The sequence below is a fragment of the Peptoniphilus sp. Marseille-Q6390 genome (genome assembly GCF_965119475.1).
Window position 1 is genome coordinate 921,176 of sequence record NZ_CBCPLS010000001.1, and the last position, 230,686, is coordinate 1,151,861.

208 protein-coding genes, 3 pseudogenes, 1 CRISPR repeat array and 1 other annotated feature (2 of these 213 cut by a window edge) are annotated in these 230,686 nt (G+C 34.7%); of the genes and pseudogenes, 51 read left to right on the forward strand and 160 right to left on the reverse strand.

What is annotated here, in order from left to right; all coding sequences use genetic code 11:
* From ispG to ACWPVO_RS04580, 20 genes are all read right to left on the reverse strand, one after another.
* Positions 1–776: the 5' portion of a flavodoxin-dependent (E)-4-hydroxy-3-methylbut-2-enyl-diphosphate synthase gene (gene ispG, locus ACWPVO_RS04485; RefSeq protein ID WP_454206826.1), read on the reverse strand. Its footprint begins 280 nt before the window's first position; the window shows 776 of its 1,056 coding nt (coding positions 1–776); the start codon lies at positions 774–776; its stop codon lies beyond the left edge, outside the window.
* Positions 773–1,783: an RIP metalloprotease RseP gene (gene rseP / locus ACWPVO_RS04490; protein ID WP_195444375.1), complete on the reverse strand. Its 1,011-nt coding sequence runs from the start codon at positions 1,781–1,783 to the stop codon at positions 773–775. The genes ispG and rseP overlap by 4 nt, the downstream gene beginning before the upstream one ends.
* A gap of 9 nt (positions 1,784–1,792) precedes the next feature.
* A complete protein-coding gene (locus ACWPVO_RS04495; protein ID WP_195444378.1) occupies positions 1,793–2,575 on the reverse strand; it encodes a phosphatidate cytidylyltransferase in 783 nt (260 codons plus the stop codon).
* Positions 2,576–2,577: 2 nt separating this feature from the next.
* Complete coding sequence (locus ACWPVO_RS04500; RefSeq protein WP_454206828.1) at positions 2,578–3,303, reverse strand: isoprenyl transferase; 726 nt, start codon at positions 3,301–3,303, stop codon at positions 2,578–2,580.
* Between the two features lie 45 nt (positions 3,304–3,348).
* Entirely contained in the window at positions 3,349–3,906 is a 558-nt protein-coding gene (gene frr, locus ACWPVO_RS04505) for a ribosome recycling factor (RefSeq protein WP_454206830.1), read from the reverse strand.
* Positions 3,907–3,915: 9 nt separating this feature from the next.
* Positions 3,916–4,620, reverse strand: coding sequence for a UMP kinase (gene pyrH, locus ACWPVO_RS04510; RefSeq protein WP_005956531.1), 705 nt, complete (start codon positions 4,618–4,620; stop codon positions 3,916–3,918).
* Positions 4,621–4,636: 16 nt separating this feature from the next.
* Complete coding sequence (gene tsf, locus ACWPVO_RS04515) at positions 4,637–5,281, reverse strand: translation elongation factor Ts (protein ID WP_412621393.1); 645 nt, start codon at positions 5,279–5,281, stop codon at positions 4,637–4,639.
* A gap of 71 nt (positions 5,282–5,352) precedes the next feature.
* Complete coding sequence (gene rpsB, locus ACWPVO_RS04520) at positions 5,353–6,126, reverse strand: 30S ribosomal protein S2 (RefSeq protein ID WP_270675276.1); 774 nt, start codon at positions 6,124–6,126, stop codon at positions 5,353–5,355.
* A 246-nt stretch (positions 6,127–6,372) separates the two neighbouring features.
* Positions 6,373–6,915, reverse strand: a complete 543-nt coding sequence (locus tag ACWPVO_RS04525; RefSeq protein ID WP_454206833.1) for a rubrerythrin family protein — start codon at positions 6,913–6,915, stop codon at positions 6,373–6,375.
* Positions 6,916–7,024: 109 nt separating this feature from the next.
* Positions 7,025–8,092: a peptide chain release factor 1 gene (prfA, locus tag ACWPVO_RS04530; RefSeq protein ID WP_454206835.1), complete on the reverse strand. Its 1,068-nt coding sequence runs from the start codon at positions 8,090–8,092 to the stop codon at positions 7,025–7,027.
* A gap of 8 nt (positions 8,093–8,100) precedes the next feature.
* Positions 8,101–8,931, reverse strand: a complete 831-nt coding sequence (prmC, locus tag ACWPVO_RS04535) for a peptide chain release factor N(5)-glutamine methyltransferase (RefSeq protein WP_454206837.1) — start codon at positions 8,929–8,931, stop codon at positions 8,101–8,103.
* 42 nt (positions 8,932–8,973) lie between these two features.
* Positions 8,974–9,177 carry a 50S ribosomal protein L31 gene (gene rpmE / locus ACWPVO_RS04540; RefSeq protein ID WP_005956574.1) on the reverse strand — a complete coding sequence of 68 codons (204 nt, stop codon included), beginning with the start codon at positions 9,175–9,177 and terminating at the stop codon, positions 8,974–8,976.
* A 148-nt stretch (positions 9,178–9,325) separates the two neighbouring features.
* Positions 9,326–10,750 carry a transcription termination factor Rho gene (gene rho / locus ACWPVO_RS04545; RefSeq protein WP_454206839.1) on the reverse strand — a complete coding sequence of 475 codons (1,425 nt, stop codon included), beginning with the start codon at positions 10,748–10,750 and terminating at the stop codon, positions 9,326–9,328.
* Between the two features lie 8 nt (positions 10,751–10,758).
* Positions 10,759–11,724 (reverse strand): class II fructose-bisphosphatase, encoded by a 966-nt coding sequence (gene glpX, locus ACWPVO_RS04550; protein ID WP_005956561.1) that lies wholly within the window; start codon positions 11,722–11,724, stop codon positions 10,759–10,761.
* A gap of 1 nt (position 11,725) precedes the next feature.
* Positions 11,726–12,379: a fructose-6-phosphate aldolase gene (gene fsa / locus ACWPVO_RS04555; RefSeq protein WP_454206841.1), complete on the reverse strand. Its 654-nt coding sequence runs from the start codon at positions 12,377–12,379 to the stop codon at positions 11,726–11,728.
* A gap of 5 nt (positions 12,380–12,384) precedes the next feature.
* The gene (gene ispF / locus ACWPVO_RS04560; RefSeq protein WP_454206843.1) at positions 12,385–12,861 is read right to left on the reverse strand and encodes a 2-C-methyl-D-erythritol 2,4-cyclodiphosphate synthase; all 477 of its coding nucleotides are present in this window, start codon (positions 12,859–12,861) and stop codon (positions 12,385–12,387) included.
* On the reverse strand, positions 12,858–13,559 hold the full coding sequence (gene ispD / locus ACWPVO_RS04565; protein WP_454207186.1) for a 2-C-methyl-D-erythritol 4-phosphate cytidylyltransferase: 702 nt from the start codon (positions 13,557–13,559) through the stop codon (positions 12,858–12,860). The genes ispF and ispD overlap by 4 nt, the downstream gene beginning before the upstream one ends.
* A gap of 4 nt (positions 13,560–13,563) precedes the next feature.
* Positions 13,564–15,006, reverse strand: a complete 1,443-nt coding sequence (locus ACWPVO_RS04570) for a peptidoglycan D,D-transpeptidase FtsI family protein (RefSeq protein WP_454206845.1) — start codon at positions 15,004–15,006, stop codon at positions 13,564–13,566.
* The gene (locus tag ACWPVO_RS04575) at positions 14,999–16,264 is read right to left on the reverse strand and encodes an FtsW/RodA/SpoVE family cell cycle protein (protein WP_285072127.1); all 1,266 of its coding nucleotides are present in this window, start codon (positions 16,262–16,264) and stop codon (positions 14,999–15,001) included. The genes ACWPVO_RS04570 and ACWPVO_RS04575 overlap by 8 nt, the downstream gene beginning before the upstream one ends.
* 4 nt (positions 16,265–16,268) lie before the next feature.
* The gene (locus ACWPVO_RS04580; protein WP_060800220.1) at positions 16,269–16,709 is read right to left on the reverse strand and encodes an FHA domain-containing protein; all 441 of its coding nucleotides are present in this window, start codon (positions 16,707–16,709) and stop codon (positions 16,269–16,271) included.
* A 125-nt stretch (positions 16,710–16,834) separates the two neighbouring features.
* On the opposite strand from ACWPVO_RS04580, the gene ACWPVO_RS04585 reads away from it, so the two are divergent.
* Together ACWPVO_RS04585 and ACWPVO_RS04590 are read left to right on the forward strand one after the other, a co-directional pair.
* Complete coding sequence (locus tag ACWPVO_RS04585; RefSeq protein WP_454206848.1) at positions 16,835–17,443, forward strand: regulatory protein RecX; 609 nt, start codon at positions 16,835–16,837, stop codon at positions 17,441–17,443.
* On the forward strand, positions 17,444–17,740 hold the full coding sequence (locus ACWPVO_RS04590) for a GIY-YIG nuclease family protein (RefSeq protein ID WP_454206850.1): 297 nt from the start codon (positions 17,444–17,446) through the stop codon (positions 17,738–17,740). It abuts the gene before it with no gap.
* A gap of 39 nt (positions 17,741–17,779) precedes the next feature.
* Here ACWPVO_RS04590 and ACWPVO_RS04595 read toward each other — a convergent pair whose 3' ends face one another.
* The 11 genes from ACWPVO_RS04595 to ACWPVO_RS04645 all read right to left on the reverse strand — a co-directional run bounded on the left by ACWPVO_RS04595 (position 17,780) and on the right by ACWPVO_RS04645 (position 28,123).
* Complete coding sequence (locus ACWPVO_RS04595; RefSeq protein ID WP_454206852.1) at positions 17,780–19,612, reverse strand: ATP-binding protein; 1,833 nt, start codon at positions 19,610–19,612, stop codon at positions 17,780–17,782.
* An 8-nt stretch (positions 19,613–19,620) separates the two neighbouring features.
* Positions 19,621–20,565, reverse strand: a complete 945-nt coding sequence (locus ACWPVO_RS04600) for a DNA double-strand break repair nuclease NurA (protein ID WP_454206854.1) — start codon at positions 20,563–20,565, stop codon at positions 19,621–19,623.
* Positions 20,562–21,356 (reverse strand): 16S rRNA (cytidine(1402)-2'-O)-methyltransferase, encoded by a 795-nt coding sequence (rsmI, locus tag ACWPVO_RS04605; protein WP_454206856.1) that lies wholly within the window; start codon positions 21,354–21,356, stop codon positions 20,562–20,564. Before rsmI ends, ACWPVO_RS04600 begins: the two co-directional genes overlap by 4 nt.
* Positions 21,353–22,042, reverse strand: a complete 690-nt coding sequence (locus ACWPVO_RS04610; protein WP_454206858.1) for a tRNA1(Val) (adenine(37)-N6)-methyltransferase — start codon at positions 22,040–22,042, stop codon at positions 21,353–21,355. The genes rsmI and ACWPVO_RS04610 overlap by 4 nt, the downstream gene beginning before the upstream one ends.
* Entirely contained in the window at positions 22,039–23,217 is a 1,179-nt protein-coding gene (locus ACWPVO_RS04615; RefSeq protein ID WP_454206860.1) for a CapA family protein, read from the reverse strand. The genes ACWPVO_RS04610 and ACWPVO_RS04615 overlap by 4 nt, the downstream gene beginning before the upstream one ends.
* Entirely contained in the window at positions 23,214–23,825 is a 612-nt protein-coding gene (locus tag ACWPVO_RS04620) for an epoxyqueuosine reductase QueH (RefSeq protein ID WP_454206862.1), read from the reverse strand. Before ACWPVO_RS04620 ends, ACWPVO_RS04615 begins: the two co-directional genes overlap by 4 nt.
* A 42-nt stretch (positions 23,826–23,867) precedes the next feature.
* The gene (lgt, locus tag ACWPVO_RS04625; protein ID WP_412594457.1) at positions 23,868–24,623 is read right to left on the reverse strand and encodes a prolipoprotein diacylglyceryl transferase; all 756 of its coding nucleotides are present in this window, start codon (positions 24,621–24,623) and stop codon (positions 23,868–23,870) included.
* Positions 24,620–25,279, reverse strand: coding sequence for a deoxyribose-phosphate aldolase (gene deoC / locus ACWPVO_RS04630; protein WP_454206864.1), 660 nt, complete (start codon positions 25,277–25,279; stop codon positions 24,620–24,622). Before deoC ends, lgt begins: the two co-directional genes overlap by 4 nt.
* Positions 25,279–26,004, reverse strand: a complete 726-nt coding sequence (locus ACWPVO_RS04635; protein ID WP_454206866.1) for a YebC/PmpR family DNA-binding transcriptional regulator — start codon at positions 26,002–26,004, stop codon at positions 25,279–25,281. Before ACWPVO_RS04635 ends, deoC begins: the two co-directional genes overlap by 1 nt.
* 110 nt (positions 26,005–26,114) lie before the next feature.
* Entirely contained in the window at positions 26,115–27,425 is a 1,311-nt protein-coding gene (locus tag ACWPVO_RS04640; protein WP_454206868.1) for a sensor histidine kinase, read from the reverse strand.
* On the reverse strand, positions 27,419–28,123 hold the full coding sequence (locus tag ACWPVO_RS04645; protein WP_454206870.1) for a response regulator transcription factor: 705 nt from the start codon (positions 28,121–28,123) through the stop codon (positions 27,419–27,421). Before ACWPVO_RS04645 ends, ACWPVO_RS04640 begins: the two co-directional genes overlap by 7 nt.
* A gap of 134 nt (positions 28,124–28,257) precedes the next feature.
* On the opposite strand from ACWPVO_RS04645, the gene ACWPVO_RS04650 reads away from it, so the two are divergent.
* The 4 genes from ACWPVO_RS04650 to ACWPVO_RS04665 all read left to right on the forward strand — a co-directional run bounded on the left by ACWPVO_RS04650 (position 28,258) and on the right by ACWPVO_RS04665 (position 32,326).
* The gene (locus tag ACWPVO_RS04650) at positions 28,258–29,154 is read left to right on the forward strand and encodes an ABC transporter ATP-binding protein (protein WP_195444426.1); all 897 of its coding nucleotides are present in this window, start codon (positions 28,258–28,260) and stop codon (positions 29,152–29,154) included.
* 4 nt (positions 29,155–29,158) lie between these two features.
* Complete coding sequence (locus tag ACWPVO_RS04655) at positions 29,159–29,914, forward strand: hypothetical protein (protein ID WP_454206872.1); 756 nt, start codon at positions 29,159–29,161, stop codon at positions 29,912–29,914.
* Between the two features lie 9 nt (positions 29,915–29,923).
* Positions 29,924–30,637, forward strand: a complete 714-nt coding sequence (locus ACWPVO_RS04660) for an ABC transporter permease (protein WP_454206874.1) — start codon at positions 29,924–29,926, stop codon at positions 30,635–30,637.
* A 73-nt stretch (positions 30,638–30,710) separates the two neighbouring features.
* Positions 30,711–30,953, forward strand: a binding site (T-box leader).
* A gap of 92 nt (positions 30,954–31,045) precedes the next feature.
* Positions 31,046–32,326, forward strand: a complete 1,281-nt coding sequence (locus tag ACWPVO_RS04665; RefSeq protein ID WP_454206876.1) for an O-acetylhomoserine aminocarboxypropyltransferase/cysteine synthase family protein — start codon at positions 31,046–31,048, stop codon at positions 32,324–32,326.
* A 132-nt stretch (positions 32,327–32,458) separates the two neighbouring features.
* Here ACWPVO_RS04665 and ACWPVO_RS04670 read toward each other — a convergent pair whose 3' ends face one another.
* The 6 genes from ACWPVO_RS04670 to ACWPVO_RS04695 all read right to left on the reverse strand — a co-directional run bounded on the left by ACWPVO_RS04670 (position 32,459) and on the right by ACWPVO_RS04695 (position 41,540).
* Positions 32,459–35,815, reverse strand: coding sequence for a DEAD/DEAH box helicase family protein (locus ACWPVO_RS04670; protein ID WP_454206878.1), 3,357 nt, complete (start codon positions 35,813–35,815; stop codon positions 32,459–32,461).
* Positions 35,816–35,829: 14 nt separating this feature from the next.
* The gene (locus ACWPVO_RS04675; RefSeq protein WP_454206880.1) at positions 35,830–36,867 is read right to left on the reverse strand and encodes a restriction endonuclease subunit S; all 1,038 of its coding nucleotides are present in this window, start codon (positions 36,865–36,867) and stop codon (positions 35,830–35,832) included.
* The gene (locus ACWPVO_RS04680; RefSeq protein WP_454206882.1) at positions 36,867–38,336 is read right to left on the reverse strand and encodes a type I restriction-modification system subunit M; all 1,470 of its coding nucleotides are present in this window, start codon (positions 38,334–38,336) and stop codon (positions 36,867–36,869) included. Before ACWPVO_RS04680 ends, ACWPVO_RS04675 begins: the two co-directional genes overlap by 1 nt.
* A gap of 345 nt (positions 38,337–38,681) precedes the next feature.
* Entirely contained in the window at positions 38,682–40,451 is a 1,770-nt protein-coding gene (locus ACWPVO_RS04685) for a stalk domain-containing protein (RefSeq protein ID WP_454206884.1), read from the reverse strand.
* A gap of 354 nt (positions 40,452–40,805) precedes the next feature.
* Positions 40,806–41,027, reverse strand: coding sequence for a hypothetical protein (locus ACWPVO_RS04690; RefSeq protein ID WP_231723731.1), 222 nt, complete (start codon positions 41,025–41,027; stop codon positions 40,806–40,808).
* A 3-nt stretch (positions 41,028–41,030) separates the two neighbouring features.
* The gene (locus ACWPVO_RS04695) at positions 41,031–41,540 is read right to left on the reverse strand and encodes an AAA family ATPase (RefSeq protein WP_454206886.1); all 510 of its coding nucleotides are present in this window, start codon (positions 41,538–41,540) and stop codon (positions 41,031–41,033) included.
* Between the two features lie 110 nt (positions 41,541–41,650).
* Here ACWPVO_RS04695 and ACWPVO_RS04700 point away from each other — a divergent pair, with 110 nt between their 5' ends.
* Positions 41,651–43,117 carry a helicase HerA-like domain-containing protein gene (locus tag ACWPVO_RS04700; RefSeq protein ID WP_454206888.1) on the forward strand — a complete coding sequence of 489 codons (1,467 nt, stop codon included), beginning with the start codon at positions 41,651–41,653 and terminating at the stop codon, positions 43,115–43,117.
* A 56-nt stretch (positions 43,118–43,173) separates the two neighbouring features.
* On the opposite strand, the gene ACWPVO_RS04705 is transcribed toward ACWPVO_RS04700, so the two are convergent.
* The 5 genes from ACWPVO_RS04705 to ACWPVO_RS04725 all read right to left on the reverse strand — a co-directional run bounded on the left by ACWPVO_RS04705 (position 43,174) and on the right by ACWPVO_RS04725 (position 48,716).
* Entirely contained in the window at positions 43,174–44,415 is a 1,242-nt protein-coding gene (locus tag ACWPVO_RS04705) for a YkvI family membrane protein (protein ID WP_250342045.1), read from the reverse strand.
* 148 nt (positions 44,416–44,563) lie between these two features.
* Positions 44,564–45,673, reverse strand: coding sequence for a hypothetical protein (locus ACWPVO_RS04710; protein ID WP_454206891.1), 1,110 nt, complete (start codon positions 45,671–45,673; stop codon positions 44,564–44,566).
* A gap of 96 nt (positions 45,674–45,769) precedes the next feature.
* Positions 45,770–46,003, reverse strand: coding sequence for a hypothetical protein (locus ACWPVO_RS04715; RefSeq protein ID WP_454206893.1), 234 nt, complete (start codon positions 46,001–46,003; stop codon positions 45,770–45,772).
* 229 nt (positions 46,004–46,232) lie between these two features.
* Positions 46,233–48,026 (reverse strand): oleate hydratase, encoded by a 1,794-nt coding sequence (locus ACWPVO_RS04720; RefSeq protein ID WP_454206895.1) that lies wholly within the window; start codon positions 48,024–48,026, stop codon positions 46,233–46,235.
* A gap of 156 nt (positions 48,027–48,182) precedes the next feature.
* Entirely contained in the window at positions 48,183–48,716 is a 534-nt protein-coding gene (locus ACWPVO_RS04725) for a TetR/AcrR family transcriptional regulator C-terminal domain-containing protein (protein WP_454206897.1), read from the reverse strand.
* 136 nt (positions 48,717–48,852) lie between these two features.
* Here ACWPVO_RS04725 and ACWPVO_RS04730 point away from each other — a divergent pair, with 136 nt between their 5' ends.
* Together ACWPVO_RS04730 and ACWPVO_RS04735 are read left to right on the forward strand one after the other, a co-directional pair.
* The gene (locus ACWPVO_RS04730) at positions 48,853–49,860 is read left to right on the forward strand and encodes a potassium channel family protein (RefSeq protein ID WP_454206899.1); all 1,008 of its coding nucleotides are present in this window, start codon (positions 48,853–48,855) and stop codon (positions 49,858–49,860) included.
* A gap of 38 nt (positions 49,861–49,898) precedes the next feature.
* On the forward strand, positions 49,899–50,801 hold the full coding sequence (locus ACWPVO_RS04735) for a DMT family transporter (protein WP_454206901.1): 903 nt from the start codon (positions 49,899–49,901) through the stop codon (positions 50,799–50,801).
* A 132-nt stretch (positions 50,802–50,933) separates the two neighbouring features.
* Here the strand turns inward: ACWPVO_RS04735 and ACWPVO_RS04740 are convergent, their stop codons facing one another.
* The 7 genes from ACWPVO_RS04740 to ACWPVO_RS04770 form a co-directional block, all read right to left on the reverse strand.
* Positions 50,934–51,431, reverse strand: coding sequence for a methyltransferase family protein (locus tag ACWPVO_RS04740; RefSeq protein WP_454206903.1), 498 nt, complete (start codon positions 51,429–51,431; stop codon positions 50,934–50,936).
* 94 nt (positions 51,432–51,525) lie between these two features.
* Positions 51,526–52,152, reverse strand: coding sequence for an L-2-amino-thiazoline-4-carboxylic acid hydrolase (locus tag ACWPVO_RS04745; protein ID WP_454206905.1), 627 nt, complete (start codon positions 52,150–52,152; stop codon positions 51,526–51,528).
* Positions 52,153–52,183: 31 nt separating this feature from the next.
* Complete coding sequence (locus ACWPVO_RS04750; RefSeq protein WP_454207188.1) at positions 52,184–52,792, reverse strand: class I SAM-dependent methyltransferase; 609 nt, start codon at positions 52,790–52,792, stop codon at positions 52,184–52,186.
* Between the two features lie 264 nt (positions 52,793–53,056).
* Entirely contained in the window at positions 53,057–54,082 is a 1,026-nt protein-coding gene (locus tag ACWPVO_RS04755) for an acyl-CoA thioester hydrolase/BAAT C-terminal domain-containing protein (RefSeq protein WP_454206907.1), read from the reverse strand.
* Positions 54,083–54,519: 437 nt separating this feature from the next.
* The gene (locus tag ACWPVO_RS04760) at positions 54,520–56,256 is read right to left on the reverse strand and encodes an ABC transporter ATP-binding protein (RefSeq protein ID WP_454206909.1); all 1,737 of its coding nucleotides are present in this window, start codon (positions 56,254–56,256) and stop codon (positions 54,520–54,522) included.
* On the reverse strand, positions 56,249–57,967 hold the full coding sequence (locus tag ACWPVO_RS04765; RefSeq protein ID WP_454206911.1) for an ABC transporter ATP-binding protein: 1,719 nt from the start codon (positions 57,965–57,967) through the stop codon (positions 56,249–56,251). Before ACWPVO_RS04765 ends, ACWPVO_RS04760 begins: the two co-directional genes overlap by 8 nt.
* A 4-nt stretch (positions 57,968–57,971) precedes the next feature.
* Complete coding sequence (locus ACWPVO_RS04770) at positions 57,972–58,568, reverse strand: TetR/AcrR family transcriptional regulator (protein WP_005399330.1); 597 nt, start codon at positions 58,566–58,568, stop codon at positions 57,972–57,974.
* A 293-nt stretch (positions 58,569–58,861) separates the two neighbouring features.
* On the opposite strand from ACWPVO_RS04770, the gene ACWPVO_RS04775 reads away from it, so the two are divergent.
* Together ACWPVO_RS04775 and ACWPVO_RS04780 are read left to right on the forward strand one after the other, a co-directional pair.
* A complete protein-coding gene (locus ACWPVO_RS04775) occupies positions 58,862–59,203 on the forward strand; it encodes a plasmid mobilization protein (RefSeq protein WP_454206914.1) in 342 nt (113 codons plus the stop codon).
* Between the two features lie 17 nt (positions 59,204–59,220).
* A pseudogene (locus ACWPVO_RS04780) lies at positions 59,221–60,552 on the forward strand (relaxase/mobilization nuclease domain-containing protein).
* 17 nt (positions 60,553–60,569) lie between these two features.
* Here ACWPVO_RS04780 and ACWPVO_RS04785 read toward each other — a convergent pair.
* The 12 genes from ACWPVO_RS04785 to ACWPVO_RS04840 form a co-directional block, all read right to left on the reverse strand.
* Entirely contained in the window at positions 60,570–61,391 is an 822-nt protein-coding gene (locus tag ACWPVO_RS04785) for a hypothetical protein (RefSeq protein WP_412412910.1), read from the reverse strand.
* A gap of 427 nt (positions 61,392–61,818) precedes the next feature.
* A complete protein-coding gene (locus ACWPVO_RS04790) occupies positions 61,819–64,053 on the reverse strand; it encodes a S8 family peptidase (protein ID WP_454206916.1) in 2,235 nt (744 codons plus the stop codon).
* Positions 64,046–65,113 carry an ATP-binding protein gene (locus tag ACWPVO_RS04795; RefSeq protein ID WP_019189647.1) on the reverse strand — a complete coding sequence of 356 codons (1,068 nt, stop codon included), beginning with the start codon at positions 65,111–65,113 and terminating at the stop codon, positions 64,046–64,048. The genes ACWPVO_RS04790 and ACWPVO_RS04795 overlap by 8 nt, the downstream gene beginning before the upstream one ends.
* A 186-nt stretch (positions 65,114–65,299) precedes the next feature.
* On the reverse strand, positions 65,300–67,219 hold the full coding sequence (locus ACWPVO_RS04800; RefSeq protein WP_454206918.1) for a recombinase family protein: 1,920 nt from the start codon (positions 67,217–67,219) through the stop codon (positions 65,300–65,302).
* Between the two features lie 668 nt (positions 67,220–67,887).
* A complete protein-coding gene (locus ACWPVO_RS04805) occupies positions 67,888–68,298 on the reverse strand; it encodes a sigma-70 RNA polymerase sigma factor region 4 domain-containing protein (RefSeq protein WP_050973568.1) in 411 nt (136 codons plus the stop codon).
* 311 nt (positions 68,299–68,609) lie between these two features.
* Positions 68,610–69,962, reverse strand: coding sequence for an MATE family efflux transporter (locus ACWPVO_RS04810; protein ID WP_454206920.1), 1,353 nt, complete (start codon positions 69,960–69,962; stop codon positions 68,610–68,612).
* A gap of 12 nt (positions 69,963–69,974) precedes the next feature.
* Positions 69,975–71,711, reverse strand: a complete 1,737-nt coding sequence (locus tag ACWPVO_RS04815; protein ID WP_454206922.1) for an ABC transporter ATP-binding protein — start codon at positions 71,709–71,711, stop codon at positions 69,975–69,977.
* A complete protein-coding gene (locus tag ACWPVO_RS04820) occupies positions 71,711–73,426 on the reverse strand; it encodes an ABC transporter ATP-binding protein (RefSeq protein WP_454206924.1) in 1,716 nt (571 codons plus the stop codon). Before ACWPVO_RS04820 ends, ACWPVO_RS04815 begins: the two co-directional genes overlap by 1 nt.
* Positions 73,427–74,887, reverse strand: coding sequence for an ABC transporter ATP-binding protein (locus tag ACWPVO_RS04825; protein ID WP_454206926.1), 1,461 nt, complete (start codon positions 74,885–74,887; stop codon positions 73,427–73,429). It lies immediately after the preceding gene.
* Positions 74,884–75,570 (reverse strand): energy-coupling factor transporter transmembrane component T family protein, encoded by a 687-nt coding sequence (locus ACWPVO_RS04830; RefSeq protein WP_101540581.1) that lies wholly within the window; start codon positions 75,568–75,570, stop codon positions 74,884–74,886. The genes ACWPVO_RS04825 and ACWPVO_RS04830 overlap by 4 nt, the downstream gene beginning before the upstream one ends.
* Positions 75,567–76,148, reverse strand: a complete 582-nt coding sequence (locus ACWPVO_RS04835) for an MptD family putative ECF transporter S component (RefSeq protein WP_273360326.1) — start codon at positions 76,146–76,148, stop codon at positions 75,567–75,569. The genes ACWPVO_RS04830 and ACWPVO_RS04835 overlap by 4 nt, the downstream gene beginning before the upstream one ends.
* Before the next feature lie 191 nt (positions 76,149–76,339).
* Positions 76,340–76,963: a TetR/AcrR family transcriptional regulator gene (locus tag ACWPVO_RS04840; protein ID WP_454206929.1), complete on the reverse strand. Its 624-nt coding sequence runs from the start codon at positions 76,961–76,963 to the stop codon at positions 76,340–76,342.
* Between the two features lie 321 nt (positions 76,964–77,284).
* On the opposite strand from ACWPVO_RS04840, the gene ACWPVO_RS04845 reads away from it, so the two are divergent.
* Entirely contained in the window at positions 77,285–77,635 is a 351-nt protein-coding gene (locus tag ACWPVO_RS04845; RefSeq protein WP_050149814.1) for a plasmid mobilization protein, read from the forward strand.
* A gap of 5 nt (positions 77,636–77,640) precedes the next feature.
* Complete coding sequence (locus ACWPVO_RS04850) at positions 77,641–78,972, forward strand: relaxase/mobilization nuclease domain-containing protein (RefSeq protein WP_007894578.1); 1,332 nt, start codon at positions 77,641–77,643, stop codon at positions 78,970–78,972.
* A gap of 41 nt (positions 78,973–79,013) precedes the next feature.
* Here the strand turns inward: ACWPVO_RS04850 and ACWPVO_RS04855 are convergent, their stop codons facing one another.
* The 31 genes and pseudogenes from ACWPVO_RS04855 to rlmD all read right to left on the reverse strand — a co-directional run bounded on the left by ACWPVO_RS04855 (position 79,014) and on the right by rlmD (position 116,707).
* The gene (locus ACWPVO_RS04855; RefSeq protein WP_454206932.1) at positions 79,014–79,745 is read right to left on the reverse strand and encodes an ABC transporter permease; all 732 of its coding nucleotides are present in this window, start codon (positions 79,743–79,745) and stop codon (positions 79,014–79,016) included.
* A 69-nt stretch (positions 79,746–79,814) separates the two neighbouring features.
* A complete protein-coding gene (locus ACWPVO_RS04860; RefSeq protein WP_454206934.1) occupies positions 79,815–82,310 on the reverse strand; it encodes an FtsX-like permease family protein in 2,496 nt (831 codons plus the stop codon).
* Positions 82,297–82,986, reverse strand: a complete 690-nt coding sequence (locus ACWPVO_RS04865; protein ID WP_268736914.1) for an ABC transporter ATP-binding protein — start codon at positions 82,984–82,986, stop codon at positions 82,297–82,299. The genes ACWPVO_RS04860 and ACWPVO_RS04865 overlap by 14 nt, the downstream gene beginning before the upstream one ends.
* A 100-nt stretch (positions 82,987–83,086) precedes the next feature.
* Positions 83,087–84,064 (reverse strand): sensor histidine kinase, encoded by a 978-nt coding sequence (locus tag ACWPVO_RS04870; RefSeq protein ID WP_454206936.1) that lies wholly within the window; start codon positions 84,062–84,064, stop codon positions 83,087–83,089.
* Positions 84,051–84,716: a response regulator transcription factor gene (locus ACWPVO_RS04875; protein WP_454207190.1), complete on the reverse strand. Its 666-nt coding sequence runs from the start codon at positions 84,714–84,716 to the stop codon at positions 84,051–84,053. Before ACWPVO_RS04875 ends, ACWPVO_RS04870 begins: the two co-directional genes overlap by 14 nt.
* 90 nt (positions 84,717–84,806) lie before the next feature.
* A pseudogene (locus ACWPVO_RS04880) lies at positions 84,807–85,439 on the reverse strand (sensor histidine kinase); the annotation flags it as partial.
* A 264-nt stretch (positions 85,440–85,703) separates the two neighbouring features.
* A complete protein-coding gene (locus ACWPVO_RS04885) occupies positions 85,704–85,781 on the reverse strand; it encodes a hypothetical protein (RefSeq protein WP_454207192.1) in 78 nt (25 codons plus the stop codon).
* A complete protein-coding gene (locus ACWPVO_RS04890; protein ID WP_454206938.1) occupies positions 85,771–86,256 on the reverse strand; it encodes a response regulator transcription factor in 486 nt (161 codons plus the stop codon). Before ACWPVO_RS04890 ends, ACWPVO_RS04885 begins: the two co-directional genes overlap by 11 nt.
* Positions 86,253–86,399 (reverse strand): hypothetical protein, encoded by a 147-nt coding sequence (locus ACWPVO_RS04895; protein ID WP_454206940.1) that lies wholly within the window; start codon positions 86,397–86,399, stop codon positions 86,253–86,255. Before ACWPVO_RS04895 ends, ACWPVO_RS04890 begins: the two co-directional genes overlap by 4 nt.
* Before the next feature lie 97 nt (positions 86,400–86,496).
* Positions 86,497–86,718 carry a helix-turn-helix domain-containing protein gene (locus ACWPVO_RS04900; RefSeq protein ID WP_000701009.1) on the reverse strand — a complete coding sequence of 74 codons (222 nt, stop codon included), beginning with the start codon at positions 86,716–86,718 and terminating at the stop codon, positions 86,497–86,499.
* A 110-nt stretch (positions 86,719–86,828) separates the two neighbouring features.
* Positions 86,829–87,506 carry a DNA-binding protein gene (locus ACWPVO_RS04905; RefSeq protein ID WP_454206943.1) on the reverse strand — a complete coding sequence of 226 codons (678 nt, stop codon included), beginning with the start codon at positions 87,504–87,506 and terminating at the stop codon, positions 86,829–86,831.
* A gap of 22 nt (positions 87,507–87,528) precedes the next feature.
* The gene (locus ACWPVO_RS04910) at positions 87,529–96,285 is read right to left on the reverse strand and encodes a helicase-related protein (protein WP_454206945.1); all 8,757 of its coding nucleotides are present in this window, start codon (positions 96,283–96,285) and stop codon (positions 87,529–87,531) included.
* Positions 96,286–96,369: 84 nt separating this feature from the next.
* Positions 96,370–97,173 carry a KilA-N domain-containing protein gene (locus tag ACWPVO_RS04915; RefSeq protein ID WP_002843620.1) on the reverse strand — a complete coding sequence of 268 codons (804 nt, stop codon included), beginning with the start codon at positions 97,171–97,173 and terminating at the stop codon, positions 96,370–96,372.
* A gap of 84 nt (positions 97,174–97,257) precedes the next feature.
* Positions 97,258–98,964, reverse strand: coding sequence for a DNA topoisomerase 3 (locus ACWPVO_RS04920; RefSeq protein ID WP_007894717.1), 1,707 nt, complete (start codon positions 98,962–98,964; stop codon positions 97,258–97,260).
* 98 nt (positions 98,965–99,062) lie between these two features.
* A complete protein-coding gene (locus ACWPVO_RS04925) occupies positions 99,063–101,252 on the reverse strand; it encodes a CD1107 family mobile element protein (protein WP_007894787.1) in 2,190 nt (729 codons plus the stop codon).
* Positions 101,230–101,466 (reverse strand): conjugal transfer protein, encoded by a 237-nt coding sequence (locus ACWPVO_RS04930; RefSeq protein ID WP_454206948.1) that lies wholly within the window; start codon positions 101,464–101,466, stop codon positions 101,230–101,232. The genes ACWPVO_RS04925 and ACWPVO_RS04930 overlap by 23 nt, the downstream gene beginning before the upstream one ends.
* 12 nt (positions 101,467–101,478) lie before the next feature.
* Positions 101,479–103,611 (reverse strand): CHAP domain-containing protein, encoded by a 2,133-nt coding sequence (locus ACWPVO_RS04935; protein WP_007894794.1) that lies wholly within the window; start codon positions 103,609–103,611, stop codon positions 101,479–101,481.
* A 4-nt stretch (positions 103,612–103,615) separates the two neighbouring features.
* Positions 103,616–106,045, reverse strand: coding sequence for a VirB4-like conjugal transfer ATPase, CD1110 family (locus ACWPVO_RS04940; protein WP_007894666.1), 2,430 nt, complete (start codon positions 106,043–106,045; stop codon positions 103,616–103,618).
* Complete coding sequence (locus tag ACWPVO_RS04945) at positions 105,957–106,346, reverse strand: PrgI family protein (protein WP_034440670.1); 390 nt, start codon at positions 106,344–106,346, stop codon at positions 105,957–105,959. The genes ACWPVO_RS04940 and ACWPVO_RS04945 overlap by 89 nt, the downstream gene beginning before the upstream one ends.
* 3 nt (positions 106,347–106,349) lie before the next feature.
* Positions 106,350–106,613 (reverse strand): hypothetical protein, encoded by a 264-nt coding sequence (locus tag ACWPVO_RS04950; protein ID WP_007894829.1) that lies wholly within the window; start codon positions 106,611–106,613, stop codon positions 106,350–106,352.
* Positions 106,614–106,630: 17 nt separating this feature from the next.
* On the reverse strand, positions 106,631–107,494 hold the full coding sequence (locus ACWPVO_RS04955; RefSeq protein WP_000466901.1) for a VirB6/TrbL-like conjugal transfer protein, CD1112 family: 864 nt from the start codon (positions 107,492–107,494) through the stop codon (positions 106,631–106,633).
* A 19-nt stretch (positions 107,495–107,513) separates the two neighbouring features.
* Positions 107,514–107,660: a Maff2 family mobile element protein gene (locus ACWPVO_RS04960; protein ID WP_000504426.1), complete on the reverse strand. Its 147-nt coding sequence runs from the start codon at positions 107,658–107,660 to the stop codon at positions 107,514–107,516.
* Positions 107,661–107,763: 103 nt separating this feature from the next.
* The gene (ltrA, locus tag ACWPVO_RS04965; protein ID WP_454206952.1) at positions 107,764–109,623 is read right to left on the reverse strand and encodes a group II intron reverse transcriptase/maturase; all 1,860 of its coding nucleotides are present in this window, start codon (positions 109,621–109,623) and stop codon (positions 107,764–107,766) included.
* A gap of 723 nt (positions 109,624–110,346) precedes the next feature.
* The gene (locus ACWPVO_RS04970; RefSeq protein WP_000394211.1) at positions 110,347–110,478 is read right to left on the reverse strand and encodes a Maff2 family mobile element protein; all 132 of its coding nucleotides are present in this window, start codon (positions 110,476–110,478) and stop codon (positions 110,347–110,349) included.
* Between the two features lie 3 nt (positions 110,479–110,481).
* Complete coding sequence (locus ACWPVO_RS04975; protein ID WP_007894841.1) at positions 110,482–110,793, reverse strand: hypothetical protein; 312 nt, start codon at positions 110,791–110,793, stop codon at positions 110,482–110,484.
* 164 nt (positions 110,794–110,957) lie between these two features.
* Entirely contained in the window at positions 110,958–112,742 is a 1,785-nt protein-coding gene (locus tag ACWPVO_RS04980; protein WP_454206955.1) for a VirD4-like conjugal transfer protein, CD1115 family, read from the reverse strand.
* On the reverse strand, positions 112,739–113,224 hold the full coding sequence (locus ACWPVO_RS04985; protein ID WP_000606558.1) for a PcfB family protein: 486 nt from the start codon (positions 113,222–113,224) through the stop codon (positions 112,739–112,741). Before ACWPVO_RS04985 ends, ACWPVO_RS04980 begins: the two co-directional genes overlap by 4 nt.
* Positions 113,221–114,072 (reverse strand): ATP-binding protein, encoded by an 852-nt coding sequence (locus tag ACWPVO_RS04990; protein ID WP_007894699.1) that lies wholly within the window; start codon positions 114,070–114,072, stop codon positions 113,221–113,223. The genes ACWPVO_RS04985 and ACWPVO_RS04990 overlap by 4 nt, the downstream gene beginning before the upstream one ends.
* Entirely contained in the window at positions 114,069–114,839 is a 771-nt protein-coding gene (locus ACWPVO_RS04995; protein WP_000344984.1) for a replication initiator protein A, read from the reverse strand. The genes ACWPVO_RS04990 and ACWPVO_RS04995 overlap by 4 nt, the downstream gene beginning before the upstream one ends.
* 90 nt (positions 114,840–114,929) lie before the next feature.
* Positions 114,930–115,211: a CD1845 family protein gene (locus ACWPVO_RS05000; protein WP_001267198.1), complete on the reverse strand. Its 282-nt coding sequence runs from the start codon at positions 115,209–115,211 to the stop codon at positions 114,930–114,932.
* A 161-nt stretch (positions 115,212–115,372) separates the two neighbouring features.
* The gene (rlmD, locus tag ACWPVO_RS05005; protein WP_454206958.1) at positions 115,373–116,707 is read right to left on the reverse strand and encodes a 23S rRNA (uracil(1939)-C(5))-methyltransferase RlmD; all 1,335 of its coding nucleotides are present in this window, start codon (positions 116,705–116,707) and stop codon (positions 115,373–115,375) included.
* A gap of 188 nt (positions 116,708–116,895) precedes the next feature.
* Here rlmD and ACWPVO_RS05010 point away from each other — a divergent pair, with 188 nt between their 5' ends.
* From ACWPVO_RS05010 to ACWPVO_RS05030, 5 genes are read left to right on the forward strand one after another with little or no spacing between them, the layout of a single operon-like run.
* A complete protein-coding gene (locus tag ACWPVO_RS05010) occupies positions 116,896–117,933 on the forward strand; it encodes a phosphate/phosphite/phosphonate ABC transporter substrate-binding protein (RefSeq protein ID WP_285043925.1) in 1,038 nt (345 codons plus the stop codon).
* A 40-nt stretch (positions 117,934–117,973) separates the two neighbouring features.
* On the forward strand, positions 117,974–118,738 hold the full coding sequence (phnC, locus tag ACWPVO_RS05015) for a phosphonate ABC transporter ATP-binding protein (RefSeq protein ID WP_412276879.1): 765 nt from the start codon (positions 117,974–117,976) through the stop codon (positions 118,736–118,738).
* Entirely contained in the window at positions 118,735–119,556 is an 822-nt protein-coding gene (gene phnE, locus ACWPVO_RS05020) for a phosphonate ABC transporter, permease protein PhnE (protein ID WP_454206960.1), read from the forward strand. Before phnC ends, phnE (ACWPVO_RS05020) begins: the two co-directional genes overlap by 4 nt.
* Position 119,557: 1 nt before the next feature.
* The gene (phnE, locus tag ACWPVO_RS05025; protein WP_454206962.1) at positions 119,558–120,370 is read left to right on the forward strand and encodes a phosphonate ABC transporter, permease protein PhnE; all 813 of its coding nucleotides are present in this window, start codon (positions 119,558–119,560) and stop codon (positions 120,368–120,370) included.
* The gene (locus tag ACWPVO_RS05030) at positions 120,367–121,806 is read left to right on the forward strand and encodes a bifunctional metallophosphatase/5'-nucleotidase (RefSeq protein WP_005955546.1); all 1,440 of its coding nucleotides are present in this window, start codon (positions 120,367–120,369) and stop codon (positions 121,804–121,806) included. Before phnE (ACWPVO_RS05025) ends, ACWPVO_RS05030 begins: the two co-directional genes overlap by 4 nt.
* A 152-nt stretch (positions 121,807–121,958) precedes the next feature.
* Here the strand turns inward: ACWPVO_RS05030 and ACWPVO_RS05035 are convergent, their stop codons facing one another.
* Positions 121,959–122,621: an S-layer homology domain-containing protein gene (locus tag ACWPVO_RS05035; RefSeq protein WP_005955532.1), complete on the reverse strand. Its 663-nt coding sequence runs from the start codon at positions 122,619–122,621 to the stop codon at positions 121,959–121,961.
* Between the two features lie 181 nt (positions 122,622–122,802).
* Here ACWPVO_RS05035 and ACWPVO_RS05040 point away from each other — a divergent pair, with 181 nt between their 5' ends.
* Together ACWPVO_RS05040 and ACWPVO_RS05045 are read left to right on the forward strand one after the other, a co-directional pair.
* Positions 122,803–122,979 (forward strand): hypothetical protein, encoded by a 177-nt coding sequence (locus ACWPVO_RS05040; RefSeq protein WP_005955485.1) that lies wholly within the window; start codon positions 122,803–122,805, stop codon positions 122,977–122,979.
* Positions 122,980–123,380: 401 nt separating this feature from the next.
* Positions 123,381–123,899, forward strand: coding sequence for a nitroreductase family protein (locus tag ACWPVO_RS05045; protein WP_454206965.1), 519 nt, complete (start codon positions 123,381–123,383; stop codon positions 123,897–123,899).
* 93 nt (positions 123,900–123,992) lie between these two features.
* On the opposite strand, the gene ACWPVO_RS05050 is transcribed toward ACWPVO_RS05045, so the two are convergent.
* From ACWPVO_RS05050 to ACWPVO_RS05145, 20 genes are all read right to left on the reverse strand, one after another.
* Positions 123,993–124,856 (reverse strand): DUF1002 domain-containing protein, encoded by an 864-nt coding sequence (locus tag ACWPVO_RS05050; RefSeq protein ID WP_060800605.1) that lies wholly within the window; start codon positions 124,854–124,856, stop codon positions 123,993–123,995.
* Positions 124,857–125,041: 185 nt separating this feature from the next.
* The gene (gene yihA / locus ACWPVO_RS05055) at positions 125,042–125,638 is read right to left on the reverse strand and encodes a ribosome biogenesis GTP-binding protein YihA/YsxC (protein ID WP_005955507.1); all 597 of its coding nucleotides are present in this window, start codon (positions 125,636–125,638) and stop codon (positions 125,042–125,044) included.
* Positions 125,625–127,958, reverse strand: coding sequence for an endopeptidase La (lon, locus tag ACWPVO_RS05060; RefSeq protein ID WP_454206968.1), 2,334 nt, complete (start codon positions 127,956–127,958; stop codon positions 125,625–125,627). The genes yihA and lon overlap by 14 nt, the downstream gene beginning before the upstream one ends.
* A 46-nt stretch (positions 127,959–128,004) precedes the next feature.
* Complete coding sequence (clpX, locus tag ACWPVO_RS05065; protein ID WP_060800603.1) at positions 128,005–129,222, reverse strand: ATP-dependent Clp protease ATP-binding subunit ClpX; 1,218 nt, start codon at positions 129,220–129,222, stop codon at positions 128,005–128,007.
* Positions 129,223–129,230: 8 nt separating this feature from the next.
* Positions 129,231–129,815, reverse strand: a complete 585-nt coding sequence (gene clpP / locus ACWPVO_RS05070; protein ID WP_005955542.1) for an ATP-dependent Clp endopeptidase proteolytic subunit ClpP — start codon at positions 129,813–129,815, stop codon at positions 129,231–129,233.
* A 16-nt stretch (positions 129,816–129,831) separates the two neighbouring features.
* Positions 129,832–131,181, reverse strand: a complete 1,350-nt coding sequence (gene tig / locus ACWPVO_RS05075; RefSeq protein WP_454206971.1) for a trigger factor — start codon at positions 131,179–131,181, stop codon at positions 129,832–129,834.
* Positions 131,182–131,251: 70 nt separating this feature from the next.
* The gene (locus ACWPVO_RS05080) at positions 131,252–131,473 is read right to left on the reverse strand and encodes a YdbC family protein (RefSeq protein ID WP_005955451.1); all 222 of its coding nucleotides are present in this window, start codon (positions 131,471–131,473) and stop codon (positions 131,252–131,254) included.
* Between the two features lies 1 nt (position 131,474).
* A complete protein-coding gene (locus ACWPVO_RS05085) occupies positions 131,475–133,178 on the reverse strand; it encodes a proline--tRNA ligase (protein WP_454206973.1) in 1,704 nt (567 codons plus the stop codon).
* 557 nt (positions 133,179–133,735) lie between these two features.
* Positions 133,736–133,900, reverse strand: a complete 165-nt coding sequence (locus ACWPVO_RS05090) for a hypothetical protein (protein WP_454206975.1) — start codon at positions 133,898–133,900, stop codon at positions 133,736–133,738.
* A gap of 111 nt (positions 133,901–134,011) precedes the next feature.
* Positions 134,012–134,350 carry a hypothetical protein gene (locus ACWPVO_RS05095; RefSeq protein WP_454206977.1) on the reverse strand — a complete coding sequence of 113 codons (339 nt, stop codon included), beginning with the start codon at positions 134,348–134,350 and terminating at the stop codon, positions 134,012–134,014.
* Between the two features lie 367 nt (positions 134,351–134,717).
* Entirely contained in the window at positions 134,718–134,855 is a 138-nt protein-coding gene (locus ACWPVO_RS05100; protein WP_454206979.1) for a hypothetical protein, read from the reverse strand.
* The gene (locus ACWPVO_RS05105; RefSeq protein ID WP_454206981.1) at positions 134,852–135,235 is read right to left on the reverse strand and encodes a helix-turn-helix transcriptional regulator; all 384 of its coding nucleotides are present in this window, start codon (positions 135,233–135,235) and stop codon (positions 134,852–134,854) included. The genes ACWPVO_RS05100 and ACWPVO_RS05105 overlap by 4 nt, the downstream gene beginning before the upstream one ends.
* 131 nt (positions 135,236–135,366) lie before the next feature.
* A CRISPR array of direct repeats spans positions 135,367–138,913; the repeat unit is 32 nt; unit sequence ATTTCAATCCACGCACTCACGGGGAGTGCGAC.
* A 132-nt stretch (positions 138,914–139,045) separates the two neighbouring features.
* Entirely contained in the window at positions 139,046–139,339 is a 294-nt protein-coding gene (cas2, locus tag ACWPVO_RS05110; RefSeq protein ID WP_005955246.1) for a CRISPR-associated endonuclease Cas2, read from the reverse strand.
* Position 139,340: 1 nt separating this feature from the next.
* On the reverse strand, positions 139,341–140,372 hold the full coding sequence (gene cas1c, locus ACWPVO_RS05115) for a type I-C CRISPR-associated endonuclease Cas1c (RefSeq protein ID WP_148465045.1): 1,032 nt from the start codon (positions 140,370–140,372) through the stop codon (positions 139,341–139,343).
* Positions 140,369–141,022 carry a CRISPR-associated protein Cas4 gene (gene cas4 / locus ACWPVO_RS05120; RefSeq protein ID WP_060800542.1) on the reverse strand — a complete coding sequence of 218 codons (654 nt, stop codon included), beginning with the start codon at positions 141,020–141,022 and terminating at the stop codon, positions 140,369–140,371. The genes cas1c and cas4 overlap by 4 nt, the downstream gene beginning before the upstream one ends.
* Position 141,023: 1 nt before the next feature.
* A complete protein-coding gene (gene cas7c / locus ACWPVO_RS05125) occupies positions 141,024–141,875 on the reverse strand; it encodes a type I-C CRISPR-associated protein Cas7/Csd2 (RefSeq protein WP_060800541.1) in 852 nt (283 codons plus the stop codon).
* Complete coding sequence (cas8c, locus tag ACWPVO_RS05130; RefSeq protein ID WP_454206984.1) at positions 141,868–143,829, reverse strand: type I-C CRISPR-associated protein Cas8c/Csd1; 1,962 nt, start codon at positions 143,827–143,829, stop codon at positions 141,868–141,870. Before cas8c ends, cas7c begins: the two co-directional genes overlap by 8 nt.
* A gap of 13 nt (positions 143,830–143,842) precedes the next feature.
* Positions 143,843–144,547, reverse strand: a complete 705-nt coding sequence (gene cas5c / locus ACWPVO_RS05135) for a type I-C CRISPR-associated protein Cas5c (RefSeq protein ID WP_454206986.1) — start codon at positions 144,545–144,547, stop codon at positions 143,843–143,845.
* 209 nt (positions 144,548–144,756) lie between these two features.
* Complete coding sequence (gene cas3, locus ACWPVO_RS05140; protein ID WP_454206988.1) at positions 144,757–147,336, reverse strand: CRISPR-associated helicase Cas3'; 2,580 nt, start codon at positions 147,334–147,336, stop codon at positions 144,757–144,759.
* A gap of 35 nt (positions 147,337–147,371) precedes the next feature.
* The gene (locus ACWPVO_RS05145; protein WP_454206990.1) at positions 147,372–148,310 is read right to left on the reverse strand and encodes a phosphoglycerate dehydrogenase; all 939 of its coding nucleotides are present in this window, start codon (positions 148,308–148,310) and stop codon (positions 147,372–147,374) included.
* Between the two features lie 153 nt (positions 148,311–148,463).
* On the opposite strand from ACWPVO_RS05145, the gene ACWPVO_RS05150 reads away from it, so the two are divergent.
* From ACWPVO_RS05150 to ACWPVO_RS05160, 3 genes are all read left to right on the forward strand, one after another.
* The gene (locus ACWPVO_RS05150) at positions 148,464–150,020 is read left to right on the forward strand and encodes an SH3 domain-containing protein (RefSeq protein ID WP_454206992.1); all 1,557 of its coding nucleotides are present in this window, start codon (positions 148,464–148,466) and stop codon (positions 150,018–150,020) included.
* A 109-nt stretch (positions 150,021–150,129) separates the two neighbouring features.
* Complete coding sequence (locus tag ACWPVO_RS05155) at positions 150,130–150,696, forward strand: RNA polymerase sigma factor (RefSeq protein ID WP_454206994.1); 567 nt, start codon at positions 150,130–150,132, stop codon at positions 150,694–150,696.
* Positions 150,693–151,454, forward strand: coding sequence for a hypothetical protein (locus ACWPVO_RS05160; protein WP_454206996.1), 762 nt, complete (start codon positions 150,693–150,695; stop codon positions 151,452–151,454). Before ACWPVO_RS05155 ends, ACWPVO_RS05160 begins: the two co-directional genes overlap by 4 nt.
* Before the next feature lie 108 nt (positions 151,455–151,562).
* Here ACWPVO_RS05160 and ACWPVO_RS05165 read toward each other — a convergent pair whose 3' ends face one another.
* The 8 genes from ACWPVO_RS05165 to murA all read right to left on the reverse strand — a co-directional run bounded on the left by ACWPVO_RS05165 (position 151,563) and on the right by murA (position 159,567).
* Positions 151,563–152,414, reverse strand: coding sequence for a DnaJ domain-containing protein (locus ACWPVO_RS05165; RefSeq protein WP_454206998.1), 852 nt, complete (start codon positions 152,412–152,414; stop codon positions 151,563–151,565).
* Entirely contained in the window at positions 152,407–153,075 is a 669-nt protein-coding gene (locus ACWPVO_RS05170; RefSeq protein WP_454207000.1) for a metallopeptidase family protein, read from the reverse strand. The genes ACWPVO_RS05165 and ACWPVO_RS05170 overlap by 8 nt, the downstream gene beginning before the upstream one ends.
* Before the next feature lie 92 nt (positions 153,076–153,167).
* Entirely contained in the window at positions 153,168–153,968 is an 801-nt protein-coding gene (locus ACWPVO_RS05175; protein WP_282924241.1) for an ATP-binding cassette domain-containing protein, read from the reverse strand.
* Between the two features lie 4 nt (positions 153,969–153,972).
* Positions 153,973–154,929: an ABC transporter ATP-binding protein gene (locus ACWPVO_RS05180; protein WP_454207003.1), complete on the reverse strand. Its 957-nt coding sequence runs from the start codon at positions 154,927–154,929 to the stop codon at positions 153,973–153,975.
* Between the two features lies 1 nt (position 154,930).
* Positions 154,931–155,773, reverse strand: a complete 843-nt coding sequence (locus ACWPVO_RS05185) for an ABC transporter permease (protein ID WP_060800531.1) — start codon at positions 155,771–155,773, stop codon at positions 154,931–154,933.
* Positions 155,774–155,780: 7 nt separating this feature from the next.
* Entirely contained in the window at positions 155,781–156,710 is a 930-nt protein-coding gene (locus ACWPVO_RS05190) for an ABC transporter permease (RefSeq protein WP_454207005.1), read from the reverse strand.
* Positions 156,711–156,777: 67 nt separating this feature from the next.
* Positions 156,778–158,304, reverse strand: coding sequence for an ABC transporter substrate-binding protein (locus ACWPVO_RS05195; RefSeq protein ID WP_454207007.1), 1,527 nt, complete (start codon positions 158,302–158,304; stop codon positions 156,778–156,780).
* Positions 158,305–158,319: 15 nt separating this feature from the next.
* Positions 158,320–159,567, reverse strand: a complete 1,248-nt coding sequence (gene murA, locus ACWPVO_RS05200; protein WP_285074323.1) for a UDP-N-acetylglucosamine 1-carboxyvinyltransferase — start codon at positions 159,565–159,567, stop codon at positions 158,320–158,322.
* Between the two features lie 142 nt (positions 159,568–159,709).
* On the opposite strand from murA, the gene ACWPVO_RS05205 reads away from it, so the two are divergent.
* Positions 159,710–160,864: an aminotransferase class I/II-fold pyridoxal phosphate-dependent enzyme gene (locus ACWPVO_RS05205; RefSeq protein ID WP_454207009.1), complete on the forward strand. Its 1,155-nt coding sequence runs from the start codon at positions 159,710–159,712 to the stop codon at positions 160,862–160,864.
* Positions 160,865–160,952: 88 nt separating this feature from the next.
* On the opposite strand, the gene ACWPVO_RS05210 is transcribed toward ACWPVO_RS05205, so the two are convergent.
* The 11 genes from ACWPVO_RS05210 to sdaAB all read right to left on the reverse strand — a co-directional run bounded on the left by ACWPVO_RS05210 (position 160,953) and on the right by sdaAB (position 170,021).
* The gene (locus ACWPVO_RS05210) at positions 160,953–161,636 is read right to left on the reverse strand and encodes a DUF554 domain-containing protein (protein ID WP_454207011.1); all 684 of its coding nucleotides are present in this window, start codon (positions 161,634–161,636) and stop codon (positions 160,953–160,955) included.
* Between the two features lie 6 nt (positions 161,637–161,642).
* Entirely contained in the window at positions 161,643–162,518 is an 876-nt protein-coding gene (locus tag ACWPVO_RS05215) for a DNA-3-methyladenine glycosylase family protein (protein ID WP_454207013.1), read from the reverse strand.
* A 47-nt stretch (positions 162,519–162,565) separates the two neighbouring features.
* The gene (locus tag ACWPVO_RS05220) at positions 162,566–163,195 is read right to left on the reverse strand and encodes a redox-sensing transcriptional repressor Rex (RefSeq protein WP_413012998.1); all 630 of its coding nucleotides are present in this window, start codon (positions 163,193–163,195) and stop codon (positions 162,566–162,568) included.
* A 334-nt stretch (positions 163,196–163,529) separates the two neighbouring features.
* Positions 163,530–164,273: a class B sortase gene (gene srtB / locus ACWPVO_RS05225; protein WP_454207015.1), complete on the reverse strand. Its 744-nt coding sequence runs from the start codon at positions 164,271–164,273 to the stop codon at positions 163,530–163,532.
* 23 nt (positions 164,274–164,296) lie between these two features.
* Complete coding sequence (locus tag ACWPVO_RS05230) at positions 164,297–164,473, reverse strand: hypothetical protein (protein ID WP_005955075.1); 177 nt, start codon at positions 164,471–164,473, stop codon at positions 164,297–164,299.
* Between the two features lies 1 nt (position 164,474).
* Positions 164,475–165,377, reverse strand: coding sequence for an arginine deiminase-related protein (locus ACWPVO_RS05235; protein ID WP_454207017.1), 903 nt, complete (start codon positions 165,375–165,377; stop codon positions 164,475–164,477).
* 97 nt (positions 165,378–165,474) lie between these two features.
* A complete protein-coding gene (locus ACWPVO_RS05240) occupies positions 165,475–166,305 on the reverse strand; it encodes a bifunctional 5,10-methylenetetrahydrofolate dehydrogenase/5,10-methenyltetrahydrofolate cyclohydrolase (RefSeq protein ID WP_454207019.1) in 831 nt (276 codons plus the stop codon).
* 77 nt (positions 166,306–166,382) lie between these two features.
* Positions 166,383–167,117 (reverse strand): elongation factor P 5-aminopentanone reductase, encoded by a 735-nt coding sequence (ymfI, locus tag ACWPVO_RS05245; RefSeq protein WP_005955067.1) that lies wholly within the window; start codon positions 167,115–167,117, stop codon positions 166,383–166,385.
* A 112-nt stretch (positions 167,118–167,229) separates the two neighbouring features.
* Positions 167,230–168,465 (reverse strand): dicarboxylate/amino acid:cation symporter, encoded by a 1,236-nt coding sequence (locus ACWPVO_RS05250; protein WP_148465022.1) that lies wholly within the window; start codon positions 168,463–168,465, stop codon positions 167,230–167,232.
* A gap of 5 nt (positions 168,466–168,470) precedes the next feature.
* Positions 168,471–169,352 (reverse strand): L-serine ammonia-lyase, iron-sulfur-dependent, subunit alpha, encoded by an 882-nt coding sequence (sdaAA, locus tag ACWPVO_RS05255; protein ID WP_454207022.1) that lies wholly within the window; start codon positions 169,350–169,352, stop codon positions 168,471–168,473.
* On the reverse strand, positions 169,353–170,021 hold the full coding sequence (gene sdaAB / locus ACWPVO_RS05260; protein ID WP_005955324.1) for an L-serine ammonia-lyase, iron-sulfur-dependent subunit beta: 669 nt from the start codon (positions 170,019–170,021) through the stop codon (positions 169,353–169,355). It abuts the gene before it with no gap.
* Between the two features lie 247 nt (positions 170,022–170,268).
* On the opposite strand from sdaAB, the gene ACWPVO_RS05265 reads away from it, so the two are divergent.
* Positions 170,269–171,846, forward strand: a complete 1,578-nt coding sequence (locus ACWPVO_RS05265) for an AbgT family transporter (protein WP_454207024.1) — start codon at positions 170,269–170,271, stop codon at positions 171,844–171,846.
* A gap of 511 nt (positions 171,847–172,357) precedes the next feature.
* Here the strand turns inward: ACWPVO_RS05265 and ACWPVO_RS05270 are convergent.
* Positions 172,358–172,825: a radical SAM protein gene (locus ACWPVO_RS05270; protein WP_454207026.1), complete on the reverse strand. Its 468-nt coding sequence runs from the start codon at positions 172,823–172,825 to the stop codon at positions 172,358–172,360.
* Positions 172,826–173,179: 354 nt separating this feature from the next.
* On the opposite strand from ACWPVO_RS05270, the gene ACWPVO_RS05275 reads away from it, so the two are divergent.
* The 8 genes from ACWPVO_RS05275 (at position 173,180) to ACWPVO_RS05310 (ending at position 181,165) form a co-directional block, all read left to right on the forward strand.
* Positions 173,180–173,623 carry a MarR family winged helix-turn-helix transcriptional regulator gene (locus ACWPVO_RS05275; protein WP_005955132.1) on the forward strand — a complete coding sequence of 148 codons (444 nt, stop codon included), beginning with the start codon at positions 173,180–173,182 and terminating at the stop codon, positions 173,621–173,623.
* 50 nt (positions 173,624–173,673) lie between these two features.
* Positions 173,674–174,516: a DegV family protein gene (locus ACWPVO_RS05280; protein WP_454207028.1), complete on the forward strand. Its 843-nt coding sequence runs from the start codon at positions 173,674–173,676 to the stop codon at positions 174,514–174,516.
* Between the two features lie 125 nt (positions 174,517–174,641).
* The gene (locus tag ACWPVO_RS05285; RefSeq protein WP_454207030.1) at positions 174,642–175,559 is read left to right on the forward strand and encodes a DUF2232 domain-containing protein; all 918 of its coding nucleotides are present in this window, start codon (positions 174,642–174,644) and stop codon (positions 175,557–175,559) included.
* A gap of 11 nt (positions 175,560–175,570) precedes the next feature.
* A complete protein-coding gene (locus ACWPVO_RS05290) occupies positions 175,571–177,568 on the forward strand; it encodes a DHH family phosphoesterase (protein ID WP_454207032.1) in 1,998 nt (665 codons plus the stop codon).
* A gap of 1 nt (position 177,569) precedes the next feature.
* Positions 177,570–178,019, forward strand: a complete 450-nt coding sequence (gene rplI / locus ACWPVO_RS05295; protein WP_005955268.1) for a 50S ribosomal protein L9 — start codon at positions 177,570–177,572, stop codon at positions 178,017–178,019.
* A gap of 5 nt (positions 178,020–178,024) precedes the next feature.
* Positions 178,025–179,386, forward strand: a complete 1,362-nt coding sequence (gene dnaB / locus ACWPVO_RS05300) for a replicative DNA helicase (RefSeq protein ID WP_060800522.1) — start codon at positions 178,025–178,027, stop codon at positions 179,384–179,386.
* Positions 179,387–179,487: 101 nt separating this feature from the next.
* Positions 179,488–180,363: an undecaprenyl-diphosphate phosphatase gene (locus ACWPVO_RS05305; RefSeq protein ID WP_412446216.1), complete on the forward strand. Its 876-nt coding sequence runs from the start codon at positions 179,488–179,490 to the stop codon at positions 180,361–180,363.
* 7 nt (positions 180,364–180,370) lie between these two features.
* Entirely contained in the window at positions 180,371–181,165 is a 795-nt protein-coding gene (locus ACWPVO_RS05310; RefSeq protein WP_454207034.1) for a carbon-nitrogen hydrolase family protein, read from the forward strand.
* Between the two features lie 50 nt (positions 181,166–181,215).
* Here the strand turns inward: ACWPVO_RS05310 and ACWPVO_RS05315 are convergent, their stop codons facing one another.
* From ACWPVO_RS05315 to ACWPVO_RS05330, 4 genes are read right to left on the reverse strand one after another with little or no spacing between them, the layout of a single operon-like run.
* Positions 181,216–182,499 carry a TRAP transporter large permease gene (locus ACWPVO_RS05315; RefSeq protein WP_454207036.1) on the reverse strand — a complete coding sequence of 428 codons (1,284 nt, stop codon included), beginning with the start codon at positions 182,497–182,499 and terminating at the stop codon, positions 181,216–181,218.
* Positions 182,496–182,969 carry a TRAP transporter small permease gene (locus ACWPVO_RS05320; RefSeq protein WP_060800519.1) on the reverse strand — a complete coding sequence of 158 codons (474 nt, stop codon included), beginning with the start codon at positions 182,967–182,969 and terminating at the stop codon, positions 182,496–182,498. Before ACWPVO_RS05320 ends, ACWPVO_RS05315 begins: the two co-directional genes overlap by 4 nt.
* Before the next feature lie 15 nt (positions 182,970–182,984).
* Positions 182,985–183,980 (reverse strand): TRAP transporter substrate-binding protein DctP, encoded by a 996-nt coding sequence (dctP, locus tag ACWPVO_RS05325; RefSeq protein WP_454207038.1) that lies wholly within the window; start codon positions 183,978–183,980, stop codon positions 182,985–182,987.
* A gap of 2 nt (positions 183,981–183,982) precedes the next feature.
* A complete protein-coding gene (locus tag ACWPVO_RS05330) occupies positions 183,983–184,834 on the reverse strand; it encodes a DUF6282 family protein (protein WP_454207040.1) in 852 nt (283 codons plus the stop codon).
* A gap of 219 nt (positions 184,835–185,053) precedes the next feature.
* Between ACWPVO_RS05330 and ACWPVO_RS05335 the strand changes: the two genes are divergently transcribed.
* Positions 185,054–185,983: a LysR family transcriptional regulator gene (locus tag ACWPVO_RS05335; RefSeq protein ID WP_412446213.1), complete on the forward strand. Its 930-nt coding sequence runs from the start codon at positions 185,054–185,056 to the stop codon at positions 185,981–185,983.
* Positions 185,984–186,051: 68 nt separating this feature from the next.
* On the opposite strand, the gene ACWPVO_RS05340 is transcribed toward ACWPVO_RS05335, so the two are convergent.
* A complete protein-coding gene (locus ACWPVO_RS05340) occupies positions 186,052–186,693 on the reverse strand; it encodes an SdpI family protein (RefSeq protein ID WP_454207042.1) in 642 nt (213 codons plus the stop codon).
* Complete coding sequence (locus ACWPVO_RS05345; protein WP_005955259.1) at positions 186,683–186,955, reverse strand: autorepressor SdpR family transcription factor; 273 nt, start codon at positions 186,953–186,955, stop codon at positions 186,683–186,685. Before ACWPVO_RS05345 ends, ACWPVO_RS05340 begins: the two co-directional genes overlap by 11 nt.
* 438 nt (positions 186,956–187,393) lie before the next feature.
* On the opposite strand from ACWPVO_RS05345, the gene ACWPVO_RS05350 reads away from it, so the two are divergent.
* Positions 187,394–188,140 carry an IclR family transcriptional regulator gene (locus ACWPVO_RS05350; protein ID WP_454207044.1) on the forward strand — a complete coding sequence of 249 codons (747 nt, stop codon included), beginning with the start codon at positions 187,394–187,396 and terminating at the stop codon, positions 188,138–188,140.
* 128 nt (positions 188,141–188,268) lie between these two features.
* Here ACWPVO_RS05350 and ACWPVO_RS05355 read toward each other — a convergent pair whose 3' ends face one another.
* Positions 188,269–188,442, reverse strand: coding sequence for a hypothetical protein (locus ACWPVO_RS05355; protein WP_454207046.1), 174 nt, complete (start codon positions 188,440–188,442; stop codon positions 188,269–188,271).
* 103 nt (positions 188,443–188,545) lie between these two features.
* Between ACWPVO_RS05355 and abc-f the strand changes: the two genes are divergently transcribed.
* Positions 188,546–190,432 (forward strand): ribosomal protection-like ABC-F family protein, encoded by a 1,887-nt coding sequence (abc-f, locus tag ACWPVO_RS05360; protein ID WP_454207048.1) that lies wholly within the window; start codon positions 188,546–188,548, stop codon positions 190,430–190,432.
* Between the two features lie 316 nt (positions 190,433–190,748).
* On the opposite strand, the gene ACWPVO_RS05365 is transcribed toward abc-f, so the two are convergent.
* Both ACWPVO_RS05365 and ACWPVO_RS05370 read right to left on the reverse strand, forming a co-directional pair.
* Entirely contained in the window at positions 190,749–191,387 is a 639-nt protein-coding gene (locus ACWPVO_RS05365) for an aspartate/glutamate racemase family protein (protein ID WP_454207050.1), read from the reverse strand.
* Positions 191,388–191,391: 4 nt separating this feature from the next.
* Positions 191,392–192,264: a diacylglycerol/lipid kinase family protein gene (locus ACWPVO_RS05370; RefSeq protein WP_454207052.1), complete on the reverse strand. Its 873-nt coding sequence runs from the start codon at positions 192,262–192,264 to the stop codon at positions 191,392–191,394.
* 190 nt (positions 192,265–192,454) lie between these two features.
* Between ACWPVO_RS05370 and ACWPVO_RS05375 the strand changes: the two genes are divergently transcribed.
* Positions 192,455–194,284 carry an LTA synthase family protein gene (locus tag ACWPVO_RS05375; protein ID WP_454207054.1) on the forward strand — a complete coding sequence of 610 codons (1,830 nt, stop codon included), beginning with the start codon at positions 192,455–192,457 and terminating at the stop codon, positions 194,282–194,284.
* Here ACWPVO_RS05375 and ACWPVO_RS05380 read toward each other — a convergent pair whose 3' ends face one another.
* Positions 194,285–195,178, reverse strand: a complete 894-nt coding sequence (locus tag ACWPVO_RS05380) for a DUF368 domain-containing protein (RefSeq protein ID WP_454207056.1) — start codon at positions 195,176–195,178, stop codon at positions 194,285–194,287.
* Positions 195,179–195,364: 186 nt separating this feature from the next.
* Between ACWPVO_RS05380 and ACWPVO_RS05385 the strand changes: the two genes are divergently transcribed.
* Both ACWPVO_RS05385 and ACWPVO_RS05390 read left to right on the forward strand, forming a co-directional pair.
* Positions 195,365–195,520: a hypothetical protein gene (locus ACWPVO_RS05385; RefSeq protein WP_195445236.1), complete on the forward strand. Its 156-nt coding sequence runs from the start codon at positions 195,365–195,367 to the stop codon at positions 195,518–195,520.
* A gap of 158 nt (positions 195,521–195,678) precedes the next feature.
* Complete coding sequence (locus ACWPVO_RS05390) at positions 195,679–197,028, forward strand: DUF438 domain-containing protein (RefSeq protein WP_454207058.1); 1,350 nt, start codon at positions 195,679–195,681, stop codon at positions 197,026–197,028.
* A 93-nt stretch (positions 197,029–197,121) separates the two neighbouring features.
* Here ACWPVO_RS05390 and ACWPVO_RS05395 read toward each other — a convergent pair whose 3' ends face one another.
* Positions 197,122–197,418: a DUF4368 domain-containing protein gene (locus ACWPVO_RS05395; protein WP_245149834.1), complete on the reverse strand. Its 297-nt coding sequence runs from the start codon at positions 197,416–197,418 to the stop codon at positions 197,122–197,124.
* Positions 197,419–197,461: 43 nt separating this feature from the next.
* Between ACWPVO_RS05395 and ACWPVO_RS05400 the strand changes: the two genes are divergently transcribed.
* Genes ACWPVO_RS05400 through ACWPVO_RS05415 form a run of 4 tightly spaced genes read left to right on the forward strand, consistent with a single transcriptional unit; the run spans position 197,462 to position 201,444 of the window.
* Positions 197,462–197,683, forward strand: a complete 222-nt coding sequence (locus ACWPVO_RS05400; RefSeq protein ID WP_085875499.1) for a helix-turn-helix domain-containing protein — start codon at positions 197,462–197,464, stop codon at positions 197,681–197,683.
* Complete coding sequence (locus ACWPVO_RS05405) at positions 197,676–200,072, forward strand: N-6 DNA methylase (RefSeq protein WP_454207060.1); 2,397 nt, start codon at positions 197,676–197,678, stop codon at positions 200,070–200,072. The genes ACWPVO_RS05400 and ACWPVO_RS05405 overlap by 8 nt, the downstream gene beginning before the upstream one ends.
* The gene (locus tag ACWPVO_RS05410) at positions 200,062–200,391 is read left to right on the forward strand and encodes a hypothetical protein (RefSeq protein ID WP_454207062.1); all 330 of its coding nucleotides are present in this window, start codon (positions 200,062–200,064) and stop codon (positions 200,389–200,391) included. Before ACWPVO_RS05405 ends, ACWPVO_RS05410 begins: the two co-directional genes overlap by 11 nt.
* Before the next feature lie 18 nt (positions 200,392–200,409).
* Entirely contained in the window at positions 200,410–201,444 is a 1,035-nt protein-coding gene (locus ACWPVO_RS05415) for a restriction endonuclease subunit S (protein ID WP_454207194.1), read from the forward strand.
* Between the two features lie 252 nt (positions 201,445–201,696).
* Here ACWPVO_RS05415 and tnpA read toward each other — a convergent pair.
* From tnpA to mnmH, 3 genes and pseudogenes are all read right to left on the reverse strand, one after another.
* A pseudogene (gene tnpA, locus ACWPVO_RS05420) lies at positions 201,697–202,169 on the reverse strand (IS200/IS605 family transposase).
* Positions 202,170–202,508: 339 nt separating this feature from the next.
* On the reverse strand, positions 202,509–203,564 hold the full coding sequence (locus ACWPVO_RS05425; protein ID WP_413012776.1) for a hypothetical protein: 1,056 nt from the start codon (positions 203,562–203,564) through the stop codon (positions 202,509–202,511).
* A gap of 226 nt (positions 203,565–203,790) precedes the next feature.
* The gene (gene mnmH, locus ACWPVO_RS05430) at positions 203,791–204,810 is read right to left on the reverse strand and encodes a tRNA 2-selenouridine(34) synthase MnmH (protein ID WP_454207065.1); all 1,020 of its coding nucleotides are present in this window, start codon (positions 204,808–204,810) and stop codon (positions 203,791–203,793) included.
* A gap of 63 nt (positions 204,811–204,873) precedes the next feature.
* On the opposite strand from mnmH, the gene selD reads away from it, so the two are divergent.
* The 4 genes from selD to ACWPVO_RS05450 are packed head-to-tail and all read left to right on the forward strand — an operon-like array spanning position 204,874 to position 207,781.
* Entirely contained in the window at positions 204,874–205,875 is a 1,002-nt protein-coding gene (gene selD, locus ACWPVO_RS05435; RefSeq protein WP_454207067.1) for a selenide, water dikinase SelD, read from the forward strand.
* Between the two features lie 3 nt (positions 205,876–205,878).
* A complete protein-coding gene (gene yedF / locus ACWPVO_RS05440; protein WP_285072002.1) occupies positions 205,879–206,457 on the forward strand; it encodes a sulfurtransferase-like selenium metabolism protein YedF in 579 nt (192 codons plus the stop codon).
* Positions 206,454–206,660: a DUF3343 domain-containing protein gene (locus tag ACWPVO_RS05445; RefSeq protein ID WP_256466619.1), complete on the forward strand. Its 207-nt coding sequence runs from the start codon at positions 206,454–206,456 to the stop codon at positions 206,658–206,660. The genes yedF and ACWPVO_RS05445 overlap by 4 nt, the downstream gene beginning before the upstream one ends.
* Complete coding sequence (locus ACWPVO_RS05450) at positions 206,657–207,781, forward strand: aminotransferase class V-fold PLP-dependent enzyme (RefSeq protein ID WP_454207069.1); 1,125 nt, start codon at positions 206,657–206,659, stop codon at positions 207,779–207,781. The genes ACWPVO_RS05445 and ACWPVO_RS05450 overlap by 4 nt, the downstream gene beginning before the upstream one ends.
* Before the next feature lie 200 nt (positions 207,782–207,981).
* Here ACWPVO_RS05450 and ACWPVO_RS05455 read toward each other — a convergent pair whose 3' ends face one another.
* The 3 genes from ACWPVO_RS05455 to ACWPVO_RS05465 form a co-directional block, all read right to left on the reverse strand.
* A complete protein-coding gene (locus tag ACWPVO_RS05455; protein ID WP_454207071.1) occupies positions 207,982–208,626 on the reverse strand; it encodes a vWA domain-containing protein in 645 nt (214 codons plus the stop codon).
* Between the two features lie 71 nt (positions 208,627–208,697).
* Positions 208,698–209,681: a macro domain-containing protein gene (locus tag ACWPVO_RS05460; protein WP_454207073.1), complete on the reverse strand. Its 984-nt coding sequence runs from the start codon at positions 209,679–209,681 to the stop codon at positions 208,698–208,700.
* Between the two features lie 260 nt (positions 209,682–209,941).
* Positions 209,942–210,670, reverse strand: coding sequence for a hypothetical protein (locus tag ACWPVO_RS05465; RefSeq protein WP_195445123.1), 729 nt, complete (start codon positions 210,668–210,670; stop codon positions 209,942–209,944).
* Between the two features lie 179 nt (positions 210,671–210,849).
* Here ACWPVO_RS05465 and glsA point away from each other — a divergent pair, with 179 nt between their 5' ends.
* The 3 genes from glsA (at position 210,850) to ACWPVO_RS05480 (ending at position 213,711) form a co-directional block, all read left to right on the forward strand.
* On the forward strand, positions 210,850–211,779 hold the full coding sequence (glsA, locus tag ACWPVO_RS05470; RefSeq protein ID WP_270674230.1) for a glutaminase A: 930 nt from the start codon (positions 210,850–210,852) through the stop codon (positions 211,777–211,779).
* Between the two features lie 9 nt (positions 211,780–211,788).
* Complete coding sequence (locus ACWPVO_RS05475; RefSeq protein WP_005955087.1) at positions 211,789–213,258, forward strand: alanine/glycine:cation symporter family protein; 1,470 nt, start codon at positions 211,789–211,791, stop codon at positions 213,256–213,258.
* 102 nt (positions 213,259–213,360) lie between these two features.
* Positions 213,361–213,711, forward strand: a complete 351-nt coding sequence (locus tag ACWPVO_RS05480; protein WP_005955198.1) for a phage holin family protein — start codon at positions 213,361–213,363, stop codon at positions 213,709–213,711.
* Positions 213,712–213,758: 47 nt separating this feature from the next.
* Here the strand turns inward: ACWPVO_RS05480 and ACWPVO_RS05485 are convergent, their stop codons facing one another.
* The 10 genes from ACWPVO_RS05485 to ACWPVO_RS05530 all read right to left on the reverse strand — a co-directional run bounded on the left by ACWPVO_RS05485 (position 213,759) and on the right by ACWPVO_RS05530 (position 228,349).
* Entirely contained in the window at positions 213,759–214,064 is a 306-nt protein-coding gene (locus ACWPVO_RS05485; protein WP_005955375.1) for a DUF4298 domain-containing protein, read from the reverse strand.
* A 185-nt stretch (positions 214,065–214,249) separates the two neighbouring features.
* Positions 214,250–214,858, reverse strand: a complete 609-nt coding sequence (ttdB, locus tag ACWPVO_RS05490; protein ID WP_005955236.1) for a L(+)-tartrate dehydratase subunit beta — start codon at positions 214,856–214,858, stop codon at positions 214,250–214,252.
* Positions 214,855–215,751, reverse strand: coding sequence for a L(+)-tartrate dehydratase subunit alpha (gene ttdA / locus ACWPVO_RS05495; protein WP_250341507.1), 897 nt, complete (start codon positions 215,749–215,751; stop codon positions 214,855–214,857). The genes ttdB and ttdA overlap by 4 nt, the downstream gene beginning before the upstream one ends.
* A gap of 12 nt (positions 215,752–215,763) precedes the next feature.
* Complete coding sequence (locus ACWPVO_RS05500; protein WP_005955238.1) at positions 215,764–217,038, reverse strand: SLC13 family permease; 1,275 nt, start codon at positions 217,036–217,038, stop codon at positions 215,764–215,766.
* 307 nt (positions 217,039–217,345) lie between these two features.
* Positions 217,346–218,389: an AraC family transcriptional regulator gene (locus ACWPVO_RS05505; RefSeq protein ID WP_148464992.1), complete on the reverse strand. Its 1,044-nt coding sequence runs from the start codon at positions 218,387–218,389 to the stop codon at positions 217,346–217,348.
* Between the two features lie 99 nt (positions 218,390–218,488).
* Complete coding sequence (locus tag ACWPVO_RS05510) at positions 218,489–219,670, reverse strand: amidohydrolase (RefSeq protein WP_148464991.1); 1,182 nt, start codon at positions 219,668–219,670, stop codon at positions 218,489–218,491.
* 106 nt (positions 219,671–219,776) lie between these two features.
* Positions 219,777–223,445 carry a phosphoribosylformylglycinamidine synthase gene (locus ACWPVO_RS05515; protein WP_454207079.1) on the reverse strand — a complete coding sequence of 1,223 codons (3,669 nt, stop codon included), beginning with the start codon at positions 223,443–223,445 and terminating at the stop codon, positions 219,777–219,779.
* Positions 223,435–224,796, reverse strand: a complete 1,362-nt coding sequence (purF, locus tag ACWPVO_RS05520) for an amidophosphoribosyltransferase (RefSeq protein WP_005955159.1) — start codon at positions 224,794–224,796, stop codon at positions 223,435–223,437. The genes ACWPVO_RS05515 and purF overlap by 11 nt, the downstream gene beginning before the upstream one ends.
* 320 nt (positions 224,797–225,116) lie before the next feature.
* Positions 225,117–227,636 (reverse strand): bifunctional lysylphosphatidylglycerol flippase/synthetase MprF, encoded by a 2,520-nt coding sequence (gene mprF / locus ACWPVO_RS05525; RefSeq protein ID WP_454207081.1) that lies wholly within the window; start codon positions 227,634–227,636, stop codon positions 225,117–225,119.
* Complete coding sequence (locus ACWPVO_RS05530; RefSeq protein WP_454207083.1) at positions 227,633–228,349, reverse strand: alpha/beta fold hydrolase; 717 nt, start codon at positions 228,347–228,349, stop codon at positions 227,633–227,635. Before ACWPVO_RS05530 ends, mprF begins: the two co-directional genes overlap by 4 nt.
* A 207-nt stretch (positions 228,350–228,556) precedes the next feature.
* Between ACWPVO_RS05530 and ACWPVO_RS05535 the strand changes: the two genes are divergently transcribed.
* A protein-coding gene (locus ACWPVO_RS05535) for an S-layer homology domain-containing protein (RefSeq protein WP_454207085.1) crosses the window boundary here: on the forward strand, positions 228,557–230,686 show its 5' end (the start). 4,311 nt of this gene lie beyond the right edge of the window; the window shows 2,130 of its 6,441 coding nt (coding positions 1–2,130); its start codon is at positions 228,557–228,559; its stop codon lies beyond the right edge, outside the window.

Below are 230,686 nucleotides of genomic sequence, written 5' to 3' on the forward strand. Positions count from 1 at the left end.
CCATCTCTTCTTAAGTCTAGAGCTTTTAAGATGTCCTTACCGGCTATTACTTCTTCAAGAGGATCAGAAGTTAGAGAAACTCTTATTGTATCTCCTATACCCTCTGCTAGAAGTGTTCCTATACCAATGGCAGATTTAACAATACCTTTCTTAGGACTTCCCGCTTCTGTAACTCCTAAGTGTAGGGGATAATTTGACATATCAGAAAATTTTCTATAGCTTTCAATAGTTAGATTAACGCTAGATGCTTTTAAAGATACTGCTATATCATAGAAATTATTTTTTTCTAATAATTCAATTTCTTCTAGCGCACTATAGCAAATGGAAGATGCATTAACGCCATTAAATTTATCTAAAAATTCTTGCTTTACAGAGCCTGAGTTAACACCAACTCTTATAGGAATGTTATGAAACTTACAAGCTTCAACAACTTCTTTAACCTTCCATGAGGCACCTATATTTCCAGGATTAAGCCTTATTGCATCAGATTCATTCTCACAAGCAGCAAGAGCAAGTTTATAATCAAATTGTATATCTGAAATTATTGGTATATTAATTTCTTTTTTAATTTCCCTTAAAGCAGCTGCATCTTCAATATCATTAACCGCCATTCTAATAATGTCACATCCTGCATTTTCAAGTTTTTTTATTTGAGAAACAGTAGATTTCACATCTTTAGTGTTGGTGTTTGTCATTGATTGGATAGAAATAAAAGAATTTCCTCCAATTGGAACATTGCCAACATATACTTTTTTTGTTTCTTTTCTATTTATCATTTATTAAACAACCTTCCAATATCATTAAAAATAGTTACATATATCATTAGTGAAAATAAAAGACTTATACCTATTAAAGAAAGTCCTTGCTCAATCTTTTCATTAATTGGCTTTCCCATTATAGCTTCAATTAATAAAAATAAAAATTTTCCTCCATCAAGTGCTGGAATAGGAAGCAAATTAAATACTCCAAGATTAACTGAAATTAAGCCTAAAATTTGTAAAAAATTTAAAAAACCTTTTGACGATTCTGATCCAATTAATTGAACGACTCCAACAGGACCTGATAAGTATTCCATTTTAAAAGATCCACTAAACATCATCTTAATGCTTTGAATAATCATTTTTGACATCTGTAAAGTCCTATCAGCTCCAAGACTTATTGATTTAAGAAATGAATGATCAATTTTTGATGTAATGCCAATGAGATACATTTTATTCTCTTCAGAAAACTGTGGTTTTATGCTAAATTTTAACAATTCACCTTTTCTATCAATAAAAAAATTCATTTCTTTATCATTGTTTTTAGAAATGACAGAATTTATATCATATATATCTCTAGTAGGTGAACCATTGATTTTAATAATTTTATCTCCAGTTTTTAGTCCAGAAGTCATAGCAGGAGAATTTTCTATAACTTTATCAATTTCGTTAGAGCCATAACCTACTATAGAAAAAATAATAGTAAATGCAAGGAAACCCAAAACAAAATTCATAAAAGCTCCAGCTAAAACAACTGCCATCCTTTTAAAAATATGGACATTGTTAAAGGCTCTAGGGTCATGTGAATTCTCTTCTTCCCCTTCCATAGCAACATAACCTCCAACTGGTAGTATTCTCAGACTATAAAAAGTTTCACCTTTTTCCTTTTGATAAATTTTTGGACCCATTCCAATAGAAAATTCATTTACTTTAATGCCAGATAACTTTGCAACTGTAAAATGGCCAAGCTCATGTAGGATGACTACAAGTAAAAATACAAGTAGTGAACTTATTAAGGTAATCATTTATCCTCCTTAAATAAAGTGGTACAAAATAAAAACGAGAGGACTTATAAAAATTAGACTGTCAAATCTATCGAGTATCCCTCCGTGTCCTGGCAAAATTTGTGCATAATCTTTTATCCCTGTATATCTTTTTATTTTTGATGCAAATAAATCTCCAAATTGACCAGCAATAGACGCAAGCATAATAAGAAGAATTACAAGAATATTAATGTCATAAATATAATTATACTTGTTTAACAATGTGAAATAGACAGAAGTTAAAATTATAGCAAAAAAAGTTCCGCCAAGAGCTCCTTCAACGGATTTATTTGGACTCACTCTTTCGATTAGTTTGTGTTTTCCAAATGTAGATCCTACAAAGTAAGCAAAAGTATCAGTGGAGAAGGCAATTACAAAAGCTGAAATAATTATGTAAATGTCATCTAGACTTCCAAGTAAATTAAGAAAAAACACAAGATAAAAATAAGCCATATTTGTAAAGGAGTAATTGCTCAAAGTATAGTCTTTTAAAAGAACATATAAAGAAGAATTAAATATGAAATATAAGACTAGGGCAAAGGTTAAATTTTTATCTAGAATTGAAAATAAAAATGTTATTAAGGCACCAAAAAGCAAGCTGGGTAAATAAAGTTTTATCCCTTTATTAATAAGAGCATTGTAAAGTTCTCTTATTGCTTCTATTGTTATAACAAAAATTGAAAATTTAATGGCATTTAAACCTAAATAAAATATTAAAATTAATATAGCTATGCCCACTATACCTGTGGAAACTCTTTTTTGTAAATCTGTCAAGATTATAATCCTCCGTACCTTCTATTGCGGTTTTGAAAATCACAAATGGCTTTGTAAAATTCTTCTTCGTGAAAGTCTGGCCACAATATATTCGAAAAATAAAACTCACTATAGGCTAACTGATAGAGTAAAAAATTTGAAACTCTAAGCTCACCACTTGGTCTTATAAGCAAATCTAAGTCCTCTTGTCCTCTTGTATATAAGTAATCTTTGAAAGATTCAGTATTTATTTCATCTAGAGAGATGTTGCCAGCAATAAGATCTTCGCAAATCATTTTGCTAGCTCTTACAATTTCACTTTGACCACCATAATTTAGACCAATATTTAATATCATTTTATCATTTGATTTTGTTTCCTGCAATGCAGCGTCTATTAGCTTTACGATTTTATTAGGAAATACTTTATAGTCTCCCAAGACTTTTATCCTAATATTATTTTTCTTTATTTTTTCAAGTTGGCTTTTTATATAAAAGGCAAGCAGATCCATCAACTTAGATATCTCTTCCTCTGGTCTTTTCCAGTTTTCAGTTGAAAAAGCATAGAGAGTTAGAGATTTTACATTAATCTTATATGCAGCTTCAACAATTTCTATAACTCTTTCACTTCCTTCTTTATGACCAAAAGTTCTGGGCATTTTTCTATTTTTTGCCCATCTACCGTTGCCATCCATAATAATACCAATATGTTTTGGTATATTTCTTAAGTCTAATTGTTCGTAATAATTCATAAAACTCCTTAAAAAAAGAGCCTTAGAATAATCTAAGGCTAAAAATTAAATTTCCATAAGTTCTTTTTCTTTATCTGCTGCTACACTATCAACATCTTTGATGTATTTATCTGTTAACTTTTGAATATCTTCTTCATAAGTTTTTCTATCATCCTCAGATATTTCTTTAGCTTTTTCTGCTTTTTTAATATCTTCCATAGCGTCTCTTCTAATGTTTCTGATTGAAACCTTAGCTTCTTCACCATATTTCCCTACTAACTTCGTAAGATCTTTTCTTCTTTCTTCAGTTAGTTGAGGTATAACAAGTCTGATAATTTTTCCATCATTTGAAGGAGTTATTCCTAAATCAGATTTTTGAATTGCTTTTTCAATTTCAGGAATTAAAGTTGCGTCCCAAGGTTGAATTGCAAGAAGTCTAGCTTCCGGTGCAGATAGACTAGCAACTTGATTAAGTGGAGATTGTTGTCCATAATAATCAACATAAATTCTATCTAATAAACTTGTATTAGCACGTCCTGCTCTTATTGACTGAAGTGATTCAGTAAGTGAGTCAATAGATTTTGACATTCTTGACTCAGTATTTTTCTTAAGATCAGATATCATAATATCCTCCTATTTAACATTAGTACCAATGTCTTCGCCACAAACAACTTTATACATTGCATCTTCCTCATCTATTCCAAATACTTGAAGTGGAATATTGTTGTCCATACAAAGTGTAGTTGCTGTAGCATCCATGATTTTTAAGTTTTTATTTAAAATCTCCCTATATGTTAAGTTGTCAAACTTCTTAGCATCAGAATTAATGTTAGGATCAGAATCATAGATTCCATCTACACCCTTCTTAGCTAATAAAATTATATCAGCATCAATTTCTGCGGCCCTAAGTGCAGCTGCTGTATCTGTTGAGAAGTATGGATTACCAACTCCTGCAGAAAATATAACTACACGACCCTTTTCCAAGTGTCTTATAGCACGCCTTCTAATATAGGGTTCAGCAACTTGCTTCATTTCGATAGCAGTTTGCACACGAGTAATAACGCCTAATTTTTCTAAAGAGTCCTGCAATGCCAAAGCATTCATTACAGTACCTAGCATACCCATATAATCAGATGTAGCACGGTCTATATTGTTTTCGTCTCGTCCTCTCCAAAAGTTTCCGCCACCAACAACAATACCAGTTTCTACTCCTGAATCATAAATTTTCTTAACTTGCTTAGCAATTAAATTAACATAATCCATGTCAATACCAACGGTATTTGATCCTGCTAGTGCTTCTCCACTGAGTTTTAAAACAATTCTCTTATATTTTGGCATTTACTCCTCCAATTTGTTATCCTATTTGTTTTGCTACTTCTTCTGCAAAGTCTTCTTCTCTTTTTTCAAGACCTTCGCCAACTTCATATCTAACAAATCTTCTGATTTTAATATTTTCGCCTATTTTTGCAATTAGATCATTTAGAATATCTCTAATTTTCTTGTCTGAATCTTTAATGAAGTCTTGGTCAAGTAGACAAATTTCTTCATAGAATTTTTCAAGTCTACCTTGAACCATTTTTTCAATAATGTGTTCAGGTTTATTTTCGCCTCTTGCTTGTTCAGTTAAAACGTTCTTTTCGTGTTCAACTTCTTCAGCAGGAACTTCTTCACGACTTACGTATTTTGGAGCAACTGCTGCGATTTGCATTGCAATGTCCTTAACAAAGTTTTGGAATTCTTCATTTTTAGCAACGAAGTCAGTTTCTGAGTTAACTTCAACTAGAACACCGATTCTTCCACCGTGTACATAAGCTTCAACTATACCTTCAGAAGCAATTCTTGAAGATTTTTTTGCAACAGAAGCTAGTCCTTTTTCTCTTAAAAAGTCTACTGCCTTATCCATATCACCATTTGTTTCTGTTAAAGCTTTCTTGCAGTCCATCATACCTGCGCCAGATTTTTCTCTTAATTCTTTAACCATTGCTGCTGTAATAGCCATTTTAATTCACTCCTTATTTATTTTAAAAAAAGAGAGTTATAAAGGATTACTTTAGAACTCTCGAAATATCTTTACTCTTCTATAGCTGACTTTTCATCCTCAACTGCTTCTTCTTCAGAAACTTCTTGAGCGGATTCATCATAATCTGTATCTTCAATTTGACTGCCTTGTTTTCCTTCGATAACTGCATTAGCAATTGTTTCAGTAATAAGTTTTACTGCTCTAATAGCATCATCGTTTCCTGGAATTGGAATATCAACTTCTTCAGGATCACAGTTTGTATCTACGATACCGATAACAGGAATTCCTAAAATATGTGCTTCTTTAACTGCAATATTTTCTTTTTTAGGGTCTACTACAAATAAAGCTTTAGGCATACCCTTCATTTCCTTAATTCCACCTAGGAATTTTTCAAGCTTTTCTCTTTCGTGAAGTAATTGAGCAACTTCTTTTTTAGGAAGAACATCAAAAGTTCCATTTTCTTCCATTTCATATAGTTTGTAAAGTCTTTCAATTCTATTCTTTATAGTTTTGTAGTTAGTTAAAAGACCACCTAACCATCTTTGGTTAATGTATGGCATACCGCATTTAGTAGCTTCTTTTTCAATTGCATCTTGAGCTTGTTTTTTTGTACCTACAAAAAGAACTTCGCCACCATTAGCTGCAACTTCTCTTACAAAATCGTAAGCTTCTTCTACTTTTTTAACTGTTTTTTGAAGGTCGATTATATAAATACCATTTCTTTCGGTAAATATAAATCTCTTCATTTTAGGGTTCCATCTTCTAGTTTGGTGTCCAAAGTGCACACCAGCTTCTAATAAGCTTTTCATTGAAATTACTGACATTTAAGCCACCTCCGTGTTTTTTTCCTCCATTTTCATCCTTTATCATAGGGACCAAATTGGCAACTCCAGTGATATCAGAAAATGTGTGTATTTCTTACCGGATAAAAGTATACCACAGGCAAGAGAAATTAGCAATAAATACTTTGATTTATAATAATTTTTTCAATTTAAAGTATATAGCTTCTTTAGATTTTTATAATAAAAAATCTCCCCATCATAAAGATGAAGAGACTTTTTTAACAAAAATTAGTAAGCAACAAATTTGCTTCCTGCACATCCGCAGATTGGACATTTATCTTCTTCTTCAAAAGTAATATAGCCACATACTGGACATAGGTAGATGTTTTCAACATCTAAATCTTTTCCAGAATCAACAGCTTCTTTAGCTGTAGCAAATCTTTTAGCGTGTACTTCTTCTGCTGCTGTAGCAAATCTCATTGCCTTAACAGCTTCTTTTTCGCCTTGCATTTCTGCAACTGCGATAAAAGCTGGATACATTTGAGTTGATTCAAAAATTTCTCCGCCTCTTGCTGCTTCAAGATTTTCAGAAGTTGAATTAATTCCAAATCCTGCCATTGATGTTACAGCAAAATCGCCTGAAACATCTTTCATAGCCTTGAAGTGAAGTGTAGCGTGAATTTTTTCAGCATCAGAAGTTGCATCAAAAAGTCTTCTAACGTTTTTGAAACCATCTTTTTCTGCGCATTCGCCCCAGATATTGTATCTAGTACGTGCTTGAGATTCTCCGCCGAATGCTGATCTTAAATTGTCACTTGTCATTTGATTCATAATATTACCCCCATAATATTTAATAATAAAACTACCACCATCATTATAGAATAATATTAATGAAAAATCAAATGAAGCATTAAAAATATACTAATTAAATATTTTAATTTTAGGAAATCTTTTCAATTTTTTGTGTTTGGTCATAAGTTATGAGGGCATCAATTATTTCATCAAGATCCCCATCATTAATAGCATCAATCCTGTGAGATGTTAAGTTGATTCTGTGATCAGTTACCCTTCCTTGAGGATAGTTATAAGTTCTTATTCTTTCAGACCTATCTCCAGTTCCTATTTGTGAAGATCTTTCCATGGATTCTTTTTCACTTTGTTCTTGAAGTTTTAAATCATAAAGTTTAGATCTTAAAAGCTTCATAGCTTTTTCCTTGTTTCTTAGTTGAGACTTTTCATCTTGGCATGAAATAACTATTCCCGTTGGAATATGAGTAAGTCTAACTGCAGAGTCTGTAGTGTTAACACATTGTCCACCATTCCCAGATGCACGGAATACATCAAACTTTATTTGAGTTGGGTCAATTTCTATATCAACATCTTCAGCTTCAGGAAGCACAGCAACTGTAGCAGTAGATGTGTGAATCCTTCCCCCACTTTCAGTCTCAGGCACTCTTTGAACTCTGTGAACTCCAGATTCATACTTAAGTCTTGAGTATGCTCCATTTCCAATTATCATGAAGACAATTTCCTTGTAGCCACCAATGCCTATTTCATTTGATGATATTGTTTCAACCCTAAATCCAGATCTTTCTGCATATCTAACATATTGCCTATAAAGAACGCCAGCAAATAATGCAGCTTCATCCCCACCTGCTCCAGCTCTAATTTCTACCATTACGTTTTTGCTGTCATTTTTATCCTTAGGAATCAAAAGAATTTTTAACTCGTTTTCTAGCTCTTCAACTTTTTTAGTAGCTTCGTTAATTTCTTCTCTAACTAAATCTTTAAAATCATCATCTAATTTTTCTTTTATTAATTCTTTATTTTCGTTTAGTGAATTTAAAGTTTCTTTATAAGCTCTATACTTTGTTACAATTGGTTCAATCTCAGCATGTTCAATTGCTTTTTGTTGATAAAGCTTAGAGTCATTTATAACTTCAACACTGCTAAGATCCTTTTCTAATTCTATTAATCTATCTTCAAAAACCGAAAGTTTTTCGTACATAATTACCCCTACATTTTTAACTGTCCAACTACTACTCTATCTAAGTTATTTAAGTCTTTATAAACTTCAACCTTAAACTTATCTTTCATCAAATTACAAATATCTTCTGCCTCATCGTGTCCTATTTCAAATACCAAAAAACCCTTATGATTCAAAAACTCAGGAGAAGACTTTATTATACTTCTATAAAAGAATAGTCCATCCTCTCCACCATCTAGAGCAAGTCTTGGTTCGTAATCTTTTACTTCAACCTGTAGATTTTCTATCTCACTTGACTTTATATAAGGAGGATTTGAATAGATTAAATCAAACTTTTCATTGATATTAGAAAATAAATCACTATTTATTATTTTTATTTTTGAGTTTAATTTTTCTTTATTAATTCTAGTGTTCTCTATTGCTTTCTCACTTATATCAACAGCTGTAACATCAATTGAACTTTCAAGATCCATACTAATGCTTACTATACCAGTACCACAACCAATTTCCAACATATTATTTATTTGATTGTTTTCTATTATATTCAAGATTTTTTCTACTGATATCTCTGTATCCTGTCTTGGTATTAAAACACCTTCTATGACCTTAAAAGTTCTTCCATAAAAATCTTCCTCACCTAAGATATATTGAAGTGGAATTCCTTTTTGTCTTTTTTCTAAAATTTCAAAATATTTATTTTCTATCTTTGAATCTAATAAGTCTTCGTCATGAGATACTAAATAGGATAAGTCCTTATTTAATAAATCGCTTAAGATTCTTCTAGTTTCATAAATTGGGTCAGTGTATTCTAAATCTTTTAAATAATCTCTGCCTTCTATTAAGGCTTCTTTAATTTTCATAAATTTAAGTAATAAAAAAGGTTAGCTATGCTAACCTCATTGTCATTTATTTCTCTTGTATCTGCTATTGAATTTTTCAATTCTTCCGCCGTGATCAGAGAGTTTTTGCTTTCCTGTAAAGAAAGGATGACAAGCTGAACAAATTTCAACTTTTAAATCTTCTTTAACGGATCCTGTTTTAAAAGTGTTGCCACAAGCACAAGTTACTGTAGCTTCTTTATAATCTGGATGAATTCCTTTTTTCATTGTTTAGCCCCCTTAAACTTATTTTATAACTCAATTTTAATATTATAACATATTTTTCACTCTAGTGCAAACACAACTATTTGCTTAATTATTATACAATATTCCAATTGATTTATCAAGATTTTAACAAATAAATTCTTATTTAAGATTACTTATTCAAAAATTCTTTATTGCTTTTTGTTTTTGAAAGTTTATCTAAAAACTTTTCAGTTACTTCCTCTATATTTTCTTGACATAATTTATTTCGAAAATCATAGTTAAATTCTAACTCATCTTTATTCAATAGGAGTTCTTCTTTTCTAGTTCCTGACTTTAGAATATCAATTGCAGGAAATATTCTTTTTTCAGATAAGCTTCTATTAAGATGAAGTTCCATATTTCCTGTGCCCTTAAATTCTTCAAAGATTACATCGTCCATCCTAGAACCAGTATCAACTAAAGCTGTAGCTAGTATAGTAAGACTTCCACCCTCTTCTATATTTCTTGCAGCTCCAAAAAATCTTTTTGGTTTATGAAGTGATAAGGGATCAAGTCCTCCTGATAAAGTTTTTCCACTTGCAGGGGTGATTAAGTTATAAGCTCTTGATAATCTCGTTAGGGAGTCAAGTAAAATTACAACATCTTCCTTGTTCTCTACTAATCTCTTCGCTCTATCAATCACCATCTCTGCCACCCTAGTATGATTTTTGGGATTTTCATCAAAGGTTGAATAGACGACTTCTCCCTTGACTGATCTCTTCATATCTGTAACTTCTTCAGGTCTTTCATCAACTAGCAATACTATAAGATGAAGATTTGGATAGTTGCTGTTTATAGATTTAGAAATTTTCTTTAGTAGAGTTGTTTTACCAGACTTTGGTTGTGATACAATAAGTCCTCTTTGACCAAGGCCCACTGGAGCTAGGAGGTCAATAACCCTCATAGCAGTATCTTCAGTTTCTAAATCTAGTTTCTTTTTAGGATAGATTGGTGTCAAATTATCAAAAAAAGGTCTGTTAATAATTTTTGAAGGATGAAGCCCATTTACTGACTTAATATATAAAAGAGCATTAAAGTTTTCACCGTCTTTTGGTGGAGATTTCACTCCAAGAACTTCGTCGCCATTTCTAAGTCTAAACTTCCTTATTTGTGATGGAGACACATATATATCATCTTCACTAGGTAAATAGTTTACTCTTCTTAAAAAACCATATCCATCTTGGTGAAGCTCTAGAATTCCCTTTACATAGTCTTTATCATCAAGATTTTTTAAAGTCTTAGCAGCATTATCGGATAAGTCTAATTCTTCTATTTTTTTTGATTCTCGTTTTTCTTTGATGACTTCTATAAGTTCATCTTTTTTTAAAGAGTAAGATTTTTCAATTCCACATTCTTTAGCTAGGTCTCTAAGCTCTGAAACTTTAAGTTTATTTAAGTCTTCATCGCTTAGTAACATATTTGGAAGCTTACCCTTCTCTATAAAGTGTTTTAATTCTTCAATATTATAATTTTCTGCATCTTTAAGTCCTAGAGAAGAAGAAATTTTTCTCAGGTCCTCAATTGATTTGTTATTCAATTCATTATTATTAGTCATGATAAGAATTATTTAGCATAATCTGGTTTTAAATCAAGAGAGTGAACAGATTTTATAAATCTTTGAGTTCCACTTGGTAGTCTTAATACAAGAGTATCTGTCTTAGCCTTGTTGTCACCATAGTATTTTACTCCGTCAAGAATTTCTCCTGAAGTGATACCTGTTACTGAAAAGATAACTTCATTACCCTTTACAAGGTCATCAATAGAATAAATTTTCTTTAAATCTGAATGAAGGTCTCTACACCTAGCTTCTTGTTTTTCATCAGTTGGATGAAGTCTTCCTTGGAAGTCACCGCCAAGACATTTTAGTGCTGCTGCTGCTATAACGCCTTCTGGTGCTCCGCCTCTACCAATTACTAAATCAATACCTGAATCTTCGTAACAAGTTTCAATAGCAGTTACAATATCTCCGTCAGAAACTTTTTTTACTCTTGCTCCAACAGCAATGATTTCTTTTATAATCTCTTCGTGTCTTGGTCTATCAAGAACTGCAACTGTTATTTCTTCAATATTTTTGTTAAGTGCCTTAGCTACTCTTTTAACATTTTCAGATGGAGAATCATCAAGCTTGATTGCTCCCTTAGCTTTTGGACCGCAGGCAATTTTGTCCATGTAAATGTCTGGTGCATTTAAAAGGCATCCCTTAGGTGCAACTGCAAGAACAGCTATGGAGTTATCAGTTCCATTTGCTATGGAGTTTGTACCATCGATTGGGTCTACGGCAATATCAACTTGGTCTTCTCCTTCTCTTGTACCAATTTTTTCTCCAATATATAGCATAGGAGCTTCGTCAATTTCACCTTCACCAATAACTACAGTTCCGTCAATATCAACTGTGTCAAACATTCTTCTCATTGCATCTACTGCAGCTCCATCTGCTGCATTCTTATCGCCTTTTCCAAGCCATTTACCAGCTGAAAGTGCTGCTGCTTCTGTTACTCTTGCTAAGTTTAATGCTAAATTTCTGTCCATCTTACTTCTCCTTTGTCTTTACATCTTTAAAATCTTCTAAGAATTTTTTTAAACCCTTATCTGTTAACTCATGCTTAATCATTTCCTTAAATATCTTATAAGGAATAGTGCCTATATCAGCACCAGTTTTTGCTACATCTTCTACATGATTAATATGTCTAATACTTGCTGCAATAATTTGAGTTTCATATCCATATTCTTTAAAAATATATGCAATGTCTGCTACTAGATCTAAACCAGACTCTCCAATATCATCAAGTCTTCCCATAAAAGGACTTACATAAGTTGCTCCAGCATTTGCTGCAAGAAGGGCCTGTGAAACTGAAAATATAAGAGTTACATTAGTCCTTATACCTTCCTTACTAAGAATGCTTACAGCTTTGAGTCCTTCTTCAATCATTGGAATCTTAATAACAATATTTTTTGATATCTTTGCAAGTTCTCTTGCTTCCTTAAGCATTCCATCTAAGTCTGTAGAAATAACTTCAGCAGATATATCTCCATCTACAATTTCAGTTATTTCCTCAATTACATCTTCAAAAACTCCCCCATTTTTTGCTATTAGGCTAGGGTTTGTTGTGACTCCTGACAGGACTCCCCAGGAGTTGATTTCTTTAATTTCCTCAATATTAGCAGTATCGATAAAAAACTTCATTTTATTTAATCATCCCTTTCAAGTAATACAACAGCTTGGGAAGAGATTCCTTCTCCTCTTCCAACAAAGCCAAGTTTTTCTGTGGTAGTTGCTTTTATAGAAATATTTTCTATATCTGTTTTTAATATATCTGCTATTGTTCTTCTCATATAGTCAATATGATTTGCAAGCTTTGGTGCTTGACAGGCAACAACAGAATCAATATTTCCAATTTTATAATTTTTTGATTTCATTATTTCATAAACTCTATTTAATAAAACTTTTGAATCAATATCCTTATATTCATTGTCATTATCTGGGAAGTGATATCCAATGTCTCTTAGAGCAAGAGCTCCTAAAATGGCATCCATTATTCCGTGAATAAGTACGTCTGCATCAGAATGACCTAGAAGTCCCTTGTCATATTCTAACTCAATGCCACCAATTATAAGTTTTCTATCTTCAACTAGTTTATGAACATCATAACCAATTCCAATTCTCATATTTTCACCTTCTTCACAAGTATCTGTGCTATAGATAAATCTTCTCTTGTTGTAATTTTTATGTTGTCATAGGAGTTGTAAATGAGTTTAACTTTAACTCCTGTCTTTTCAACTAAGGAACAGTCATCAGTACCGTAATAGCCTTCTGAGTAAGCCTGATTATAGGCCTTCATTATTATATCTTTTTTAAAGACCTGTGGAGTTTGCACCTGCCAAAGCCTATCTCTGTTTGGAGTATAGTCTACTGTTTCTCCATCAGTAGATACTTTTATAGTATCTTTAACAGGATTTGCAAGAACGCAAGCACCAGTATCCATTACGTTCTCAATAGCTTCGTCGATTTTATCAACAGAAACAAAAGGCCTAGCTCCATCGTGGGTTAAGACGATATCCGTTTCATAGGGCATATTTAATAGTCCATTGTTAATGGAGTCTTGCCTCTCCTTGCCCCCATAAACAATTTTGTAGTCCATATTAATGTTATATTTTTCAATAATATCATCTACATATTTCATGTCGGATTCTTTCACAATGAGGATTAAAAAGTCAAGGTATTTGGATTTTTCAATTTTTTTAATGGTATGAGCAAGAATTGGAATACTATCAATTGTTAAAAACTGCTTGTTAATTCCCATTTTCATTCTTTTGCCCATACCTGCTGCTGCAACTATAGCAGTAACAAATTTTTCCTTATACACAAAATCACTCTTCTTCAAGTTGTAAATTATTAATAGCGTACTTTAAAAGTTCTCCAGCAATAGGAGCAGCTGCTTGAGATCCGTAATCTTTTACATTAGGTATAACTACTGATATTGCAACTTGTGGATCATCTGCTGGTGCAAAACCAACAAACCAAGCATTATTAGTTCCTTCTTTAAGGTCTAGTTGTGCAGTACCTGTTTTACCAGCTACCTTTAGGCCTGAAACATAAGCTTCTGTACCAGTACCATTATTTACAACATTAACCATGTATTTTGTAATTTGGTCAGCATTTTCTTTTGATGTAACTTCACTTAAAACTGTCGGCGTATTTCTCAATACATTCTTGCCATCAGATGAATCAATTTTCTTTACAAGGTGTGGTTGCATCATAACACCATCATTTGCAATAGTAGATGCAATCATACACATTTCAAGAGGTGTTACTAGTATAGTATCGTGGCCTATTCCACCTGCAGCAAGTGCAGTTCTGTCAAATCCATTTCTCTTAAAGGTCCAAGTAGAAGTTTCTAAAGGAAGTTCAAAATTTACTTTTTTGTTAATCATATACTTTTCAGAAACTTGGCCCATTATGTCAATTCCCATATCAACAGATTTTCTTACGAAATAAGTGTTAAGGGAATTTGTAAAAGCCCTTTTAAGGTCCACCCTACCATAGATTTTGTTTCCAGCATTCTTAAACTCTCTACCATTATCTATCTTTTCCATTCCCTCATCAGTGTATTTTTGAGAAATTCCTGACTCAAGAATAGCAGTTGTAGTTACAATTTTATAAACTGAACCAGGCGCAAACTTACCCTTTGTAGCACTATTAAAGAGAGCTCCATTATTGGCTTCATTAATTTTTTGCATGTCCTGAGCAATATTTTGAGAATTGAAGTCTGGTAGAGATACCATTGAAAGAACTTCGCCTGTCTTTGGATTCATTATTACAACGGAACCCTTATCTGAATTAGCAGATAAAACCGACCTAGTTTTTTCTTGCAAGGCTGTGTCTGTTGTAAGAGTAATATCATCTCCAGTGTATGGATCGTAATTTTTATTTATAATTGACTTAAAGGTTTTTAAAATTTTAGACCCTTCCTTGCCAACTAAGTAATCGTTTAATTCCTTTTCAAGTCCATACTTGTCAACTATCTTATCTGAATAACCTATTATGTGAGAATAAATTATTGGTTGATTATAAATTCTGTGATAATTATATTTTTCTCCATTGGAATAGGCTAAAACTTCGTGATTTCTATCATAGAAAGTTCCTCTTTTAACGGAATTTTCCCTTAATTCACTTCTTCTATTAGCAGGATGCTTTATAATATCATCTGCCTTAAATACGGTAAAATAAGTTAAATATATAATTGGAGCAACTAATAAAAACATTAAAAATACAAGTAAGACTAAAATTCTCTTATTATCTTTACTATTCATTGTCTACTCCTTTTTCGTATTTATATGATAAATCTTCGCTTGTTACTTGTAAAATTCCCAGTGCAACAAAACTTGATATCAACGAACTACCTCCATAAGAAATAAAAGGTAAAGTTAAACCAGTCATTGGAATAAGCTTTATTACACCACCTATATTCAAGAAGGCTTGTACAGTGAAAAGAATTGCTACTGATAAGGCAAGAATTCTATAAAATAAATATTCTTGATTAAGAGCAATCTTAATGGCCCTATAAACTAGAAGCATATAGAGCATTATTATTCCAATTCCAGTTAAGACTCCCATTTCTTCACAAATAGCTGAGAAGATTACATCTGAATAAGCAAAGGCGATTTGCTTTGGATAACCCAAGCCAATACCTTGACCTATAAAGCCACCCTCTCCTATTCCAAATAGAGATTGAACAATTTGCCTTGCAGAGTTTACAACCTTATCTGCAGTCCAAGGGTTAAGCCAAATATCCACCCTGTTCCTAACGTGGGAGAATAAAAAGTATCCTGCAACGGATCCTATAGCCATTAAACCAACATTAACAAGAATAGACATCCTATCCTCGTCATATATATACTGGATAAGAGTGTAGATAGCAATAAAAATTGCAGCAGTACCTAAATCTCTTTGGATAAACAAAAATCCCACAAAAATATATATTACTCCCATTAAGTAATATGAAGTATATTTATAATTTAATTTTTTTAATCTTGTTTGGAAAGTTGTATAAAAAGAAGCTATTAAAAATATAACTAAAATTTTCGTGAATTCGGATAACTGAATTGTTATACCTTCAGAAATTTCTATCCAGTTTTTAGCTCCGTACTTAGATGGAGCGAGAATTATTGTTAATAAGAAAAATAAAATAGAAAGTCCTAAATAAAGACCTGTCATGTACTCTAGTCTTCTCATTGCCCTTATTATAAAATAAGTCAAATAAAAAACTAAAATACCTGCTAATACCCATATTAACTGCCTTAGTCCAAGCTTTGGCGACAACCTATATATGGTTATTATCCCAAGACTCAAAAGCATGGAGACTATTAAAAATATATAATTATCCCCAGAAGAAACTTTACCGAGGACTAAATTTGAAATATAAACAATTAAAATTAGTCCTAAAAATAAAATTACTATGTACCTATCAATATTATTGTTATTAAAAGTAAATAGTAATAAGATACTTAAAATTTCAAAAATTAATAGTAGGTTTCTAGGTTTTCTCTGTTTAAAAATTTTATCTAACACAATTTCACCTTTTATCTACAAAAATAAATTGAATGAAGCCAACTCCAATTTTGTCATTGTTTTGAAGTTCAATTAGCTCATTAGGATCAATTTTTACACCATTTAAAAAAGTTCCATTGGCAGAACCCAAGTCTTCTAAATAATACCTTTGATTCTTTTCACGGATTAGTAAATGATTTTTACTTACGAATTTATCTTTTATAACAACATCATTTCTTGAACTCCTGCCAAGACTTATGTCACCTTCAATGACATAGTACTCCTGCATTTTAAAGTTCAAGGAATCAAGTCTATTTACGACTTTTAGATAAGCCTCATCGAGGGAGCCTCCCCCACTTGTCATGCTCTTAACATCGAGATACATTAGTCTTAAAATACTAAAAATAAATAGATAGATTAAGATTATGAACACATACCTCAATACTTGCGAGATTAACTCAAACATTTTACACCTCTCAGTCTTAAACTCTATCTAATTATATACTTTTTGCTTGTAATTTTCCAATATTTTGTTAAATAAGATGAATTGGGGAAACTTGTGATTTATGATAAAATAAAGTCGGTGATAAAATGATTATTTCTAATATAAGTTTTGAAAAGAAAAAATTTCATGTTAGCTTTGATAATGGCGAGGAAATAAAAATTTCTGAAGACACACTCGTGAACTTTGGACTTTATAAGGGGCAAGAAGTTGAAGAAGAGTTTGTTGAGAACCTAAAGTTTGAAGATGAGAAGTCTGAAGCCCTCCTCTTGTCTTACAAGTTTTTACAAAGGAACAAGACTAAACACCAACTAGTTGATTATTTATATAAAAATAAAATTCAAAGAGACATAATTGATCTCGTCTTGCCTATTCTTGAAGAGAAAAAATATTTAAATGATGAAGACTACGCAAGAAGATATCTTAGTGATGCCTTAAATATAAAAAAATATGGGAAGATTAAGACTAGATACATGCTAATGTCAAAGGGTATTGATAAAAAAATAATAGAAAAAGTTATGGAAGATTATGACTACGAGTTAGAGTATATGAATGCCCTTGAACTAATAGAAAAACGCATATCAAAAGATGAGACTGATCCAAAAATAATTAATTCAGCAAAGAATTATCTTCAAGGTCGTGGTTTTGAGTTTGAAATAATTAATTTCACTCTTGATGACTACTTAAGTGGTGAGTAGATGACCGCTTACGTTTACATTTTAAAATGCTCCGATGGAAGTTTATATACCGGCTACACTCTTGACCTCGATAAGAGATTAAAGACTCATAAGGCAGGCAAGGCTTCAAAGTACACTGCAACAAGGCTACCTGTTAAAATGGTATTTAGCGAAGAGTGTTTAGATAAATCAGATGCCTTAAAAAAAGAATACTTTATAAAAACTTTAACTAGGGATAACAAATTAAAATTAATCAACAAGAAAAAATCATTACAAGACTTATATGAAGCTTACCTTATAAAAAAATCAAAAAAATAAAGACCTAAGTTTAAATTAATATTAAACCTAGGTCTTTTTTTATTTGATCTTATACATTTCCGTTAAGAAGTTTGTCTCTTTTTCAATCATTTCTATTTCACATAACTTATCCAAGTTGTTTTTAAATTCATCATAGGACAAATTATCTCCAGATTTTTTGTTGTAATTCATAAGAGCTCCATTTAGATTTGATGTGTCAATTGGAAGTAAATCTTTTATATCTAAAAAGAACTTTTCATAAACTTCATTGTCGTGAGCTGTCAGTTCGTCAAAGGGATTTTCGGTATGAGGAGATACTGTATTTGCAGCCCTAATTCTTACAAAGGAAGTCCTGCCCTTCTTCGCTGAAGAAATGAAAACATCCCCTGAACTCAAATAAGGAAGTCTCTTTGTCTCATCTGATGATAAGTCAGTTTCTTCCCTAATGGTATCAATGTCTGATGCCCTAACTGTTCTAAAAATTAATTTTGTATTTAACTGAGCAGTTATTGTTTCATCAAGGAGTGTTGGCCTTTGTGTTGCAAGAATTAAAAACACGCCATACTTTCTTCCCTCTTGAGAAATTTCACGCAAGATGGATTTTGAAGGTGTATCAAAACCCTTAGGAGCAAAGTTATGGGCCTCATCAGTAATTATTATAAAAGGTGGAAAATAATCAACCTTAACATTGTTTCTATAAAGTTCGTCTCTGTATTCTTTTCTCAAGTAATATAATTTTGCTAAAAGATAAGTAGAGAATACATTTATCATTCTTGTTGACCCTTGAAGTACAACTAACTTTCTTCTCTTTAATAGGTCTAAAAGCTCGTCAATATTATGCGAAAATATTCCTTCCCCTTGGAGAGTCATTAACCTCCACAAGACTCCACGAACGCTCATAGAATTACAAGTCTTGTCATATCTTTCATAAATATCTAAGACTTCTTCAAGTCTATCTCTTCTTGTTTGGTCCTCTTCAATTGCTATCTCTGATAAAATTTTATCTCTTGATCCAATCTCTTGTCCTTCTAATAATAAGTCCAACTTATTCTTAAAAGAATCAAAGCTTGCGCCCTTTGAAAGCATGACATCAATTACATTGTTCATGGAATCAGTTAAGGGCGATGCTGCATTTAAAAGATTTTTTAAATCTCTTTTTTGTAGCTCCTGAAATTTTATTCCTGTATGAATTCCAATTTCTAAACACTTAAATTTGTCAGTATAGTCCTTGTTAGAAATTTCAGAATTATTTGTAAAGTCCATTTCATAATGAGGGTCCATTACAATTGCAGGAACACCCATTTCCATAAGCTCTTCTAAAACAACTCTTAGACCAAAGGACTTACCACTTCCTGAACCACCGAAAACTCCTATGTGAGGGTATTGGTGCATGGACTTATAATCAAATAAATAAGGAAGCTCTCTTTGTTTTATAAATTCCTTATTTTGAAAAGTTGAAAATAAATCTTTATATACGTTATCCATTCCTTCAGCTATGTTGTCAGTATTTTTTATAGAACCAAGAATAAGTGATTCCTTAGGAAGGGTATCAATTAATAAGTTTTTTATCTCATCAAAGACTGGCGCTCTTAAATCGCTACCTGTTAGGGGCGGATATAAAAGTTCTTCAAAGAATCTTAGCTTGGCTACATAAACTGTTTCATCTCCAACATCATATCCCATGGATCCAAGTGATGATAAGACGTCACTATCTACAAAGTCCCCACCAATATCAAGAGGAATGAATCGGTTAAAAGTTTGTGAGTCCACAACTTCGCCAATGATATCGCCTTGAACTGGATCTTCAACTATTAAAAATTCATTGTTCCTAAAGTTTTTGTCCTTAGAACCAATATATACTTCTCTTGTTGTTGTTACTCCAAGTACCTTCATATTTCCTCCTATAGGCTTCTCTTATCTCTTTCAGAAATGAAGAATCTTTCATAAACATCTCTATCTAGGTATTCCTCCAAAAGAGTTGTTAGAATCTCATCAGTTATCTTTACATCCTTGTCAACTATATCTAACCATAGGGGAACTCCCCTTGATGACATTGGTGTTAGGGTGTAGATGAGGTTAGATATTTCTTCCAAATACTTTTCTTGTGTGTCTAAGATATCAAGACCTACTGCACCAGGGAACTTTGATGTTCTCATAAAGGCTGATGAAAATCCTTCCCCTAGTCCATCCTTAATAAATTTTTTATTAATTTCATTGCGAATTAAAACTGCTTCACCAGTCTTAAGTCTATTAAATAAAATTTCTCTGTCATAAATACTCTCGTCTATCTCAAGACTTCTTGCAATTACATTTGTTTTTAAGTCTTTTATTACGCCAAAGAGTACTATATTTTTGGCTTCGCAAGTCTCTCTAAGCTCTGTAAACAAATCAAGACAATTGATTTTATATCTTATAAAGCCACCATCCATCATTAAGTAGTCAAAATCATATTTATTAATGTATTCAAGGGCAGTTTCAATTTCAATTGTCGCAAGATATTTTTGCGATAGATTTTTATCTTCATAAATATCATTTAGTGTGGGTGTGTAGACCTTGTTTTTATATACTTCATTACCGTCAGTTGACTTGGCAAGTCCTTGAAAAATTTCTATAAAATGAGGAAAGGCTCCACCAGACCTATTGTTAGATCCATCAACACCAACAGTCCTCTTATATTTAGAAAGTTTTTCCTTAGGAAATTTTTCCATTTCAATAAGTCTTCCTACATTTTCTGTAAGCTCTTTTCTAAAAGTATCTTTGTCAAGGCTAAAGATAAAATCATACTTATCCTTTAGATTCTTATTTACTTCTCTAAGCTGACCCTCAAGATCTTGTAAGTTAATCATAGGTCTAAACTCTCCTTGTAAACATCATTTTTAGGAAGATTATATTTTTTTGAAACTTCTTTTACTGCCTGAGACTTTTTCTTTCCAGACTTTAATTCTTCTTCAAGTAGACTTTTAATATCGTAAACTTTTTCTTCATTGTTACCTTCAAGAACTATAACAAATTCTCCCTTTTCTACAATATCTTTTTCTAGTATTTCTGATGTTGTGGACCTAATTGTTTCTTCAAAGACTTTGGTAATCTCTCTTGAAATAGAAATTTTTCTTTCACCAAAAACTTCATATACGTCTTGTAAAAAGTCCTTAATCCTGTGAGGTGCTTCATAAAAAATCAAAGTAAATTTTAAATCTTTTAGGCTTTCAAATTCTTTTTTTCTGCTATTTGATTTACTTCCAGTAAAGCCATAAAAAGTAAAATGATCTGTATCAAGTCCTGATAAAACCAAGGCTGTTAAAGCTGCATTAGCTCCTGGCAAAACCCTAAAGTCAATATTTTCTTCAATGAGTTTTTTAACTAAGACTGATCCTGGATCACTTATTCCTGGCATACCTGCATCAGTTACAAGGGCTATGTCCTTGTCATCTAAATGTTCAATGATTTTTTCAGACATTTCTGCTTCATTAAACTTATGATAAGTTCTAAGATCCTTATTAATATCATAGTGATTTAAAAGCTTTAAGGTAACTCTCTTATCTTCTGCATAAATTATATCTACTGACTTTAAAATCTCTATTGTCCTAAGACTTATGTCTCCCAGGTTGCCTATGGGAGTTGGACAAAAATAAATCACAAGATCACCTCATTTCTATAAACTCTTTTCATCTCGTCTGTATAGTCTTCTCCTTGTCTTATGTAAAAATCTCTAAAGCCATTGCCAAAATTGCCCTGCTTCCTTGCAATTACAATAGAATTTTTTGGAATCTTGTTTAAGTTGCCATGGATATTGATTATATGTTTTACTCTCAAACCAGCTAGATTAATCTTATAAATAAGTTCTGCCAACCTGTAAGTTGGATAAATAATATGAAGATTTCCAGAGTTCTTTAAGAGATAGTTAACTATGTAAAGGCTCTTCTCAATATCAAAAAAATGTTTTGCAGGAATTGTTTCAAATTTTATATTTTCATAATCATAATAAGGCGGATTAAAAACTATAGAATCAAAATAATTTGTTACATAAACTTCTTTTAAAGCAAAAATATCATTTTCTATTATTTTTATCTTATCTTCAAGTTTATTTACTCTTAGGGATTCTCTAAAGTTTTCTAAAACTATTTTGTTAATGTCTACAGAATGAATTTCTTCATACCTATCAGCTATTCTTAGGGACAAGATTCCATTACCACAGCCTAAGTCAAGAGTCTTCTTTCCCTTCTTAACAAAGGAAGAGAGTATCAAAGAATCTGTGGTGTACTTAAACTCATCTTCATTCTGAAAGATTATAAAATTTGTACCTGGTACTTGGTCCTTCTTCATATTTCACCTTGTAAAACCCCAAGGGCTTCCTTGTATTTTTTATCAGCAGAATTTTGTAAATTTTTATCTATTCCATTACTTAATTTTCCGCCAGGTCTTATATCTTGAAGTTTAACCACATCATAATTAAGCCTACCATTGGCCCTGTACCTATTAACATAGGTTGGTTGGACTTCAAAAGACTTTAAGTTTGTGACTCCACTTATATTGTCCTTTTCAATTTCCAATTTTACAAGGGCTCCTGTGTCAACTCCAGATTTTTTTAAATTTTCTACCCTTTGGTTGGATAAGGCATTACCCATTGAATAGATCGTAAAGAGTTTTTTATTATTAATTTCTTCTACTTCATATCTTTGTAAAACATGAGGATGAGATCCTAAAATAATATCTGCTCCATACTCGTGGAGTTTTTCCTTTAAGAAGATTTGTCTTTCACTTGGATGATGCTGGTATTCATTTCCCCAGTGAGGATAAACTATTACTATGTCAGAATTATCTTTAAGGTTTTTTATATCTCCAGCAACGTCTTGTGAGAAGGTATTAACAGAATACTCCTTATTTCTCATTAGGGAGTCCATTCCATTTAAGGTATCTGTAAAGGATATTAATCCAATTTTTATTCCATTCTTTTCAACAATAATTCCCTTTTCGCCCTCTTCAGCTAAAGTTCCAAAGGACTCCATACCACTTTCTTTAATATGACTTATAGTTTCTGCTACCCCATCAAGACCTGTGTCAAGGGCATGGTTGTTAGCAGTAGATAAAATATCAAATCCAGCATTTTTTAAAGAATAGATTGACTCCTTAGGAAAGTTAAACATAGGAAAACCAGATAATTTTCTATTTGAGTTTACTGATCCTTCAAAATTAGCAATAGCTATGTCTGCTCCATTAATATCTTCTGAGATATTTGCAAAAATAGGAGTAAAGTCATAGCTTTCACCAGTCCTGTAGTTTTTGACAATAGGTTGATGAAAAATCATGTCTCCCATGGCAAGAATTTTCACTTGAGTCTTGTCTTCTTTTTCTTCGTCTGCATCTTTATTGTTTTCAAGCTTTTCACTACTTACTGTATTTGTATTTTCAAACTTAAAATCAGTTTTATATGCAATAAATAAGCTCAAGCTTAAAAAGAAAACAAGAGAAATAATAAAAATATTTTTAAAATTTTTCAATCTTCCCTCCTTGAAAATTCACAACCACAATAATCTTGCCTATACATATTAAACTTATCTGTTAACTCAACAGACCTTCTAAAACCATTCTTTTTCTTAAAATCTGAAAATAAATATTTAACCTTGTATTCCTTGGACAAAAGGTCTCCCAACCTATTTAAGATTTGTGAATCCTTGTGAGGCGAAATAGAAAGTGTTGTTGTAAAATAATCATAATTATTTTCTGCAGCAAATTCTGCTGCCTTCTCCATTCTCTGCCTATAGCATTTTAAGCACCTAGGTCCACCTTCTTGGTATTTTTCAAAACCTTTGACGTAATCAAGAAACTCATCATGGTCGTACTTAATGACCCTTACTTCTATTTCATCTTCAAGGCCAAGATTTTTTACAAGTTCAACCTGTTCGTCAGCCCTCCTGTAAAATTCCTCTTCCCTATCGATGTTTGGATTGTAATAAAATACATCAATGTCAAAGTATTCATTAATTCTTTCTAAGATTGCAGAAGAACATGGACCGCAACAAGAATGCAAAAGTAGTCTCGGCTTATTATTTTTGTCTATAGTTTTTATTACTTTTTCCATTTCCAAATTGTAATTAATCTTATTCAAAATATCACCTATAAAATTAGACTAGTCGCCTAGTCTAATAAATCATTTATTCTCTTGTCTACTTTTTGCTATAAATCTTATGGCTAGTCCAAAGATAACAATTCCTATACTCACAAGTTGTGAAACTCTGAAGTCGCCAATATAGAGAGAGTCAGTTCTCATTCCCTCAATAAAGAATCTTGCAATACCATAAAATATTAAATAAAAAGATATTAATTGTCCTTCAAATTTTTGCTTCTTTGAAAGATAAAAATATAAAAACAAAAATATTAAAAAGTTTACAAAGGATTCATAAAAAAATGTTGGGTGAACCCTTTGTCCATCTACTAAAATTGCCCAGGGTACATTGGTAACTCCACCGTGAGCTTCTCCATTAATATAGTTGCCCCACCTGCCAATTGATTGGGCAAGGGCAAGACCTGGTGCAATACAATCTGCCAAAGTCCAAAAGTTTATTTTCTTAACCCTTGTAAAAATATAAATTGTAAGACCACCAGCAATTATGCCACCATAAATTGCTAGTCCACCATTCCTAATTGCAAAAATCTCATTTAAGTGTTGACTATAATAGTCCCATTCAAATATTACATAATAAAGCCTTGCTCCCAAGACTCCAATTATAACTGCAAATAATGAAACATCATTTCCTACATCCTTATAGAGTCCATTTTTGTAAGATTTTTTCTTTGCCATGGATTCTGTTATAAGAATTGCCAAGAAAACTCCAAGAGCAATTAAGATTCCGTACCATTTAACCTCTAATCCAAAAATTGTAAAGGCAACTGGATTTATATTCATAGTGACTTGCTTTCTTTGTAAATATTAACTCCAGCAGATACACCAAGTCTGTCGGCTCCCTTTTCAATCATTTCTAAGGATTTTTTGTAGTCTCTAATGCCACCGCTAGCCTTAACCTTAACTCTTTCTGACACAGATTTTCTCATCAAGGCAACGTCTTCTGAGTCTGCTCCTGAAGTTGAAAAACCAGTTGATGTTTTAACAAAATCTGCTCCAGCTTCATCTGAAAGTTCACAAGCCTTAACAATTTCTTCTTTAGTTAAAAGACAGTTTTCAAGTATAACCTTTAAAAGGGCCCCATTTTCATGACAAACTTTTGCAATTTCTTGAATTTCTTCTTTAACTAGGTCATATTTTTTTGACTTAAGAAGTCCAATATTTATTACCATGTCAATTTCATTGGCACCATTTTTTATAGCGTCTTCTGTTTCAAAAACTTTTACTTCTTTTGTGTTAGCACCTAGTGGAAAGCCAATAACAGTACAAACTTTAACATCAGTGTCCTTTAAGCTTTCAGCACTTTTTTTAACCCATACTGGATTTACACAAACTGAGAAAAAATTATATTCTTTAGCTTCTTCTAAGATTTTTTCAATTTGTTCTTCTGTGGATTCTGGCTTTAATAAAGTATGGTCAATAATTCTATTAATTTCCATTAGTCTCTCTCCCATGAAGTAAATACATCTGTTACATCATCGTTATCCTCTAGGGCATCGATTAACTTTTCCATGTTCTTAATATCATCTTCATTATCTAAAGCAGTTTCAGTTTGAGGAATGTAAGTTATATCAGATTCAATGAAGGAGTGGCCTTCATCTTCTAGTGCCTTTCTTACATTGTGATAGTCTTCTGGTTCAGTAATAATTTCATAGGCTTCTCCCCTATCAACTACGTCTTCTGCTCCAGCATCAATTGCAATTAAGGTAAACTCATCTTCATCAAGGCCTTCTTTTAATACACCAAGTGATCCTTTTTTATCGAACATAAAAGAAACACAACCTGGTTGACCAAGATTACCCGCAAATTTGTCAAATAAATGTCTTATTTCTGGTGCAGTTCTATTTCTATTATCTGTTAGGCAGTGAACCATAACAGCAACCCCACCTGGGCCATAGCCTTCGTAAACAATTTCTTCAAAGTTATCGTCATTGTCTCCGCCACCAGCTTTGGCAATGGCTCTTTCTATGTTATCATTAGGCATGTTTTCTGCCTTAGCCTTATCTATTGCAACCTTAAGTGATGGATTATAATCTGGATCAAGTCCACCTTCCTTAGCTGCTACAGTTATTTGTCTTGCAAGTTTTGTAAAAATTTTACCTCTTCTTGCGTCTTCCTTACCTTTTTTATTTTTAATATTATTCCATTTAGAATGTCCTGACATCTAATCACCTTTCTATATAAATCGATTTTTAAGCATATTGAATATTATATTACATAAGTTTAGTAATCGTCAATATTATGGGCATAAGATGATGCTTCTTAATAGTTTATTTATTTTAAATTAAAAATAAATGATACACTTACATCTTGATCATGGTTTTCAATTTTCATCTCTCCCTTATGGAGCTTACAAATTTGTTTTGATACAAATAAGCCCATACCATGTCTTTGAACATCTGATAAATTTTCTTCATCTAGCCTTTTTATAATACTTTCATCAATAGGTATTCCCTCATTCTTAATGGATATAAGTAAACTGTCTTGTAAAATTTCATAATTTATAAAAATTTTTCCATCTCCATACTTAATGCTGTTATTTAAAATATTTTCCAGCATCCTATAAAATAAATGATTGTCCATTTTTATTTTTATTTCTTTATTTATTTTATTCTCAAAAATAATTTCTTTGTTGGGATTTTCATTTAAGCTATTTACAAGTAACTTTCTTATGACAGAAATTGGATCCTTACACTCAAAATGTTTATCACTAAGGTTCTCAAGACTATTTGTTAAATTTAAGTCCTCGATAATTCTACTGATTTTTATAACTTGATCTTCGATTCTTTTAACTTCGTCTAAATTTTCTTTTGTCTTGATCCCCTCCATTTCCCAAGAAATTTTTGTGAGAGGAGTCCTTACGTCGTGGCTAATCCCTCTAAGCCAACTTGCTTGACTTTTTTTAAGATTTGTAAATTTCTCATTTGCTTCATTGATTGTTTTAGAAATTTCTTTTAATTCTCCCGTTTCTTCTATTTCCACATAATCTTCATCGAAAATATTATTGATAGCTTCTTGAAGTGGATTTAATTTCTTGAAAATACTTTTAACTTCATAAACATAAAATATATAAACAAGTAAATAAAAGAAGAGTATGCTAATTAATAAAATAAAAAAATTTATTTTTGCTAAGTCGTAAGAATAATAATTAAAGGGAAACTTGTCTAAAGAATTTTTTGGATAAGCAAGAACCAATACTCCATCTTCTACGACGAAAGTAAAGACTGGATAATCATTTAAGTAATACCTTGTAAACCTTACAACATCACTTATTTCAAATTTATTTTTAACTTCATGAGGCTTGTTAAAGCTTTCAATCACTTCTCCATTTTTATCAATTCTTATTGCCCAAATATTTTTATCTTCTAAGTATTTCTTATTCTCCTCTGTAAAATAAATATCTTTAGCCTTATTGTCCTCTTTATTCTTTTCCACGAATTCAAATACCTTGCTTGGCTCAATATATTTTTTTGAAAATTTAAAACTTGAATAAAAAATCCCAATTAAACTCGAAATCATTAAGACCAATAAAATTAGTATAAATAAAACAAATTTCTTTAGTTTTTTTAAAAAATAATTTAGCATTCTTTATTATCTCCAAGTAACTTATAACCCAATCCCTTTACTGTAATAAGAGTTTTAGGATTTGCGGGATCCTCTTCTAGCTTATCTCTTAGCCTATATATGTGGGTTATTAAAGTGTTTTCGTAACCAAAACTATCTTCCCAACACTTGTCTAATATTTGGTCTATTGAAACAATTTTATTTATATTAGTGGCAAGATAATCTAAAATTTTAAATTGCTTTGCCGTCAATTGTATATCCTCGTCATCCTTTATTAACATTGCCCTCTCTCTATCAAAAACAATTCCTTCTGCTAAGATTATTTTTTCATTTTTATTTTGATAGGTTCTCCTAAGGACTGCCTCTATTCTCCACAAGAGGTCTTCAGGTAAAAAAGGCTTAACAATATAGTCGTCTACTTCTAAATCAAAGCCCTCTTTTTTGTCATCAATACCACTTAGTGCTGACAGGATAATTACAGGTAGGCTTGACTTCTTTCTAAGGTCTTTTAATAAGTCAAAGCCACTTCCATCTGTTAGCATTATATCTAATATCATTAAATCAACTTTATTGTTGTTAAGTTTGAATCTTGCTTCTGCAATATTTTTTGCTGTCAAAATCTTTTGGTATCCCTTGTTCTTTAAAAACTTATACATACTATCTATCAAATAGGACTCATCATCAACTAATAAAATGTTTGCATCTCTAAAAATATTCATTTCTTTCTCCTTTAAAACAATTTTATCACATAAGAATTTGAATTTTTAAAATGTGATGTAAAAGTAATCTACATAAAATCTCTAAGTTATTTCCATTTTTTATAATTATTTTGAACTTGAGAAAGGAGAATATCATGACAAATATTTTAAAAATTGAAAATCTTACAAAATCCTATGATAAAAACATAGTCTTAAAGAATGTTAACTTAGAGATCCAAGAGGGAAGTATATTTGGACTTATTGGTCCCAATGGAGCAGGCAAGTCCACCCTTATGAAGTCTATTCTTGGTTTAGTAAAAAAAGATTCTGGAAAAATAAGTTTGTATGGAAAAGAAGTAAATGAAAAAAATCAAAAGGAAACAAATAAGAATTTGGGCTCTTTAATCGAAGCCCCATCCTTCTATGACCATCTCACTGCTTATGATAACTTAGATCTAATCTGTGACATGAAAAATATAAATAAAGACAAGATAGATAAAACGCTAAGAGATGTTGGACTAATAAAGAGTAAAGACAAGAAGGTTAGAGAGTTTTCACTGGGTATGAAACAAAGACTTGGCATCGCCATAGCCCTTATTGGTAATCCAAAACTTTTAATCTTAGATGAGCCTATTAATGGACTTGACCCCTATGGTATTGAAGAGATGAGAGACTTGTTCAAAAGTATCGTAAAAAATTCTAATACTAGCATTTTAATTTCTTCACATATCTTGGATGAAATTGAAAAAATATCGACTCACATTGGCATTCTAAAAAATGGAGCCTTAACTTACACTGGTTCATTAAAAGACTATAGGGACCTCCATCCACCAGTAATTGTTTTAAAAACTTCAGATAATCTTAAGGCCTCAAAGCTACTAGACCTTCCTGAGTCAAATATTATTGAGGACTATTTAGTTCTTGGAAACAAGAGTAAAGAAGAAGTTGCAAGAATAATAAAAAACCTTGTCAATGTTGTCGATATTTATAGGGTTGAAAAAAGAAAAGAAAGTCTTGAAAAGTTATTTATTCAAGAAACAAGTGTAAGGTGATCTTATGAAAAATTTAGAAATGAAAAAGAATAAGGGACTGAAATTAAATTTCACAATTTTAATTTTATTTGCCATACATTTATTTTCTATCCTTATAGCCTTCAAGACAAAAGACTTTCAAGTTAATAAATATCCCCTTGCAAGGATACTAGATTCTTATTTAGCAATCTCTTTATTTTTTAATCCCATAGCCCTGTCATCACTTGTTAAAAAAGTAATAGAGATTGAAGAGAAGAATAATATGTGGCAAATGCAAATAAGTCTTGGCTTAAAAGTTCAGAAAATTTTATTGGATAAAATTAAAAACTTGTCCATAAAAGTTTTCTTAGTCCAAATAATTGAATGGTTGATAATAATATTTTTAGCAAGTAAAAATACAAACTTTGACTTAGATGTGGAGATAATAAAAAGAATAATAATTTACTTTTTAACAACTCTATCAATTAACATTTTAATGCTATTGATATTCACAATAATTGAGATTAAAAGTAAAAAGATTTACTTCTCCCTTTTCTTCTCAATTGTTGGAGCAATGTCTGGAATAATTACTATGCTAACATCAAAAATTTTATCACAAATAAATCCCTTTGGACTCCTTGCTACTATCTTAAATATAAATTATGTAAAAGATGGACAAGTATACACACAGACTATAAATAATATAAATTATCTCACATTGCTTATAAGCTTAATTTATATAATCATAAGTCTAATTTACATCACAAGACTTAATAAATTTACACTCACTAAGGATATATAGGAGGCATTCATGTTAAAAATAGAATTTAAAAAATTAAAATTGTTTTCGCTCTTATCTACAGTATTGATAATTCCCTTGCTTGCAAATATTTTTGGGACTATAAACTATTTACTAAATCAAGAGGTCTTAAAAAACAAATGGGAAAGTCTTTGGACGCAAACATCCTTATTCTACTTTATGTTTTTTATAATTCCACTTATATCGATAATAGTTTCAAGTCTTTGGTCAGTTGAACACAAGGCAAGCTTAAAATTAATAAGAACAAGTCCTATAAAAAATATAAAATTCATCATGACAAAGTCATTTATTGCCTTTATAATAATAGCCTTCACTCAAATTTATTTTTTATTACTATTTGTATTAAGTGGTAAATTTATATGTGGCTTTAAAATTGAAGGACTAGGCCTATACTCTTATTATATCGGAATAAGTATCCTATCCTCCCTTCCAATAATAGCTATAATGAATTATCTAAGTTTAAAAATAAAATCTCTAGGTCTAATAGTCCTTATGTCGGTCTTGATTTCAATTTTTGGCTTCGCCCTTGTAGCACAAAATATATTGCCACTATTTCAAAATATTATAGCTTCAAGCAAGCTCGCTATAGCAACAAATCACTTTGACTTAATAAATAAATCTGATGGAATAAAAATGTTTTTGTTTTCATTAATGGAAATCTTAATTTTTACAAAAAAATCAAATAAACTATTGAAGTATGAATAATAAAAAATATTTTTAAAATTAAATTTATGAAAAATATCCTTGACAAAAATATTTTATGTATTTATAATTCCATTCATAGACTTTGAAGAGGAGAGTACATTGTAAAAGTTTTTACAGAGAGGTTTCGCTTGGTGAAAGAAATCAAAATGGATACTTTGGAACATGGCCTTGGAGTTATCGCACCGAGACAAGAGTTTAGGCTGCGACAGGTACGCCTGTTATAGCGTTCGGAGTATGTTGGTACTCTATGAGGTTATTTTAGCGATAAAATAATAAAAAAAGGTGGTAACACGAAGCTCAAGCTTTCGTCCTTTATGGGACGGGAGCTTTTTTTATTTTATAAAAGCTTCAAATATAAATTATTTCCTTTTGAGCTGCCGACAAGTATATAAAATCTAGGAGGATAAAATGACAAAGAAAAATTTAGGAACCTTATGTGTGCAAGCAGGATATGAACCAAAAAATGGCGAACCTAGAGTTGTGCCAATAGTTCAATCCACAACATTTAAATACGATTCATCTGAGCAAATGGCAAATCTTTTTGACCTAAAAGAAGCAGGATATTTTTATACAAGACTTGCCAACCCAACAAATGATGCAGTGGCAAATAAAATTACAGCACTTGAAGGTGGTGTTGCTGGAATACTAACTTCATCAGGACAAGCAGCAAACTTCTATGCCCTACTTAACATTGTAAGTGCAGGCGACCACATAGTAGCATCATCAGCAATCTATGGTGGAACATATAACCTAATTGCCAACACAATGAAAAAGCTTGGCATCGAAGCGACTTTTGTTGAACCAGATGTTAGCCTCGAAGAATTAAATAAGGCCTTTAAAGAAAATACAAAAGCAGTATTTGGTGAAACTCTTTCCAACCCATCACTAAGTGTTTTGGATATTGAAACTTTTGCAAAAGCTGCTCACGACCATGGAGTTCCACTTATTGTAGACAACACCTTCCCTACACCAATTTTCTTAAGACCAATTGAATGGGGAGCTGATATTGTAACCCACTCAACAACAAAATACATGAATGGATTTGCCAACTCAGTTGGTGGTGTTGTTGTTGACTCAGGTAACTTTGATTGGTCAAAACACAAAGACAAGTTCCCTGCACTAACTGAACCAGATGAGTCCTATCACGGAGTTGTCTATACAGAAACTTTTGGCAAGGGAGCCTATATAACTAAGATGACTACAACTTTGATGAGAGACTTAGGAAGTATCCCTTCCCCACAAAACTCATTTTACTTAGGAATCGGACTTGAAACCCTACATCTAAGGATGCCAAGACACTACGAAAATGCGCTGGCACTTGCTAAATATTTAAAGGCTAACGACAAAATTTCTTGGATCACCTTCCCAGGTCTTGAAGGCGACTCACAATATGAACTCGCACAAAAATATTTGCCAGATGGATCCTGCGGAGTAATTGCCTTTGGTATTAAGGGTGGAAGAGAAGCTGCAACAAAATTCATGGATAGCTTAAAGCTTGCAGCAGTTGTAACCCACGTTGCTGACTCAAGAACTTGCGTCCTTCACCCTGCATCAACAACACATAGACAAATGAATGACGAGGAACTTGCTCACGCTGGTATTAGCCCTGACCTAATAAGAATGTCAGTGGGCATAGAAGATGCCGAAGACATAATTAAAGACGTAGAACAAGCCCTAGCAAACTTATAATAAAAAAATTATATTAACAATAGAAAACTCTTTTAAAATTCTCACAAAAAAACTTCCCCATAGGACTAATCTCTTATGGGGAAGTTTTTTCATAAAATAAAAAGAGAAAGCCTAAGCCTTCTCTTAAATCTCTTACGCAACATCTGCGTAATAATTAATTTCTTTTATTATATTTAGAATAGAATTTAAATCATTTCTATTTTCGTCGAAAATCTTACTTATTGATCCCAGGCTCTTGAAGGGTTCATTTTGAAAATCTCTCAAGTCCAAGTAACCATTTTTCATGATATAGTCCATAACAGTTGAAAGGAATTTAGACTGAATATAATTCATATTTGTTGACTTATGAAAGTCTGCAAAAGCTTTACGAACAGCTTCCTCATCAAGACCATTTATCTTCCTAATGAGTTTTAAAATCTTCATGTCCCCAAATTCTTTTTCATAATCTTCCCTAGTGCCAAGGTCTTGCCAAAGAATTTTTTCAAGGCTTTCAATATCCTCATGACTTAATTTTTCATTCCTATATATTTTTTGTAAAACCTTATCGTCCTTTACTGATAGTTTAATATAATTTTCTACCTTTTCCTTGTATGATGACAAGTCATTAGCAAAAAATTCCGTTCCATGTTCCTCGACAGAAAGAATTGTGTCCTCAAAGTCAACAAAATATTTAGACTTAGGACCCCCCTCGATAATTGGGAGCAAATCTCTGATTCGCAATCTCATGTCTTCAAGCTTAATAAGGTTAATATCCTTCCAGTAGTCTTCACCTGCTACATCAATAATATGATTCTTTTCTTGAGCCACTGCAGGTATACTCCCATGCTTAGCAAGCTCCTGGCAAGATTCTCTTATTATTCTTATAAGTCCAGTGTTACTTCCTCCTTCAAGTATAGCTAGCTCAAGACTTAAAACATAGACATCAAACCTCTGAGTCAACTCGTGATCCTTAGATGGAATAATGAGAGGCGCCACTTCATCTTCAAGTAGACTTATGTCTTCATTATTTAAACTAGTCCAAGATTCTATCTTTTTATATTTTAAAACAGACTCAATATGTTTTCTAACTCTAAAGGACTTTGTATTCAATACCCTTATCTCATTAATGAGTTCACCAACGAAGTCACTTCTTAATTCCTTGTAAGCATCTTCTTGGTATTTTAAATTTTGAAGTTCCTTCACAATCTTAGACTTAGTTGCAAAGATTCTCTCAGTAAGAGACTTCATTAGGGGTGGATTTACTAGAGGAGCATCATTAGTAAATCTTTCAAAGTTTCCACCATAATCAAAAATTAAAAAGTCCTTCTTATCAAGCCCTGGACCAAATAAGTCCTTACATAGTCTTGTTCCCCTGCCAATCATTTGCATGAACATAATCTTTGAGAACATGTCCTTAAAGAAAACTAGGTTTACAACTTCTGGCACATCTATACCAGTGTCAAGCATGTTAACAGAGATGGCAATTTGTGGTAGCTTATCCTTCACTGAAAATATATCAATGAGGTCTTGGGCATAGGTCACAGTGTGAGTTATGACCTCAGCATATTCTGGTCCCTTCTCAGGATATAAGATGTCAAACCTCTCCTTAATCAAGTCTGCATGTATTTGGTTCTTTGCAAAGACAATAGTCTTACCAATCTCGTTGCCAGAGGAATCCCTTATTCCCCTTTCCATAAAGTGGTTGATGACAAGGTCAATAGTTGATTGGCTAAAGACCCACTTGTTAATAGCAGATCCAGAAATGTCTATGCCTTCAGACTCAGGTCCAAAAATTTGATTGAACTTCTCCTTCTCTTCTGGAGACAAACTATCATAATCAATTCCTTCACTTGGAAACTCTAAAACAGCTTCAATTCGATTGTAAGGAACTAAATAACCATCCCTAACTGCCTCTTCATACTCATAGGCATAAGTAGGCGCATTGTCCTCTAAGTGAAAAATCTCATAAGTATTCCTATCAATGTCATCTCTTGGCGTTGCAGTAAGACCAATAACCTTGGCATCAAAATAATCAAAGACATCCTTATACCTTTGATAAATTGACCTGTGGGCTTCGTCAATAATAATTAAATCAAAGTGACCAACAGTAAAGAGCCTGTCCCCCTTGTCATCAAGAACATTGTCAATGGAATTAATCATAGTTTGGTAAGTAGAAAAAATCATCCTACTTGTTCTTATGTCCTTGCTGTTCTTCTTAGCCTCAGTTAAATTTGCAAGACTTAAATCAGGTAAGAGTGAATTGAAATTTCTCATGGCCTGGTTGACAAGAGCAGTCCTATCAGCCAAAAATAAAATATTTGTAACAGCATTGGCTCTGGTGAGGATATCCACTATAGAAATAGCAGTCCTAGTCTTACCAGTTCCCGTTGCCATTACAAGAAGAGCTGACCTCCTCTTATTCCTAAGAGCTTCAATAGTAGCGTCAACTGCATCCCTTTGATAATACCTGTTTGTAATATCATCATTGATAAAATAAGTAGCAAGAGACCTAGCCAAGTGTCTCCTATCCATAAGTCTTTGCAAGTCATCTTGACTATAAAAACCAGAAACGATTCTTTGGCTCTCATCATCAGTAAACCAAGTCACAAAACCATTAGAGTTAAAGTAGAAGGGCCTTCTTCCATATTTTTTCTCCAAGCACTCTGCATAGAGAAGGGCTTGGTGGGCACCAACCTTTGGGTCCACTGAAGTCTTCTTTGCCTCAACAAGAGCAAGAGGTAGACCGTCCTTGCCATAGAGGACATAATCAACATAACCCTTGCCAGAAGTGTTTGGCATACCATCTATCTCAACTTCAAAAAGGACATTCTTGTTAATTTGCCAGCCAGCAAGTTCAAGGTCCACGTCAATAAATTCTTTACGAGTTAGGGCTTCTGTCCTTGGATCAATCTTGTAAGTAAGGTTGACGTCCTTTTGGTTTTTATTTTTATTATCTACTAATTTCTCTTGAAGATCATCAGGAGTTTCTTCACGTTGGTCCACAAGAGCCTTGTCAACTTCCTCTTCCCTCTTGCGTGCAAGTTCTTCTGTCTCTGACTTATTAATTTTCTCCCTTACACTGTCAAGACTTGGGATAAGACCTTCATTATAAGTTCTTTCAACATAGGCATCCCCATAGCAGTAGTCAATCCAGTCCACAAAGGCAAAGAGGTTCCTAAGAGAAGCCACAGCTTTTTGCTTGTCGATTTTCTTATTAGTATGAGTTGCAAGATTGCCTAGCTTAATAATATAAAGGATTAGCTCATCAAGTCCTGGGTCAATAATATCCACGAAGTCCTTGTGTCTTGTGAGAGAAGATAAGTTGTCCCTGTAGGGCAAGCTAAGGTCGGTGTCAACCTTGTAGACCCACTTGACAGCAAGCTCCAGGGCACGTCTTGTGGCAGAAGCAGCATTGACTGTAGAAATAATAAGAGATCTCTCGGCATCAACGCAAGCCTCTGCAAAGTCCTTGTAGTTTTTGTTATTTAATAAAAAATCAAAATTGCCCACGTCTACCTCCCTTCTCATTCCTTAAATAAATTTCCAGAAAAAGCATCCTCCATAAGAGAGTCAAAAAGACCTTCTAACTCAAGAAGAGATGCATTTAACTTTTTCTTTTCTTCTTCTATCTTTAAAACATAGTCAGCAAATTTATTTTGTAATTCTATTGGGACTTCTATTATATCTTCTTTATGAACTATATTCCTATTTAATGTTGGCACTCCAGTTCCTGTTGCAAATCTTTCTAACTTAAAATTTTTTAATAAATATTCCAAAAATATAACATTATTGCCATAAGTCTTTTCCGAATATAATGTTGTATTTAGGGGCCAATACATACCTTCATTTCTATATACCTTTCCTATAGTGCCAGACCTTCCAGTTATAATGCCAGGTTCTTCAACTTTAAATTCATTATGACCATCAAGGACACCATTAGACCCGTAAACTTCATACTTATTTCCAATTCTGGATTTTACAGGTAAGTCATAACCTCTTTTAAGTCTAACAACATTTATAAATTTATTTGTTTTAAAATGTTTGCTATTTGTGATAGGGTTACCAAACATTTCAAAAAATAAACTTTCAATTAAATCATCATAAGCTTGAATTTGTTCTTTTCTAATTTTTATTAACCTCTCGGCATTATTTAGTATATCTACAATATTGATTTGCTCAGACAAGCTCAATAATGGAATTTTTGCTTCTGTTAAGTTTTCTAATTTTATATATTTTATAACTCCACCAATTGATTGATTCCTAAGAATTTTAACGTAGTCACTCATAAAAAAGTATAGAAACTTTAAATTTATTTCTGCATTCTCTTTTTTTGTCAGCATATAAGTTCTTTGATAGGCATCAAATTTCCCATCATAATACTTTACGTTTAAATCCCCATTGCCAGATACTAGGACTACTTCATCATCATAGGAATAAGAATCTATACGCGAAATTTCTTGAGCCGTTGTGAAAAAAGGATATTTTCCATTTGGAACAGCAGCATTTGCATTAAGTTTACCAGTTTTTATATCTACTAAATCACCTAGTCTAACCCATTCCATCACATATCACCAAGCATCTTCTTCAAGTCTTCAAGCCCATCTTGTATTTCTCTTTCCATGGACTCTATCCTCCCTATAATAACTTGAGGTGGGTCGTAGTCCACTTCTTCATATTCTATTTCCTTGTACTTGTTAATGGAAAGGTCGTAGTCATTTTCTGCTATCTCTTCCTTGTCAACCATAAAGGACTTACCTGTGCGAGGCTTGCCTTCTTGGTCACTTAGATTTTCAAAGCAGTCAATAATATCTGGAATGTCGTTATCTTCTATTGGAGTCCTGTTGTCGTTAAGTGAATAACCATCTGCCTCCATGTCGTAGAACCAAACTTTTTTTGTGCCTCCAACCTTATTTGTCTTTACGAAAATCAAAATTGCAGTGGAAACTCCTGCATAGGGTTTGAAGACTCCACTTGGCATGGAGATGACACCCTTAAGGTCGTTGTTCTCCACTAATTCCTTCCTCAAGTCCTTATGAGCCTTGGATGAACCAAAAAGAACTCCATCGGGCACTATAACTGCTGCCCTTCCCCCAGCCTTTAGCATGTTTAATATTAATTCCACAAAGAGGAGCTCAGTCTTCTTGGTCTTTATATTAGCTAAGAGGTCATTGGCAACTGATTCATAGTCAAGTGATCCCTTGAAGGGTGGGTTGGCAAGTATAAGTGAATACTTTGCCCTGTCTTCATTATCTTCTGAGAGAGAATCTTGATAAGTGATTTGTGGGTTGTCTACATTGTGAAGCATCATATTCATGGCTGAAATCCTAAGCATGGTATTGTCCATGTCATATCCATAGAACATGTCATTGTGGAAGTGGTGGGACTTAGACTGATCAAACATGAAGTCCTTGTCATTGTAACGTAAGTATTCTGACGCAGCTACCAAGAAGCCCGAAGTTCCGCAGGCAGGATCACATATCACATCTTCAGAATTTGGCTTCACTAAGTTCACCATCATTTTTATTATGTGTCTTGGGGTACGAAACTGTCCGTTAGTGCCAGATGTTTGTAACTTTGATAAGAGGTATTCGTATATATCGCCTTTGATGTCGTTGTCTTCTGTGGGAAGTTCGTCTATGGCTGTGACAACTTTTTGCAAGGTTTGTGGTTTATTAATTTGGAAGTTTGCTTCCTTCATGTATCTTGAGAAGGAAGTGTCTCCATCTTCTCCTTGTAGGTTCTTTATAAAGGGAAAGATTTCTCCTTGCATGAGCTGGTACATTTCTGTAGCTGACCCAAGGTTTTTGAAGACGTGCCACCTGTAGTTTGGCTTGTCCTTGGGGAAGATTGTCTCAAAGTCTAGTCCCAAGATGTTTGCATCTTCTTCTTTTTGAAGTTGGAGTTGGTCTAGTCCCTTCATAAATAATAAGTAAGTAATTTGTTCTATATTTGTAAGTGGATTTGTCGAGCCTTCTGTCCATAAAGTTGTCCAGATTGCATCCACTTTGTTTCTCAATTCACCTGTTAGCATAGTAACTCCTTTCCTATAATCTTATTATAACAAAATTGTTAGAAATTGCTCTCATGTAGTGAATTTCTTTTGATTTTAAAATTTTATTTTTAAATTCTTACTAAGTTGTGACTTTTGATTTCCTTGTAGAATTTTCCTAAGTCGTCGATTTGTATTGTCTTGTAAGAGTTTATAAAGTCGTAAAACCTTTTGTCGCTATAAGAGTTTATAGAGTCATGAATTCTTTTAATGTCATGAAAATTTACAGAGTCGTAAGAATTTTTAATGTAATAAAAATTTATGGAGTCATAAGAATTTTTTAATATAAAAAAAGAACTTAGCTCTTAACTAAGTTCTTTAAAAATTTTATTTATTTAAGTTTATTTCTACTGTCTTGTTATCTCCATCCCATTCGATGTTTTGGTCTATGCCGTCTTTTGTGTTTCCATTTGTAAGTCCAAATACATTGGCTACGTTAGAAATTGGAAGTAATATTCTTCCATTGATGTTTAGTGGTTTAGAGTCCATTTTAATGACTTTGCCATTGGAAAGGACTATTTCATTTCCATCGATTTGGATTTTTGCAACTAGACCCTTGTTTGTAAAGCTTGCAGTCCTAGTTTGTGGATCCCACTCAACTTTTGCCCCAATCATTTCGGAAAGACTTCTAAGTGGAAGCATAAGTCTATCATTTTTTATAAGAGGCTTAACATCCATTTGTCTTCTAATAACTTGCCCATCTATAAGGACTTCGTATTCTCCACTATTTATAGTCAAAGTGTATTTTGGGGTCTTAGAAAGATTTTCTGTCTTTGATTCTTTCTTTGTTTCTTTTGTGCTAGTTCTTGTGTAAACCTTATTAGAAGAAGACTTATTTTCATTGGATTTTATTCTTGGAAAAGTATTATTAGACTTATTGTTGTTTTTATTGTCCTCTACCCTTGAATTATCCTTTGGCTTCTTTTCTTCTTGTGGTCTTTCTTTCTTGTCTTCTGCCTTTGAATCATCTTTAGGTTTATTTTCTTTTTCTGGTCTTTCTTTCTTGTCCTCTTCTTTTCCAGGACCAGGCTTTACTTCAGGATTAGAATTTTCTTCTATCTTACTCCTAGTCCATGTTCCCTCAAAATTTTTGTTTTCATTTATAGTAAGAGGTCCTGTAGGATTCCATTGATTAAATTTCCACTCATACTTATTTGGTCCAAGGTCTTCTTTTATTGTTCCTTCAATTTTATCAGGCTTAAAAGATTCTCCCTCTTTAATTTTTTGCTCTTGAGGCAATTTATCCTTTATAGCTTGAGGCAACTTATCAGAATCAATACCTTTTCTTGAATCTCTGTCATAGCCAACAAATTTGAAAGTCATAGTAAATAACTTACTAGCAGTTGCTGTAAAAGATTTATTATCTTCTTTAACCTTATAATCTCTAGGTTGCCATTTTACATCAGTGTAATTTTCATTAATAGGTTTAGCACTTATAGTATCAAAAATATTTTTCTTTGTCGCTAATAACTTATATTCAGAAACATCTGTCCCTGGTTTAACCTTATAGGTCCTATAAGGAACAGGCTTTTCTTTGTTGCCAATTTTTTCTTCTTTATCTAAAGAAACCTTAACTCCTTCACCTAAAAAGAAATTAGTTTTAATTGCATCCTTAGGCGCGTTAGCGTTGTCTGCAGATGTAACCTTGTTTATAACAAGTAAGTTTTGTTCATTTAATATTACTTCTGAATTATCTGAAAATTTGACCTTAAGTCTTCCCTTCCAATTCTTCTCTGAACTAGCAGAAGTATTTCGATTATCAAGATCTGTTACAACAGCATCTTTTAAATAATTTTTGAATTCTTCTTTTTCCTCTTTTAACTTAACGCCATCTTTCCAATTTACTTTATCTTCTTCCCATACAGTGATATCCTTAGCCTCTAATTTGCCTTCTATCTTTTTGGCAATTGTATCTTCCTTAGCTTTATTATCTGCACCAGCTTCACTTTGAGAACTATCTCCACCATTAGGTAGACTTACCTTCTCTAGGACTTGAGAATTTGCACTAACATCATTATCAGGCAAAGCAAAGGTGTTAACCGGAAATGAAAGCCCAAATAACAAAGTAGCCATAGTAGTTGCTAAAACTTTTTTCATGTTTTCCTCCATAAATTTTATGATTTGTATCTTTCACAAATTAAATACATGCCTTAAATTAAATCAAAGACCATAAAATATTTGAATTTATAGAATTAATATAAATTGCCTACTACTTTATATTAACTTACATAAATAATAAATATTCAAAAATATTTAACTAAATGTAATGATACGGGAATTATTTTAGCATAAGTTTCCCTTTAGATAAATAAAAAATATTTTCAAAAAATAAAAATTTAACATTTCTTTGACATTGATACTATAAATTTAATTTATACATAAGTTTCTTTTTTGATAAGTTATAAATTTTTAAAGACAAAAAATAACCCCGATTATGTATCAGGGTTATTGTCAATCATCGAATAAAAAATTCATCATTCTTTCTGGATCATCTAAGAAGGCTTTAGTCACACTATAGGATTCTGTTTCCTTGTAGGACTTCTTCTCTATGCCAGCTTCGCTAAATTCATAAATATCTGCATTGGGATAGGCAAGTATAATTGGCGAATGACTTGCAATTATAAATTGAGTATCTTTTTTTACCAGTTCATCTATTATGCAGAGTAGCGACATCTGTTACGTTGGGGAAAGTGCAGCTTCAGGTTCATCGAGTAGGTAAATGCCCCTAGGTCTAAACCTATTTAGGATTAGGGACCTAAAACTCTCGCCATGGGATTGGTCATGAAGTGACTTACCTCCATAGGAATCATAAAAATTTGTGAAACCAGAGCTTGCGAGCTCCTCAACTTCTGTTGCAAGATTGTAAAAAGATTCAGCTCTAAGAAAAAATCCATCCTCTTCTCTTCTTGATCCTCTAGCAATTTCTAAGATTTTTCCAAGTTCTGAATGAGTTTCTTTTGTGGCAAAGTTAAAATTTTTGGATCCCCCTTCTGGATTTAGACCCAGGGCAACAGCTATGGCTTCAAGAAGAGTTGACTTACCACTTCCATTTTCTCCAACAAAAAAAGTTACAGGCTTATGGATTTTAATTCCCTGAAAATCTTTTAATGAAGGAATATTTCTAAGGTATGAATATTCTTCGAAGTCTTCTATATTTATTTTATAAATTTCTTTTAAGTATTCCATGGTATGACCTCACAATCTTTAATCAATTATATCATTTTTAAAAATTTATTTTATCAAGTCTTTTCTCTGCTATAATAAACTTAGATTATAAAGCTAATTAGGAGGCTCTTATGGATAAAATTTTAATTGGAAAGGGTAAGTTTGAAAATTACATTCTTCTCAATAAGGTGAACAGGCATGGACTTATTAGTGGAGCAACAGGATCCGGAAAGACTGTTACACTTAAGGTCTTAACTGAAGGTCTATCTGATGCTGGTGTCCCAAGTATTCTTGCTGATGTCAAGGGAGACCTTGTAAATATTTCTAAGCCTGGAGAAATGAATGACAAGCTAAGGTCAAGGCTTAATGAACTGGGTTTAGATGATTTTGATTTTAAGCCCTACCCTCTTAACATTTGGGATGTGTATCAAGAAGGAGGAATTCCTCTTAGGGTAACTATTTCTGAAATGGGTCCTCTCATGCTTTCAAATATCTTAGGCCTCAATGATACTCAAATGGGAGTTTTAAATATTGTCTTTAAGGTTGCCGACAGTGAAGGTCTCCTCTTAATTGATTTAAAAGACTTAAAGGAAGTTATAAATTATGTAAGTGATAACCGTGAGGTCGTTAGCAAAAATTTTGGAAACGTAGCTAGCCAAAGCTTGTCTGCTATTTCTAGAAAGTTACTCTTCCTAGAAGATGCTGGTGGAGATTTGTTCTTTGGAGAACCAGCAATAGACATTAATGACTTAATTAAAACTGATTCAGAGGGCAGGGGCCTTGTAAATATTTTAAAGGCAGATAAGCTTATTACAAATCCTCTTCTCTATTCAATGTTACTACTATATCTTCTATCAGAAATTTATGAAAACTTCCCAGAAGTTGGTGACTTGGATAAACCTAAATTGGTTTTCTTCTTTGACGAAGCCCACCTACTTTTTAAAAATACACCTAATGTCTTAAAGGATAAAATAATTCAAGTGGTAAGACTTGTTCGCAGTAAGGGTGTTGGAGTATTTTTCATAACACAAAACCCCTTGGATATTCCTGAAGAAGTTTCTTCTCAACTTTCCAACAGGATTATCCACCAGCTAAGAGCTTACTCTCCTAAAGAATTAAAAACTATTAAGGCTGTTGCTGATAGCTTTAGACAAGATGAGTCAATAGAGTTAAAAGAAGAAATTATAAATTTAAGGACTGGAGAGGCGATAGTATCCTTCCCTGATGAAACTGGTGCACCAAGCTTTGCAGACAGAGCTTTAATCTTGCCACCTCACTCCTCCTTCACGAACCTTAATGATATGGAATTAAAATCAATAGTTGAGTCTTCTTCCCTCTACTCTAAATATAAAAATTCTATTGATAGGGAGTCTGCTTATGAAGTTCTTAAAGATAGGATTGAGAGAGAAAAAATTGATAAAGCTCGCGAAGAAGAATATGAACTTAGAAGAAAAGAACTTGAAAAAGAAAGGAAGTCTTCTCGCAAGCAAAAGTCCTACATCGACAAGGGGATTGACTCCATGTTAGGAACAATAACAAGATCCATTGGTCGTGAAATAGCTAGAGGAATACTTGGTTCAATGAAAAAGAGAAGATAAATATTTTTGAATTTAAAAAAGACTGGATGAAACTTTTAATCTCTCCAGTCTTTATTTTAATTATTGTTTTCTTCTTCCAGCTCTTCTTCTATCTCTTCTTCTACAGCCTCTTTTATCTTATCGTCGTCAATAATAGATGCTTCTGCTAGCTTATCTAACTTTTGCCTATCTTTTCTACTAAATTCCAAATCATCGTCTAGTTTTTTTCTTGTAAGTTCTTCTATCTGATCACGTTTTTTACTTTCAGATTTTATTGAATCTCTCTCTTTAAACCAGGCTACAATTAAAATTAAAATTAGGGCAGTTCCTAAGAAACCAAGTATTGGATAAAGTATTGCCATTAGTTTTTTGAATCCCATAAAAGAAAGTCCAAATCCCAATAGGGTGAAAATTATTAAATTTCTTTTGAACTTCTCTTCTGTCAGGGACAGTCTTCTTGCAGCAGAGTAGAATAATGAAATGGCAGTATTAAAAATCATTCCAAAAATAACTAAAGACATTGCAAGTCCCAAGTAGGGATTAATATTATTTAATATAACTTGCATGGGAATGTCTGCATCTATTACATCATTAAGCCCTAAAAATACTGTTATACCAACTAGAAATGTTAAGATTGCAACGAGACTGCCACCTAACATTCCACCGGCTCTTGCCTGTGACGAGTCAGTCCTAGTACCGCCGAGTACAAATGCCATAGAAATACTTGAAATCATACAAAGTCCAAAATAATTTATTGTGGAAATATAAATATTAGGTAGTGATGCTTTTAAAGTTTTTCCAAGGGCATCTAGGGCTTGAAAGTCTGGATTTGAATTTACTATTGTGTGGATAGAGCCTACTAAAGTAAAAACTAAAATTAGAGGAGTAAAAAGTCCAATTACTTTAGTTACTTTTTCAAAGTCCATCATTCCTACTACTATAATCAATATTGTACATATTAGTGAACCCACCCATGATTTCAAACCAAATTGTTGGTTTAAGTTGGAGCCTGCACCTGCTATCATTACAAAGCCCATTAAAAAACAGTTTAGAAGTAGTGCGAAGTCCATAAACTTTGTTACAAATTTTTCTGAAACTTCTTCTAGTACATCTATGTGACTTTCTGCTATAAAGTGGCTTCCCAGTTGAAGGATAATTCCACCTACAAAAATGTGTAGAATTCCAACTACTATTAGCCCAAAAATTCCTGGTTTCCCAAAGGAAACAAAATATTGCATAAGTTCTTGACCACTGGCTAGGCCTGCTCCTGTAAGTACGCCAACATAGGCCAGTATTATGCTTATGGTTTTCTTATTCATTAGTTCTCCTTAATCTCAAATTAATAATCGAACTCTTATATGTTATCACAATGAGAATATATTACAAATTTGTAGACTTTGTTTCTTTAAGAAAATAAAAAAAGAAAGTAATTTTAGCAAGTACTTTCTTTTCTTAATATTTATAAACTTATTCTTCATCATACTTCTCAAGTATAAATTTTGTCTTCTCTAATGGAAAGGGTACATCTTCTTTATAAAAGTATTCTACTTTATCGACAAAAGCTACTGCTTCATGGTTGTCAGGTCCCACAGGTACTAGGACTAAATCACCTTCTTCTATCTCATCATCTTCAGTCCTATAGTAGTAGGTCTTCTTGCCACTTCCAAAGTCAAGACTGCAATAAATATATTGATCTTTTAATCTTCTAAATTTTTCGTAAAATTTAGGATTTAAAATTTCTTCAAAGTTATAAAAGCTTAAAGATTCCAGAAGTATTTCAGCAAAGTCAGGAAAATCTTCTGGTAAGCCTCTCTTGTCAAAATCTCCTTCAATAATTCGCTGTGGCTTCTTCTCATAATCAATAGTCATCTTATATTTTCTTATCTCGTCGGGTATTCCTATAGCATCTTCAGGATTTCCTTTTATCTTTTTAAACAAATCTTCTTCTTTAAAATTATCAAAAATAGAATCTATTAATCCTTCCACCTCAAATTTTTGATAAACTTTGCATTCTTCGCCAATTATTTTGTTATGCTCTATTGTGTTTTCTTCCCTATTAATTATTATTGATTCCTTATAATCCCATATTGCACGATCAAAATTTTTATCAAAAAGAAATCTATCGATAGGAATTTCTGTAACCCTATTGTAGTCAAGAGTAAGTTTTTTTATTCTATCAGTCTTAGCTTGTCCATCAAAAACAAATAAGTCCATTCTTTCAAGCAAGGTCCTTATAAAAAATGATAAATAAGCAAGATCCTCATGCTGGTTTTCAAACAGGGGTCCATTAAATCTATATTTTTTTCCTTCTGTGTTTTCTATTACTGCGTCCCATCTACCTACGTCCATAATCATAAGTTCAAAGGGATCGTACTTATCTCCAAAATATTTTTTAAGTTCATAAAAAATTCTGAAAGCTTCCTCTGTTCTAATTTTGAAGTCGCTTCTTTCAAAATTTTTATCTCTTCCCACTTGATTAGTATATTTATAGGACTTAATTGAAACTCTTCCTTCAATATCTAGGTAAATATCTTGTCTTACTACTTGACCTTCTTTAGGAAAAAGTCCGAAAGACATAGCATCCGATTTTAAAATAAAACTTTTAATCTCCCCTTTAAATAAGAATTTATCCTTTGCTGCAAGCTGATATAGATGATTTAGAGTCAATATAAATCAATTTATATTATCCTCTTTTAATATCTCACTTTGGTCATAAGCCCAGTGGTTGAAATATCTCCAATTAAGAAAAATAACAGAACCCAAAAGATCAATTTCATTAACTTCATCAATAATTTCTTTTAACTTAGCTAACTTACTTGTCTCATTTCCATATTTTCTAAGAAACTCATGTCCTAATTCCAAAGAAAATCCAAGATCCATGCACTCTTCTGCCATTGAAAAGTCCATTAAATCTTTAAGTTTCGGCTCTTTATTTCAAAATTTTTTCAACCACTTATTTGAAAAATTACAAATTTTTTTGAAATCTGTCACACTATTCCACCCCACTTGCTTTAAGCTAATAAATTATTATTTACTCTTATTATATTATAAATAACACAAAAAAATCTCTTAAGATGCTTAGACCTCAAGAGATTTTTCTTATTATATGCTATTTAAGTATTTAATCTTGTATGCTTTATATAATATTAAATTCTTTTAACATTTCTTCTATATCTGTTCCTTTAATAAGTTTTGCAACTTTCATCTTTTGTAGTGGTGAAAGTGGAAGATCTGGTTTTTTGCCATCTGATAATGCAACCATACCGTTTAGAAGGTATCTTAAATCATATCTTGATGCGAATACTTCCGGTACAGCCTTTTCTACTCCGCAAAGTACATAAACTGCTTCCATTGCTGTTCTACCAGAATATTCTGTTGTGAATACTGTATCTCTTCCTGGATCATCTAGAGTTTCTGCAAATTGTCCTAAAAAAGCAAAGTTAACTCCACCCTTTGGAACTACGTAAGGTCTGTCGCCTGCTTTTCTTGGCATAAATTGAGCTGTGATATATGGCATCATTACAGGTACTGCTGTACATGTTTCAGCAAGAGCATCAATTTCATTTACAGGTACGCCAATGTGGTATAGCCATTCTTTTGTAATTTCCTTACCTGTACAATCTCTCATTTTCTTCTTGATATAGTCACCTTCAACATCTGTAAAGAGTCCGTAAACCCAAACACATACATCATTTTCAGGTTGTTCTGGATATTGACCTTGTCTGTTAATTGTCCAAGACATTAACCAACTTGAATCAACACATGTTACAATACCACCTGTTACAGTTTTTCCACCATAAGGACTTCTCTTAGTAATTTTTTCAATATATTTTGGAACGGATTCATCGTGACAAGTTACTGTACAAGATTCCCAGTTACTCTTTTCTACATCGGAGCAGAATACTTCAGGATTACCAAAGTCATCAGATTTTTTTGCTATGTTTTTCCACATTTCCCAGCAACCAGTTTGTTCGTCACTAAGTTCTGCTGGAGTATTGTCATCTCCATAGCTAGAATTTTCAGTCATTGATCCATTAGTAATAAAGACTAAATCATTTTCTGTTAAGTCAATAGACTTGTCATTTCCATCTTTATCTTCAGCTATAATTTTTGTTGCAACTTTTCTATTTTCTGAAATATCAAAGTCAACATCAGTAACCTTAATGTTGTATTGGAATTTACATCCGTGATTTTCAAGATATTTAACCATTGGTTTTACGATTGAATTGTATTGGTCATATCTTGTAAATCTAAGGGCAGATAAATTTGTAAGTCCTCCAACGTGGTGGATAAAACGATTTAAATATAATTTCATTTCTAGAGCAGAATGCCAGTTTTCAAAGGCAAACATTGTTCTCCAAAGTGTCCAGAAGTCTGAGTTTAAAAGTCCATCTGAGAAAATATCTTCAATAGCCTTATCTTCAAGTAGTTCATCTTGAGTCATGCAAAGTTCAGCAATTTCTTTAACTTGATCTTGAGTTAGATTAAATTTACCATCGTCATAACGTTCACCTTGTTTGTGGGTTATACGGCAATTACTAAAGTTTGGATCATCGTAGTTTGTGTAAAAATAATCGTCTAAAACACTCATTTCTGGGTCTTCTAAACTTGGGATTGAACTCCAAATATCCCATAGACATTCGAAGTGAGCTCCAGTTTCTCTACCACCACGAGCAACATATCCTCTAGTATCCATGTAATCACCGTCAAGTGAACCACCAGGAATATCTAATTGTTCTAAGAAAGTAATTTTTTTACCTTCCATGTGAGCATCTCTAATTAAGAAACAAGCTGCAGTAAGTGATGCAATTCCTGTTCCTACTAAGTAAGCAGATTTTTTTTCAATTCCTGCTGGCTTTCTAGCTTTTACTAATCTTTGAAAATCTCCATTAGTAAGTTTTAATCTCTTATCATGAGTCTTTAGTTCCATAACATCCTCCTTAAATAATTCTTTATCATTCCTTCTATCTTTATTAAAACATTGTTCTGATAAAGTATCATCTCTCAAAAGAGGATTCTTGGGTAACTTTTACTCAATTTCAAGAGATTGGGTAAGTTTTTCTAACTTTTCACTGCGTTTTAAAGACTATAATATATTACCATCCATTAACTTCCCCAACCTGCGTGTAACAAGTTTAGGATCTGTCTTCATATCAGTGGCCACCCACTCAACTAAAGATGAACTGAGAGCACATTGATAAAAATAAGCAATAAGTTTTATATCAATTTCTTGAGCTTTTGTATCCTTGGCAACTCTTCTCACATATTTTCTCATTATTTCGCCTGAAATAGAAAAAATATATTTTTCTAATTCAATTTTGTAATCAGACTCATACATATGCTTTACAACTTTTTTATTATCCAAGATAAATTTTTCAGCAGATATAAAACTCTCTTCCCAAGATAGGGTTTCATTAAACTCTTTGATTACATCTTCAAGTTCTTCATCAAAAATTTCTTTAACAAGTTGTGGTAAATTTTCATAATGATAATAAAAAGTTTTTCTTTCTATTTTGCATTGTTTTGCTATTTCAGTCACAGTAATATTATGTAAACTCTTTTTATTCAAAAGTTTTATAAATTCTTGCTTTATTAGATTTTTTGTATAATTTTTCGCCATAAGACTCCCCTCTTATAAATTCATATATATTAACCATTTTTAAAATTATTAAATAGATAAATTAGAATATTATATAGCTTAAACTTCTAGTCTTTTATCATGTATTATAATATAATCTCAAGTATAGGAGAAGCTTATGGACGAGAAAAGAAAAATTAAATTTATTTTATATGCATTTTCCCTCTTGCTTATCATAGGCACAGTGGGTTATATGATTTTATCAGATGTAGATATTGTCGACGCCTTATACATGACAGTTATAACTGTATCTACTGTTGGCTTCGGTGAAGTTGGCACAACTAGCAATTCTTCAGAAATATTTTCAGTTATAATGATATTTTTAGGAGTTGGTCTCTTTGGTTATGCTTTTACAACTCTTGTTGCTATGTTTGTTGAAGGTAAGGTTTCTGATTTATGGAAGGGAAGTAAAATGGAAAGAAAAATTTCTGCTCTAAGTGATCATTACATAATATGTGGATCTGGAGAGCTTGCAGAAGTAATCATTAAAAAGTTTATAGATGAAAATTTAGACTTCGTAGTAATAACAGATAAACGAGAAGACCTTGATGACTACAGTCACCACAATATATTAGTTGTTGAAGGACAATCAACTGAAGAAAGTGTCTTACTTCATGCAGGAATTGAGAAGGCAAAAGGTCTTGTTGCTACAATGGAAACCGAGGTTGATAATATTGTTACAGTTCTTACTGCAAGAAATCTCAACAATAAAATTTATATAATCTCTAATGCAATTACAAAGTCAGGTAATGAAAAATTATTAAAAGTTGGTCCTAATAAAACCCTGTCAGCCATGGAAATATCTGGCAACAGGATGGCATCATTAATGATTAAACCAAATATTATTTCTTTTCTTGATGTTGTCACAAGAGTTGGAGATGTAGAACTTGACCTTGAAGAAGTTATCGTAAAGAAAGGATCTTATTTAGAAAACAAAACATTAATTGAAGCAGAAATACCAAGAAAAACTGGTCTAACTGTTTTGGCAATAAAAAAGATTGAAGATGAAAAGATACTCTTTAACCCTCCTATTGATTATACTTTTAAGATTGGCGATGTCCTTATAATACTTGGACGAGAAGAGCAAGTTGATAAGCTTAGAAATTTAGGAGATGAAATAAAATAATTTATATATAAGTTTAAACATTATAGGGGGAAATTTGATTGAAGAACAAGAGTAAGATGAGGGGTTTATTTTTTGCATCTTTAGGTGCTATGAGCTGGGGAATATCTGGTGTGTGTAGTCAGTATCTTTTTATGAATTATGATGTTGATTCATCTTGGTTAACGGCTATACGTATGGTCTTATCAGGGATCCTACTTTTAATTTTATCAGCCTTTAAAGATAAGGATAAAATAATAAAAATTTGGACAATTCCAAAAGATGTTGGATGGCTTTTTGCCTTTTCCATTTTAGGACTCTTAATGTGTCAGTACACTTATGTAAGTGCTATAAAATATTCAGACTCAGCAACTGCAACAGTCCTTCAAAGCCTTAACGTAGTTATAATGATCGTCTTTATGTCCATAGTGACAAGAACAAAAATGAAGTTCTCGCAAGTTCTAGCTGTTTTTTTAGCTGTGTTAGGAACCTACTTAATCTCAACTGGTGGAAATCCCCGAAACATGACAATTTCTACAGCAGGGCTTATCTTTGGATTGTTATCTGCTGTGGGAGTTATCACATATACACTTTTTTCCAGACCTATTATTGTTAAATGGGGCAACATACTTGTAACTGGTTGGGGTATGCTCATCGGTAGTCTTGTAATATCCATAATTACCAAGGCTTGGATTATACCAAAGGATCTTGACTTCATAGCATGGCTAATGATAGCAATTATAATAGTAGTAGGCACTGCTGGTGGCTTCTCCATCTTCCTTGAAGGTGTAAAGCATATTGGTCCAGTTAAGGCAACCTTAATTGGATGTCTTGAGCCAGCTTCAGCTACTTTGCTTGCTGCTATATTCTTAGGAATGAGATTTTCATTAGTAGAGTTAACAGGTTTTTTCTGTATACTCTTGACTGTCTTTTTATCAGTTAAAGACAAAGAAGCAGAAAATTAAGTTAGATTTTATAAAAATTTTTATAAGGCCTTTCTATTTATTTTATAAGTATCAAAATGTAATTATTATTCTGTAATAAGACAAAAGCATCTAGCTTTATGGTGACTCCATAAGGATAGATGCTTTCTTAATTCAATTATTTTTTCTTCTAAACCAAGGGATTGCTCTATTTACTTCATTTAAATATATTTCATATTCTTTCCCAAATTCATTTTTTAACCATCTTTCTTCTGTGTTTTTCATCAATATTGTTAGGTAGGCCCAGAAGACAAAGGGCAGTATTAATAAAATATAGTTTGCTGTGAGTAAAAGAATTCCTGTAAAGATAAATATAAATGCTGAGTAGACAGGATTTCTTACAAATCCGTAGACTCCACTTGTAATCAACTTTTTCTCTTTAACTTTTTTATTTATTTTTTGAACTATTACAGCCTCTATCCATAAATATAAGCCAAATAGTATTAGGAGAATTCCAAAAACAATAAAAAATATTTTTCCCTCGGTAAATTCTCCTGCATATAAGTATCCTTTAATATGTAGATATACTCCTAACATTGTTAAAAATAAACAGGTTAGTACATAAATTGGTCCGACCCCAAAAGCTGGCATTTTAAATTCTTGTGATTTCATTTTCAAGCCTCTGTGATTATTATAAATTTAATATTTTCATTTGTTCCACCATGTAAATTGATATTACCGAAGTAAAGCTTCTTTAAAAAATAAATCATTCCCTATCGCCAGTTATAAAATAATCGCAACATTTTGCTCCATTTGCTATGGTATCTTTTCTGTGAAGCACTCCATGTTGAAAACTTATCATAAGCTCGTCCAACTCACAAAATAGAGGCATTAATTCAGCTACCCCTAGTTTATTTGTGTAGGCACAAATTGGACAACGAGTAATTCTATAATAGCATGCACCCTCATAGGGTTCTCCCTCAAAATCAACTTTAAAGGATGTTGGATATAGCTTTTCTTTTTCCTCTGTGTACCACTTGTAATACTTAAGTATATTTTTCTTATTTGCCTTTTTTCCCCTTTTAGTATTAAGATCAGTTAAGGAGAAAAACCATCTAAGTGAATAAAGGGCTCTTCTCATCATTTCTTGTACTATTTCAGGTGGAATACTTTTCTCACTTGCTATATAAGGAGCAACAAAAGCAAGGGCAAACATCTCATTGTATGCCATGGGATTGTCATCGCCTATATCATCAGCCTCTTCTATTAATTTTCGATAAACTATCTTACTTTTTTTGATTATTTCTCTAGCATAATCATGTCCATAATTTTCTAGTAAGACTTTTTTCATAGGATATTTAAATAGATTGAAATAAAATCCATGGTATTTCATAATTTATCCCTTGCACCTTTCTTTAAATTATTTACTTTGTTGCAATAAATATGATTTGTTCCTTTTTATCTAAATAATACTCACATTTAAAACCAATATCTGTGAGCATTTTTGTCAAATCCTTTGGTGTGTAAACTTTAAGATTTATAACTTTCGATAGTTTCCTAACATCTTTTCTTTTCATAGAAGATACTTCATTGCATATTAAAAATTTTCCATCTTTCTTTAGCACTCTATAAATTTCCTTAAAGCATTCCTCTATATCACTCCAGAAATAAATAGTTTCAAAAGCTGTAACAACATCTATTGATTCATCTTCAAATGGAAGGCTTTTTACATCTCCTAATAGGATTTTACATCTTCCAGACTCTATTGCCTCTTTATTTCTCTCACTTGTCATTTTTACACTTGCTTCTGAGTGATCAAGGCCATAAACTTTATCAGCTTTAGTCAAAAAATATTCTATGTTTAGACCTCCACCACATCCCAAATCTAGGACAGTATAATCTTCACAAATATTTAAGTAAGACCTACCCCACTTTGCTAATTTTTCATGCCCCTTATTCATACTCTTTAACATAAATCTTCCACAAAAATTATCTTTTGGCTTTCTAAAATTTTCTAAGAAACGCTTAAACATATCCACCTCCGATTGATATTAATTATCACCTGTATTATATCACTTTTCATTATTTTAAACACAAATACTATTTATATTAATTAAGCGAAAATAAAATAATGACCTCATTAATTTTGCGTTTTCAATCAAAATATTTGGGGAAACCATAATCTATTAGTCTTTCTTTATTTTAAAAACATTTACTTACATTTTTTTCTTACATTTTTGGCACTAAAAAGACGATAGATTATTATTTCTACCGTCTTTAAATATCTAAGTAATCTTCTATTTATGGTTTTCATTTAAGAAAGCATCAATAGCTTTTATTGATTCGATTTTTGCTTTTTTATTGTCTTCAGCTGTTCCACCCGTTGCAATCCTCACATTTTTTATATTAATGATCCCATTGCCAGCAAATATATGCCCTGCACCTTTATAAGAATAAATCTTTACCTTAGGATTTTCTTCTTTTATTTTATTTGCCATGGCAAGACTATCCCACATCAAATCATCCTCGCCTACTATCATTAATATATTCGCTTTGACATCTTTTACTGGGATTAGTTTTTCTTGGCTTGATGAGTCTTTCTCTATTGCACTATTATAAGTATCTTTAAAACTAATAGGACTTTTAATAATGGCTGGAACAATAATATTTTTCAAAAATGACTTAAGTGATGATTTTTTAATATCTATATAAGGAAGCTCCTTTCCTTTATATGTCCATGATGAACCATAATCTTTAAAATCTAGACCAGCAAAAGTATAAGATGAAGGTGCTATTAAAACCAAGTTATCTATCTCATGATATTTGCTAGCCAAATTAAGTGCATATTCTGATCCTTTTGACGCCGCCAAAATACTTATTGGTTTATTATCTTTTACATTTTTATTTATATAATTGATAACATCTTCAAATTGTTCTAAGGGAATTCTTCTCAGAGTTTGTTCTTGATTTCTCATACCATACATAAATAAGGCAAAAGTTTCATAACCCTCCTCAGCTAATCTTTTTGCATTATCAAAATTTGGACTTCCGTCAGAACCTCCAAAACAAATTACAAGGCCCTTATGTAATTTTTCTTTGGGTACAAATCTAAAGCCTTGCATTCTACCTTCATCAACATAGGTTACATCAACTCCGTCAGTAGCTATGGGATAAAGACTTATATCATTTACATCTTTATAATATTCAGGTAATTTCAAGTTATTGCTATCTTTATACTTATGGTCATTGTAAATTCTAAGAATAAAAACCAAAGCCAGTAAAATAATAACAATTGAAAAAATTCTAAAAAATATTTTTTTCATTTTATATACTTCCTTTGTAATAATATGAGGCTTCTACTAATATCTAACAAAAATTTAATTGTACTTATTATATCATCCTTAGTGTATTAATTACATTAGCAACAACAATACATTAATAAGTCCTATTAAAAGATGAATTACAATTGAATTCCCGGCTTTCTTATAAAGTTTGATTGAGTCTTTTTGACCTATCCTTCTTCGTCTTTGTCGAAGACAAAATACTTATAAAACTACATAAAATACAAGATAACTAAATTTAAATCTTTTGTATTAAGATTACACTCTCAACATACATTGTCTTTTGCTATAGTATTTTTGAGTTTTAATGATTAATTTGAACATAAAAAAAGGACTTATGCTCTAAAGCATAAATCCTCTTTTCTAAATTTTACTTTTTAAAGAATTTAATCTTTCTTCCATCAATTATTTAATTTCCATCAATTATTTAATTTCCATGATTCTGCCTTAGCTTTTGCATTGATAAGGTCAGAATAAAGTCCATTATTTTTAATCAGTTCTTCGTGATTTCCACGTTCTACTATTTCTCCATCTTTTAATACTAAAATCTGGTCAGCATTTCTAATTGTCTTTAACCTATGAGCAATCATTATTACTGTCTTATTTTTTGTTAATGATTCTATTGCTTCTTTAAGTTTATCTTCATTTTCTGGGTCTATATTTGCTGTTGCTTCATCAAATATTATGATGTCCGCGTCTTTTAGCATGGCTCTGGCTATGGAGATTCTTTGTTTTTCTCCACCAGATAGGCTTGCTCCACCTTCCCCAATGATAGTGTCATATCCTCCTGGTAAAGCTTCTATAAATTCATGGCACCTCGCCTTCTTTGCAGCTTCTACAACCTCTTCATGGCTTGCATTTTGTTTTCCAAATTTTATATTGTTTTCAATAGTGTCTTCGAAGAGATAGACGTCTTGAAATACCATGGAAATTGAATTCATAAGGTTTTCTATCTTATAATCCTTAATATTCTTTCCACCAATTAAAATTTCTCCAGAATTTACATCCCAAAATCTCGCTATTAGATTACAAAATGTTGTTTTACCAGATCCAGATGGACCAACTATGGCAGTCATGGTATTTTCTTTTATCTCTGCTGATACATTTTTTAAAATTGGTCTATCATCATAAGAAAAGCTTACATTTTTAAAAACTATATTGTGATTTTTTATAGGTTCTGTAATACTTCCTTCTTTCATATCTTCCATATCATTTACATAAGAATAAGAATCTATTGCATTCTCAACCATTCTTAGCATTGCAATAGCAGATCCAGATGTAATAAGTCCGTCAAATATTACAAAACTTGCTATAAGTATCATAATAGTATTGACTATTTGACCATTTTCAACAAAATATAATTTTATTGAAATAAACAACATCAAACAAATTGTTATAGCTATTATGATTTTAGCTAATAAACTATATGGCATTATAGTTTTTTCTAAATCAAAAGAATATTCACTAGCACTATCAAAGCTCTTGTCAAGTTTTTTATTATTACTTCCTCGTAGATTATATGATTTTATAATTTGCATTCCTTGCAATGTTGATAAGACTTCTTTGGTAAGTGATACCTGAATCTCATGAATCTTATCTGCATTTTTACTTGACCTTTTTTGCATACGAGCAATGATCATTAAAAATACAATAGAACCAACTATTGCTACAATACCTACCTTATAAGAAAACAAAAATAAGGATAAGATAAAAACAATAGCATTAAGCATGCCACCGAAAACCATAATACACAAAGTTGGAACCCAAGTCTCTACATTATCTAAGTTAGTAGTCGCAATAGTTGTTAAATTTCCTAAACTTAAACTTGAGAAGAATCCCATGGGAACTTTTTTTATTTTTTCACCTAATTCAATTCTCTTGTGTCCAGCCATAAAATATCCGGCATGTGTTTGTTTGAGCATAGAGGAATTTTTTGAAATAATTACTCCGGCTATACTAATTAATAAAAATAAACTTGATATTCCTATTGTTTTAAAGCTTATATCCTTGTTTACTATCCCAAAAATCGCATAATAAATGGCTGCAAATTGTAGAGCATTAAAAATAGAACCAAAAAAATTAGCAAAGATTGATTTTTTTAGATACACTTGTTCTTCAATAGAAAAATTCCATATTTTTTTAAAAACACTAAGCATTTTCTTCTCCTTTCAAGGCAATTTCCCAAAGATTGTGATAATCTTTTGATTCCTTCAAAAGCTCTTCATGACTTCCTTTACATGCAAGTTCTCCATTTTTAATTACAAATATATTATCTACATCTGTTATTGTCTTTAAACGATGGGCAATTATAATTAGAGTTTTCCCTTTGACAAGCTCTGATATTGCATCTTGAATCAAGGCTTCATTTTCAGGATCGATATAAGAGGTAGCCTCGTCTAAAATAACTATTGGAGCATTCTTTATCATAGCTCTTGCAATTGATATTCTTTGCCTTTCTCCTCCAGACAAATGTTTACCAGCTTCTCCTACTCTTGTATCATATCCATCTGACAACTTCATTATAAAATCATGGCAGGCTGCTTTCTTACATACTTCAATTATTTCCTCATCACTAGCATTTTTATTTCCTATTCTGATGTTATCTTTAATTGACATATCAAAAAGAAAATTATCTTGTGCTACATAGGAAATAATAGTAGATAGCTTTTCAAGGGACATATCTTTAATATTTACATTTCCTATACTTATAGAGCCACTATCTACGTCCCAAAATCCTGAAATTAGTTTTGCAATAGTCGACTTACCCGAACCCGATTCGCCTACTAAAGCATTCACACTTCCTTCTTCTATGTTTAAATTTATATTGCTTAGGACTTGCTTGTCTTTTTCATAAGAAAAATCTACGTTTTTTATCTCTATATTATGATTTTTTATATCTAAATTTGCATTTTTATGAGATAGTTCTCTCGCACAAAGTATATTTTTAATCTCTTCGAAAATAGTTGACATTCTTCCAATATCATCTTCAAAAGTCATTACTCTCATAATATTTTGGATAGTCCCAAAAGAAAGGATTATCAATGTTAAAAATACACCACCATCTAGTGAACCATTCATACAGAAATATAACCCAAATGGTATAATTGTCAAAATACCAACTGGAGCAATAGACATACTTATCGCATAGTCTCTTGTATTTTCTCCCATCCAATCATAATAGTAATTTGCCTTTTTATACACATTGTCCCTGTACTTTCTATATGATTTTTCGCCTTGATTAAATGTTTTAATAACCTCTATTCCATTTATATATTCAACCACAGAATTATTCATATCTTGTCCAATTTTAACTGCTTGTGGAAACTTTACCTTCATTCTTTTCATGGGCCCTGCCATAAAAAATCCACCAATAACTAATGGAATTAAAGATATTAAACTTAGCCTATAATCTAAAATTAACATGTAAACAAATAATATTATAGGTCCGACTAAATTAGCTGTCATCTCAGGTATTATATGAGCCAATGTTGTTTCAGTATTATCAACTTGATTTACAATTATGTCTTTTAACTTACCAGTAGATTCATTCAATATATCTCCTAGTGGCATATTAAATAATTTTTCCATAAGGCTTTTTCTTATATCTCGTATTATTTTATAGGCTGTTTTATGAGAAATCATTGTTGACAAAAACATAAACACTTCTTTGATTATAAGACATAAAAGTATAAAGAAAATTTTATTTATATAGTAATAAAAATCTTGGCTACCATCAATTAATGATATAATCATCTTACTTAGAATAATATATACAAAAAGATTTGAAATTACTCCAAGTATTGCAAACAAGACAGAAATAAAATATGGTGCTTTATTTCTCTTAATGTATTTTTTTAATAGATCCATAAATTTAACTCCTTTCGTCATCTTTTTTCATAACATTTGTAAAATAAGTCTCTATCATTTCAGTTAGATATTTCTTATTTTTTACAAAATTCTCACGTGCATTCAAAATTTCGCAAGCCATCAATCCAGAATTCATAATATTAATCATAAATTCAAATGTTTCATCAGAAGGTAACTCGTTAAACAAAGTAGAAAACAATTCTTTAAATACTTGTATGGACTCTTTTTTTATTTTCACATATAGTTTTTTCAGATCATCATTTTCTTTTAACTCACATAAAAACATAACATAAAGCTTTACATAATCATTATCTGCAAGTATCTTGTCTATAATCATTCTTGAAAACAACTGTGGACTTAATATTAATCCTTCATCATAACTTGATTTTTGAACAATATCTTTTCTATTTAAATTACCTTCCATCATAATGTCGTATAAGATTTCATGCGTAGAACCATAATGATGATACAAGCCACCTCTAGAAAGCCCAGTAGCTTCCATAATGTCATTCATAACTGTATTTCTAAATCCCTTATCCAAAAAGACTTTAATAGCTGCTTGTCTAATCTGCTTTTTTCTTTCATCAGCTTCCATTTTCATTTCATAAATAACCTCCAAACCGACACTCTTGTCGGTATTATTGTATCAACTCTGATAATCATTGTCAATAGCTTCGCTTATACTTCTTTATTAATTTCTTTAAATGTGGTATAATCAATAAAATTGGATAAAAGCTTAACGCTTATAACTTTAATAGCAAGCACAGTAAGTGTACGGACACTTACGAAAAAATTGATGGAGCAGACCTTTACGGAATGCTCCATTTTTTTTAATTTTTACCTTGTTAAGGAGAACCCTAAGACCCCGAAATATATTTTATAAAGGATAACAAAATGGCAAATAGATTTAGAAATGAAAGAATAGAAATAAAACTAACTGAAGAAGAAAAGGCTCTTTTTGAAGAGAAAAAAAGACTTGCGAAGTGTAGAAACATGAGCCATTTCATCCGCAAATGCGTTTTGGGAAAGGAAATTTATCAAGTGGATTTAGAGCCTTTCAGAGATTTACAAGGCTTACTTTCTAACGCAACAAACAACATCAATCAGATTGCAAAGCGAGTAAATTCGACAGGTGTAATCTACAAAGAGGACATCGGTGATATAAAAAAAGAGATTGAACATTTCTCAAAAGAGCTGTGGCAAATTCATTCACTACTTCTGAAAAGAACATCTTAAATGGAAGGTGAATAATAATGGCTATTACAAAAATACACCCAATAAAATCGACTCTTAATCTTGCTATCGACTACATTGTAAATGGAGATAAAACAGACGAGCAGCTTTTAGTAAGCACTCATAAATGCCACGAATCAACTGCTCACACGCAGTTTTTAAGGACACGAAATAACGCAGGAACAAAAGGAACCGTTCTTGCAAGACATCTCATTCAATCATTTTTACCGGGAGAAACAAGCCCTGAATTGGCTCACCAGATTGGTATGGAGCTGTGTAAAAAGATACTCAAAGATGAGTACGAATTTGTCTTATCTACCCACATAGATAAAGGACATATCCATAATCATATCATCTTCAATAATGTAAATATGGTTACCGGCAAATGCTATCAGTCCAACAAGAAAAGCTACCACCAAATCAGGTATCAGAGCGATAAGTTATGCAAAGAAAATAATCTATCCGTCATTGACGAGTTTTACGAAAGCTATAAGAAAAAATATAATATTAAAGGTAAATCTTGGTATGAAAACGAACAGGCAAAGCATGGCACTTCTTGGAAAAGTAAACTTCAATTTGACATTGACAGAATGATAAAACAGTCAAAGGACTGGGACGAATTTTAAAGAAGATGGCTAATCTTGGCCATGAAATCAAATACGGTAAGCACATTGCTTTTAAGTCAAAAGATAAGGCGAGATTTACAAGGACTAAAACAATCGGAGAAGATTATACTGAAGAAAGATTAAAAGAACGAATTGCAGAAAGAGAGTTTATCAAGACTCCCGACGTCAAAAAACGCATTGGCAATGTTATTGACATGAACACCAATGCAAAGGTAAAAGAAAGCAAAGGCTACGAATATTGGGCAACCAAACATAACCTTCATACAATGGCTGAGTCTATAATCTATATCAGAGAACATGGCATTAAATCCGTTAAACAGCTTGACGAGTATATTCAAAAAGCAGCCGATGAAGGGCAAAATATACAAGAGAAAATCAAGGCTATTGATAAGGAAATGCAGAAGCTTTCCACCACTATGGAGCAAGTTCATACCGTAAAAAAAATACAGAGCGTGCTACAAGGAATATACTGCTAATCCGTCTGACAAGACATTTTTTGAAGAGTACAAAGCTCAAATTACTCTATATGAAAATGCCCTTTCAGAGCTTAAAAAATCTTATTCCAAGCTCCCAAATTCAAAGAATATTTTAGCTGAGCTTGATAAATTACAAGAAAAAAAGAATACCCTCATGCAAGAGTATTCTTCCTCAAAATCGACTATGGACGAACTTTATCAAATACGAAAAAACTATGGAATTTACATGGGTAAGGAGATGGAGAGATAATCTTTTGAGTTTTTCTATTATCTCAACAAAAAATTATGAACAGCGTTTAAAGTCAGTAAATATGATAAAACTGAAAACAATATTACCAAAAAACTGAGAAAAGAAACCGATTCAAATCGTTTTGTTTTAGAAATAAATTTGCGAATTACTTGTATCGGATTTTTCTTTTTTCTATCAATATAGACACTGAATACACGCAACAATAAGGTATAAGATATCATTTGTTGAATTACTCCTATAGATACACCTAAAATTTTATATACTGATATAAAAAATTTTCTTGTATCAACTATTGAAGGACTCATTGTTACCACCATTTCCTTAATGTTAAATCCATAATACAATGTTAATGTGGAAACAACTATTGAAACAATAATAAATTTAACGGTAACTTTTTGAACTTCCTTGCTAAAAGATATAATAAATAAAAATATAATAGATAATATTAAAGGTATAAGCCCAAACCACTTTAAGAACAAAGATATATACTCTACATATTCTTTAAAAAAATTAACAATTATAGAAGCAATCAATGCTCCTACAATAATAATTCCCCATACATCATTATCACTCGAATTTTGACTGTATACATATTCCTTTTTTCTTTTTGAAACATAATTATATTCTGGAGAATCGATAAAAGAAGTTTTTGTAGATATTTCTATATTTGTACTAAATATCATTACCATTAAATTTTTAAATTTGGAATTTAAAAATTTAATTTTCTCAACAAGTATTCTTAGAACTAAAATTAAAAAACCTAATATCAGCGTTTTAATAATATCTTCAGGTATTGCTTTTACCAATCCCCATAACCAATATATAATTGTATCAGGCATAGTCATCACTCCCTCTAATCCTTTTCTAATATCATATCTAATAATTATATACTAATGCAGTAATCCTAAATTTTTCAATGCCTCCATTAGCTTGAATCGGTATGTTGCCAAAATACATTGCTGATGTTTCTTTATAAAATCCCTCACAACAATATAATCTAAATAAATTAAGCATTGCCAACTCATATTCTTCTTTAGACAAACAAAGATGTTCTCGTACAACATTGCCATCTACGTACGAATTTTTTTATACCTAAGATTATTTCTATTCTGTATCCTAAGCTTCCCTCCTATACCACAACTGTTAATTTCTATTTCATATATCTTATCTTGATTCTCCATATCTCTTCACCTCTTATACTTGCTATAATTTTTATAAATATTCCATACCATTCCATTTACTGTCGATAGTGCAAAAAAACATATACTATTCCCACTTAATTTCTTCATTAACTTTTTGGTGAATATCTACTCTATTAACAACATCGATTTCATTTACTAACCAACCATTTAATGTACAACTTCTGATAAATTCATCAATTCTATTAACTCCATTCATTTCTTTGAGTGTTACAACAACACCAAACCTAACTCCTATACCATCTTGAGGAGCTAATCGGTTATTTGTCTTTACTTCCATACCCCAGTTTTTATTTCTATAAGAGTCTTTTGGTATCATTCTTTTTGTAGCACTCTCTGCAATATACTTTACATTATCCCATTTTCTAAAATGCTTTCTGGCTTCACCTTCCAAAAGATAATTTCTTTCTCCATCTAAGGTGTCTTCTGTATTCTGTTTATCCCCTTTAATATCCTTGATTTTTTTATCATCCCCTATTCGTCCAAAATGTAAATTTAATTCCGTATTTGTATAATCAACACCTTGCAATCTATCGCACAATGGAAAATAACACATCGTAGCCTTCGCAATATATGGATACTTATTATCCTTTAGAGGAACTGGAAAATCATAGTTATAAGTATTCCATTTTTCACTAATATCTGATACCACAAATTTTATTTCATCATCTTTTGTTTGAATAATATCGTTTATATGAATTGGTACAACTCCATGCCCATATAAAGCAACTTCCTCAGGCGTCGGTTTTTCATCCCAACCTCTTGCAGCATCAATAATCATGGCTTTTGCAACTTCTCTATTAAGTCCCAACACATCAATTAAATAAGATAATTTCCTCGCAATCCAAGGTGCAGCATAAGAAGTACCAGCAACATTCACAGCACCTAAAGGTTCACAAACCCTAATGTACTCTTCTTCACTGCCACCATAATAGCTCACATCAGGCTTTGCAAAGAAAGATAATACTAATCCTTTACGAGCATATTTAGTAGACAGACCATTCTTACTAACTGAATTTACAACTATGCTATTAACAGAATCTGCCGGAGAGCCTATTTTTACTATATCTTCACTTGGTTTATTTGTTCCTGCAATAACAAATATTACATTGTTTTCAAACTGAATTTTATCTAATATTGCAGCTTCAGCAGAAATAAAATTATCATTAATTTCCTGATTACTACCAAGTGAAATATTCCAGACTTTTATATCTGAATTATTTATTACAATACTCTTTATTTTCTTTATTATTGAAAAGGAAGAAAATTCAGCACCTACCGCTACTCCAAAATGCCTAACCTTAAATCTTCCACAGCCATCGTCTAGCCAAGGATTTAATCTTGCTCCATCAACAATAATGGAAGATACTGCTGTCCCATGATTATAATCTTTTGGTTTTTTTGGTATATCTTCTGAGACCATGTCATGATATTCAACCCAATCCCTAAAATAAACACTTTCATCAAATAAGGTATCTATCACACCAATTGTTGGTTCAATAGTTGGGGATGATATAGTTACCATTTTTGTTTGATACTCATTTATAAAATCATCAGGTGATAAACTTGACAAATCAACGGTTGCCATTGAAACAAGATAAGGTACTTTTTCAAAAAGTAGTTCTACCTGCTTTTCGTCTAAGTAAACAGTTTGATTATCTAAAATTCTGCTACTTAAAATATCTATCCCTAATCTTTCAAATAATAATTTTGTATCTTTTCTTACATCATACAAAGTTATAATGCTCTGCTTTACATCTATCGTAGGTAACTCTACCTCAAAAGAATCAATATATGATACATCTGCAATCACCTGTTTAAATATTGACATACTCACAGAAAAGTCTTTAAAAACTCTTGGATTGACAATATTTTTATCTTCAAATATGCTCTTATTAATCTTTCCTGCAAATTTTTTAGACAATATATTTGAAGTATCTGTAATCAACTCTATACTTTTAGTCAAATCATACTCATCAAGAAAATATGTGATGATATGTTTGCTCTTATCTCTATTAAATTTTGCACCAACAATTGCATCATTAGAAGTCGTCCCTTTAAAAAGTCCTGCAATTCGATTACTTTTCGCAACAATTTTATTATAATAAACACTAATTAAAACTCCTTCAAATGGCTTTGTTTCTTTATCCCAAAATTCTTTAATTTGGCTTAACTGAGATTTTAACCTTAATAAATGCTCTGTACTGACTTCCACTCTCCCATTCATGGCTACACCACCGCCATTAACATTTCTACGTGCTTGTACAAAGCGTTTCCCTTTTAATTCCAAAACATTATTCACTATCTACTTCCTCCTTTTTCAGTTTTCTTGATACAGCACTTTTAGACTCCCCTTTTAACTTTTCTATTTCTCTTACAGTAAATCCTTCTTCATGAAGTTGGCTTATGTCCTTTTGATCCAGGTTTCCTATCAAACTATTATACAATCTTTTCAAATAATCATACTCAGAACCAACATCACTAAATGCAAGTGATGTTTTTATAATGTTTTTTAATTCTCCGGGATAAGGTATTTTCTTTGATATTCTCAATATTTTTTTAAATAATCTTGCATCCTTGGATATTCCTTTAAAATTCTTGATAAATGAAGAAAAATAATATTCAGCAACTTCTATTAAATCCTCATCGCTATACCTATTGAAATTAATAACAGCATCAAATCTCCTAATTAATGCTTTATCAAAATTTGAATATAGATTAGTTGTTGCAATAAGCACTATCTCTTTATTAAGATCTGTTAATCTATCTAATTCTCTTAAAATTGTAGATGTTACTCTTCCCATCTCTCTAATATCATTAGAATTAATTCTATCCAGAGCGATAACGTCAATCTCATCAAATAAAACTACTATTTTATTCGCATTTGGAAGCATATTTATTTCTTTAAAGACTTTTATAATATTTTTATTGGTCTGCCCCAACTTACTATCTATCAAATTTTCAAAATCCACTCTAAAAAGAGAGCGATCCAACAATCTTGCAACATTTTTTGCTGCCTCTGTTTTTCCACTTCCCGGTAATCCTTCAAATAAAAATTTATTAATACCAACATTATGATTTACAGCATTAATAATACCTTTTATATCCTCTGTTATTTCAAGTGGTAAATTTAAAGCCTCTAAATTTCTTATTTCAACTTGCTTTAAAAACTCACTTTCAAAATCACTACTTTGTGGTGAATATAAATTTGATTCAGATATTAACCCCATAATATATTCAGATAACTGATAATCTCCTATGCTATCAAAATATCTTGCTATTGCTATAGCCTCATTTCTAAAGGAATTTTCATTCCTTTCCACATGGTATTTTATTAAATTCAGAACATTTTGTTTTTTCATATTGCCATACCTCCTAATTTCTTTATCATTATATCGCAAATCGGGACGTATTTCTACGTTTATGGGACAAATATTTAGATTTATATGCCTAAAGTTATATTATCCTTTCTTCATAAAAAAAGAGCAGCCTTTTAAGCTACTCTTGTAGAAAGTACAAAATGAGTTAATTATATTTTTTGTGTTTCCTCATACCAGTTGCAGAACTACTCTTACGTCCTTGTAGTTTTTTTGGGTCTTTTTGACGTATCCTTCTTCATCTTTATCGAAGACAAAATGCTTATAAAACTGCTTAAAATGCAGGATTTCTAAGTTTACATCTTTTGTATCAACGCTATAGTCTCCACGTGTGTTGTCCATAGGATAGGAACACAAATTATTGACCTCGTCGCTTGATTGAGGATACAATTTATTCTCAGTTTCCTCATTAACTTCCTTAGCATTTTTTCTTCTGCTCTTAAATAATCTTCCGTCCTGAGAATCCTTTTTACCTGTCTTATATATGATAGTAATCATCGCAGGATCAATTTCGCCTTCATCGTTAGTTCCCCCAATGATGATTTTATCCACTATACTTTCAAATACAGCTCTATCAAATTCCTCAAGATATTTATTGGATTCAAGTAATTTTTTAAATCCCTCAAGCCTTTTCTTCAACGCTTTTTCATCAGTGAGTGTTACTTCTAAAGTTCTTTTTTCTGCAAGTAATTTCTCTTTGCTAATAGCTATTTCATTATACTTGTCCTGATATATATCCATGCTGATTGACTCATTCAGCCTTAACTCAACAAGATCCTTTTCTTTTTTTAGTATCTTATCAAGTTGATTACTTATCTTCTTCAGGTCTTTAGATAAACTGTTATCTTTCAATTCTTCTTCAACAGTTTTAAGGAATTCATTGGTAATTTCCACATTATTGTGGCATACCTGACGATAGCTTTCCATAAATGCTTTTTCTATGGCTTCTTCTTCAATCCCTTTACTATGCGGACAATACTTCTTTCCGTTTTTAGTAGCATTGACACACTGCCATATAACTTTTGTATATTCTGAACTCGAATGCCAATTTCTTCTTGAAAGATTATGACCGCAAAATCCACATTCAAGCATACTGCTAAAAGCATATTTTCTTGAATACTTTTCTCTCTTACCGCCATTATTAGCAACGGTATTTCTGTTTTTTGACCTTCTTAATCTAATACCTTGAGCTTTTTCAAAATCTTCTTCCGAAATGATTGGTTCGTGATGGTTTTCTATATAAAACTTATCCTGTTCTCCGAAATTATCCAATCTTCTCTTTGAAATAGGATCAACCGTATAGGTCTTTCCCATCATAAGATCCCCTTTATATTTTTCGTTTTTTATGATTCCTAAAACAGTTGTTTCAGTCCATCTTTTATTTCCTCTTGGCGATAAATATCCTTGTTCTTCCAGTTCTCTGGAAATTACCATACCGCCAACACCTTCAATGTATCTTCTAAAAATATATCTTACAATCTCAGCTTCTTTTTCATTGATAGAAATGCTTTTAGTTTCCGGATCATAGTCATAGCCTAAACACCCTTGAAAGCCGACCATTTCTCCTCTTTCCATCTTCATTCTCAAACCTTTTTTGACATTGGCTGAAATGTTCTCTACTTCCTGTTGAGCAACTGAACTTAAAATTGTTAAAAGCAACTCACCGTCCATTGTTAAGGTGTTTATGTTTTCTTCTTCAAAAAAAACTGCAACATTAAATTCTTTCAGCTTTCTTACATACTTTAAGGTATCTAATGTATTTCTCGCAAATCTTGATATAGACTTTGTAATTATCATATCTATATCGCCATTCATACAGTCATTTATCAACCTTTGAAAGTCAATTCTTCGATCAACCTGTGTTCCTGTTATCGCTTCGTCAGCATATATTCCGGCAAGAGTCCACTCGTTATTCTTCTGTATAAATTCTGTGTAGTGTTCTACCTGAGAATTATAGCTGTTAATCTGATCTTCGGTATCCGTACTAACTCTGCAATAAGCTGCCACTCTCTTTATTGAGCGTTCAACACAGCCTGATGCAGTTCTTTTCAGTGTGGTATCACCTTTAATAACTTTTACTTCTTTCTTCACTGCATCCGCCTCCTTTTTTGTATCTTTCTATGCAGTCTTATTATACCACACTTGCAAAACATTATAAATATAATTCTGTTGAAATGTTGTACTTTTTCATCAGTTTTAACTTTATCTTCCTGTATTCAATATCATTTAGTAAATGTTTGGACAGCAAGATAGATAGCATAGATAATTGGAGGCTATATTTTAGTAATTCGTTATTCATTCTAAACCCTCCTCGTTAAAAATCATTTTTAAGTTTTATGACATTGGTAGGTGCTTGGCAGCAACATAGGAATCTCACCTCCGCCCCTTATTAAGACGAGCCGGCTTAAACTATTGAAGTATCATTATCACTACTTGTATCACCGAACAGATTGCCACCTCTGTTTTTTATGTATTCTTATTTATCGCTCACTTTCTTGTATCCTTGGCTAACCCAGTATTCATAGAACCGAAATTGCTTTCAGCAGAAAGATCATGGCGTAAGTCATAATTCTCCACAAGTAGATAAAGTCCTACCTTGGTCTATTCAGTTGTCAAAGATCAATATTTGAAAGGGATTATTTTCTTTACATTTTCCTATTTGCCATAAGCAGGCTTCTCTCTTATTGAATAAAGTAAAGGAAGTCAAATTCCCCTTCACTTTACATAAGGAAAATTTGACCCCTTTGGTTACCGAAGTTCTACAGTTCTTCGATGAATTTTTTTAACTTTTCAAGTATTTTGTTTCTTCTTTTGATTAAAGCCGGATGTGTAATACTTTTGATCTTTGCCACTGAACGAACCGTTTCATCATTGAAATACAAGCGTTCAATAATATCCCTTTCTTCAGCATTGAGCCTTGATATAGCATTTCTGACTGTTTCAATCATCATCTGTGTTTCAACAATCTTTTCTACATCAACGCTTTCATCAGCGATGTTATCTACAAAGTGTCCGTCATGATCCAATGATGAAAAAAAGAGCAAGTGGTTTTTTCTGTCCACCTGCTCTAAATACTTCTCGTGTTCTCTTTCTCGCCAGTAGACTTTGTATATCTGCTCACTGACTTTTACCTTTTCTCCTCTGACATAAAGGTAATATTCTCTTGCCATAATGTTTCCTCCATTCTTTTTTTGTCTGCGTTTTCAGGCAAAAAAAGGAGGACTCCTGCATCTTGGCATAAGAAGTCCTCTAAAACGAAAGAAACTTGTTCTTCCTTTAATTATATTTAATTGTTTAGACGAACATATGGAAAGACAAACAGCTATAAAGCTTATAGGAAAAAGGACTATTTTTATTGTGGTTTATTCTTTCAAATAAATATATAGACTTTTCCATTTCTATCCCTCCATTTTATAGCTAACCATTCCTCATAAATTAAGCCTTCTACTATTTCAGGTATTCACGCACATAATAAGAAATTTTATGCTTGTACTTTTTCTTTGCTCATCTTATTTAGTTCTCCAAGCATCATGAAGATTCCAACAACAATCATAATGAAATCAACAAGTGGCTGCGTAAACCAAACTGCTTTTACTCCAAATGCCATTGGCAAAAAGATCATTGCAGGAACAAATAAGAATAACTGTCTAAGCATAACAATAGTTCCGGCTTTCTTTCCGTTTCCGATTGATTGGAAGAAAGTAACAGTCATAACCATTACTCCATACAAGATAAAGACGGAATAGAACAATCTAAAATTTCCAACCCCTTGTGCAATGATGTTTGCTTCTACACCAAATAGCGAAAGTATCTGACTTGACAGCAATAGGGATGGAACCCAAAAGATTCCTGCAAGAACTAAACCGCCAATAGAAAAGACCTTCATAGCTTCTCTTACTCTGTCATACTGTTTTGCCCCAAAGTTTGTTCCAACAACAGGTTGCAAGCCTTGACTCATTCCCCAAAGAGGAATAAATGAAAAGGCATATACACGAAGTGATGCCGCCATCAAAATTCCATTGGTATCTCCGCCATACTTAAATGCCATTTTATAAAGCATAGTTTGTTGTATCATAAATAAAAGCTGCATCATCATAGCTGATGATCCTACACCGAACATTTCCTTTTTTATCTCCGGATCAGACTTTATCTTATGGATTTTAACAACTTTACTCTTTTTCAAGAAATAATGTAGTGTTGCAACTGCCTGAACAAATTGTGCTGTGATGGTTGCAAGGGCAGCACCTTCAATAGCATATTCGCCCATAACAGTCATTAAGATAGGGTCAAGAATAATATTCAGTAATGCCCCAAGTCCCATAATCGTCATAGCTTTTTTCATCAGTCCTTCGCCACGCATAACCATGTTTGCGGACTGTGTGAAGTTTACAAATAGAGAGCCTATAAAAATCACTCTAAGGTATCTAATACCATAGGCTTTGATTTCACCCGTTGCACCGACCATATCTAAAAAATGCGGAGCAAGAAGTATTCCTCCAACCGTAATAATTACAGAGAAGAAAATCACCCAATAGATTAGGTTGCCCATAATTTTATCTACAGTTTTTTTATCTCCTTTACCGATTGCTCTTGAAAGTACAGAAGCAGAACCTACACCAAGTAAAGTTGAAACACCGCTGTTAAAAAAGGTAAGTGGCATTGCAACGCCGCAGGCAGTCATTGCTGTCTGTCCTATAATTTTCCCAGCAAATATTCCATCCATTAACGGATATAAGCCGATAACAATCATTCCGATAACAGCCGGTATAGATAATTGAAATAACAAGTCTATTGGTCTTTTTGTTAATAATTGTTCTTTCATATCTTGTTTCATTATCTTCTCCTCCTAGTTATTCAATTTCCAACTTTCAGATACATTCTTGGCTTCAATCAAGTCTTTATAGAGTCCACCATATGCCATAAGAGTTTCATGGTCTCCTCGTTCGACAATATTGCCTTGATTTAAGACCAGAATTTGATCCGCATTTCTAATGGTTTTTAGTCTGTGGGCAATCATAATAACGGTCTTATCTTTTGTTAAAGACTCTATGGCTTCTTTTAACTTGTCTTCGTTTTCTGGGTCAATGTTGGCTGTAGCTTCGTCAAAGATAATAATTGGTGCATCTTTTAGCATAGCTCTGGCGATGGATATTCTTTGCTTTTCACCACCTGATAGACTTGCTCCACCTTCTCCAATCATGGTTTGATAACCTTGAGGAAGTGTCATAATGAGGTCGTGGCATTGTGCTTTTTTAGCTGCTTCAATGATTTCATCTTTCGTTGCATCTTGTTTGCCAAATTTAATATTGTTTTCGATGGTATCTTCAAAGAGATAGACATTTTGGAACACCATAGAAATATTGTTCATTAAGTTTTCAATGGTGTAGTCTTTGATATTCTTACCACCAATGCTAATTTGTCCAGAATCTACATCCCAGAAACGAGCAATGAGGTTGCAGAAGGTCGTTTTACCTGAACCAGATGGTCCAACAATAGCCGTCATTGTATTTTCTTTGATTGCACAAGACACATTTTTAAGAATCGGTCTTTGGTCATAGGAGAAAGATACGTCTTTAAATTCAATATTGTGATTTTGAATGGGTGTGCGTTCTGTTCCCTCTTTTATGTCTGGAATTTCATTGACAAAATCTACGGAATCTATAGCATTTTCTGCTGCCCTTAAAATGGCCATATTTGAACCTGCTCCAACTAAGCCTTCAAAGATGATAAAGCTGGCAATAATCATAAGGATGGTTTCTGCCAATGGCAAGTCTCCAGCTAAATTCAATTTGATAGAAAGATAAGTCATAGCAACGGTTGTAATGCCCATAACGATTCTTTGTGTAACAATATAGGGCTGAACACTTTTTTCAAGCTTCAATAAAAGAGATGAGGTGTCCTTAATCGATTTTTCAAGCTTTCTATTGTTTGTACCTGCTAAATTATAGGACTTAATCACCTGCATGCCTTGAATGGCTGCTAAAACTTGCTTTGTTAATTCTGTTTGTGTTTCGGTCATCTTCTTTGCATTTTTTGTAGACTTCTTTTCCATTAGAGAAGTTACAATGAAGAACACAATAACACCAACCACCGCCACAAGACCAATCTTTTGATTGAAAATGAAAGTACCGAGTACAAATATCAAGGTGTTGAGAATGCCACCGAGTACTAAAACCAAAAGCATAGGAATCCATTGTTCCGCCTGACTTAAGCTTGTTGTTGCGATGGTTGTTAATCTGCCAAGACTGTAGCTTGAGAAAAATCCCATCGGTACTTTTTTAATCTTTTCCCCAATTTCAATTCTCTTATGAGCAGCCATAAAATAGCCCGCATGGGTTTGATTCATTTGTGAAATCTTTTGTGTAGCAATTTTCCCAATCAGTGAAACAAGTAATATACCTAAACAAATCCAAATGGTTTGTGTACTTATCCTTTGGCTGAATATAGCAATCAGCATATAGTAAATGGCACCAAATTGAAGGGCATTAAAGATAGCATGGAAGAAGCCTGCAATAATGGATCTTCGGATATAACCTTGTTCTTCTTGGGAAAAATTCCATATCTTTTTAAATACTTTAATCATTATTCTTCCCCCTTTCGACTTGCTTCGACCATTTGTTTGTACACTTCAGATTTTTGAACCAGTTCTTCTTGGGTGCCAAAGCTGTCCAGTTTTCCGTCTTTGATTACAAAAATTCGGTCGGAATCTGTAATCGTTTTTAACCTATGAGCAATGATAAGAAGGGTTTTACCTTTAACTAGGTTTCTAATGGCCTCTTGAATAACCGCTTCATTTTCTGGGTCAATATAGGAAGTGGCTTCATCTAGGATAACGATAGGAGCATCTTTAAGCATTGCTCTTGCAATAGATATTCTTTGTCTTTCTCCACCAGATAAGTGTCCTCCACCTTCCCCAACGATGGTGTCATAACCATCAGTTAGGTTTATAATAAAGTCATGGCAACCTGATTTCTTGGCAATTTCTTCTACTTCTTTATCACTTGCATCTTTTCTACCTGTACGTATATTTTCTCTTACAGACATATCAAAGAGGAAGTTGTCTTGAGATACATAGGAAATTAAGGAAGAGAGTTTTTCTAGTGACATATCTCTTGTTTCCACACCACCTATTTTTATTATCCCTTTGTCCACATTCCAGAATCCTGCAATCAGTTTTGCCAAAGTAGATTTGCCCGAACCAGACGGCCCAACGAGAGCTGAAGTGCTTCCTTCTTCAATTTTTAAAGAGATATCATCAATGACTTTCTTTTCTCCATCATAGGAGAAGTCTACATTTTTAAGTTCAATGTCATATCCCTTGATCTCTTTGCTTTGCTCCCTGTTTTCTAACTCTCTGGAGTCTAATATCTTTCCAATTTCTCCTGTTATGGTTGATATTCTAGATAAGTCATCCATATAGTTCATAATCTTTACGATGCTTGATACTGTTGCAAAAGATAAGACAATCAAGGTGATTAAACTTGGTAGAGCAATGCTTCCATGAAGATAGAAAAGAATTCCAAAGGGAATAATGGTTAGAATACCCATAGGCGATAGTAATCGACCGATGGCCACCTTAGTCATGGTTTGACCCATCCAGTCATAATAAAACTGGGCGTTGTCATAAACTGCATCGGAATATTTCTCATATGAATTATCGCCTTGGTTAAAAGTTTTAATAACTTCAATCCCATTGATATATTCCACAATGGAGTTATTCATTCTTTGTCCAATAGCTACGGATTTTCCAAACATTTCCTTGTAACTATCATTCATAACACTCATCATAATGGACATGCCAATGACAAAGGGCACGAGTGATAAGAGAGCCAACCTCCAATCTAGGATAAACATGTAGCCTAAGAGTACGACAGGTCCTACTAAATTAGCTGTAAACTCTGGCACTAGGTGGGCAAGGGATGTTTCCATGCTATCTACCTGTTCCACCATAATATTTTTTAATTCTCCAGATGATCTGGACATCACATCGCCCAAGGGCATCTTAAATAACTTGTTTGAAATGTCCCTTCTGATTTCTCCAAGTGCTTGGAATGTTGCTGTATGAGATATCATCGTAGAGACACATGAAGCAATCTCTTTAATGACAAACATTAGAAGAATCATTAAACATGTATTTAGATAATATTTTGTTGTTCCATTACCACCTATTAGGCTAACTATAATTTCGGCCATGTAAATGTAGGAAAAAAGGCTAGCAACCACGCCTATGATAGCTAGTAAAATGGAAGCGAAATAACTTCCCTTTCTTTTTTTTACATATTGCTTAATTAAGCCCATTTAAATAACCTCCTCACATAAGGATTCATTAGTTAAAAAATTTAATATGGCTTTTTCGTTACCATAAGTCTTAATCTTTTTAAATGAATCTTTATTTAACATTAAAATTGTGTTGCAAGTCTTAAATATAAGCTCTAGGTCATGCGTTATTATAATAACAGGGTGATATTTAGCGTAATCTCTTATTGATGTGGATATTTCCGCCATTCGTTTATAATCAAGCCCCGATGTTGGTTCATCTAAGATTATTACTTTTCTTTCACTCAAAAAAGAAGTCGCTAACGATAACCTTTGTTTCTCGCCTCCAGATAAGTTTTGTGGATGCTCCAATCTTTTATCCCATAAATCAATTTGCTCTAAATAATTTTTAACTTGCACTAGATAATTATCATCTTGTAATCTATTTTTTGGTATTAGTTCATTCTCCACTGTATCAAAGAATATTTGATAGTCTACATCTTGCATCATGTAATAAGCATTCTTTAGTCTTTCCCTTCTATAAGCCCCAAAGCTTATAGAACCTTTCGACTTAATTAAACCAGCTAAAGTTCTTGCTAACGTTGTTTTTCCAATGCCGTTCGCACCGACAATAGCCATGATTTCATTTCTATGCAATTCAAAGGAAAGATTCTCAATCAAAGTTCTTTTTCCTATAGATATATTTAATTTGTTAATCTCTTCAGTTTTTTCTTTAAAAGAGGTTGCATTCTCACTAACAAGATTTTCGTAATTAATACTCCTTAGGTCGTTTTTCTTACAATCTACTTCAGTTAATCTGCCCTTTCCAAATTCTTTAACTACTCTTCCGTTTTTCATATAAAATAATCTGTCATAAAGGTCTCTTAAATAAAAAAGTCTATGCTCTACAATAACAAGCGTTTTTCCCATCTTCTTAAGATCTTTTATGATTTCCACAAATTGATCAATGCCTTGGAAGTCTAAATTCGATGAGGGTTCATCAAAGAAAATAATCTTCGTGTCGTAAATTAATGTAGAAGCTATGGCAACTTTTTGTTTCTGTCCTCCTGATAGCTCTGATAGTTTTTTGTCCAGCAAATTATCTATTTTCATTTCTCGAAAGGCTTGTTTCGTTCTCTCCTTTAGAACTTCATACTCCATGCCAAGATTTTCACCTACAAAAGCGACTTCGTCTTCTGCAACAGTGGCAAAAAACTGATCACTAGGGTTTTGAAAAACATTACCAATATGCTTTGCAATTTCACCTTTTCTATAGTCTAGAATATTCTGGCCAAGAAGCTTAACTTCACCATTTAAATTACCGCCATAATGATGAGGGACAAGACCATTTAAAACTCTTGTGAGAGTAGTTTTTCCACAACCTGACAAACCTGTTATTACAACAAGTTCTCCTTCTTCAATATTTAAATTGATCTCTTTCAAGGTCTCTTTAGTATCGTTTTCGTATTTAAAACTTTTTATAGTTGCTTCTATTACTTTCATGTCAGCCTCCATGCAATTAATATCCCTGTGAATATTCCTATGAAGACAAGGTCTATCAAACCAAATCTTATTGATCTATAGCTTGTTTTATCCCCTTCATATTCAATTCCTCGTGAAATAATTGAAGAAGTTAAGGTTTCACTTATATGGAGGCATTTGTAAATTAAAGGAATCAAGTATAATTCAAATGAATATACTGGTCGAAAAACACTTGCTCTAAATCCACGTACCTTCATGCCATTCTTAATTTCTTTCATTCTTAATCTCAGTTCACCTAAATATCTTAAGGCTGTCACAAGAGCAATGCTTATATTGTTAGTGACTTTTATTTTTCTTAAAGCACTCATTATTTTTAGGGGACTCGTTAAAATTAGGGCTAACCCTATATTGAATATAGGGTATAGCCTTAATCCTAATGCCAATAGAGCTATTAATGCATTTGTGGTTAGTCCTATATTGGTCATGGAAATTAATTTAACCAAGCCAATCATGACTAAATAGATAATAATCCTCTTGATAAATTCCTTAAAAGAGAAAAATAACAGTAAAGCAAAACTTGCAACTAAGATATAAAGAAACAACCTATCATTTACAAGAAAAATCAAGAATGATGTAAAAATTATTAAAACAAACAAAGTTATAGGATTTACATTATTTTCTTGGATTTTCTTAAAGCTTATCATTTCAAGATTGCCCCATCCGTTCTCTTTTCAAAGAATTTATTATTGATGTAGATTCCAAACTTACCAGCTAAAAATTCTAAAACGATATTACTAGCAACAGCTATCAAAATATTTTTAGTAGTGTAAAAATTAGCCATCCATTCTGCTTGTTCCCTACCAATTGAAGCTGCAAACTTTACAATTCCTTCAACACCTAAAATCTTGACAAATATGATTGGGTGCATAGCCACAATAAACATTCCAACTGTAAATGCTATTCCTACTTTTGTATTGGAAGAATAGTCTCCAGCTATAAGTTCAGATAAAATCGCAGAGATCAGACAAATTGGAATCATGATCCAGTAACCCATAGCAGCATACAGCAATCCGTAAACTATCCAAAAAAGAAAAGCTGCGCCTTTCTTTCGAACCCTTTTTGCCATAATTACAAAAACTGGTCCAACAACAAAGGCTGCAAATCCCGCTGAAGCATAAAGTGAGATCGTACCTAATGTTCCAGTGAACATTGAAACAGCCATTCCAATAGCAAAACCTATAACAGTTAATACTGCAATTTGAACAATATCTTTTAATTTCATTTTTCATTCCTCCATAATAGTTTCTAATTTATTTTTTTTGGTGTGGATAAAATTTCAAACCACTCTATCATACTTTAATGATAATTTTTTTCATACTCTACCTCCTTCACTTCTTAATAGTCGATAACTATATTAGCTAACTAAGTTATCTATGCGGCAAAAATGAAGATGTATTCTTAAAGCCATGAATATTAAAACCCACGAAGTTTTCTCCAACCTTCATTAAAAAATTTTGCTACAATATCTGCATTTGTTCTTACCTCATTTTCCGACTTGGAATGAACAACAATCTCACACAAAGCATTTATATATGAATGATCAAGAAGATGTATTGCTTCATCCGGAATATCAATCTCTTTTCCTGTTTTGTCAGAAAAAACTTGAATAGCTTTCTTTCTATTTTGATCCTCTAATTCAACAAGTTTTTCAACAAAATTATCATACTTAGTTCCATACGCTTTATAGAATAACAGTTCAAATATCTCTTTCTGTTGAAACATATACAAAGCAGATTCAATCGATCCATTAACGTTTATTTCAGCTAATTTTTCTGCATGATTTTTATCCAAACTTTCAAAAGAATTCTTTTCAAATTTCGAATAAAAACTTAAGATATCCTCAGCTAAAGGTTGTACCAACGAAACAAATAAATCTTCTTTATCTTCAAAATGGCGATAAAAGGCTCCCGTAGTAACTCCCGCATCTTTACAAATTTTTCTTAAATTAGCTCGTTCATATCCATCGTTCAAAAAATTCGCTTTACCACTATCTATGATTTTTTTATGTGTAAGCTCATATCCACTCAAATCTACCACTGCTCTGCCTCCTTTCTCTTTACTGATCAATTTCCCGCCTCATTTCGATAACTTAGTTATCATTATACTATTTTCGATTATATATGTCAAGTATTTTCTGGAACTTTAATAAAAAATATGCTATAATAAATATGAATAGTTTTATACACGCTTAAAGCTTGCTCCATAACTCACACTTTTGTAGCAAGCACAGTAAGTGTACGGACACTTACGAAAAAATTGATGAAGCAGCCCTCTGGGATCTGCTTCTTTTTTTATCAATTTTTAACTTGTTAGGGTGTACCCTAAGACCCCGAAATACATTCAAAGGAGGATTTACCTATGGCAAATAGAATACGAAATGAAAGACTTGAAATTAAATTAACCGAAGAAGAAAAAGCTCTTTTTGAGGAGAAAAGAAAACTTGCGAAATGTAGAAACATGAGTCATTTCATCCGCAAATGCGTTTTAGAAAAGGAAATATATCAAGTGGATTTAGAGCCATTTAGAGATTTACAGGGCTTGCTTTCCAACGCTACAAACAACATAAATCAGATTGCAAAGCGTGTAAATTCTACCGGAATAATCTACAAAGATGATATAAACGATATGAAAAAGCAGATTGAACATTTCTCAAAAGAGTTGTGGCAAATTCATTCCCTGCTGCTTAACAGGACTTCAGGAGGTGATTAGTTTTTATGGCTATTACAAAAATACATCCTATAAAATCAACACTTAATCTCGCCATTTCATATATTGTTAATGGAGAAAAAACGGACGAGCAAATCTTAGTAAGCACTCATAAATGCCATCAGGAAACTGCTCATACTCAATTTTTAAGAACACGAAATGATGCGGGAACAAACGGAACTGTTCTTGCAAGACACCTCATTCAATCCTTTTTACCCGGAGAAGCAAGTCCTGAAATGGCACATCAGATCGGTCTTGAACTATGTAAAAAGATATTAAAGGATGAGTACGAATTTGTCTTATCTACCCATATAGATAAAGGGCATATCCACAATCACATCATATTCAATAATGTCAATATGGTTACTGGTAAGTGCTATCAATCCAACAAAAGAAGTTACCACCAAATCAGGTATCAGAGCGATAAGTTATGTAAAGAAAATAACCTATCTGTGATTGATGAGTTCTACGAGAGCTATAAGAGAAAGTACAAAACAAATGGAAAGTCATGGTATGAAAATGAGCAATCTAAGAAAGGTACTTCTTGGAAAAGCAGGCTTCAATTTGATATTGATCGTCTGATAAAACAGTCTAAGGATTGGGAAGAATTCCTAAAGAAGATGGCTGAACTTGGTTATGAAATAAAACATGGCAAACACATTGCCTTTAAGCCAAAAGATAAGCAGAGATTTACAAGGGCTAAGACGATTGGTGAAGATTATACCGAAGAAAGATTAAAAGAGCGTATTACAGAAAATCAATCTATTAAAGCCCCACCTGTCAAAAAACGAATCGGAAATATCATCAATATGAGTACCAATGCCAAAGTGAAAGAGAGCAAAGGCTATGAATATTGGGCAACAAAACATAACTTAAATACAATGGCTGAGTCAGTTGTTTTCATCAGGGAACATGGCATTAAATCCGTTAAGCAGCTTGATGAATACATTAGGAAAAGTGCTGAAGAAAGACAAGGTTTACAAGATAAAATCAAAGAAATTGATAAGGAAATGCAGCTACTTTCTGATACGATGGAACAAGTTCATACCGTTAAAAAGTATCGAGCCTATTACAAGGAATATAAGGCAAATCCATCGGACAAGGCATTTTATGAAGAATACAAATCGCAAATCACGCTCTATGAAACTGCTCTTTCCAAGCTGAAAAGCTCCTATTCTAAACTTCCAAATTCAAAGAATATTTTAGATAGACTTGATAAACTGCAAGAAAAAAAGAATATCCTCATGAAAGAGTATTCTTCCTCAAAATCTACTATGGACGAGCTTTATCAAATACGAAAGAACTATGGAATTTACATGGGCAAGGAGATGGAGAGATAGTGTTCTCTCCTCTTTTTAAATTCCTAAATTTATTTTCATAACTATTTTTTACGAACTCTCATTTTCTTTAGTATTCTATATGAAATAAAATAGCAACCAATATTTACGATTATGCTAATCAGCAATTCCATAACTGGTGTTTTATATAGTCCCGATAAAACGAATACAGATGATATTGGATATATGGCCCTTACAACTTCCTTTGAGGCAAAGAAAATTCCTATAAAGGAGTATATTTCAGCGATAATCAGAGCTATCCAGTAGCTTCTTTTTACAAGTCCAATAAATGCAATAATTGGAGATATTGCCATAAAAACACCTATTCCAGTTAATACATATACAGCAAAATAATGAACTACTTCACTCATGTTTACCGCATTTAAATGCAATACCGCTTCTATAATTAAAGATACCATAAACAATATTAGATAAACAAAAATGCTACCCAACAGAGTAATTATCATTTTTGCAGTAATCATATTCCTCTCATCTATCGGTATTAGCTTCAATGATTTGAATACATCTTCTTGTTCTTCACGGCAAATAATATATCCTCCAAACAACGCTATCAAACTTGGCAATACATAATATGTTGTTAAAGACTGCACCCGTAAAATATACCATCCAAATGTATCTATATACTTTTTGTCACCAAATGAAAATTGTCCTTGAAGAAACACACCCCCTAACGTCATTATGAGTGCGAATACAAGCAAAAAAATCAATTTTGATCTGTGAAGTTTTTTATATTCAGCTAATAAAAGCGTCTTCATTATGATAGTACCCTCTTTACTGGACAAACCAGTAAGGAGGGTATATATCAAATGCTCATAGCCCTTTTCTTATATACTCTTGAAAGTATTATCTGAGTTTTCGTTTATTGTTTTAAGACCACTTTTTATTGCAAGTAAGACACCTGCAATTATAAAGACAAATACTATTAATATAGGAGTATAGTTCATATTTATTAGTAGTTCTTTTATTCCAAAGCCTAATTTATAGTTACTCCTATAGGCTCTTAACACAATGCCTATTGAAAACATAAAGATATATACTAAGAAAATATTTTTAAATAATATTTTTACTTCAGAAAATACCATCTTTTCAACCTGTTTTTCTGTCATTCCAGTAGTTGATAGAAGTTTAAAATCATTGGCTCTTGCTTTAAGGTTGCCTTTAAAACTATTATAGGCATTGGAAAGAGCGATGGTTATAAGAATTATTTGTATGCCAAGATTTAAAAGTTTTTCATTTCTCGTTTGTTCTTTATTCATAGCAGCTTTTATAATTTCTGTAGAAGTACCATGATCTGATTTTGGAACATAGGTCGAAATCACTTTTTCCGCATCTTCAAATACTTTTTCTTTATTTTTATCAGCTTTGATTTTTACAAAATAATAACATACAGGATTAGCTTCATCTATTCCATACTCATCTATAAAATTTCTTAGACTACTTTCGCTTGTGTAAATAGCTATTTCATTTGACTTATATGCCTCTAATCCATAAGGCATCTCTTCTATAGATTCGTCAATTCTTATTTTTATAGCCTTTCCCTTTTCATTATATTTTAAAGTAATATCTCCAGATTCCTTATCAGAAATTTTTATATAATCTCTAAAGGTATAAGGCGTATTATTATCTTTGGATACTTTATTCACTAAAACATAAGTCGCATTTGTAATATTATTTACTTCTAAAAGGTTTTTAAAATCTTTTTCTGTTAGTGCATAGATACTAGCATAAAGTTTATCACCGGATTTTTTACCACTATCTAGAGAATTTTTTAAATCTTTAGAAATAAAGTCCTCATTTTCACCAGTATAAAATTTTGTATCTACTCTTTGATAGATGTGTAATTGTTCTATACCTTTAACTTTTTCCATATCATTCACAAAATTTTTATTCAAAAATTCATCTGTATAAATACTAGAGTTAAAATTGTAAGGACTTTTATATGAATTATATTTTTCATTCAAAGTTCTATATGACTGGCTAACTAAAACTGTGGTAAGTACAAAGGCTGATAGAGCCATTGAAATTACAATAATTCGATAGGTTGAACGATAGGACCTATAATAATCTTTTGCTAAAGTCTTTTCTATAGGTCCATTTATTTTTGACTTACCAAACTTAATATTTTTTTCTGTAATGCCATTTAATCCCTCAATAACCTTTATCTTTGAGCTTTTCTTTGCAGGAATCAATGCTGAAAAATAAACCATTAATAAGGATAACAGAATAATTATTAAAATAGATCCAATACTTGGTATTACTAAATTAAAGTCTGGAGATTTTAGACTTTCGCCTAAAATATTTGACATTTTTTTGTAAGAGATAGAATTGTTAAACCACAACAAATATAGGAGTAGATTTGCAAAAGCCCAAGATAAGACTGTCCCTAAAGCTATTGGCAAGATTGAAAGTTTAGATGCCTTCTTTCGAATCATTTGTCTAACTTGCTTTTTAGTCATCCCAGTACTTTTTAAAAGAGCAATTTCTTTTAAATCTCTATTATTCCATACATTAAAAGCACCATATATAATAAAGGCAAAAAGTACGCAGAGAAAGAAAGCCATCCCATATTTTTCTATAGCTAAATTGATTACGCTTTTAGGTGGAATAATTCCTTTGGGATAAACCATACTATGCTCTAAAATATCTTTGTTGTAAAAAACTCTTCCAATATCTAAGGCTTTTTTCTCATCAATATTCATTTCAGACAAAATTTTTCGAGTCTTTGTATAGGTGTCCCTTATGCTTTTATACCAAATCTGCGCTTCTATTTCACCATTGTTTTCAAATAGATAATCCTTTTTATTGCTATCTGCTAAACCTATAAGCATAGTATCTTCAAAAGAATATCCATAATCATCGTAAACACCAACTATGGTATATGTCTTTTTATTTTCAATTATCTCAGAACCTAAATCATACTCCTTATTTTTTAATAAAAATCTCTCTGGTACTAAAAGTTCATTTGAATTTTTCGGTTTTCTGCCATTTTTGATTTCATAGCCGAGAAGACTTTCGGAATCTCCATTTTCATATATAACTGCATTTAAGTCTGTATTAATGATTTTATTAAAAGATACTTTTTCTATGTCTGTATCATTTTTTAATTTATCATAAAAACTTTCGTCAATTTCACCTATATCTACATGATAATCTCCAATAGTTTTCTTTACATATTCATACTGTTCAGTGTTCATTGAGTCGAAAATAAAAATAACAGTTCCTAGTAAAATTACTGCTAAAAGTATGGAAATTTTAATGGCTAGGGTGTCTTTTTTATTATTTTTAACAGCTCCACTGGCAAGATCATTAATAATTTTCATAAGACTCATCTCCCAAGAAACTTAACCTACCATCAATCATCTTATAAACCTTATCACATGCATTTGCCACCTTTGCATCGTGGGTGATAATCATAATCGTAGAGTTCAATCTTTTATTTACTAGTCTAAAAAGCCCTGTGATTTCTTCAGAATTTTTTCTATCGAGATTTCCTGTAGGCTCATCTGCTAGAATGATGGCAGGTCTTGTAATAAGACTTCTAGCAATAGCGACTCTTTGTTGCTCGCCACCTGATAATTGTTTTGGATACCTATCAAGCTTTCCTTCTATTCCTAGTATCGATAAAATTTCCTTTAAATATTCTTCATCTGCCTTTTTATTGTCTAACAAAAGAGGAAGTAAAATATTTTTTCGAACGTTGATGTTTGGAATCAAATTAAAAAATTGATAGACAACGCCTATATTCCTTCTTCGAAAGATTGTCATCTCATCTTTGTTAAACTTGGTAATATTTTTATCTTGAATAAAAATATCCCCACTTGTTGGTTTATCAACTCCTGCTAATAGATGAAGCAAGGTAGACTTTCCTGACCCGCTATCTCCAATAATGGCAACAAGATCTCCTTTCTCCATTTCAAAATTCACATTTGATAGAGCGTGTACTTCTACTCCACTATTGTAAGTTTTTGTTAAATCTACTGTTTTTACAATATTCATATTTAGTCCTCCTTATCTTTCTTAGATGATATTAGACTTAAGTGACTGGAAAGTGACTAGAAAAAAATGACTGTGCTTTATTTACACAGCCATAATTAAATCAGTTATAAAATCTCATTTCAAAGGAATTTGATTTCTTCCCCTTATGATATAAAAGCTCTCCATTTTGTCTTTCCATAACAGATTTTGCCATAGGAAGCCCAATCCCATAGCCTTTTGAATTTGGATCTATCTTGTAAAAACGTTTAAAAACTTTTTCTAACATTTCACGATCCAAACCTTTAGAAAAATCTTCCACTAATATGCTCTTATATAAGTTCGTATCTTTTAGATGAATTTCTATATGTCTATCTTCTGTTGCTTCTAGACCATTTTTCATCACATTAAATGCCGCTTCATAGGTCCACTTCTTATCGCATATAAGATCAAAGTCATCTCCATAAAGTGAAATTTCAACATTATCATTAATAAAATAATCTTTTAGGTTTTGTATGATATCTTCAATTAATCCTCGAGCTGATATCCTATCTTTTACCATTTCTATTGTTCCAGAATCAAGGGCTGCCAATTTTAATAAAATGTCAGATAAGTTGTGGAGTCTAAGTAAATTATCTCTAAGTCTTTCTATATATTCTTCTGAAACATTATCAATTTCGTCTTCTAATAGGTCTAACAATAATAGTGATCCAGTCAACGGAGTTTTTATTTGATGAGCAATGTCTTCAGTATATTCCCTTAAAACTTCTTTATTTTTCTCTGCATTTTCAGCTATTCTCTTATTCTCTATAATAATTTTAATAATCTCATCTCTGAGTTTGCCAAATTCATCATCTATAATTTCATAATTATCCGAGTTTAAATCCAATGAATGGAGAAGGTTAAATATATTATTAATCTTATCTTCTAGCTCTATTTCTTTTTTCTTTTCAAATTTTCTAATAATTAGAAACAGAATTATATTTATTAGTAGAAAGCCGAAAAGTGTTAGAATATCAAATCTTGGGTTTAGGTAGACCACAAATAAAGACATTAATAAATTTATGGCTATGATAAGTAAAATTCTTTTATTTTTTCTCATTGTCCCACCTATAACCTATTCCTCTAACTGTTTTTATATGCTCTCCATACTCGTCAAGTTTATTTCGAAGTCTTTTTACAGTTACAGTTAGAGTGTTATCGTTTACTTCATAAAAATCATAACCCCATACATAATCTAAAATTTTCTCCCTTAATAGATTTATATTTTGGTTTTCTAAAAGCATTTCCAATATAGCAAACTCTTTTAAGTTAAGGTCTAGATCTATTCCATCTATTGAAGCTTGTTTTGAAATTAGATCTAAAGATAAATTTTCAAAAGTCAGTTCGTCAACCTTTTTTATTTTTCTATTAAATACATTGTCTATTCTCGCCTTCAAAACAGGGAGAGAAAAAGGTTTTGTAATATAATCATCTGCTCCTTGAGAAAGACCTTTGATAACATACTCGTCTTCGTCTTTTACAGTAAGCATTATTACAGGAAGGTCAGAAAATTCTCTCAGCCAATTTAAAAAATTAAAGCCTGACCCATCTGGGAGATTAGCATCAAGTAGAATTAAATCAAAATCATTAAAATTAAGATTCTCTGTCTGAGAAAGATTGTTATAAATAATAGTTTCAATATTATGCTTGTTTAAGTAAGTTTTAACAGCAAAAGAAATTGTGCTGTCGTCTTCAATCATTAGTATTTTCAATTCTATACTCCTTTCTGAGATATCACATTTAAAATAACTACAAATTCTGCCAAAGAGACTTTCTAAATCAGCTATTTGCATTGCAAACTCTACAGTAAAAACAGTTTTTATATTTGGCACACTACTTACGCTTATTTTAGCATTATTTACTCGCAGTAATTCTTTGGAGATTGATAATCCAAGTCCTGAACCTTTTGTTAATCTTGAACTATCTGCCTGATACATTCTGTCAAATATATATGGTAAGTCCTTTTCACTTATACCATCTCCATTATCTAAAATCGTCAAAGTAACTTTTGTATCCGATTTTTCTAATTTCAAGTGTACTCTATCGCAATTACTATGAACGATAATATTGTTAATTATATTGTTTAAACTTCTAAAATAAGCATTTTCATCTATCCTTATATTACATTCCTGTTCCGGAATTTCAATTTCATAACTTATATGTTTTTCTTCAAAAATAGGAATCCAATCACTTATCACATTTCTTGTTAATTCGTTCAAATCCTTATCCGCAAAAGAAAACTTCCATTCTCCTGAATCCAATTTTACCCAATCAAAAAGTTTTTCTACAAAATCCTTTAAGTAATGTGCTTTACTTAAAGAAACTTTTATATAGTCATCTTTTTCATCACCTGTAACAAGTCCTTCTTGAACTGCTTCCAAATACCCAACCATAGATGCTAAAGGAGTTTTTACATCATGAGATAAACTTGTCATGAGTGATTTATATGCCTGCTAGGATTGTTTCTGCTCTATTAGTTTATTTTGACTTCGTAGTGTTATCTCATTTATATCGTGGCAAATTTTTTCTGTAGTATCATTTTTCTTAATTAAAATTCTACGATTGTAATCACCATTTTTGATATCAACAAGTACCTCTTGAATCCTATCTATTTCCTTTTTTATATGCGTAATCTTTTTTACTAAATATAGGATCACACATAAAAGTATCAAAATTATGATAGTTTTTATATCCATACATCATTCCCCCTTACTAAAACGGTAACCCACACCTCTTACTGTCAAAATATAAGTCGGTTCTTCAGGGTTAGGTTCTATTTTTTTCGGAGTTTACTGATAAAGGACATGATATTACTATCATCAAAAAGATAATCTTCTTCCCAAACATTCGTATATATTTGTTTTTTTGTAAAAATTCTCCCTTTATTAGATCGATAAAATATAACAAATCAAATTCTTTACTTGTTAATTCGATATTGTTATCGTTTATTTTTACAGTTCTATTCTCTTTATCTATTCTCATATCTTCTATTATGATTTCTTTAAACTGGTCTATGCTTTTCTGATTAAAGTCTGTGAATCTTCTAACCATAGCTTCAACCCTTGCTTTAAGTTCATTGATATTAAAGGGCTTAGTTAGATAATCATCCGAACCTTGTTTAAGTCCATAAATTTTCGAATCATCATCAGACTTTGCAGTCAACATTAAAACTGGAACAGTGTATTCTTCTCTTATCATCTCCAAAACTTGAAATCCATCAAAGTCAGGGAGCATAATATCTAATAAAATCAAGCACAGATTGTTTGAACTTTGGATTTTTTATATCCATCTAATCCATTATTAGCAATGTCTACAGAATATCCATCTGTGCTTAAACATTTTTTAATTAAATTACATAATGCAATATCATCATCTATAATTATTATCTCTCTCATATCTCATACCTCCATAATAACTATTCAACATAGTCATCATCAAAGGAAAATACATCATTTGATATACAATCTAAAGTCTAAAGGTTCTTTATAAAAATTAAAACTTATTTATATTATTTGTCCTATTCAATGAAATTAGTTCACCAAAATCTGTATCCAGTTCAATACAAATTCTATAGAGAATTTCCATGCTGACAAATTCACCTTTTCCCATTTTAGCTATCGTTGCAGGAGCTATACCAACTTTTTCCTGTAGGTCTCTTTTGTTCATATTTTTATCTATTAAAAGTTTCCACAGCCCATTATAGTTTATTTTCATATTACCATCCTTAATATTCATATAGTTGAACTTTTATTTCATTAATTATATCATAATTTCACCAAATAAAAAAGAGTCGGTGCAGTCCCAAGACCACACCGACCATAAATTTATCTCTCAGCTTCTTTGCTTACTTCTTTCTTTTCTTTTGGCTTTTCCTTATCTTCAGCCTGATATTTCTTAATAGCTCCAAGTACAGATTCTTTCTTTTCTTCTTGTCCTGTCGTTTGTTCCTTTGCCTTTAACAGCTTTGAAGAAAGTATCCTGATGTTGCTATGCTCCTTGCCGTTATCATCAATGGATGTTCTGATTTGTCCAAAGAGCTTAACAAAATCTCCCTGCTTAAAGTCCTTTGGAATATCGCTTTTTTCTCCGTATGCCGAGCAATTATGATAGACCTTATTCCCTTCATCGTCTTTAGATACTACGGAGAAATTCGCTACCTTAAAGGCTTCTCCGTTCTTATTTTCCCTTTCAACTACATCAACCTCTCCAACGATATTTCCAACAATATTGATAAGATTATCCTTTTCTTCCTGAGCATAAGGCAGGTCTTTTATCTGTCCCTGTTCTCTTAAATCCTCAATCATATAGTCAAATTCCTCATGCAGCAAATTAAGGCTGTCATTGTCCATATAAGCGTCATAGAGCTTATCCAAAGCACTTTCATCATTGATACCTTTTTCCACGCTTATAATCGCCTTCACAAAGTCCTTGTGGTTATCATTTACCATATCTTCTATTTGATTTCTCATTGTTTTGTAATCCATGTTTTTATCTCCTTTCATGGCAAAAGGGAGGTTCCCCTCCCTATCTTAAAAATTCCTGTTCTTTTGTTTTTTGCTTTTCTTCTGTTTTACTTTCATTTTGATAGGCTCTTATCTGTCCTAAAATAGATGGCTTATCATCTGATTTTTGTATGGTTTCTTCTTTGTTATGAAAATTGTCCTCCACATCATAAGTTGACTCAAAATAATCACTGTCCTTAAAGTCATTGTCATATCTGTCAGGAATACCGTCATTATCAAGGTCTTTAGAAAGTGGATCATAGAAGTTGCCTTCATCGTCAATATCAAGACCTGTTGCTGCTCTTAAATCTTCGGAATCAACATAAACCAAATCGTTAAAAGAGGACATTTCTATTTCATTTTTCATATTCCTTAGAGCTTCATTCTCTCCTTTGTTTTCATAATCAAAGCCCTCTGTTTTGATAGGCGTATCATCAATATACTGTGTCCAAGTTTTTTCCTCTAAATCAAGCTCATACTGAACACCATGTCTTTCATCCGGTGTATTGGTATAGGCGATGCCGATGTGCTTTTGGTCAGGATATAGAGTATTAAATTCATCATAGCTATGATTCTCTTCGTACTCCCTGTTACAGAAATCAATGATTGCCCTTTTTACATCTTCTACAAGTGGATTATCATTTCTCTTTTCTTCCACTTCTCCCATATCGAGTAGCTTATTCAGTTCTGCCAAGCGAAGCACTTTCGTCTTCAACTCATCAGCTTTTTCAAAAGGCTTTTTGAGTTCTTCTTTGGCATTTTCAAGTTGTTCCTTTGTGCTGATAAGTTTTTCTTCAAGCCTGTTTAATTTCTCGGGCATTTTCTCAAGGGCATTATCCAGTCTTGTAATGTTACCGTCCGCACTTGTTCCAAGCTCTCCCGAATGCTTTGCAGCACCGTTTAAGCTAAAGTTATGCTCATTGGTAAAGAAGTTATAGCTTACCTCTAAATCCATATTCCTATACTTTCCTATAACCTTGCTTTCATTTAATTTTACGGTCTTTATAGCTTCAATCAGTCTTTCTCCGGCTAATTTCTTATCGGTAATCTTTTCTCCTGCAATGGTAATAGAAGTAAACTTTTCCTCACCTTCCGCTTTTGGCTCTACATTGGATATATCTTTTTTGACAGCTTCAATGAGCTTTTCCGTTCTTGCGATTTCTTCAGGATAGTTTTTCGCAACCTTATCCTCTAATCTGTAACGGTTAGACTTATAGTTTGCTTCAAGCATTTTTAGTTTTGTAACCTCGTTGTCCAAATCCATCTTTTCTTTAATCTTAGGATCGCCAGTGGCAAGGGCTTTAATCTCTGCATAGTTAAGGGAGCTTTCGTCCACATCTTCCGCCACACGAACAGGAGTCTTTGAAGTCATAATCTGAGAAATGAACTTCTGCTTATTTTCTATCGTCTGCCATAAATAGGCATCAAAGGTATTCTCTGTAACATAACGATAGATATTCACTTTCTCATTTTCATTGCCCTGTCTTACAATTCTACCCGCACGCTGTTCAAGGTCAGCAGGACGCCAAGGCACATCGAGGTCATGCAAAGCAATAAGTTTGTTTTGCACATTCGTTCCGGCTCCCATCTTCTGCGTAGAACCCATTAAGATACGAACTTCGCCTTTTCTTACCTTTGCAAAGAGTTCATCTTTTTGCTTATCGGTATTGGCTTCATGTATAAAGGCAATTTCTTCCTTTGGTATTCCTAAATCCACAAGTTTATCTCTAATATCATCATAGATGTTAAATTCTCCATCTCCTTTTGGAGTAGACATATCGGAAAAAAGTAGCTGTGTTGACCTGTTTTCTTTTGTCTTATCCCAAATGGAAAAGACATTTTTCACGCATACATTGACCTTGCTATCAGGATTATCAGGAAGAAGTGGATTGATTAAACGCTGATCTAAGGCGAGTTTCTTACCATCGTTGGTAATCTTAAGCATATTATCAACATCTGGCTCTACAACCCTATTTCTGACATCATCTGCTCTTTCAGAAAGGCTCTTTAATATTTCCTTTTGTTCTTCAGAAGGCTCTGTTTTAATAACCTCATAGTTAGCTTCAGGTGTTGGAAGATTTAACATATCTGCCGTTTGAATGTCTGCCACTTCTTTAAACATACTCATTAGTTCAGGAAGGTTATAGAATTTAGAAAATCTTGTCTTAACCCTGTATCCTGTACCTTCAGGAGATAATTCAAAAGCTGATTGTGTTTCCCCAAAGGTAGAAGCCCAAGAGTCAAAATGCTCCAGATTATTTTTCTTTAAGCTCTCATACTGAAGATAACGCTGCATGGTATAAAGCTCGGTCATTGAGTTACTTACAGGCGTTCCTGTGGCAAAGACCACGCCTTTGCCACCTGTCATTTCATCCATGTAGCGGCATTTCATAAACATATCGGAGGACTTAAAGGCTTCTGACTGTCCGATACCTGCAACATTTCTCATTTTGGTATAGAGATAAAGGTTCTTAAAGCCATGTGCCTCGTCAACAAAGAGCTTATCAACTCCCAGCTCCTCAAAGGTAATGACATCATCTTTCTTAAAATCATCGTTTAGTTTCTCAAGCCTTGTTTCCAGTTTTTTCTTTGTCTTTTCAAGCTGTTTTACTGTAAAGTTTTGGTTCCTATCATGCTTGTATTCTTCTACATAATTTACGATTTCATCAATCTGATCTTGGATATGCTTCTCCTGATATTCCTTACTCATAGGGATTTTTTCAAACTGCGTATGCCCGATAACAACCGCATCGTATTCCCCTGTAGCAATCTTGCCTATAAATCTCTTTCTGTTTTTCGGCTCAAAATCTTTCTTATCAGCCACCATAATGTTAGCCGATGGATATAGCTGCATAAACTCACGCCCGATTTGTCCTGTTAAATGATTGGGTACAACAAATAAGGACTTACTGCACATCCCAAGCCTTTTACTCTCCATTGCAGAAGCTACCATTTCAAAGGTCTTTCCACTTCCTACTACATGGGCAAGCAAGGTATTTCCTCCATAAAGGCTTCTTGCTATGGCATTTCTTTGATGAGGTCTTAAGTCAATCTCCGTATTCATTCCCTCAAAAGAGAGATTGCTTCCGTCATATTCTCTGTTACGGATAGAGTTAAAACGCTCATTATACAGCTTTACAAGACGGCTTCTTCTTTCCTGATCGTTAAATATCCAGTTCTTAAATTCTTCTTTTAATAACTCCTGCTTTTGTCCTGCAAGCATGGTTTCTTTTTTATTTAAGACAGAAGTTTTAGAGCCGTCCGGATTTACAATCTGGTCAAATACCTTTGTTTCTTTAAGGTTTAAGGCATCTTCAATCAACTTATAGGCGTTTACCCTCGATGTACCAAAGGTCATTTCTGCAAGGTCATTTCCTCTGTCCTTGCTTTTTCCTTCTACATTCCATTCGCTTGTAAGGCTTGAAAACTTAACCTTAATATCCCATCTTGCATAACCCGGAGTTTTCAGCGTTTCAAAAATAAATTTCTCAATATCTTTAATCGGTATCCAAGTTGCACCAAGACGCACATTGATTTCACTTGCTTCAAGCTCCTTTGGAAGAACTTTGGTAAGCTCTGATTTTTGATATTCCAAACGGTTCATTTCATAGCTTATCAGTTCTTTTTCTTTTCCATTTTTTTCATAGCCAAGATGAGGCAGCTCTCTTTCCGTTTGTCTGAGCTTTGATAAGTAGCTATCTACAATGGCAATCTTGTCCCTGATATTCCCACTTAAATATTCATCTTTTGTTACATAGCCATACTTATAGGAATTGCTGCCATTTGCACAAGCAAAAGGTAAATCGCCATCCTCTAAATTAAAGGAAAGCGGTCTGTAAAAGTTTTGCTCTTCTCTGATATTTAGATAGATTTCCCCTCGAAGCTCCTCAATTAAGGTCGTTCTGTCTTTTCCTGTAAGACTTCCCATATAGTCAAAGTCCACATAGCCTTTTTCAGATACCGATAAAACAAGAGCTTCAAGGGAAGTGTCTACATGGTCGATAACCTTCGCCTTTGTGATTGTTCGCTTGGAGAAAATATCTCCCTTTGCCTTAAAGTTTTCTTCTTCATCAAGGATTTCAATGGAAGAAACAAGCGGGAAGTTGCTATCCTCTTTTAAGGCTCTGGTATTACTTAGGTTATTTACAAAGCCATGCTTCTTTGAAAAGTTATCATATACTTCATTTAGTTTTTCCTGTGAAGCCTTGATTTCTTCCTCGCTAAAATCTTCTTTCTGCTTGTAAATTACATCTTTTAAAACAGCATTCAGCTCAAGATAATCCTTGATTTTTTCTTTGTTTTTATCTGATACTTCCTTTTTGATAAAGAGTGAATTTTCTCTGTAATAGACTTCATCATCAATTAAGGTATAAGAAAAGTTCTTTACATCATCAGTTGCAGGGATAGAAGTGATCTCATCATCAAGTAGCTCTACTTCTTCATACTTGGCATCTTTTGAAATTCTTTCTCCTGCAATCTCGATACGCTCCTTTAACGAAGCCATATTGTTCTCTTGCCCTAAAAAAGCTATCGGTTCACAAGTGAGTGTCTTTCCAAATCTTCCGCTTACCTCACGCATTGTGCCAAGCACTTGTTCAGGATGATCAACAAAGTATTTGTTATATGAAAGTCCATTTTCATCTTCTGCAAGGTGTATCCAATCTTCATCGCGCTCTAATACGCTATCTCTTTTCTTTAGGAAGATAATATCCGAAGTTACTTCTGTGCCGGCAACACCCTTAAAGGTATCATTTGGAAGTCTGATTGCTCCTAAAAATTCGGCTCTTGCTGCAAGATAGCGTCTTACACTTTCGTCTTTTTTATCCATTGTTCCTGAAGATGTAATAAAGGCGATAACACCGCCGTTTCTTACCTTATCAATGGACTTGGCAAAGAAATAATCGTGGATAAGAAAGTTATTACGATTGTATTCCCTGTCATTTACCTTATACTCTCCAAATGGAACATTTCCGATTGCTACATCAAAGAAGTTATTGGAAAAGGAAGTTTCTTCAAGCCCCTTAACCTGTATATCACTTTCAGGATATAAGAGTTTTCCAATACGCCCGCTTACCGAATCAAGTTCCACACCATAAAATTTTGACTTACTCATTTCATCAGGTAGATTACCGATAAAGTTCCCAACACCCATTGACGGTTCAAGGATATTTCCCTGTTTAAATCCCATACCTGAAAGCGTCTTATATATTCCGTCAATGACTGCTTTCGGTGTGTAAAAACTCGTTAGGGTAGATTCTCTTGCAGCTTCATATTCTGATGGCGATAGATTTTCCTTTAAGAAGGCTCTTGCCTCTTTCCACTGTCCATCCTTACTTTCATCAAAGACTTCAGATAATCCACCCCAGCCTACATATTTTGCTAAAACTTCCTGAGCTGTAGTATCAAGCTCTCGTTCTCCACTTTCAATCCTATTAAGCATAGAGATTGCTTCAAGATTATTGTTTAATCTCTCACTTGGAGATAACTTTGCAGGGATCGTTTCTTCTGCAATCTTGAAATTGTGAGCCTCATTTTTCTTTATTTCTGCTTCCTTAAAAGTCTTTTCGGGCTTCTCATTGGTCATATTTTCAAAGATTCTATCAAGCTCACTTTCCTTACGATAAGGAATTACATCGGAGCCTGTAATCATACCGCCAAGATATTCGGTATTATCCTTAACCGTTACGGTCTTTAGATTATTCCCCATATCATCAAATCTTGTGATGGTATAGTCTTTCCCCTTATACTTCACTTCATCGCCGATGATAAATTCAGGTCTTTCAAGACTTACTTGTCTTAATAAATCCTCATTATCAGTAAAGGATACAATCGGTATTTGATGATTACCTTGCCTTGCAGGATCAAGCCACAACTCATTTCTTCCTGTGATTTGATTTTTAGAAATCTCCCTTACTTTGTACTCCTCATGATTAAAATAGACGATATCACCTTCTTTAACTGCAAACTCATCTAAAGGGCTGTCCTCTTTTTCGTTAAGCTCTACTTCTTCTTTTTCCTTTAGATAATCTAATAAGGTAGCCTGAAAAGGTTCTGCTTGTATTCTTTCTTCTACTTCTTCAGGTGCTTCAAGCTCTGCAATATTGTCCTCAAAACTGAGTTCTCCATTAAAAACATGGTTAAGCTCCTGCTCATCCATCTGCTTTTTAAGTTCACTGTCTTTCAGTTCTCTAAAGGTCTTTGGGAAATCCTCTAAAACAAGTCTTTGGGCATTTAATTCCTTTAGCTCCTCAAGATTAAAATATCCCCATTCAGGTTCAATTCCTAAAACAAGTCCAAAAGCATCTTTACTTTCCCTGTCATACTCCGTCATATACCAAGTCCAGTTACTTCTAAATGGAATGATGTATGCTGCATGAACCTGTTTGTCTGCTAAGGCTACATCTTCCTGTGCATAAAGCTCAGGCACTCTCTCAAGCATTTCATCAGTCATTAGATTATTTGGATCATCTTTAGAATAATAACTTGGCTCTTTTTGTTCTTCTATCTCATCCTTTCTTTCAATGTCCTTTTCTTCAAGATAAAGATTCTTAGAAAGCAGTTCATCTATATGCTTTGCTACATTTGACCATGTAAGAAAAACATCGTTACAATGATTCTTCTGTAATTTAAGTCCCTTTGCATCGTGCCATTCTCCACTTCCTCTTTCGCCTGAAACAGCATGAGAACCTCCACCAATTCCATACTCGTCTTTTATGAAATTTGCTTTTTCCTGAAGCGTATGGTTTTCTTTAAAATACTTTGTAATTCTTTCTTTCCCTTGATCAAAGCCGCTTCCTCTTGAAATCGTAGCAAGGACTTCATCTTCTGTAATAAAGCCATGTACCTTTGGAAGTTCGGTTAAGTTAGAGATATATTCCTTTCTCGGAATTGCAAGCTCCTCTAATCTCTGGTAAAGGCTATCTACCTTGTGATAATGAAACCTTAGTACATCTTTGTTTTCTTTATATCCTGTCAAAAAGCGACTGTACTCGGAAATAACATTCTTTAGATAGTCAGGATTTTTAAGAGCTTCCGATAACTGTCTTGTTTCTTTCGGAAAGCCACCACCTCTTTCTATAAAGTCAAAATAGCCTTGTGCTTTCCCTTCTTCACTTAAATCGTGGTATAGATACCATAAGGATTCTGAAACTCTATCTCTTTCATAGTCCTGTGCTTCAGAAAGCTCTACATTTGTTGCAAACTCTCCATTTTCCAAAAGTTCATTGATTCTTCTTGCAGCATTACTCCAGCTTAAAATTTGCGTGCTATCTTCTCTTGCAGAAGTTCCATAAGCTAAATGAATACCTTTATCCGAATACCAGGAAGATACTTCTGTTCCATTAAGAAATAAACCGTTTCCGCCTCTAAAGGTATCTTTAAGGTATTCTCCTAATTCTTCTACTGTTTTCCCTTTGGAAAATTCAGCAATAATAGGAAGTCTACCACCCTCATGATTTCCACCGTTTACAAGAATACTGTCAATATCATTTTGAGTAAGAGGTATTGTAAGTTTAATCTGTCCTAATCTGTTTTCAGGCAAAGAAAAAGAAGCCTTGTCAGCTTCTCTTATCTCTTTATCCGTATTTTCTTTTAGATTTCCACTATTTCCTTGATTGTCATTTCTTTGAGAGCTGAAATCATCGCTTTGTACTGCGGATGGCTCTCGTCCTCTATCTTCCAAGCTATCATCAGTTTCGGCTTCTCTGCTCTCATAAACTCTATTGCCTGTTTCTGAATATCCATCAGGTGTCCTATCAGCTTCTTCTCCTTGTATAGATCCACTAACATCTCGAAGTGGCTCTGCTCCTCGCTGTTTGAAAGATAATCCAGCCTCATCACTGCGTACACCGGATTCGGATATTCCCTCATAAAGTCCATCTCTTCCTCTAACTGATTCAGCGTATTCTCTTTGATTTTCTCTATTATCTCGTCCGTACTCTCCATTTCGGAAAATTCGCTCGTTTTCACTAATTCTTTCCTGATCATCTCGTCGAAGTACATTTTCTTCTACCTCCTCTAATTCTTCTTTTATTTTATTATATCCTGCTTCTTTACCTCTTAACACTTCTTTTTGAAGCTCTAACTCTTTGCTTTTTTGAATGGTAGCATCAATTATATTTCCGCTAATATCCGACACCGTTTCTCCAAGGCTCATAAGAGAAATGCTGTCAAGCATTGCAAAGTTTTCCTTTAGAAGCTCCGTATCCATAGGATAGTCTAACTTAAATCTTGAAGCTACTGCATAGCTTACCGAGTTCCTCACAAACTTGGTAAAGGCTATTCTGTCCTCATCGGATATTCTAAGCTCATTCATCAAGCTATCTATCTTTTTATCTCCGTAGAGCCTGCTTAAAGAAAAGATGTTTTCTAAGGTGCTTTCACTTTCTTCATAGCCTTCAACTTTTATCATTTCTTTTAATACATCTCTATGAGATTCTTTATCAAATCTCCAAAGATTTACTTCATTGACATCTCTGTTTTGGGAAACGGTTTGACTTATATCAAAGATATAGTCCACCTTTTTATATGTGCCATAGTCCTCTAAAATGGGGATACCTTTTTGTCCTCTCATAACAGTTCGATTAAAGCGTTCCCTCCAGTAGTCAAACTTGGCACAAGCTGTCGCTTCAGGATTTTTATCATAAATACTTAACTGACTTCTAAAGTCATACCTCTGATTGTTTCCGACAACCTTTAAGAGCTTCAGATACTCTGCTTCACTCTGCAGAATATCTTGTTTTATTAGCTCCAAGATGTTATGAAAATCATTTATTCGCATGTTTACCTCCTTCTTTTTTGCATGAAAAAAAGGCGGTTAGATTTTACTCTAATCACCTTTGTACTACATATTGATATTATCCTTTTATTTCAACTTTTTAATTGATTCACTCTCGGATAATATTTTCATCTGTTCAATTGCTATTGAATTTAGTTTTTCCAGTCTTTCAGATTGACTCATGCCCTCATTTATAAATACCGCATTAAGATTTTCAAGATTAGAAAGGCATACAAGCTGCGATATATCTGCATAATCTCTAATATTCCCTTTTAAATCCGGATTTTCATCACGCCATTCTTTCGCTGTTATTCCAAACAAAGAAACATTAAGAATATCCGCCTCACTTGCATAAATAAAGTTGATTTTTTCTTTTGAAAGTTTTTCGGGTACAAGCTTATTTTTAATGGCATCTGTATGAATCCTATAATTGATTTTTGCCAAATTCCTTTTTATATCCCAGCCTAACTTCTTTTGTTCTTCTTCCTTTAAGCGTTCAAATTCCTTAATCAAATACAATTTAAAGTATGGAGATACCCAAGAAGCAAACTCAAATGCTATATCTTTGTGAGCATAAGTTCCGCCATATCTTCCTGCTCTCGCAACTATACCGATAGAATTCGTTTTTTCTACCCACTGCTTAACAGATAAAATAAATCGGTTAAATCCTGCTTCATTTTTAATTCCCTCGAATTCGGGGGAATTAAAATTGGTATTATACATTTCTTCCCAAATACCTAAAAACTCTATTGTGTTCTTGTTTCTAAGCCATTTTTCTATTAAAGCAGATCCGTTCTCAATATTTCTAACCATATCTGTTAAAGAAATGTAATCCCTATTATCTATGGCAATAATGCTGATTTCTGAACCTTCAACATTTATTTTAGACACATAATCACCTCTCAATCATTACATTGATTATCTTATATTATAGCATTTTTAGGGCATTTTTTCCATCTTAAAATAAGTGCCATCTTACTTGCTATAAGTTGAAACCACTTCTTTTATCTCAGTTTCAATTGCCTCTAAAAAATTTTTCTTTGATGATTTTCCCTGTGCAATATCCGATAACTCCATTTCCCACTTTGCTGTTGTTTCTGCGGATTTAAAGGTACCAGCTACAATCGTTACAAGGCTGATTCCCTTATGTGTAGCAATAAGGTTTTTCTTATCTCTCTCAATAAATCCTTTGAAAATTAAGTTTTCAATAATCCCTGCTCTTGTTGCAGGTGTTCCAAGTCCTTTTCGCTCGACCTCTACACCTTTTTCCAGTGCATCATTACCAGCCACTTCCATTGCTTTCAAAAGCGTATCTTCAGTAAAGTGTTTCGGTGGTGTTGTGTACTTTTCTTTTATTTCCTTGTTTTCAATGCTCAATACATCACCAATGTTCACATCAGGAAGTACCATATCTTCATTTTTCTTAGACTTATATTCTTTAAGATATTTTGTAAAACCTTCATCTTTAATTGTCTTACCTGAGCTTGTAAAAGTAAAGCTATCGAATTCAGCTACAATCTTCGTTGTATTTTCCACTAAAGGATAGCCCACACTTGCGTGGAATTTATCGGATATAAGGAAGTAAACTTTAGCTTCACTTAAAGGAAGTTCTGAAACATCTTCTTTTAAGGAACTGATTGTCGGGATAATAGCATGATGATCCGTAACCTTTTCAGAGTTAAATACCGTCTTAATACGCTCTGTATCAAAATCATTTTTCCCTAAAATGTTATTAACCGTACTTACAATCATATCTTCCGTTAAGCATCTGCTGTCTGTTCTTGGATAGGTAATCAGTTTTTTCTCGTATAGGCTCTGTGCATAATCAAGTGTTTGCTTGGCACTATATCCAAAATACTTATTGCACTCTCTTTGAAGTGTTGTAAGGTCAAAAGGCAAATCAGGCTTTGTTATCTTTTCCTTTTGAATAACATCGGTAATTCCTATCTTATCGCCAACTAAATTGATTAGCTGTTCAGCAGCAACCTCATCATCAATTCTCTCTGTTGATAGTGTAAAACCATTCATAGAAAGTTCGACTGTAAAATATTTTTCTTTCTTAAAATTTGCTATCTCATCATCTCTATTTACAATCATGGCAAGGGTAGGTGTTTGAACTCTTCCCACACTGTAATTTTGCTTGTATAGACACGAATAGAGTCTGCTTAAATTCATTCCCACAAGCCAATCTGCAATCGCCCTTGCTTGTGATGATTCGAATAGATTATCGTAAAAACTTCCGTCTTTCAGGTTATCAAAACCCTCTTTTATGGCACTATCTTCCATTGATGAAATCCAAAGGCGTTTCATCTTCTTTTTACAATTTGCCTGATTGTAGACAAGCCTGAAGATTGCTTCTCCCTCACGCCCTGCATCGCAAGCATTTATCACGATGTCTATGTCCTTATCGTCCATGAGCTTTTTAAGAATCGTAAATTGTTTCTTTGTGGACTTTGCAATCTCATACTTATATTCTTTTGGAATAATCGGCAAATCAGCCATATTCCACTTTGCGTACCTTTCATCGTAGCTTTCCGGATTTGCCATTTTAATTAAGTGTCCAACACACCAACTTACCTTGTATCCGTTTCCCTCATAGTATCCGTCTTTCTTTTTTGTAGCTCCAATCACTTTTGCAATAGAGATTGCAACACTTGGCTTTTCAGCAATTACAAGTTTCATCTATATTTTTCCTCCTGTTTTTCAATATAAAAGGGCGAAAGATTTTACTCTCTCGCCCTGTGTTTTGCACCAAATATGAGATAGTTTTGGGTGCAAATTTATTCCAAATCATCATCTTCCTTATCTTCTGTTTCTGCTTTATCTACTTCATTTTCGCTTTCTTCCGCTTCTGAAAAGAAATCATCATCTTCCTCCTCAAAGCCTTCAAGCTCCTTATCTTCCTTTTTCTTAACGACCTTAAAATAATATCCTGCACCTAATGCTCCTGCTACTACAAGAATGAGAATTAAGTAGGTTCCTGTATTACTGCTTTCTTCCTTTTTTACAGGTTTAGGTTCTTCTTTTTCAGGTTCTTCCTTTGTAATTTCCTGTTTTGGAGCTTCTTTCTTTTCAACCATATTAAGAAGATCATCTTCGTATACTTCTGTTAGGAGCATAACATTCTCGCTATCCTCATCGTGATTGATGATTAAATGGAAGGTCTTGCCATTCTTAGTAGTAAAGGTAACAAACTGTCTTGCATCCGCTGAATACATATCCGTTTCTCTCTTATCACTGCTATCTCCATGATGAATCGGATAATCCTTGTTCGCATTATCCTTATTTTCCGTAACAGTTCCTCTTGCCTTTGATGGAGCAGAAGCAACTCCTTTATTGGTATTTACATTCTTACTTGAACCATCCATAGAGGAATCCTGACTGCTGTTATTGGCAGGTTGTTTCGGTGTCAGCTTATTGGGATAACGAACTTCTTTTTCTTTTCCATCGGTCTTGCCAACATTTGTGTCCTTTGTAATCTTTCCTGTATTATCCTGTGATGATGAGCCTTTACCCATATTACTTACCGATGTTTGAGGTAAGTTTCCTGTTCCTGTTTTCATTCCAGAGATAGGGCTGATTGGTGTTACAACAGGATTATGCGTAACAGGAGCTTTGCCAACCTCATTCGTCTTTTTCTCAAGCTCCTTAATTTTCTCAGTTAGCTTGTCTATCTCCTTCTTCATATCTGCTGATAAGTCTTTATCGTCTTTGCCCTTTTCAAGTTTTTCCTTCAGCTTATCTATTTTTTCCTCAAGGTCTTTGATTTTCTCCTTTTGCTTGTCGCTTAATTTATCCTTGTCCTTAATCTCCTGATTTAGCTTATCAAGTTTTTCCTGAAGTTCCTTAGATTCCTTTTCCATTTTGGAAATATCATCTTTGCTAAGCTCTGTTTGAGTTCCCTTATCTTCTGTTTTTGGCTTTTCCGTCTGCGTCTGAGCATTACTTTCTAACTTCTTTACAATTCGGATAATACTATCGCTTCCATCTCCTTTTACTGTATAGTTTACAAAATCGTCATTAAAGCTCATGTTATCAGGAAGCATTTCAAGATCAGACGCATCAATCACCTGATTTTTGTCAAAGAAAGCTGAATACTCCTTATATACCTTTCCATCCTGATATTGATATTTGACCTTTACTTCACTTTTTGTCTGACTTTCCTGATCCTTAGTATCCTTATTGTCTGTTTGAGCTGACGCATTCGCTACTCTCTTATATAAATCCTCTAAAGGTAATTCAAGGTAGGGTACACCGGTATGAAATCTATTCCATGTTTCAATAATCAGCTTGTCCTTAATAATCTTAATTTCTTTGACATTATTGATATTTGGATTTGCTTCCTTTACTCTGCCAATAATAGCGTTCTTTGTTTCCTCTTTAAGCTCTCCCTCATAGTCAACTGTTACTTTCTCAATTTTTCTATTTAACTGTAAAACAGGGCAGGTATAGACAATGACATTTGCTTTCTTTCCTTTTACAGTTCGTTCTTCCGCATTTTCTGTAATATCTCCAATATAGTAATTATCCTTATCTCTTGGAGAAACGATACTTGTAAAAGCACCTGTCCCTACATTGTGAATTCGATAATATGGATAGGGTTTCTTTGTCATGTATCTTAGATCATCTAACTCATTTTCCTTGTCCATATTCTCATTGGTAAAGGTTTCATTATACTTATCGACAACTACACCTCCCTTTTCTTCAAAAGATTTTGATAAGGAAAATTTAAAGTTCAATGGCTGACCTTCTTTATTTTCTTTTCCGACATAATAAAATCCTCTAAAGGTGTCATCTGAAGTATGATCCTCGAATTTCAGTTCATAATATGTTTCATATTTTTCAGGCGGTTCATTTGACGCAAATACTGTCTTTGCACCAACTTTTAACACCCCTAAAACTCCACCCATTAAGAGGGTAAAAGCTACAACAATAGCTGTAATTCTTTTATTTTTCAAACTGGTTTTCATTTGTCTTCTCCTTTTTCACTTCTGCTTTTTCTCTGTTTACTTTTGCCATTAAATCACTGATTGTAATGTTGTTCTTTCTGCAAATGGCAATAATTTCTTCGTTTTCAAATTCTTCCTCACGAATGAACAAAGGCTCCAATTCTTCATCAATTAGAGCCTTTTTATCTTTTAATTTCTTTATTCTGTTTTTTACTGCTGTAAGTTCTTTTTTCAAATTGTGTCCTCCTTATCTGTTTACATTTGGCGGAAAGCCGAAACCTACGGGATGGTGCTTGCAGAAAGTTGCTATCCAATCATCTAAGGTAGTTACTCTGATTCGCCCGATATTATCTATTACCTTGCCATCGCCTATATAAATTCCCACATGACCATAGGTAAGTCCTGCTGTACTTCCGCTACTACTACTTTCAACTGCAACAAGCATTCCTACCTTGAGTTTTGATTTATCTGATGTAAAGGTGTAGTTTCGGTACATATCACAAGCATTTCCTCCGATATATCCAAGTCCTGCATTTTGATAGACCTGCGACACCCACATAGCACACCAGCCTGCACCCGGAGATGGCGTAATGTATGCAGCATTTACAATCTTCTTTTGAACTTCCGTAGAAGCCTCATACTCTTTTCCACCTCCGATACCTCCATTGGAAGCAATAAGGTCGCTATTACCAAAGGCTTCTCCCATATTGCCTTGAGCAAGGAATAAGGCTTCATAGTGTTTTAGATTGTCAGGATAGTTCGCAAAGACTTCTCTGATGATACTGTCCATTTCCCTTTTATGAAGGGTTACAATGAGTTTCTTGTACTCGTAAGGTTCTTCATGGCTTTCGGTATATTCATTTCCATCTTCATCGGTATAGGTTTCTGTAACTGTCCTGTATCTGATTTCTACTTCTTCCTTATACTCAAGGTCATACATGGACTTAAAAAGCTCATTTAATACGGAGCTTACTTCCGATACATTCTTTACTTCTCCGCACCTTGATGTAATGTAGGATAAAAGCTCATGGACATTATGACCGATGTACTCTGTGTTATTTAGGATGTACTCGTCATATCCGGGATAATTCTCTTTGACATGATCAACCTCGTTTTGAAGCTCACTTTCCATAGCGGAAAAGTTCTGATTGATTTCATTTAGGACATTTGGCTTTGACAAATAGCTTGTTGTAAGAACAGAACTTGTGGAGTTCATAAAGCCTGTCATTCCCGTTCCTGCAAAGTTGATAAAGAAAGTTCCCAAAATAATAAGACCTATGAAGATAATCATAAGTCCCTTTGCTTTTCTTAATATGACTTCCTTTGAACTTTTAAGACTGCCTATAAGCCCTTCCTTAATGCGATCTCTAAGCCTTGACTTATTCTGCCTTTTAATGGAATCTTTCATCTGCTTTCGCTTCTGAAATCGCTTAAAGTTATTTGCTTTTTGATACTCCTGTGTCTTTTTTAGCTCCTCTTTGGCATCTCGAAACTCCAATTTGGATTTTCGCTTTCTGATTTTATAGTCCTTATTCGTAAGGTCATATCCTTTCTTCGCCTTTTTCTTATCAGAATATTTCTTTATGCCATGAATGAGTTTCGAGCTTGCGTCCGCTGTCTTTTCTCCTGCTTCCACCCCTTTGTTTTCATCGCTTCCATGGGATAAGTAATCTCTTACGGTTTCACTTCCTTTAGCAAGTCCTGAAAGGGCAGATACTTTTACCATATCTTTCTTTAGCTTTTTCTTCTGCTCTTTAGAAAGTCTGCTATGAACTTTTTCGCTGACAGCATCTGTTCCCGCCTTTTTACCTTCAGTCTTATTTTCCTTTGATACATCTTCTTTTTTTCTTGTATAAAGGCTTTCGGTGTAGTTTTTCCTCTTATGCTTTCTCTTTTTAGCCTCATAACTTTTAGAGGAACTTCCAATAAACTCATCTTTTTTATGGAGATTATCATCCACATCATAAGTTGACTCAAAATAGTCGCTGTCCCTAAAGTCATTGTCATATCTATCTATGATTCCGTCATTGTCGAGGTCTTTTCCTAAAGGATCATAGATTATTCCATTTTTAACCTCCGTAATATAATCCGATCTTCCTGTTTCAGTGACAAAAGCTACGCTATCCTTATCAGAAGCTCTATACCTTGCATTTCTTTTGGAAGTTTTTCCGTTTTGTTCAGTTTCTATGCTTCTCTTACTGACCTTTTCATGCACCTTATCTTGAAATCGGTCTTTATCATGGACAATTTTTCCTCTGTAATCATCGTTATGCTTTAACTTACTTTCTTCAGGCTCTATACTGCCATTACTTTGCAATGTTTCCTTTTCTATCCTTGCTCTTTGCCTTTCCTTAAAGTCCTTTTTCAGTTTCTTTCCCATAAGCCTACCTCACTTCTTCAGGCTTGGTTGTCATCTTCTGATAAAGGATTGTGTCTTTCGGGAACTTATCAAGGAAAGGAACAATGGTATTTCCAAAGAACAAAAGTCCTTCTCCTGCATTGGAATTGGTTACATATTTTAGCTGTGGCTGTGAGATTTTAAGTTTCCTTGCTAAAATTTCTCTATCGCCGGAAGCCTGATTGAGCATTAAAACAAAGTCCGTATTATCAAAGATATTTTCAATTTCTTTACTCATCAGTAGGTCTTTGACATTCTGTGTAATGCCTGTCGGGATTCCTCCCCACTTACGAAATCTTTTCCAAATCTCTACGGAATAGGAAGCTGTCTGCTCGTCTTTTAAAAGCAAGTGAAACTCGTCGATATAGTACCTTGTAGCCTTATTTCCTCTGTTTTGCGATACCTTATTCCATACCTGATCCTGAATAACAAGCATTCCGATTTTTTTAAGCTGACTTCCAAGTTCCTTAATATCAAAACAAAGAAGCTGCTTATTTAAGTCCACATTGGACTGATGGTTAAATACATTAAGAGAGCCTGTTACATAAATCTCCATTTCCGTTGCCAGCTTTTTACCGACTTTTTCTTCCTGATTTTTTAACATATCATATAGGTTTTGAAGAATGGGCATATTACAAGGCTCTGGATTTTCGAAATACTTTTCATAAATCTTAGGAAGGCATCTGTCTATAACCGACTTTTCTTCTGCTGTAAGACCACTACCGCCAACTACTAATTCAAGCATCGACATAATGAAGTTTGCTTTGTCCTTTAGTGGTGCGTCCCCATCGCCATAGTTCATATTGATGTCAAGGGGATTTAGATAGTCTTTTGACTTACTACTGACCTTTATGACTTCTCCTTTAAACTGACGAACAAGGTTTCCGTACTCGCCTTCTGGATCGCAGATAATCACATCATCATCGGTTGTAAGAATGGCATTTGCCATTTCTCTTTTTGCACTAAAGGACTTACCACTTCCCGGAGTTCCGAGAATTAGACCGTTTGGATTTTTCAGTTTCTTTCTATCTGCCATAATCAGGTTATGGCTTAGGGCATTTAGTCCGTAATACAAACTGTTCGCCGAATTTATGAAAAGCTCCTCTGTGGTAAAAGGCATAAATACTGCCGTAGATGATGAGGTTAGTCCTCTGTCAATTTCAATCTTATTTACCCCAAGTGGAAGTACACTGATTAAGCCCTGCTCCTGTGAGTGATCAAGCCTTTTTAACTTGCAATTATGCTTATTGGCAATAGAGCTGATTTGAGAAATGGTATTGTCCAGCTTTTGAATTGTCCTTGCAAAGTTCATAAAGATAATGGTTACAACAAACATTCTTTCATCTCTTGTCTGGAGGTCTTTTAAGAGGCTTTTTACATCTTCTCCATAGGTGATTAAATCACTTGGAAGAATGTCCATATCATAACCGCTTCTTACAGCCTTTTTATTCTCCTCAATCTTCATCTTGTCAATATCGGTATTTTTTCTTTTTACCATCTTGATGGCTTCCGACTGTTCGATTGCCTTGATATGAAAAGAGATATTGATGTTATCATCTATATCCAAAAACTCAGCAAGCATACGGTCGGAAAGCTCACTTGCAAGGATTTGAAAATGACTTGCTGCTCCGATAAATTTTCCAAACTTAAAATACCTTGACGGTGTAAAGTTAAATTCATCAGGAACAATGTATGTCTTTGTGCTTTCTTTCTTCTTTAAGTCCTTATATGAAAATTCAAAGGTCTTATTCGGATTTAAAACATCATGAAGTATCTTCAGCCTTTCCTCTCCGTTAAGGCTTTCTGCTCTTACTCCCATACTTTTAAGACTCGATAATATATCTATCTCCAGTCTTTCCAGTTTTGATGTTGCCTGCTCTAAATTATCCGCTTCCACTGTAAAGGTTACATACTTTGATTTTTTCAGTCCGTTATTTCCCTTTACAATCTGACTTTTGAGCATTTCTCTAAACTCAAGGCGAATATCGTCAAACCCGTCCTTTTTATCCGGTATTTGAATAGCTGATTTCATTTCTTCATTTCTGCCAAGCTGATTGATATATGAAAACTCTATGCTGACACTTGGATCAAAGGAATTAAGAAAATTTGCAAACTGATTAAAAATCAAATCTCTATCTTCTTCTAAGGCAAGCTGATAGTTTATATCCTCAAAGGCAATACTCTTATTAAAATGCTTTTCATCAATCTGACATATCCCGCTTTTTAAGAGTCTAAGATAGGGAATGGTATCTTCAACAGTGTATCTTTTCGGTTCTTTCCTAAAGATAAGGTCAAGTAATCCGCCCCTATCTTTTTTAGACTTTCCCTTATTTTGCTTTAAGTCCTGTTTTTGACTTCTTAACTTCTTTTGGTTTTGTTCTAACTTTAGCTGCTGAATTTTTCTTTTGTCTTTCAAGATAAACCTCCTTTCTCACTCTTTTTTGTGGCTGATAAAATTTATGAAGGTAAATATACTTAAAGTATTTCTCAAAGCTAAGTCCATCCTTTTCAAAAAGAGTGGTAAAAAATATAGGGAGAGTAGACACAATGAGAAAGATGACTGCTATATCATTTGGAACAACCTTTCGCATAAATAAATAGATTGGTATTCCAATCAGTCCTGCAATCGTAAAACCTATCAGTTGTCTTTTTGTCAGGTTGAATGCAACCTTTGTTTTTACCTTCTTTAAGTCTTTTGGGATAGGTACATACGCCATAACTTACCTCCCATCTTCTTTACCCTTTGAAAGCTCCTCTATATGCTCATATACGGAGCCGATTTCTTCCTGAATACTTGCAATCTGTTCATTTGTACTTCTGTTATATCTTTCCTGCATTAGACAAAAATCATTGTGGCAGCGACCGATGTCTTTTGTTCTTTCTTCCAAGTCCTCCACTTTGCTGTGAAGCCTGATTCTATCCATTACTGCCAAAATACCTGTTCCAACTGCTACTGCTATCAATACTGTTTTTCTTTTGTTCATCATATATTTCCTTTCTTTTAGTGTGCATTTAATACGCTTTTGGCCAGTGTTCCGCTCTTTAGCATCATTAACCCCAGCAAAACCGCATATCCAAGTATCGTAAAGGTACTTGTGTGTATATCTGTTATCTGTATTGTTTTAACTAATACTGCGTATATTCCAAGACAAACCATTAAAAAGAGTCCTTGTAATCCTATGGCAAATAAGCCTTTGATATAGTTTGTTCCGATTTGTCCCCACTCTTTGTTTCCCATTGTGGCAAAAGGAATGGCTGAAACGGATGAGTAAACATAAATCTCAAACATTCTGCCGTATACCACAAGCATAATCACAATGGAAATGACCTGTATTGCCACCTTTATGAGCGAGGTTTCAAAGAGTATCATGACAAGCTCTCCAAGACCTTTATCTTTTAAGCCTTCTACCATCGTTACAATCTGATCTCCGGAGATAACGGCAGAGGTGTTAATTACCCCTGCCGCTTTATTTACCATGTGCTGTGCAACATCAAAGACTGCCATAGAAAACTGAAAAGCATGGGACACTAACCATACGGCAATCCACATCTTTATGATGTACTTGAAAAATTCAAAGGTATCTGTATCGTGCATATTGTTCTTTTGCATAACCATATTGATAAGCTCGATACAAAGGACTGCCGTTATGATTAGCCCTGCAATGGGGATAATGACAGAGTCGTTAATGCTTTTGATAAAACTAAAAACCTGTCCGTTCCACCCCATCGGTGTCTTTCCCACATCCGTTGCAATCGCACCAACTTTATCGTTGATGTCAAGAAACATGGACTCTAAGTTTGCTTGGATACCGCCCAGTAGAAGATCTTTGAAAAACTCCTCTATCTTGTCGAATATCCCAAACATTTAATTTCTCCTTTTCTTCTTACTTGAGTACATTTGCAAGAAGCGGAATCAGCTTTAATCCGATAAGGACAATGCCGCCTCCTGCCATAAGCTGCTTAATGCCCTGAGATTTTGCACCCGATAGTGATAGGTAATCCTTTGATGTTATCTCCGGATTTTCCCCCACTTCACACCGTGCATGCGACTTTCACCGCACACGGCGTTCCATCACAAGAAAGATTTTCACGTTTTAACTAAGACTTACACACTTCGTAACAAATTATTTTTTTCTAAATTAGTGGCAATCCTGCCATTTTTCTAAGCTTATTACATTTCTCGATCTGCTTGACCGTTAAGCCAAGCTCTTTTATATATTTTTGGATTGTATCTTCTTTTGTTGCATGGATAAGTATATGAACTGCTTCTGTAACAAGAATTAAGTTGCTATAACTGTCTGTACCGCCTTGTTCAAGCGGTATCTTGTGATGGCAATGTATATAGTTTGGTGTAAGTTTTACACCTGTTACCCCACATCTGCCATATTGAGCTGCAAAGAGCGAGATTCTGTTGTCTGCAAACTCTATACTCTTATCAAGTACAGGATGTCTCATCAACCAAACAAGTGTATCTACATCGATTTGCAGATTTTTATGAATAAAAGCTCTGCCCTTTACAGTGTATTTATTTACAACCTTTTTCTTGTGTTTTGCGTCCTTTGTCCTAATATATCCAACTGGAATTAGCGGATGTCCATTAAGGAAGCGAAGCTGTTTACTTTTTCCATATTTTTCTTTGATAAATCCTTTGTTTAGCATTCCACTGGTTTTAATATCAAGTCTGTTGTTCATCTGCTTTTTAATGTGAAAGGCTATTTTAGCAAAGTCCAAACTTACATTTGTTGCTATTTGGTAGTAATTATGCAAGCCTGAAACAGTGGCATTATACTTGGCTATTGCTTTGTACTGTTCCTTTTCGTTTGCAGGTCTTTTTATATCCGCAACACATTTAGAAATATTTTCTTTTGCATTTTTCAGTGCCTTATCACTTATATGCGACTGTACAACAAACTTTTTGCCTTTTGGTTTAACCTTAAGCTTAAATCCTAAGAACTCCGAATACCTTTGTTTTAGATTTGTTATTTTAGATTTTTCTTCACTCACATTTAGTTTTAATCTGTCTTGCAACCATTTTGTAACTGCCTGATAGGTTCTTTTTGCATCGTAGTAATTACGGCAAAATATCTTAAAATCATCAGCATACCTTACAATGTATATTTCTTTTAGGTTGCTTGTTCTTAAAGCTCTGTAAGTATGGCTTTTTATCTCTGTTCCTTGACTGTTCGTTCTCTGTTTATATGGATAATGCGTAGGCATTGTCAGCCATTGAGATGAAACCCACCAATCTAATTCGTTCAAGACTACATTAGATAGTAGCGGTGATAATATTCCGCCTTGTGGTGTTCCCTTTGTTGGTGTAATTACCTTTTTATCGGGCATAACTATGTCTGCTTTAAGCATTTCCTTAATGATACAAAGTAACTTTTTGTCTTGGATTCCTAAATTCCAAAGCTGCCTTATGAGCTTTGCATGATATACGTTATCGAAAAATCCTTGTATATCAATATCGACTACATAGTGTAAGTGCTGTATCTGCATTAGTCTTGCACATTCTGCAATAGCGTGTTCCGTACTCCTGTTAGGTCGAAACCCATAGGAACTGTCATGAAACTTGGCTTCACATATCGGCTCTAATATTTGCAAGATACATTGTTGTACAATTCTATCTACAATAGTTGGTATTCCTAAAGGTCTAATTTTCCCATTAGGCTTTCGCATTTCCACTCTCTTTACAGGGCGTGGCTTATACCAATGAAACTGTTTTTGTATGAGAGAAATGTATTCCTCTTCATTTAGCCTTGATAGATGTTTTATTGTTCTGCCATCTACCCCAGCCGTATGACTTCCTTTGTTCCCTTTTATACTACGATAGGCAAGTTTAATATTTTCTCTTGAAGTTATCAACTCCATTAAATTTGAAAATACTTTATTATTACCGCTATCTTCATATAAATCATCAAGGACTTTTTGCAAGTCATAGTATTCCGTATAACGGATTTTGCTTTGTTTCAGTGTTTGTTTCGAAGTGGACACAGTCACCATCTCCTTTCGGATTTGATTTTCTTTGTCATACTCGAAGCTGTGTTTGTCTTAATTTCAGTTCTTGTACTTTCCTGTGACTGGTGGCTATCCCTCCACGAACTTATTATTTTCGCTTCATAGGTACTGTGCCACCACTTTCACCGAGATAAAGAATGGTTATATGCTGTTTTTTTTCAGTCATTTTCCCATTCAACACTTCATTAGCATTAGACTGCTTCCATGCTCTTGGCTTACCACGTTCCGACAATCTTATCTTTGAATACGTTTAGGTTCTTCCTCTAAGCCTGTGTTTAGTTTTCACCATATCGCCTGTAACGATATATGGATTTTCATAACAACCATTCTTACTCATCCACAAACACCCCATCTTTGATGGGAATTGCCGTTAGGCAAATTCAAACGTTTAGACCCTTACATTCGGAAGTACGTCAGTGCTTTGGTATACACATTCTCACCATGCGTATTCGACACCCGACATATAGGTAGCACCGTCCACCTCTGAACAGCTTTCGTGTCTGATGTTAATATCAGTCTTACGGCTACTCTCTGCCGACTTCACCGAGCTTTTGACAATGAAATAGTCTAATATTCATTGCCAATCGGAGTATCAGTGTAGGCATTTCAGGGCGTTACCCCGTCATTCTACCTATCAGATTGCCAGTTCTCCTAAGTTTTGAACTTTCAGTCCTTCGACTTAGTGCATAAGCTTTTCACTTATGAACGTGTCGCACGATTGTCATTACCATAACCTTCCATCAGGTTAATAACGCCCCATGCTCCAAGTCCTGCACCTACTGCCATAACTAAAATCTTTAATACATTTACTGCCTGTGTAAAAAATTCCATAATTTATTCCTCCTCGTTTTCTTCTTTCTTTTCAATCTTGTTGTATGACTTCACAACAAAGTTTTTGTAAGTCTTTCCGTCTTTTTCACGCTTCTTGAAGTAACCAAAGATATGAATCAAATCGCCCTTTTCAAAGACTTTTGCTTTCTCCGCTTTTTCTCCATAAGCGGCACAGTTGATATATTCCTTGCCTTTCCCATACTTTTTTACAAGCGTAAAGTTTACAACTTCAACAGCTTCTCCCTCTTTGTCAAAACTCGAAAAAGTTGGTTCTGCCAATAAATTGGCATTGATGTTAATCATTTCTTGCTTCATTAAAAATTTCTCCTTTTCTTTTCAATAAAAAAGCGATCGGAGTTTTTCTTTTCCAATCGCTGATACTCTTGCTATTTAGTTTTCCTTAGTGGGACTTCTTATCCTTACCATCTTTCCTCCTGATTTTGAGTAATAAAAAAGCAGCAAATCTATGTTCGTTAGACTTACTGCACTCTTGTAATAACCGTTTCTCTATTTAATTTTGCTTTCCCTTTTCGCTTGATATATTCCTCAATATCAAAGGCATTTTTCTTATTAAAATCTTCAAGTAACTTGTAATTCTTATGCTTTGTAATATCGAATTTGTCTGACAAAAACGGTCTGACACCTCTAAGCTGAAAGATACATTTACTGCCATCCATAACCGTTATCTCATCTTGACTCATCAGTTCCTTACCTGTCTTTTGATAATTCAATCCATAACTATTGGCATTGGAGCGTGTTTCCGATGTGTTATACAGGTCTATGGTTTCTTTTCCCAATGTTTCAGATAGCTCTTTTAGAGTTGTTTTCTCCTTTCCACCCAAGAATAGCGTACTATCACAGTTACCTACAATCGTATCTGCATTGTCCTTGTAGATTGACTTTAGCTGAGATTGTGCCTGCAAGATAATACTTGCTGAAATTTCTCTTGAACGGATTGTCGCTATTAACTTCTCAAACTTCGGAATTAAGCCGATATTGGCAAATTCGTCAAGCAAGCACCTTACATGAACAGGTAATCTTCCCCCGTACTCGTCATCTGCCTTATCGCAAAGTAAGTTAAATAGCTGTGAGTACATGATAGACACCACAAAGTTAAAAGTATCATCTGTATCAGAGATAATAACAAAGAGTGCTGTCTTTCTATCTCCAAGTGTATCAAGCTCAAGTTCATCTTCTTTCATCAAGTCCCTAAGCTCTTGAATATCAAAAGGAGCAAGCCTTGCACCACATGAAATAAGAATAGACTTTGCTGTTTTTCCAGCAGCAAGTTTATACTTTTTATATTGCTTAACTGCAAAGTGTGTAGGCTCTTTCTTTTCCAATGCTTCAAATAGCCTATCAATGGGATTCATGTATGTTTCATCATCTTCCCTGACTTCTGAAGCATCTATCATATCCAGTAGTGTCGCAAAGTTCTTTTCTTCTCTTGGAGCTTCATAGAAGATATATCCGATAAGAGCTGTATAGTAGAGCTTTTCGGCTTTCACCCAAAAATCTTCTCCTGCTTTTTCTCCCTCTCCCTTAGTGTTCGCAATAATTGTCTGCACCAGTTTCAGTATGTCTTTTTCACTTCTGATGTAAGCAAATGGATTGTACTTCATACTCTTTTTGAAGTTGATGGTATTTAAGATTTTTATCTCATAGCCATTATCTTCAAGCATCTTGCCACACTCAATGACTATTGTGCCTTTTGGATCTGTAACACAATATGACGAGTGCATTTGCATTAGGTTTGGCTTTACATAAAATCTCGTCTTTCCGGAGCCAGAACCACCAATAACAAGTACATTCTTATTTCTTGCATACTTTGGATTTGCCGGTCTGCCATTCATGGTTAATCGCTCTGTTTGAGTAAGCAAGATATTGTTTTGGAACTTTTCATCCACATACGGCTCTATATCTTTTCTCGTTCCCCATCTTGCTGAACCATACTCTTTCCCCTGCCTAAACTTTTTTGCATTTTTCCCTTTGGTATAGACAATAAATTTAATTAGAGCTGCCACTCCCACGCCCATTAAAATGTCAGAAGGATGAATACTTGGAATAAAGCTCATGGTATTAAGTTCTAATATTCCTTGAAAGATTTTGTCTATCACATCTCCACCAGTATAGGCTCTTACATGATGAGAAAAGATATTGCCAACATAGAAAAATGCAAGATAGGGAATATTCTGCTTTAGCAACTTTGCCTTATCTTGCACCTTAAATAAGCCTTTGATGTCTTTTAGTATCTTATCTATCATAGGCTCTGCTCCTTTTGTTTATTCTTAACTTTATCTTTAGAAACAGTGTTCTTTGCCATCTCCTTGAACTTCTCAATATTCTTGTGGATAGATTCTTTTCTTTCCGTTTTCTTTTCTGATTCTGCAAGAGCGTGTTTGAAGGCTTTATCCATGACTTTCATGTCTTTTGCCTGAAAGAATACGGAGTATTTACCGCTTTCTTTATCTTTCATCACCGAAAACTTTACCCCATACCGATTAAGTTCCTTTTTCAGTTCCTTCAGCTCTGCTTCTTCTACCGGAATTTCTTCAAGCTGTCCCTTTTTAACCATATCTTTGAGCTTTACTTCATTTCCGTTAGCATTAACCAGCTTTTCCAGTCCTCCAAGTTTTTCAGCCTCTTTCATCAGTTTCTTTAATAAGTTCAGAATTAGCTTTCCTGTTACTTTAGCAGCTTTCACTTCCATGTTAAGCGTTTTTCTTGCGATTTCTTCATTGATCAAGTTCTCTCACCTCCAGTCAGTAATCTTTCTTTATTCCTCTTTAATTTTTCTTCCTGAATAACTTTTCTGTAATCTTCTCCAAGTACCATCACAGGAATACACATCTCGATAATTCTTGAGTAAATTCTTTGGTATTCCACACTCTCCGTACAGTTTTCAATTTGGCTGTATGAAAGATTTGTGGTAAAGATTGTTGGCTTATGCTTTAAGTACCTGTTATTCACAATGTTATATACCTGCTCTTTGGCATAGCTTGTATCCCTTTCAATTCCTAAATCATCTAAGATGAGAACGGAAGTGTTTACAAGGGATTCGATATATGCGTTTTTATCAAGGTCAAATCCGCCTTTTTGAAGTTCGTTGATTATTTGTGAAAAGTTTCTAATCTTGACGCTTATCTGATACTGTTCAATCAGTGCATTGGCAATAGAGCAGGCAAGATAGGTCTTTCCGCTACCCACCGAACCATAAAACAAGAGTCCGATGTTTTCTTTTTTCATCAGTTCGTAATCTTTTACAAAATTCTTTGCGATGATAAGACTCTGATTTTCTTTTCCCTGATAGTTTTCAAATGTATATGCCCATTGAATCATGGATGTGAAGCAGATACTTTTTAATCTCTCGATTTCAAGCTGCTTTTGTCTTTCTTTTTCTTTTGCTTCTCTATCTCTATCGCATTTACAAGCTGTCTTAAATATCATCTGCTTTCCAAAAAATTCTAATGCTTTTCCATCTTTTCTTTCATGGCACACTTTACAGTAGGCGTGTCCGTCTTTGATGTATTCTTTTTCAGGATTGAAGCTGTATTCCACATCTTCTATCATCACTTTCTCTAATTCTTTAATCATAAATGTACTCCCTTGTTATATTCCTCCCATGTAGGGATATTGGTTTTTTTCTTACTTCCCTGATCTTTATAAAACCAAGAAAGAATTGTTGCTTTATGGTCTTTATATGTCTTTCCAGTACTTTGAAGATAGGTTGATAATCTCTCAATGTAGTTATCAAGCTCTCCTGCCATTTTTATTTGTAATTCGCCTATATCCTCATTCTTTAAAAAAACATTTTGAAATGTTCCAAGTCCGTTTTCCCCAAAACTATATTCTCTCTTACTATACTTACTCTTATTATTCTCTATATAGTTAGAGTCAACATTTTGAACTTCCTGAAGTTCATTTTCTTTACTTCTGAGGTTAAAATCTTTTACTTCTGAAGTTAAGTTTTTTGACTTCTGAAAGTCATTTTCTTTTACCGCTATTATGCTCATAAAATCTTTAACATAAATGACATTCGGCTTACCAAGTCCAAGCCTTACTCTTTCAATCAGTCCTATTCCTTTTTTGCTGTCTAACTCGTCCAATGTTTTTATGGCAGTAGGCTTTGAGATATTTCTTCTTCTCATAATTTCTTCAACAGTAAAATAGATAAATACTCTGCCTTCCTTGTCCACCCAGTTATTCTTAAAGGACATTCCTGTGCGTTTCAAAAGCATGGAGTATAGGATAATGGCTTCAGCAGACAGTCCCTTAAATTCTTCTCCGTCTACTAATATTTCAGGCACTTTCAGAAAGTTAAATCGCTCTGCTTCTCTGTTATAGAAATAGTCAAAGTCCATGCAAGATCACCTCCCTCCTTAAAAATTTGCAAAGAAAAAGACGATAGTTTTTTCATCTATCGCCTTTGGTAACCATTTTTATGAAATTTTTTAGATTGATTTTATTGCCTCATTGATACCTTGTAAAAAAGCTATAACAGTTGCACCAACCATCGGTATTCCGTATGGACTAACTAAGAATCCAATAATCAATGCTTCTATTCCGATGGTAACTTCTTTTTGCAGAAAAGATGCAATTGCTCCAAATATACAAAACATCATCAGCAAATATAGTAGGGCTGTTCCGATACCAAGTAGAAATGTCAGAAATGCTGTGAGGATACTTAACACCAAGCTAATTGGGAATAAGATTATTTTTATTATCCATCTCATAATTTCTTATTCCTCACTTTCAAAAACATTCTTTGTATCTCCACACACCATATCAATGCAAACATTCACATCCATATAATTTTTTAAGACTTTTTTTCGTCCTCCCTCTCCGTCTTCTACAAATACATAATGTTTGTAAAACTGCTTAAAATGCAGGATTTTCACGATTTCACTCTTTGTATCAACGCTATGCACTCCACATGGGAGGTTTTTGGGAACTGGTCTACTATTTCTAGTTCTTCTATTTCATAGCCTCTTTCTTTAAATACTCCGAGATCCCTTACTAGGGTTACTGGGTTGCAGGATATATACAAAAACTTTTCTGGGTCGAAGTCTATAATTCTTTCTATGGCTTTTGGGTTTATTCCTTCTCTTGGTGGGTCAAGGACTATTAGGTCTGGGTTCTTGTCTAATTCGTCTAATACTTTTAAAACGTCTGATGCTATGAACTCGACGTTATCTATTCCGTTAAGTTTTGCATTTTCTCTTGCGGCTTCTACTGCTTCTTCTACTATTTCTACTCCTATAACTTTTTTTGCTGACTCTGCTAGGACTTGGGTTATGGTTCCTGTTCCTGAATATAAATCAAAGACTAACTTGTCCTTTGCGTCGATTTTTTCTCTCGCCATCTTGTAGAGGACTTCTGCTGATTTTGTGTTTGTTTGGAAGAAGGAGAAGGGACTTATTTTAAATCTTAATCCAAGGACTTCTTCTTCGATGTGGTCCTTGCCGTAAATTAATTTTATTTCTTCTGGCACTATGGCATCTGATAGGGCATCATTCTTCACGTGATAGATTGATACGATTTGTCCTTTGAGGTCTAGGTTACGTAAAAATCTTATAAAGGCTTCTTCATCAAGCTTGCTTTGACTTGATGTTGAAAGTAAAATCATTATCTCACCCGTCTTTGTTGCCTTTCTTATTAGGAGGTGACGGAGGAATCCTTCGTGTCTCTTCCTGTTGTATTGAACTTCGCCAAGGTCTTCAAAATAAGTTCTCACTTCTTCTCTTATTGTGTTAAAGTCCTCGTCAACAATCTTGCAGTCTGTGGTGTTTATGATTTCATGAAATCTATTCTTCACGTGAAGTCCCAAGGACAAGGGTCCACCCTTGTACTCGTCGCCAAAGGTGTATTCCATTTTGTTCCTATAGTTCTTGTGGACTGGCGAAGGAATAATTTCCATTTCTCTTTCGATTCCATTTTCTTTAAATAAGTTTTCTATTAATTCTTTTTTGTATTTAAGTTCCTCTTCATAGCTTAGGGTTTGGTAGCTACATCCGCCACACTTTTCAGAGTGAGGACACTGACTTTCTATTTCTATGTCAGATCTTTCTATTATGTTGAGAAGCTTGGCCTTCTTTGACTTCTTGCCTCTTACTTTTATCTCAACTCTTTGTCCAACTATGCCACCCTTAAAGTGGTATTCTCTATCTTCAAAGCTTCCTCTTGATAGGTTAGGAAATCTTGATTTATCTATTTTAACTATGATACTCATTTCTTCACTCCTTTAGAGAAATTATATCAAATTAAATATGTTGCCTCAATTTAATAGCTTAAGAAATATTAGCTACAATTTTTAATTTTTTTATAGTCTTTAATTTATATTTTTCTTTTATTTGGTATAATAAATTTGACAAGACTTTGTTAGTGGGTAGTCCCACGAAAATTTTTTGGAGGTATTATATGAAAAAATCATGGTTGGTATTGCTACTTGCAATGCTAATGACTCTTACTGCTTGTGGCGGTAACAAGAAAGAGGCAAAAGCTGATGGCGAAGGTAATGTTATTGAAGATTTAAAAATTCAATTTGTTCCTTCAAGAGAACCAGACGAAATTGTAACTAAGACTGAACCACTTAAGGAAATCTTAAAGGCTAAGCTTGCTGAAAAAGGTTACGATGTTAAGAACATTGACATCACAGTTGGTACAAACTACGAATCAACTGGTGAAGCTCTAAGCGCTGGCTCAGTTGATGTTGGATTTATCCCTGGTGGAACTTATGCTATCTACGATGATGGTGCTGAAGTTCTTCTTACTGCAACAAGAAAGGGTCTTTCTATTGATGCTGAAGATCCAAAAGAATGGAACGACAAGAAGCCTACAGAAAAGGCTGAAGACCAAGTTGACTTCTACAGATCACTTATCATTGCTGGTCCATCTGCAAAGGGTCAAGAACTTGCTGCAAAAGTAAATAATGGAGAAAAATTAACTTGGGAAGACCTTGCAAGTGCTAAATGGTCTGTAATGGGATCATCTTCATCTGCTGGTTACATCTACCCATACCTATGGTTACAAAAGAATTATGAAAAGGGTCTAACTGATCTTCCTTCAGTTGTTCAAGCTGACTCTTACCCATCTTCTATGGCAAGACTTGCTTCTGGTCAAGTTGATATTATGGTAGGTTTCTCTGATGTGAGAATTGACAACGCTGAAAAATGGCAAAAGGAATTTGGCAAGACTAAGTCTATCTGGGACGAAACAAATGTAATCGGTGTAACTGATAAAATTTACAACGACACAATTTCAGTTTCTAAGAACTCTGAAATTATGACAGATGACTTCAAAAAAGCTCTTCAAGATTCTTTCATTGAAATCGGTGAAAGCGAAGAAGGTAAGGACATCATTGCTATCTACAGCCACGAAGGTTACAAGCCTGCTGATGACAAGAACTATGATGGTGAAAGAGAAGCACAAAAATTATTAAGAGAACTTAAAAATTAAGAAAGGGCTTCATTAGAAGCTCTTTTTTATGAGGAGAATTATGATTGAATTTAAGAATGTAGATAAAGTTTATCCTGGTGGATTTAAGGCCCTAAAAGATATCAACTTGACTATTAAGGACGGAGAGTTCGTTGCCATAATAGGAAGGTCTGGTGCTGGTAAGTCTACCCTTATTAGAACTATAAATAAGATGCACGACATTAATGCGGGGACTCTTACTGTTGATGGAGTTGACGTAAAATCTCTAAAGGGAAAGGACCTTCGCAAGTTCAGGAGAAATATTGGTATGATCTTCCAATCCTTTAACCTTGTGGAGAGAATTTCTGTTATTAAAAACGTAATGTCTTCCTTTGTTCCTGATTTAAATCCCATCCAGTCACTTCTTGGAATTTATCCAAAGGAATGTAAGCTAAAGGCTCTTGAAGCTCTTGAGCAAGTTGACATCCTTGACAAGGCCTTCGAAAGAGCTGACAACCTATCTGGTGGTCAACAACAAAGGGTTGCCCTTGCTAGGACTCTTGTGCAAAACCCAAGCATTATCCTTGCTGACGAACCTGTTGCAAGTCTTGACCCAGTAACTGCAAGACAGGTTATGGATTATTTTAAAAAGATCAACGAAAATCTTGGAATCACTATCCTATTAAATATCCACCACGTTGAGCTTGCCCTTGAATATGCCACAAGAGTTCTTGGCGTTCGTGATGGCGAAGTAATCTATTATGGCCCAGCCAAGGATGTGGACGACAAAGTTTTAAAATCTATTTATGGAGATTCCTTTGAAGAAATAAAAATGGAGGAAGTATGAGCCTCTACTACAAAATTTTTAAACCAAAAAAACATACCTTAAAGTCTGGTAAGGAAGTCTATGAGAAGCCAACTTTGACAATACCTGTACTTATTCTCTTGCTCCTATTTACCATCCTTTCTGTAAGGGTTACAAATTTTTCACTGGCAAGCCTTGTGAAAAATATTCACAAGCTCTTTGCAATTTTATCTCCTATGTTTAAGCCAAATACATCCTACTTCCCTTCAATAGTGGGACCACTTTTTGACACAATAAAGATGTCCTTCTTGGGATCCTTCTTGGGTGCAGTTTTGGCTATGCCCTTTGCCTTCTTGGCATCAAACAACATGGTAAATAACAAGGTCATAAACTGGATTGTTAAATTACTTTTCTCAATCCTACGTACCATTCCAACACTTGTGTCTGCACTTATAGCAACTTATATTTTTGGACTTGGTGCCTTTGCTGGTACAGTTGCCATATTTTTATTTTCCTTCTCCTATGTTGGAAAGCTAACTTATGAGCAAATCGAAACAGTTAACATGGGAGCCTTTGAGGCAATGATCTCCATGGGCTTCACTAGGACTATGGCATTTTTCAAATCTATTGTGCCAGAGATCCTTCCCTTTTATTTATCAACTGCCCTTTATAACTTTGAAGGTAATGTGAGATACGCTGCCATCCTTGGTTATGTTGGTGCCGGTGGACTGGGACTTCTTATTAACGAAAACATTAACTGGAGAGACTACAACCGTGTGGGCATGATACTCTTGATGCTACTTCTAACAGTATTTGTCATTGAAAATATCAGCTCCTACTTTAGAAGAAAGTTGAATTAATATGTCAGAAAAAGTAATAGAAAAACTAAAATCAGAACCGAAAAATCATGGCTACATCTTGATGATTGTAGCAGTGGTTTTATTTATGATAATCTGGTCATCTTCTGTAATTAATTTTGATTCTGCTACAAAAGATGGGATGGAAGTAGCCAAAAATATTATTAAGGGAATCTTTAACCCAAATAGGGATATGCTCTTTAACCTAACTACAAAGGGTGTTCCTTACCTACTACTTGAAACTATTTGTATAGCCTTCTTGGGTACTCTTGTGGGCGCAATAATTGCCATGCCACTTAGCTTTTTGGCATCATCAAATATTGTTCCAGCTCCAGTGGCTTACCTAATTAGGATGTTTATTATCCTAATTAGGACAATTCCAGCAATTGTTTATGGGCTTATGTTTATTAGGGTAACTGGACCTGGCCCTTTTGCAGGACTTATGACAATGTCCTTTACATCTATTGGTATGCTTACAAAATTATTTTCAGATAACATAATGAACCTTAACAAGGCAATACTAGAGTCCTTCTCATCAATTGGAGCCACAACCTTCCAAAAGATTCGCTTTGGTATAATTCCACAACTTTTTGCCAACTTTGCATCAACAACAATTTATCGTTTTGACATAAATTTAAGGGATGCTTCAGTCCTTGGACTTGTTGGAGCAGGTGGTATTGGTTCACCACTTATGTTCGCTATTAACTCCTACAAGTGGCGTGAAGTTGGGGCTATCCTCTTGGGACTAATTGTTCTAGTTTTATTTATTGAATACTTCTCAACAAAAATAAGATCAAGACTAGTGGGTGAAAAATGATTTTAAAAATAATTCACACATCAGACTTGCATGGATATTTTTTCCCAACAGACTATCTTGATAGAGAAGAAAAAAACACAGGTTACCTGTCTATATTAAATAATATAGCAAAAGATGATACGACTATCTTAACTGACGGAGGAGACATCCTACAGGGGTCTTCCTTCGCCTATTATGTGAAAGAAAATTTAAGCTCAGAAATAATTGCAGATATAATGCAAAATGTTGACTACTACACACTGGGCAACCACGACTTCAACTACGGCTACGACTACCTAAAGACTTATGTGGAAAACATGAAAGGCAAGTTAGTTTGTGCCAACGTCATAGACAAGACTGGGCAGATTAAGTTTGAGCCCTTTGCCATAAAAGAAATTGATGGCCACAAGATTGGGCTTGCTGGTGTGGTTACAGATTGGGTAAACCTCTGGGAGAGAAAAGAAAATCTTGTGAACTTCGAAGTCACAGATGCCTTTGAAGGAGCAAAGAGGGCCCTTGATGGACTTAAAAAAGAAAATACAGATTTTAATATTTTAATCTATCACGGCGGTTACGAAATCGACTTAGAGAGTGGCAAGAAACTTTCAGAAACCACAGAAAATATTGGTGGGAAACTTGCAAAAGAATTGGACTTCAACCTAATCTTGGCAGGCCACCAACACATGGAGATTGCTGCTTACATTGGCAAGACCCTTGCTATTGAAACTCCAGCAAATGGATCCAAGGCCGCCCTTGTTGAAGTTAATCTTGCAACAAAAGAAATGCAGGCTTCCTTCATAGAACCAAAGCTTGGAGACAACGCCCTAATAGAAAAATATAAAGGCGTTGAAGAAAAAGTCCAAGACTATCTCGATGTGCCAATAGCAAAGCTCAGTCGCGACTACATGCCAGAAAACAGGATAAAAATGGCTCTTAAGGGTTCAGACCTTGCAGACCTAATAAATAAGATTCAGTTGGACTACACGGGAGCAGATATTTCTATCACTTCCTTTGCCAATGTTATCTCAGGTCTAAAGAAGAACTTGACCACAAGAGACGTCCTAAACACTTACAGGTTCCCTAACACAACAGTAGTACTTGAAATTGACGGCAAGACGCTTAGAGCTGCCCTAGAACAAAACTTTTCCTACATTGAGTATGATGGATCCTATAAAATTTCAAAGAAGTTTTTGGAACCAAAGGAAGAACACTACAACTTTGACTACTTCTACGGAATAGACTTTGAAAAGGACCTTACAAAAAAAGTTGGTGAGAGAATTGGCAAAATTTTCTTCAAGGGCAAGGAAGTTAAAGACAAAGACACTTTCTCCCTTGTCATGAATAACTACAGGGCCACAGGAGCCGGCGGCTTTGATATGTATAAGGACCTAAGAGTAATAAAAAATTACGACAAGGAGACCTCAGAGATCCTCTTAGATTATTTTAGAAAATTATAGAATAAATTTGAAAATTTTATAAATGCAAAAATAAGAGACTTCGGTCTCTTTTTTTTGACTATTTAATTTAAGATTTATAATTCAGAAAAAATTCTTTGACTTTAAATTCACTCCCAATAAATTTAGGCAAAAAAATAAGACAGTCGCCTGCCTTATTCATAAAGATCTCTGCCTCCAAATTTAATCTTGCTATTATTTAGAGCCTTCTTTTGTGGATAGTTGTAATTAGAAATCATCGACCTAAAAAGCGTAGCAGCTTCTGACCTCCTAATTGATCTTGCGGGATAAAAGTTACCATCAGAATAACCTCTTAGAATCCCTGCATCCACAAGGGCGCCTACATAGCCCCTTGCCGAAGGGCTTATCCTTGCCCTGTCGCCAAACTCATTTGTTGAAGCTTCCCTCGGTGATAGCGAATAAACATACCCAAGAATTTCTGCAACCTCTTCTCGTGTAATTTCCCTATTTGGATTTAGCCTACCAGTTGTTGGTGTAATGTAACCTGCCTTTATGCCCTTAGCTACATCATTGTAAAACCAATCAGATGTACTTACATCAGAAAAAGTCACAGTATAAGTCTTATCATAACCCACTAGAGAATTTACAGTGGCATAAAACTCTGCTCTTGACATGTTTTCATTAGGTTTAAAAGTCCCATCTTGGTAACCAGACATAATCTTCTTGTCAGTTATAAAGTCGACTGAAGCTTCTGCCCAATGACCTCTTGTGTCTCTAAAAGTTCTTGCAGATACAGTGCTTGTCAAAATCAATGCTGAGGAGATAATGATCAATGAAGTCTTTTTAAAAATCTTCATCTTTATCACCTTCACTCTTATTATATATCAAAGTCCTCTATATAACAGGTTTTCTATTTTAAGTTTCTGTTACAAAGGATTTTTTGATGTAACACTCTTGCAACATTAGTTCATTTATTATCATAATATAATATTTTATCATTTAGTCTTTGGATTTTAAGCCCTAAGATGAGGTAAGTTTGTGAAAATTTACGACTTTTTAATTTCTTACAGCTTAGTAAATTCCTATGGCTCAGTAAATATTTATGGCCTTATAATTTCCTATGACTTAATAATTTTCTATGACTTTGTAAGCTTTTATAGCCCCGTAAGTGTTTATGACTTTACAAAAAATTGTAGAAGCTTTATCTTTCACTAACTTATATAAAGTTAAAATAAAAAGAAGAGTCCTTTAAACTCTTCTCAAAAAAATTATTGATTTTAAATTCATTAAAATTTCTCATCTTTTATAATCTTACATAAGATAACTTATTTATTAAAATTATGCAAATAAAAAGAGAACAGATTATGTATTCAATAACTGTTCTCTAAGGGAAGAAAAAAGATGATGAAGTTTTCACTTCATGTATATTGTACTTTAGTTAATAATTTTTGTCAACATTTTTATGAAAATATTTTCAAATATTTTAACTTTTCTATATCGGCTTATTTTCAATCTTATACAAGTTTTTAGTCCTATCTATTAAGAATATTATGAATATATTTTCACAGACTTCCCTGCACGCTTTTTTATGGTAGAATGATAAGAGAGGTGATATTTTGTTAAAAGATATAATTTTAAAAAGAAGAAGCGTTAGAAAATATAAAGACAAAGAAGTTGACAGAGAAAAGTTAGAAGAACTTTTAATGTATGCTTCCATGGGACCAAGCAACGGCAACTCCCATCCAGTAGAATTCATAGTAGTTGATGACAAGGAAAAGATCGAAGAACTATCCAACATGGACTCCTTCGCAACTCTTTACCTTAAAGAAGCTCCAGTAATTGTAATTGTCATTGCCAACACAGATATTTGCAAAACTTGGGTCGAAGAAGCTTCACTTACAGCAGCCTACTTACAACTTCTACTTGAAGAAGAAGGTCTATCATCATCTTGGATCAACGTAAAAGAAGGAAACACTGCTGGCAAAATTTCTTATGAAGAATACTTCCAAGAAAACTTTGGCGTGAAAAAACCTTACAGGGCTCAATGTCTAATACCACTTGGCTACAAAAAATCAGGCACAAAAGACCACGAAGAATTTGACGTATCCTCAAAGGTACACTACAACAACTTTTAATTTATGAAAAATCCGATTAAGTCGGATTTTTTTATTTTCAGAATTTTTGCAATAAAAAAGATCCACCTCAAGGTGAATCTTTATTCTTAATTCTTATTTAAATAAGCTGACAATAAAGTCTATTAATTTTTCCAAAAAGCTCTTTGTGTTTTCAACGGCTTTTTCTCCCTCTGGAGAGTTCAAAAATTTTGCAGCCTTGTCCTTGTACTTAACAGCAGTATCAGCCACTCTGTCCCAATCAACATTGGCATTTTTCATGTTGTTAAAGAGTCCAACAAGCTTGTCCTCTTGTGACTTTGTAAGATTTATATCTCCACTTTTTGCAACACTTTCGATGATTAGTCTGACTTCTTTCTCGTCCTTTGGCATATTCTTTGCCATAGCATCCTTGATTTCATAAATTATGTCGTTAGTCTTTTGATCGCCAAGCTCTTCAGATAATTTTGTTTGAACAACTAGCTCTTCATTGGCAACCTTCTTTAGGTTTTCTGGGAGTTCCTTGCCTGTGTTCGCTTCATAGGCCTTTAGGATTCCAGTCAAGGCTGCTGTACCGCTAACCTTTCCTGGTGCAGTTACATAAATATCAGCATCTTCAATACCTACAGTGTTGAGGGCATTGATAAAGGCATCTTCCTTTACAACTCTTATGTTGTCTGATAACTCAATAGTTAGTCCGCTACCAGCTTTTTCATATCTCACAATGGCAGAGGAAATGGCCTTGTTTCCAATTTCCTTCGATGACAAAACATCGCCAAGATACTTGTATTCTTCTGCATTAGTAACTTCGATGATCTTTGCATCTTCGCTTGCCTTCATCTCACGAAGCATTTCACTTTTTTGACTTTCCTTTAAGTCGGCACCAAGTGTTACGATCTCATCCCCTTCTTTTGCGAAAACAAATCCTGGCAAAAGGGCAAGAGAAAGTGATGCCACTAAAATTTTATTTCTTATCTTCATAACATCCTCCATTTTTTATTATGATACCATTTATATATGAATAATACTTAAAAAGTATGTGAAATTTATTCATCACTTATTAAAAAATTATTAAAATCTTCTGGGCTTATAAAATTTTAAAACTCTTGTCTTATAAGTTTTTAAAACCTCACAAATAAAAAAGAACTGGTCACCCAGCTCTTTTTTTATTCTTCATGAAATCTCAACATATCTTCAAAGATAAACCACATGTCCTTTACTTCATCTTTTTTTGATGATGAGAAGGGAATTATATTTTCCTTGTGCTTGACGCCAAGCTTTTTGGCAATTACTGAAATATGTTTATCTACTTGAGATTTTTTTATTTTGTCTTTTTTTGTTGCTATGACTATTCCCGAAAAGCCCGACTCAATGATGTAGTCATACATTTGCTTGTCAAGGGCTGTTGGCTCGTGTCTTATATCAACAAGTAGGATTGTCTCAACTAAGTTGTCCCTATGCTCAAGATACCTGTTTATAATACCTGCCCATTTTTCTTTTTCAGTCTTGGCAACTTTTGCGTAGCCATAGCCTGGTAAGTCAACAAGTCTTAGGTCATCATTGACCTTATAAAAGTTTATTGTCCTAGTCTTGCCTGGTGTTGATGAAGTTCTCGCAAGATTTTTTCTATTTAACATTGCATTTATAAAAGATGACTTACCAACATTGGACCTGCCGGCAAAGGCAAACTCCTTAATGCTTGTGTCGGGGTATTGCTTTTCTTCTACTGCAACTTTTTCTAGTTCTGCCTTATTTATCTTCATTAAAATCACCTATGGCAATCTCTGCCACTTCTTCAAACTTGGAAACTGGTCTCACGTCTAATCTTTTTATTGCTTCTTCTTCAATTTCCTTTAAGTCTCTCTTGTTATCTTCTGGAATTATTACAGTCTTAACCCCGTATCTTTCTGCTGCCAAAAGTTTTTCCTTTAGGCCGCCAATTGGTAAGACCTTCCCACGAAGAGTTATCTCTCCCGTCATGGCTACGTCATTCTTAACTGGCTTCTTTGTTAAAGCAGATAGGACTGATGTCGCTATTGTGATACCTGCTGATGGACCATCCTTTGGCACTGCTCCTTCAGGCACGTGGATGTGGATGTCTCTTGTGCTCCTAAAGTTTGGATCAATCTTAAACTTGTCTGCATTGGATGCAATGTGAGAGATGGCAGCTATAGCTGACTCCTTCATAACATCTCCAAGTGATCCTGTTAGGGTTAGCTTGCCCTTGCCAGGCATAACTGTAGTTTCTATTACAAGACTTGTTCCTCCAACTTCTGTCCACGCAAGTCCATTTACTGAACCAACTTCTGGAGTTTTTTCTGCTTCAGAAATCCTGTAAATTTTTTCTCCTAGATAGTCCTCGATGTTTCTCGTAGAAACAGAAACCTTGTCTAAATTTTCTTCCACAATCTTTAGGGCAGCCTTCCTAACAATTTTTGAAATTTGTTTTTCAAGTCCCCTTACTCCGGACTCACGAGTGTAGTAATCTATTATGTCCTTGATGGCCCTATCAGAAATACTTATATTTTCTTTCTTAAGTCCATTTTCTTCAATTTGCTTTGAAATTAAATATTTTTTTGCAATATTGAATTTTTCATCAGGAGTGTATCCTTCAAGTTGGATCACTTCCATCCTGTCGAGAAGTGGTCTCGGAATAGTTGACCTTGTGTTGGCTGTGGCAATGAAAAATACCTTTGATAGATCAAAGGGAAGTTCCAAGTACCTATCTGTAAAGGAATTGTTTTGTTCTGGGTCAAGAACTTCTAATAGGGCTGAGGCTGGGTCGCCCTTAAAGTCATTGCCCACCTTGTCTATCTCGTCAAATAAAAATACTGGATCATTTTTTCCAGCCTTCTTCAAGAGAGAAATTATTCTTCCAGGAAGTGCTCCAATATATGTCCTCCTGTGACCTCTTATTTCTGCTTCGTCAGTTACACCACCAAGGCTCATGCGGACAAATTCCTTATTAAGAGAATTTGCAATTGACTGAGCAATGGAAGTCTTGCCAACTCCAGGTGGTCCTACTAAGCAGAGGATTGGTCCCCTTCCCTTGTCGCCAGATAAAATCCTAACGGCAATAAATCCTAGGATTCTCTCCTTAACTTTTTTAAGTCCGTAATGCTCGTCATTTAAAATTTTTCTTGCTTCAGAAATATCTCTCTTTTCATCTCCAGATTCGAGCCAAGGAAGGTCAAGAATCCAGTCAAGATAATTTATTAAAAGAGAATAATCTGGCGACTGTGAGTTTAAGTTGCCAAGCTTCTTAACTTCTTTTAGGGCCTTTTCCCTTACTTCATCAGGAAGGGCCTTCTCTTCAATTTTTTTCTTGTAAGACTCTGTTATCTCAGCTTCGTTTTCTCCGTCGCCAAGCTCCTTGTGGATTACCCTCAACTGTTCCTTGAGATAGTATTCCCTTTGGACATCGTCCATTTTCTTTTTAACCTGGTCGTTGATATTCTTTTCTATAGAAAGAATTTCAATTTCCTTTTTCATAATCTCATGGAAGACCACAAGTCTCTCGTAGATATCTGTGGTTTCCAAAAGTATCTGATAGTCCTGTAATTTAAAATTCAAATATCCCACAACTGTGTCAATAAATCTTGATGGGTCATCTGTGTCTGCAATATTTGAAATGAGTCCTGGGAAGAATTTATCATCAAGAGATGAGTAGGCTTCCAAGTCACTAAGAGCAAGCCTAAGGGCTGCTTCAATCTCTTCCTCTTCTGTGAAGTCACTTTCCTTGTCCTCAAGGATTTTAATTTCTGCTTCGATCATCTCTTCTGTGATGTCGAGCTCAGAAATTTGTGCCCTTTCTTCTCCTTCAACAAGGACTCTGACAATTCCACCAGGCAGTTTTAAAATTTGTTTTATAGTAGCCACAGTCCCAATTTCAAAGAGGTCTTCCCTCTTTGGATCTTCGATTTCAAGTTCTCTTTGGGCCACCAAAAATATTTTTGAATCCTTCATCTCTGCAGCATCAATTGCGTTAAGAGAAATTTTTCTCCCGCAATCAAAGTGCATCACCATGTGGGGAAAGATAACTAGGTCTCGAAGTGGGATAAGTGGTAATTTAATTTTATCCATTTTTCACCTTCTAAAAAAGCCGTGGCAACCACGGCTAATTATTTATTTATTTTTTTATTAATTCAGCAGGTGCAGTTCCTTCTACTGATTCCTTTGTTATTTTAACTGCTTTGATGTCATCTCTTGAAGGAATTTCGTACATGACATTCATAATTGTGTTTTCAATAACGCCTCTTAGTCCTCTTGCTCCAGCCTTCTTTTCTATTGCCTTTCTAGCAATATAATTTAGGGCTTCATCATCAAAGATTAAGTCAACGTCATCAAACTTTAGAAGTTCCTTGTATTGTTTTACAAGGGCATTCTTTGGCTTAGTTAAAATTTCAACTAGAGCCTCTTCATCTAACTCTTCAAGAGTAATAGTAACAGGAAGTCTACCAATAAGTTCAGGGATTAAACCAAACTTCAATAAGTCCTCTGTTTCAACCTTTTGTAAAATATTTTCTTGTTTGGCTTTTTTATCTACAATTTCAGATCCAAAGCCCATAGAAGACTTGGCAGTTCTGTTTTCTATAATTTTATCAATTCCGTCAAAGGCACCACCAACAATGAATAGGATGTTAGAGGTATCAACTTGAATAAATTCTTGTGAAGGATGTTTCCTTCCACCTTGTGGAGGAACATTGGCAATAGTTCCCTCTATAATCTTTAGGAGGGCTTGTTGAACACCTTCTCCACTTACATCTCTTGTGATAGATACATTTTCAGATTTTCTAGCAATCTTATCTATCTCGTCAATATATATAATCCCCTTTTCTGCCCTCTCAATGTCATAATCAGCATTTTGAATAAGTTTCAAAATAATATTTTCAACATCTTCGCCTACATAGCCAGCCTCAGTTAAGGTTGTGGCATCGGCAATGGCAAAGGGAACATTTAAAAGTCTAGCAAGAGTTTGTGCAAGTAGGGTCTTACCAGAACCTGTTGGTCCAATCATAAGTATGTTGGACTTTTGAAGTTCAATGTCACTGCTAACCTTCCTAGTTGATGAAATTCTCTTGTAGTGGTTATAGACTGCAACAGCAAGAGCACGTTTTGCATCTTCTTGCTTTACAACATATTGGTCCAAGATTTCCTTGATCTCAGCAGGCTTCTTTAGGTCAAAGTCCTTGCTGATTTCATGGGGAACTTCATTTTCTAGGATTGTGTGGCATCTTTCGATGCACTCGTCACAGATATTGACATTAGGTCCGGCAATCAATCTATTCACTTGGTTTTGCGTTTTGCCACAGAATGAACATCTTAAAATTTCATCTGTATTAGACATATTTCACCTCAAACCCTTTTTTCAATAACTTTATCGATTAAACCATAATCTTTTGCTTCTTGAGAATTTAACCAGTAGTCCCTGTCAGTATCTTTTTCGATTTTTTCTAGGTCTTGACCAGTTCTCTCTGCAAGAATTTCATTTAACTTATGTCTAATTTTTAAAATCTTTTCTGCATTAATTTGGATGTCACTTGCTTGACCTTGTGCTCCACCAGATGGTTGGTGAATCATAATGTCAGAATTTGGAAGAGCAAATCTCTTACCCTTAGCACCAGATGCAAGTAAAAATGCACCCATTGATGCTGCCATCCCAATACAGATTGTTGACACATCTGGCTTTATATAGTTCATAGTGTCGTAAATTGCAAAGCCTGCACTTACAGATCCACCAGGTGAATTAATATAAAGTTGAATGTCCTTGTTTGGGTCCTCAGCTTCTAAGAACAAAAGTTGGGCAACAATTAGATCTGCCATGGTGTCATTTACTTCGCCACTAAGAAAGATAATTCTATCCTTTAAAAGTCTTGAGTAAATGTCATAAGATCTTTCGCCTCTATTAGTTTGTTCTACTACCATTGGCACTAGTGCCATTTAATCACATCCTTGATTATTTATCTTCTTTTACTTCTTCTATATCTTCTTTAGTAATTTCCTTTGGTTCAACAAATTTTGCCTTTTCAACAAGAGTTTCAATAGCTTTTCTCTTTTCAAGGTCATCTCTTACAACGTCCTTGTTGTCGTTAAGCATATATTCTCTCATTTTTTCCATGTGGTCTTTGTCGTCCTTGAAGTATTCTTCAACAACCTTGTTTACTTCTTCTTCGATTTCTTCATCAGTGATTTCAATCTTCATTGCTTTAACAAGAGCTTCTAGGGCAAGGTCATTTTTAACAGTCTTTTCTGCTTCAGGTCTCATAGTCTTCTTGAAGTCGTCAAGGCTTTGACCAATCATCTTGATGTAGTCTTCAAAGCTAATTCCTTGAGCTCTTAGACTTTGGTCATAGTTTCTAATCATGTCGTCGATTTGAGAGTTAATCATTCCTTCAGGAATGTCAGCTTCAATCATTTCACCAATTTTATCAATAGCTCTTCTTTGTTTTTCCATTTCAGAAGTTGTCTTGAATTCTTCTTCTTTTTTCTTTCTTAGGTCAGCCTTGAATTCATCAAGAGTGTCGAATTCAGAGATGTCTTTTACGAATTCATCATCAAGTTCTGGAAGTTCTTCATAAGAAATAGAATTTAATTTGATTTCGAATTTGGCGTCTTTGCCAGCAAGATCTTTTTGGTGGTAGTCTTCTGGGAACTTAACAGTGATGTCAAATTCTTCGCCAATCTTGTGTCCAATTAATTGTTCTTCAAAGCCTGGGATAAATGTGTTTGAACCAATCTTTAAGTCTTGGCTTTCAGCTTCTCCACCTTCGAAGTATTTTCCGTCAACAGAACCCTTGAAGTCGATATTTACAGTGTCACCATCTTCTACAGGTCTGTCGTCAACATTGATGATTCTTGCGTTCATTGCTCTTTGGTTTTCAACTTCAGAGTCAATAAGTTCGTCAGTTACTTCAATAGTTGGGTCTTCGATTTCGATTCCTTCGTAGTCTTTTATTTCAACTTCTGGCTTAACATCAACAGAAACTTTGATAAGAAGGTCTTCAGCCTTTTCAATGCTTTCTTCATCAATGTCAATGTTTGGTTGGTCAACTACCTTAAGATCTAATTCTTTAACAGCTTTTTCATATTCTTGTGGAAGAAGTTCGTTGATTGCATCTTCAAAGAATACGTCCTTGCCGTACATATTTTCGATCATCTTCATAGGAACATGACCCTTTCTGAATCCAGGAATTTGGAAGTGTTTTTTGTTTTTCTTGTACACTTCGTTTTCAGCTTTCTTTATATCTTCTCTTTTTAAAACAATGTCAAAAAAGACAGTGTTATTTTCTTTCTTATTAATTTCCATTTCAATTGCCTCCTCGCTTCTCGCGTTTTTCACATCTCTATATTATAACATAAGTTATTTTAAAAACCTATTAAATACCTCTGTCCTTTAGTATCTTTGAAAGAATTTCCATCTCTTCATCATTAAGAGTTACACCCTTGGACATCTTTTGGTGGTCAGGGTCCCATTCTCTTAAGTCATACTTAGCTGGTCTATCGTTAAAAGAAACCTTGTTAAGTTCCTTAGTCCAGCCCTTAGCACTTTCAGATAGAGTTCCCAAGTGTTCAGTAATTTCAAATTTAAAATCGCTCATCTTATCTAACCTTTTCTACTTCACTTAAAATGTTTTTGATTGCCTCATCAGCAGAAATTTCAGAATTTTCCATTTCTCTTCTTGTAGAATACTCAACAATAGATTCTCCTGACTTCTTGCCGCAAGTGATCCTTAGTGGAATACCAATAAGGTCCCTATCCTTAAACTTAACTCCAGGTCTTTCCTTCCTATCATCAAGTAGGACTTCGACACCCTTAGCTTCAAGTTCCTTGTAAATTTTTTCTCCAAGAGCAACTTGTTCTTCGTCTTTAGTGTTTACTATAGTAACAATTGCTTCATAAGGTGCCACAGATATTGGCCAGATGATTCCATTGTCATCGTGGTTTTGTTCAATAACAGCTGTAACAGATCTTGTTACACCAACACCATAAGAACCCATGTAGAAGTAATTTGCCTTGCCATTTTCATCAAGGTAAGTTGCATTTAGAGCTTCTGAATACTTAGTACCCAATTTAAAGATATTACCAACTTCAATACCTCTTGCAAACTTATAGACTTCATCAGTTCCTGGGACCTTATCCCCTTCAGCAACAAGAAGAAGGTCATCAACAACTTCTCCTTCAAAGTCACGACCGTAGTTTGCATTGATGTAGTGGTATTCACTTTCGTTGGCACCAACAACAAGGTTGTCCATCTCAGTGATTCTCTTATCAAAAATCATCCTAACATCAAGGCCAAGAGGACCAGTGTAGCCTGGCTTAGACTTAATAGCTTCGATTTCGCTATCTTCCATCATCCTAATGTCGTGTTCAGCAGTACCAGTGTAAGCAACAAGCTTAGCAAGATTAAGTTCCCTGTCTCCAGGAATAAATACAAGAGCAGGTTCATCGCCTAACATTAAATCAATTGCCTTGGCACACTTCTTTGGGTCCACCTTTAAGAAGTTAGCAACCTCTTCAATAGTGCTAGCATTTGGAGTGTGAACTTTTTCTAAGTCCTTCTTGTCTTCAGCTTGAGGAAGAATATACTCAACAGGAGCCTTCTCTTCAGTAGCACCAAACTTGCCAGACTCAGAATAAACAATTACACCTTCGCCAGTTTCAGAAAGGGCAATAAACTCGTGAGAACCAGTACCACCCATGGCACCATTGTCGCCCTCAACAATCTTATAATCAAGCTCAAGTCTGTCAAAAATCTTTTCATAAGCTTCGTACATATTCATGTAAGCAGTGTGAAGAGTTTCTGGTGAAGTGTCAAAAGTGTAGGCATCCTTCATGGAGAATTCTCTCGCCCTATTAATACCAAACCTAGGTCTCTTTTCGTCCCTGTACTTAGTTTGGATTTGGTAAAGATTAAGAGGAAGGTCCTTGTAAGACTTAACCTCATCCCTGATAAGAGTAGTGAAATATTCCTCAGCAGTAGGTCCAAGGCAGAACTCCCTATCATTTCTGTCTCTTAACTTAAACATCTCTGGTCCAAACTTTTCCCATCTACCAGACTCTTTCCATATCTCAGCAGGTTGGATGGCAGACATTAAAATCTCCATAGCACCAGCCTTATCCATCTCATCACGAACAATATTTTCAATTTTTCTAATAGATCTATAGCCAAGTGGCAAGTATGTATAGACACCACTAGCAGATTTTCTAATCATACCTGCCCTTAGAAGAAACTTGTGAGATGCAATCTCAGCATCTTGTGGATCCTCCCTAAGAGTTGGCATATACAGTTTTGATAATCTCATATTACCTCCATAATAAAAGTATTATAATAAATAAAATAATATTCTACAAGTTTTTAGGTAAAATCTCATAGCACGCTGTTTTTATTATACTATAAAGACCCCAAGACTTCACAAAATTGTTAGATTTAATTAGAAGACTTTGCAAGTTTTCTTCTATTAATAAATAAAAAATTTTTGACTTGTATTGTTTAACGACCTTGCAAAAATTTATTACTCTTCATTGTTTTAACGACTTTATAAAAATTTATAACTTCTTAAGCTTCAGCAACTTCACAAAAATTTATAACTTCATAAGTTTTTTCAACTTCACAAAGTTTCATTACTTCATAAACTTTAACAACATTATAATATCCTATTTCTTTATATTTTTAAGTAAGCTTGTAAAAATTTTTTACTTAACAACTTTTAATAAGTTCTTGAATTTTCAAATTTCATTTTTAACATTACTTTACAAGTCGTATAAACCTCTTTGAAAATAAAAAAAGATGCCCAGCTTAAAAAACTTTCTAACTGAGCATCTACTTGCGACAAAAAATTGCCAGCAATATCTTATTAAATTATTCCTTCTCGTCAATAACTTCAAAAAGTTCAGGAGGATACAAATAATCCTCCCCCTCTTCATCAATAATCCTGTACCAAGTCTTTTCAATACTAATAACATCATAGACCTTTCCATTAATCATATAAACAGGATCAGTTTCGCCAATAAATTTCACTTTCATAATAATAACCTTACATTTCAATTTTCGTCCTTACACCCATGGAGATTGCGGCTAAATTTTTTTCACTCGCTGGGCGAGTAATAATTTTCAATCCATCGACCCGTAATGAGATTAACTTAACATATTAATAGCTTCATCAATTGTCTCTCTTACCTTACTATCAAATTCACTACTATGACTATAATCAACATCAATGTCAATAAATTCATCGTTTAGATATTCTAAAGTCTCAATATTATTTTTATCTTGAGCAAATACATCATAATCATCCGCAAATTCAACAGCAAAATACTCATTAATTTCATAAGGCTTACAATTTGCTTTTAAAAATAACAATTTTTCCTTTAAGTTTTTTCCCAATATTTGCTCACCCTTCCTTATATTAATAATTTCAATCAACGCACCCGTGAAGAGCGCAACTTTACCCGCCCAAATAGTGATTGTTGGCATTAGTATTTTAATCCACGCACCCGCGAAGGGTGCGACTTCTAGTTCTAAGGTTCCTGACCTTCCAAGGATTTCATTTCAATCCACGCACCCGCGAAGGGTGCGACATTTCTTATTTAAAATATATATGATATAATTAATAATTTCAATCCACGCACCCGCGAGGGGTGCGACAAAAACTACTCCTTCTTCCTTGTCATCTTTGATAGATTTCAATCCACGCACCCGCGAGGGGTGCGACTCATTAAATTGGTATTGATTGCTTATATCCTCCATTACAATTATATTTTTCATCATCATTATCTTTAATTTTATTGTATCTATCCTCTAGGCTCGGATATTCAATTAAATCTTCTGTGCTAAGCATACACTAAAATGATATTCCAAATAACTCCACATATAAGCCATCTTCTGTGTTTATCATGTTTTTTGTGTTATCGGCTACATAACTTGCAAATTCTGTTTTATTCATATTTTTCAATTTGTCAATTAATTCACTATATTTCATTTTATATCCTCTTTTCTAATTCCATAGGCGTTGCCAAATTTTATATAATCATCAGGATAGGTATTCCGTATCATCTGTTTTTGAAGTCTATTATATTCTTTAATATCATCTTTATATACCTCAATTAGTGGTATATAATCTTTTAACTTGACTTGTTTTTGTTTATTATCGTTTTCTTCTAATTGATATTTGACACCCCTTGCAATACACTCACTTTTTACCCAGCTGATAGGTATAGCCCAATTGGTACTGAATTTATAAGCTCCAGCTATTCTACCGTCTTTTATCCATCTTGTTATTTGTGCTTTACTGTTTCTCTTAATTCCTATTGCGTCACATACCTCATCAATCGTCAAATAATCTATAACTTTATTTTTCATTTTATATACCCCCTATGTATTTCTAGATGGATTTTATCATAAAATTTAGTCATTCATATGATACGCCCTCTTAATATTCAAAATAATAATCTGTATCATTTTCAATATATTGTTTTATAACGTCTTCCGTTATTCCAATCCACGCACCCGCGAGGGGTGCGACTAGCCTATACTGAAGCAGATCCAGACACAAATGTTATTCCAATCCACGCACCCGCGAGGGGTGCGACGTATGTATCATCATTAAGAAAGAAATTAAATTTAGTAGATTTCAATCCACGCACCCGCGAAGGGTGCGACCAACTTGCCCTAAGTGTTCACCACACATTTGCTAAATTTCAATCCACGCACCCGCGAAGGGTGCGACGCTATAAGCAACTTATTTAATTTAGCTTTTAAAGATTTCAATCCACGCACCCGCGAAGGGTGCGACCACTATCGTAAACGATACAGGAATCAACCCAACAAATTTCAATCCACGCACCCGCGAAGGGTGCGACAATTATGGTCCCGTCTACACCTAAATCTCTATCCAAATTTCAATCCACGCACCCGCGAAGGGTGCGACGTGATAGATATAAGCCCCATCTGGTCCTGCAGTAATTTCAATCCACGCACCCGCGAAGGGTGCGACCGTATTTGATGATGACATACCAAAGTTTGGTCAAATTTCAATCCACGCACTCACGGGGAGTGCGACCTTAAGGTCTATTGGCAGATTTGGAACTTATCGAGATTTCAATCCACGCACTCACGGGGAGTGCGACACAGGTAAAACTATTAACGGAGTTTTCATAAAACAGATTTCAATCCACGCACTCACGGGGAGTGCGACAGAAACCGATTACATATCAATCTTGATTGCGGATTATTTCAATCCACGCACTCACGGGGAGTGCGACAAAAGAAGTTGAATCTTTTTCTGGAGAAAAATATATTTCAATCCACGCACTCACGGGGAGTGCGACCTTTTTGTTTTATTCTGTCTGTATTACCTATGGCTATTTCAATCCACGCACTCACGGGGAGTGCGACTGGACCACGTAGTAAGACACTATTATGCAAGCAGAATTTCAATCCACGCACTCACGGGGAGTGCGACCCATAAAACTTAGACCAGATTAATTTGCCCTCATAATTTCAATCCACGCACTCACGGGGAGTGCGACCTCTGCAAAAGACGGAACTTACCCAGAAAGTGCGACTGTAACTGCGATATCATTGATTAGGTTATCAGCCTTATTTCAATCCACGCACTCACAGGGAGTGCGACGCGTATTACCCACCCAGTCGAACATTCTTCTAGTTGATTTCAATCCACGCACTCACGGGGAGTGCGACAGGTCACTCCTTACGCAAAAAAGCAGCCTATTTTTTAATTTCAATCCACGCACTCACGGGGAGTGCGACATGGTAAAAATAAACCCTGGGTTGAGAATAAAAAATTTCAATCCACGCACTCACGGGGAGTGCGACAATGTGCAGAGGTTTAATATTGAGTTATATACGCTCATTTCAATCCACGCACTCACGGGGAGTGCGACCTCTAGTTTTGCTCTTTTTTCAAACACTTCTGGATTTCAATCCACGCACTCACGGGGAGTGCGACAAGAGATAAGGGATTAAGACAAACGTGGAAAGAAATTTCAATCCACGCACTCACGGGGAGTGCGACTGATATTGCTTACTTCTTGCGTGCCGTTGATATTATTTCAATACACGCACTCACGGGGAGTGCGACAAGAACCACAAATAGTAGTAAACAACCAACCAATAATTTCAATCCACGCACTCACGGGGAGTGCGACAAGTGTTGAATGTGAACATGTTTTAGCAACCCTTTTATTTCAATCCACGCACTCACGGGGAGTGCGACTTAATGGTATTCGTGGTAGATGGACTAATTGGAAAGATTTCAATCCACGCACTCACGGGGAGTGCGACGGTAACGCAAATCTTTAATTTCTATTTATGTGGAATTTCAATCCACGCACTCACGGGGAGTGCGACTAAACAATGCTTTACAAAAAGCAGTTGGAGAAAATATTTCAATCCACGCACTCACGGGGAGTGCGACTTCTGATCAGAATAATTTGAAAGAAGCAAGCAAAATTTCAATCCACGCACTCACGGGGAGTGCGACAAATTTACACTTGCTATCCTTGGACCCTCGATGTCATTTCAATCCACGCACTCACGGGGAGTGCGACAAATTTACACTTGCTATCCTTGGACCCTCGATGTCATTTCAATCCACGCACTCACGGGGAGTGCGACGAGAGACTCCATAGAATTAAATAGTATTTTGACGGATTTCAATCCACGCACTCACGGGGAGTGCGACAAATTTACACTTGCTATCCTTGGACCCTCGATGTCATTTCAATCCACGCACTCACGGGGAGTGCGACAAATTTACACTTGCTATCCTTGGACCCTCGATGTCATTTCAATCCACGCACTCACGGGGAGTGCGACGAGAGACTCCATAGAATTAAATAGTATTTTGACGGATTTCAATCCACGCACTCACGGGGAGTGCGACAGACAGTAGACGAGGCTATAAGAAATGCCTACAAGATTTCAATCCACGCACTCACGGGGAGTGCGACGTATGTCGGGACAGATTAACTCCACCCCCGACTTATTTCAATCCACGCACTCACGGGGAGTGCGACGATGGTTTTAAGGTGGAAGGTTCAGTAACTCAAAAATTTCAATCCACGCACTCACGGGGAGTGCGACGATGGTTTTAAGGTGGAAGGTTCAGTAACTCAAAAATTTCAATCCACGCACTCACGGGGAGTGCGACCAGCTTTGACGGGGTTTTATAATTACCTTTTAGACATTTCAATCCACGCACTCACGGGGAGTGCGACGATGGTTTTAAGGTGGAAGGTTCAGTAACTCAAAAATTTCAATCCACGCACTCACGGGGAGTGCGACCTCTGTGTTACTTAGATTACTAAGCATTGACTGTATTTCAATCCACGCACTCACGGGGAGTGCGACCCGGGTCTTAAGTAGGAGGTGGAAAAATGCTAGATAATTTCAATCCACGCACTCACGGGGAGTGCGACGAGAGACTCCATAGAATTAAATAGTATTTTGACGGATTTCAATCCACGCACTCACGGGGAGTGCGACACTGTGTATATGTGGACAACGCACGACCTAACGGATTTCAATCCACGCACTCACGGGGAGTGCGACCTCAATCTCAATTTTTATAAAAATGTCGGACATAGAATTTCAATCCACGCACTCACGGGGAGTGCGACAAGGCGAGTCCTACGAGATTGACATTGACAAGGCATTTCAATCCACGCACTCACGGGGAGTGCGACCCAAGAGATAACACTTACTCAAAGTGATGTTAAATTTCAATCCACGCACTCACGGGGAGTGCGACGGGATTAGGGGGCATAGTCGACAGCATAATACAAATTTCAATCCACGCACTCACGGGGAGTGCGACTTCTTTAAGACTAATATTGAATTCATTGGATTTTCATTTCAATCCACGCACTCACGGGGAGTGCGACGATAATATGCTTACTATTTCTTTTTTAGCTGTATTATTTCAATCCACGCACTCACGGGGAGTGCGACGACGTCGCCACGGAACGCGCCGTACCAGTCCAAAATTTCAATCCACGCACTCACGGGGAGTGCGACTGTATTTTTTAGCCATTATCTCCTACTAAAAAATACAGCTAATCATTTTTTAAAGAGTTTTGTCTCTTTTTTTCCTCATTTTTTATGAGTTAGGTCTGGGCTTTTTATGTCCAGGTCTAAATCTCATGAGTATTATAATATCAACAGGTCTTTTTCTGGGTTATAAGTATCGTCTCTTCCCAGACTTTCAACTCGCCTCTCCCAATTTTTCCCTAGGTTATAAATCCTTATGGAATCTTTTTTGGGATCAATTATTTTTTCTAATTTACTCTTTATTTCTACCATGTCTGCTGGATAAATATTTAATTCAAACACTGAGTTTTGTACCCTTTGTCCATAATCAAGACAGACTTTTGCTACCTGCCTTAATCTTTTTTTGCCAGCTGGTGTTACTGTTTCTACATCGTAAGTAATTAACACTTGCATTTCAGCCTCCTATCATAAAGGGTGGGTAGGCCTCTATGTCTCCTCTGAGGTAAGAGTTCAATAAGAGAGCTTGCACGTGAGGAAGCAGTCCAATTTTAATGTTCTCTTCTAAAAATGGATGGTAGATTTCTTCTTGTTCTCTCTTGTTCCAGTTTTCTAAAATTATCTGTCTTCCCTTTTCATTTAGGAGTGTGGCTCCATTTTCTTTTACTTCAAAATGGTTCTTGTTTATTCTATTTAAGTTTATCATTGAAAGTGTAAACTTATCAACTAGAAAGGCTCTCATCTCTTCTATTATGTCTAGTGCCATACTAACTCTACCTGGCCTATCTGTGTGAAAAAATCCTGCATAAGAGTCTATCCCCACTCCTTCAAGGGCTGCAGCTATATTATTGGTAAGTAGGGAATAGAGGAAGGATATAAGGGCATTAAACCTATCCATGGGTGGCCTTTTACTCCTATCTATAAAGAAGAAATCTTCTCTTTGTTTTATTATTAATTCATCTAATACAGAGAAGTAGCCTTTTGCTATTATTCCTTCAATACCTCTTACACTATCTTTGTTTTCACAATTTTTTATTTCTAACATTAAAAGTTTTATTGCTTCTATTACTTCTTCTAACCTTTTAACATCTACCTTGTCCTTATTGTCTAACTTCCCTCTTATTAAAACCTTCCTGGAGTTGTAGGCCTTAGCATAAATTATGTTTTTTACAAAATCTAAAGACTCTTCTGAGTCTTGCATTTTGTATTGTTTCTTTCTCGTATAAATATTTCCATAAGATGCTCCTATTACTCTTCCACAATATTTTCCGTAGGGTGTAAAAAATGTTATTGCTACATTTTCTTCCATGCACATCTTCATAAGGTCTGGGCTGACGCCCATGTAATTGAAGCAAACTATTTGCTTTAATATGTGGATAGGGTATCTTGCGATTCTATTTGAATCCTCTGTTATGGAAATATTTCTCCCTTCTTTTCTCAGATAATAATTAGGATTTGTTACATATAAGGTGTTCAGTAATTTTTTCATAATTCTGCCCCATAGATATAGTTCCCAACATTTTTTATCTTTTTTGTTAACCTAGGCTTGCACTCTTCATACAAGGAACACATCCTACAATTTTTATAATTTTCTGCTTTTGGTATAATTTTATTCTTGTAATAATAGTGCATTTCTTGGGCTGCTTTTATTGTCAGTTCTCTAAGCTCACCTGTAAACTCAACTTTTTCTCTTGTGTCTGTTTCATTGTAATAAAGATAGCCGTAGTCTAATTTGATGTTAAAGTTTTCTTCTATACAAATTGCCTGTGCCATAAGCTGAGCATTGTCGTAGTTGTATTTTTTCTTCTTTCCTCTTTTATATTCTACGATTACAGGTAGCCACTTACCCTTTCTGTTTTTTAATTCTACTCCTTCATCTGACTTGTGAAATTCAATTACATCTAGCCTGCCAGAGAGTCCCAAAGATTTGCAACTCACTGACATGGCTCTTGATATTATTATGTCTTTTCTCTTTTCCTTTATGAAGGGTTGGTCTACTTTCGTATGGATGACTTGACCTTCTGCTGTAAAGGAGTTTTCCGTCCAAATATTTTCAATATGGATAAGGGCCCACTGTCTCCTGCAAAATAAAAAATGTTGTATTCCATTTAACATTAAATAGTCATCTTCAGCATACATTTTATATTCCTTGAATGTGTTCTACTCTCAAACCCTTTTCTTCATATTCTTTTAATTTTTCTTGGTCTAGTCTAATATTGTAATCTTCATATTTTACTTTTAAGTCCTCTGCGTTAGGTAGTTCGTATTCTAGTAGGTCCTTAATCTTTCCACTTGACACATCGCCAACCTTTGATGAGTGATTGAACCAAAAGATATCTTTAACTTCCATGGATCCATCTGGTCTTGCTGATGATACGTCATTTAAAAATAGAGTTTTTATACACTCTTTTATAGTTTCAACGTCTTCTTGGTCAAAGCCAGTTTTTTCTGCAAAGTAAGAATTTATACTGCCATTAACTACATAAACTCCATGGTCCACAAAGTGTTTTGTTCCCATTGTATCTGCAGATCTTGTTTTTCCAGCTGCCGGTTCCATACCGCTTATAGATTTTGTTATTTGCATTGTTGTTATTTCTATTGGCTCAATAGATTTTGCAATGGATATAGAAACTGGTCCCCTTATTCCTAGAGCTCTTTTTTGGTAAGTAAAGACTTGACCAAAGGACCTTATATCTAGCCACTTTTCATTTGCTATTTTTTCAACTTCTTCGTCAGATTCTTTGTTAAATACATCTTCAAATCTCTTTTGAAGAGATCTAAATCCATCGTCGCTCCTGTCAAGGGATTTTACAAAGATGTCATGTCCCATATCTTGCATCCTATTTCTTATTTTTCTCTTTAAGCAAACATCAGAGATCTCTCCAAATCCTCTGTTATCAATTCTTGGCATATTACCTGTCAAAGGATCTCCATTTGGGTTGGCTCCAGAAACTTCAATTGTAAAAATAAAATCCACCTTATTGTTAATCATTTTTTTCCTCACTTTCTTTCATAGCATTCTTATATAAGTATTCTAGTTCCTTTTTTTGAGCTTCATATCCGAATAAAAATCCTGAGCTCAATGGTTTATTTGTTTCAAAGGAGTTAAATTTATAATTATCTCCAATAAGTCCAATTACGTCACTGGTATCCTGTTTTAAAATAAGCCTTATCTTTTTAGTTTTTTCATTAGCTAATAATTTAAAATCATAAGGTTTTGTCATGTCGCTAAGCCTCATACTCATAGTTACTGGTTTATTTAAATAACTTGTCCAAAGTTTTTCAGCATTTGTTATTCTTTCATTATCTTTGTTATACGTAAAAGCTTCAGTCTTTTCATATATTGCCAATAACCTACCAAATAAGTAAGACCTGTCTGTTTCTTTTCTATCCAACATATTACTCTTAATTCCCTCCTTATCTTTTAGGATTGCCAAGGCACACAACTTAACTTGTTGCCATGATTTATCGTAGCTTAATCTATTTCTTATATTTAATTCCATAGCTCTAATTATATTTTGAGGCATGTCTCTACCTTCAACTATGGCCATAATGATGTTCTTATATTGATCAGTGGAGAAACTCTTCTTCGATACTTCTAAGCCTTTTTCTCTTTCAACTCCATAGGCTGTTTGAATTAGAGCAAATGGACTTGGTGTGTATAGGTGTTTCCCTATTTCTTTAGTATATCTAGGCCAATTGTATTTACCTTGCCACTTAACCAAGTTCTCCTTGAGTATTGAGGAATCCATTTCCTTAAAATATTTAAGGGCAACCCTACCATTGCTTACTTTGTCTATTATTGCAATGTAGTACTTAGAGTCTTCGTTAAATCTTATCCTACCACTGGTAAAAGATCTAACAATATCTTCAGATGTTTTATCCCCTATAGTCATGGAAGTTTCTTTACTTATTCCTTTTAAATCATCTTCTGACAGCATAAATAATTGGCGATTTTGGGAGCCAGCTTTATTTGACTCTTCGATACTTTCCTCTAGCTTTTTAGTTACATCCATCTCAGTCTTATTTTGAATGTCATCAGAAAACCAACTCAAGACATAAGTGAATTCTCCAAGCCATCTAGAAGTATTTTCGCCACTTAAGAGGGCCTTAGCCATTTGTATAATTTTTTGGCTTGAGTCCTTTCCAATCTTTATAGTTTCGTCAGGCTTATCAAACCTACCAAGGAAGTTTTCATTGTTTGCAGTTATTTGAGATATGAGTCTTGCAGAACCAATGAGAGGTTTGTGCTTTAGACACAAGAAGTCTTCTTTCCCTGATATGTTACAAATTATTTTTTCAGAGTCCTTGTCTCTTGCAAAACTTTCTTCTGTGTATCTTATAAATTTTTCTTGCAAGTTTTTGTTTTCTGATAGGCTTAGGTTTTTCTTGCCCTCATAGTTTTCTACTGCAAAAGTTAAAAATACCTTCGAAAAATCTACAGTCACAGTCTTCGGTTTTTTTTCAGAATTATCTACATATTCAACAACTTTATCTTTTGTAATCTTATAATCTTTATAAAGTTTTGAAAGTATATCTTCAAAAACTTTTTCTTTTGTTATATAGTCGTGAATAATTTGTACAAAGTCATCTCTGTCGGAATTAAGCCAGGATTCCTGTTGGATAATATAGGCTTCAGACTTCTTTGTTTTGTCTTGGATTACATAATCAAAGTTATCGAAGAGGGGATGAGGTGCAACTCCGCTAGACCTTGCAACAGAATCTTCTGTTACCGGAAAGATTACAAGGTCACCATCATCCAAAAAATTTGCATCAACTAATTCACTTTTATCATTAATCAAAATTTCAACAATATTCTTACCATTGGACTTCATAGAGTTGTGATAAATTGGAAGTATTAAATTCGACTTATCGTTTAGATCTCCAATCAAATTATTTTCGAGTCCAAAGTTATATGAATTGTATAAGGCAGTTAAAAAACTCAATGTATCACCTCCATTAATAGTCTTCTAATTCTTGGTCTACTGTCCTTGTGAGGTCAGGCTCCTTGAATGAATAATTTGAAACTTCATTTATTATTGGACAGTCTTCGGGCCTTGGAAAAGTAATTCTTCCATTTTTCATATTTATTGGTCCATAGGCTGATCTCAACATCTCACCAGACTTCTTTGGATAAATTAGTCCAACTAACATAAGTCCAAAACCTAAATTAGTATCATCGTAATATCCCTTGTCATTTTCATACTCTTCTTCTGTCAAGTATTCGATGAAGCCTTGGCACTCAGAAACTCCTAAGAAGATTGGTCTTCTCCCTCCTCTTTTTAGAGATCTTTCTGTTATGGCATCGTGCTTCAAAAAGTTTCTGTCATTTTTAAGATCCTCTCTGTCTTCATTCCACTCAAAGTGAAATTTTACATAATAGCAAGGACTTGAAAGATAGGTATATGCGGATAAATCAGCGCTATAGTCTCTTAAGAGAAGTCTCATGCCTTGAGTGTAAGATTCAATTTTATTCATGATCCTAACTTCGTCAATTACATTTGTAATAGTGGGTTTAAAATAATTTGCATCAATTATCCCTTGGAGTGAGGCTAGTGTTGGCACCTCATAAGACACCTTTTCTCCCCCTGACTTACTTTCTGGTGAAGTAAACAATGCCCTGTCACCATATACTTTTGCGTAAAAGTATTTTGACTTATTCATTAATAACACCTCCTTTGATTTTTAATTTCGCGAAAACGGTATCATCTTCGTTGTCTTTATATTAATATGTGTGTAGTCTCTTTGTCAAGCATCTATTCGATTTTATTTTTTATAATTTTTTGATATAATTGTTTCATCAGCGAAAGCTGTGGATTGAAAGATATTTATATGGAAGATAGACCCTATTATTAGTAAGGGTCTTTTTTCGTTTATAATATAAAGCTATCCGGTTCTTCAAAGTTAACACCAAATTTTTCATTGTAATAAGAATTTGGAAGGATATAAATTTTTCCATCTAGAACATTGTCGCAAGAACTCAAATCTTTTTTACTAATAGCTACAGTGTGCCTTGAAAGTTTCTTTACTATTTTCTTTAACTCTCTCAAATTATTTAGATAATCTGGTCCATTTAATTCCTTTGCTAGGTCCATCAACTTATTCAAATCCTCTTCAGTTTCCTCGTAATAAACAATGGCAGTGCCCTTATTATCTTCAATCAATTCAAATTCTTTGTAGGCTCCCTTAAAAGATTGAAATAAATCAAAGTAGATTTTTCTCTTTTCATCATATAAATATCCTGCGACTTCTTTTAGGTCTTTTTTTACCTTGTTTAATTTTTGAAAATCACCAGCGACTTTTTTATTCTCAGCCAATAATTTTAAGACATCAGAGTATTGGTCTCCTTTTAAGTTTGCATATAATTTTTCAAAATATTCTTCAGTCAACTTCTTTATATCTAGGTCATCTGTGGACTTATTGAGAGCGGCTTTGCAGGCAGCCTTTCTTTCATCCACACCCTTTAACATAGAAGTTTTTTCTTCGTTTTTATCTAGATTTATGAGGTAGGTGAAGGCAGACTGACGATGACCTTCTCTATTGCACCTTCCCATGGCTTGAACTACTGAGTCCATACCAGAGAGTGACCTTATGACAAGGTCAAAGTCCACATCCACTCCTGCTTCAATAAGTTGAGTTGAAACTACACAAATTTTATCTCCCTTTAGTAACCTCTTTTTTATTTCTCCAATCTTTTTTAACCTGTCGCTGGCAGTCAAATTAGTCGTTAGATAATATAGGTCCTTATCTTCATAATTATTTTCAAGCAAGTCATATAACTTTCTCACAAGTTTTTTTGTATTCAAAATAATTAAATTAGACTTGTCCAAGTTTTCCAAGACTAGATCCCTTATGTCTTCAATTCCATACATCTTATTTATGTCTCCATAAATTTTTAACTTGACCCTCTCAAAGGCCGAGAAATCATAATTTTTATTTTCTATAATATCCTCATTTTCTCCATCTAAATTTCCATAAAATAATTTGTGGTCAAGAGATACAGATGCATTTGTAGGCTGAGTTGCAGTTGATAAAACAAGAGTTGTTTTCATCACTATTTTCATAAAGTTAAGGGCAAGGTTAGTCATATATAAAAATTCTGTAGGGATAGACTGCCACTCGTCCAAAATAATTACAGAATTGATAAGAGACTTAAACCTTGTCAGATTAGCTGACTTACCCTTAAATATAGAATTATAAAATTGGACCATGGTTGTCAAAACTACTGGCGAAGTCCAATCATCGAGAAGAAACTTCTTCTTCACTACATCTAGTTCATCGTCTCTGTCATCATTTTCAATTTCATCTTTATCGTCAACAACATTGGAATGGTGTTCCAAGATAAAGTCATCATCGTTTAAAATTTCCCTCATCTCAGAGGCATTTTGTTCAAGGACTGAAAGAAAAGATGTGACATAAAAGAACCTATCCTTGCCTTGATAGTTCATTTGATTTATTCCATATCGAAGGGACAAGAGAGTCTTGCCCGCCCCTGTTGGAAGGTCTAGTTTATAAATTCCAAGTCCATCTTCTTTAGATCTTTTTAGAATATCTTCAGAGATTTCTCTCCTCAAAACATTCAACTTCCCTTCAGGCTCTCCAAAAGATGCGTATTTTTTATTAATGTTTTCTTCAAATCTTTTTTCTACTTGCCTTAAGTTTTCCGGGTCTTCGTCAACAATTATATTCTCATAAGCATTTATGGTGTCCTTAATGTCTGCAGATTTTAAAATAGAAACCAAGAGCCTAATAAGAAGCGATTTGTATAAGCACAGAGCCTCATACTCTTTATTCTTTGAGTACTCTTTGGCAGAATTCTTTAATTTTTTTATTATTTCAAGATATTCTAAAAATCCCTTACAAAAAATATCTTTTATATAAATTCCTTTTGATTCATAAAATTTTTCAACTTCTTTATAGAAATCATCAATATCAAGGCTTTCTTGCAAACTTTCGCCGAACCTATAGGGTGCATTTTCAATTTTTTTCAGCCTATCAAGACTAGTCAAAACATAGGCCATGTCTTCATTCTTCCTCACCATGTCGTATTGACCGTGGTGGGACATAATTGTATAAATCAAAATGTTTATATAGTCGCTTAAGTCCAAGAATGTCAATTTATCTTTTTCCAAAACACTTTTCAAGTCCAAGATAGATTGGTCTTTACTATCCAAAATTTCATCAATAACTGACTTGTAAATTTTCACGACAAATAGACCACCAAGGCTTGAGTGGTCTACTTTTTTGTTTGAATTTTTTATGATTTTATCTTGGAAATCAAGACTGGCCTTGCCTATGTCGTGGAGAAGTCCTGTTAGAAAGCTAATATTTCCCATATCAACTTTTTCGCCTATCTTCTTTGCCTCAAGTCCAGTTTTTAAAAGATGAGTGTAAAGACTTTGCTTCTTTTCTATCTTGTCCCTATCAATATGTGCGTACAATTTATCTAACATAAACCACCTCAAAAATTTTTAATTTAAAATAAATTTTAGTAACCCTTGTCGAAGTCTACTATATTTTTGAAGTCGCCGGCATTCTTCAAGGCTTTGAGGTTTTGGTAGGCTGTGGCAAATTGTCTTGATCCCAAGTCTTCGCAGGCGAAGGAGATGTGTGGATAGATGTAGACATTTTCTAACTCCCAAAGTTCTGAGTCTTTGCTTAGGGGTTCTTCTTCGAAGACGTCTAGGGCTGCCCCTCTTACCTTGCCTGATTTTATTGCATCAACTAGGGCATCTTCGTCTATTGTTGATCCTCTTGAAATGTTTACTACCACCACTCCATCTTTTAATCTTTTAAATCTATCTGCATTTAGAATGTGGTGGGTCTTTTCTGTTTCAGGAAGGCACATGATTAGGTAGTCCATCTCTGGCAAAATCCTGTCAAGTTCTTCTAGTGAATAGACATTGTCAAAGGGCTCAACCTTCCTGCCACTTGTGTTAAATCCATTTAATTCTATTTCGAAGCCCTTGAGTCTTTTTGCTCCTGCTACTGCTATGGTCCCTGTCCCCATAAAGAGGGCTTTCTTCCCATAGAGATTGTAGGCGAAGGACCTCTTCTTCCAAAGTTTTTCTTTTTGATTTTCTATGTTTCTTCTGTCGTCTTTATTTATTTGTAGGAGTCCGTAGACTATCCACTCTGCTATTGGGTCGTCGTAGGCTCCGTTGTTGTTGGATAGGGTTATTTCTTTTTCCTTGATGTAGTCTAGGTCAAGGAAGTCTATGCCAACTGAGGTTAAAAATATATATTTTAAATTTTTGTGGTCCTTGTAGTTTATCTTTTTCAAGTCTATGGCGCCAATTAAAATATCTTCGCCGTAGTCAGACTTTTCGTTGGGATTTTTTTCGTCGTAACTTAGGACTTGGTAGCCTAGTTTTTCTATTCTCTCTCCATATTTTCTCGCTAAGCCCTGGCCCATTAAAACTTTCATTTTTACCTCCATTTATATAAAAATTCTCTTTATTGTATTAATTCGTATTCTAATTAAATTATAGGACATGGGAGAATTTTAGTAAATAGGCGGCTTATTGTAAAAGTTTTTTAAATATAATATAATTTATTTGATAAATTGAAAGGAGTCTTTATGAGTTTTTTTAGAACCCTACCCACAAAGCTTAGCTTTAATACAAGTGAAAAAATTCAAATAGCAAATGCAGAGCTAACATCTGGTGACTTTGCCCTAGCAATTGACGTGTTAAATGCCCAAGACTCTTTTGTCACTAACATTGAATTTGCTGTTAAGTTCAAGTCCATTGAAAGGTCATACCTCTTTAATGGTCGTGAATTTTATTTTCAACAGGCTGTTAATATTGCACCCTTCACTCGCTACTTCTTAGATCCCTTTATCTTGGATGAGAGGTTTCACGAGGCAAGGGCCATTGATATTTACATTTCAAAATACACTGCTGACGGAAAAAATATTACTTGTGGGGACAAAAAATTTGAAATTAATCTCCCTGTTATTCCCGAAAAGAAGAGGGCCCAAATAAAGGAAACTCTTGGCGATGGAATCAAAACCTACGGCGAAAACCAAATGGATTACTGGCGTTGTGCCTGCGGCTTTATAAATGAAAATGAGACTAGCGAGTGTGAGTTTTGCGGTAGAAACAAGAGCTTCGTCTTAAATAACCTCACAGAGGCCTTGATAAATTCTAAAATTTTAAATGTTATAGAAAACACAAGGACCACTGATGGGATAAATTTAAAAACTCTTGAGACCCACTTGACTCAAACCAACCTGTCCAAGATTGCTCCAACTACAGAGAGTCTAAAGTTTGACAGGACCAATGAAGAAGCACCAAAAAAACCAAGGTCTATCCCTTGGAAAAAAATATTTTTTACCCTTGTCTTCCTCATCTTCTTGTCTATTGTCTCAATCTTTGCCTTGAACATAGTGAAGAAAGAAAGAAACGCAAGCAAGATTGAAGATGCCAGAGGTCTTGCCCTAAGTGGCAACTACCATCAGGCTCTTGAAATGTATAATTCTGCGACAAAGGACAAGATAAGTCCAGAAATCTTAAATGAAATGGAAAAACTCAAAAAGCTTGTAGCATCAGATGAGTCCTTCCAAAGGGCTTCCACTTATTTTGAAGAAGGCGACTACATCGACGCTGCCTATAATTATAAAAAGGTAATCCAAGAGGACGAAAAAAATTATAAGTCGACACAAGACAAGCTTCTTTCCATAGAAAATATAATCTTAAATGAAGTTAAATCATCCTATGCAACTAATAGGACTGATGCACTTTTACTTTTAAATTCCTATTTAAATGTAGTGCCCGAATCAGCTAAGGCGGCAAGGTTAAAAAGAGAAATTGAAAGCGCCAACAGTTTGCAAGGAGACGAAAACCAAAAAGAAAACTTTGAAAAAGAAGAAAGTGATAAGGATGCAGCAGAAACTGCTAAAAAAGCTTCTGACCTCCTTCACACTTACAGGACTGTTGTAACTGAAAAGGCCAACCTTAGAGCCGAGCCAAGTGTTGACTCAGGCCTTGTTAAAATCCTTGAAAAGGGAACTGAGCTCTACGTTCTTGAGACAAAAATCGAACAAGGTCAAAGGATCTGGTGCCATGTTGAAGTTAAAAATGCAATTTCACAAGACACTATGAAGGGCTGGATCTCAAATAAAACTTTAAACTAAGAATCTCCACCTAGGCGTGGAGATTTTTTTATATAAATTTCAAATTAAATGAACCTTTTTGTGTCCTAAATAGTCTAATAAGTAGATGCATCTAAGAGAGGAGGATAAAATGAATCGTGAAATAAAATTTACAAAAGAAGATTTTGAAAAATTAAAAGTTGGCGACAAAGATTCCTTTGACCTCCTTTACCAGGAATACTACTTAGTCTTATTTAGGACTGCCCTCTTGATCTTGGGCAAGAAGGAAGACGCAGAAGATGTCCTCCAAGACACTTTTGTTTCTATTTATAAAAACGCAAAATCTCTTTCTGATTTTGAAAAATTAAGGCCCTGGATCTTCTCAATCTTAAAGAACACTTCCTACACAAGATACAAGAAGAGAAAGAGGGAATTGCCCGATGAATTTGTACTTGATAAGGCTGAAGAAAGTCCAACCTATCTTAGAGAAGATGACTTTGCAGAAAGGTCTGAGATCCAAGATGCCCTCATGAACTTAAAGGAAAAGGAAAGAGAAGTCCTAGTCCTCTATTACTACAACGACTTTACCATAGCGGAAATCGCTAGGATTTGCAAGACCTTCCAGGGTACAGTGAAGTCAAGACTTTATAGGGCCAGAAGAAATTTAAAGAAAGAACTTTTAAAAACAAATGAAGAATATGAAGGAGAGTTATTATGAAAGATTTTGATAAGTATATAAAAAATGAACTCAATAAGTCTGTTGAAAGTTCTTCTCCTTCTGATTATCTTAAAAATAGAATTGATTTAGAGATCAATTCGCAAGGAGAAAAAGGAGAATTTAAAATGAAAAAAAGATTTGTATTAGTAGCAGCTGCTGCCCTTGTCCTTTCAGTGGGCGTCTTTGCAACAGGAAAAATCACAGGAACAATTTCATCTTCAACATCATTTTATAACTACACAAACTATACTGACATGGCCAAGGCAGAAAAGAAGGCTGGTTTCGATGCCTATGCCCCAGAAAGTTTAGGAGACTATAAGTTTGATGGAATCACAATGGATAATATAGCAGATATTGATGATGCTGGATCAAAACTAAATAAGAGAAAGGCAATTGATGTAGACTATAAAAATGCTGATGGCGATATAGTAATGCTCTCAATTGACAAACGTCCCGACAATTCAAAAACTGTTGATGAACAATTTTATCATGAAATGAGAGATATTAAGGGCGTGCCAGTTTATTATTCAAGGTTGGAAAGTGTCGTTTTACCAGATGAAAAAGATGCGACAAAAGAAGAACTTGAAAGATCAAAGAAGGATCCTTTCTTTAACCTAGCTATTGGTTCAGATAAAAGAGAAGAAGATGCTTCAAAGCACCTAATCTTTGACTACAAAGGAATCCAATATGCCTTAATGGCTGGAGATAATATGGACGTAAACGAATTTTATAAGATGGCAGAAGAAATTATTAAATAATTTTTTCGCAGTTAGTTAAAACATTTTTCTTATAAATTAGATAGTTGTAAAAAATTAAAAATCTAAACACCAAAAAAGGACCCTTGTGGTCCTTTCTTTTTTATAATTTTAATTTGTCCCAGTCATCTTCTTATACATTTCCACATTTGTATCATTTAAGAATTCATAAGCTGCATTTATTTTTTGGAATTTTTCTTTTGCTCCCTCTTCCTTATTAAGGTCAGGGTGATATTTTTTCGCCATCTTCCTGTAAGCAAGTTTGATTTCATACTTGTCTGCTGTGTAGTTTACACCAAGAGTGTCGCAGGCAGATTCGTATTGGTCCTTAAAGCCGTAGCCTCCAGATGATGAAGTGCCACCATAGGAGCCTCCGTAGTTGTTGCCATAGGATCCACCTTGGTTTTCATAGAATCCTCCATAGCCTGCTTGCCTAAAGAATTCTTCAAATTGTGAGAAGTCGTCAAAAGTTGTCCAAGTAAAACCACCAAAGTCCTCAAACCTTTGTCTGTACTCTTCCTCTCTTTGTCTTCTCTTCTCTTCTTCTGCTTTAATTCTTTCTCTTTCCTTCTTTTCCCAGTAAGCTCTTCCGTAGCCAGAGATGTTTTCAAATTCATTTTCCTTGCCAAGGAGATAGTGGTCTGCCCTGTCGTAGAAAAATTCTGTCACCACATAGTGGGCGTACTTCAAGAAGGATTCTGACACATTGCCAAGTATTGGCACAAATATTGCCAAGACTATTAGGGTTGAGAGCCACTCATTTCTCGCCAAGCCCCTCCATGCAAAGGGATTTAAAAGCAAAAATATTATTAAGCAGCCTCCCATAGAAATTATGTACAAGAAAAATCTTCTCACTGCCGAGAAGATATCCACGGCAATATTTACTATTACAATTAAGAAGGTCAAGAGGAGGTCTAAAAATTTCCCCAAACCCTTATAAAAATATCCTAAAATTTTATTCATTATCTATCCCTTTTCTATATTCTTCTAAAAACTTTTCGTCTTCAATGACAAGTCCCCACTCATTTGCCAAAAATTCTAAGTGGTGGGTGAACTCGTGGAGGAGAACTTCTTCAAGTTTTTCCTTCAGCCTATCTCTCGATGAAAATCTGTACATCTCCATAAAGGACCCGTAGTAAATTTTTATCATGTTGCCAAGAATAGACCTTTGATACTCTCCCATTATTAATAGGTCATCATTGCGGGCCTCGGCGTGGTACTTCTTATCTTCTGATAAGATTATACCACCATTTAGATGGTCAAAGGCATAGGCTGGTATGGACTCGCAGATTTCTTCCAAAATTTCTTGGACTTCATCAATCCTCTCAAGATAATAGGAGTCCTCGTCATAATCATTTTCTAAATCTATTTCTTCACTTTGATTTACTTCTTGACCTTCTTCTTTATCTTCTTCAAAAGATTCATAGCAAGTCTCACAAGTTTCGCAAACATCATCTATTAAAGATTCATCTTCCTTTGCTTTAGAAGGCTCAATGTTTTCACTTGAATTCAAAGGCATCTCATCTTCTCTTTTGTCATAAACATCTTGGATTATATCAAGAGGAAGATCAAAATTATTTTCTCCATGGCTATAAAAAATTTTTTTCTCGTCAAAGTCCTGCATCTTTTCACCTACAAAATAAAAAACTGTAGCATCCTACAGTTTTATCTAATTTATTTAATTATAATACCCAAGCTTAAAATTTTCCACACATCTTATATCTCATCAAGGGCAGCGAGTTTTTTACCTGGCACTGATGACAAAAGTTTTTTTGTGTAGTCCATCTTTGGGTTTTCAAAAATTTCTTCTGACTCGTCGTATTCCACGCAGTCGCCGTGATACATTACGAGGACTTCTTCTGCCACGTGCCTAACTACTGAGAGATCGTGGGATATGAAAATCATAGAGAGTCCTAGGTCTCTTTGGAGGTCTTCCAGCAAGTTAATTATTTGTGCTTGGATAGAAACGTCAAGGGCTGAAGTTGGTTCGTCAGCAATAATTATTTTTGGATCAACAGCAAGAGCTCTTGCAATAGAAATTCTCTGCCTTTGTCCTCCTGAGAACTCGTGAGGATACCTCTCCATGTGGTATTCTGACAGGCCACAAATTTCCATAGTCTCCAAAACTTTTTTGTGGATCTTGTCCTTGTCCCTCTCTCCCAAAAGATTTCTTATGCCCGATGCAATTATGTCCTTGCATTTTTTTCTTGGGTTAAGTGATGAGTAGGGATCTTGAAAAATCATTTGGACGTCTTTCCTATATTTTTTTAGCTCCCTTTGGTTCTCTTCTAAAATATTCTTTCCATTGTAAATAATCTCTCCTGTGGCATCTGGATAGAGTCCCATAATGCACCTTGCAAGAGTTGACTTACCAGACCCACTTTCTCCAACAACACCAAGAGTGTGTGAAGTCCTAAGGTCAAAGGAAATATCATTAACTGCCTTTAGAGTATTTTTTTTGCCAATATTAAATTCCTTGTTTAAGTTCTTAACTTGTAAAATTATTTTATCTTCCATAGTATCACCTGTACAAGAAGCAGCTTACCTTTTGTCCGTCAACATCAACTTCTTCAGGGGCCTTCTCTTCACAAATTTTCATTTTCTCATCGCACCTGTCGCAAAAGTTGCAGCAGTCAGGAAGCCCTATTGGGTTGGGAACTGATCCCCTAATTGTGTAGAGCTCATCCTTTTTCTTGTGGGCACTTGGTATGGCCTTAATGAGTCCCCTTGTGTAGGGATGAAGAGGCCTTTTGAAAATGTCTTCAGCCTTGGCTCTTTCCACAAGCTTACCTGCGTACATTACATTGACATAGTCTGCGACATCAGAGACAACTCCCAAGTCGTGGCTTATGAAAATAATGGAAGTATTCATGTCTTCCTTTAATTTCTTCATGAGTTCTAGGACTTCTTTTTGGATAGTAACGTCAAGAGCTGTTGTCGGTTCGTCAGCTATTAAGAGCTTAGGAGATGATGATAGGGCCATGGCAATCATAATCCTCTGCCTCATACCACCAGAAAGTTCGTGGGGATATGAGTTGTAAACTTCCTCTGGTCTAGGGATCTCAACTTTTTTTATCATCTCTATGGACTTTTCTTTGGCAGTCTTCTTATCCATCTTAAAGTGAGCCCTAAAGACCTCTGACATTTGGTAGCCAACCTTTAGGGCTGGGTTAAGTGAAGTCATGGGTTCTTGGAAGATCATGGAGATTTCATTCCCCCTAATACGTCTAAGTTCTTCGGGAGAAGACTTAAGTAAGTTCTTGCCTTCAAAATTTATTTCTCCAGAAATTTTTTCAAGAGATGACTTGTCAAGAAGACCCATAATGGCAAGAGATGTTACGGATTTGCCTGAACCACTTTCTCCTACAATGGCAGTTGTCTTACCATCACGAGTATTTATATTTGCTTTGTTTACTGCTTTGACAATACCTTGGGAGCTTTTGAAAAAAACTTCAAGGTCTTTTATTTCTAATAACATACTACCTCCTGAACTTTGGATCAAAGGCATCTCTTAGGGCATCACCAACTATATTTAAAACTAAAATAGTTAGGGCAATGGCCATACCTGGGAAGAGGGTAATGTGAGGATAGTTCCTTATATAAGCCCTTCCCTCAGAAAGCATTTGACCCCACTCTGCTTCCGGTGGCATAATTCCCATTCCAATAAAGGAAAGTGAAGCTGCTGATAGGATTGCAGTTCCCACTCCAATTGTAGCTTGAACAATTATTGGTGCAAAACAATTTGGTAGAATTTCTGCAAAAATTAATTTAAAGGTTTTGACTCCAGCAAGTCTTGCCGATTCAATATATTCCAAGTTCTTCACAGCCATAACCTGACTCCTGACAATCCTTGCATAAGATGGTATTGATGAAAGGGAAACTGCTAAGATCAGATTCCTCATTCCACCACCAAGAGCTGCTGCAAGAGCAATTGCAAGAACAAGTTGTGGGATAGATAAGATTGTGTCCATGACCCTCATGATTATGGCATCAAAGACTCCTTCATAGTAACCTGCAAAGGCTCCAATTATAACTCCAATAAATGTAGAAATAATTACAGAAGAAAATCCAATCCTAAGAGAAATTTGCCCTCCCTTTAGGACTCTTGAAAAGATATCTCTGCCAAAGTTGTCTGTCCCCATTAAGTGTTCAGAGCTTGGTCTCAAGAAGTTGTCTTTTGGGAACTGTTCTGTGTAGTCGTAGGGTGCTATGAAGTCCGCAAAAATTGCCGCAAGAATTATTAAAATTAAAATCCCAAGGGCAAAGACTGCTATCTTGTTCCTACTATAATATTTAAAAAATGTTTTAAATCTCTTTATCATAGTCCACCTACTTGTACTCTGACTTAATTCTAGGATTTATAAATCCATAAAGGATGTCAACCACAATAGAAATCACTGAATAAACTATGGCTATGAGCATAATTGCTCCAAGTATTATTGGGTAGTCACGAGTCTTTATGGAATCAACCATTAGTCTTCCAATACCAGGAATAGAAAAAATTGTCTCTGTCAAAATACTTCCACCAAGAAGTCCACCAGCTTGTAGTCCAATAGTAGTTATAACTGGAATCATTGCATTCTTTAGGGCATGAACAAAAATAATCTTAGACTTTGAAAGTCCCTTAGCATAGGCTGTCCTAATGTAGTCCTTGTCCAAGACATCTAACATTGCCGACCTTGTCATCCTCATAATAACAGCAGAGGATTGAAAACCCAGGGCAAACCAAGGGAGGATCATCTGCTTAATAGATGAAAATCCTGAAGCAGGCAAGATCTTTAACTTAGTAGAAAAAATTATTATAAGTAAAAGGCCTGACCAAAAGATTGGCATTGCAAGGCCCACCATTCCAAAGGCTGTGATTATAGAATCTATAAAGGTATTTTTCTTTAAGGCTGCAAGGACCCCAAAGGATATTCCCATTACAATGGCAATCATAAGGGCACCACCTGCAAGCTTAATTGTTGTTGGAAAAACTCTTAAAAGAGCTGCCGTAACAGACCTCCCTGATTGGTAACTTGTTCCCAAGTCAAAGTGGAGGACCAAGTTTTTTAAGTAATTACCATATTGAACCAGGAAGGGTTCATTTAGTCCAAGGCTCTCTCTTATTGCCTCTACTGTTTCCTTAGGTGCATTGGGTCCAGCTGCAGCAAGAGCAGCATCACCTGGAGAAAGGTAGAGGAGCAAGAAGACTATAAAGCTTACTCCCAAGAGAGTAGGTATTAAAATTAAGAGTCTCTTTAAAATATATTTTGTCATATCTAATCCTTTCTTTCCTAGAAAAGACGAAATTCACCAAATAAGAACTTGGTGAATTTCAAAAAAATTATTTTTCTAATAAAGTTACATCTTTAAGTTCTTGTGGATATTTTGGAAGTAGTTGAAGTCCTTCTACTCTACTGTTAGCTGCCACAAGTGTTTCACCATAGCAAATGTATAACCATGGATAATCTTGATTTATAATCTCTTGAGCTCTCTTGTAAATTTCTGCTCTCTTTGCATCATCAACTGTTGAAAGACCTTCTTTTATTAAATTATCAAGTTCTTCATTTCCAAAGTACATAAAGTTTGGTCCCTCACCCTTGTTTGATGAATGGAAAGGTTGGAAAAGTTCATAGTGGGCATCCACAATTGATGGGTTCCAGCTCATGATGAACATGTTGTGCTCTTTTCTCTTTAGGGCATCCATGAAAGCTCCCCACTCAAGTCTTTCTATGTTAAGACCAATTCCATATTCCTTCAATTGGGCTTGCATCATAGTTGCAACATTAACTCTTTGAGTGTTGTCAGATGTGTAGATGGAAATATTTGTGCCTTCCCCTACTCCTGCAGCAGCAAAAAGTTCCTTTGCCTTTTCCTTGTTAACTTTGTTTGCTTCAAGAGAATCTGCTATAGAATATTTGAAGTTAGGGTTAATTGGACTTGTTGCAAGCTTTCCACTATTCATATAAACAGTTTCAAAAATTGTCTTCATGTCAATTGCATTTACCATAGCTTCTCTTGCTTCCTTCTTGTCGAAAGGAGCCTTGTCCATGTTAAATCCAATGAAGTGAACTGAGTTATCTAATTTTCTGTAAAGAGTTAGATCCTTGTTTTCTTCTATATTAGGAATTTCTGATGGGTCGATTTTATATGCAAGGTCTACTCCACCAGATTCAAGTTCAATAATTCTTTGTGAAGCTTCTGGTATTACCTTCATTTCGATGCCAGCAATACTAGGCTTGTCTCCCCAATAATTTTCATTTACTGAGAAAGTTGCATGATCATTTTGAACCCATTCATCTAATACGAAAGGTCCAGTTCCCATTGGTGCAGTAGCAAGGTCTGCTCCACCTTCTACATAGGCCTTAGACACAATAGACACAGCTGGGTGTGATAGTGAATTTAAAAAGGCAGCGTCTGGTTCAGTTAACTTAAAGGAAAAAGTTAAATCATCTTCCTTTTTGTAGGAATTTGGATCTATCTTGCCATAAAAAGATTTAAACTTTTCACTTCCTGCTGCTCTTTGAAGTGTAAAAATTACATCATCAGCAGTAAGTGGACTTCCATCAGAAAACTTAACTCCATCTCTTAATTTAATCTTAAAAGTTTGTGGGTCTGGGTTTTCAATTGATTCTGCAAGTGAATTTACAAGTTCGCCCTTTGCGTTTCTCTTTACTAAAGTATCATAAACTTGAATTAAAATATTTTCTGCGTAATCATCATTTAGTGCATTAGGCTCAAGCGTTGTAGTATCTTCAGAAACTGCAACTTTTAATACCTTCCCTTCTTCTCCTGACTTGTCCTTAGAGGAGCAAGCCGTCATAAACAGCGAAAGCACTAAAAGCATTCCAATAATTACTCTTTTCTTCATTATCATCTTCCTTTCTTAGACTCTTTTTATATCTGCTCCAAGATTTCTAAATTTCTCTTCAATTTTTTCGTAACCTCTGTCGATGTGGTGAATTTCAGAAATTTCAGTTTCGCCTTCAGAAACTAGTCCTGCAAGTATAAGGGCAGCTCCTGCTCTTAAGTCAGTTGCAGCAACCTTGGATCCGTATAGTTTGTTCTTACCCAAAAGTATAGCTTCTCTATCTACTACTTTGATTTTTGCACCCATCTTCTTAAGTTCTTCTGCGTGCATGAAGCGATTTTCAAAAACTGTCTCTATAATGGAAGATTGTCCTTCGGCTTGAGTTAAAAGGGCCATGAATTGTGCCTGTAAGTCTGTTGGGAAACCTGGATGTGGTAGGGTTTTTATTTCGATTGGTTTAATATCATCTGTACCTACAACCCTAACAGTGTCTCCATTTTCTATTACCTTTGCACCAGTTTCTTCTAACTTTGCTATAACTGGTTTTAGGTGGGATGTTATTATATTTTCAATAGTTATGTCTCCACCAGTAATTGCCGCAGCTACCATAAAGGTTCCCGCTTCAATCCTATCTGGAATAATTTGGTGAGTGCAACCTCCTAACTTTTCTACGCCCTTGATTTTTATTGTAGAAGTTCCTGCACCCATTACCTTGGCTCCCATTTTGTTAAGGAAGTTTGCAAGGTCAACAATTTCTGGTTCCATGGCACAGTTTTCCATAATAGTTTCGCCTTCAGCAAGGACTGCAGCTGTCATAATATTTTCTGTTGCTCCAACTGACGGGAAGTCAAGATAGATTCTTGTGCCCACAAGCTTGTCGCACTCAGCCTTGATTTCTCCGTGAGTCATTTCTATATTTGCACCTAGGGCCTTAAAACCCTTTAAGTGAAGATCAATTGGTCTTGAGCCAATGTTGCAGCCACCAGGTAGGGAGTTATAGGCCTTGTTTAACTTGGCAAGAAGTGGTCCCATAACAAGGAAGGATGCCCTCATCTTGCTCATGAGTTCGTAGTCAGTTTCGTAAGAGTTAAGGCCACTTGGATCAATTACAAGCTTGTTTCCATCTTTTTCTATTTTAAGTCCAAGCCCTCTAAGAACTTCTGTAATGATTTCAACGTCCTTTAACTCAGGCACGTCTTCCAAAACAATTTCTTCTGTCCCAAGAATTGTTGCAGCTAAAATTGGAAGAGCTGCGTTCTTTGCACCTGAAATTCTAACCTTGCCCTTTAGTGGGCCCTTTGATTTTACTAATATTTTATCCAAAAGGATTCCTCCTATAAAATTTTATTTATATTAATTTAATTATATCATAGAGAATCTATTAAATTAAGGGATTAAAACAAGACTATTAATAAAACACCCCTTTGTGTTAGAATAAATTATTAGAAATTAAAAGGAGGTTCTCATGAAGAAATTCATCCGTGAAAAATATAGAAATGTAGAAGAATCAATTTATGCTGTAGACTACTCTAGCATCTATCCAGACTTTATTAACTTTGGCGTTGGTGACCCCGACCTCATGACTGACGAGGCAATAATAAAAGAAGCCTACGACTCACAAATGGCAGGTCACACTCACTACGAAGATCCACAAGGCTACATAGGTCTAAGAGAATCCGTAGCAAATTTTTATATAGATGACTTTGGAGTTTTTTGTGACCCTGATGAAGTTATGATTACTATGTCAGGAACTGAAGGAATGTTTTTAATCCTTCAAGCCCTCTTAGAAGAAGGCGACGAAGTAATAGTTCCTTCGCCTTACTTCAGCGTCTACCCAGACCAAATCGACATGGCTGGAGCTAAAACTGTCTTCTACGACACAAAATTTGAAAATGATTTTGACATAATCCCAGAAGAACTTGAAAAATTAATAAATAAAAAGACTAAGGCAATCATCATAAACACTCCCAACAATCCGACGGGAGCAGTCTATAGTGACGAGACCCTAAAGGCAATTTATGACCTTGCAGTTAAGCACGACATCTTGGTTATTTGTGACGACATCTACACAATTTACTCTTATGAGTCTGCCTTCACTCCAATGATTAAGTGGGACAAGAACTTTGAGAGAGTAATTTCCATCTCCTCCATGTCCAAGGACTATGTAATGACTGGTTGGAGGCTTGGTGCCATTGTTGCCCACAAGGACCTCATCAAGTCCATGACTGCCATTCACACAAACACAGTCTATTCTGTACCAACACTTTGTCAGTACGCAGGAGTTGTGGGAATTAATCAAAGAAAGAGAATCTGCCCACCACTTGCCGAAGAATACAAGGAAAGGATGTACCTTGCCTACGACAGACTAAAAAAATTAAAGCATGTAGAAGTTATGAGACCTAAGGGAACTTTCTACATCTTCCCAAAAATTTCAGTTCCAGGCATGACAACTGATGAAGTTGTGCAAGAAATTTTGGAAAAGGCTCACGTAAACCTAATAGATGGCAAGGCCTTTGGTTCTGCTGGCGACGGCTTTATAAGAATTGCCGTAACAGTTAATAAAGACAAGATCAACGAAGCCTTTGATAGGATAGAAAAGTTAGAAATTTTTCAAAAGTAATTTGTTTTTGAAAATAACTTAAAAATTTAAAGTAATAAATAGAAGTTCATCAAAAAAGACTGAGTCATAAAAAACTCAGTCTTTCTTTTTAAATAAATTTTAAAATTGCCCCATAGATAATTGGAATAAAAATTGCTGGCATAGAATTTGCAATTTTAAAGTCAACAAGCTTTAACATTGAAAGGCAAATTGCAATTATTATTACGCCACCTGTTCCTGAAAGGTTGCCTGCAACTTCTGGTGTGAAAATTGGAAGTAAGAAGCCAGATAAGAATACCATTAGGCCTTGATAAAGGAAAATAGGAAGGGACGAGAAGGCAACTCCCTTGCCAAAGGTCGCCGCTAAGAAGAAGGCTGTTATCCCATCCATAAGGGACTTGGTAAAGAGGATTTCATTGTTCCCCTTGACGCCAGCGTCAATTGCTCCAAGGATTGCCATGGACCCGACGCAAAAAATTAAGCTGGCACTAATAAAGCCTTCTGCAAAGTTTTCATCTTGACCCTTGACGAACTTCTTCATTAAAAAATTTGTAAACTTGTCAAGCTTGTCTTCAATATTTATTGCTTCACCAATGATAAGTCCAATAACTATGGAGCCTATCATGACGATGACATTCCCTTCAAGGGCGGACTTTATCCCTACTGCTATGACACAAAGGGGAAGAAATTTCATTATAGAGTCCTGGGTCTTTTTTGGAAATCTATGGCCTACAAGGGACCCAAGGAGTCCAAGGACTAAGACTACCATTGCATTTACAAAAACTCCTAACATGGTAACCTACTTTCCAAGTTTATTTTCTCTTCCATAATAAAAGAGATATTGGTTGGCAAAGCCTGCGTTCTTACCAAAGACTTCCCTGCCACGTGTGGCAATCTTGGACTTTGGTGTAACTTCCTTTAGGTATAATTCTTCCATGACCCTCTTTATCCAAACGTCAACTGGGAAGGACTCCTTCCTGTCAAAGGCAAAGAGGAGGATGCAGTCGGCAACCTTTGGTCCCACTCCTGGAAGAGTTTGAAGTTCCTTTCTGGCATCTTCTAGGTCCATTTCAGAAATCCTTTCTATGTCAACTTGACCTGATGCAATTAGCTTTGAGGCTTCAACTATCCTCTTGTCACGGAAGCCAACTCTTGCAAACTCTCGAAGGTCCTCTGGCTTGGCAAGGGCAAGCTGTTGAGCACTTGGGAAGGCATAGTATTTCCTATTCTCATCTTCTCCAAGATAGTCACCATACATTTCTGAAATCTTTTCAATTGCCTTTTGGATCCTAGGTATTTGGTTATTGGCAGAAATTATAAAGGAAATAATTGTCTCAAACTTGTCTTGGTTTAAGATCCTTATCCCCTTACCATAGTCTGTGGCATCCTTCATGACCTCGTCTTGGGCAAGCTCTTCCATTACAAGTTTGTAGTCACGAGAAAGGTCGAAGTAGTCATAAAAAATTTCTTCAAAGGACTTTTCATCTACTCCCTTTAAAATTATTTCATCTCCAACTTTTTTTGCATTGGCAACTATGCCATGAGTTACAAAAGTAAAGGACCCGTCCTCTTCTTCATACCACCTAAAGGCTTGACCACAAGTGAAAATATCTCTGGGATCAAACTCCTCTAGGCCACTAATTTTGCAAAGACCTTCATCAAAATTTATCTTCATTAAAAACAAAACTCCTATAAATAAAAAACCTATTATAAAATAATAGGTCAGCTAATTTCTTTCATAAAATAAGATAGGGTTAGAAGTGAATCGTTAAGTCTTATGTTTTCAACTACAATGCCTTCTGGTCCCTTTAAGTCGTAGGGTGCGAAGTTCCAAATTCCCCTTACACCTGCATCAATCACTTTGTTAGCCACATCTTGGCAGACTTCTCTAGGCACAGTGATAATGGCAACATCTACCCCTTCATCTCTTATGTATTTTTCCAAGTCCTCCATCTTACGGACCTTAATCCCACTTATGTCATCTATGTTATCCTTGATATCAAAAAGTGAAATCACATTAAAACCAGAATCTCTAAATCCATTGTATCTAGCAATGGCCTGTCCCAATCTACCAGCACCAATAACTATGCTCTTGTAAGACTTGTCTATTCCAAGAATTTTATCAATCTGGTCTTTAAGGGCCTTGGTGTTGTAACCATATCCCTGTTGGCCAAATCCCCCAAAATTATTTAAGTCCTGTCTAATTTGCGAAGCAGAAAAACCTGTGAGTCCACTAAGTTCCTTTGAAGAAACTCTCTCAACTCCATCTTCTATGAGTTCTTTTAAGTACCTGTGATAAACTGGCATTCTCCTTATTACAGTCTCGGAAATACCCCTTGCATTCTTCGGCAAATTAACACCTCCTAATTGTTTATATTATAACAATCTTTGCAACTTTTGTAAATTAAAGGAAAATATCTTTTTTTGTTTATTATTTTTTATGACTTTGTGTTTTACTATTACTTTGTAATTTTTTACGAGCTTGTACTTTTTTACGAGCTTGTACTTTTTTACGAGCTTGTACTTTTTTACGAGCTTGTACTTTTTTATAAATTTGTGCTGTTCCATAAACTTATAGTTTTTTATTAAGTCCTATCTTTCTATGAACTTATGATTTGTTACGAGTTAGTATTTATTTACTAATCAATAAAAATTTACATAAAAAAAATCGCCCTAAGGCGACTTTCTATTCATCAACTAAAATTCCTTGAACCACAAGCCTTGTATCTCCAGGCGAGCAAGTTTGTAGGGTTAGTATGTCCTTTATTTCCTCTGGCATGACCCCACTTACAAGATTTCTCTCCTTGATGTAAGCCAAGAGATTTTTGCCTTCTTCATTGCTATAAGATGGACTCCTAAACTTAGCATAAGGGTCAGCATTATAAACTGCAAAGACCTTGTATTTCTTGTAGCCACTAAGTGAATAAATTTCTATAAACCTGTCTTCCTTAAAGAAATCTTTATCCTCATACTTGTGAAGGTCCTTAAAATTACCGGCACGTTGATTGTTGTGACCGTAGATAATTGTGTTCTGGTCAGAGAAGTCTTCCTTGTTCCTATAGTCCATAAAGATTGCACCGAAAACATTGTACTCGTCCTTGTAATTGTGGTTTAGGTAGTAGTTATTGTCACTTCCCTTGACTATGGGATAGTCTATATCTGTCCCACCAACTCTTATCCAACCAACAACAGAAGGGTAGTCTTTTCTTAGGGCCTCAATTTTTTCTATGGCCTCTTGGTCCCTTTTCTTTTTCTCATCAAGTCCTGGATTAGAAGTTTTAACTTCTTCTCTCTCAAATTTTTCTTGGACTTCTCTTGTGGCAGACTTAAAGTTCTTGTCTTCCTTGTTGTAGTTGTAAATCCTGTAAAGACTTGTGAGCAAGATTATCACAAGAAGAATTTCTATTATATTTATGATTTTTTTCTTCACTTGACTTCCCTCTCCTTTTTACTTTAAACATACACTCCTATTGCCAAGATTATTGAGGCTATGACCATTAAAATTTTTCCTAATAGTATCAAAAAATTTTCCCATGACTTGTCTTCCTTATATATTTTATAATTTTCGGGGACCTGTCTTGCCCAAAAGATGGCAAAAATTATAAAAGCCAGGCATTTTAATAAATCCATATCAACCCTCCCTTATGTCAAAGAAATTTTCTGCTATCATGCACCTTATTGATCCACCACCATATTTTGAAATTGTTTCAACATCAATTGGAAGGATCTCATCCTGTTTTTCAATTTTTTCTTTATTTTCTTTTCTAAGGTGGTCATAGGCTGACTGAGCTATAACAAGAATGTTTTTGTCATGGCCCTTTAGTTCAATAGAATTTCCTGCAAAGTTATCAAACTCTTCTTGGTTAAGAGAAATTATTTCCTTACCTGACTCTCTTAAGGACTTTAGAACTTCCTCCTTATTCTCTACTATTAAGTCATCTGCAATAATTGCAAAATTTTCACCCACCATCATCAAGACATTAGTGTGGTAGATGTAAGTTCCCTTGTCCTTGGACCTAAAGTAAACGGGTTTTAAGTCAAAGGCCTTGCAAAATTTTAAAAATTCGCCCTTGTCACAACGCTTTGAAAGACTTCCGTAGCAAATATTATTCCACCTGTCTATTACAACAGCTCCAGTCCCTTCAAGGACTCTTCCTTCATTATTTCTGAAGTCAACTATTTCAGCCCTCTCGTAGTCAAGAATCTTCTTAAGTTGTGGGAGGATTTTATCGTACTCTTCATTCCTATTGTCTGTGTACATTTCCGAAATAAAAATTTTGCCAGGGAAGGTTACAAAGACATTGTTGGGGAAAATTGAATCTGGTGTCTTATCATCAAAGTCCTCAATGACATCAACGTGAATATTTTTTTCTCGCAAAGCTTCCACAGCTTGGTCAAATTCTTTTAAAGCCCTCTCTTGAATTTCTCCCTCAGAAGTTTTCTCTGGGCTGACTTGGTAAACATTGTCTACTGCTGTCTCTGTATTAAAATTAAAGGCGTAGGGCCTAACTAAAATTACCTTATTTGTTATCATAGATTTCTCCTTTACATCAATTAAGTCAATTATAACAAATTTCCAATAAAAAACCCTCCACCAAGGAGGGATAAATTTTTCATTTATAAAATTTTACTCACAAGTAATAGTTAATTACATTCTCAAGAAGTAGGAGGTTAGTAATGCTTCCTATTCCACCAGGCACTGGAGAGAAGGCTCCAATCTTTCCCATGACAGCTTCTTCATCAAGGTCGCCACGATACTTACCTTCCTTGTTCTTCGAAGTTCCTATGTCAATTACAACTGCATCTTCCTTGAAATAAGTTTCGTCAAGAACCTCTGCCCTTCCCATGGCAGTGAAAATTATATCAGCAGACTTAGTGTACTTTCTAAGGTCCCTTGTGCCAACGTGACAAACTGTTACAGTTGCAAGTTCACTTAACAAAATCATAGCAAGAGGTTTCCCAACAACATTAGAATGGTTAATGACTACCACGTCCTTGCCCTTTAGTTCATAGCCATAAAAACCTAAGAGCTCATGGGCTGCCTTTGATGCAAGAGGGATAAAACCATCAAGGTGGCCGCTATAGACCTTGGCCCTGTTAATGGGATTCATACAGTCAATATCCTTTTCTGGATCAATAGCAAGAGAAATTACATCTTCGTTAATAGACTCTGGGAGAGGTCTAAAGACAAGTATGCCCCCAACCCTTTTGTCTTGGTTTAAGCCCTTTAAGCAGTCTAATATTTCTTCCTGACTTACATTTTCTTTGAATTCATTTACGTCTACACTAACTCCAAGTTTTTCTGCAGACTTTTTTATTCCCTTGAGGTAAGCAAGTGATCCATAGTCCTCGCCCACTCTTATAATAGAAATTATTGGTTTGTCCTTTAACTTTTCAACTTTTTCAACTAGGTCCCTAGTCTTTTTTTCAACATAGTCCTTGGCATATAAAATCTTTGTCATATTACCTCCTCTTGTAAGAGCTTCTTTTTTATTTTTAAAAATTATTTATCAAATTTTATTGCGCATCAAATTTTTACTTAGTAGACAATCATTCCACCGTTGGGAGAAATTATTTGTCCCGTCATGTAGGAGTTCTTGTCAGATACCATAAAGGCCACAAGTTCTGCGATCTCTTCTGTAGTTGCAAGTCGACCCATGGGTATGTCTTCTGACAAAATGCAGAGGTTGTCTGTCCCTATCTCTCTTGTCATTGGTGTGTCAACTGCACCTGGGGCAACTGCATTAACACTTATGCCTGAGTAGCCAAGTTCTTGCGCAAGGGCCTTTGTAAGTGCATTAATGGCACCCTTTGTTGCTGAGTAGTGACTCTCCATGGATCCACCAACTATTCCCCAAATGGATGTCATGTTCAAAATTTTTCCTGAGTGCTTCTTTAGCATGTAGGGAAGAGCTGCGTGAATTGCATTGTAAACTCCCTTTACATTTACATCGAAGATCTCGTCCCAAGTCTCTTCGTCAATATCTTGGAAGAGGGCATAAGAAGATATGCCAGCGTTGTTGATTAGGATGTCAACTCCCTTAAATCTTCTTTCAACTTCCTTAAACATGTCTTCAACTTCAGAAAATTTTCTCACATCTGCCCTTAGGGCAAGGGCGTCTTTACCCATGTCTCTAATTTCTTTTTCCAATTCTTTAGCTTCTTTTTCTGACTTGTTGTAGTTAATAATTACTCTGTAGTCTTCTCTTGCAAGTCTTCTTGCAATATCTCTTCCAATTCCTCGTGAGGCACCAGTAATAAGTACAGTCTTCATCTTGTGTCTTCCACCAACCTTTACTTCATTATACCAAATTTATAAAAATAATTTTGCAAAAGAAAAAAGCCATGTCAATGACATAGCTTTTTCCGGTAAATATGCTTTTAAATTATAGGTTTATTCTACCGTCTTCGAAGTCTTCTTCTGGGATAGGTCTCTTTACAATGTGATTGTAATAGATTTTTTCAACTGCCATTGAAATAGCGTTGTCGCCTGTTACGTTACAAGCTGTACCAAAAGAGTCTTGAGTTAGGTAAAGTGAAATCAAAATTGTAGCAAGTGTTCCTGATGATTCGATTCCAATAACTGGTAGGAACGGAAGGGCACTCATTACTGCTCCACCTGGCGCACCTGGTGCTGCAACCATGGCAACTCCAAGAACTGCGATAAACTTAAGTAGTAGTGGGAAAGAGTGTGGCATATCAAACATTGTAAGTAATGTGAATACACAAGCTGTAAGAGTAATCATAGATCCTGCTAAGTGAACTGTTGCACAAAGTGGGATACAGAATTCTCTAATTTGAGCTGTAACACCCATTTTTCTGTTACAAGCAACGTTAACTGGAATAGTTGCTGCAGATGATTGTGTACCTGCCGCTGTTAGGTAAGCTGGAAGTGCTTCCTTTAAACATTTGAAAGGATTTCTTCCTGTGTATGCACCTGCAACTGAAAATTGTAATATTATATAAAGTAGGTGTAGTGCAATGATGCAGATGAAGATCTTCCAGAATATTCCAAGAATTGCAAATACTGAACCTGAATATGATAGGTTACAGAAGTTACCAAAGATAAAGAATGGAAGTAGTGGAATTACAAATTTTGATAGTACTAGATTTATGATTTCGTTAAATTCATTGATAGCTTTGTAAAATACTTCTCCAGATCCTTTAGCTCTTAGGGCAGAAACTGTAAGTCCAATCATAAATGCAAGAACAAGAGCTGCTGTTACATCAATGAAAGGTCCAAGTGGAATTTCAAATAATGGTGCAACTTCATTTGCTGTTGCCTTTTGAATTTCTTCTGCAAGCTCTGGTTTAATAAAGCTTGGGAATATGTTTCTTGCCATTGTATAAGATAATGAGCCTGCAATTAGTGTAGATCCATAAGCTAATGCAACTGTTGCTCCTAAAAGTTTTCCAGCACCTTCTGATAGGTCTGCAATACCCTTAGATACAAAGGCAATAATCATTAGTGGAATTATAAAGTTCAAAAACTTTCCAAATAATCCTGAGATTGTAATTGCTACTTGAGTTACTACTTCTGGTAAAAATTGTCCAACAAGAATACCAAGTGCAATTGCAATAATAAGTCTAGGAATTAGACCTATTTTTTTCTTTTCCTTCATTTTCTTTAATCCTCCTTAATATTTAAAAACTTAGCCCTAATTTCTTGGCCAGTTTTTGTGCCTGCAAGTCCTCCAAGACCAGTCTCCCTAATAGATTCATGTAGCAAGTGACCAACTTCTCCCATAGCTTGACAAACTTCGTCAAAGGGAACAATTGATTTAATACCTGCAAGTGCCATATCAGCTGATATGAAAGAATTCATAACGCCTGATGCGTTCCTAAAGGTACATGGATACTCTACTAGTCCTGCTATTGGGTCGCAGGCTAGCCCCATTACATTAATAAGTGTAATACTGGCTGCTTGTAGTGCTTCTTCTGGACTTCCGCCAAGCATTTCAACTAATGCAGCAGCTGCCATTGCGCTGGCAGATCCACATTCTGCTTGACATCCACCTTCAGCACCAGCGAACGTTGCATATTTACCAATAATTTGCCCTATTCCTATTGATGTCAATAGTCCATTTATCAAAACCTCGTCATCTAAGCCATATTTTTCCTTAGCTGCCATTAAGGCTGCTGGCATAATACCAGAACTTCCAGCAGTAGGCGCTGCCGCAATAGTTCCCATATTTGCATTGGTCTCAGATGTGGAAAAGGCCATAGCCATTGCCCTAACTAGAAACTTGCTAGTTAAAGGGTCTTTATCTTTTTGATAGTCGTTCATCATTTTTGCAAAGCCGTCTATCATTTTATATTCAGTTTCAAAGGATTTTTCTAGTGTTTCTTGGGAAGATCCCTTCATAACCTCCAGGATTTCCCTTATCTTATTCTTCATCTCTTCCTCAGTCATCTTAAGGGCCTTTGTTTCTCCCTGAAGGACCAAGTCATAGATGTGAATATTATCCTTATCACAAGCTTCAATAACTTCTTTAGCTGTATTTAACATTTAAACCTCCACATATTTTGATGTAATATATCTGGAATTATTTAACAATTTATTTAACACACTCTCACTTGCACCTTCATCAAGTTCAACTGTAAGAGTTACTATATTTGTAAGCTCGTCCTTACTTGTATTTATAGATTCAATGTTGTAGGACTCCTTAGCAAGTATAGTCGATACATCTGCTATAACACCCTTTTGTTCAGGATATTGGAATAAGAGTGTAGGGAACTTACCGTCATAATCAACTTGGATTCCATTGATGTCAACAATTTTCATATTTCCCCCACCAATTGAGGATCCGATTACATATTCGCTATCTCTGTCTTTGTAATTAAATTTAATCTTTACTGTGTTTGGATGATAGTTTTCGCCAAGATTCATTGGTATGAAGGAGTATTTTATTCCTCTCTCATTTGCAATTTCATAGGCATTTCTTATAGAACTGTCATAGGTTTTAAAACCCATAATGCCGCCTAGAAGTGCCCTATCTGTTCCATGGCCCTTGTAGGTAAAAGCAAAGGAACCGTGAAGATAAAACTCAACGCTTTCATAATCATCTGGACATATTTTGGCTGCTAATCTAGCGATTTTGCAAGCGCCTGCAGTATGAGATGATGATGGACCAACCATTATTGGTCCAAGAATTTCAAACGAACTATACTCTTTCATTGGACTCCTCCTTATTTCTTAGACCTTATTTTAGCATAATAAACTTAATTTGTGAAATGAAATTACACTTGAAGACTGGATAATTAACTTATTTCTCTTTATTTGTTCTTTAAAAAATTTAAGCATCCACTTCAATCTATTAACGCAATATAATACTTTGCGGTAAACTCAAATATTTCTTGCAAGTATATCATAGATAATATAGTATTAAATTATGAGGATATTATTTTCATTAAAGGAGGAATTTATGAAAGAACAAAACAAAAAAGTCAGAGATCAAAATGACGTTGGCGGCTTTCTGAAGGCTGTAGAAAGAATTGGTAACGGATTACCACATCCTGCCATGATTTTTGCTATACTTAGTGCAATCGTAATCATTATATCTTACTTCGCTGCAAAAGCAGGACTAAGTGTAACATACTTTGATGCCAAGGCCGGAGAAGAAGTTACTAAGGAAGCAGTTTCTCTACTTAACTGGGAGGGTCTAGCTTACATCTTTAACTCTGCAACAGAAAACTTCACAAGTTTTGCTCCATTGGGAACAGTACTTGTAGCTATGCTTGGTGTTGGTGTTGCTGAAAACAGTGGACTTTTTAATGCAACTTTAAAAAGACTTCTATCTAATGTAAACCCTACACTTCTATCAGCTACAGTTGTTTTCGCTGGTGTAATGTCAAATATTGCATCTGATGCTGGTTATCTTGTAGTAGTACCACTCGGAGCACTTATATTTGCAAATGCAGGTCGTCATCCACTTGCTGGTATAGCAGCTGCCTTTGCAGGAGTTAGTGGTGGTTTCTCTGCAAACTTACTACTTGGTACAACTGACCCATTACTTACAAATATCACAAACGAAGCTTTAAAAGCTGGTGGTATTGACATGACTCTTGCCGCTACTTGTAACTGGTACTTCCTATTTGTATCAACTTTCTTAATCACAATAATTGGTACTTTTGTAACTAATAGAATAGTTGAAAAGAACTTAGGAGAATATCACGGATCTTACAAGGCTGACGAAAGTCCACTTACAGATGTGGAAAAGAAGGGTCTTAGAAATGCTCTTATAGCTGTAATAATCTTTGTTGTAGTTATGGCATTCTTAATGTTCCCAGCAAATGCTCCATTTAGAGCTCTAGAAGATGGAAAAGATATTAAGACTCTTAAATTTTTCTTAGGTCACGGACTTATCCCTGCAATGCTACTATTATTTATGATTCCTGGTATTGCTTATGGTAAAACTGTTGGAACTATTAAAAATTCACACGACCTTGTTGACGCAATGACAAAGGCAATGAAGGGCATGGGCGGATACCTTGTTCTTGCATTCTTTGCAGCGCAATTTGTAAAATACTTCAACCAAACAAACCTTGGTCTTATCCTTGCAAAAAACGGGGCAGATTTCTTAGAATCAATTGGACTAAAGGGACTACCACTTCTAATAATGTTCATCTTGCTATCAGCCTTCCTTAACCTATTCATGGGATCAGCTTCAGCAAAATGGGCAATCATGGCTCCAATCTTTGTACCAATGATGTACAACCTTGGCCTTTCACCTGCACTTACACAAGTTGCATATAGAATTGGTGACTCTTCAACAAACATCATCACACCACTTATGTCTTACTTCGCAATGATAGTTGTATTCATGCAAAAGTATGACGAAGATTCTGGACTTGGAACTCTTACATCAATGATGCTTCCATACTCTATGTTCTTCCTAGTTGGATGGACAGTCCTAATGATAGTTTGGTATCTAATTGGAATCCCTGTTGGACCTGAAGCACCACTTCACGTTCAAGATATGGTTTCAATGTTATTTATCTAAAATAAAATATTCTCAAATAATAAACCCGGTGGATCTTCCATCGGGTATTTTTATGCTATAAATTTTAATTTTCAAATCACAAATCCTTATTTTTTGTTAAAATAATACTATCTTAATTGAAAGGGATTTATGATGGATTTTTTAAAAAATAAAGACTTACACATCTTATATCTATTCGTCTTTATAGCACTTTCCTTTGCAAACTATTTTTATCCAATAAATAAAATAGCCGTCTTGATATATAGTGTTTTAAGCTTAGTTATTTTAAGCTTTTTTGAAAAAATTTATAGTTTTAAGTTTAGTAACCATATAAAATGTCTTGCTATAATTTATATTATTTTAGTTTTGATAGATTTCTTTATAGAGGATTTTATTTCTCCAATGGCATCTGAATCACCACAAAATCATATTTTTATTTTTCTTAGTTCCTTATCTATTTTAACTATTTATAAAATATTAAAATTTAAGAAGTATGAATGAAAAAAGGCGCTGTTTATCTACAGCGTATTTTTTAGCCCACACCAAAATCTGTTATTTCAAATAAAATATCAACTCTTGGATCATCTTCAAGATACCTATATTTTTCTACAAACCACTTAACAAGTTCATCGTCTCTTTTTATTTCTGTTGAGTTGTTCATAAAAATATTTACTGTCGCATGAGAAAAGTTTTTTATAATTTCCATATCTTTATCAATCATTTCTCTTGTCTGACCCTTTATGCCCACCATGACACAGGGAGAGTCAAAATATTTTTGGACTTCTCTATAGTCTTTAAAGTCTGCACCCTTCCTTAGGACTCTTTCTCTAAAGTCATTGTCAAAAGTTTCTATTCCCGTTTTAAAAGTTATGGGAACTTTAAAAAAATCTCTTATCTCATCTAATCTATTTCTATAAATCCAGTGAGCTTCAAAAAATAATCTCTTTATATTTTTTTCTTCAACAACTTTTTTTATTGCCTCAAGACTTTTGTCTGTCAAATCAAAAACTGATGCAGAGTCAATGACTTCTAGGACTCCAAACTCTCCTGTTACATTTTTTAAAACTTCAAGATTTATCTCGTCTATCTTTTTATTGTCTATCTCATTATCATCTATATAATCACAAAAAGTACACTTGCCCCACTTACATGGCCTTGCCTTTAAGAGGACAATTTCTCTTTTTGTCTTATTAGTAATTTTTGAATACCTATTGATAAAATCATCTCCTTAAGAAGTTCATCTCTCATGACATTTTAACACATATTTTTAATAAAAAATCTTCAAAGATATAAATGTTGACAGGTCAACAAGTATTAATTATACTTAAGCTTGCATTAAATTAGTGAGGTGCTTATGCTAGATAAATTCAACTACTTTTCCAGTGAGGTCTTTAATATTGTAAAAAACTGGCAGAAGTTAGCAGGCCAAGTCATGAAGGACTTTGGCTTAAACGCAAGTCAGCTCATCTATATGCTGGCCCTCTACGACCACGACAAACTTAACTCCCAGGAGCTTGTGAAGATAAGCGGCAAGGACAAGTCTGACGTGTCGAGAAACCTAAACCAAATGATAAGGTCTGGCATCGTAGAAAAAAAGTCTAACAAGAAGAACAACTACGGCGGCAGCTTTTATCTCACAGAAAAGGGAAGGCTTATAGGTTCCAAGATAAGCGAAAAGACCATGGAATACATTGAGCTTGCAAACAAAAATATTTCAAGGGACAAGAAGGAAATCTTTTACGAAGTCCTAGGTGCCCTTTCAGAAAATATTGAAAACTTGACAGAAGAAAAACTTTAATTTGATGGAATTCAAATTTATAAAATAGATTTATAATTGAGAGGAAATATATGGCAGTAAAAATAATTGTGGGATCAACTTGTGATGTGGAAGAAAATATTAAAAAGGACTTAATCGTAGTTCCCCTCCACGTTACCTTTGGAGATGAAGACTTCCTAGATTCAGTTGATATTACAAAGGACGAATTTTATGAAAGACTTGAGAAAAAGGAAGAGTTTCCTATGACAAGTCAACCAACACCTGTGGCCTTTATGGATGTCTACAAGGAAGTAATAGATAAGGGAGACGAGGCAGTTGTTATTGTCCTATCTTCAAAGTTATCGGGAACTTATCAAAGTGCCAAGCTTGCAAGCGAAGGTCTTGAAGATAAAATCTTTATAGTAGACAGTTTAAATGTTTCTAACGCAGAAGGCGCTCTAGTTGAATATGCACTAAGACTTGTAAAGGAAGGTAAGTCTGCAAGAGAAATAAAGGATATACTAGATGAAGCAAAGAAAAAACTTAGATTAGTTGTATTAGTTGACACCCTAGAATACCTTGAAAGAGGTGGAAGAATTTCAAAGACTTCAGCCCTCCTTGGCAACCTCTTCTCTGTAAAGGTCCTACTTGCCATGAAGGATGGAGCAATTACATCTGTTGGCAAGGCCAAGGGAATAAAAAATGCCAACAATCTTTTCATTAGTGAGATAGAAAAGACTGGGTCAATTGACTTTGACATGCCAATCAAACTTGGCTACACAGGTCGTGACGGCAGTAAAATTGAAAAATACCTAAGAGAGACAAAAAGCCTTTGGGAAGATAAAATTTCTTCACCAGAGTTTATACAAATTGGTAGCGTTGTTGGGACACACACAGGTCCTGGCGCCCTCTTCTTGTCCTACTTCAGCAAATAATTTTAACTTATAAAGTTCCTAATCTTTAGGAACTTTTTTATTTTTCATGGGTGCACTCGTGAAAGTTAGAATTCTTTATCTAATTATAATTCTATGGTAAAATAGAGTGGATAGGAGTTGATTTATTGGAAAAAGAAACTGACTATAAGGGACTCATTAGACTCTTCACAAGGTCTATTTTCATTTCAATGGTTGGAATGATTTTTCCCTTTCTATATATTTTGTTTCCTTCTATGTATGTAGCTGAATCTGTGAAGGAAGGAATTATAAAAGTCATGGCAACACTTCTTGCCGTTGTACTTTTAATTGCTGGTTTTATGGGACCAGTCCAAGCCATAGTTGTCTTTACAATCTTTGGCCCCTTCATCTTAATTTTTCACTACATGATTACAACAAAAAAGTCTGTCTCCATGACTATCTTGGCGACATCTTTAATATTTTTTACATCAATAATGGTTTTATTCTTTGCCTTTGGGATCAATAGCCAAGTTCTAAATTCAAGGGAAACTATAAATTCCATTACAGAATTTTACAAAAACCTAGCAGGCGAAGATATTTTATCTTCAGGGACTATGGCGATTTTCACAGAGAATGTAGAACTCTACTACAAGAAATTCTTGCAAATTCTTCCATCTGTCCTAATTATCACATCTATTGTGACTTCCTATGTTACTTATACATGGGCTGGAAGAAGTCTTCTTGCAAGGGGGATTTTTATTATTCAACCATCCTCTCTTGAATTCTTGAAGTTCCCAAGGGAAATTATAGCCTTGTCACTTGTGAGTCTTGCCATCTTTTCACTAACTGGTGACTACTTTGGACCCACAGGTCAAGTCTTTATGATTAACCTAATGAACTTAGTCTTCTTTATGCTCTATGCTTCTGGCCTTGCCCTTGCCAAGTTTTACATGACAAGATTTGGAGTTAAGAGATTTTTACAATTTCTCCTAATAGGGCTTAGCTTTACTATATCAAGCCTACAGATTCTTTTAATAATCCTTGGTGGACTTGATCAAATTGTTAACTTTAGAAAAATTAAATAAGTGAGAATGCTATGAAAAATAATTATAAACTTAAAGATTTTCTTCCATTTTTTATTTTTGGAATAATTCTTGTTGTGGCCTTAATCTTCACAAGACCAGTCCTTGGTCTTTTGGGAATCCTAGGCCTTGCCTATGTAGCCTTCTTGGCCTACAACAAGATAAATAGAAAAAATGAAGAAAATTTAAAAAACCTTGAAAACTTAAATGAAAGATTTGATTCTCTTACTAAGCAGGCAATCTTCGACATGCCCTTTCCCCTAGTTGTTACAGATGAAAAGGCAAAAATCCTTTGGTACAACACTCCCTTCATCAATCTTTTTAATGAAAGTAATGTCTTGGAGGGCGACCTAGAAAACCTAATTGGAGATATTGATATTTCAAATATTTTAAACTCTGAGGGTCAAAGAACTATACCTGTTGAAGTAAATAAAAGATTTTTTAACATCTATACCAACATTGTTAAAAACAAGTCTGAAAAGGGAGATGGCAAGTCTGTCCTATTTTATCTAGTGGACAATACTGCCTACCAAAACTTAAAGGACAAGTACACAGATGAATTTGCCATAGTGGCAAAGGTTGAAGTGGATAACTTCGATGAAGCGATATCTTCTGCCCCATCAGAAATTAGACCCCTTCTAATTGCAGAAATTGACTCAACAATTTCCCAATACTTTGAAGAGTACGATGCCCTAGTAAAAAAATCTGACGAGGACTTATACCTTGTCGTTATGAACTTTAAGTCCCTAAGGGCAATTAAGGAAAAGAGATTTGACATCTTAGATGACCTAAGGGACCTCAACAAGGGGAACTCAATTCCAATTACACTTTCCATTGGAGTTTCTTCTTTTGGACTTAACTTCAAGGATGCCTATATAGAATCTGACTCTTCTCTTGACTTGGCACTAGGTCGTGGTGGCGACCAGGCTGTGGTAAAAGTTGATGACAACTACGAATTCTTTGGTGGAAAATCAAAGGCCATGGAAAAGAGAAATAAGGTTAAGGCAAGGGTAATTGGTGAAGCCCTAAAACAATTAATTGACAGGTCTGAAAATGTCTACATCATGGGCCACAAAAACCCTGACATGGATGCCATCGGGGCAGCTATTGGATGTCTTCGTGCAACCTTAAATAGAAATAAGGAAGGCTTTATTGTCCTTGAAAAATCCAACCCATCAATTGACAATTTAATTGATAGGATGAAGGAAGAAGAAGCAGAAACTTACGAAAAACTTATTTCTAGGGAAACTGCACTAAGTAATATTAAGCACTCTTCCCTTTTAATTATAGTGGACAACCACAAGCCATCCTTTACAGAGTGTCCAGACCTCTTAGAAAAAACTAACCAAATTGTTGTTATTGACCACCACAGAAGGGGCAGGGAATTTGTTGACAATCCCGTCCTCCAGTATGTGGAACCCTATGCATCTTCAACTTGTGAACTTATAACTGAGATGCTAACTTATATGTCTAACGACTTAAACTTAACTCACTTTGAGGCTGATGCCCTAATGAGTGGTATAGTTGTTGACACTAAGAACTTCTCCTTCCAAACTGGTGTAAGGACCTTTGAAGCAGCTTCCATCTTAAAGAGAGCTGGGGCAAATATGTTAAAGGTAAAGGCCCTCTTCCAAGACGACTTGGATACCATGGTTTATAGGGCAGAAGTAATTCACAACACTAAGATGATCCATGACAACATTGCCGTTTCTAGGTTCGACAAGGAAGCCAACAACTCTGTACTTGTTGCAGCTCAAGCTGCTGATGCCCTACTTGATATTAACGGAATAGACGCATCCTTTGTCTTAACAATAAATGATGGCAAGGTCCACATATCAGGCAGGTCTCGTGGAGAAGTTGTATCAGTCCAACTTATACTAGAAAAAATTGGTGGAGGCGGCCACTTGAATATGGCAGGAGCTCAACTTGACACAACAGACTTAGACGAAGCTGAAAAGATTTTAATAAATGCAATTGACGAATATTTAATTGATAATAAAAGCGAGGAATAATATGAAAGTAATTTTAATTAAGGACGACAAAACTCTAGGCAAAAAAGGCGAAATAGTTAACGCAAAGACTGGCTATGCTAGAAACTTCTTGCTACCAAGAGGTATTGCCATTGAAGCTACTCCAGAAAACATGGAAACATGGAAGAAGAATAAGCTTGAAGAAGAAAAATTAGAAAAAGAAAACCGTGCTAAGGCTAATGAAATCAAGAAGAAAATTAGCGAAATCACTTTAACTATTAAGGCAAAGGCTGGAGAAGGTGGAAGACTTTTTGGTGCCATCACTTCTGCTGACATTGCAAAAAAATTAAAACAAGATCACAAGATTGATGTTGATAAGAAGAAAATCGAACTTGGAGAAAACATCAAGGAAGCTGGCATGAAAAATATTGACATCAAGCTTTACCCAGACGTTGTTGCTACTTTAAAAGTAAATGTTAGACCGGAATCTTGATTGATATGGATGCAAAGGGAGAATTAAATTTTAATTCTGTTTCAAATTTAAAGATGCCTCCCCACAATTTGGAGGCAGAGGAGTCAGCCCTTGGTTCCATGATGCTCTCCAAGGAAGCCATCACAACATCCATTGAGCTATTAAATATCCAGGACTTCTACCAAGAAGCCCACAGAAAAATTTACACTGCTATCTTAAATATTTACAACAGAAATGAAGCAGCCGATGTAATCACAATTGCAGAGGAACTTAAAAAAACCGACGACCTTGAAGTTGTTGGTGGTATCCCCTACCTTGCAGACCTATCTTCTAATGTAACTGCAGTTTCAAATATCAAATACTACTGCAAGATTATCAAGGAGAAGGGAATCTTAAGGGAGCTAATTGATTCATCGGACAAGGTAATTTCTGCTGCCTATTCTCCTGATGCTCAGGCAGACCTCATCATTGAGCTTGCAGAAAAATCTGTCTTCGACATAACTCAGGACTCCACAAAGAACGGCCTTGTAAATATAAAAAACATTGCCCTGGACTCCTTCTCTGAAATGGAAAAGAAGGCCCAAAACCCCAATGCCCTTACGGGACTTACAACTGGTTTTGTGGACCTAGATAGAAAAATTTCCGGACTTCAAAAGTCTGATTTAATTTTGTTGGCAGCTAGACCTTCTATGGGTAAGACTGCCCTCATGGTAAACATTGCAACTAATGCAGCCCTAAGAGGTGGTGCATCTGTTGCAGTCTTTTCTCTTGAAATGAGTAAGAACCAACTCTTCCAGAGAATTATCTCATCCACTTCCCACGTTGACCTCCAAAAGGTCATTAGTGGTAACTTAAATGAAGAAGAGTGGACAAAGATAATTAACACTATGCCAATTGTGTCTAATTTAAAAATGGAAATTGACGACACAGCTGGGATCTCTCCACTTGAACTCAAGGCCAAGTGCCGAAGGATGAAGGTGGAAAAGGGACTTGATCTAATTGTAATTGACTACTTACAACTTATGCAGATGTCATCAAGGTCTGAGTCAAGGCAGCAAGAAATTTCTGCCATATCGAGAAACCTCAAGGCCATTGCCAAGGAATTAGAAGTTCCTGTCATTGCCCTTTCACAACTTTCTCGTGCTCCAGAACTTAGGACTGACCACAGACCAATCCTATCTGACCTTCGTGAGTCTGGTGCCATAGAACAAGACGCCGACATTGTAATGTTCCTCTACAGAGACGAGTATTACACTAAGGAAGAATCAGAAAAACCAAATGTTGGTGAAGTTATTATCGCCAAGCACAGGAATGGTCCTACGGGAACTGTTGAGTTAATGTTTAAGAAGGAATTTACAAAATTCTTGAACTTGCAGAGAAACGATTGATAAGTAAATAAAATTTTTAAAGACTCTTGTGAAAGCCAGAGTCTTTTATTTTTTTTGCGACAAATGTTATAATATGCTTTGAAAAAATATTGGAGGTTAATATGATTTTAGATTTAATAAAAGTAATCTTCCTCGGTATCATCGAGGGACTTACAGAATTTTTGCCTGTATCATCAACAGGTCATCTTATAATAGCTGACAGCTTTATAAAACTTGAGCCTAAGGCCTTTTCCAATGCCTTTAGCGTCATAATCCAACTTGGTGCCATCCTAGCAGTAGTTTATCTCTACTTCTACGACATCAATCCCATTGCCAAGGGCAAGTTAGTAGCAGTTCTTGGAGAAGAAAAGTACAATGAACTAAGTCTTAAGGAAAAATTTAAGTACAGAGACCTTGAGACAATGAGACTAATCGCAAAGATTATTGTTGGCTTCTTGCCAGCAGCCTTCTTTGGCTTCCTCTTAGATGACTTTATCGATGCCCATCTCTTTAATCCCATAACAGTTGCTATCGCACTTATCTTTTACGGGATAGTAATTATATTTATGGAAAAAAATAATAAGGATAAGGACTTTAAGTACGAAACTCTAGATGACATTGGACTTAAGACTGCCCTCTTCATTGGTTTTTTCCAATGCCTTGCCATGGTGCCAGGCACATCTCGTTCAGCAGCGACAATTATTGGGGCCATGCTACTTGGCTGCTCGAGAACAAGCTCTGCTAAATTTTCCTTTTATCTCGCAGTCCCAACAATGCTTGGTGCAACTGCCCTAAAGATTTTAAAAATTGGCTTTTCCTTTAGCCTATGGCAATGGTTCTTGATCCTTCTTGGAGGTATAATCTCCTACATCGTTGCTCTTGTTGTAATTAAAAAATTCTTGGGCTATGTTCGTGAACACGACTTCATCCCCTTTGGATACTATAGAATTGTCCTTGGCTTAGTAGTCCTATGCCTTGGCTTCTTCAATATAATTTGAGGTGACTATGAAAGATTTTAAGGTTGGAATAATTCAGCTGCCTGCTAAGGGCGATAAAAAAGAAAATTTAAAGACAATGGAAGAATATGTAGCTCTTGTAAAAAAAGAAGGAGCTGATGTGGTTTGTCTTCCTGAAATGTGGAACTGTCCCTACCAAAATTCTTATTTCACAAAATTTGCTGAAGAGGACTTTGGGGAAACTTATGAGAAGATGAGCCAGGTGGCAAAAGAAAATAGAGTCTACTTGATTGGCGGCTCAATACCAATTAAGTCTGGCGACAAGATTTACAACAGGTCCTATGTCTTTGACAAGTCTGGCAGAGAAATCTATAGGTATTCCAAGATCAACCTATTCGACATCGAAGGCTACAAGGAGTCAGACACAATTTCTGGCGGCAAGTCCCTTGGAGTTTTTGAAACAGAATACGGAACTTTTGGCCTTGCCATTTGTTTTGACTTGAGGTTTCCAGAGCTCTTCCAAACTTTTCGTGACTATGGAGCAGAAGTCATCTTCGTCCCATCAACCTTCATGAAGAAGACTGGGGAAGTTCACTTCCACCTTCTCAATAGGGCCCGTGCAGTTGACACCCAATGTTATCTGGTCTCTCCTGCCATAGCAAGAGACCATGACTTGTCAAAGAACGCCTACGCCCACTCACTTATAGTTGACCCAAGTGGCAAGATAGAAGTGGACCTTGGCGAAAATAAAAACTACGCAGTCTTAAAACTAGAAGCTAATAAGGTGAAGAGGGAGAGAGAAAAACTTCCCCTAGAAGTATCAAGAAAAAATAGGAAGTTATAATTAGAAAACCACTTAATTTAAAATTAAGTGGTTTTTAGTATTATTTTAAGTTATAACCCTAACATATTTGGTACAAATGTTATAATACTTGGAACAAAAGCAAATAATAGTACTGATATAAGTTCAATTATCAAGAATGGCATTACACCTTTAACAATGTCATTGAATCTTAATCCAGTTATTGATTGTGCTGTAAATAAATTATAACCAAAAGGTGGTGTAACATACCCTATTACCAAATTAATTACAAATATCATTCCTAAGTGAAGAGGATCTATTCCAAGTTCAATACCAAAAGGAACTAGTACTGGTGCTAATATTATTATAGCAGCTACAGTATCCATCAATGCTCCAACAAAGAATAATAATATCATTAAGATAATCAAATATGAATATTTAGTAGTTATGAATGAGCCTAAAGCATTAGTTACCATGTCTCCAAAATTATTAACTGACATTATCCATGATAGTAAATTAGCTGCACCCATTATTATTCCAACCATCGCTGCCGTTTCCATAGCTTTTAGTAATGCATCTGGCAAATCTTTTATTTTTATTTCTCGATAAATAAAAAAGCCTAGTAATAGTGCATAAACAACTCCTACTGCAGCAGCTTCAGTTGGTGTAAATACTCCTGAATAAATTCCACCTAATATTATAATCGGCAATAATAATGCACCTAGTGCCGACCATGTACTTGTCAATAGTCTTTTCAAGCTAAATTTTTCTCTATTTTTTAATATATCTGGCTTGTTTTTTATAAGAAAGAAATTAACTAATGTTAAAAGTAGCATCATAACTAATCCAGGAAGAATACCAGCTATAAACATTTTTGGTATAGATAATCCCATAGTTACTCCATATATAATCATTGGAATACTTGGTGGTATTATTGGTCCTAAAGCTCCGCCAGCTGCAACCATACCTGCCGCTGATTTTTTATCATATCCAGTATTAGTTAATGATGGTATCATTATTGAACCAATAGCAGCAACCGTTGCCGGACCAGAGCCTGTTAAAGCTGCAAATATAGCACAAGATACAATTGTTACAACTCCGAGACCACCTGGAACCCAGCCCATTAATGCATCTGCCCAGTTAATCATTCTCTTCGAAATACCTCCTCTATCCATTAATTCTCCAACTAATACAAAAAGTGGAATTGCTAATAGCGGGAAAGAGTCTAGCCCTGTTGTCATTCTTTGACTTACTAATAAAAGTGGTTTTATTCCAGTTACTATTAAGAACATAGCCCCTGATCCTAAAATTGATAAGTATACCGGAAGCCCAATAAAAATCAAAGCGAACATTACAATAAACATTATACCAATCATTTAATCACCTCATTAGTTTTTGCAGAACATAAATCGTACACACAATAAAAAATTAATAATGCTCCAAAAATAGGTGCTGCACCATAAACAAAACTCATGCTTATTCTAAGGGCAGGGCTTAACTGAGTTCTTACTGCCCATGCAACTTTAGTTCCGTAAAACAAAAGTATAAATCCTATTAATATAGATAGTATGTTAACTATTTTTCTTAATACAATTTGATTCTCGTGGCTTATGTTATCTGTTATTACACTTACTGTAGCATTACTCTTGTTCTTCGTACATAAAATTGCCCCAAGCATATTGGCCCAAATGAATGTGTATCTTGCTAATTCTTCTGTCCAAGATAAAGAAGAATTAAGAACAAATCTAGTAAATACTTGTAGAACACAAGATGCGACCAGAATACTAAACACAACTACTATTGCAAACTTTAAAAATTTTGTCACAATGTTATATGCTTTTTCCATAATTCTCTCCTTTTCTTAGAAATTAAGCTCTTTCCTTAATTGATCTAAATATTCTTTACCTATTCCTTCTGCTCTCTTATCATAAAAGTCCTCAAAAGCTTTTTGAAAAGCTTCTTTATCAACATCTCTTACAATAGTCATACCTTTTTCTTCCATTTCATCAAGCATTTTTGGTTCTAAACTTGCGTTATTTTTTCTTGTAGCTTCACCTGCCTCAATAGCAGCTTCTTTTAAGATTTTTTGTTCTTCAGAATCCAATTTGTCATAAATGTTTTTTGATACACAAAGAATTAGAGGCGAATAAAAGTGTCCTGTCATGTTTAAATACTTTGCAATATCAGCAAATCCATTTGTGTAAATTACACTGACTGGTATATCCAACCCATCAATAGTACCCTGTTGTAAACCTGTTATAGTTTCTGACCAAGCCATTGGAACAGCATTTGTTCCGAGTTCTTGATATGTCGCTATATATGTATCTGTCTCCATACATCTGATTTTTAATCCATGAAAATCTTCCGGTTTTTTTACTTCATTTTTTAAAGTTACAAGATGTCTAAATCCCCCTTCACCATAAGCAAGACCTTCTATACCATATTCTTCATATCCTTTTAAAATATCATTTCCAAGTTTTCCATTCAAAACTTTAGAAGCCTCCTTACTATCTTTAAAAATAAAAGGCAAATCAAAAAGTCCTGCTTGTGGTATATATCCACTTATATAAGCGTTAGTCATTATTGCCATATCAGTTGTACCTATTTGCATTCCTGTAAACATTTCTCCTTCTTGCCCTAATTGTCCTGATCCTTTAATATCAATGACAATTTTTCCATTTGTTCTTTCTTTTACTATGTCTGAAAAAGTTTTTGCAAATATATAATATGGATCATTTTCGACAGGAGCCGTTGTAAAACCAATTTGAAATACTTTTTTCCCATTATCTTTTTTTGAACATCCCACTAACATAAAAACACAAATTAGTATTAAAAACACTTTCATTATTTTTTTCATTTTCATACTCCTTCCACAATAATCTTTGGTGTTTTCTTTAACATCTTTTCTATATTCTTGCAATCAACTCCTTTATTAATTAAAAATTCTATGCAGTCAACTAATGATTCAAACGGCGGTTTTTTTGTATAATATCCTCTATCCGTAGTTATGAATACATTATTAAAATTTAATTTATTCATAACGCCTAAAAACTCTTCCTCATCACAATCTCCATCATCAAAGTTTGCCCATACTTTTTCAATAAAAACTCCTTTTTTACCTAAAGTAACTTGAATATCTGTAGGAATCTTAGTTCTATTCCAATCCGGATGAGTTAAAACCACTTTTATATTTTTCTTAATTGCGTAATCACATACTTTTAAACTCTCTTCTAGACTGATATGACCTGTAGCTAATGTTGCATCATATTTTTTAACCACTTCAATAACATCTTTTAAAGCTTTTATTAGGTTACCTTTATCATCAATAACTGAGATGCCTTCTCTGTTAAAAAAATCACCCTTCATATTCCCATATTTAAGTGAGTTTTCTGCATCTCTAGTTGGTAACCAAACGATTCTGGCTCCCATTTTTAATGCACTTTCGCATGCATAAGGATTAATTCCACCCACTGTACTATTTAGAACAATACCTCCGTATGCTTTTGTGTAAAAATCAAAATGCTTGTTTATCAGTTCCGCTCTACCACTTGTTGGTTCATAATGATTTTTAATCAAAACTCCTGCCATTTTATATGTGCTAGCTTTTTTTATCAAATCAATATCATCAATGGACCTTTTAACATGAGAAGGAGCTGAATGCACATGCAAATCAAAAGACCCCTCAATAAGGCTATTTATTGTGTTTTTCATATAATTATCACTCCTTTATTCAACACTAACTTTAGCAAACCTTTTCATAAAAATAAAACAAGTATATTTTTAAAATCAACAATATTTAACTTGTGTTATCTTGCTTTATCTTGATATAATGTTGATAGGCAAATCATCATATTTTATTTTTATGTATTTTTTCAATATAATGTTTGTTGTTTGTGAATTTAATCAAGTTTTTTATTGTGAGGTGTGTTAATGACTCAAAATCAAAAAATTTTTTTGTTAGTTGCAGAAACTCTAAGTATAAGTAAAGCTGCAAAAAGAGCATTTGTAACTCAACAGTGCGTTAGCGATCATATTAAAAGAATCGAAGATGAGTACGGCACTGAATTGTTTCACAGAAGCCCTTATATGCATCTAACTCCTGCTGGTGAACTCGTATTTAACTCTTTAAATAATATAGATATGATAGAAAAAAACCTTATAAAAAGTATTTCTGATTTTTCTAATGAAAGGAAGGGCTCTTTTTCCGTTGGGATGAGTACAACAAGATCAAAACTACTCATACCACAGCTACTTAAAAGATACCATGAACTTTTTCCAAATGTTGAAATTTCATTTTTTAGTGGAGATACAAAGATTCTCGAAAAAAATTTATTACATAATAAATTAGATCTCTTTTTAGGAATAAATACTAGCCTGAATTTAAATCTTAAAATTGAACATGTATGCGAAGATTACTTATATTTAGTTATAAATAAAAAAATGTTTTTAAAATATTTTTCACAATATGAATTGAAAAGTTTTAAAAGAGGGGCTGATTTAAAGTATTTTGAAAATATACCTATGACTTTTTATAATGAAACCGGTGCTTTAAATAGAATATTACAGCAACACTTAATAACTCACGGAATAGAATTAAATAACGTTGTATGTCACACTAGTGAGTGCGATGTACAAATTGATCTTTGCTTAAATAATGTTACATCTGCTATTGTTCCAAAAATGCTTGCAAACAATTTTTTACAAAATGATGAGATTTATTTTTTCCCAATAAAAGACTTTAATTATCCTCTCCGTGTCGATATAGTATCAAATCCTTATCTAGAAAAACCTCTTTATTTAAAGGCTTTTATTAAACTTTTAAAAGAAGAATTGATAGAGTTCTCAAAAAATACTATATAAAAAAAGAAACTCTTGCAAAATTACATGCAAGAGTTTTTTTAATTCCTTGGAAGTCAACCAAGGCTTTTTTAAATTCCCTTTGTGTATAGATAGTAAGAGTAAATTGCTGGAATTATTCCACCAAGTATAAGTGGAACTAAAAAGACAATTTCACTTTTTAAAAATACTGAAAGGATTAGACAAAGTCCAATTATTACAAAGCAAATTCCACCAAGTCTATGAGTCCTTCGCCAGTTCTCGTCGCTGTTAAGAGTCCATGGTAGCTTTATCCCCATAGTGTAGTTCCTCTTTATCTTTGGAAGGTAGTTTCCAATGGCGATAAATAGAAGACCAATAAAAATTGGAAGTATCGTTGACACCTTTACCTCTCTTCCAAATCCTGCCATAACTGTTATTATATAAATCAAAAGCATTATTGCGGGCATGGAAAGCTTACTTATTGTCATTACAAGGTTAAATTGTTTCTTATTTTTTGGGTCACTGTCTAGCATAAAGCAGAGGAAGGCATTCATAAGTACAAGAAAGCCTTGAATTACTACCATAGCATGAAACTTTGAGCTATAGTCATCGGCTTCTCCTTGGAAATTCCAGTGAGTTGGAAGTTCTGCTGGCATCTTGTGGTAAAACAAGAGATTAAAAATTATTACAAGTAAAATTGATGCGATTATGGAAATTATTGAATCTTTTCTTAGTTTAAATTTATTTTTCATCTGGACCTCCTTTGAATTTCACAATCCATGTAAGTATTTCTTCGAAAACTGAAGTGTTGAGTTCGTAGTAAATAAAGTTTTTTTCTTTTTCTTCGTAAATTAGGTCTTGGTCTTTTAAAATCTTTAGGTGATGGGAGATCGTCGCCTTGGTTAGGTTAAACTTGTCAGCAATTTCTCCAGCATTCATCCTGCCCGACCTAAGCATATTTAAAATCTCTAGCCTAACGGGGTCTGACAAGGCCTTAAAGGTATCAGAAAACACTGGACCACTTCCCTTCCTTTAATTCTATTTTGATAATTATCTAAATGGTTAATTTAATTATATAAAATTTATTTTCCATGTCAAGACTATTTTGAAATTTATCTAAATAGTTCTTATTTTTATTATCCACGACTTTCTCCTTTCTGAGAATTTTATTTTTGCGAATCACTTACTTTCAATTTTTAAAGCTCATTAGCTTCTAAAATTTTAGAATTTATAAATCAACAAATACCTTCTTACATAATAAAAAATATTCTCTTCCACAAAAAATCAAAAATTTAACTTTAATTAACTTTTTAAACAAAAAATATAAATTTAACTTAAAATAATAAAAAGACTCTTCTCTTTCCTTACGATTAGATTAACTTATGGCACATTAATTTCTAAGAATGAAATAGTTTCCAGTATGTGGTATAATAAAGTTTAGAAGGTGAAATTATGATTCAAAGTTTAGTCAAGGCAGCTAATGTTTTAGACATCTTAAAAAGTGAAAATAGAGAGCTTACAATTGCAGAAATTTCTGAATTTTTAAATATACCCCCAAGCACTGCCCACAGAATTCTCTCCACCCTAATTGGGGTTGGATATGTGTCCAAGGACGAAAGGACCCATCTCTATGGTCTGGGACCTGCCCTAATACCCCTAGGCATTAAGGCATCCTCAAAGCTTGATCCACAAGCTGTTGGCAAGGCAGTCCTTGAAAACTTGTCTGACATGACTAATGAGGACTCTTATTTTGTCATAAAGTCTGGCGACAAGGGCCTCATGCTTTCCAAGGCTGAAGGCAAGCACTCCCTAAAGATTGTTGAAAATTTTGGAATAGAAATTGACCTCCACAAGGGAGCCATAAGAAAGACTATCTTGGCCTTTCAATCTGATGATTATATAAACTACTACTTAAAAAAGGACCTTTCCGACTACCTTGATGCACCTGTTGACAAGGAAGCTCTGAGGCATGATTTATTGCAAATAAGAAGCAATAAAATTTCTGTATCTGATTCAGAATACATTGATTCAGTTATTGGAATTGGAGCCCCTGTCTTTAACTACAAGGACCAACTTGTGGGAGCTATTGGAGTTGTCATTCCTAAGGAAAGGATCAACGAGGCTTCTAAAAAAGAATATATTAAGGCAGTGAAAAATGCTGGTATTGAATTTTCTAAAAATTTGGGCTATTCAGATTGATTATTAACTCTACTTTTTACAGTAGAGTTTTTTTTTGGACTTTTTATTTTTTTGAATTTAATTTTAATTAACTTATAAAGTCTTATTAAGCTACAAAGATTTATCAAGTTATAAGCTTTTATAAGCTCCTAATTTTTTATCGACTCATAAATTCTTATCAAGTCATTAATTTTTATCAACTCGTGGACTTTTATCATGTCACAAATTCCTATCAACTCACAAACTTTCATTAACTCATAAACTTTTACCAAGTCATAATTATTTATCAACTCACAAATTTTTATCAAGTCGCAAGATCCCATAAGCTCACCATATTTTATTATTGAAATCTTTCCAAGCTACTTCACAAGTCTAGCTTCTTTTAAAGGGCTTCTTTATTTGTTAAAATGTATCTGGGAGGTCATTATGCCAATACTTAGTTTAACGAATATAAAAAAATCCTATATTGATGAAGAAACTATTAGGGCTGGAAACCTAATAGTTGAGGACAAGGATAAAATTGGCCTTATTGGAATCAACGGAAGTGGCAAGTCCACTCTTTTTAATATAATCACAGAAAATCTCTCCTATGATGAAGGAGAAATTTTTAGGAAAAAAGATTTAAAGGTGGGTTACCTAGAGCAACAACTTAGCCTTCACACTGAGGGGTCCATTTACGACAACTGCCTTTCAATCTTTGCTGACCTAATAGAACTTGAAAAAAACTTGAGAAATCAAGAACACATAATTGCCGCCAACCCTGACAATCTCGACGAAGAGCTCATGAAGTATCAAAGGCTTCAAGATGAGTTTCACAAGAGGGATGGCTATTCTTATAATTCAAAGATAAGGGGAACCCTAATTGGTCTTGGATTCACAGAAGAGGACTTTGACAAGGACATCTCCACCCTATCTGGTGGACAAAAGTCTCGTGTGGCCCTAGCCATGCTCCTCCTTGAAGAGGCAGACCTGCTCCTACTTGACGAGCCTACCAACCACTTGGACATTGGGGCAATCTCTTGGCTTGAAAAATACTTAAAGGACATTGACAAGGCTGTCATTATAATCTCTCACGATAGGTACTTTTTAAACAACATTGTCTCCAAGATCGTCCTCTTGGAAAATGGGGAAACCAAATCCTACAAGGGCAACTACGATACCTACATGAGACAGAGGAAGAAAGACTTCGAAGTCTTGAAGAGGCAATATGAGGACCAGCAAAAGGAAATCAAGAGGCAGGAAGAGATTATAAAGAGGTATATGAATCTTGGCCGTGACAGGTTCATCAAACAGGGCAAGAGCCGTAAGAAGATGCTCGATAAGATGCAGAGGATTGAGATGCCGGCATCTAATAAGAAGACCAATCTCCACTTCACGCCAAAGAAAACTTCAGGCAAGGACGTCTTGGAGATCAAGGACCTTTCAAAGTCCTTTGGCGACCACTTAGTCTTCAAAGACCTTAATGCCTTTGTCTACAAAAACGACAAGATTGGGCTAATTGGTCCCAACGGTGTGGGCAAGTCCACCCTCTTTAAAATTATAGCCGGAGAAACTCCTCCAAGTTCTGGAGAAGTTAAACTTGGTTCTAATGTGGATGTTGCCTTTTTCTACCAAGAGCTTGACAACTTAAACCTAGACAATACTGTCATGGATGAAATTTGGGACGAGTTTCCAAAACTTGAGCACTTTCAAATTCGAAAATACCTGGCAGAATTTCTCTTTGTTGGCGACGACATCTTTAAGACAATCGACGAGCTTTCTGGTGGAGAGCGTGGAAGGCTGTCACTTTTAAAGATCATGCTAAAGGGTGCAAACTTTCTTGTTCTTGACGAACCTACAAACCACTTGGACATCGACTCCAAGGAAATCCTTGAAGACGCCCTCTTAAAGTACGATGGAACTGTCCTATCCATATCCCACGACAGGTACTTTTTAAATAAGACTGTTGATAAAATTTTTGAAATGACTGGGTCTGGGATCAACACCTACCTTGGCAACTACGATTATTATCTTGAAAAGACCACAGAGGTGGAAGGTCTTGAGGATGACTACAAGTCAAGGACAGAAATTGAAAAGGAAAAGCGTGAAGAGAGAGAAGAACGCAAAAAAAATAAGGCTCTTCGCAAGGAAAAAGAAAAAATTGAAAAAGAGATTTCAACAATCGAAGAAAAGTTATCCACAATAGACTCTAAACTTGCAGACTCTAACACTTACAGCGATTATCAACTAGCAAGTGATTTATCAATAGAGCGTGAAAGCCTTGCAAATACTTTAGAAGACCTTTATGGAAAATGGATGGAACTTGAGGATTGATGAAAATATTATAAAGTTTTTCTCCACAAGCCTACTTGTGATAAAGACTTTATCCCCAGCTTTATCCACATTATCCACAGGAATATGAACATCTGTCTTGAAAAGTTCTGCACAATTCATGCACATTTTGAAAATATTCTCATAAAACAAGTAAAATTTGCAATTTTACAAGAAATTTAAGATAACTTTATAAAAATTATACAATCTTATCCACAATTTCATAAAACTTATCCACTTTTGTGGGTAAAAAAAGAAAAGAGCTAAGAAAAAGCTCTTTTTTTCGTGCGGAATTTCAATTTTTGTGGATTAATTAACTTTACAGTCTTTTTATCATGTCCTCGGCTGGGTCTAGGATTTCTATGTCTGTTAATTTTTTAAATTCCTCTTTCATGTAGGGAAAGTGGGTGCAGGCAAGGACGATGCCATCTGGCACGCATTCCATTTTATTAAAAAAGTTAAAGAGGTCTCTAAGGTCCAGCTTCTTTACGATTTCTTCTGGCTGAGTCTTCTTTTCAATTTCTTCCACAAGACTTAGGATGCCAAGGGAAATTGTGTCCCTAAAGTTTTTTTCACAGACAAGGGCATCAACACCGTAGGCTGATTTTGAGTTTGCTGCAAGGATAATCAACTTCTTATACTTAGAGTCAAGTTCCTTGTAAAAGTCCAAGGGAGTGATTATTTGTATTGTCTGACGACGGGATAGGTCGTCGATGTCAATGGATGCCGAAAGAGAGTTGCAGTATATAAAAATTTTCTCTGCCCCCTTAGCCTTTGCATCCACAATTTTTTCTTCAACGAGCCTTGTCAAGTCTTCCCTTGAATAGTATTGAAGGAGGGACTGGTCCTTGGGGTTTTCAGAAATTGGATAGGACAAAGTTTCAAATCCCCTCTCCCTTAAGAGGTCTACCCCCATCCTTGTGTCTTCATGGGTCCCTGCGAATACTCCAACCTTCATCTTCTCACTCCTTAAAATAAATCCACTTTAATGCCTTGGGCAAGACCTTGTAACTTATCTCCCTTGCCCTGTAAATTTCTCCGTCAATGTTGTATAAAAATTCTTGGTCTGATGAAATCACTCCAGACCTTGTAATAATTTCTCTCACACCAGGCTTGCCCAGGTGGGCGCCCTTGCGATAGGACGAGAATAATTTTATAATCCCAAGGGGTCCCATCTCATCTGCCAAGATTAAATTCAAAAGTCCATCGTCTAGCCTTCCCCTTGGTGAGGGATTAAATCCGTTGCCATAATAGGATCCGTTGCAAAGTGCTGATACTAAAAATCTCCCAGTGATTTCTCTTTCTATGTCTTCTTGGTCCTTATAAGAAATTTTTAAATTTACAATTTCTAAATTTGCCACACTTTTTACAACCCCGTAGAGGTAGGCAAGCTTGCCTGAAATATTTTTCCTCTTCATGATGTCATAGGCGTACTTCAAAACATTGGTGTCAAAGCCAAGGCTCGTTACATTTATGCAAGTTTTTCCATTTACTTCTACTAAATCAATTGGCGAAATTTCATAATTAAAAATATTTGAAAGTTCAAAGGGTCTAAAGTTTTTGGAAAAGTCGTTGCCCGTTCCTCCTGGCACAAGTCCTAGGGCTGTATCACTAGCTCTAAGGACGCTGGCAACTTCTGATAGGGCACCGTCTCCAGCTTTTATAAATATGAGGTTGCCTCCTTTATCTCTGAAGTCCTCTGCAAAGGAGATTGTGTCTCCTGCTTTTTCTGTAATTTTTATTTCATCTTCCTTAAAATATTTTAAAAGTTCTCTCTCAAAATCCTTGTCACGACCCCTACCAGACTTAGAACTTATAATAAATAATTTTTTCATAATTCATCACTTGTCTTTTATTATAGTAAATCTTCCTTGCTTTTCCAATATTCTTAACCCAACTTGCCCTAAAGGACTTTTCTTTGATATTAACTAGGAGAATCTTCCCTAAAACCTGCATTTGCCTTGCTTAAAAATCTCTCTTAAATTATAATTTCTTTAAGCTTATTATTAAGGACGAGAGGGTCAAATGGAAAAAAACTATAAAAACCTTACAAAAATTTTATTTTTTATAACAAATCTTATTTTTTATAAGACTTCCCTTGGGAGTCCCACAAGTGACAAGGGCTTCTACGTATTAATTATCGCTATTATCTTAACAGGTCGTCTCGACTATTTTCTTTTAAAGCTCTATCCCAAGAAAAATTATAAATTCACTGTTACCGGTTTAAATATATTTTTTAAGATTGGACTTTCCATTTACTTTAGGGAGTTCCATTCCTTTAATATTTTTGGCAGACTTGGACTTGCAAGAGAAGCTGGCGGCGTCCTTCCAGTTATCTTTAAGGACTTTTCTCCTGCCTATGTCCTCATGATTTTATCTGGCATGGGTCTTGCCTACTTAATTAAAAATTATTACCAAGAAGAAGCCTTTAATAAGGAAAGATTTTATAAAGACCTTGGAATATTTTTTGCCCTTCTCATCCTGCCAGGACTTTTTATAAGACCCCTTAGGGGAACTGAAGTCTACACTTCAACTTTTTTATCTCCCCTTTATACAAGTATCCAAGCTAAGGAAGATGCAAAATTCTTAGAAAAGACTGACATAAAAAAATACTTTAGCTTACAAGAGACTAAGTCCAATGACTTTACAGGACTTGCAAAAGACAAAAATATAATTTTCATCCAGTGCGAATCTCTGCAAAATGCTGTGGTCAATAAAACTTATAATGGGGAAGAGATAACTCCTTTTTTAAATTCCTTGGTAAAGTCCAAGGGGTCCATCTATTTTGATAATTATTTTGAACTCCTTGGCTTTGGCAACACATCTGATGCTGAGTTCGTCTCCATGACTTCAGTCTATCCTACCCTTGACGGCCAGGCCTATTCTGTCTACAAGGACAAGAAAACTTATGGACTGCCAAAAATGGCCAAGAAGATGGGCTATGAAACAATAGCCATGCACGGCAACACCGGAAAATATTATGACAGGGAAGAAATCTATAAGGGCTTTGACTTTGACAAGATCTATCTGGGAGAAAGTTATGACCAGACTGACCAGGTAATGATGGGCCTATCAGACAAGTCCTTCTTCGACCAGTCCTTTGACAAGATAAAAGAAGTTGACGATGAAGGCAAAAAGTTTTTTGCCCTAATGGTGACTCTGACAACTCATACTCCCTACAATCTGCCAGAAGGCTTGCGAGAGATTCCAAAAGAAGCTGATGACAAGACAGACTTTGTCTACGACTATATTTCCTGTGCCCGCTACACCGACAGGGCCATGGAAGAATTTTTTGACAAGCTAGAAAAATCTGGCATCTTGGATAAGACTGTAATAGTTATTTACGGTGACCACCACGCATACACCCTTAACAATACAAAAAACAAAGAGTCTATGGAAGGCTGGTTGGGACGAGAAGTCGACTACGACGACATGATGAACATCCCCCTTGTCATTCACCTCCCTGGATTTAATAAAAATATTACAAGACACAGTGTTGGCTCACAAGTTGACCTCTATCCAACTATCCTAAACCTAATGGGTTGGGACAGAAAAGAAATTTCTACCTTTGGGATCGACCTACTTGGCTGGGGTAAGGAAATAGAAAATAACGCAGTCTATCCTCAAACCTACCTCTTGAAGGGTTCCTTTATCACATCAGACAAGGTCTTTGAATATTCTCGCGACGGAGTTTTTGAAAACTCTAGGCTGATTGACAGGAAGACGAGAAAGCCCCTTCCCCTTGATGAGGCAAGGAAGGAATCAGACTGGGCAAAGATATGTATCGACTACTGCAAGAACTTAATGACTAATGACAACTTAATAGAACTCGTGGAAAAAAATAAAGAAGACTGATTAAGGACCAGTCTTCTTTTCTTCTTTAAGTCTTAATATTCTAATAATCTCTAAAATAAATAGGATGAAAATTCCCAAAATAAAGCCATGGATTGAAAAATTATATAAGTTTAGTTGAGGGTTTCCACCAAAAGTCGTTGGCCCCATGACAATGGCATAGAGGGACCCTATGATCATGCCAAGTATAAGATACATCATCTTGCCTCGATTATTCCTCATCCTCTGTCTTATAATCCTTATGGACATAAAAATTCCAAAGAGGACTCCAAGGGTCATAACTATAAGTGGCATGAGCTTGTCAAAGTTAAACCTCACGACCTCTCCCAGAGCTTCAACTACAGGTATGTAAACTCCTGCTATGAGAAGTATTGATGAGCCAGATATTCCTGGCAAAACCATGGCAGAGATGGCAAGGCCACCTGCTAGAAAGAGGTAGATGTAGTCAAAGACATTGGGATTAATTAGGTCAAAATCCCCAATGAATTTTGACTTCCCCCTAAAGATTACTAAGACTACAACAATAAGAAGTCCGAGAAAGATAAAATAAAAATCTTCCTTGTTTTCCCTTAAAATTTTTATCTCAGTAGAAATTAAAAAGGGAAGGGACATAAGGGTTAGACCAAGAAAGACTGAAGTCATAAAGTAAATCTCCCTTTGAAAAAGTTCTGATAGGAAAAAAATACTCAATAGGAGTCCAAAGATCCAACCTAGGCCGAGGTTAAAGAGATACTTAAAGGCCTGCCTCCTCTTTTCTCCTTGGCTTCCAAAAAATTCGTGCAAGCTGTCTATAAATTTATCATAAAAACCTAGGATGAAGGCAAGGGTGCCCCCGCTGACTCCAGGCACAGAGTCGGCTATTGCCATGACCATCCCGTTAAAAAAATTAATTAACATAAATCCTCCCTTTGTCTATGATAACATTTAATTGTAAAAATTATTTTCAAAGGAGGAAATTTTACAAATTTTTAATATTCTTTAACAGATTAAAGGTTTATCCTTTAAAATCCTTTTTTTGTGGTATATAATAATTGATAAGAAATATTTTATTAAGTACATAAAAATTTGACAAGGAGGATAAACATGAAAGATAAAAAATTTTTAGGGATTTTAATAAGCATACTTCTTGGACTGGGACTTGTTACTTACACAAAGGACCCCTTCTTAAGCATCTTTATCTATATCTGCCTTGTAGCTGTCTATAAGTTAATAGGAGCTTTGGTTTTAGAAGCTAAATAAAGTCTAGAGGCTCGACAGAGTCTCTTTTTTATTTGGTTTTTCAAGCTAATAAAAAATTCCACTATCTCAAGTGGGAAAATTTTTGTAATTTATATGAGTAATTTTAATAATTTTTTATAAAAAGTATTAAAATGTCCTTAAGAATTTTAGGAGGAAGTATGAAGAATATAAACTTAGACGAACCAGTAGCAAGTCTCATTGAGAAATTTCCAAATTTAAAAAACATTTTAAAGGATTTAGGTTTTACTGAAATTACAAATCCCCTAGCCCTTTCTACTGTTGGAAAAATGGTTTCGATAAAAAAAGGAGCCAAGATAAAAAATATAGACTTGGATTTAATCAAAGAGAAATTAAGAGAAGAAGGCTTTAATCTAGTTGATGAAGAAATTGTTAATGATGATGGCAAAGAAGATAAGGATAGACTTGAACTTTTAAAATCTTATATCGAAAGACTTTCCAAGGGCGAAGACTTGGAAGCTGTTAGAAGTGATTTTGTAAAAAATTTTAAGGATGTATCTTCAAAGGAAATTGTCCATGCTGAACAAGAACTAATTATGAGTGGCCTTCCCCTAGAAAAGGTCCAAAAACTTTGCGACATCCACTCTGCACTTTTCCACGAAAGTAATATTGTAGATGAGAGTCAAAAGGATTTAGAAAAAATCCCAGGTCATCCCCTAAATATTTTAAGCTTAGAAAATAAAAAAATTAAATTTTTGGCTGACGAGGTTAAAAATAGCGAGGACAAGTTAGCTAGGATAAGAGAGCTTTTGAAAATAAATTCGCACTATGGGAAAAAGGCTGGACTTATTTATCCCCTTTTGAAAACAAAATACAATATTAGTGGTCCTAGCGATGTTATGTGGGCTGTTGATGATGAAATAAGAAGTGACCTATCACGCATTGTAAAGACAAATTCTTATAATGAAGAAAGCTTAAATAAACTTTTAGATAGGGTCTATGAAATGATATATAAGGAAGAAAATATCCTCTTCCCCCTTTTAAAAGAAAACTTCACAGAGGAAGAGTGGAATAAGATCTATGGCGACTTTGAAGAATATGGACTAGACCTTCTTGATGATGTCCCACTTTGGAAGGACTACAAGCCTAAAGAAATCCTACCAAAAGAAGAAGTTTCTTGTGGAAGCCTTGAATTCGAAACTGGAAGCTTAAAGATAAAGGAAGCCCTTCAAATTTTTAGGACCCTTGATGCCGAACTAACCTTTATAGATAAGGATGACTTTGTAAGATATTATTCTGAGGGTAAGGACAAAATATTTCCTAGACCTAAGTCATGTTTAAATAGAGATGTTGCCTCTTGTCATCCTCCAAAAGTTGTCCCAATGGTAAAGTCCTTGCTTGATGATTTCAAAAGCAAGAAGAGAGATCGTCTAGTTGTGTGTAGAGATATTAAGGGAAAGAAAATCCTAGTTAAGTACCTTGCAGTTTATGATGAAGCCGGTGCTTATATGGGCACCTTGGAAACAGTTGAGGATATAAGCAAATACTAATGATATGAAAAAAGCCCCCTTAGGGGCTTTTAATTAGGGATTTATTTCCTTAAAATTTAATCGGCATGAAGGTATTAACCTTTGTGCCGATTTTTATATGTCAATTTTCCCTATAAAGTTCCAATAAATCCAAATGGTCTGTTTCTTTAAATTTGTACCTGGAACTTTTTCTGATTGTTCTACATAAATCTTATCTACAAAAGTTCTAATTATTTCTTGATCAAGTTCTTTAATATCCGTGTATTTCTTTACTAGATTTAGAAAGGAGCATAATCGAACCCCTAAAATAAAAAATCTCCAACAATTCTGTAAGTGAGTTTTTGGAGATGTAAATATTTGATGCTTATGTTTTAGGAACAACCCATAAAATGATAGTATGAAGATAATCATAGAAATGTGATATAATAGATAAAAATATTGATGGAGGAAAATTATGGCTGTAAGTTACAAAAGATTACTACATATGATGATTGAAAAAGATATTTCAAATCAGGACTTAATAAGAGACGCCAAGATTTCTGCAAATATAATTACAAAAATACGAAATGGACAGTATATGGCTTTGGATAAAGTAGAAAGTATCTGTTTGGCTTTAGACTGTACACCTAATGATATATTGGAATTTATACCGGAGGAGGATAAGAATAATGGCTAATAAATATCAAGTCGAAGAAAAGGAAGGTAAAATTTATTGCCCATTAATAGATAAATGGTTAATTGCAAAACCCGAAGAGAGAGTAAGACAAAACTATATAGCATCACTTATAAATGATTATGGTTATTCATTAGAACAGATGGCACAAGAATTGAAAGTTAGCAATTCGCATCGTGGTCAAGGTAAGGCTCGTGCAGACATTGTAATTTGGAAAAACAAAGCAGATAAAGATGCAAAAAAATCTGCATTTATCGTGATAGAATGCAAAGCAGAAAATGTGAAAATTCATGTTGAAGATTACTATCAAGGGTTTAACTATGCTGCATGGGCTCATGCCGAATTTTTTGTTACTACGAATGAAAAAGAAACCAAATACTTCAATGTTGATCCTGCATATCTTCCACAAAAGCTTGAAGAAGTAGTTGCTATTCCTACCGCAAAAGGTGTTGACAATGCAAAAAAGATTGAACAAATAAAAAATCAGACTAAAACCTTTACTCGTGATGAATTTACCAAAATACTTCAGGCTTGCCATAACATAATTAGAAATAATGATAAACTTTCTCCTGAAGCTGCATTTGATGAAATAAGTAAACTTTTATTTATGAAGATTAGATATGAACGTCAGCAAAAAGGAACAAAGGTATTTACTAGAGAAGAATATATTGCACAGGCAGACAATTATGAAAAGAATGTACGACCGGGATTGAAAGCTGCAGGTATAGACTTGCCCTATATGCAGAATCTATTTAATACAACAAAAATAGAGTTTAAGGACGATCACCTTTTCGAGGAAAGTGATGAAATAAAAATTAGGGAAAATAGTTTTGTTCAGATTTTAGAAAAACTACAGAATTTTAATCTTTCTGATACACAAGATGATGTTAAAGGCATAGCTTTTGAACATTTCCTTGGCACAACTTTCAGAGGCGAATTAGGTCAATTTTTTACACCTCGTACCATTGTTGATTTTATGACAGAAATTCTTGATCCACAAGAAGGTGAAATTATATGTGACCCAACTTGTGGGTCAGGAGGATTTCTTATTAAAGCCTTTGAATATGTTCGTGAAAAAATAGAACATGATATTAAAGAAAAGAAAGATGTACTTCGTAAATCTTTAGAAGGTGATAATTTTGATACTAAATCTGAGCAGGAACAGGCTGAAATTAGTGAGAAAATTGATGTTATGCAGGCTGCATTAAATACCGAACTTGACACAAGTGTTGAAAACAGTCGTATGTATAATCTTTCACGCAATTGTATCTACGGTACAGATGCAAATCCTAGAATGGCAAGAACTTCTAAAATGAATATGATTATGCATGGTGATGGTCATGGTGGTGTTCATCATCATGATGGTTTACTTAATGTTAATGGTATTTTTGAAGAGAGATTTGATGTGATCTTGACTAATCCTCCATTTGGTCAAAATGTTGATAAAAACCAGCTAATTTCTGACGCAGACAAGTTTACCGATGAAGAAATTAAGAAAAAGTATAAAAAGAAGTATGGTGTGGCATATGATGAGGCTTTAAAGCAAGTAGATAACAATATTGGAAAAACCCTATTGTCTCTTTATGACCTTGGTAGCACATCTACCCTGACAGAAGTACTTTTTATGGAAAGATGCCTACGCCTTCTAAAAAAAGGCGGACGTATGGGAATGGTACTTCCAGAAGGCGTGCTTAATAATAAAAATCTGCAGGCTGTCAGAGAATATTTTGAGGGAAAAGCTAAAATTATTCTTATTTGCTCAATTCCACAGGATGTATTTATCGCAGCAGGCGCAACAGTAAAACCAAGCTTGGTTTTTATGCGTAGATTTACATCTGATGAAGAATTGGAATACAATAAGTGTAAAGTTGATGCCTTAGCGGAGATTACTTCTATACACCAAGCTGAGATTGATGCAATAAAAGATGCTATCGATAACACAATTAGCCTTACAGAATCTCTAAAGGCTGACTTAAAGAAATCACAGGCAAGACTTAGACAAACTAAAAAAAATAATAAAAATACACATTTGATTGATACAGAAATAGCAGCTATTAAAAAAGAACAAATTGAAAATAGGCTGAATAAGAAAACTAATGAAAAAGAATTAAAAGGCCTCTATAAGTTAATCGAAGAAGAAACTAAACCCTTGGTAAAGAAGAAATTTGATTACGAGATTCCAATTGCTAAGATTGATGATGCAGGTATTACAACAACCGGTACTGCATCTGAAGGGAACCAGCTACCACAGTTAGTAAGTGAATATTTTACCTATAGAATGCAGAACGATTTATGGGCGCTTGTAAACAACAACATTTCTTATGTTCTAAATAGTAATAATTTGTACTGTAGAAGTATTCTTGGTCAGGAGGTGGTGTTGAATGAGCAATAAGTCGGCACTACTTTCTACCGTATTGTTCTCATCGTTTACCCAATGGGATGTAAAGCAATTCTTTTTTGAAAAGATTCTTTCGAAATATCCTGTAGAAGAGTTAGGAAAACACTTAGTTCATCAAACTAAAAAGGTTCAGTTGTCTGATGAACCTGATAAAGAATTTACCATACTTGGTGTTTCAAACAAAATAGGTATGTTTGATGCTTCAGTTGAAAAAGGACATAAGATAAAACAAAAATATCATAAAGTTGAAGATAACTGGTTAGCATATAATCCGTATCGAATTAATGTTGGTTCGATTGGTATAAAAACATAGGAATTAAAAGGTGGGTACATTAGTCCAGCATATGTTGTTTTTAGTTGTAAAGATACAATTCTACCAGAATTTCTTTGGTTAATGATGAAGTGTAATTTTTTTAATAAGCTTATCAAAGATTCAACAACTGGTTCTGTCAGACAAACTTTGCACTTTGACAAATTCGCATCTATTAAAGCCCCTATACCTTCTGTAACTGAACAGCAGAAAATTCTTGATTCGTATCATTCAAAACTTTATGAGGCAGAAGAAAATATTAATAAGGGTGATAATTATAGTAATGGCATATTACTAAGTGTACAGTCGGATGTATCCAGCTTGAAGAATGAAATAAAAAATGAAAAACCTTACTCATCAATTTTACAAATAATACCTTTTTCATCTACTAGAAGATGGGAAGTTGGATATATTCAAAAAGAAGGTAGATTAGGAACTATATATAACAGTTTCAAATATCCAGAATATAAAATTAACGATTTGAAAAAAGAATCACTTTTTGGTCTTTCTGTGAAGGCATCTTTGGATAAAAAAAAGGGAATGATTCCGGTGCTGAGGATATCAAATGTAGTTAAAGGGGAAATTGACTTTTCAGAGTTAAAATATTTGCCTGCAGATTGTGCAACAAATACAAAAGAACCTAATAAATGGATTTTACGCAAAGGTGATTTTCTAATAACAAGGACAAATGGTAGTAAGGATCTGGTAGGGAAATCCGCAATATTTAATAGTGATGAAACATACACATATGCATCATACCTTATAAGATATCGTTTTGATACAAATTTAGTATTACCTGAATTTGTAAATATATTATTTATGACACCTTTGGTTAGAGAACAAATTGCAGTTATGCGCAGGCAAGGCGGCGGTCAATATAATTTAAATAGTGATGAAATTGGAGCTATCCGAATTCCAATTCCTTCAATACCTATTCAAGAACAAATAATAAAAAAGTTCTTTGATGCAAGGGATGGAGCGAATATTTACTACAAAAAAGCAAAACAATGCAGACAAGAGGCTTTAGATAATTTTGAATTAGAAATTTTTTCATAATTAATAAAGCTGTGTAGGAGATAGATTTTCTCCTAATAGAAACACACTAATTAAAGGCAAATTTAAACTACAAACAATATGTAAATAAAAAAGATATATAGCAGCTCTGTTATACACATTTACTAACAGAATCATAACCACCGGCTAAGCCGGTGGTTTGTTTTGCCCCTATAAGGGGCTGTTACCGGCAGCATTCCATGCTTTGAACTTTCTATCTCGTGCACCATTTTTCACAGCTGGTGCTAAAGCACCTTATTTTTTGCTTTTGTTCACTTGCTCACCCGTAAATGGGTCTATAAATTCTTTTATACTTATTTGATCTGCCATGTAATCTTCTTTTAATTGATTTCTTATATATTCTTGTATCTTTTTCGCATTCTTTCCTGCTGTGTCTACATAATATCCTCTACACCAAAAGTGTCTATTCCCCTATTTATATTTTAAATTCGCATGCCTATCAAATATTATTAGACTACTTTTACCTTTTAAATATCCTATTGTTTGAGATATGCTATATTTTGGTGGGATTTCCAACAAAATATGAATGTGGTCTGGGCAGCATTCCGCTTCTATTATATTTATTCCTTTTCTATCACATAAATCTCTTAATATTTTCCTATATCTTGTTTTAATCTTCCATAAATTACTTGTCTCCTATATTTTGGAGCAAATACTACGTGATACTTACAATTCCAGGATGTATGTGATAAACTATTTTTATCCATTTTAGGATACCTCCCTTTTCTATTTATGCTACTGCCAGTAACATATCTAGTTTATCACGGGAGGTTTTTTGCTTGAAGCTAAAGCTAGTATTCCTACAACCAGCATAGCTGGTGGTTTATTCATGCTAAAGCGTACAAAAAAGCACACAGTTTTTTATATCTGTGTGTTTTTTTGTCGCTTAAAGGTTATAAATTTAATATATTTTTCATAAATCTCTAAACTGAACACTCCTTTTACGTGGAGATGGGTTCTTATACTAAACGAATTCCTAGCATCCATTCCACATTTAGTAGTCTTTACTACTATCACACACTCTCGATTTACAAAACACACAGGAATTAACCTTTATTATTATCTGAATTGATTTTTAATCTAAGAATATACAGTAAAGAATATGCCCTGTTATACAAGTATTCTATAAACTGTGGATCATTTAAAGCTTCTCTATGTTCTTTGGCGGCGTTTAAATAGTCATTATGTCTTATATCAAAATACTCATTTGACAATTTCATCAATTCGTTTAGCTCAGATTTTATTACAGAATAAACCTTAGAATTCTCGTCTTGGTTTACAGATTTTGCAAGTGATGCATATTGCAAATTTCTATTACCTTCCTGCTTTGATATCAAATACTGCAAGGAATCTATTATAAAATCTAATCCACTTTTCTTTTCCATGCGATCCTTGCTGTTTATCATTTGTTCAGAAAACTGTATTTTCCTTTCAAACATTTTATAGTCAACAATTTTATCAACTTCAAAAGATGTCTTATAACCTTGTTTTAACAGAATTCCATATTGCAATCTATAAGGTAATTTAAATATTTTTAACCTTTCATTAACTTCTATTGTAAATTGGTAATGGTGTTTACCTTCATTTATTATCCAATATTTATACGCTATTTCTAAAAAAGTTTTTATATCCTCTATATCTCCCAAGTTTGCCTTGAGTGAATTTGGATATTCTATTCCTCTATATAATTGGAATTCATAATTATAATCTAAGTTAAGATAATATGTTCCACCATTCCAGTTATCCCATCTTATATATTGATCTTTTAGTAGATCTTTAGAGGGTAACTCATTTTCAAACCATAACAAAAAAGAAGCCCAAAATCTTTTGATATTTCTATTTTCATCACTTCCCTCTTCTGGAATCTTTATTCCGTTATTAATTAAATACAACCTAAGTAATGAAATAGTCGTATTTGCATCCCTAATTTCAGTACCCGATCTCAATAAAACACTATTTTGAATTTCAGGTATTTCATTCTGAAGAACATTAGCAATCTCAACGATTAAATCAAAAATATCATCTTCTAATAGTTCACTATTTTTCCAATCCTGTATCCTTTTTATATAATCTAAAATAAATTCAGCTTTTAATTCATTCAAATTCAACACCACCCTTATAATTAATATTACATTATACATTTGATTCAAAAATCTTACTACAAAAACCATCGTTTTAAATAAAATGTTAAGTACATAATAAAAGTAAAGAAAGCCTACTTAGTGTGTTTGTTTACACTTTGTAGACTTTCTTCTTTTGTATCGCTTAAAGGCTATCAGTTAAACTTAATTTCCATAAATCCCTAACCGAACGTTCCTTTAGGGGCTTTTATTTTATGATATTAAGTATTGTGTCACAGGATTTTTTAATATCTTCATTAAAAACTTTATAAAAAATTCCCTCCTTATTTATAGAGTAATTGGCGTCATAGTATTTTATTATCAAGTCTTTAATTATAAGATCGAAGTTTTCTTCATCCAGCAACTTCAAATAATTTTCGTATCTCTTTGCACTTATATATCTCCTTAAATTTTCAAATGCCGAGATAAGCTCTTCTTTTTTCTCCAATCCATAGTCAGTTAAATAGTCGGACTTAATTCGCTCTATTCTTCTTTCAATTGTGTCCTCAATTAAAAAAACTTTATCAGTCTGCCCCATAGCCTTTATAAGTTCCCCAGGAAGATTTATGCTTCCTATACGTGAGGACTCTCCTTCTACAAAGACCGGACCTTGTTTAAAACTTTTAAAGCTTTCCATAAGGTCTGACTCAAAGGTCTTTTGAGAAGGCTGCAAGCCCATGCCTACTCCCCCAAAGAGGGATCCTCTATGTCTTGCAAGTCCTTCAAGGTCAAGGACATTCTCCCCTCGCTTCCTTAGCTCTTTTAAAATTTCCGTCTTACCACAGCCAGTATAGCCTTTAAGGACCACATACTTGTAATCCTTAAGAGTCCCCATAAAGTTAAGGACATATTTTCTATATGACTTGTATCCGTGATCTAACTTGTAGACCTTGTGTCCCAAGGTCTTTAAGAGATTAAAAAGTGCAGTAGAACGAAAACCTCCCCTGGAACAAAAGAGGACAACTTCATGGTCTTCTTCCATTTGAGAAATGCGCCTATAGTAATCCGTAAGCTTAGGTGCAAAGAACTCCACACCTTTTTCCTTTGCTCCCTTTATATCTCCTGACACATAGAGAGTACCTACAATTTTTCTCTCCTCATTTGAAAGTAGGGGCATGGATATTGCTCCTAAAATTGTCCCCTCTTCAAACTCTCCTTCACTTCGCAAGTCGATAAAGAGAGGATTTTTAAATTTTAAAATTTCTTCATAATCTGTTGCTTTAAACATAGCTTTATTATAGTTGTTTTAAAAAATTTTTTAAAGTGTTATAGTGAGTATAGAGGTGAAACGATGAAGCTTCAAGTATGCGGAGGTTGTAATGCAAAAATTTCAGCCTCCTCTTTAAAAGCAACTTTAGACATATTGGAAGTATTTAAGAGAAAAGAAGTCTTGGAAGGCTTTGCAAAAAATGACGATGCCGCCATTATAAAATTAAGTGACGATATAGCAGTGGCACTTACCTGTGACTTCTTTCCTCCAATGGTAGAAGACCCCTTTGCCTTTGGAGAAATTGCGGCGGCAAATGCCCTGTCAGATATTTATGCCATGGGTGGCGAGCCTGTGGCAGCACTTAACTTAGTCTGCTTTCCAGAAGAGGAAGACAGAAGTATTTTGGAAGAAATATTAAAGGGTGGAGCTGCAAAACTTAAAGAGGCCCAGTGTAGCTTGGTGGGCGGTCATTCCATTCACGACCCACGAATAAAATATGGACTTTGTGTCATGGGAATTTTAAATCCCCAAAAAATTTACAGCAACAACTCTTCAAGAGTGGGCGACAAATTAATACTTACAAAGCCCTTGGGCGTGTCCCTACTATCATCTGCAAGGACTGTGGGTGAATGTGAGGATAAGTACTTTAAAGCTGCAGTGGAATCCATGAGGACTTTAAACAAGTATGCCTGTGAAATACTTAAAAAATACAAAGTAAATGCCATGACCGATGTGACAGGCTTTGGTCTTATAGGTCACTTAAGTGAAATGGTCTCAGACACTGCTGTAATTTATTCAAAGAATTTAAAAATACTTCCCGGTGCCAAGGAAGCTGCAGAAGAATTTCTCTTTACTGCAGGAGGTCAGCGCAACAGAAAGTCTTACGCCGACTTGGTGGACTTTGAAATCCAGGACTTCGCCTTGGAAGAAGTCCTTTTCGATCCTCAAACATCAGGTGGACTTTTGGCAGCACTTGCTGAAGACGGAGAAAAAGCTTTGGAAGAATTAAAAGCTGCAGGAATTCCCGCAGCAATTGTGGGAGAAATAATTCCCCCTCAAGATAAAAAAATAATAGTGAGGTAAAAAATGAAAGAAATCGATGCACTTGGACTTCTTTGCCCAAGACCTGTAATACTTGCAAAAAAGTTAATTAAAGAAGAAAACCCTAAGGAATTTGCAGTCCTTGTAGACAATGAAATCGCAACTGAAAATCTATCCAAGATGGCGGACCAATTGGGCTACGACACAGAGGTGGATAAGGAAGACAAGATCTACAAGGTAAAATTTAAAAAAAATAGGGACAAAAAGCTTGAACAAGACTACAACAAGGAGGAATTTATTGTAGTCTTTTCATCAGATGAACTCGGCATAGGCGATGAAGAATTTTCCAAAAAACTTTTGGAAGGATTTGTCTACTCCCTTTCAGAAAAAGACCAAGTTCCCACATATGTAGTCCTTTATAATCACGGAGTAAGGCTTTCAACAATAAATGAAAACACCGTAGCCGACCTTAAAAAGTTGGAATCAAAGGGTACAACTGTACTCTCCTGCGGCCTTTGCTTAGGCAACTACAACTTAAAGGAAGAGCTTAAAGTGGGACAAGTGACAAATATGGACAAGATTGTGGATCTGCAAATACATTACAGGACAGTGAAACCCTGTTGAGTTACAAACTTTTAACCTTTAGGTCGGTAAACTATGCCATGGAAGCGGAGAAAAAGACTAAGGACTTAAGGACCCGCCTTATCACTCTCCCATCTTGGATCACATCTGATTGCGGCTTCGGTCTTAAAGTGGGAGAAAATTTGGAGGACGTTTTGAAAATTTTAGGTAGAGAAAATATAGAAGGGATTTACGATCTCAAATGATTTACTTAGACAATGCATCAACAACTTTAATAAAGCCTGAGTCAGTAGGCATAGCCGTAATGGAAGGAATTAACTCTCGTAATTTCGCAAACCCAAACAGAGGCTCCTATGAAATGTCTTTAAATTCTTTAAGAGCCCTTTACGATTTGCGAGAAGACTTGGGAGAACTTTTTGGTGTGGAGGCACTGAAGGTGTCCCTCTGTGCAAATGTCACTACTGCCCTCAACTTGGTTTTAAATTCACTTTTACATGAAAATGATCACGTAATAACTTCTATGGCAGACCACAACTCCGTCCTTCGTCCCTTAAATCACTTAAAACTTAAGGGAGTAGAAGTGTCCTACCTTCCTTTAGCAGGAGATAAAATCGACTTAAGCTGCCTAAATAAACTCCTTCAGAAGAACACAAAGGCAGTGTGTCTAACAGCAATGTCAAATGTGTCGGGACAAATCACCAACTTAAAAGCTGCGGCAGACTTTTGTAAAAAACATGGACTTATTTTAATCATAGACGGAGCACAAGCTGCTGGCAGTATGGACTTAAATTTAAAAGACTTTGACCGCACCGTCCTTTGCTTCACGGGACACAAGTCGCTTTACGGACCGGAGGGCACGGGAGGCCTTGCCCTAAAAGGAGATCTAAAATTTGAAGAAGTCTTCTCAGGCGGCGGCGGAAATTCAAATGACGAGCACCAAAGCCCATTTATGCCTGATATATTTGAATATGGTACCATAAATGTCCATTCCAACTTAGGACTTTTAGCTGGAATAAAGTATGTAAAGTCACTAGGCATTGATAAAATTTCAAAGGACCTGTTTGAATTTTCATCCTACCTTTACAAGTCCTTGAAGTCTTTGGAAGGCATAAGGCTTTATGGAGACCACGACTATCCCCACGGACCAATTGTGTCCTTTAACTACAAGGACTATGCTTCAGAAGAAGTGGCTGACCTACTTTGGCAAAAGGGAGAGATCGCCACGAGGGCAAAACTTCACTGCGCCCCTCTCTTTCACAAGGCCATGGGTACAGATAAAAGAGGCATGGTGCGAGTGTCCCTCTCCACCTTCAACAGCTTTGAAGACGTAGACAAACTTATTGAAACATTAAAAAATATAGCTTAATTATAAGAATACTTATATAAGCTATACTCCTTGATGAGAACGGTAAAAGCTTAGATAGATGCTAATTTAGGACTAAAAGGAAGTAGATTAGCCTAATTTAAACTTCTATTTTAAATTAAAGGGGATAGATGCAAGCCTAAATACTTGCGTCTATCCCCTTTAACAAGTTCCCCAATAACAAAACAGGTCTTTAATTATTTTTATCTTTTTCCCTTTCTATTTTCGTAGTCTTCTGTAATTTCGTCCTTCCAGTGTTTGTCGACTCTTCCCTTGTTTCTTCTTACATAGGATATGGCATCGCCTATGACTCTGTAGTTTAGTTCTGTGCCTTCTTCGTCGCTATGATACTTTACCGCCATTTCTCTTCTTATGCCAAATTTTTCTCCTTCACCTTCTGCGTCTATGTTTGCGCCTAGGAAGATAAATTCCCAGCCATATTTCTCTCTTTGATTGGTGATTAGTCTTTTTACTTCTCTGTAACCGTAGCTTCTGCTGGCATTTTCCATGCCGTCTGTGGTGATTACAAATAATGTCTTATCTGGCACATCTTCTTTGCGAGCATACTTGTGAATGTTTCCTATGTGTTTTATGGCTCCTCCCACTGCATCAAGTAGTGCGGTGCAGCCTTCTACATAATATTCTTCCTCTGTCAGCCTTGGTAGGTCTTTTATGGACACCCTGTCGTGTATCACTTTACTTTCTTCGTTAAATAATATTGTGGAGACATAGGCTTCTCCTGCTTCTTTTTTTTGCCTTTGGATCATGGAGTTAAATCCACCTATTGTGTCCTTTTCCAAGCCTTCCATTGAGCCACTCTTATCTAATATGAATACAAGTTCTATCATTTCTATCCCCTCTTTCTTTTACTATATTGTAAAAGATCAAGTAGACATTTAGGTCACTTCCAAAGCGACATTTATCCTCCAATTAAAGGTTGGTCAAAGGCAAATAAGGCTTCATTTATTTCAAAGATGTTGTAATTTTTTCTTTCGATAAAATACTCAATTATTACGTCAAACTTGCTGCTTCTTGTGAGGGCATAGCCTGCTCTTCCTATTAAATCTTCCATCCCGTCCTTATTAAGTTCCAATGCCAGGCCAAAGGCTATTGCTGTGGTCTTTGAGGGGCGATAGTCGGGATTGTTTTTGATTTTGGAAAAAAGCTTTCTGTCAATATTTGCTTTTTTATAAACTTCTGGATCTGTCTTGCCGGACTTGTCTATGAGTCTTAATAAGGTCTTAGAGAATCCTTCGTCCAAATTTTTTAAAATGTCCTCTATACTTTCACTGTCTTGTATAAGGGGTGCCATATTGTCAGCCTCTAAATTATAGCTTCGGTAAAATGAGCCTATGTATTCTTCATTTATTTTTTCTTCCACGTAGTTTTCTGAAATATATTCTTTTACCGACTGAAAGAGTTTTTTTGACAATGAAAAGGCATCCTTTGAAAAGACTGCAAGGTAGATGTGCATTTCATTTTTTAATAAAAATTCGCTCACTTCTTTAATGACAATTTGAAGTGCCAAGTCATTTGGGTATCCACAGGTTCCTGTTCCAATCAAAGGCATGGCTATGGAGTCGCAGCCCTTTTCTTTTGCCAAGTTTAAAGAGTTTTTAATGCAGGCTGAAAGTATTTCTCCTTCCCCCTTATATCCACCTTCCCAGGATGGAGTTGAAGTGTGGATTACATATTTTGCCTTTAAATTATATGCAGGCGTAATAAAGGCTTTGCCAAAGGCTATGTCGCCAATCTTCTTTCTTGCAATGAGAAGGTCTGGCCCTGCACCTTTGTGGATCTCACTATCTACTCCACCACCTACTATGGGCTTAGGGTTTGCCGTATTTACAATTGCATCTGCTTTTATATTTACTATGTTGTTTCTCACTATTTCAAATGGCATAAGTTCCTCCTTTCTATATTTTATAAAAGTGTGTGAATTTTTGGTGTGCCTAGAAAATATATAAGACATTTAAGGTCTCTCTTGGGCATTCACAATTCGATCAAGCTGTGCCTATCTATCACTTAATAATATTCCCAATATCAACAATAGTCCCAAATAAAAAAACCTATGAATTTAAACTCATAGGCTTTTTCTACTTAAAGACTCCCTAAATCAGTTTTCTAAAATCCCTAATTCAATAAGCCTTTGAATTGACTTTTTTAATTTTTATTTCCTATGACTTCATTGTAAATTTCTTCTGACCTATCAAGGTAGATGTCAGATAGGCTTGCACGGAAGGGTGGTGTACAGAAGAAGAGGGATATAACTGCAATTACTCCAAATATAATTGCTAATATTGCTGCTGCAGGTGCTTTAATAGATAGAATTGCTGTGACAAGTGCAATGACTCCAGTAAGCAAAGTAATCTTATAGGCCCTAAGACCTGCCATAAAGCTTTCTGAAAATAATTTTATACCCGCCTTTATTATAAGCTTAAGGCTGTCAAAAAAGGTCAGGTCCCTGTATCTCTCATCTGCCATGAAGAAATTCAAGTAAGCAAAAAGAAGAGATGTAAAAACCATTACTAAGGCAAATAGGACGATTAAGCTAATAAAAACTTTAGGGTTCTTGGCTGCATATTCAGTAAAGAATAAAAATCCTGCGCCTGATGCAAGTGTGGCAAGGGTCTCTAGGAGTATAGTTATCGCTCCCACCAAGATATTCATCAAAAATACCTTGCCTGTCATGGTCTTTATTCCCCTAAAATAATCAGAAAAACTTCCTTCCCTATTATAAAGAAGTCCCCTGCAAATTATGTAGTCAAAAATAAAGGCTACAAAGGCACTTAAAAATGACAAGTTACCGTCAGCAATATTTTGCAAGATTCCAGCAATTATTGCATTGACAATAAGAATTAATAGAATAGATCCGTAATTGTATTTTCTCATTAAATCATCTCCTTGTATGTTTTATAAACCCATATTATCACAAATTATTTTAATTCTGTAGTTTTTATTATTTATTTTTGTCGTATTTAATTTTACAAATTATCAAATAAAAAAATATTGCAATCGGTTTCTTTTTCATGATATAATATTTTTCCGAGTTCATAAATAGGGGGTGAATTATGTTTTTAAAACGAGAAGAAATAGTTAAAAAAATTGAAAAATCCATAAAGAAAAGTGAAAGATTTATTGGAGAAGGCGAGCTAGCAACTTACATACCAGAACTTGCCAATGTTGATCCAAATGGCTTTGCCTTATCCATTGTAACTACGACAGGAGATGTTTACAACTTTGGTGATATAGACACTGTTTTCTCTATGCAATCCATTTCAAAAGTTATCTCACTTATAATGGCTTTAAATGATAACACTATACAAGATGTATTTGAAAAAGTTGGAACTGAACCAACTAAATACAAGTTTAACTCTTTAATACCAATTGATGACAAGCCCTCTAATCCCTTGATAAATGCAGGTGCAATAACAACTGCATCTTTAATCGTTGGTAAGGATGTGGACGAAAAATTCCAAAGGGTTTTGAATTTGGTAAAGAAATTATCAGACAGCGAAAAGATAAGCTTCTTAAAAGAAGTTTACACATCTGAAATGGAAACTACTGATGTCAACAAATCAATTGCCTATTACCTTCGAAGCAAAAAAATCTTTTCTTTAAACGCCGATGAAGTTCTAGACCTATATATAAGAAATTGTTCTATAGGAATTAATGCAAGTGAGCTTGCTCACCTTGGAGCAGTTCTAGCTAATGGTGGTTCTGATCTTGTAACAGGCGACGAAATGGTTTCAAAAGAAGCCGTTAAAATTGTCCTTGCACAAATGGCATCCTGCGGTATGTACGAAGAAAGTGGAGAATTTCTTTTAAACGTTGGAATTCCATCAAAGAGTGGGGTCAGCGGAGCAATACTTGGCATCGTACCTGGCAAATGCGGAATTTGCACTTATTCTCCAAGACTTGATGCTTCAGGAAACTCAATACGTGGCAAGAACCTTTTGAAAATCTTGTCAAACGATCTAAATTTAAACATATTTTTATAAGGAGTAATTATGGGAACTATAATTCAAACTATTCACGACATAGGAAATTTACTTGGGCAGAAAATGTATGCTGATGCCTTCTCAATGACCACTGGTCTTTTGAGTGACACTATTTATACATACCTGCTTATACCACTACTACTTGGAATTGGAATTTTCTACACTTTTAAAATCAAGGGTGGTCAAATAACAAATATCGGACATGCAATAAAGCTAATTTCTAAACCAGCTGAGGATAAAAACTCAATTTCCCCTTTTAAGGCTTTCACAATTTCAGCCGCATCACATATTGGTACTGGTAATATCGTTGGTGTTGCCGCAGCCGTATCTATTGGTGGTCCTGGCGCAGTATTTTGGATGTGGGTAACAGCTCTTATTGGTGGAGCATCATCCTTTGTAGAAAATACTCTTGGTCAAGTATTTAAAGAAAGAAACCCTGATGGAACTTTCAAGGGTGGTCCTGCTTTTTACATGGAAAAGGCTCTTGGTAAACCAAAGCTTGCTGCCTTATTCTCAGTTGTAATAGCAGTAGTTTATGGTATTAACTTTAACGCAATGCAAGCTAATACAATCGCAGCTGGATTTAACTCTTCTTTTGGTCTTGACAAAAAAATTGTTGCATTTGTACTAATAATCCTAGCTGGATTAATTATCTTTGGTGGACTAAGAAGAATCGCTGATGTAACAAGTTTACTTGTACCTTTCATGGCAATTATCTATATGGCAGTTGTACTTTTCATAGTAATAAAAAACATTGCTCTTATACCACACATGTTTGGTCTAATCTTTGAAGGAGCCTTCTCTCTTAAAGCAGGCTTTGGCGGCTTATTTGGAACAGCAATCCTAAATGGTATTAGACGTGGACTTTTCTCCAATGAAGCTGGAATGGGTGCAGTACCAAATGCATCAGCAGTAGCAGATGTTTCTCACCCTGCAAAACAAGGTCTCATCCAAGCACTTGGAGTTTATCTAGACACAATCCTTGTTTGTTCAGCAACAGCTTTCGTTGTAATCTTATCTGGCGAAGGAATTTATGCATCAGACTTAAAAGGATTAGAAATCACACAAGCAGCCCTTGCAAATGAAGTTGGCTCTTGGTCAAATTACTTCCTAACATTCTGTGTATTAATGTTTGCCTTCTCTTCAATTGTTGGTAACTATTACTACGGAGAAAATAACATCTTAAAGCTAAACTTTGGTAAAAATGCCCTTAATATCTACAGGGTAATTGTCCTTATAGCTGTAATTCTTGGTTGTGTTGGAGACTTCTCAATCGTTTGGAATACAGGGGACGTATTCATGGGTATTATGGCAGTAATCAACTTAGTTGTGTTAATATTCTTAGGAAAGATCTCTGTTGGTGTTTATAATGACTATATGAAACAACTTAAAGAAGGAAAAGATCCTGTATTTAATCCAGAAGATGTAAAAGAACTTAAACCATATTTAGATAAAATTACAGCATGGAATAAGAGATAAAAAAGTCGCAGCTTAGTCTGCGATTTTTCTTTTTAAGATTTTAATTTATAAAAGTCCTATCTATGGTATAATAAGACTACGCAATACATAAAGGAGGAAGACATGAAGAAAATACTTGGCGCTCTAGTGGCAAATGCCTTGTCATTTTACCTACTAGACCTAATGTTTAATAATGTTTATTTTGAAAAAGCAAGTGCCTTTGTGGCAATGGCAATAATTTTTTCACTGGTTAACCTTACAATAAAACCAATCCTAAAGTTTTTGTCCTTCCCAATTACGCTTTTAACACTGGGCCTATTCTCACTAGTTGTTAACGCAGTGGTCCTTAACATTGCTTTTAGCTTGGTGTCAACAGCCCACATAGGAAGCTTTGGGACAGCCTTCTGGGCATCAATAGTCCTAAGTTTTATAAACAGTGCTATAAGAGAATTTATAAGCAATAATTTTAACTAAAGACATTAAAAGAAGCCGTAGGAGAAAAAACCTACGGCTTGATTTTTTTAACGGTATTTAATTACATCAGTTGCAAGCTCAAGCATTTCAATGGCGACATTAAAGTTTTCACCAAAGAGGTCAAAGACTGCATCTTCAGAAAGAACTCCACAGGCAAGGTCTTCTGGTAGCTCGCCCTTGTCATACCTTTCTAGGTCATCAAAATATTCTTGAGAGCTGTAATAATTGCTAAGCTTCATATATTCATCTTGGTGGTCAGCAAACTTTTCAATTGCAGCCCTTAGTTCTTCAATCAAAGCATTGTGATCATTTAAAATCTTTTCCATCTCACTAATTCTCTTAACAGGATCCATAACATCCTCCTTTATAAAATAAGAAAAACTCTTTTGCATTTATGATTATAATATAAAACTTTTATTAGGGGTGGGAATTCTATAAATTTAACCTAAACTTAACAAAATTCATAAGTCTACAAATAGAAAAAGATAGACACAAAGCCTATCTTTTTCTTAGTTTTGGTTTTTCTATTGTATTTTACTTATTTGATATAGTGAACGTGATTTATTATGTCCTTGTAGACTTCTTCTTTTCTCTCATTATAGATGACCTTGTTTTGTTCGAATATATTGTTTCCTTCACTGTCTATAGAAACAATTAGGGGACCAAATTCTTCAACATCACATACCCAAAGTGTTTCTGGCATACCAAGTTCCTTCCACTGTGCATCTACAATTTCTTTTACCCTCGTAGCTGCCCACACAGCGTTACCTGCTGGGATAACTAGGTGAAGGGCCTTGTTTTTCTTACAACCACGAGCAGTTCCTTCGCCCATGCCACCCTTTCCAATAATTATTCTCACGCCAGTTTTATCTATAAACTCTTCTTCAAACTTTTCCATTCTCATGGAAGTTGTTGGTCCAACAGAAATCATTTCGTACTTGCCATCTTTTTCAGCAATAATTGGACCTGCGTGTAGGATTGCCTTGTCCTTTACATCAACTGGAAGTTCAAGTCCTTCTTCTATTACCCTTCTGTGAGCAACGTCACGACAAGTTACCATTCTTCCTGTTAAATAAACAATATCTCCAACCTTTAAGTCTTTTATATCTTCAGCTGATATAGGTGTTGTTAAAATTTTTTTACTCATAGTTCTATCCCCTCATGACTTAGTATTTCATAATTCATTTCTTCGTCAAGTACAATTAGACCTCTTCTGTGTGACCAACATCCAACATTAAGTGCAACAGATAGTACACTTGGGTGTCTAGCTGTGTTAACAATGTTAACTCCCATTACAGAGTTTTCTCCTCCAAAACCTTGAGGTCCAATTCCAATTTTATTAATTCCTTCTTCTAATCTTTTCTCTAAGTCTCTAGCTCTTTTGTCTTCGTTTTCTTCTCCAACTTTTTTCATAAGGGCAAGCTTGGAGTTTACTGCTGCAGTTTCAATTGATGTACCAATTCCAACTCCAACTAAAAGTGGTGGGCAAGCATTAAGTCCATAGGAAGTCATCCTATCAAGAATGAATTTTACAACTGCTTCGTAGCCTTCACCTGGCATAAGAGTTACACCTGCACCTGGAAGTGAACAGCCACCTCCTGCCATGTAAGTGTAAATTTTTGCTGATGAACCTGGAACAGTTTTTGTAAATACTGTTGGTGTTCCCTTACCAATGTTTTTGCCTGTGTTGTACTCTTCAAAAGTTTCAACACTGTTGTGTCTTAGTGGAGTTTCCATAGTTGCCTTGTAAGTTGCTTCTCTTAGAAGTTCTTCTAAGTTTCCTCTTAGTGGGAAGTCTTCTCCAACTTCACAGAAGAATTGTAGGACTCCAGTGTCTTGGCAAGAAGGTCTCTTCATTTCCCAAGCAAGTTCTTGGTTCTTTTTCATTGTTTCGTAAATAGTTTTTGCTAGTGGACTAGTTTCCTTCTTTGAAAGCTCTTCAAGTTTGTCTTCAACATCCTTTGGAAGTTTCATACTAACTAATCCAACAAAAGCTGACATTTCGTCTATTAATTTTTTTTCTAAATTTTCTTTGTTCATTTTATACTCCTTTTAATTTGGGAAGAAAGGGAAGAATATTGGTAGTAGGATTAGGGCAAATATTCCACAAACTATAATAAGTGGCAAGCCTGCCTTTACATAATCGTTAAACTTATATCCCCCAATGTTATAAACCATTGTGTTAGCTGGCATTCCTATTGGCGTTGCGTAAGCCATGGATCCACCAATTACTGTTGCCATTAGGACTGCTCTTGGGTCTGCTCCAATTGCCTGTGATATGGAAATGGAAATTGGAACCATAAGGGCAGTAGTCGCTGTGTTTGACATGAAGTTTGTAAGTATTGCGCAGATTATAAAAATTATAATCATAAGTGCTGTTGGAGAAGGATTATCTCCTAACTTTGACACAATTGTGTTGGCAATTAAGTCACCTGTGCCTGTTTCCTTTAAGGCTGATGCAAGTGCAAGTGATCCAACATATAAGAGAATTGTGTTCATGTCAATTGATTTTATAGCATCTGATGATGAAATAACTCTTGTAACTACAAGAACTAGGGCTCCAATCCAAGCTGAAACAAAAAGTTTTATTCCTATTTTCTTTTCAAATACCATGGCAAGTACAGTGAAAATTAAAACTATAAGTGAAACCCATCCCTTCCATTCAGGAATGTCATCGTAGGATTTTTCTTGTGAGTAAATTGAATCTGCATCTTCATTAGCTGCATTGTCAGGAAGAAGTTTAAATCCAATTGTCACGAAAAATATTATTCCAACAATCAAAATAGGTAGTCCAATCTTCGCATACTCAAAAAATCCAAAGGACTCTCCAATAGTTTCAAGTCCTGATTGGGCGATCATGTTACCTGGTGCTCCAATTAAACTCAAATTTCCACCCATAGCTGCTGCAAAAACAAGTGGCAGCAAAATTTTTGATTTTGGGAACTTTGTTGATTGAGAAATCCCAATTAAAACTGGAATTAAAACTGCAGCTGTTCCTGTGTTTGATAAAATCCCCGACATCAAACCAGTTATAATCATAACTGCAGCGATAAGTTGCCTTTCAGTTTTGGCAAACTTTGTAACAAGTCCACCAACTCTTTGTGCCATTCCTGTTTCGAAGAAGGCAGCTCCAATGATAAACATGGCCATAAATAGGAGCACATTTGAGTCAGTGAAACCAGCAAAGGCATCCTTAGCTTCTAGTATATTTGTTAGTGTTAGACCCACTGCAACGATCATAGCAGTAACCCATAGTGGAATTTTTTCCCATGCAAACATAACTATTGCAAAAAGTAAAAATCCAAGTGTAATTGTTTGCGTATTCATAATAGCCTCCTTAAACTTTATTGATTTCATTATATGGAAGGCATTCTAGTTAATCTATCCTTATCTTAAGTAAAAATTTTGTCATGAAAACAAAAATTTTTAATTTTTTTAATTTTTTAAGAAAAGCTTTTCCATTTAATCTTAAGATTTTACATATTTAGTCCTATTTTATCCCATAAATTACCTCATCTTTATATTTTTAATAAAAAAACCTATCTTAAATTTTTGATAGGTAAAATTTTAAGATTTGAAAATTTATATTTTTAATTTCCAATAAAAAACTTCGGCATAACCGAAGCTTCTAATTTTATAAATTTTTCATTTCCTCTTCTAAGTTTTTAATTATTCTCTCGTAAACTTCTCTCTCAATGTCTTGAGTCCTTAACTTTATCTTGTCCTCTTCCTTATTTTCTCTTGGCATAGACCAGTCTCTTTTTGCTCTCAACCAATGTGGATTGTCTTCGCTTAAGAAGACTTTTTTAAACTGGGCATCTATCTCAAGAGTTTCCTTATCCAAACTTTCCCTGTATTCAGAGGGTGACCTGCCAAAGCTTTCTCTAAAGGCATTGTTAAAGCTCCTCACATTAGAAAATCCATGATCAAAGGCTATATCAGAAATTTTTTTCTCACTTTGCTTGAGGTCCTTTGTTGCATTTGAAAGTCTCTTCCTCTGCAAGTATTCTGTAAAAGAAATCCCAAGATTCTTTGAAACAATTTCAGAAGTGTAGTTTGGATGGTAGCCAACAAGGTCAGCCAAGTCCTGAAGACTAATTTTCTCCCTGTAATTCTCGTCTAGGTACTTTATTATCTTCCTCATAGCTTCATCGCTGTCTGCCCCAAACTTTTCACTCTTGCTTCTTACTTCTTTCTCTGCAAAGTACAACAAGGAATTTAACACAACTTCATCACTTGCAAGAGACCTCATCATGATTTTTTCCAAAGAATCATCTTCAAAAGAAGTAATGATGTTGACAATAGATTTTCTAATTTCCCTTGCATAGTCACTGTTTCTTGTCAAGTCATCTGTTGCTCCCTGCCAAAAATACCTATCTCTATTTTTCCCGAAGGCATTTAAGATTTTGGGACTAAAGTGAAAGACAAGGGCAATAGTTTCTCTCTCCTTAGCAAGAGTTGCGTGGCCCTCATTGCTATTAAAGAAAATTATGTCGTCTTTTGAGAGTTTATAAATTTTTCCATTGACGCAGGCCTCAAGGCTCCCATTTATTACCACTAAGCACTCAACGTCTTCGTGCCAATTATAATTAAAGGCACCTACATAGTAGGCGTAGCATTTTATATTTATTTTTTCATTTTCAATCTTCCTGTCATAGGAAAAATTAAGCTCTTTCATAATATCAACCTCAAGACAATTTTATCATATACCTTGAGTTTTTGCCTCTTTAGAAAATTTTATTCATTAAAAAAGATAGACCTGTGACCTATCTCTTTATTAGTCTTCCATTAAATACTTCACTGTTACTGCTGCCAGAGTCTTTGCGCAAATCACCATGGCATCTTCTCTTATGTCAAATTTTGGATTGTGGTTTGCATAGGGTGCGTCTTCTTTTTTTGCTCCAACGAAATAAAAGCAAGATGGCCTTTCCTTTGCGTAGTAGGCAAAATCTTCTGATGCTGTTTGCGGTCCTCCGTCATAAATTTTCTTGACTTCTTTTATATCTGCTTCTTTAATTGCATCTACTACAAGGTCTGTCATGGCTGGGTCGTTGTAGAGGACTGGGTAGTCGTTTTTGCATTCTACTTGGACTTCCATGCCAAAAGTTTCGCCAATTCCCTTGGCAATTCTTTCTATTTCTTTTTCAATTTTTTCTCTTGTTTCATCTGACATGGACCTTATGTCTCCTACTAGTCTCACAGAGTCCTTTATTATATTAAAACTTCCTTCCCCTTCAAAGGATCCAATTGTAACAACTCCGTTTTCAAAAGGAGACAATCTTCTCGATACAATAGTTTGAACTGCTGTTACGAAGTGTGAAGCTGCAACTATAGAATCATTTGCTAGGTGAGGCATAGATCCGTGGCCGCCTACCCCTTGGAACTTAATAGAAAACTTTGACCTACTAGTTTGGGTGTTGCCCTTGTGGTATTGAACATCTCCGTAGTCCACGGCTGACATTACGTGAATACCAAAGACATTGTCCACTCCATCAAGAACTCCAGCTTCAATCATTTGCTTTGCTCCCCCTGGTGGTGTCTCTTCTGCGTGTTGGTGGATAATTACAATCTTGCCCCTTAGTTGGTCTTTCTTTTCTCGCAAGATGTCTGCCAAAACCATGAGGTAGCCTGTGTGAGCATCATGGCCACAAGCGTGCATTACGCCAGGATTTTTTGATGCAAAGGGAAGCCCTGTCTCTTCCTGAATTGGCAAAGCGTCAAAGTCTGCCCTAAGGGCAATAGTCTTGCCAGGCTTACCTGTGTCAATGACAACTCTAAGTCCATTGCCTCCCATGTTTTTTGTGACCTCTACGTCTTTGTCCTTGTAGTAGTCGGCAAGGTACTTTGCAGTCTCAACCTCTTCAAAGGAAAGCTCTGGGTTCTCGTGAATGTGGCGACGGTGTTTTACCATCTCATCTTGTCTCTTATCTATCTCATCAAAAATCTCTTTAAGTAACATATTCTCCCCCTCTTTAATTTTTATTTTACTAAATTATACTCCTAAAAATTTGTATTTTAAAGGGACTAGAAAACTAGCCCCTAGATATTTATATATTTATTTATAATTAGTCTGCCTTGAAAAATTCTACTCCTCCTGTGAAGATGTCTTCAAGTTCCATGTCTCTGATGTTCTTGAAAGTATTTTCTACAAATCTTTCGCTGTGGCCCATCTTGCCAAGGATTTTTCCGTCTTCTGACATAACTGCTTCTACGTTTAATGCTGAGCCATTTGGTGCATCTGTGTAGCAAAGCGCAACTTGTTCCTTGTCTAAGATTTCCCTTATGGCTTCTTCACTTGCAATGAATCTTCCTTCTCCGTGAGAAATTGGAACCTTGTAAGTCTTTCCTTCATCAAGTTTAGCAAGCCATGGTGAATTGTTTGACATTACTACTGTGTCTACCACTCTTGCAATATGTCTTGAGCAAGTGTTGTAAGTTAGAGTTGGGTCATCTTCTTCAAGGTCTTTGATCTTGCCGTAAGGAAGAAGTCCTGTCTTAACTAGAGCTTGGAAGCCGTTACAAATTCCAAGGATTAGTCCGTCGTTGTCATCTAATAGTGTTTCGATTGCCTTCTTAACTTTTTCAGACCTAATTACATTGGCAATAAATTTACCAGATCCACCTGGTTCATCTCCTAGTGAGAAACCTCCAGGTATTGCAAGAATTTGTGCCTTGGAAATTTTTTCTGCCAATTCCTCTATAGATTCTTGAAGGGCCTTGTCGTCCTTGTTTCTAAAGATTACAACTTCTGCTTTTGCTCCAGCTCTTTCAAAGGCTCTTGCTGTGTCGTATTCTGAGTTTGTGCCAGGGAAGGCTGGGATTACAACCTTAACTTCATCAACTGGCTTCTTAGACTTCATCCTTCTCTTTGGAGCCTTAGCTTGATCAATCTTTTCAAGTTTATGTGAGTCAAGTGGCTTGAAGATCTTGTCCATTGTAGTTAGATATGCCTTAGATAGTTTTTCTATATCTAGTTTTTCTCCATTGACAATCATTCCATCTTCTGTGAAGTCACCAAGTTTTTCTATGAAGTCCCTGTCTTCTAGGTACTCAACTATAAAGGATCCGTAAAGTGGTGAGTATAGGTCATCTAATTTTATGTCAAAGCCCACATTGTCTATTGCCATTTCAAAAATTTGTGGAAGGCTTCCCTTATGAGTTATAGCTGCAGCAGAAATTATATTTCCAGCTTCAATTTCTTTTTGTAGGCTTAGGAAGTTTTCTTTTGCCATGTCTAGGTCAAGGGCTCCAATGCCATCTCTCTTTGTTATTATAAGTCCAAGTTTACCCTTGCCCTTAAATTCTGGGCTGATTATGTTTTTCGCATCAACAGTATTTACTGCAAAGGAAATTAGAGTTGGTGGAACATTTATGTCCTCGAAGCTTCCACTCATGGAGTCCTTGCCCCCAATTGGTGGTGCGTCAAAGAATCTTGATGCCTTTAAGGCTCCAAGAAGTGACTTAAGTGGTTTTGACCAAGACTTCTTGTTGTCCATCTTTTCATAAAATTCTTGGAAGGAAAGTCTAATGCCTTCTAGTGGTGCACCTGCTGCCACAAGTTTTGCAATAGATTCTATTACTGCATAGTAGCCTCCAAGGAATTGTGATTCTTCAGATAATTTTGGATTAAATCCATAGGACATCACTGAAGCTGTTCTTGATTCGCCATAATCTGTTGGGATAAGGGCTGCCATAACTTGGGCTGGTGTATTTTGCTTCTTGCCCCCAAGAGGTTGTAGGACTGTTGCTGCTCCCACTGATGAGTCAAAGAGTTCTATCATATTCTTCTTAGAAGTTATATTTAAGTCTTGTAGATATTTTTCTAGATCTTCTAGTCCATCCTTCTTATTTAAGAATTTTGGAAGGTCTTCACTTACAACTTCAACTTCTTCAAATCTCTTGGCACCAGTTTGGTTTACAAAGTCGTAACTCATGTCGCAGATAAGTTCGTCCTTGTAGTACATCTTTAATCTATTGTCGCCAGTTACCCTAGCAACTAAGGTAGCTTCAAGATTTTCCTTGTCTGCAAGTTCCATAAACTTGTCTACGTCATTCTTGTCTATAACAACTGCCATTCTCTCTTGAGATTCTGAAATTGCAATTTCTCTTGGCTTTAGTCCCATGTATTTTAGTGGAACCTTGTCAAGTTTTACTTCGATGGAGTCTGCAAGCTCGCCAATGGCAACAGAAACTCCACCTGCACCAAAGTCGTTACACTTTTTGATTAACTTTGCTGCTTCAGGATTTCTAAATAATCTTTGAATCTTTCTTTCTTCTGGAGCGTTACCCTTTTGCACTTGAGCAGATTCTGTTTCAATAGAAGAAACATTGTGAGACTTTGATGAGCCAGTTGCTCCACCAATTCCATCTCTACCAGTTCTTCCACCAAGAAGGATAACTACATCTCCTTCAGTAGGTTCTATTCTCTTTACATTTTCAAGAGGACAGGCTGCTATAACTGCACCAGTTTCCATCCTCTTTGCCACATAGCCTGGGTGATATAATTCGTCAACAAGTCCAGTTGCAACTCCAACTTGGTTGCCGTAAGAAGAGTAGCCAAGAGCTGCTTCTGTGACAATTTTCTTTTGTGGTAATTTACCTTCAAGAGTTTTTTCAATTGGAGTGAAGGGATCTCCTGCTCCAGTTACCCTCATGGCTTGGTAAACATAGGACCTACCAGAAAGCGGGTCTCTTATGGCACCACCAAGACAAGTTGAGGCACCGCCAACAGGTTCGATTTCTGTTGGGTGGTTGTGGGTTTCGTTCTTAAACATAAGTAGGTAGTCTCGGTCTTCTATCTTGCCATCAACTTCTACCTTTGCCTTAATCTTTACAGAGCAGGCATTTATTTCAGATGAAACTTCTAGGTCATCTAGCTTTCCATTTTTTCTAAGTTCCTTGGATAAAATTGTGCCAAGCCCCATTAGGGTAACTGGCTTTTTAACTCCAAGCTCTTCTCTCATCTTTAGGTAATCGTCAAAAACTCTTTTGATTTCCTTGTCAAGTTCAGTCACTACGTTAAAGTCAACGTCAAGTTCTGTGTTAAAAGTTGTGTGCCTACAGTGGTCAGACCAATAAGTATCAATTATTGCAACTTCAGTTTCATTTGGGTCCCTATTTTCTGACTTGAAGTAGTCTTGTAATACCTCTAAGTCTTCTGGACTCATGGCTAGAGACTTTTCTTCAACAAATTTAATAAGTCCATCCTTGTCAAGTTTATTGAAGCCATCATAAACTAGGTTTTCGTGGTTTTCCTTTGCATCTTCCCTAAGTTCAGTTTCCTTATATACATCAACTTCTTGAGAGTCAACAGGGTTAATCAAAAAGGCCTTAATCTTTTCAAGGTCAGCTTGGCTTACTCCTCCAATGTCATAAACTTCTGTGACCTTGGCTCTTAGCTTTTCATCAGTGAAAAGGGCAAGAGTTTGGATAAGTCCCTCTTCCCTGTTGTCAAATTGTCCTGCTTGGTATTGGATTCCAATAGGATTTTCAAAGGACTCCTCTAATTTTTTGTAGTCTTCATAATAAACTTCTTCTACTGGAGCTTCATAAAAAACGCTGGCCAAAGTTTTTTCTAGGCTTTCATCTTTTATGTCTACGTCGTATCTCCTGTAGGTTTTTATATAAGTAGTTTCGATTCCAAGAGAGTTTTTAATTTCTTCTCTTAGGGCCTTGGATTGGTGGTCAAATTCATTTTTCTTGCAGATATAAATTCTCTTAACATTATTTTTCATCTTGAACTAACTCCTTTGGCTCCACTGCGTAAGTTCCATTAAAGCAAGCTTCGCAGAATTTATTTTCTTTCATCAAAGTAGCATTTAACATTCCCTCCATGGATATAAAGGCAAGGGAATCTGCTCCAATCTTCTTTCGCATTTCTTCTACAGAATAGTTTGCAGCAATAAGTTTTTGTCTGGAAGGTGTGTTAATTCCATAATAACAAGGGAATTTTACTGGAGGAGAAACTATCCTCATGTGGACTTCCTTGGCTCCAGCCTTCTTCATCCTCTTGATGAGATTTTTGGAAGTTGTTCCTCTTACAATGGAGTCGTCAACTAGGATAATTCTCTTTCCCTTTAAGACAGTTTCAAGAGGGTTAAGTTTTAATTTTACAGAAAGTTCTCTTTCTTCAGCAGTTGGTTTGATAAAGGTCCTTCCCATGTACCTGTTTTTAACAAGACCTTCTGCAAAAGGAATACCAGATTCTTGTGCATAACCCATAGCAGCTGGAGTACCAGAGTCTGGAACTGCAATTACAAGGTCTGCCTCTACGGGAGCTTCTCTTGATAAGATTTCTCCACACCTTCTCCTAAAGTTGTAGGAGTTAACTCCGTCTAAAGTGGCATCAGTTCTTGCAAAGTAAACATACTCAAAGATGCAGTGTTTCTTTTCAGCTTTTTCAAAAAAGTCTGAGTGGATTCCCTTCTTATCTACAACAATAATTTCTGAAGGTTCAACATTTCTTATAGCATCAGTTCCAATAATTTCAAGAGGAGCATTTTCAGAAGCAATTATTACTTCTCCATTTTTTGCCCTGCCAATAAGAAGTGGTCTAAAACCATTTGGGTCCCTAAAGGCAATTAGCTTGTCTTCAAAAAGCATTACAACGCTGTAGGCTCCCTTGATTCTTGCCATGGTCTTCTTAACTGCTTCTACAATGTCGCCCTTGTAATATTTAGCAACTAATGAAAGGATAACTTCTGTGTCGATTGCAGTTTGAAAAAGCATGCCTTCTTCTTCAAGTTCATCCCTAATTGATTGATGGTTCACAAGGTTGCCATTGTGAGCAAGAGCAAACTCTCTGTTCTTTGAAAAGGCAAGTAGGGGTTGTGAGTTGTACCTATAGGATCCGCCTGCTGTTGCATAACGAACATGACCAATCCCAACATTTCCCTTTAGCTTCAAAAAGCTTTCATCATCAAAGTTGTCATAGACAAGTCCCATACCCTTGTCTAATATCATGTCCTCTCCATTAAAAACACAAATACCTGATGCTTCTTGTCCCCTGTGTTGAAGGGAGTTGAGCCCGTAAAATAATTTTTTACTCACGTCATTTTGTGAGTATATCCCTATAACGCCACACATTATTCTGCCACCTCGTTCTTCCTAAAATAAAAATCTTCCATTCTTCCTCCAATTAAAAAAGCTCATCAAAAAGATGAGCCAAAAATACCTATTAAAAAATTAGTCGCAAATATAGAGTCTATACGGCCGTGAGCTTTATCCATAAAAAATTTTGAATTCATAGGACATGATAACATGGCTAATAACCTCCATAATGTAATGAATTAATTATATCATAAAATTTTTATAATGTGGAAATAGCTTTTAAATTTTAAACTTTTATCAACTAAATGTTTTTTAGATCTTAACAAAATTTCTCTTGCGACTTTCTACAAAGAAATTTATTCACCCTTCTTCTTTGCTGCCAAGCTATCTACCATGAAGATGGCAATCATTGTGTAAAGAAGCCAAGACTTCTTTGGGTAGGAAAGATAAATTGGCTCCCAGATTGGCTTGAACTTTTCCTTGTAGGCCCTAAGACCTTCAAAGGAGTAGAACTTGTAGCCAAACTTATAAACCAAGTAAGCAATCTTTTCTTCCACAAAACTGTTGCTATTGATGCCGACATTGGAGAGTGGTGCCATTCCCATTGCAAAATATTTTTTTCCCTTGTCCTTAAAGTAGAGAAAGAGATTTAAAAATAAATATTCCATAATGCTGTTGGGAGTTCCCTCTCTGTAATACCTCATGAGGTCAATGGTTGCCCAAGTATCTCCAGGGTTGGGCATAATATTTGCAAAGGCAAGGATCTTTCCATCTTCATCTTTCACTATTGCCATGTCGCAAAGTCCCAGGTAGTCCCTGTCGAAATAGCCAAGAGAAAATCCCTTTTCCCTTCTTCCTCCAAGCCAGTCATTGGAAATTTCTTCAAGAGTATCTAAGAAGTCCTTGTCAAAGGGACCGCTTACAACTTCAAAGCTATAAGAATTCTTTTCAAATTTTGACATTACATTTCTTTGTGACTTGTGGTCACGACCCTCTAGGCTAAATTCTTCTAGGTCAATGGATGCAGTTTCGCCAAACTTTATAAATGAAAAGCCAAAGTCATGGAGCTTAATAGTTTCTTCTTCGCCAACTTCATAAAAAATTGCCTTATAACCATAGAGGTCTGCATCCTTTACAAATTTTTCAAGGAGCTTCTTGTAGTCCTCTTCCTTGCCAAAGGGTGACCCCATGACAATGATCCTGTCCCAGTAAGTGTAAATGGACATGCCACAAGTTGCCTGACCGTCCTCTTCATAATAATAAATTTCCTTGTCACCGACTAGGGCAAGGGGAGCTTCTGGTCCAGACTGGTAGTCTGATAATATCTTCATGACCTTGTCCCTATCTAGTTCTTCGCCTAACTTAATTTTTTCTCCCTTTAAATATCCTATCAAGACCTTCATTATACAAATCAAAATCAAGAAGAAGAAGAAAAAGTTGAGGAAGGACCTTTCAAAGGGAATTAAGAGAAAGTCCTTGTAGTTTAGGGGAGTGAGCCTGTAGTTTAAAGCCATAAAATAAATTGTCACAAGAGAGATGAAGACAAGGACAAGAATGTCCAAGGTTAGGGCCTCTGGCGAGTAAACAAATTGCTCTCTTGTTGCCACCTCTTTAGTTTTCACTCCTAGGTAAATTAATATTAAGATGTAGAAAATTTCAATTAAGCCAAAGCCTGAAAAGATTGAATAAACTAAGGCCAAACTTAAAATGATTAAGCTTAAGCTTCCTGCCTTCTTCACTCTTTCCCTCTTGGCTCGTCCCAAAATAATAAAGGCAAGTCCAAAGATTATGCTTGGAAATTGGTAAAGCAAGTTGGCATTTATAGGAGAAAAATTCTTGAGCCAATGAAACTTTGATAACTCGTCGGGAATTGTAGATGAAAAAATCATAAAGGCCCCGCCAAGATAGAGCATAAGGGAAAAGATATCAAGACCCAGAGATTTTATAATTCTCGAGGGAATCTTGTCATTCTTCTCATCAAAGATAGATCCCAAGTCATGAACAAAAAATACTGCCCCAAGCATAAAGGGAAGGATGTAGTAAAAGAGTCTATACAAGAGTAGCCAAGATAAAATCAAGTCTGTCTCAATCCCAAAGGACTTTAAGGCTCCCAAGACAACAAGTTCAAAGGATCCGAGTCCACCTGGTATAAAGGAAGCAAGTCCAAGAATACATCCAATCGCAAAAATTCCTATGACCTTAAATAGGCTTAGTCTTACCCCAAGAAAAGTTCCAATAATATAGAAGAAAAGACTTGCACAGGACCATTCCATAAGGGAAACCAAGGACACGTCTCTTGCGTATTTTTTGGAAATTGAAAAATCGCCATCATTTTTAAATTTTGAAACAAAAAATAAAACTGGATAGTAGAGGATTGCTCCAAAAAGCCAAGGGCTATAGTGGAGGAGGACTTCCTCTCCTGATACAAGAGTATAAACAAGGGACAAGAGTGCCAAGCTTGATAGTCCTACTATGTCAAAAAGAAGAGACTTAACTAAAAACTTTAAAAGGTTTTTGTCCTCCTTGCCTTGTCCATAGTACCTTATCCTGAGACCAAGATTTATAACTCCTCCAAAGCCTATTAGGTTGTTAAAGGAGTTAACTGTAATGGACCTCTTGATTATGTAGGATTTTTTTCTGTCAAGGTCCAAGAAGTCACTTAACAAGATGTCGTAAAATATCATGGGAGAGAAGGCAAGAAAACCCAAGACTCCCATGGCAAAAACTTTTACCAAAGAAAGTTGATGAAAGATTGCTGAAATTTCTTCTAGGGAAATCTCTTTTCTTAGTTTTGTAAATTCAAGGACAACAAGTAAGATGACGCCACCTAGGAAGATGGGCCTTATCCAAGACAATATTTTTTTTAAATTTTTCATTTCTTAACCTCTTTTTTTAGAAAATCAAGGACCACCCTGTTGTATTCCTTGGGGTTTGACCTAGCAACCTTGTGGCCGTGATTTTTTATAATGTATAACTTAGATTTTTTTATCTTTTTAGCAATTTTATAAAAATTTTCAAGATAAATCAGGTCCCTTTCTCCAGCCAAAATTAAAACTGGAAAGTCAAACTTCTCGTAGTCTGAGTCCTTTATCTTTAACTTATTAAAATTTAATGAATAGACAGAGAAATAATATTCAAGACTTGTAAAGATCTTGGATAAAAATAATAGGTTGTAGTAAAAAATATAGGATAAAAGCCTTGGAATTAATTTTACTTGAGAAAATTCTTTGTTGGGAGAATTTAAAATAAGTCTTTTCACCCTATTTGGAAAATTCTTGGCAAAGGTTAGGGCAAGATTTGCTCCATCAGAAAAGCCAAGCAGGTTTATCTTATCTATTTTTAAAAAGTCCAAGACATCTAGGACATCAAGAGATAGGTCCTCCATGTTTAAGTCCTTAGACCTGTCGCTCTTTCCGTGACCTCTGGTGTCCATGGCTATGACCCTGTAAAATTTTTTAAATTCCTTTATTTGCTTTTCAAAAAAATTGGAATCGTCGCCGTTGCCGTGAAGGAGAAGAAGGTCCTCGCCCTCTCCAAGAATTCTCACATAAATCCTCGCGCCGTCGCGAACTCTAATAAATTTTTCCATACCATCACCTGAGTATCCCTCTCTACTTGACCTATTGTACCACTATTTTCTTATTTTTTCTTAAAAGAAGCTTCTATTATATTAGTCATATGGAATCAAATTATAAATATCTATAAATTTTTTAAGATGCTTTTATATTCATTGCTTACAAAAAGCAATTTTGATAAAATATGCAGTGATAATATTTATCAATTTAAGGAGGATGCAATGGTAAAAAAAACATCTGTAATTTTTATCTTGTGCTTAACACTTTTATTCAATTCAATAAGTGTATTTGCACAAGCTACAAATGACAAAAAAGTAAGTTTAAAACTAGAAAAGACGTCGGATAAATATATGGAATTTTCCATTGAGCCAAAGGAGACCATAGATAAAATTTCAGGAATAAAAACTGACACAGTTTTTACTCACGAAAAAATGCTAAAGAGTAGCATCGGTTGGACTTCTGGGAAAAAGGGTTATGCTATTGAAAATGGAAAACTTTACATAGAGACTATTAAGAACAAGCACACAATAACTCTTAATCTAAATGACGGAAGTGATCTTCATTTTCTCCTAAAGGATGGTAAATGCGAAAGTATTGACTTAGCACATCCACCAAAGGGAAAAATTCACTTAAAGTTAGAGGGCTATTTTGAGGGTGCTCTTGTGGGACAAAGAAAGTATGATGCAGTAAGTGCATCAACTGGAGCTGCAAGTGACAACAAGAACTCCGACATAAAAGTCTATGGTCAAATAACTGAAGAAAATGAAGCTCCTAATCCAAAAGCTTGGAAAGAGCTTTCCAAATCTGATATAGAAGTTGATAAGGGATTAACGAAAATAACTTTAGACCCTAAGTCTGGAATGAAAGCTAACTTTAACGCTCTAGACTCTTCTATTACTCTAGCAGGTGAACCAAAAAATGTTGGTGACTATCCTGTAAAGGTAGAACTAGTTGATATATATGGCAGAAGGGCAACTAGTAATGCCGCCTGGTTCTCTGTTTCTGATATAGAATCAACTTACCTCGACAAGGTTATGAAGGATGTAAATACAAAGCTTAAAACGACTCAAAATAACAAGGTTTTATTTAATCAAGAACCTTGGTATATTGGTTATTTCAATGAAAATAATAAGGGTGCTAATCAATCCTTTACTGTTCCAAAGAACATAAATCTATGGCAAGGATCTCATGAAAGTGGAACCTATGGACAATTAGGATTGATTTTGCCAATAAGTGAAAATCCAGATAAAAATAAATTCCAATATAGACCTGATGAAGAAAGAATTCCAATTCAAAATTTCGTCCTAGAAGAAGGAACTAATCTTACACTTGTAAATATGAAGGTCTTCTCTGGAGTAAATATAATAGTTAAAAAAGGGGCTACCCTAAATGTTCATGATTCATCAATTTATGGAAGAATAACAGTTAATGGCGGTAGGCTTAGGATAAACTACGACCCTAAGGGAACTTTTCAAGGTGAGTTAGGAAAGTCTTCAGGTGCAAAAGTTGTTTCTGGATCATCTATCCAAGGACAAATTATCCTAAATGATGGAGCGGTTTTGGAAAGCTCTTATATTTATTCAAATACAAATAATTTGACAGATGCCAATAAGGCTATAAAAAATACAAGACCTGTTGTCCTTGTTAAGGGTAAGGCCTTTATAAAGGGAAATGTTTTTGTAAAAGGAGATGAATCTCCAACAGGAAGTGAAGCAAATGGCTTGCCTTATAGGGGTCAAACTGGTATGGAAATTGATGGTGGATCTCTTACTGTCTTAAAGGATTCAAATCTTTATGTATATGGTGGTGGAACTACTGCAACTACATCTCGTGGTGGTAATGCTCTTGTTCTTAAAAATAAGGGTAAAGTTCTAGGTGACGGAGGTCTTGCCCTTATGGGTGGAACTGGTCAAACTAGAGAAGGTGGATATGCGGCTTGTGGAGATGGAATCATATCAACAAAGTCTGCTTACCTAAGAGCAGGTAATGGTAACATTGAAACACCTGCTAAGGAAGATGGCATTGAAATAACAAAAAATGTTGTTGGAAGTGTCCATAATGGTAAAAAAGGAACCGGAAGAATAGCAGAAGAATATCCTGAATTCTGGGGACATAGCTCTCTTCCTAAAAAGTTAGATGATGAAAAAATTGGAAAAACTCTTATAAACCCTGATGGTAAGGATAAGGTTGAGGGTGAAACTCCACCTGTTTTTGAAGACAAAAAACCAGGCAATTTCCTAAAAAGAGTTGAACTTGTTACAAATTCTTTCCACAACAAATCAACACAAATCAATAATAGAAGTGAGGACTCCAAGGCTTGGCTAGAAAAATTAGCTAAGGGCGATGGAGAG

Coding starts and splice junctions, on each gene's coding strand:
- rseP (WP_195444375.1), bottom strand. CDS start 1,783: ATGATTACCTTAATAAGTTCACTACTTGTATTTTTACTTGTAGTCATC.
- ACWPVO_RS04500 (WP_454206828.1), bottom strand. CDS start 3,303: ATGAATTATTACGAACAATTAGACTTAAGAAATATACCAAAACATATT.
- frr (WP_454206830.1), bottom strand. CDS start 3,906: ATGATATCTGATCTTAAGAAAAATACTGAGTCAAGAATGTCAAAATCT.
- pyrH (WP_005956531.1), bottom strand. CDS start 4,620: ATGCCAAAATATAAGAGAATTGTTTTAAAACTCAGTGGAGAAGCACTA.
- tsf (WP_412621393.1), bottom strand. CDS start 5,281: ATGGCTATTACAGCAGCAATGGTTAAAGAATTAAGAGAAAAATCTGGC.
- rpsB (WP_270675276.1), bottom strand. CDS start 6,126: ATGTCAGTAATTTCAATGAAAAGCTTATTAGAAGCTGGTGTGCACTTT.
- ACWPVO_RS04525 (WP_454206833.1), bottom strand. CDS start 6,915: ATGAATCAAATGACAAGTGACAATTTAAGATCAGCATTCGGCGGAGAA.
- prfA (WP_454206835.1), bottom strand. CDS start 8,092: ATGTACGAAAAACTTTCGGTTTTTGAAGATAGATTAATAGAATTAGAA.
- prmC (WP_454206837.1), bottom strand. CDS start 8,931: ATGAAAATTAAAGAAGCCTTAATAGAAGGCAGAGATTATTTAAAAGAT.
- rpmE (WP_005956574.1), bottom strand. CDS start 9,177: ATGAAAAAAGGAATTCATCCAGATTATAAAGAAGCTACAGTAACTTGT.
- rho (WP_454206839.1), bottom strand. CDS start 10,750: ATGACTAATAATAATGAATTGAATAACAAATCAATTGAGGACCTGAGA.
- glpX (WP_005956561.1), bottom strand. CDS start 11,724: ATGGACAGAAATTTAGCATTAAACTTAGCAAGAGTAACAGAAGCAGCA.
- fsa (WP_454206841.1), bottom strand. CDS start 12,379: ATGAAGTTTTTTATCGATACTGCTAATATTGAGGAAATTAAAGAAATC.
- ispF (WP_454206843.1), bottom strand. CDS start 12,861: ATGAGAATTGGAATTGGTTATGATGTTCATAAACTAGTTGAAGATAGA.
- ACWPVO_RS04570 (WP_454206845.1), bottom strand. CDS start 15,006: ATGAATAGTAAAGATAATAAGAGAATTTTAGTCTTACTTGTATTTTTA.
- ACWPVO_RS04580 (WP_060800220.1), bottom strand. CDS start 16,709: ATGTTTGAGTTAATCTCGCAAGTATTGAGGTATGTGTTCATAATCTTA.
- ACWPVO_RS04585 (WP_454206848.1), top strand. CDS start 16,835: ATGATTATTTCTAATATAAGTTTTGAAAAGAAAAAATTTCATGTTAGC.
- ACWPVO_RS04590 (WP_454206850.1), top strand. CDS start 17,444: ATGACCGCTTACGTTTACATTTTAAAATGCTCCGATGGAAGTTTATAT.
- ACWPVO_RS04595 (WP_454206852.1), bottom strand. CDS start 19,612: ATGAAGGTACTTGGAGTAACAACAACAAGAGAAGTATATATTGGTTCT.
- ACWPVO_RS04600 (WP_454206854.1), bottom strand. CDS start 20,565: ATGATTAACTTACAAGATCTTGAGGGTCAGCTTAGAGAAGTAAATAAG.
- ACWPVO_RS04610 (WP_454206858.1), bottom strand. CDS start 22,042: ATGAAGAAGGACCAAGTACCAGGTACAAATTTTATAATCTTTCAGAAT.
- lgt (WP_412594457.1), bottom strand. CDS start 24,623: ATGAATATAAATCCAGTTGCCTTTACAATTTTTGGATTAGAGGTTAAA.
- deoC (WP_454206864.1), bottom strand. CDS start 25,279: ATGGAAATTAATAGAATTATTGACCATACTTTATTAAAGCCAGAATCC.
- ACWPVO_RS04635 (WP_454206866.1), bottom strand. CDS start 26,004: ATGTCAGGACATTCTAAATGGAATAATATTAAAAATAAAAAAGGTAAG.
- ACWPVO_RS04640 (WP_454206868.1), bottom strand. CDS start 27,425: ATGCTAAATTATTTTTTAAAAAAACTAAAGAAATTTGTTTTATTTATA.
- ACWPVO_RS04645 (WP_454206870.1), bottom strand. CDS start 28,123: ATGAATATTTTTAGAGATGCAAACATTTTATTAGTTGATGATGAGTCC.
- ACWPVO_RS04650 (WP_195444426.1), top strand. CDS start 28,258: ATGACAAATATTTTAAAAATTGAAAATCTTACAAAATCCTATGATAAA.
- ACWPVO_RS04655 (WP_454206872.1), top strand. CDS start 29,159: ATGAAAAATTTAGAAATGAAAAAGAATAAGGGACTGAAATTAAATTTC.
- ACWPVO_RS04660 (WP_454206874.1), top strand. CDS start 29,924: ATGTTAAAAATAGAATTTAAAAAATTAAAATTGTTTTCGCTCTTATCT.
- ACWPVO_RS04665 (WP_454206876.1), top strand. CDS start 31,046: ATGACAAAGAAAAATTTAGGAACCTTATGTGTGCAAGCAGGATATGAA.
- ACWPVO_RS04675 (WP_454206880.1), bottom strand. CDS start 36,867: ATGGAATGGGTTAGACTAGGTGATTTAGTAGATATAAAAACTGGTAAA.
- ACWPVO_RS04680 (WP_454206882.1), bottom strand. CDS start 38,336: ATGCTAACAGGTGAATTGAGAAACAAAGTGGATGCAATCTGGACAACT.
- ACWPVO_RS04685 (WP_454206884.1), bottom strand. CDS start 40,451: ATGAAAAAAGTTTTAGCAACTACTATGGCTACTTTGTTATTTGGGCTT.
- ACWPVO_RS04690 (WP_231723731.1), bottom strand. CDS start 41,027: ATGTCGCTACTCTGCATAATAGATGAACTGGTAAAAAAAGATACTCAA.
- ACWPVO_RS04695 (WP_454206886.1), bottom strand. CDS start 41,540: ATGGAATACTTAAAAGAAATTTATAAAATAAATATAGAAGACTTCGAA.
- ACWPVO_RS04700 (WP_454206888.1), top strand. CDS start 41,651: ATGGATAAAATTTTAATTGGAAAGGGTAAGTTTGAAAATTACATTCTT.
- ACWPVO_RS04705 (WP_250342045.1), bottom strand. CDS start 44,415: ATGAATAAGAAAACCATAAGCATAATACTGGCCTATGTTGGCGTACTT.
- ACWPVO_RS04710 (WP_454206891.1), bottom strand. CDS start 45,673: ATGTCTTTCGGACTTTTTCCTAAAGAAGGTCAAGTAGTAAGACAAGAT.
- ACWPVO_RS04715 (WP_454206893.1), bottom strand. CDS start 46,003: ATGGACTTTTCAATGGCAGAAGAGTGCATGGATCTTGGATTTTCTTTG.
- ACWPVO_RS04720 (WP_454206895.1), bottom strand. CDS start 48,026: ATGGAACTAAAGACTCATGATAAGAGATTAAAACTTACTAATGGAGAT.
- ACWPVO_RS04725 (WP_454206897.1), bottom strand. CDS start 48,716: ATGGCGAAAAATTATACAAAAAATCTAATAAAGCAAGAATTTATAAAA.
- ACWPVO_RS04730 (WP_454206899.1), top strand. CDS start 48,853: ATGGACGAGAAAAGAAAAATTAAATTTATTTTATATGCATTTTCCCTC.
- ACWPVO_RS04740 (WP_454206903.1), bottom strand. CDS start 51,431: ATGAAATCACAAGAATTTAAAATGCCAGCTTTTGGGGTCGGACCAATT.
- ACWPVO_RS04745 (WP_454206905.1), bottom strand. CDS start 52,152: ATGAAATACCATGGATTTTATTTCAATCTATTTAAATATCCTATGAAA.
- ACWPVO_RS04750 (WP_454207188.1), bottom strand. CDS start 52,792: ATGTTTAAGCGTTTCTTAGAAAATTTTAGAAAGCCAAAAGATAATTTT.
- ACWPVO_RS04755 (WP_454206907.1), bottom strand. CDS start 54,082: ATGAAAAAAATATTTTTTAGAATTTTTTCAATTGTTATTATTTTACTG.
- ACWPVO_RS04760 (WP_454206909.1), bottom strand. CDS start 56,256: ATGCTTAGTGTTTTTAAAAAAATATGGAATTTTTCTATTGAAGAACAA.
- ACWPVO_RS04765 (WP_454206911.1), bottom strand. CDS start 57,967: ATGGATCTATTAAAAAAATACATTAAGAGAAATAAAGCACCATATTTT.
- ACWPVO_RS04770 (WP_005399330.1), bottom strand. CDS start 58,568: ATGAAAATGGAAGCTGATGAAAGAAAAAAGCAGATTAGACAAGCAGCT.
- ACWPVO_RS04775 (WP_454206914.1), top strand. CDS start 58,862: ATGGCAAATAGATTTAGAAATGAAAGAATAGAAATAAAACTAACTGAA.
- ACWPVO_RS04785 (WP_412412910.1), bottom strand. CDS start 61,391: ATGCCTGATACAATTATATATTGGTTATGGGGATTGGTAAAAGCAATA.
- ACWPVO_RS04795 (WP_019189647.1), bottom strand. CDS start 65,113: ATGAAAAAACAAAATGTTCTGAATTTAATAAAATACCATGTGGAAAGG.
- ACWPVO_RS04805 (WP_050973568.1), bottom strand. CDS start 68,298: ATGGCAAGAGAATATTACCTTTATGTCAGAGGAGAAAAGGTAAAAGTC.
- ACWPVO_RS04810 (WP_454206920.1), bottom strand. CDS start 69,962: ATGAAACAAGATATGAAAGAACAATTATTAACAAAAAGACCAATAGAC.
- ACWPVO_RS04815 (WP_454206922.1), bottom strand. CDS start 71,711: ATGATTAAAGTATTTAAAAAGATATGGAATTTTTCCCAAGAAGAACAA.
- ACWPVO_RS04820 (WP_454206924.1), bottom strand. CDS start 73,426: ATGGGCTTAATTAAGCAATATGTAAAAAAAAGAAAGGGAAGTTATTTC.
- ACWPVO_RS04825 (WP_454206926.1), bottom strand. CDS start 74,887: ATGAAAGTAATAGAAGCAACTATAAAAAGTTTTAAATACGAAAACGAT.
- ACWPVO_RS04830 (WP_101540581.1), bottom strand. CDS start 75,570: ATGATAAGCTTTAAGAAAATCCAAGAAAATAATGTAAATCCTATAACT.
- ACWPVO_RS04835 (WP_273360326.1), bottom strand. CDS start 76,148: ATGAAATTAAAAGATATTGTTCAAATTGCAGTATTAACTGTTATAGGT.
- ACWPVO_RS04845 (WP_050149814.1), top strand. CDS start 77,285: ATGGCAAATAGAATACGAAATGAAAGACTTGAAATTAAATTAACCGAA.
- ACWPVO_RS04850 (WP_007894578.1), top strand. CDS start 77,641: ATGGCTATTACAAAAATACATCCTATAAAATCAACACTTAATCTCGCC.
- ACWPVO_RS04855 (WP_454206932.1), bottom strand. CDS start 79,745: ATGAAGACGCTTTTATTAGCTGAATATAAAAAACTTCACAGATCAAAA.
- ACWPVO_RS04860 (WP_454206934.1), bottom strand. CDS start 82,310: ATGAAAATTATTAATGATCTTGCCAGTGGAGCTGTTAAAAATAATAAA.
- ACWPVO_RS04865 (WP_268736914.1), bottom strand. CDS start 82,986: ATGAATATTGTAAAAACAGTAGATTTAACAAAAACTTACAATAGTGGA.
- ACWPVO_RS04870 (WP_454206936.1), bottom strand. CDS start 84,064: ATGAGAAAAAATAAAAGAATTTTACTTATCATAGCCATAAATTTATTA.
- ACWPVO_RS04895 (WP_454206940.1), bottom strand. CDS start 86,399: ATGAGAGAGATAATAATTATAGATGATGATATTGCATTATGTAATTTA.
- ACWPVO_RS04900 (WP_000701009.1), bottom strand. CDS start 86,718: ATGAAAATAAACTATAATGGGCTGTGGAAACTTTTAATAGATAAAAAT.
- ACWPVO_RS04905 (WP_454206943.1), bottom strand. CDS start 87,506: ATGAAAGGAGATAAAAACATGGATTACAAAACAATGAGAAATCAAATA.
- ACWPVO_RS04910 (WP_454206945.1), bottom strand. CDS start 96,285: ATGCGAATAAATGATTTTCATAACATCTTGGAGCTAATAAAACAAGAT.
- ACWPVO_RS04920 (WP_007894717.1), bottom strand. CDS start 98,964: ATGAAACTTGTAATTGCTGAAAAGCCAAGTGTTGCAATCTCTATTGCA.
- ACWPVO_RS04925 (WP_007894787.1), bottom strand. CDS start 101,252: ATGAAAACCAGTTTGAAAAATAAAAGAATTACAGCTATTGTTGTAGCT.
- ACWPVO_RS04935 (WP_007894794.1), bottom strand. CDS start 103,611: ATGGGAAAGAAACTGAAAAAGGACTTTAAGGAAAGGCAAAGAGCAAGG.
- ACWPVO_RS04945 (WP_034440670.1), bottom strand. CDS start 106,346: ATGGCGTATGTACCTATCCCAAAAGACTTAAAGAAGGTAAAAACAAAG.
- ACWPVO_RS04950 (WP_007894829.1), bottom strand. CDS start 106,613: ATGAACAAAAGAAAAACAGTATTGATAGCAGTAGCAGTTGGAACAGGT.
- ACWPVO_RS04955 (WP_000466901.1), bottom strand. CDS start 107,494: ATGTTTGGGATATTCGACAAGATAGAGGAGTTTTTCAAAGATCTTCTA.
- ACWPVO_RS04970 (WP_000394211.1), bottom strand. CDS start 110,478: ATGGAATTTTTTACACAGGCAGTAAATGTATTAAAGATTTTAGTTATG.
- ACWPVO_RS04975 (WP_007894841.1), bottom strand. CDS start 110,793: ATGAAGCAAGAAATGATTAACATCAATGCCAATTTATTGGCAGAACCA.
- ACWPVO_RS04980 (WP_454206955.1), bottom strand. CDS start 112,742: ATGATAGATAAGATACTAAAAGACATCAAAGGCTTATTTAAGGTGCAA.
- ACWPVO_RS04990 (WP_007894699.1), bottom strand. CDS start 114,072: ATGATTAAAGAATTAGAGAAAGTGATGATAGAAGATGTGGAATACAGC.
- ACWPVO_RS04995 (WP_000344984.1), bottom strand. CDS start 114,839: ATGGACTTTGACTATTTCTATAACAGAGAAGCAGAGCGATTTAACTTT.
- ACWPVO_RS05000 (WP_001267198.1), bottom strand. CDS start 115,211: ATGAGATGGATAATAAAAATAATCTTATTCCCAATTAGCTTGGTGTTA.
- rlmD (WP_454206958.1), bottom strand. CDS start 116,707: ATGAGTATCATAGTTAAAATAGATAAATCAAGATTTCCTAACCTATCA.
- ACWPVO_RS05010 (WP_285043925.1), top strand. CDS start 116,896: ATGAAAAAATCATGGTTGGTATTGCTACTTGCAATGCTAATGACTCTT.
- phnC (WP_412276879.1), top strand. CDS start 117,974: ATGATTGAATTTAAGAATGTAGATAAAGTTTATCCTGGTGGATTTAAG.
- phnE (WP_454206960.1), top strand. CDS start 118,735: ATGAGCCTCTACTACAAAATTTTTAAACCAAAAAAACATACCTTAAAG.
- phnE (WP_454206962.1), top strand. CDS start 119,558: ATGTCAGAAAAAGTAATAGAAAAACTAAAATCAGAACCGAAAAATCAT.
- ACWPVO_RS05030 (WP_005955546.1), top strand. CDS start 120,367: ATGATTTTAAAAATAATTCACACATCAGACTTGCATGGATATTTTTTC.
- ACWPVO_RS05035 (WP_005955532.1), bottom strand. CDS start 122,621: ATGAAGATTTTTAAAAAGACTTCATTGATCATTATCTCCTCAGCATTG.
- ACWPVO_RS05050 (WP_060800605.1), bottom strand. CDS start 124,856: ATGAAGATAAGAAATAAAATTTTAGTGGCATCACTTTCTCTTGCCCTT.
- yihA (WP_005955507.1), bottom strand. CDS start 125,638: ATGAAGATAAATAAGGCAGAACTAGAAAAAGTTGCAGTAGAAGAAAAG.
- lon (WP_454206968.1), bottom strand. CDS start 127,958: ATGGATAAAATTAAATTACCACTTATCCCACTTCGAGACCTAGTTATC.
- clpX (WP_060800603.1), bottom strand. CDS start 129,222: ATGTCTAATACAGATGAAATTTTAAGATGTTCATTCTGTGGCAAAACG.
- clpP (WP_005955542.1), bottom strand. CDS start 129,815: ATGGCACTAGTGCCAATGGTAGTAGAACAAACTAATAGAGGCGAAAGA.
- tig (WP_454206971.1), bottom strand. CDS start 131,181: ATGGAAATTAATAAGAAAGAAAATAACACTGTCTTTTTTGACATTGTT.
- ACWPVO_RS05080 (WP_005955451.1), bottom strand. CDS start 131,473: ATGAGCGATTTTAAATTTGAAATTACTGAACACTTGGGAACTCTATCT.
- ACWPVO_RS05085 (WP_454206973.1), bottom strand. CDS start 133,178: ATGAGATTATCAAAACTGTATATGCCAACTCTTAGGGAGGATCCACAA.
- ACWPVO_RS05090 (WP_454206975.1), bottom strand. CDS start 133,900: ATGAAAGTGAAATTTATTGGCGAAACTGATCCTGTTTATATGATTAAT.
- ACWPVO_RS05095 (WP_454206977.1), bottom strand. CDS start 134,350: ATGCCAACAATCACTATTTGGGCGGGTAAAGTTGCGCTCTTCACGGGT.
- ACWPVO_RS05100 (WP_454206979.1), bottom strand. CDS start 134,855: ATGAAATATAGTGAATTAATTGACAAATTGAAAAATATGAATAAAACA.
- ACWPVO_RS05105 (WP_454206981.1), bottom strand. CDS start 135,235: ATGAAAAATAAAGTTATAGATTATTTGACGATTGATGAGGTATGTGAC.
- cas2 (WP_005955246.1), bottom strand. CDS start 139,339: ATGCAAGTGTTAATTACTTACGATGTAGAAACAGTAACACCAGCTGGC.
- cas1c (WP_148465045.1), bottom strand. CDS start 140,372: ATGAAAAAATTACTGAACACCTTATATGTAACAAATCCTAATTATTAT.
- cas4 (WP_060800542.1), bottom strand. CDS start 141,022: ATGTATGCTGAAGATGACTATTTAATGTTAAATGGAATACAACATTTT.
- cas7c (WP_060800541.1), bottom strand. CDS start 141,875: ATGATTAACAATAAGGTGGATTTTATTTTTACAATTGAAGTTTCTGGA.
- cas5c (WP_454206986.1), bottom strand. CDS start 144,547: ATGAATAAGTCAAAATACTTTTACGCAAAAGTATATGGTGACAGGGCA.
- cas3 (WP_454206988.1), bottom strand. CDS start 147,336: ATGTTAGATAAATTGTACGCACATATTGATAGGGACAAGATAGAAAAG.
- ACWPVO_RS05145 (WP_454206990.1), bottom strand. CDS start 148,310: ATGAAAGTTTTAATGGGCCAGGGCTTAGCGAGAAAATATGGAGAGAGA.
- ACWPVO_RS05150 (WP_454206992.1), top strand. CDS start 148,464: ATGAGTTTTTTTAGAACCCTACCCACAAAGCTTAGCTTTAATACAAGT.
- ACWPVO_RS05155 (WP_454206994.1), top strand. CDS start 150,130: ATGAATCGTGAAATAAAATTTACAAAAGAAGATTTTGAAAAATTAAAA.
- ACWPVO_RS05160 (WP_454206996.1), top strand. CDS start 150,693: ATGAAAGATTTTGATAAGTATATAAAAAATGAACTCAATAAGTCTGTT.
- ACWPVO_RS05165 (WP_454206998.1), bottom strand. CDS start 152,414: ATGAATAAAATTTTAGGATATTTTTATAAGGGTTTGGGGAAATTTTTA.
- ACWPVO_RS05170 (WP_454207000.1), bottom strand. CDS start 153,075: ATGCAGGACTTTGACGAGAAAAAAATTTTTTATAGCCATGGAGAAAAT.
- ACWPVO_RS05175 (WP_282924241.1), bottom strand. CDS start 153,968: ATGGAAGATAAAATAATTTTACAAGTTAAGAACTTAAACAAGGAATTT.
- ACWPVO_RS05180 (WP_454207003.1), bottom strand. CDS start 154,929: ATGTTATTAGAAATAAAAGACCTTGAAGTTTTTTTCAAAAGCTCCCAA.
- ACWPVO_RS05185 (WP_060800531.1), bottom strand. CDS start 155,773: ATGATAAAGAGATTTAAAACATTTTTTAAATATTATAGTAGGAACAAG.
- ACWPVO_RS05190 (WP_454207005.1), bottom strand. CDS start 156,710: ATGACAAAATATATTTTAAAGAGACTCTTAATTTTAATACCTACTCTC.
- ACWPVO_RS05195 (WP_454207007.1), bottom strand. CDS start 158,304: ATGAAGAAAAGAGTAATTATTGGAATGCTTTTAGTGCTTTCGCTGTTT.
- ACWPVO_RS05205 (WP_454207009.1), top strand. CDS start 159,710: ATGAAGAAATTCATCCGTGAAAAATATAGAAATGTAGAAGAATCAATT.
- ACWPVO_RS05210 (WP_454207011.1), bottom strand. CDS start 161,636: ATGTTAGGAGTTTTTGTAAATGCAATGGTAGTCTTAGTCCTTGGACTC.
- ACWPVO_RS05215 (WP_454207013.1), bottom strand. CDS start 162,518: ATGAAGATAAATTTTGATGAAGGTCTTTGCAAAATTAGTGGCCTAGAG.
- ACWPVO_RS05230 (WP_005955075.1), bottom strand. CDS start 164,473: ATGGATTTATTAAAATGCCTGGCTTTTATAATTTTTGCCATCTTTTGG.
- ACWPVO_RS05235 (WP_454207017.1), bottom strand. CDS start 165,377: ATGATAACAAATAAGGTAATTTTAGTTAGGCCCTACGCCTTTAATTTT.
- ACWPVO_RS05240 (WP_454207019.1), bottom strand. CDS start 166,305: ATGACAAAGATTTTATATGCCAAGGACTATGTTGAAAAAAAGACTAGG.
- ymfI (WP_005955067.1), bottom strand. CDS start 167,117: ATGAAGACTGTACTTATTACTGGTGCCTCACGAGGAATTGGAAGAGAT.
- ACWPVO_RS05250 (WP_148465022.1), bottom strand. CDS start 168,465: ATGAAGGAAAAGAAAAAAATAGGTCTAATTCCTAGACTTATTATTGCA.
- sdaAA (WP_454207022.1), bottom strand. CDS start 169,352: ATGTTAAATACAGCTAAAGAAGTTATTGAAGCTTGTGATAAGGATAAT.
- sdaAB (WP_005955324.1), bottom strand. CDS start 170,021: ATGAAAGAGTATAGTTCGTTTGAAATTCTTGGACCAATAATGGTTGGT.
- ACWPVO_RS05265 (WP_454207024.1), top strand. CDS start 170,269: ATGAAAGAACAAAACAAAAAAGTCAGAGATCAAAATGACGTTGGCGGC.
- ACWPVO_RS05275 (WP_005955132.1), top strand. CDS start 173,180: ATGCTAGATAAATTCAACTACTTTTCCAGTGAGGTCTTTAATATTGTA.
- ACWPVO_RS05280 (WP_454207028.1), top strand. CDS start 173,674: ATGGCAGTAAAAATAATTGTGGGATCAACTTGTGATGTGGAAGAAAAT.
- ACWPVO_RS05290 (WP_454207032.1), top strand. CDS start 175,571: ATGAAAAATAATTATAAACTTAAAGATTTTCTTCCATTTTTTATTTTT.
- rplI (WP_005955268.1), top strand. CDS start 177,570: ATGAAAGTAATTTTAATTAAGGACGACAAAACTCTAGGCAAAAAAGGC.
- dnaB (WP_060800522.1), top strand. CDS start 178,025: ATGGATGCAAAGGGAGAATTAAATTTTAATTCTGTTTCAAATTTAAAG.
- ACWPVO_RS05305 (WP_412446216.1), top strand. CDS start 179,488: ATGATTTTAGATTTAATAAAAGTAATCTTCCTCGGTATCATCGAGGGA.
- ACWPVO_RS05310 (WP_454207034.1), top strand. CDS start 180,371: ATGAAAGATTTTAAGGTTGGAATAATTCAGCTGCCTGCTAAGGGCGAT.
- ACWPVO_RS05315 (WP_454207036.1), bottom strand. CDS start 182,499: ATGATTGGTATAATGTTTATTGTAATGTTCGCTTTGATTTTTATTGGG.
- ACWPVO_RS05320 (WP_060800519.1), bottom strand. CDS start 182,969: ATGGAAAAAGCATATAACATTGTGACAAAATTTTTAAAGTTTGCAATA.
- dctP (WP_454207038.1), bottom strand. CDS start 183,980: ATGAAAAAAATAATGAAAGTGTTTTTAATACTAATTTGTGTTTTTATG.
- ACWPVO_RS05330 (WP_454207040.1), bottom strand. CDS start 184,834: ATGAAAAACACAATAAATAGCCTTATTGAGGGGTCTTTTGATTTGCAT.
- ACWPVO_RS05335 (WP_412446213.1), top strand. CDS start 185,054: ATGACTCAAAATCAAAAAATTTTTTTGTTAGTTGCAGAAACTCTAAGT.
- ACWPVO_RS05340 (WP_454207042.1), bottom strand. CDS start 186,693: ATGAAAAATAAATTTAAACTAAGAAAAGATTCAATAATTTCCATAATC.
- ACWPVO_RS05350 (WP_454207044.1), top strand. CDS start 187,394: ATGATTCAAAGTTTAGTCAAGGCAGCTAATGTTTTAGACATCTTAAAA.
- ACWPVO_RS05355 (WP_454207046.1), bottom strand. CDS start 188,442: ATGGGATCTTGCGACTTGATAAAAATTTGTGAGTTGATAAATAATTAT.
- abc-f (WP_454207048.1), top strand. CDS start 188,546: ATGCCAATACTTAGTTTAACGAATATAAAAAAATCCTATATTGATGAA.
- ACWPVO_RS05365 (WP_454207050.1), bottom strand. CDS start 191,387: ATGAAGGTTGGAGTATTCGCAGGGACCCATGAAGACACAAGGATGGGG.
- ACWPVO_RS05370 (WP_454207052.1), bottom strand. CDS start 192,264: ATGAAAAAATTATTTATTATAAGTTCTAAGTCTGGTAGGGGTCGTGAC.
- ACWPVO_RS05375 (WP_454207054.1), top strand. CDS start 192,455: ATGGAAAAAAACTATAAAAACCTTACAAAAATTTTATTTTTTATAACA.
- ACWPVO_RS05380 (WP_454207056.1), bottom strand. CDS start 195,178: ATGTTAATTAATTTTTTTAACGGGATGGTCATGGCAATAGCCGACTCT.
- ACWPVO_RS05385 (WP_195445236.1), top strand. CDS start 195,365: ATGAAAGATAAAAAATTTTTAGGGATTTTAATAAGCATACTTCTTGGA.
- ACWPVO_RS05390 (WP_454207058.1), top strand. CDS start 195,679: ATGAAGAATATAAACTTAGACGAACCAGTAGCAAGTCTCATTGAGAAA.
- ACWPVO_RS05395 (WP_245149834.1), bottom strand. CDS start 197,418: ATGATTATCTTCATACTATCATTTTATGGGTTGTTCCTAAAACATAAG.
- ACWPVO_RS05400 (WP_085875499.1), top strand. CDS start 197,462: ATGGCTGTAAGTTACAAAAGATTACTACATATGATGATTGAAAAAGAT.
- ACWPVO_RS05405 (WP_454207060.1), top strand. CDS start 197,676: ATGGCTAATAAATATCAAGTCGAAGAAAAGGAAGGTAAAATTTATTGC.
- ACWPVO_RS05410 (WP_454207062.1), top strand. CDS start 200,062: ATGAGCAATAAGTCGGCACTACTTTCTACCGTATTGTTCTCATCGTTT.
- mnmH (WP_454207065.1), bottom strand. CDS start 204,810: ATGTTTAAAGCAACAGATTATGAAGAAATTTTAAAATTTAAAAATCCT.
- selD (WP_454207067.1), top strand. CDS start 204,874: ATGAAGCTTCAAGTATGCGGAGGTTGTAATGCAAAAATTTCAGCCTCC.
- yedF (WP_285072002.1), top strand. CDS start 205,879: ATGAAAGAAATCGATGCACTTGGACTTCTTTGCCCAAGACCTGTAATA.
- ACWPVO_RS05450 (WP_454207069.1), top strand. CDS start 206,657: ATGATTTACTTAGACAATGCATCAACAACTTTAATAAAGCCTGAGTCA.
- ACWPVO_RS05455 (WP_454207071.1), bottom strand. CDS start 208,626: ATGATAGAACTTGTATTCATATTAGATAAGAGTGGCTCAATGGAAGGC.
- ACWPVO_RS05460 (WP_454207073.1), bottom strand. CDS start 209,681: ATGCCATTTGAAATAGTGAGAAACAACATAGTAAATATAAAAGCAGAT.
- ACWPVO_RS05465 (WP_195445123.1), bottom strand. CDS start 210,670: ATGAGAAAATACAATTACGGATCTATTCTATTAATTCTTATTGTCAAT.
- glsA (WP_270674230.1), top strand. CDS start 210,850: ATGTTTTTAAAACGAGAAGAAATAGTTAAAAAAATTGAAAAATCCATA.
- ACWPVO_RS05475 (WP_005955087.1), top strand. CDS start 211,789: ATGGGAACTATAATTCAAACTATTCACGACATAGGAAATTTACTTGGG.
- ACWPVO_RS05480 (WP_005955198.1), top strand. CDS start 213,361: ATGAAGAAAATACTTGGCGCTCTAGTGGCAAATGCCTTGTCATTTTAC.
- ACWPVO_RS05485 (WP_005955375.1), bottom strand. CDS start 214,064: ATGGATCCTGTTAAGAGAATTAGTGAGATGGAAAAGATTTTAAATGAT.
- ttdB (WP_005955236.1), bottom strand. CDS start 214,858: ATGAGTAAAAAAATTTTAACAACACCTATATCAGCTGAAGATATAAAA.
- ttdA (WP_250341507.1), bottom strand. CDS start 215,751: ATGAACAAAGAAAATTTAGAAAAAAAATTAATAGACGAAATGTCAGCT.
- ACWPVO_RS05500 (WP_005955238.1), bottom strand. CDS start 217,038: ATGAATACGCAAACAATTACACTTGGATTTTTACTTTTTGCAATAGTT.
- ACWPVO_RS05505 (WP_148464992.1), bottom strand. CDS start 218,389: ATGAAAGAGCTTAATTTTTCCTATGACAGGAAGATTGAAAATGAAAAA.
- ACWPVO_RS05510 (WP_148464991.1), bottom strand. CDS start 219,670: ATGTTACTTAAAGAGATTTTTGATGAGATAGATAAGAGACAAGATGAG.
- ACWPVO_RS05515 (WP_454207079.1), bottom strand. CDS start 223,445: ATGAAAAATAATGTTAAGAGAATTTATATCTGCAAGAAAAATGAATTT.
- purF (WP_005955159.1), bottom strand. CDS start 224,796: ATGTGTGGCGTTATAGGGATATACTCACAAAATGACGTGAGTAAAAAA.
- mprF (WP_454207081.1), bottom strand. CDS start 227,636: ATGAAAAATTTAAAAAAAATATTGTCTTGGATAAGGCCCATCTTCCTA.
- ACWPVO_RS05530 (WP_454207083.1), bottom strand. CDS start 228,349: ATGGAAAAATTTATTAGAGTTCGCGACGGCGCGAGGATTTATGTGAGA.